Genomic DNA, 230,686 nt, shown 5'->3' on the forward strand with positions numbered 1-230,686 from the left:
TAATGCTTTTGCTGGGCAAGTATCGATAATTTCTGCAACCCTATTTGCTGCTTCAGCATCTGGAAGAATCCACGGCTTACGCTTCGGATTAAATACTTCTAAACTCCCTTTCACACACTTGCCTGCGTGTGCACATAGCTCGATATTGTAATACACGTCAATCGCTGTACCTGGATAGCTTCGGTAGCCGTTTTCTTTTAATTGTTGATCTGTCATCATCGTGTTCCCCCTATTGTAACGGTTTTAATTTGCTTTCTATTTCACTTCGCTTATGCTCAAGTGCAGCCGGTAAATGTAATGTTGCACCAAGTTCATCAACGTGAGCCACATGCGCGAATCCTGGTTCATCTGTTGCAATTTCAAATAATAGATTATTCCCATCACGGAAGTATACACTCTCAAAATAGTGCCTGTCCACAACATTCGTCGTCATGTAGCCTAACGCCTTTAGTTGATCATTGAGTGCCACTAAATTCTCTTTTGTACCAGCTCGCACCGCAATATGATGAATACTACCGCGCCCAGGCTTTTCACTTGGCCCATCCTGCGTCACGACAATAAATTCACTATAAGCCACCTGCTCACTTTGTAAACGGTAGACACCCTCTGCCTCAGCGATCACCGTATAAGAAAACACATCCTGTAACACTTGGATCGTCTTTTGTGGAAATTGTACCGTTAGCTCAATCGGACCTAAACCTAAAATACGGTGAGCTTCTTCGACCGGGCTGTTTGGCCAATACGTCCATTTTTCCGGTACCGTTTGCCCATTATGATTGATGAGCAGCATGCGTAACCCTTCCGAATCTTCAAACGCCAGTACATCATAGCCAGCGTACTTCGTAATCGGCTCATGCGTCACGTTTAATTCCTGAAGTCGTTGTTGCCAATACACTAAGCTGTCATAGCTTGGTACGAGTAAACCCATTCGCGTAATCGCATTTGTACCCCGAATTGTTCTGCCTGCCAATGGAATTTCAAAGAATGTCAACTCTGTCCCCGGAGCGCCCGTATAATCTCCGTAAAACAAGTGGTACATATCGGTAGAATCCTGATTGACGGTTTTATTTACCAATCGTAATCCAAGAATATCATGATAAAAATGGAAATTTGCTTTTAAATCTTTTGTAATCATTGAAATGTGATGATGTGTCATTTTCATAGTAACTCCTTCTATTGTAAATCAGTAAATTCTTCATATAATACGAGTTGATTTAACTTTTCAACGACGCTATTTAAGCCATTCGTTACGTGCTGTAAATCATCGATATTTCGAATTTGTTCACCCGATGTCTCGATCGAAGCATCAGACAGTTTCAGTAAAAGCTCATTCGATTGAAGGACTGTTTGGAATGTTTCATTAACATTTTTAACCGTTGTGACAGTCGCATCAATAATTTTTGAAATATCATAGGTTTCGTGTTCCATTGATTTTGAGCTCGTGACAATTTGTGAAAAGGTTTGCTCTGTCTCTTCAACAATCTGCTTGCCTTTCGCTACTTCTTCAACGCTCGCTACCATGCTTTCTTGAATGTGCTCGACTTTCGTATACATCGTGTGAATTAACGTTAAAATATGGCTCGTTGAATCTTTCGAGCTATGCGCGAGCTTTTGAACCTCATTTGCCACCACACTAAAGCCCTTTCCGTGATCACCTGCACGCGCTGCTTCAATCGAAGCGTTCAATGCCAGTAATTTCGTTTGATCAGAAATCCGTTCAATTTCGATTACCTGCTTTGAAATTTCCTTTGAATCGTCATAAAAATCATCTACTAAACTACGTAAATTTTGTAAGGATGATTCAACAACCTCTTGCTGCGTCGCGATTTTATTGATAGAAACCGAGCCATCAAGTGCATGTGTCGTTGCATCAGTTGCCTGTTTGGTAATATGATTGGTGATTGACTGAATATCAAGCATTTGTTGTTCAAGTTCCCCACCATTAGCAGCTGTTTGAATCACTAAATTCGTCGTTTTGTCAATTTGCCCTTTTGTAGCGGTTAACGTATCTTGAGTCTCATAGCTCGAAGATGTCACAAGCGTATTTTTTTTACCTAAATCTTCTGCACCACGTCTCACAGCTTGACTCACGCTTTGCACCTCTTGTAGCAATGCGTTTATTTTTTCATTGCTTTCCTGTTCAAGCTTAGCGTGAGCGCGGTCTGATTCTTGCATATGCTGAATAATCACGGCAGTAGCAACTGTAATCAAAATTAAAAAGAACGCATGAATTAAGACAAGACTGAAGCTATACCCACTCGTTCCACAAAGCAGTTCTGGGAATAAAAAATACCCACCTAAATGGTGAACCGTAAATATAGACGCCGCTACAAAAATTAACCGTTTGCTATGAAACATCGTGATTAACGACATCACCACAAAAATTGAAAAGTGATATTCTATTAAACCACTCCCAGATGCGATGATGGTTATACTTGAGAGGGTTAGCGTCAGCATAATCAGCCACGGTAAGCGTTGATCGGAAGGATACTTTTTATACATAGTCCAGCCCACGATCACGAGTAGGAAAAGCGTAACAAGTAAGCCGATGACAATAGTTTTAGTCTGATAGGTCATCACTTGCCCATTTTCCATAATAATGCGACCTTCTAAAAATCCAAAATACTGATGCATCACAAATACAATAAGCGCTACGTCACTTAGCACTGTCGAAAAAATCAATAATAATTTATTTTGTAACATTTTTTTCTCAATCATGGTAAACCTCAATTTCTTTCGTTATAATTTGAAACGTTCTATTAAGCTATTGACCTATTTTACCTAGGACATCTCACAAATTTCTCAAATGAGAGGGGGCTATCGCCATCCGCGCAAAAATTTTTATGATTTTTAGTACGTTACTGCCGCTTTTTTTGATTTTGACCTTCTCTTATGAGTATCAAAAACAATTTACGCCTGCCCCACTACAAGATGGTGTCGTGCATTTACCGAACGAAGAAGATGCACTTGTTCAATTAAATCATGGCTGGACCTACGATGTGGGCACGCGCATTCAACTCGTTGAGGCTACGCCATTTACGGTACATACAAACAAAGTCACTACCTTTTCGCTCAAGCTACAGGTACCAAAAGCACAACAGATTTACAGTGTAAAGTTAGCTGGGATTCATCAGCCCTTTGAACTTTGGGTCAATGGACAGCTCATCAAAGCAGGCTCGAGGCAGGCTCAGGAAAAACTCACGCATTTTTATGTAGATCGATCATCTGTTGATTTGAAGCTGGTGATCACACCGATAAATGACCGGATCGCCTTTTTACAAACGCCCATTTTCGGACAGACAGATACGATGCAAGGGTTTTTCATAAAAAATCTCATCATCATGCTCCTGACGCTCATTAGCTTAACAATCTTAGGCGTCTACTCGATCACTTTATATTTCTCAAAGGAGCATAAAATCCTGCATCTTCAAATTGGCATCTACTTCCTATTAGTTAGTGGCTCGCTACTTCTCTCAAACGAAGGGATTGTCGCAGTGTTCTTAAACTTCTCGGATAGCTTAGTCAAATTGAAAACGATTGCTGGCATACTTGCTGCTGTCCCGTTATATTTTATTGTTGCAGCGATAAATCAGGTTGTTTTATCGAAAGTAAAAATCTCTCGCTTTTTAAGCATCATTGTACTCGTACTGTTCCTGATTTTGATCGCACCGCTCGAGATATACCGTCCTTTGGAAATTATTATTTGGGGTTGTTTGATCGGCATCCTCTTTTTACATTTGCTCAAGTTGATCATTTATTTCGCCAAGAACAAACAGTTTAAGTTGAAGAATATTTTATTATTGAACACGCTATTTTATCTATTGCTCTATTTAATTTTGCGGATTTACTATAATGTATGGGGAACGGATTTCCAATCGAACTTGCTGCTCATCATTTTTGCTATTTCGATTTGTCTGTACTTAATGCTCTATCAAAATCAATTAGTCTCAGAGCTCGAACGCTCGAAAAAAGAGGCCATTCAATCGAAAATTTCCTTTTTCAATGCCCAAATTAAACCGCATTTTATTTATAATGCACTCAGTAATATTATGGCGCTCTGCTATACCGATAATTTAAAAGCTGCGCATCTTTTAGGAAAATTCAGCACCTATTTACGCTTGATTTTTGAAAATAACACGCAAAATGATTGGATTTCGTTGGAAAAGGAATTAACATTGATAGATGCCTATGTCGAAATCGAAAAGGCTCGTTTCCCCGATAAAATTCACTACACACTCGAGGTTGATCCAATGAGCAAGTCGTTAACGATCCCTGCCCTTTCCATTCAACCTTTCGTTGAAAATGCGATTCGCCATGGACTCTTTAACAAGGAGGGCACGGGGATTGTCTCTGTAAAGACTAAACAGCAGCCCCATGAATTAATCATAACGATTAAAGATGACGGCGTTGGGATGACTCCCGAAACGGTCGCCACGATTTTAGAAGGCACGCAAGAACAGCAAGGGATTGGCGTATTAAACGTCATTCAACGCTTACAGTATATTGACAACAGCCAATTTGACTTGCACTCTGCGTTACATGAAGGAACAACAATTGTACTGAAAATACCAATTCAATCGTAAGAACGGAGGGCCCTTATGTTAAAAGCAGTCGTCGTGGAAGATGAACAAAATTTACTCGATTTACTCGTATATTTTTTGAAAAATAACGCGCATTATGAGGTCATCGGCGCATTCCATAATCCAGAAATGGCCTTGCAGGAAATCCCTCAGCTTGCACCAGACGTTATTTTTTTAGATATCGAAATGCCGAAAATGAACGGGATAGAGCTGGCGACACGTTTAAAAAGTGACCGCTATCAGCTCGTTTTCACAACGGCCTACGAACAATATGCGTTAGAAGCGTTGAAGCTTGAGGCAAGTGAATATTTACTGAAACCAATCACACCCGAAAGTATAGAAAGCATTAGCCCTAAAATTTTGAAACGCAACACAATGCTTAAACAGTTCAACGCACCTGTGGAAAAAGCGTATAGCATCCAATGCTTTGGTAGCTTTAACGTTTCAGCAGCCGCGCAAGTGATTAAGTGGCCTACTCGAAAAGTAGAAGAATTATTTGCTTATTTGCTCGTGCATTCTGGATGTATCCTGAATAAATGGCGCATCGCCGAGGATATCTGGCCAAACAAAGGCATCAATAACATTTACAACTCGGTCTATTTATTAAATAAAACCTTAAAAGAATTTGACTTCCCGATAAGCGTGGTCAATCTAAATGAAGGCTATAAATTAGAAATCGGTGACTCGGTTCAAATTGATCTTCTGGCATTTAATCAGCATAATCTTGAAGATAGCGCATCAAAAGAAACGCTTGAGCTAGCAAACTACATTTCTTTACGCGGCCCACTTTTTTATGACAAGGACTATGCGTGGATTACCTTATACCGCGAGCAGTACACGATTAAGCACCAAAAATTACTTGATAATTTGTTAACTCACTATCAAACAACAGATCCGATTATTCACGAAGGTTTATTGAAAGACTATCAAACACTTTATGACGATTAATGCCCCTCTCTCTGAAAGCTGATTTTAAATATATGTTTTAAATAAGGGTCTGCTCGGTAAAATATACCGAAGCAGACCCTTTTATTGTTCATTTTTTAACGCAAATTTCCGGCCAAACACAATATAAAAATACGTTGAACCAATCAAGTAGAGCGCACCTGTAATGGAAAACGTATACACATAACCCCAATACGAACCGTATGTTGTGACAAACCAAGCTGCCGGAATCCCCATCACTGCCCACCCCAAATTAAATACCGTTTGGTTGATTGAATTGGCGAGTCCTTTATATTTGTCGTGCACAACATCCATCGCAATGGCACTCGTAATCGGATTGCCAGCATTCATCAGTGCTTGACGCATTAAAAAGCCAAGTGAGGCAAAAAATAAGGAGCCTGTAAATGCCGTTAAAAATAAAAATGGGATTGAGGCAAATTGGAAAATAACGAGTGCACGCACTTTACCGACACGTTTGACAAGCATCGGCCCAATCATCATTGCAACAGCCGTCATGGCAGAGCCAAGTGCCAATATAAAGCCGATATACGAATTACTCGCCTCAAATCGATTAGCAAAATATAAATTCAAATACGGAATGACAAGGCCAGAGCCGCTACCAATAAGTAAATTGGCAATCGCAAAAAGCGCCATCATTTTAAAATTAAAGCCTCTACTTGCATTTTTTTCATTGGCTTTCGGTTCAATCGATTGTTGCTTCACGACCTCTACCTTTTTAATAGGTTTCAGTTTAAATAGCGCTGGTAAACCCATCATAAATAAAGCAGCACCAACGAGTAGCGCTACACGAATACTATGTGCTTCATCCATAAAGAATAGCAGCTGCATTAAATCGGCAATGACACCACCGAGTAAACTTCCGACTACATTGGCGATTGTGACGAGTGCAAAATGCAAACTAAATAAATGCATGCGCTCTTTTGGATTTGAATTTTCCGCTAAAAACGGGACACCTGATACTTGTATTAACGCCCAGACGATCCCTGTTGCAAAAGCAAATAGCAACATCGGCTGTTCAGCAGTAACAAAACTTCTGCCAAAAAGCATCAAGCAGGTCAAACTAGCACCCGTAATCATAATCCACTTTCGTCCAAGCTTATCGCTTATAATCCCCGCTGGAATCAGCATAAAAGCCGTTGCTAATGCAGTAATAGAAATAACGCTCCCGTTCACAGTTTCCGGCAGACCCAGCTCACGTATATATAAGTTGTACATTATACTAAAAATCCCCATACCCATTTGTAAAAATAGGTTGGCGAATATAAACAATTTAATATTGCGATTGAACGACTTAAAATTTTTGACCCATTCTAGAAGCCACGTCTTCAATAGACACACTCACCTTCTATTTTTATTTCGACTTCCTAAATATACGTCTTTCGTATTAAAATCTCAATAGAAATGTCGATTATTAGTAAATAAAAGGTTCATCTCCGTAAGTTGGGGATGAAAAAGTGATAATACATATAAATGGGCACGTTTTAATGTAATCCGTTCTACTACGCTACTTTAAATCAACGGTAATCTGTTAGGAAAGGAACCAAATTAAAGGCAATTGCGCTTCAAAAGAGGTCATGCAATCTAGTCCGCGCGTTACCGCTTGTTCATCAATTCAATTTGACCAGCGATCACTTGTGCCGTTAAGTCATTTTCATGCTGGAGCCACCACATAATGACCCCAATAATCGATGCGGTTTTCACATCGCTTTCCACATAAAAATCGCGCTTTGGCTTCATCGGATTACGTCTACGAACCGTAATTAACTCCTTAAATAAATCAAATAAATGACGTTCAACCGCGTCTTGTTGCGTAAGAGCTATAATAATCGACCAACGTTCCTGCAAGTAATGCAGTAAATCCACGACCTGCTCTTGGCGCGAGCTATTTTTTTCGTGCATGAGTGCATTAATTTTCACGGTAAGCTGCTGTAAGATTTCCTGCGTCATCTGCACTTGTAAATCCTCAAGATCCTTGTAATGTAAATAAAACGTCGTACGATTCAGCTTTGCATGCTTGGTCACTTTTTGTACGGATAATTGATGTAGTTGATTGCCCTCTAATAACAATTCTAATAACGCCTCTTTTAATAGTTGCTGTGTGCGTAACACGCGTGGATCTCCGTATTGCATCATGTTCCCCCTAATTTTTATCGACAGTTTTTGAATATTTGTCTACTACAACACACTTTGTCTACGATTGTTCATGGTCAATCGATACATTCAATTGCTATGATACTTTTTAGACACAATGTCTATAATATAAACGCTAAGGAGTCTTTATGCAAAACGAACTATCACCTAAAACTAAAAAGTTGCTCGTACTGATTTTAATTGTTGGCTGCTTCTTTTCCACGTTAAATCAGACTTTATTAAATGTTGCGTTAAGTGAGCTCATGCAAATTTTTCAGGTCACACCAGTAACGATTCAATGGCTCGCAACGGGCTTTATGCTCGTAAACGGAGTGCTTGTACCAATTACCGCCTATTTAATGAAACGCTTTTCAACACGCCAAATATTCATGAGCTCGATGGTATTTTTATTCATCGGTTCTGTCCTTGCCGCCTGCGCACAAAACTTCGGCATGCTACTTGCTGGACGTATGATCCAAGCTGCGGGGGCTGGGATTATTTTACCGCTGATGATGACGGTAATTGTTTATTTATATCCAGCTGAACAACGAGGGGCGATTATGGGGAAAATGGGTTTTGCGATTATCTTCGCCCCTGCCATTGCCCCTACTGTCGGTGGCTTTATCCTTGAATACCTTTCTTGGCGCTACCTCTTCATCATGATGATTCCCATTTCAGCTGCGATAATTGTATTGGCACTAAAATACATGATCAATATTGAAGAGGGCTCAAAACTATCGCTCGATTTAACGAGTGTACTGTATTCAACAATCGGCTTCGGGGCGGTATTATACGGCTTTAGTAGTGCTGGGAGTCGTGGTTGGGGCGACTGGCTCGTGTTGACGTCAATCATTGTCGGAATCGTGAGCATTGCGCTCTTTAGTCGTCGCATGCTAGCATCCGCGCAGCCGTTACTTAATTTGCGGGTATTTAGCTACAAAATGTTTACAATGACCAGCATTATTAATATTACAATTACGATTTTAATGTACGCAGATCTGATTTTACTGCCGATTTATTTACAAGATGGGCGCGGTTTTAATGCCTTTGAAGCGGGATTAATTTTACTACCTGCTGCGATTATTAATGCTTTTTTATCACCTGTGACTGGTAAATTATTCGACCGCTTTGGTGCTAAGCCCCTGTTTTTAATCGGGACTGCACTCATTGCCCTTTCGATGCTGCTCGTTATTGATTTATCCACAACAATGTCCGTTCCATATTTAATCATTCGTACGATTGTTTTACGTGTCGGCTTAACCTTTATTACAATGCCGCTTAATACAGCTGCTTTAAATGCCCTGCCACGGGAGCTTGCATCACATGGCTCCGCCGTAAATAACACCGTTCGTCAACTTGCAGGCGCGATTGGCACAGCGGTTATTATTACAATCTATACAATGCAGTTGAGCCATGTCGACATCACGGCAAACGACGGTTTTGCCACTGCCGCTGGGAACACGTACATTTGGATGCTAGGACTTGCCATCCTTTCGATTATCATTGCCTTATTCGTGCCAAATAAAGTAGAAAAGTCAAATTCATCCGTTGAATAGTCTTCCCGATTTATATTAAACTATAATAAAATCACTATTTTTTATAGTTTCTATCTATAAATCAGAAAGGCGTTACTTATGGAATTAAGACAGTTAGAGTACTTTATTATTCTTTGTGAAGAAATGCAATTTACGAAAGCGGCAGATCGACTGCTGATTGCACAGCCGACACTTAGTCAGCAAATTAAAGTTTTAGAACAAGAACTGGGTACACCTTTGTTTCATCGCATCGGGAAAAAAATATCATTAACAGAAGCAGGACAAATTCTTTTACCACAAGCACGAAAAATGTTCCAAACACTTGATTCAACAAAAATTCAGTTGCAACAACTCGACAGCTTAGAAAAAGGCACACTTCGCATTGGTGCTCTTCCCGGCGAGCTAACGAATATTGTGTCGGATATCGCGCTACAATTTATGCACAAGTATCCGCATATCCAAGTGTTCATTACATCAGGGGAAGATATGTACGAGCTCATCCGGAATAATTCAATCGACTTTGGCTTCACATTTACTTTACACAATGACCAATATGAACAACAGTATGAAGAAACCCCTTTATATACAGAGCAATTTTGTTATGTTGAACGAAAACAAAGTAACGAAGTCAGCAAATCCATCCTGCTACAAGACATCATCAATGAACCGCTCGTTTTATTCCCAAACGCCCATTTATGCAGACGGATCCTGAACAAAGCAGCGAAGGTCGAGCAGTTATCGATTGTTCCAAAATTTGAAACGTCAAGTATTGAAGCGATTTTTCAATTTGTAGAGCAAGGACTTGGTGGAACAATCGTTGCCAAAACATTATTTGATTTACATGCACCGCATGCATTACAAGCACATACGATTTTGCACCCACTATTAGAGCGTGAAACATTGCTTATTTCTCAAAAAGAACGTCAACAAACCCCTGCCTATAGAGCGTTTATGGACTTATTACAACCTGCCTTATCGAAATATCATTTATCTTTACTGACGACGCCATAAAAAAGAGGAAGTAAGCCACTATGTGCTCACTTCCTCTATTTCTTATTTCATTGATTTTGTTTCATTTAACTTTACATGCCAAGAAAGTGCTTCGGCTAATAAATGTGGTGTGTGTGCACCATTCGTTGCTGCTACTGCACGGTTATAATAATCGCGTAATTGCTCCTTATACTCTGGATGTGCACAGTTTTCAATCATTAACTCAACACGTTCCTTTGGTGCTAATCCACGTAAATCGGCAATTCCTTGCTCTGTTACGATTACATCTACATCATGCTCTGTATGGTCGTGATGCGAAACCATTGGGACGATTGATGAAATGGCGCCGCCTTTCGCATAGGATTTCGTCACAAAAATCCCTAAACGCGCGTTACGGGCAAAATCACCTGATCCACCAATACCGTTCATCATTTTCGTACCTGTCACATGCGTTGAATTAACGTTTCCGTAAATATCCACCTCTAGTGCCGTATTAATCGAAATTAAGCCTAATCGACGAATAATTTCCGGATGGTTTGAAATTTCTTGTGGACGTAATACAAGCTGTTGCTGATACTTTTTCAAGTTGCCGTACACTTCTTTACCGTATGCTTCGCTTAACGTAATCGATGTCCCCGAAGCGACCTTCACTTTACCTGCATCAATTAATTCAAATACCGCATCTTGTAACACTTCTGAGTATACTTCTAAATTTTCAAACTCTGAGTGCAAAAAGCCATTTAAGACGGCGTTTGCAACGGAACCCACACCTGACTGTAGTGGAGCCAGTTCATTTGTTAAGCGACCTGCTTCGATTTCTTGGCGGAAGAATGTTAATAAATGAGCTGCAATTTGGGCCGTTTCTTCATCAGGTGGCACTATTAATGAAGGGGCATCTTTAATTTCTGATAATACAATACCTCGAATTTTCGAAACATCTACTTGGATACCTGGTGTACCGATACGCTCGCCTGCGTGTAGCATTGGAATAGCTTCGCGTTTTCCTTGTGGCCCTGGCACATAAATATCATGAATGCCTTCTAATTCGGCTGGTTGTGCTATATTCAATTCAATAATAATTTCTTTTGCATGTTGCGCTATGACGGGTGAATTCCCAACAGAGGTCGTCGGAATGATCATCCCATCTTCTGTAATCGCTACCGCTTCAATTATTGCTACATCGATTGGTCCAACGATGCCTGTGCGAATCAATTCCGCATTATGGGAAACGTGCGCATCAACATATAACACTTCCCCTTTGTTAATTAAATTGCGCATCACTGGGTCACCTTGATACGGCGCACGTTTCCGAATGATACCGGCTTCAGCCATATATTGATCCACTTCAGGACCGAGTGAAGCCCCTGTATACACATCAATTTTAAAGTTTTCAGTTTTCGCTTTTTCGACTAAAGCAAGTGGTACCACTTTTGCATCTCCTGCTCGTGTAAAGCCACTCATCCCTACTAACATCCCATCTTTAATCCACGTAGCCGCCTCTTGTGCTGTTACGACTTTATCTTGCAGTAATGCTGAACGAATACGTTGTTTCATCATTTTTCTCTATTCCTTCCATGGTGAATGTAAAATACAGTCACAGAATTTTTCTAAGGTTGGTCCGTTGTCTCAAGTTCCCTTAAGGACTACCTTCATTTTAAGAAAGACAAATACATTAGTAAATACAATAAAAACTATACTTATCATAGTTTGAAACTATAATAGATGTTGAACAGTAACATTCAAGCCATACTACTAGCGGAATCATTCCCTTCTAAATCTAGGTAAAAGTAGGAAGTCTGTTGAACCCATACACCATCTCTTGTCAAGCTTCGAAATATGTGAAATTTAAGATACTTTAAAACAAAAGTAATTCAAGCATGTGCGACCACTCTTTTGATTACACATGCTTTCCTCAAAATAGATGCATATACTATTTACTCAGTAATTTTGCTAATTCTAATTCATCATGCAACGGGATTCCATCATTACCTACTATCGGAATCGAAGGTTTTACCTCACGAGCTTTAGAAACAGCATCTTGTATTACTTTCATAATACGGTAACCTCTCTTCTGATAAAACTTTAAAGCGTTGAGGTTATCATTTGTTGTAATAAGTGTGATTTTATTTATGCCTATTTGTTTGGCGAATAATTCAACTTCATTCATTAATTTAGTACCAATTCCATGCCCCTCTTTTATACTATCTAAAGAAATGACTTCTATTGAATCTTCATGGACTACATATGTAAGCAAACCTAAAATCGTGTTATCTACTTTGAAAATAAATCCATCTAATTGGCCACAATCATAGATTCCTGTAGAAATAATCATTTGAGCACTACCCCAATGCTCTTTAAAAAATTGAACAACCTGTTCTCGATTCGCTTTATTAATTGCTATTATTTGCATATTTTCCACCTCTAATCTCTACTTCACTTATCTATTCTGTGACGTCTTTACCTGACAGTTCAATCACTCTGGCCTTACCATTTAATACATCCTCACCATCGCCGCTAACACGCTGAAGCTCATCTCTAATTTCAAAACGCTAGCAATTTAATTTGGCGGTTTTTCGTATCCACGTGCACTTTCCCCCCAATCGGTAATGTCAAAATAGGCTGTGTATGACCAAAATCGATATCGTACATAACAGGGATTTGTTGCAGTAAAGGATGCTTATCCAAAATAAAATAAAGCTGCTCTTTTGTAACCTTCGAAACATTTTGGAAACGTCCGATTAATAACCCTTTTATGTTGCCTTCTATCTGTAATAACGATGTTAAATCTCTCGCAAATAGCTGTGGGTCGATTAGCTCGTCATCTTCCACAAACAAAATGCTATTGTGTAAATCTGGCATGTATTCGGTCCCCTGCAATAAATTCAAGGTACATAAATTCCCACCGATTAAGTGCCCCGTTGCTTCGCCCTCTGAATAAACCTTCCATTCACCGGCTTCATAAATACGGTTTTCTTGATCGATATACCAAGCATCATCACTCCACTGTTCTGAGGCTTCAAGTAAAAATGGCGTGTCATTCATTAATGCTTGTTGGAAAAATTTTGTTTGATACGCCTGCAAGCCTTCCATATCAAAACTTGAAAAATGAGGGCCAGAATACGTGATGAAGCCACATTTTGTATAAATTGCCGTTGCTAAGGCTGTCACATCGCTAAAACCGCAAAGTATTTTCGGGTTATTTTGGATGAGTTCATAATCAAGATAAGGGAGCAGTTCATTGCTATTAAAGCCACCAATAACAGTTAATATACCTTTTACATTTGGATCTTTAAATGCATCATGTAAATCAGCAATTCGTTCTTCAATTGATGAAGAATTTTGCAGGTCACATACCTCTATATTTTTACCAAAAGTAACTTTAAAGCCTAGCTTTTCTAAGTTCGATTGCGCCTTTACAATTCCTTCTTCTGATAATATTTTTACACTTCGGCTTGGGGCGATTACACGAATTTCATCCCCTACTTGTAATTTATTTGGACTTTTCATTATTTTTTCTCCTTTACACCGACTATTTCAGTCGTTATTTTATCTATCATCGTTGCTACATCTTCTTGCGCAATAACAATATTCGCAAGAGCCTGTTATTAATCGGTCAATCGCTGGTTGAACATCTTCCTTGATTGATTTGCCGTTAAAACAAACTGTTCCACCTCTATCAAAAACAAATATTCATTTCCTTCACTCCTTGCATTTAAGTATAATTATGGAAGAATATATTTGAAAAGGACCGGTGTCCCGTGAAATGACAAAATTTATTGAATTATTCGAACAAATTTATCAATATAAATTCCCAAACAACATTCTAGACAATCTACAAATGCGTACCTATCATGAAAAACAACCTATTTTAATCGTTGGAGAAAAAATGGATGGTTTTTACTTTTTAATAAGTGGGTCCTATTATGTAACAAGCCCAGAAAGTAATGGCAAAGAGTTATTGCTACGACGTTGCACTGCGCCTTCTATATTAGGAGACATTGAAATATTTCAGCAATGTTTGATTCAATCGAACTGTCTTGCAATTGAGCAATGTGCATTTCTCTTTGTACCAATTCAACTATACGATCAAACATTGAAGTTTGAAGCTGACTTTACAGAATTGCTTTTAAAAGAACTTTCATTTAAATTAAAAACTTGTACAACACTTTCTCGAGTGAATGCTCTATCTTCAGTTAATGTAAAGCTAGCTGGTTATTTATGTACAATTCATTCTGCTAAGAGCCCGGATGAATATTTAATCGTTCAAAATATAAAAGACGTGGCAGATTTGATTGGCACAACGAATCGGCATGTAAATCGTATACTAAAAAAATGGGCTGACGAACATATTATTATAAGATTAGAAGATTCCATCAAAATAATAGATTTTAATAGATTAGAAAAAATTTCTGAAAATATACGATATAAATAATTACCCAGCAGAAGCACCCGGACTGAGTGGAGCGAGGGAGAAGGCTGGAGCCGTGCCCGCGAAACGCGTCCGCCGGAATGGAAATCAACGCCCTCGAAGAAAAAGAGCTTCTTGGAACGAAAAATCGTTCCAAGAAGCTCTCTTTTAAAAATGGAGGACTTTTTCAGTGCCCTCGTACAATACCGAACTCAGTTCACCCGAGCTTCATAGATGAAATAACAGTGTCTAACTTTTATGGGTCATTTCAAGTAAGTAGGGTTTGGTTTGATACTTAATTTAAAACTTTCACTTTTTCACTGATTACATTATCTTCCGTGAAATCAGATAAAACTTGGATGAAAAGCTCACTCTCTACAAAAGATGCACCTGTATAATGGATTTCCCCGGTACCATCATCATTTCCGTATGCAGAATTCCAGCCATAGCGGTTCCCCACTGCATCAAAGAGAATGATATTCGGTGAGTGATCCGATGAAAGCCCGCTATAGAAAATGGTTGTGGAAATGGGTGTTGTAAGAATGCGTTCAATGACCAATTGCTCCCCATTTTCTAAGTGAATCGTTTGTTGTACTTCATGGACCGTCGTTTCCTTTTGAACCGTAAGCTGAGATGCCTTGATGTCAAATACCCACGGCTCTTGTAGCACTTCCCCTTCAAGTGTTTTTGTTTGTGGTGTATGCAAGTGACCATACGTAATTTGTACATCAAAATCAGCTGCAGCTACTGGCTTTGCTAATCGAACCTCGTTATAGATTGTATACATCGAACTGTTTTGTGCAATCGATTGTGCGGATGTCCCGTTCATTTCAACCTTTTCACCATTTATAAGGATACTAGGCATGAATTGATGACGATAAGAAAAATCGGTCGCTTCATTTTTATTAAATGTAGCACTAATCATGATTTTGTCGTAGTTCACAATCACTTCGTTTACTGTTAAATCGCCCATTGCTGTCGTATGCGTTTCACCAATCACCGTTTTGTAAGGCGTCCAATCTACTTGCTCCGTGACTTGCCAATCTTCTAGCACTGCTGCAATGAACGGCATATTGGCAATTGTTTGGTGATTCATCGCTAATAAGCCGATTGCCAGAGCCGCAGCCGCAACGCCCATTCCTTTATAAGGCTTCACTAATTTCAATTTCTTTTTCACGAGTTTTTGGACACGCTTTTTTTCATAATTCGTAAGCGGTGATACGTCATATTCACTTAAATCCATCATGACTTCATTTAACTCTTTATAAATGCTCATCTTTATAGCCTCCTTTTAACAGTTGGTCCTTTAGCTTTTTTCGTGTACGTGAAAGCTTATTGTGAACCCACGAAGGCTTCACGTGTAGCTGTGTTGCGATTTCATTCGTTGATTGCCCTTTAAAATAGTAGCTTTCAAAAAGTTGGCGCTCTTCAAACGGCAAATTAGCGAGTGCCGTTTGCCAATCGATTTCATCACGCTCCTGCTGCGGTATGCTATCTTGTAGCTCAGCTGTCGGTACGGCACGCTCTATTTTTCGTAGGGCATCAATTGCCTTAAATTTCGCAATGGCTGCTACCCAATTTTTGAATGTATTTTTATCAGGATCAAAGTCGTCGATATGATACCAAATCGCAATCGTCATATCTGCCATTGTTTCCTCTAATTCTTGCGGTCTACCAGCGAGATATTTGAGCGCAATCGCTTTCATGAGTCCCCCGTATTGTTCAAGTAACAATTTAATGCCTTTTTCTTGCTTTGATTTGATTAATGAAATTATTTTCTCGTCCATATGACACCTCATTTCAAAACGTTTTTCGCGAAAAATCCGTTCACTTTATCATTCGTTTTGAATTTAAAAATCTATCAAAAAAATTTAAACTTAATTGTACTGCTTATTCGACTTTTAATGTAACAGCTTTATTGTGAATGGAAAAGCAAAGTCTCAGGGATGCTAATGCACTACTCTAGGAACTTCATAAATTTGAATTAAGCTTGTCATTTTTAAGACACATAAAAAGCAAGTAAACGCTGATATAAAACGTTTACTTGCTTTTTGAATTCTTTAAAAATATTTAGTATTTACATAGGCATATTTAATGTAGCTATTCACATGTTATAAAAATACAATAAAAGCCAAAATCATCGCTAACACAATACGATAGATCGCAAACGGCATCAGCTTAATGCGTGAAATCAACTTTAGGAAAAATTTAATCGAAATTAAAGCAAAGACAAAGGCCGTCACAAAGCCTACTACATAAAAACTGATATGATCCATCGAGATGGCTTCCCAATTTTTTACGAGCGATAAGCCCGAAGCACCCATCATAATCGGCACCGCCATAATAAACGTAAAATCGGCAGCCGTTTTGTGATCTAATCCTAGTAAGACACCACCTGAAATCGTTGAACCCGAACGAGAAAAGCCTGGCCACAACGAGATACATTGAATCAGTCCAATTTTAAAGGCTTTCGCATAACCAATCTCATCTAGTGAATTAATAGAAGGCTTCCTAGGACCAAATTTATCCGCAATAATCATGAACACGGCCCCTACTAATAACCCAATAATCACGGTTTCAATACTAAACAAATGATCGTCAATAAAGTCCTCAAACAATAAGCCAAAAATACCCGCCGGCAAAATACCGACTGCTACATGGAAAATATTAAACTTTGTTGGTGTTTTCCCCTCTAGTTTATATAAACCAACAAGGCTTAAAATCCGTTTCCAAAAGATGAACACAACCGCTAAAATCGAGCCCAGTTGAATGACGATTTTAAACGTATTCGCGGATGGGCCACCTAAAAACTCATCTGTTTTCAACCATAAATCATCAAAAATAATCATATGCCCTGTTGATGAAACAGGCGCAAACTCAGTTAACCCCTCGACAACGCCTAAAATAAAGGCTTTCAATAACTCTACAAATTCCATAAGATCTCCTTTACATTCAATAATTATTCACACCATAATGACGTAAACCGTATTAATTGGTTTCTCACCTACAAATCGTTATAGTTAATTGGGGTATATGCACCCTTTTTAAAGGGATGTGCGTCTCATAAAGGATACCTAGATACGTAATACCACGAAACAACACGTACAAACCAGCTACGGTTTCGCTACTTTCACAATATTTATGTATACTCGTATCTAAAACTATTTTAAGGATAATACTATGGACCAACTCTTTTTAGATTTCGTGCAAAATGAAAGACCCTTTTCATGGCTTTATCAATTTTTAATCATGGCTTTTGTTTCTATGATTCCGTTTGCGCCTATTCCGGTAGTAGCAGCTTTTATTGCCAATAGCCATGACTTCCTACCAGGACTTCTTATTAATATGCTTGGCACAATGACTGGATCTCTCTTTTTATTTTTGTTAAGTAAAACATGGCTAAGAAGGGTTGCATTAACCTATGTGTCACAACAACAAAATTTGACGAAATACATTAAGCTCATTCAAACAAATGGCTTTTTGGCTGTTTTACTTGGGCGTTTAATACCGATTGTGCCGTCCGCAGGAATTAATTTAATTGCTGGGATTTCAAATGTTGGCCTCGTTGCCTTTGTTTGCGCAACAATTCTAGGAAAGTTACCCACGATTTTAGCCTTTTCACTTGCAGGGCATCAAATTGCTGCAGGAAACTGGGAAATCGTGTTGATTATCGCACTTTATTTAGTCGCATTATTGTTACTCGGAGGCAAACTAAAACAAAAATGGCGTAGCTAAAAAAAATAGTATTGAACAAGATTAAACGAACGGAGAAATTATATGACGAATGACTGGGAAAAAGATATAAATTCTCTTTCAAAAATTAAAGTTATTTCAAATCCAAATAATCAGCCGGTCACGATTCACGGGTCCGCTGAAAATCTGAAGTGTATTGGGGTTGGGACGGATGCAGCAGTGTTTCAGTCACTTTCAGCCCCCACGTATGCCTATAAACTATATGCACCAGACCAGAGAAGGAAAGCACAAATAGAAGCACAGGTTTATGAAACATTAGCACCTTCCCCTTCCTTTGCTACATGCTTTGCCTCAACGGATGAATACCTCGTATTAAGCTACGAAGCAGGCATCACACTCTATGAATGTATTTTACAAGGCATTCATATTTCACAGCAGGTAATGAGCGAGGTCGAACAAGCAAGAGCCTATATTCAAAGTAAAGGCCTGAATCCGCGCGATATCCATTTGAAAAATATACTCCTTCAAAACGGCAAAGCAAAGATCATTGATGTTTCTGAATACATGGTACCAGGAAATGATTATCGTTGGGAGTATTTAAAAAAAGGATATGATCAATACTATCATTTAATTGATGGAAAGGCTGTCCCCCTAAGATTTGTAGCAGCCATTGAAAAATGGTATAACGAGCAAGGTAAAAAGGATTCCTACGAAGTGCTTTCAAAAGCATTTTTAAAACTCCTCTATAAAAAATAGCGGTAGTAACGTTAATTAAGCTAGTCGTGATCAGTTTATCAAAAGGTACTGAGAAAACTGCAAAACTTCAAGTTGACCTTGGCTAACTAATGCCATTTTGTATAGTTAATACTCAGAATAAAAGTCACGAAATACTTTTGTTATCAGTATTTCGTGACTTTCTTTTGTCTACCCAAAATTTTTATTTGGGAATAGTATTTGGTTAATTCCTTATAAAATATGAATGAAAATGTTTATTTAATACTGTGAAAAATAAATGAGTTAGTTTTTGATGTTGCTTGTTTAAACTCCCAATCGCCATAAACTTGAATCTGAGAAAAACCTGCATTTTTTAATGATTGATAGATTGTTTCCTGTGTTCTAAATTTTAATTGCATTTTTTCATGAATAATTACTTCTCCCGTACGTGCTTTTTTCACCATTTCAAAAAACGTGTATACATCGTCTACGAATCCCTCATATTGTGTCCAAATTTCTAGAGGTTCACCATTCACCAAATCTATTGCGTGATCTGGAGTCATGTCCTTCTCCCACTGTTCCCACACTTTTGCTAATGGATTACGTGTATCAAAAATAAAGTGTCCTCCAGGTTTTAATGCTCGATATACATCATTAACGACATTTATCCAACTATCCTCCGTAAGAAACACTTGTGCAACATTCGCAGTCATTACAATCGCTTCAAACGCATTTGATTGTAAATTTGTACTATCGCCAACAATCCACATTACCTCTCCGGGACAAGCTTTACTTCTCGCATATTCAATTGCTTCTTCATTTGGATCTATCGCTGTAATTTGATAGCCAGCTTGTGCAAAATGTGTTGTCAATCGCCCGGTCCCACAGCCTAAATCAGCTATAGTTTTTACATTACTCTTCTTCAGTAGCTCTAAAAAAAATTCATCATCTTTGCCCCAACCATTAACCTGGTCATAAACTAGAGGTATCATTTAATTACCTACTTCCTAATCATACTCATCAGTCCTCAACATGGATCATTCCTTAGTTTCCAGACCACGTTTTAAAACATTATATCTTAATTTTCTGAAATAATATGAAGTTTATTTCGCAAGCTAAATGGATTTGAATTTTCGCGTAAAGAAAAATCTTCCTAACCCCATACATAAAACCATAATAAAAATCGAGACGATATAAGCAATCCTCCATTCATTAGGACTTTCTATAATCATCATAATAATTAAGGCGATAATCCCGAGACCAATAATAAATAAAGGAATTCTTAGCTTCGGCTTATATTGTTCAACCGTCACCATGTCACTCGAAAGAAACAGATTACTGATTGTTAAATATGTTGCCGCTTCTACTAGGTGAAACAACGTAAACGAGTATATAAAAAATAGGAATAGTGATACTTGCAGTTCGATTTTAAGTAAAAGTAGCGCTAATGGAACACCCAAAATTAGATTCACTACTATTCCGGCCATTCCAATATGAAAAAACTGCTTACTCGTTAAAAATTGGGCTCTCTCTATGTTAACTGGTTGAGGTGTTGAGAAAAATAAATAAAAAGGCACGTTCACATTAAATGGATTTCCTTTGCAATCGTATTTACTATACATGAGTCCATGCCCTACTTCATGTAACCAAATTACCGTATATAGTGCCCCATATCCAACTAGAACATTTAAAATTAACATCGTTTTGTTTCCTCCAATCCTATTTATTTACAATTAATAGTGTATATTAGGAAAAGAGGAACAAAAAGTGCTTGAATTTCAATAAACTGTTCCCCTTTAGGAGGAACCTTTCTATGCATTATGAATTACGCTTATTTGATTTTTTCAATGAACATGTCCGAAAAGAAACATCCGTTGATGAACTTGCGCAAATTTGGCATTGCTCGACACGGTATGCGAAAACCATTGTAAAAAAAATGCAGCAGCTAAACATTATAAAATGGGAAGTGACAAAAGGGAGAGGGAAAAAACCTTTTATTACGTTACTGCAATCAAAGGAAGAATGTATTATTCGCCTATTTATTTCATATTGGGAGAAAAATCAATTTGAAGAGGCCTATTCTTTAATCGGTAAATATCAAATGTTCCAAAATCCGATCATTCAAAATTGGCTGCAACAGCAGTATGGCATTCAACAAAATGAACAGTTACAGCACATACTCCGCTTGCCTTTTTTTAATCAAAACTTAACAGTTAATCCATTACAAGCACTATCGAATTGGGATGCACATTTAATTAAGCAAATTCATGAGCCTCTATTTAAAGAAAATGAAGCGACTGGAGAAATTGAAGCCAATTTATTGTTTGATTATGAAACAACCGATTATAAGAAATGGCGACTTATTTTAAGAAAAGACGCTTATTTCCATCATCTAAAACCTGTTTGCGCTGAAGATATCCAATTTTCACTCGAACGCCTCGCACAATTGGCAAAACCTTATTTTGACTATGAGCAATTTGAAATTGTACATGCCTTAGAATTAACGCTCACTTTATCAAAACCATTTGCACTATTACCAGAATTATTATCATCGTTTCGAACCGTCATTTTACCTAAGGATACGCCTGATGGGACGATTGGCTGTGGACCATTTATGTTAGAAAAATCCTCCCCATATTTGGTTAAATTAACAACCTTTAATCGTTACTTTAATAAACGCCCTTATCTTGATGGCATAGAATTTATTTTTGACAATAATGATACTGAATTCGGTATTTCATATAGTCCCTATGCGCACGACATCCCGCAGAAAGAATTACTTATGCAACAATTTGGCACGGATTATGCTGTCTTAAATATGCAAAATGGTCCGCTTCAAAACGATAAAATGCGAGAAACCGTTTATGCGCTTATTCAGCCTGAGGATTTTATTAAAAATACGATGACTGAAACCATTTCGACAAACTGGTTACCTATTCACAAACAACACTTATCCGCTACCATTCATTGTATTGGAAATGATTTTCCTACTTTATCAATCGGATACCAATATCTTTCATCCGATGTAAATTATTTGGACAAGGCACTGATTCTTCAAAGTAAACTCAATCAATTTGGTATAAAAACTGAGTTAGAACGTATTGATCTCTACAAAGATAAATCAGTGGACTCTTCAATAGATATTTTCATTGGTGGCGCAACATTTGGAAAGCAAAGTATCCTTTCTATCCTGAATATATACTTCACCCAACCGAAAGCCATTTTATCCTTTTTAGATGAGTACCAGCGAAACCGATTGATACAAAGCCTTGAAAAAATTTATACAACTAAACTACAGTCATTGGATGAGGCTACTTTAAATGAGTTAGTAGAACAAACGCAAAAAATCTACTGCTTAAAAATGCTAACACACCGCCAACAACGTATGTATGTTCGAGAGGATTTTATATACAAAAATGTGAAATTTGATTCAAATGGTTTTATTCAATATAATAAAATCTATTTTAATGGAAAATAGGTTCACAAATGTGAAGTTAATCCCAAAATGAAACATATAAATCACCCCCAACTCACTTGAATTGGGGGTGCTTTTTCGAGTAAGTTTTCCATCAGGTGCCACCTCCTTGTGTATTAGACTGTGGAAAATTGGATTTCGTTCGAGTGGTATGGGAATTTTTTTATGGAACTGAATCTGATGAAGGTTAATGTAGCGGTCATCCGAAGATACTAAAAAACGCCTGGTGCTAAACCAAGCGCTACACTACATACTGTTCTCTCTACAAAAACGCTACATTTATAAATCGCCTTTACGCACGAGATATTTGCCTTTTCCGCGCGAAATAGTCGGAATCACTGCATCAAATTCTAACGGTTGCTCGAGATCTTCCTTGCGCAAAATCGGAAAATTATACTTCATAACCTCTCCACTTTCCGCATTAACCGCTTTTATAAAAGCACCGTCCGTCATTTGAATCCGGTAAATAAAGCGCATCTCGTCCTCATCCTTCTCTGTTTTCCCGTACACCTTGCCCCACTCCAGTTGCACTTTTAAGCCTTTTAGTGGCAGTAATTCTTTAATAGGCTTAATCGCTTTTGGCTCAAACTTTTCGATATCTTCAACCGTTATATTCGGTGCTGAAAGCATCAAAATGCTGCCCGTTTTTTTACAAATATTCATATGGAAAAATTCATTTTCAACGGAAAATCCATTCTTCTGCACGACAAATCGGAAAAAGGCGCGGTTTTCCTCGATGTACTCTTCATCTTTTATCTCTACATGTAAATAGGGTGTATACTCCGGATAGTACGTTTGAATAAACTGCGCGGCAATTTGTAAACATTCCTCTTCAAAAAGCTTCGCCTCACCTTCGATTTCAGCAAACCAAATGAAACTATCCAAGCGCTTCGTACGTTTGTTCACTTTTGCCTTTACCCGATTTTCAAATTTACTTTTCATGTAAGAGTCGTATGATTTATCTTTAGAATCTTGCCAGCCTTTAGGACGCCAATTGAGCTCTTCATACGCTTCATCCATGCTACCTTCTTCATATTGCTCCCAATTCTCATTGATGCCAACGATTTCTTCAATTGTATCTTTTTTCGGCAGTGCTTCTACTTTTGGAAACGGCACATAGCTTCGCTTTAACTCAACGTCGTAATCATATAACGGTTTGCCTGTCACTGCATCATAGGACTGCGTTAATAGCTCTGACTCATAGATCGCATATATACCTGGAACGGAAGCATATTTTTTATTAAAGCTTTCAGCACAAAGTGACCAGTCACCTTCGTACAATGTATTTAAAATACGCTCAGTAGGATAAAGCTCCTTTGGCATTTCTGGAGGATTTTCCATGTAGCCTGTATAGGTGAAATAAATGACCTCACCTGAATCGGTGACTTCAATTCGACAATAAAAACCGTCTAAAGGAAACCCGCTAACAACTTGCCCATACTTAAAACTTGTACTCAATTCCTTTTTCTTTTGTTCTACCAGTGTATAATACGAAAGTGCTTCCGGGTATTGTTCACGTAGCAGTCGCTCGGCGATTTCAAGCTTCATCTCTTCAGTAATCGGTGTACCTTCTTTTGTCGGGGTTTTCGCAAAATCATCAAGTCGCCCTTTGTCATCTAATCGAATAAAAACGCCTTCATCCTTGCTTTGCCCTTTCCACATGAACGAAGTGATTCCATCCTCATGATAGTCTTCAAGTTCTAGCTCATAGTGCGCAGGCACATTTGCATATTGCTGTGCTAAGTCAAATAACTGCTCTTTTAACATGCGTTTCACATCCTTTTGTTGTAATGGCTGTTGCATTGTTTCCTCTAGCTTTAGGCGTAGCGCTTTTCTGCCGCGATGCAGATGCATTTTAATCGTGTTGTTTGGCTTCCCTAGCATTTCCGCGATTTCAAACACTTTAAAATCATAAAAGTAATGCAAGACAATCGCCGTTTGATAGTCTTTTTTAAGGCTTGCAACCGCATTATGTAACGCGCTGTAATCGTCACTGTTTTCCTGGTCTAGTAACTGAAGCTGTTCCATGATTTCTAGCTCTAACAGCTTCGTACGTTCCTTTTTCTTTATTGCAAAAAAGCTTTCACGAATTAATATTTTGTAGAGCCATGTCGCAAAGTAGTTCGGTTCCTTCAGCTGAGCCAGTGCACCGAACGCTTTGATGAACGTTTCTTGCACAATATCTTCCGCGTCCTGCTTATTTTTTATAAATGTATAGGCTTTAGCGAGTAATCTAGGTTTATGCATCGTTGTTAAGTGCCCGATCGCAATCTCATCGCCAGCAAGTGCTTGTTGTATGTATTGATCCATTGCATTCCCTCCTACTAACTTAGAGTACGGTTTTAGTGTAAAGGTTTCATTTCACGAAATATTTTTAAAGCTCATCACTAAAACATAGATTGTTTATTTAAGTTTATAATATTTTCAGCCTTTATGAACTGAAACATTAACCAAAGATTTGGACACGCGCGGAAGTCGTTGTGCTGATGACGAAAAAAAGTACGCGATGTCAAAAAGACACGCGTACTTTTTCATTTATTTTGAAAGTGGTCGGCTATTCTTTACAAATAATGAACCAATCAAGCCAATAATCCCTGCTACTAATACGGCATAGAATGCATAATGAATACCATGAGCTAAAAATTCTAGCTGATTAGTTGCGCCGAATTCCGCAATATAATTTTTCTGACCTGCAGTAAATAGCGTAATGGCAATCGCTGTACCTGCAGCACCTGCAACTTGGTTTAGCGTATTCATAGCGGCTGAACCATCCGCATAGAAGTGTTGTGGTAATTCATTCATCGCATTCGTTTGCGCAGGCATAATTGTCATGGACACCCCTAAGAAAAGAATGCATAATGTCACAACCACTTGCCAAATTGGTGTTGTAGCAGAAAGCGTTACAATAAAGAGAATCGCGGCAACCGTAATGAGTGTAAATCCAATACGCGTGAAGATGCGTGCGCCGACTTTATCAAAGTTCGAGCCAACGATCGGTGACATCACAATATTTAAGAAGTTGGCCGGTAACATCAGTAACCCCGCAGCAATCGCTGTATAAGCTAGTACACTCTTTAAGTATATTGGAATTAAAATAGCTACTGATAAAATGATAAATAATGTTGCGAACATTAACAATGTACCAAGTGTGAACATTGGATATTTAAACACACGTAAGTCAATCATTGGCTGTTCCATGTTAAATTGTCGTACTGTAAAGAATACCAGTGCCAGTACACCCGCTACTAATGGTGCCCACACAAGCACATCTGATAATGGTGCTTCTGCAAGTGATGCTAACGCATACACAATGCCACCAAATGCAACTGTTGATAACACTAGCGATAAAATATCAATTTTCGGCTTAGTAATAGTTGAGACATTTTCCATTTTAGGCGCCCCGATTACTAATAAAATGATATTAAATGCGATCATAACAACGAAGATATAATGCCAGCTTGAAACACTAATAATTAAACCGCTTAGCGTTGGCCCTAGTGCGGGTCCGGCTGTAATAACTAAACCAACGATTCCCATCACTGCTCCACGCTTTTGCATTGGGAAAATCATAAGCACAACACTAAACATTAACGGTAAGAAAATCCCCGTCCCAATTGCTTGAATTAAACGACCGATTAATAAAACCGTAAAACTTGGGGCAATCGCTGCAAGTAACGCCCCTAATGTAGAAATAACTAATGCACCCACGACTAATTGACGCGTTGTAAACCAACGTACTAAATAGGCTGATAGTGGTACTAAAATTGCTAAAACTAATAAATACCCTGTAGTCAGCCATTGTCCTGTACTTGCACCAATAGAAAAGTCTTCCATAATGTTTGTCAGCGCCATATTTAATGCTGTTTCACCAAATAAACCGATGAAAGAACCAATCATTAAAATAGCAGCCATCCATTTTGGACTTTTTACTTGTAAATGAGACTCCATATATAACTCCCTATTCGTTCTATTTTGACATACTTACCTTAGAATACTATTTAAAATATTCGATCTAAAATCTAATTTTTTAGGTTTTACGAAGTTTCATAAGTCTAGGTGCTACTATACAAGAACCGCATGCTACTATCAATACTATCCAACTAAATCGCCAACCGAAAAGACACAGTTTAGACACTTTTATGTAAATATTACCCTTATTTTCCTGTTCTCTATTTTTGTAACTCTGCCAATTACAAAAATAAAACGCTTACTTTTAGATTTCAAACCCCATATATAATCATGTTTGTGCTCATAAACATATATGAGTGCTAGGTTTTAGCGTGCAATAAAAAGTTGCGTTACCGATTCCATAAATTTTTCAATAGTTTAGTTGACAAATCAGCTGAAATCAGCGCAATTTATTTTACAGAAAAATTAAACTTTTGGTGTCGTTATCCATAATACGGTAATTTACAGCTCCTTAACAAGGAAAAACTGCCCCAAAAGTATTTACTAATGAGACAGCCCTTTATTCTTATAAATGTTTTACCGTTTGAAAAATAGCCTTACTGTCTGCTATTTCACTAATAACCGCGACACCATTTGCACCAGCTTGACGGACTAAATGGCTATTTTTCGTTGTAATCCCACCTATCGCAACAATAGGAAACTTAAAGTGTTCTTTTCTTGCAGCTTTTAAAAATTGCAGGCTCGACTGGATTACGTCTACTTTTGATTTTGTTGTAAAAATCGGACCGATGCCTACATAATCTGCACCGTTTGAAATGGCTTCATTTAATTCTGTTAATGTATGAACAGATACCCCAATGATTTTTTCAGGACATTTTTTTCGAAACGCAACCATTCCTACATCATCTTGCCCAACATGAATTCCATCTGCATCGAGTGCTAACGCTAATTCCACATCATCATTGACAATGAAAGGTACCTTATATTGTCGACAAAGCTTTTGACAGTCCTTTGCAAACTGCAGATAGGCTGCACCTTCCAAGCACCCTTTGCCTTTTTCACGTAGTTGAAACATGGTCACACCTGCTTTTAAAGCTTCCTCTAAAATCACTAAAGGTGCTTTCTCATGGCAATTGATTGTGCCCATAATAAAATATTTATCCAGATTAAAAGACATGTACCGCTTGCTCCTTTTGTAATTGCTGATAGGCAAAATGATTTGTTGGACCAAAGCCTTGTCCGATATTTAACGGATGTTTGATGGCTGCATCGACAAACCGTTTCCCTTCAATAATGGCCTCTCGCAACTTCATGCCTTTTGCTAATCCAGCAGTTAACGCTGCAGAAAATGTACAGCCCGTCCCATGTGTATGCTGTGTTTCAAATCGATCTGTTTCTACATAAAAAGGTAATTCGTTTTGCTGATAAATCGCATCTGTTGCTAAATTTCCTTGAAGATGTCCACCTTTGATGACGACACATTTTACACCTTCTTCAAGTAAAATGTGGGCTGCTTTTTCAATATCTTGTTGCGTTTTAATTGGAATGCCTGTTAGTACCTCTGCCTCTGGAATATTTGGCGTACAAACGGTTGAAAATGGTAATAAATATTGCTTAAACGCAGAAACAGCTTCCTGTAATAATAAGCTTTGTCCGCCTTTTGCAATCATAACTGGATCAATGACTAATGGGATGTTTGTTTCTTTTAATTGAACCGCAACTGCTTGAATAATCGATGCGTCAAATAACATCCCTGTTTTTATGGCTTTCACATCGAAATCAGCTAAAATAGCTGCAAGTTGCGCTTCAACAAATGCTGCCTCTATTGGATAAACGCCATGGACACCTAACGTATTTTGAGCCGTTAACGCCGTAATGACAGAAGTTCCAAAAACCTTTAATTCCTGAAAGGTTTTTAAATCCGCTTGAATTCCTGCTCCGCCACCACTATCTGACCCTGCGATTGTACATGCGATCATCATTTTACCTCCGACAAACGTTCTAACTCATTTAAGAATTGCACTTGGTATGTTCCAATTGGTGCGAATGCCTGTTTAGCAGCATGCTTATAATCTAGTAGTAATGCTTCTAAATCACGTAAAGGCTCTTGGCTACTTGCCAATAAAGCTGCACTTATTGCACTAAGTAAACAGCCTGCCCCTGTAATTTGTGTGATTTTCTCATGTCCGCCATCTATACACTTAACATTGACACCATCTGTTAAAATATCGTGTTTACCTGTCACAATCACAAGACACGAAAAACGCAATGCTGCTTCTTTGGCAAGTTGTTCAATATTCGCATCACCTGCGCCACAATCTACACCATTTGCTTGCCAATTCGCTCCTACAATAGCAGCTAATTCACCTGCATTACATCGTAAAAGTGTGATCTGCTTATTTGACAACATCTGTCGTGCTGTTTCCAATCGAAATGCACTTGCACCAGCTCCTACTGGGTCGAACACAATCGGAATATTTTTCTCTTTTGCCGTTTCAATCGCTAGTTTCATCGATGCTACGGTACGTGCATTTATTGTACCAATATTAATAAGTAACGCATCGGAAATTTGAACAATGTCAGCAACTTCTTCAATCGCATCTGCCATAATAGGCGAAGCGCCGACACTTAAAAGTCCGTTCGCTGTAAAATTCATCACAACGGTATTCGTCATGCAATGAACGAGTGGACGACGCGTGCGTATAAGATTCAAGCTCATTGGTACACCTCCTGCCATAAAACATCTTTACTTTTTTCACAAAATTCCATTCTTACTTCCTCCTTTTGAGGCGTAAGCAAAAAAAGGCACCCCTACTCAAAAGTAGAGATGCCTAAAAAAGTGCATATGTGTGCACTCATTGCTCCCTACGCCCGTATTAACGGTCAGGTTCTAAGGGTCAGGTTTTAACCTTCTCAACACTAGGTGTCCCCCCGCAATTAAAAAATTTGCAAAAGAAAAGCCCTCCAAATAGATGGAGAGCATCACGTACGAATATTAGCTTGTACATTTTGCTCCCTACGTCCGTGTTAACGGTCAGGTTCTAAGGGTCAGGTTTTAACCTTCTCAACACTAACGTGTCCCCCTGCAAATTCATTTAATTAATTTCAGTCTAAGGCTTAACCGCTCATAATGCAACCTTATTTATAGTTAATTTTTGGATTTCATTCTGGCGATTCAACTAAATTCATCCAACTAATTTACCGCACGTAACACCAACAGTATAAAAATCGTAAACAATGCAATGAATGTCATATGGCGCCATTTAAACATTTCAAGCAAGCCGATAAACTCACGTGTAAAGGCATTTGGCACATAGTAAAAGGCGGTTTTCGAGCCAACCCCATTGGCCTTTAGTTTCGCTTTGCGCGCATAAAAACCGGCACGTAAAATATGATAATTGTTTGACACAAAGATGCCGCGCGCTTTTTCACCAAATCGCTCGATGATGATCTTTTTAGAAAACTGCATATTTTCTAAGGTTGTTGTCGACTGGTCTTCCATCACAACCGCTTCGTCTGGAATTTCCGGGTAGTGCTCATGAATGTATTTTTTCATCGCATACGCCTCCGCTACTTTTTCATCACTACCTTGACCTCCCGATGTAATAATGAGTGGACGGCCATGATATTTCTTGTATTGTTGAACAGCTTTGTTAATACGGCTCGCAAGTAAAGGTGGCACACGGTCGCCAATTAATCCCGAACCTAACACAATAATATAATCCGGCGTATAGTGAATCGGACGCCAATTATAAAGCACTGCGTATATCGCGGTTGCCGAATACATCATCGTAAAGTAAACAAATAGCCCAAAAATATAATAAAATGCGATTTCACTATACACATTTTCACTAATCGTGCGCATCGAAACAATATAATAAATGAGCACCATATTAATGGCGACTCCAATCAGGCCAAGAAATAAATTGGACTTTTTACGCCCTTCTTTTTCAAGCAACACCTTACTATTGAAGTATGTTAATACGGATAACGTCGCCATAACTAGCGGGATAAATGCAAATACAAACGCGTAGCTCGTTACATTTAATACTTGTTCACTAAAGTTCGTATTAAAAAATATTTTTTCTGTATAATAAAGCAGCTCTACCAATACAATCAGCGCCAGTAAAAAAATATTCGTATACCACCGTGGCTCGATGATAAAGAGCGCAATCACGATGAAAATTAAAAATGCCAAAATCCTTCCTCCTGTTCAACATCACTCTAAAATAATATTATACAATGTCTATTCCCGCTGGAACATCAAATTATCCAGTTCCTCTTTTTATTAAAAATTTATCATTCCCTTTTAAACTTTCCTTCCACCCCGAACCGTCTTATAATTGTCGACAGAATCAAAAAGGAGCTTCAAGGAATGATGGAACCATTAGAAGATAAATTTATTACATTTATTCGCACGCAGCAACAAGCACTCTATAGACTCGCGTATAGCTACACAAAAAACGAGCAAGATGCGCTGGATGTCTTGCAAGATAGTATTCAAAAAGGTTGGCTGGCGCTAGAAAGGCTGACAAAGCATGAGCAAATGAAAAGCTGGTTTTATACGATTTTAGTACGCACCGCGATTGATTTTCTTCGCAAGCACAAGCGTTTCGAGCTCATTGGAGACGATGCGCTCCTGCAACTATGTGAGCAGGATACATATGACAATTTTGATTTGCAGCAGGCACTTTATCATTTACCGCTCCAGCTACGTGAGGTTGTTGTGCTGCGCTATTTTGAGGATTTAAAACTCGAAGACGTCGCACATATTTTGGCTATTCCACTAAGCACAGCGAAATCGCGGCTCTATAAAGCATTAAAGCTCTTAAAAATCGAGCTCGAGATGGAGGAGAATTAGGCCGATGGATGACAAATTAAAAAAACTACACGCACACTATAAGGACGTACCCATTCCAAGTGAGCTAGAGGTGATGATTGAAAAAAATTTACAACGCCCACCTAAGAAAAAACGCAAGCTACCGATTTTTTTAACAGCTGTAGCGGCTGCAGCAATATTATTCACAGTGGGATTAAATACAAATCCGGCCATGGCGAAAAATTTAGCGGATTTACCGGTAATTGGCCCCGTCGTTCAGGTACTGACATTTACCAAGTATGAGATGGTAGACGAGGAATATACCGCAGACATTCAAGTGCCTCAAATTTCAGGCTCTTCTGCTGACATCGAGGCGTTGAACAAGAAATACGCTGAGGAAGGCAAGGCACTCTATGAGCAGTTTAAGGTAGATATCGAGGAAATGGAAGCGGGAAATATGTCCTTAAATAGCGGCTATGTAATCGAAACCGATACCGATGAGCTATTGTCATTTGGTCGTTATGTAGAAGTCATTGTCGTATCACGCTCAACGGTGATGCAGTATACGACGATTGATAAAAAGGCGGAAACGGTCATTACATTACCAAGTCTATTTAAAGATGATCGCTATCTCGACATTATTAGCCGTTATATTGAAGATGAACTGCGCAACCGTATGATTGAAACACAAGGCTCTGACATGTACTGGATTGGTGGTACAGCGTATCATGATGAATCATTTGGTGTCTTTGAAGGCATTACACCGGAGCAAAACTTCTATATTACCGAAGCTGGCAAACTGGTGATGTCCTTTGATGTATATGAGATAGCACCAGGTTTCATGGGGCTTGTAACCGTTGAAATTCCAACCGAGATGCTGCAAGATGTACTAATGAGCAACAAATATATTAAATGATGTTCCCAAATGAAAGTAAGCCAAAGCCCCCATTCAATTGAATGAGGGGCTTTGGCTATTTTTAAACAGTATGTCCTCAAAAGAGCTAGCGCAACCGTTGAAGTGTATTACCCAGCTGTCTTCTATCTATATTTCAATTTTCAATTTGTTTATCATTTACATAATTTAAGTATTCTTGAGCTTTAATGAATTCCTCTTGTGACTCTGCAGGTATTGCAGTGACGTCGGGAGCACTTGAGACTCCTAGTTGTGCCATAGTCGTTTCATAGGTAAATAAGGCTTGAATGTATTGTTCGTATTCTTCAGCAGTTAAAACCTCTTTGCTTGATGGTAGTCCGTTTAATTTGTCAAAGTATGGTTGAATATCATACATTGCTGCTTTAATTTCTTCAAATTTTTCTGCAGGGACTTGAGAATAATCTATGTTTCCATTTTTATCACCATAGTCCAATTTTGCACTTGTAAAGACACTTAATAAATTTTTAAATTGTTTAAACTCATCTTTTCCTAGGTCACCTTTTGCTTGATCGAGCTTTGCATTAAATAATAAGTAACTTTCCATTGTAATATTTATTGCATGTTTTTTTAAATTATCAAATGAGCCATATAAATCATCGGCAAGTAATGCTTGATAAGCAAATGCACCAGTTGGAAGCATTAAACACGCAGACAGAACAGCTATTGCCAACCGCTTTTTTGTAAAACGCTTCAGCTTTCCACCCATTTCAGACTTTGCTTTATTAATGCCCAATTTACTTCTTTCATGAATCTCTATAGGGATTTCAATTTTTGATAACTCTCGCTTAAGATGATTATCCATAGTTTCCTACCTCCTTTAAATTTTGACGAAGCTTATCTAAAGCACGGTATAGAACAGACTTTGCGGTTCCAAGTGGGATGTCTAATATCTCTGAAATTTCCTTTAGTGTACGATCATCGTAATATTTTAGTAAAATGACACTCTTCTCATCCTCTTTTAAAGTATCAATCAGCATTTGTAAAGATAAAGTAAGTGAAATATCTTCATCTTCTGAACCAGTAAGCACTTCAAAATTTGAATTTAGCGGAATGACCTTTTTGTTTTTATTGATTAAGTTCAATGCACAATTAATCGTAATTTTCATGAGCCAAGTCTTAAAATACTCTGGTTTTTTCAATGTACTAATTGTCTTAAATGACTGATAAGCTACTTCTTGAACAAGATCTAATGCATCGTCTTTATTTTTTACATAGACATAAGCCATTCGATAAATATCTGCTTCGTACTGCTGGAAAAGCATCAAGTAGGCTTTATCATTTCCTTTTTGTGCTTTCTTTACTAAACGTTCAAGTTTCATCTTAATTCCTCCTTTCGATTTGGTTTTACATCTATTAGACAAACGACAAGGTGATTTGGCTTAAATTTTTTCAAATAATTTTATGTAATGCACATTGGGAAGGTTAAATAAATGTAGACTTTGTAAAATAACACCTAATCAAATCGCTTTGATAAAGGTGAACGTAAACCAACCCATTATGAATGACTAAAAAGCTGCTCGCTAGCAATGAACGGATTTCCGATTTCATGCTGTGCAGCAGCCTTTTGATTTCTTATATTTCCTGCGCTTCTTTCTTTTCTTGCATATAGCCGTATACACTTTGAACAAATATCCAAAGCCAGTAGAGAAGCACCATACTCGATAAAATTAGAAGTGCAAGCGAATAAACATACGGCATATACGCGTTCTGCATTTGATTTAATGAATTGAAAATATTTAAAGTCATAACCAAAATAAACAAGACACTTAATACATTCGTATTCACGAGCCCTCTGCGCATACTTTTCAAGCGCTCTTTTTGCTCATACGTAATGCGCGGCTTCACTTCTCCTACTTCATACGGTTTCGACCAGATCGAAATATGCCACATCAGCGAACTGTATAAATGCTTCGCTGTCCAACCACTTTCACTGTAAAATAACAAGGCCGCAGAATTTTTCGGCTTTTCGTTTAAAATTTCGTAGCTAATACACGCGGATTCTCGCGGTTTGAAGTAAAATGACATTCCTTTCACATACTCCAGCTCATACCCTTGGGCAAACATGCGCTCTAGCCAACGCTTCGTTAAGAATTGTACATACATCCAACCGACTCTTCTTTTTCGAATCGCATGCAACGCCACTTTAGGGTCTATATTTAAATACGCCTTTTCTTTCGTGTGATACCATTTATTTAAATAAAGGCTCGCACACATAAATAGCACAAATAATACGAGAAAAGCACTAAGATAAAAACCCGTGCCAAAACGTAGCGCCATCAACACACCAGCTGCTGTATTTAAATAGAAAAATAACACGAGTAATAGCACTGTCGCCAACATATAATGTGTACGAATTCGCTGAAATACCTTTTCCCTAGAAGAAAAACGCGTTGGTGCCTCCCCTTCATACACCGTCCAATTGTGCGCTTGCAACAGTTGTTTCCAGCCGCCTTCAACATACAATCCCTTTGGACTTTTATAGTCAATTAAATAACGCTTCACTTGTGAATCCACTCGTTCAAATGTGAATAATCGAAGTAACGGCTGCAATTGTTTTAAACGATAGCCCGCTTGTAACATTTCCTCCAACCACTTTTCAGTTTCTTCGATTCGGTAACTCCAAAAAGGTCGAAACTTTTTCATCCTTTTTCCTCCCTACTTTGTGAAATCAATCGATGCATTTCCTCGATTCGTGCAATTTCCCTAGCTAAAATTTGCTGCCCGAGCGCGGTGATCTCATACAACGTTTTTCGATCTTCATCTGAATAATGCTGAATCAATCCATCCTTTTGCATTTTCGAAATCGTTCCGTAAATCGTGCCAGAGCCTAGCAGCAGTCGACCGCTTGTTACATCTTCAATAAACTTAATAATGCCGTAGCCATGACGCGGTTCGGTTAACGCATACAAAATGTAAAAGGCTGTTTCCGTCATAGGCTGGTATTTTTTTAATAACGATTCCATCTCATCACCTCTATGTCACACCTCGACATATGTCGTAGTTCGACTATATCACAGCGCGACATATAAAGTAAACATTTACCATGTAAAATAAAGCGTTTGTAAACGATTCCCTGAAAAACAAAAAAGCCTGGCGATTAAACCAAGCGTGTACTACATTATGCTGTTCTCACGACAATATCTCTCTTTTTCTAAATCCAATGCTTCAAACCTTCGGAAACAGCAGTTGAATCGTAAAACCGCGCTCATATTCTGATTCAACCTCGATATCAATTTGTAAATCCTCACATAATTTCTTCACTAAAAATAGCCCCATCCCCGTAGCTTGCTTTTGATTCGTTGTATTTCCGGTAAATCCTTTATCAAATATAAAAGGCAAGTCCGACTGTAGGACACCTAAACCGTTATCAGAAACTTTGATGTAATAGCGGTCTTTTTCACGATGAATACCCGTTTCCAGCCAAATCAAGCTCTCACTACCGACGTTTCGATATTTAATCGCATTCACTAGTAACTGGGACAAAATGAATTGAAGCGCTCTTTCATCTGATACGATCGGGATGTCCTCGATGTTCGCCTTTACCTCCATTTCCTGCTCATCCAATAGCGATTGCAGTTCTAGTAGTACATCTTCAAAGCACTCCACAATCGACACCTTCTTCAAGCTATAGTCCACATGCGTGGCTTGAAGCTTTGCATAAAATAAAATGCGTTCTACGTGATCATGAATCTTAATTTTTGCATGATTCAACCGTTGATAAACTAGTGGGGACATTTCGTCTTTACGATTTTGTAGCACGAAATGGACTAAAGAAAGCGGTGTTTTGATTTCATGTACCCAATTCTCAATAAACGACTCATAGTCAACGGACTGGGATTTTGCCTCTTGTAATTCATCATGCAACTGGCGTAATTGCTTAGCTAAATCCTGAACTGGTATGTTGTAGCTGTCCCCGATTTCTTGCTTAAACATGGCTTCTTGCTCCACCGAGGGCTCGTTTAAAAATCGATAAAACGCTGTTGTTTGCTTCTGTTGCTTTTTTCGTGTAAAAACTATCCCGAGTAAAATGCTAAAAACGGTAAAAATAAGCATCGTCATGACGAGCAGCCCAAATGTTTCAGGATAGGCAACCCATGCTAAAAATATAAAAAATCCACTATTTACACATAGCAACCCAATCCAGTGACGTGATTGTTTTAAAAGAGCGGGCCAATTTGATTGCTTCATCCTTACTCACTTCCTACTAATTGATAGCCAATGCCTCTGACCGTTTTAATATGATGTGACATGCCTACTTTATCTAATGTTTTGCGTAGTCTTGTCATATTGACCTGCAGTATATTTTCATCGACAAATTCACTGCTTCCCCAAAGTTCAGCAAAAAGCTGTTCCTTTTTCACAACCGCTGGGGCATGTTTTATTAACAGCTTCATAATGATGCCTTCATTTTCAGACAGGGACAGGGAATCGTTGCCAACATATAAGACATGTGTCTTCGCATCGTATTGAAAAGCACCCCACGTTAACAATATTGGCAGCTTGGCATATAATTGCTCGAGCTTTTGCACGCGTGCGATGAGTCGTTTCGGATGGCAAGGCTTTGTTAAAAAATCATCGGCCCCTAGCTCTAATGCGTGCAATTCGTCTTTTAGCTGATCGCGCGCAGTTAAAATTAAAATCGGGCCAATTCCCTTTTCCTTTAACGTACGACAAATTTGAAACCCCGATAAGTTCGGCAAATTTAAATCGAGCACAACGAGCATAGGATTTGCCGCAATAATATCTTCAACCGGGGTATCAAAAGAAGAGATACTCACGACCGAGTACCCCTCCTTTTGTAAAATGCTTTGTAATTCTTCACGTAAGAAAATGTCATCCTCTACAATCACGATATTTGTCATGACATCACCTCTAGTCGATTTCGTTTAACTTTCTTATTTCTTCATCACTTTTGCGTTGAATCATTCGGATATACACAACTTCGATGAGTATAAATAACAGCACAACTAATGCAATGACAGCGCTGTTTTTCAAGCTGTACACGGTTGTAGGCATCGCCGTTAATAACGACCAAATCCCAAAAATGCCACTAACGACTGCGACCGAAATGACTAAGCTGAAATAGAGCCAAATTTGCTTGCGCGCTGATGCACAAATCGCTTCGACATTCGCACCAAGCATCGCTAACGTTTGATAGCGACCGCGCGTGCTTCTTTGCTGCATTAAGAAGTTTAAGCCTAGTACGGTATTAGCGATAATTAAAAACATCACACCTAAATAAAACGTTGTATAGCTTCCCGCCACGGTGAAAAATAGCTGTCTGCCCATACTCGCGAGATAGCTCTCAAACTGCAAACCAGTTGGATCAAGGAGTTGGTCGACCTCAAACATCGCCTGCATTAGCCCTTTTTCTTCAATGAAATCGTCTTTTAATGTCATATTCCAAAGCCAAGTTTCCTCAGTGTCAAAATACTGCTCGAATAATGCATCCGGTACAATCAACGAGTACATTAATGTAATCGCTCTGTCTGCCACAATATTATCAGAGTATAACGTCGGTAAGAGCGTATATTCATTTTCTGCTATTTCAACTGACGGATTTTTTTTCAATGTGTCTTTTAATAAATCATAAGGCGCTCCTGTATCGTCACTTGTATACATGGCCACCTCATCGTCAGCTAATACAATTGTTTTCTTACCGGCTGCCTCAAGCATCGAATTATAGCTCGATAAAGCAATAAAATATGGCATGCTTTGCATCGAGAAATTGTTTAATAAAATTTCTTTTGGCTCTGAGTCAGCTTGGTTCGATATGGTTTCAATTAAATTTGTCCATGCAAAATGGTAATGAGGTTCCCCTTCTGATGAGTAGAATGAATGTAATGCCATTCCATAATAAGTCTCAATGTAAGGTGCTAGTTTGTCTGATTGTAATACAGGCGCAATTTCATTTTCCTCACCATTAAACGTATAATCTACCGTGCGATTTGCTACCGCGCTATTTGTTAACGCGGTCGACGTACCAAACGCGAAGCATACCAACGCCATTAAAATGAGCAGTGACGAAATTGCCAGTGAGCTCCATTGATGTAATACATTTTCTTGCAATTGTCTCGCTGTAAACATCGATAAACCCGTTGAAGTACTGCCTTTACGTTTTACGTATACACCAATTAAACTACCTAAGCCACGGAATAAAAAAAACGTCCCACCTACGCCGATCAGTAGAATCAACGCAAAGATTTTATAATCAAAATTTCGTAAATATAAAATCGCCATGCCGTACGCTACACATAAAAAAATTGTTCCAAATAATAAGGCAGCCCCGTATAGTAAGCTCGCCGCGCCCCATTTAGGTGCTAATGTTGTTTGCGATTTTTCCTTTTCTTCATGAAGTAAATCCATTGGCTCTTTACGACTCATTGTAAAGCTTAACAGGAGCATAGCAAGTAATTGAACAATGAAGAAACCACAAATTGTTAAGCCAATGCCCGTCCAAGAAATACGAAACGACTGTCCAATAATCCCCATGCCCACTAAACGTGACGTCGTTAAATTAATGATTGCTGTTAAAAATAACGAAATCGGCAACCCGATACAAAGCGCTACAATCCCATTCCAAATCGTTTCCCCCATAATCATGAAAAACAGCTTACTTTGCTTCATGCCCATCATTAAATACAAACCAAACTCATGACTTCGCTGCTGCAATTGATAACGATTCGCAAAATACACGAGGAAAAACACGAACACTAAAGAAACCCCATAAAGTACCGGAATCATGAGCAGTAATCGCTCAACCGCATTACTTTCAATCGTCTTTAAATACAGCATGACGTCTTGTTCACCTAATGACAAAATCACATAAAAAGCCACAATCGATACGATAAGTGAAGCGAAATACACACCGTTTTCCTTCCGCGTTTTGCGACTATTGCGCTTCACAAAATCAAAGAACATTGCTACTACCTCCAGCAAGCTGCGCCATCACCATCACGATGCGCTCATAAAACGACTGTTGTGATTCCCCAGGTACATTCTTACGTAATTCATGGAAAATAACCCCGTCTTGAATAAACAAGATTCTCGAGCAATAGCTCGCCGCATTGGCATCATGTGTCACCATTAAAATGGTCGATCCATGTTGTTGATTGTTTGTCGACAATTTATCCATTAAGATTTTCGCATTTTTTGTATCAAGCGCGCCTGTTGGTTCATCCGCTAACACGATACTTGGATTTGAAATGAGCGCTCTTGCAGCAGCAACGCGTTGTTTCTGACCGCCAGACAATTGTGACGGGAATTTATTTAACACATCCTCAAGCTCAAACTGCTTCGCTAATTGCACAAGTTCTTTTTCCTGCTCTTTTATGTTGACCCCATGAATCGATAATGGCAGTATTATATTTTCCTTAGCTGTTAAGTTATCAATGAGTTCAAATTGCTGAAATAAGTAACCGATTTTATTGCCTCGGTAAGCTGCTAACTGCACGCCTTTAAAGGATGAAATATTTTGTCCCTCGAGTAAAATTTGGCCAGATGTTGGCTTAATCATGGTCGCGATCGTATTGAGCAATGTCGTTTTACCAGAGCCACTTGCCCCCATAATCCCAAGAAATTCCCCCGGTAACACATCAAATGTGACACCTTTTAACGCAGCCGTTTCACTTTGACCTTTCCCAAAAACTTTACGGACTTCTTTCACTTGCAGTAATTTACTCACATTCACCTGTATAGCCCCCCGATTCATTCTCTATAGCATTACTTTACTACAAAGTAGCCGGAAATTACTCTTACAGTTGACGTAAGGTTTCGTACCGCGGTGCTCGTTAAGGCTGTCATATGGTATTAGATTACTACTGTACTTTACCCATCCTCACTAAATGCACCAACATACATATCAATATCGATGAAGGCATTGATGCTACTGGCAAATCGGCTAAACTCAGGCCAAATTACCAAGCCCGGCGTGCGCCCGTTTTCCATGGTAATCACGAGTGCAATTTGAACATTTAGATTCAAGCGTTCTTTTAAGCTATTAATGATGTCCACTTTGCCACTAAAATTTTCAAGCAGCGGATCAAGCACTTCTTCCACAACCAAGGTTTCAAGCGTTTCCGTCTCATATTTCCAAGCAGTATGATCGCGTTTAAGTGGTGTATGGGTATTCACTCGCTCCCCCACCTTCCACGTACGCGTTGGCTGTACACCTAAGCTTTCCGTTACAGCATCTAAAGGAAAATCATCATTTCCTGTGAATTTTATATAAGCATATAATGCTGTTTGCTCACTTGTCACTATGTTCTCACACTCCGTCTCTCACGCATCTTTGTCATAGCAGTCCTTCATCGCATCAAAAACGACCATTTGCTTAAAGTCTGCTCGTCCCATCAATAATCGCTCACATACCATATATAAAAAATATAGCCACTCCCAGTCACGCTCAGCTATTGCTTGCTTAGCTCCCGCTTCGATATACGGGACAACAACGGTTTTATCCAAGGTTTGAAAATACAGGACGGCTTCGTTTGCTCCAGGCCAATTGATATCCTGAAACAGCTCGACAATTCGTGGGAAGGCTGTTTCATTGTGAGGATAACCGATTACTTCAATGACTTTCATCGCATTTTGCCAGCAGCTTTTACCGTATGGTGGGAAGATGAGTGCCAGCTGGTCACGCGGCGTATTGGTAATGAGCCACTCTATTGCTACTTGCTGTATTTCCTCAGGTAAGTGCCAGTGCAATTCAAACGCATAATGCTTAACTAACTCTGTATCCATTTGAGTCTCCTTTATCTCGAACATTTAGTTTTACTATCTGACAGGAAAAACTTTGTATTATCACCAATAATATTAGTATATTCAGAAAATAATAGCTAGGAGTTACAAATGGTCCAAGTGAAAGTGATTTTGGGCCTTATTATAGCGAGGTAGATGACTTACGCACCTAAACTACTTAGCACTTTTTTATTTGATGTCAATGTTTTCAAAGCTACATTTTGGTAACTATGTAAAATGAAAAAATTCGCCGATCAAATTTATGACTGGCGAACTTTTTTCTTTGCAATCCCCTGTAAAAAAATCACTGATAATAGTAGAAATTAGTAACATTCATTTCATCGCTAATTATAAATTGGTAGCCGTTTGGTAAAGTTGATCAGCCGTGCTAGCTACAGTTCTCGTTTCATCTCCAATAATGCTAATTACGTTACTTAAATTAGATACATCTAAAGCTACTTGCTTAATTTGTTGTTCATTTTGATCAATGGCTATTAAAATTTGTTGGAATATTTTTTGTGTTTCTAGTGAAAATTTTGTACTAGATTCGACACGTGCTTCCACATCTTCGATCATTTGAACAGCCGTCGTTGTTAATGATGAGGAATTACGAATGAGATTCGTTATGTTTTCTACTGAGTGTTTCGATTGTTCAGCAAGCTTACGTACTTCTTGAGCTACAACCGCAAATCCTTTTCCGTGATCGCCAGCTCTTGCAGCCTCTATTGATGCATTTAAGGCAAGTAAATTGGTTTGATCTGCAATATTTTTAACGAATGCGATAATATCAATAATTTGTTCAGAAGAAACTTTTAGATTTCCTATTATCCTACCCATTTCTTTTGTACTATCAGTAATTTCTAGCATCTCTTGCTCTAATTTAGTAACATCACTTTTACCAACAACCGCATCTTTATGAATCTGATGTACGATTTCCACATTGGATGTGATCGTTTTACTAATTTCACGCGTATGACCATTTACTTGTTCGATCGATAGGTTTGTATCCTCTGTTAAATCAGCTAGATTCTGAATAATAGAATATATTTTATCTTTAAGTTCATTTTTCACGATTTCATATTGCGCGCTACGAAGTCGATCGTTTTCTTTTTCGTTTTCCTCTAATACAATTTGCATTTCAAGATTAATTAGTTTCGAAACAGTTAATGTTATATTTTCACGTAATTTAGGGTCCATAATATCGTGGCAAATGAGTGTAATAATCGTCTCTTGTAGCTTTTGAAATGTACCCATGTACCATTTGGAATCTAACCCAATTTTAAAGTGCATACGTGCAATTTTTCTTTTATGTTCAATTGTTTCGTCATTAAAAATGCCATCAAACATGGAAATTATATACGAACCTATTGTTTTCTTAAGACGGTCAATTTGGGTACGATCTTCTATAATTTTTCGTAATGAGGGAATTAACATTACATTTTGATAAAACACATCGGTAATCTCCTCGATACCTGCGATTATGAACTGTTGATAAGACTTAATTCGGCGTAGATCATTCTCTTGAATACCAATAAACTTCATTTGTTGTGCTAATTCCGGCATATTTGTAAAAGCGATAATCGGTTTAAAGCTATCTAATTGTTTCGGTTCTTCCGCTTCTACTAACGATGATCTTTGTTTCCACCATTTCATCATAATACTACCCCTCACCCTTTTTGTATAACCATTGTATAACATTTATTATTTAACATGTCAATTATATTACATTTTACGAATTAAATTAGACAAAGGTTATACAATATAGATTTCTTTTATTCTAATAAGATAAGATGGAAATAAAAGGTTCTAATAAAAGATCAAGAGGAAAATAATTATGGTATGTAAAAACTGTTTAACGATGGAATCAGCCCAAAGAGTACTGCCAAAATGCAATAACGGTCGACGGCTAATCGGATGAGTCAGTAAAAATTCTGCAGTACGATTTTTTTCTTCATCGGCTAATGCACTAATCCCTAATAATGCGGCAAAAAATCCGCCTCCGAGCCCTAAAATATCGCCCCCCTTATTGCCATAAAAGTCCTTGATGATTTATACACGAAGGCTATGAATCCAAAAAATAAGAATGATTACACTTTAAACTAAATATAATACTTTGAACTAATTCTTCTACAGAAATTGTTTTATCACTAACTTGTTTTAAGTCGCAAATACAAAAATGTGCATTAAATTCGTTGCTTAAAGTTATGCAACCACACGAAAATATTGCGGTAATTTTATAAGAAAGAGGCGAACCCATGCAATCTAGACAACGGTTATCTACTAATTTTTCAGTAGTGTTTGTTTTAGGAACTTTTATTTGCTTGATTTTTGCTGTGCCTTTATTTTTAGAAAGTGACTTGTTCACACTTCCAAATTCTTTTAAACAATTCAATACCATTTTTCTCAGTATTTTAATTGAAGCCATTCCATTTGTATTGATTGGCGTACTAATTGCAGGGTTTATTCAAATTTTTATCACGGAGGATCACTTACGCGCTTGGATACCAAAAAATAAAATTTCGGCTGTTTTAATGAGTTGTGTGGTTGGCGCATTATTTCCAGCTTGTGAATGTGGGATCGTGCCGATTGTCCGCAGATTAATTGGTAAGGGTGTACCTTTGTACGCAGGGATTGGCTTTTTATTAACAGGGCCGCTCATTAATCCGATTGTTATCATTTCGACGTATATGGCCTTTGGTAATGATTTAAAAATGGCGCTCTTACGTATGGGCGTTGGGTTCATTGCAGCAGTAATCATTGCACTGATTGTCAGCTTTTTATATAAATCAAACCAATTAAAAAGTAAGATAGAGTTGGATAGCTCGGTTACGAATCCAACAAAAAAACAACCAATCGTGCTAAGAATTCACGAAATGTTAAACCATGCAATAGATGAATTTTTTGATATGAGTAAGTATTTAATTATGGGTGCTTTTGTAGCCGCTTTACTTCAAACTTATGTGTCAGCACAATCACTTTTCTTATTTGGCGATGGACTCGTTCAGTCGACAATTGTCATGATGGCACTCGCGTATTTTTTATCGCTGTGTTCAGAAGCCGATGCTTTCATTGGTGCAAGTTTTAAAAATTTATTTCCTTCTACATCGATATTAGCTTTTCTTATTTACGGACCCATGATTGATTTGAAAAATACGATTATGTTATTGAGTGTATTTAAAGCGAAATTTGTCTTCGTGCTATTTCTTCTTATTACATCCATTGTATTTATTTGTGTTTATTTATCGAGCTTTATATAAGGAAGGATTGAATAGGTGAAGCTGAACGCGCAACATGTATTGAAGGTCGTACTTTTAGGTTTATTTACGTTGTTTTTTGTCAATTTACAGATCACAGGCGATATTTCGAAGTACATTAATCCAAAGTATAGCTTTATGAGTAAATTGACGGCGGCTATCTTTTTTATTTTATTTTTCATCCAGTTATTTCGAATTTTTGAGAACAAGTCGATTCATCATGTGTGTTCAACCAATTGTAACCATGACCATGGCAATAATCGCTTTAATTTATCAAAAGTCCTAGGTTTCACAATCATTGCCTTTCCAATCATGACTGGATTTACAATTCCACCTGCTACACTCGATTCTTCTATTGCCGCAAACAAAGGCTCTGTACTCACGCAGATGAGTGGTGGACAAAGGGAACCGGCCTCACTTGACCAATCATTAGAATCTTCAGAGCCACTAGTAGAAAAAGAGCATCTTGATATTTATTCAGACGAATATACACCGTTACTTAACACGAACTATCTTACTGAAGCAGAATTAGCAGAAAAAACGGCTATCCTCGAAGGTTCTGAACAAATTGTGATGAATGAGGATATATTTAGCTCTTACTATACAAAGATAAACGATAGCCCTCAATCTTACGCTGGCAAGACGATTAAGATGAGTGGATTTGTTTTTAAGGAAGGCGAATTTACTAGTAACCAGCTCGTACTTTCAAGATTTTTAATTAACCATTGTATAGCAGATGCGAGTATCATTGGATTTCTAACTGAATTTGAAGAGGCTGCTACGATTACACAAGATACGTGGCTTGAAATCGAAGGGATTCTAAGTGTGGGCAGTTATGATGGCTATGAATTACCTATCGTCAAAGTATCGAATTGGAAGGTAATCGATGAACCAAGTGACCCCTATATTTTCCCGATTATAACGTGGTGGGATTAGGTTTAGTAGCAGTTAAGAGTGATTAGGTAATGTACCTGATCACTTAGCGGGTATGTGTGATGACACAAATGAGCATTCGTGAAGGTAAGTTGGAAAATGATTCAACGGATTTAGAACGATTACTTGGTCGCAAACCAGCTTCAGTAAAAGAAGCATTACAACAATTATTAACAAAGGGTGAAGCCACATAGTGTTAAGCGGCTTCACCTTTTTATTTGTTTTAATACTACTGTTTTACGTCCAATTTTTCACGCAATACTTTTGCTGCAGCAACCATGTTTTTAAGTGCTGCGATTGTTTCTGGCTCCTGACGTGTTTTTAAGCCGCAATCTGGATTTACCCAAAATAATGGTGCAGGAATAACTGCTAAGCTATCGTTTAAAATATCCGTCATTTCAACAATCTCTGGTACACGTGGACTATGAATATCATACACACCTAAACCTACACCATACGGATATGAATCGTCTTGTAGTGAATGAATTAATTCCCCGTGACTACGAGATGTTTCCAGTGAGATCACATCGGCATTTAATGCGGTAATGGGTTCGATGAAATCATTGAACTCGCAATAGCACATATGCGTGTGAATTTGTGTTTCATTATCAACGTTTGAAGTTGATAATTTGAAAGCTTTGACCGCCCATTGTAAATAATCGGCCCAGTTTTCTTTACGTAGTGGTAAGCCTTCTCGTAAAGCTGGCTCATCAACCTGAATAATGCGAATTCCGGCATCTTCAAGCGCCGCTACTTCTTTACGTAGGGCAAGTGCAATTTGATTGGCTACATCCGCGCGTGAAATATCGTCACGGACAAATGACCAGTTTAAAATTGTCACGGGACCTGTTAGCATTCCTTTTACATATTTCGATGTTTTCGATTGTGCAAATACTGCTTCTTTTACAGTCATCGGAGCTGTCCAGTCCACATCACCAAAGATGATTGGTGGTTTTACACAACGAGAGCCGTATGACACAACCCAAGCATTTTTCGTAAATGCAAAGCCTTCAAGTTTTTCGCCGAAATATTCCACCATGTCTGTACGCTCGAATTCACCATGTACTAAAACATCTAACCCTAATTGCTCTTGAATGTGAATCCATCGTGTTGTTTCTTCATTTAATTTTTCTTCATATGCTTCATCTGATAGATTACCTTTACGCCAAGCCGCGCGCCACGCTTTTACTTCTCTTGACTGCGGGAAGCTACCTATTGTTGTCGTTGGGAACAATGGTAAATTTAATGCTCGCTGCTGCAAGGCTAAACGTTCTTCAAATGCTAATGGACGATGGAAATCCTGATTCGTTAATTGCTTGAGCTCATTTGCTACCTTTGCATTATTGCGACTGACATCGGTTTGTAGTGCCTCGATTGCCTTCATACTCGCTGAAACAGCTGATGGATTCGGCCATACACCCGTTTCAATATACTCGGTAATCTGTACAATTTCCGGAATTTTTTCATCACTAAACGCTAGCGCATTTTTTAATACGGGCTGTAAGGTAACCTCCACCTTCGTTGTAACTGGACAATGTTGTAAACTACAAGACGATTGAATCCAAATTTCATTATTTGGAATATAATACTGAATCGCTTGTACAAATTGTGCCTGTTCCATTAAATTCGTGCGCCAAATATCACGACCATTAATTAAGCCAATCGCTAATACTTTATCTTGTGGGAAGCCATAGTGACGAATCGCTTGAATATTTCCCTTTTTACCATGAACAAAATCTAAACCAAAACCGGCAACAGGTAGCTTTATCAGGCGTTCATAGTTGGATAACGCTTCAAAATACGTTGTCAGGATTATGTTCGCTGTCGTCGCCTCATCCAGTTGCTTATAAATTTCTTCTACTAGGCGTATGTCTTCTTCTGTTAATTCTAGTGTTAATGCAGGCTCTTCTATTTGCACAGAACTTGCACCAGCTTCTGCTAACTGCTGGATTAACGTACTATATAGAGGTACTAGCTGAATCATAAAGCTAGCTAATTGTTTTTCATCGTACCCTTTTGTTAATTTTGCAAATGTGTACGGTCCGATTAAGGTTGCTTTTAGCTCGATACCCGTCACTTCTTTTGCTTCGTTTAACCAATCAACGTAAATGTTATGATTTAATTGCAATTTCGCGTCGTTATATTCAGGTACGATATAGTGATAGTTTGTATTGAACCATTTTGTCATTTCTGATGCAACCGTATCATCATTACCACGCGCCATTGCGTAATATGTTGTTAAAGTTTTGGCTCCTTCAATATGTTGATAACGTTCCGGTATCATGTTAAATAAAAAGGCTAAATCTAACATACGATCGTAATAGGTAAAATCCCCGACTGTTATTTGTGTTAATCCTAGCGCTTCTTGCTTTTTAATCGATGCTTTACGTAAGTTGGCAAATTCTAGTTGTAATTCCCGTTCTGATAGCTCCTGCTTCCAAAAACGTTCCACAATCTTTTTCCATTCACGATTTTCCCCAATATACGGATAACCAACTACTGCTGCTTTTACACTCACTTTCATCAACCTCCAAATTGTCGTTTACATAACCAAATAAAAAACCACTATTTCACATGAGAAATAGCGGTGGAAGTTTTGATGCATCAACAAATAAGCAAACGATTAGGTTCACTGTATCTCGCACAAAACACCACTTATCTCCTCGTAAGCTTTTGGTGTGTACTAGGAAATAGGCAGGTCTCCTGACTTATCATCAACATTTGTTAACAGCCTTCCCAGTCACCCAGTGGCGTTTGTTAAAAAACTCCGAATTACAGTTGCGGGACAGTGATGGAATTGCACCATGCTTCCCTTTTCAGCTTGCTCTCACAAGCACCTATTCTTAACACGTTATGTAATTGACACTAACTATAGCATAACTTGTTCTATTGATAATCTATTTTTCTGAAAATTATTATATTTTAGGGAAATGAAGCAATATTCGTTTCCAAGCGAGATTTATTGTACAAGTTCATCCCAACTTTTAAACTTTTTCTTGATAATTTATTTTGGTTACGGCACTATAAATACAGAACATTTTTAGCAAAAGGTACGTCTAAAATTTAGTAACATAATTGGCAAGTCACTTGCATTACAACTAACATGGGAGGTTTTTTATGTACGATGTTTGTATTATAGGTGGCGGTCCTGCTGGTATGTATAGTGCGTTTTACTGTGCATCACGTGGATTAAACACCTTACTTTTAGAGGGCAATAAAAAATTAGGCGGACGGCTACATTATTATTTAGATATGCCGATTTATGACCTACCTGGACAGTACGGGATTACTGCCGAGGAATACTTACGAAATTTAGAACGACAATTACATATTAGCTCGGCACAAATTCTGTTAAATGAGCGTGTGCGGCATGTACATTTTGACCAGCACTTTACGGTTCAAACGACTTCGAATACTTATGAAGCAAAAACGATCATCAACGCAACGGGTACGGGCTATATTCAGCACAAAAAATTACAAAGTGAATCCATCACAGCAGCAGCGCTCCCGCACATTAGCTATTCTTTACCCGCTAATTTTGAAAGCACTGAAAAAATTGCCATTATCGGACACACTCCGATGGCAATCGATTGGGCCATCCAGTTAAAAAAGCGCGGTGTCGACGTGTTACTGATCGAATCCCAATCAATTCAGCTACAGCCCATTTTAATGGATGCGATACAGGCACTTCAAATTCCAATACGTTCCTTGCAGCACACTCAAATTGATTATCACTTAAGTACCTTTAGCATCAATGACGAACCGTTCTCGCATGTTTTCTGTCATATTGGCACGACAAAAGAGAGCTTCACGCTCCCTTGCCGCGTCGTACAAAAAGATAATAGTTACACGTCGTTAGCTGGCTATTTTATCGCTGGGGATGCCCGTTTTGAACAAGATAAGCTCAAGCTGATCCACGGTGCAACACACGATGCCATGCAGGCCAGTAACGCAGCTTATTTATATTTAAAACCGAATGACACGTACCAGCCAATAGTTTCAACACATCATCCGATTTTTAAAGATTGGAATAGACACTAGAAAAGTTACGGGTTCTCCGACCAAACTTTGAAAAGCGGCGTCCGGAAATTACTTTCCAGACACCGCTTTATCTTTATGCTTGTTGCACTTTATTCGTAAATCGTGGATGTGCCCATAATTCACGCCATTTCATGAATGATGCTATGACAATGATTAATCCTAGTGTTAACATAATTACCGATAACACACCGTTTAACACATTGTAGCCACCTGCCGCTGCATTCCAGTACACATTTTTAACCATCCAGTAACCTGCAACGTTTACCGTTACATAAAGATACACTAATGGAATAAAGCACGTTAACACGTAAATGCGCTTATCTGCAACTTTTAATACAAATGTTACGCCACATACTAAACCAATCGACGCCATTAACTGATTCGACACACCAAACAGTGCCCAAACCGACGCAATATCACCCGAATTCAGTAAGTACCCCCACATGACACAAGCGAGCGCACTTGCCCCGATTGTACCCGGTAACCAGTCTGTTTTCTTCAGTGGCTTATAAACATTTCCTAGGAAATCTTGAATTAAATAACGTGCTGTACGCGTTCCCGCATCAATTGCCGTTAAAATAAATACCGCTTCAAACATAATGACAAATTGATAGAAGTAGCTTGTTAAATGACTAAACCATTCCACTCCAGAGAAAATCGAAGCCATACCAACAGCAAGTGTTACCGCACCACCCGTACGCCCCTCTAAATCCATCCCGATTGCTTCTGAAAGTGCTGGTAAATCAACAACGGACATACCAAGCGTTGCAAATTTCTCAGGTGTTGAGTTAATAGCAAAATAGTCTCCCGGATGTAAAACTGTCGCTGCGATTAATGCCATAATAGCTACGACACACTCAACTAACATCGCGCCAAAACCAACGACGCGAATATCTTCCCAACGATCTAACATTTTCGGTGTTGTCCCTGAACCTACAAACGCATGGAACCCAGATATCGCACCACATGCAATGGTGATCGATACGAACGGCCACACGGGACCTGCAACGATTGGACCTCCACCACCTAAAAAGTCAGGAATAATAGCTGGGAATTGAATAACCGGATTAATTAGGAACACCCCGATAATTAACGCAATGAACACACCGATTTTCATAAAGCTTGATAAATAATCACGCGGCGCAAGTAAGAACCACACTGGTAAAGCAGCCGCAAAGAATGCATAAATTGGTAAAATAATAGATAATGTTTCTTTATCTAATGTAAGTAAATCTCCAAGCCACGTTCCTTGAATAGCTGGTCCGTAAAATACAGCCGCAACAAGGAGCGCGATTCCTAATATCGTAGAAAACTTTAAATTCCCCGTAAATTTGTTAATTAAGCCCATAAGCATCGCAATTGGAATCGTTGCTGCTACGGCAAATGTACCCCACGGATTATCTGCTAATGCACCTAAAATAACCATGGATAAACCGGCCATTGTAATGGTAATGATGAATAGCATCGCTAACCCTGTACAAAAACCTGCCACCGGTCCTAATTCTTCACGCATTACTTCAGAAAGTGATTTACCTCCCTTTGTCATCGAAGCAAATAATACAACCGCATCGTGTACTGCTCCCCCGATTACTGCACCAACTAGTAACCAAATATAACCTGGTAAGTAACCAAATTGTGCTGCTAAGATTGGACCAACAAGTGGACCAGCCGCTGCAATCGCCGCGAAGTGATGACCAAACGCTATCCATCTATTCGTTGGCACGAAATCCTTACCATCTTCATTTTCATGCGCTGGTGTTGGCATGTCTTCATTAATTTTTAATACCTTTTTTGTAAAGAAAATTCCATAAAAACGATAGGCAATCACTAAAATACAGATTGCTGCAATCACTAAAGTTATGGCGTTCATAATGCTTCCCCCAATATATGTATTTACTAAATGACCATTTTGAAAAATAAGATAATTCTAAATTTTTATGCATCAATTAGTTTTTCTCATCCTAGCATCTTTTTTGTTCTATAACAAATGTTTTTAGAATAGTAATCTGTTATACAAACAGATGCATTTATATAGAATAAACGCTATTTTTAAAAGAATATTCCAAATTAATTTTATACAATTATAGCGCTTTAATTGTTCTTAATATTCTAGAAAAACTCAAAATTTCGTCCATTTCACTTTGGATTAACCAATTTTTATTATTGCAATCTAATTTCATCTCTGTTAGCGTAGGAGGCACAAATCAATCATTGAATTGGTATAACTAACGCACTTAGTTATTTAAAAGGGAAGTCTGTGAAAGTCAGACACTGTCCCGCAACTGTAATTGGGAGTTTATTCGCACAAGCCACTGTCATGGGAAGGCGCGAATAAATGTTGATCATAAGTCAGGAGACCTGCCAAGTTCATTGCATCGATCAACCTACGTGGATCTAGGGAAGATGTTAATATTTGTCGCACAGATCACACTTCATTATGAATGTGTTTATTTAGCAACTAATATTAGCAGCTTACTCTTAAGTAAGTTGCTTTTTTGTTCGCACAGAATGATAACGCTTACACCCGTAGCACTCTAATTAAGAAAAGGTGAATTACTTCATGTTAAGCATTCAAAAAGTTTTAGTTGCCAACCGTGGCGAAATTGCAATTCGAGTATTTCGAGCACTAACAGAAATGAAAATCAAAACCGTAGCGATTTATTCCAATGAAGACAATGGATCCTACCACCGCTATAAAGCAGATGAAGCATATTTAGTTGGTGAAGGAAAAAAACCAATAGATGCATACTTAGATATTGAGGGCATTATCGATATTGCAAAAAAATGCGGAGCGGATGCGATTCATCCAGGATACGGATTTTTATCTGAAAATCTTCATTTCGCACAACGCTGTGAAGAAGAAGGTATTATCTTTATTGGGCCAACAACCGATCATTTATACATGTTTGGCGATAAAGTAAAAGCTCGTGAACAAGCGGTTTTAGCTGGAATTCCTGTTATTCCTGGAACAGATGGACCGATTGCTTCGCTTGAGGAAGCAATTGATTTTGCCAATACATACGGTTACCCAATCATGATTAAAGCGGCACTTGGTGGTGGCGGTCGTGGGATGCGTTTAGTTGAAACAGCGAGCCAACTTGGGGAAGGCTATACGCGCGCAAAATCAGAAGCAAAAGCAGCTTTTGGCTCTGATGAAGTGTATGTAGAAAAGGCAATCATAAAGCCAAAGCATATTGAAGTACAAATTATTGGGGATACTCATGGGAATATCGTTCACTTATATGAACGTGATTGTTCGATCCAGCGTCGCCATCAAAAGGTCGTTGAAATTGCACCGTCAATTTCCATTTCTAGTAAACTACGTCACAATATTTGTAATGCAGCTGTCAAGCTCATGCAAAACGTTAACTATGTAAACGCAGGTACCGTTGAATTTTTAGTAGCTGATGATGCATTTTATTTCATTGAAGTAAACCCTCGAATTCAAGTGGAGCATACGATTACGGAAATGATTACCGGTATTGATATTGTGCAAACACAAATTCATATCGCCGCTGGTAAAAGCCTAAAAGATGCGGAAGTTGGTGTACCCAGCCAACAAGATATCCCCCTTTTCGGCTATGCAATTCAATCTCGCGTCACAACGGAAGATCCACAAAATCAGTTTATGCCGGATACTGGAAAACTTCAGGTGTACCGTTCATCAGGTGGTTTCGGCGTTCGTTTAGATGCCGGAAATGGCTTCCAAGGTGCTGTTGTCACACCTTACTATGATTCATTACTTGTGAAAATCTCCACTTGGGGTACAACATTTAAGCAAGCCGCTGAAAAAATGGATCGTAACTTACGTGAGTTCCGCATTCGCGGAGTTAAAACAAATATTTCATTTTTAGAAAACGTCATGGTACACCCAAGCTTTTTAAAAGGTGATTTTAATACAAGCTTTATTGATACAACACCTGAACTACTTGATTTTAAATTACCAAAAAACCGTGCATCAAAACTGCTGGATTACATTGGTAATGTTACAGTCAACGGTTTCCCTGGTGTCGATACAAAAACAAAACCGATTTTAACGAAGCCTCGTATACCAGACATTTTCGTACCGACTGATTTACAAGGTACGAAGCAAATTCTTGATACACAAGGTGTCGATGGTTTAGTCAAATGGATTCAAGCACAAGACGATGTATTGTTAACAGATACAACAATGCGTGATGCGCATCAGTCGTTACTTGCGACGCGTATGCGAAGTACCGATATACTTGCGGTTGCAAAAGAAACAGCAGCTGGTATGCATTCACACTTCTCACTTGAAATGTGGGGTGGCGCAACATTTGACGTCGCTTACCGTTTTTTAAAAGAAGATCCTTGGACACGTTTAGAGCAGCTACGAAAAGAAATTCCAAATGTATTATTCCAAATGCTACTGCGCGGGGCTAATGCGGTTGGTTATAAAAACTATTCGGATAATGTCATTCGCGAGTTTATCGCACAGTCTGCCGAATCAGGTATTGATGTATTCCGCATTTTCGATTCATTAAACTGGATTCAGTCGATGGAAATTTCAATTGATGCCGTGCGTCAAGCGGGCAAAGTCGCCGAAGCAGCGATTTGCTATACGGGCGATATTTTAAATGATGGGCGGGCGAAATATTCTGCTCAATATTATAAGGATATGGCAAAACAACTTGAACAAGCCGGCGCACATATTTTAGCGATTAAAGATATGGCGGGTCTTTTAAAACCTGAAGCCGCCTACCGTTTAGTATCTGAATTAAAAGCAGTAACAGACCTACCGATTCATTTGCACTCACACGATACGAGTGGCAACGGTATTTACACCTATGCTCGTGCCATTGATGCAGGTGTTGATATTATCGACACGGCCCTTGGTTCAATGTCTGGCTTAACGTCACAACCATCTGCTAACTCATTAGTTTATGCATTGGATGGTGCAAAACGACAAGTACGTGCTGATATTGAGGCATTAGAAAAACTTTCTTATTACTATGAAGATGTACGCAAATATTACCGTGAATTCGAAAGTGGTATGGTGAGCCCGCATTCAGAGGTATATGTCCATGAAATGCCAGGCGGTCAATATAGTAACCTACAGCAGCAAGCTAAAAGTGTTGGCCTTGGCGATCGCTGGGAAGAAGTAAAGGTGATGTACGGTCGCGTCAATTTACTGTTTGGCGATATCGTGAAAGTAACCCCTTCTTCAAAAGTTGTTGGGGATATGGCACTATTTATGGTACAAAACAATTTAAATGAAGAAACCATATTAACACGCGGTCAAACTCTAGACTTCCCTAGTTCAGTAATTGAATTATTCCAAGGCTATTTAGGTCAGCCACATGGTGGATTCCCGAAGGAACTACAACGCGTCATCTTAAAAAATCGTGCGCCAATAACCGTACGACCTGGTGAATTATTACCAGAGGTCGATTTACAAGTCATTTTGCACATGCTTGAGGAAAAATATCCACAACGCACCTTTACGAAAAAGGATTGTATCGCCTATGCGCTGTATGACAAAGTATTTGAAGCATATGTTCAAACAAATGAACAATTCGGTGATATTACGGTGTTAGATACACCGACATTCATTTATGGACTAAAGCTTGGTGAAGAAATTGAGGTTGAAATTGAAAAAGGGAAAACGCTGATTATAAAACTCATTTCAATTGGCGAAGCCCAACATGATGGCACACGTATTTTGTACTTCGAGCTTAATGGTCAATCTCGTGAGTTAATCATTAAAGATTTCAGTTTAGATAGTAAGGAAGCAGCAATTTTAAAAGCAGATCCTACGAATACGAGCCAAATTGGTGCTACGATGCCTGGAACCGTATTAAAGGTAGTAATTAATAAAGGAAGTAAAGTAAAACGCGGTGACCATCTACTTATAACGGAAGCGATGAAAATGGAAACGACTGTTCAAGCTCCTAAAGATGGCATCATTAAAGAGATCTATGTACAAGCGGGCTCAGCCCTTTCCACTGGCGATTTATTAATCGAATTCGAATAGATGAAATTTACCCAAAGGACCACACACGATCTTGTGGTCCTTTCCCTCTTTTATAGATAAAATTTACAACTATTTAATACGAAACCTTCTTAAAATTCGAACATTTATTGACGAAATACTAATTATTGCTTATACTATAATTAGTTTTACTAATATAACTTCATATGAATCGTGTATGTTGTGGTGCTTATGAGAATAAGCTTAAAAGGGAAGTACGGTGTGAATCCGTCGCTGTCCCGCAACTGTATATTCGGAGTTTTTTACAAATACCACTGAGTAATCGGGAAGGTGTAAAAAATGTTGATGATAAGCCAGGAGACCTGCCAAAACTAGTACACACCAATGCTCACGTGGAAATGAGTGGTGAAATTATCGTACGTCAAACGAATTTGAATTCCTGATCTTCAGGCTTATTTAAGTTGACTTTTACCGACCATCTTCCATCTTTACGCGAAGGTGGTTTTTTAGTGCTTGTCGGATGTCGATTTGTCTTAACTCTCCCCTATAAAGTTAGAAAATCGACATCTTGGAATTACTAAGATTTCCCCAAAATCAGTAGAAGCTTTGTGCTAAAGCTCCTACTAGCATGATGGTTAGTCATTTATGAACGCCTCATCTTACATTGCCGAATAGAGATGTTTAGGCATTATAGATGATTAACCATTATTGCTTATATGCCGGTGCTTAAAAACGATAATCATCACTCATCCCTCATTATTGTAAGCGGTTTCAAAAAAACTTGAAGAATCACGTTAACTAAGGAGGAATATGGAATGATAGAAACCTACATCGACTTATTAAAAGAGCAAATTATGCAAAATACACTTGGGAATACAGCAAGTACATTAACAGAAATCACCGAACAATTAATGCTTCAACACACAGATCACCAGCAAGAAATTTCAAAAGCTTATGATTTTGTGAGCCGCGAACTTTCAGGTGAATCGATTTAATACATGAAGTATCATTTTTCAGAGGTATACAAAAAAGCTTGCATCGAGGTAACAATCCACCTCCTGCAAGCTTTCTCCTATAAATTCAACCTATACTGGGTTAATGCAGATTTTGCATCCAACTGGTCGACTAAGGAATGATTTGTCGCAGCCTTCGTGCTATCTGTTCCTGATAGTTGGCCTAACAAAGCATCCGTGCTATTTGCTGATTTGGACGCAATATAGTTTTCGATCAAGCTAATGTTTTGCTGCATTTGCTCGATGCGGAATTGTGCCGAAGCATTTGGCGTTTCACCCATTCGCTCTATAAACCCGTTAAACGAAGATTGTAGCTTAGCCTTTGCCGCATTCATGTTATTTAAAAGTTGCGATTGGAATGTGCTCGTTAACCCGTCCGCATAAGCAGCTGGTGCCGAGATATTCGGCGTGTTATAAAGGCTTGTTAAGTTCGCCGCCGATGTGCCAGTTGATTGTAAGCTTGATAACAATTGTGATGCAACATCTGAAGTCGAACCTGAAGAAGTTAAACCGTTTACTAACGAGTTTGCACCACCATTTGAATACATATCCAGTAGCGAAGATACACTTGCAGCGGGCGTGGCGCTATTTGTTCCTGTTCCTAAAGCATTCATTAAATAGTTTTCAAAGCTTGTTCCTGAGATATTCGGTGTTGTAGCAGCCGCCGTGCCATATGTAGAGCCGAGTAAACTATTAATTGAATTCAGTGATGATAAGTCCATTGACATCTTTATTCACCTCCCTTTCTTCTATTATACCGTGACCTAGTTAAATCCACAAAACCCCCTAAAAAGTTCACCAGTAATATCCATTTAACATTACAATAAACATACAGGTTATTCACAAAAATTTACCTGTTGCCTTATCCATGGAACGTGTTACATGGATAAATAATAAACGGTCGATTTGCAATGCTACAATCGTAGCTAGAAAGGAGCACTTATGAAAATTCATCTTCATATTGAAAGTGATATACAACAAATCGAAATACATATTCACGCACCTGATTATAACGAAACTGTCGAACAGCTGATGAAAAAGTTGAAGCAACAATCCGTTTCAAATCACATCGCGGGCTATAAGGACAATAACATTCATTTATTACAAGTTCACGAGGTCTTTTCAATTTATAGTGACAATGGCAAAGTCTATATCCAAACAGATGACGAAGAATTTGAGGCAAAAAACAAATTATATGAGCTGGAAGAACGCTTCGAACATCAATTTATTCGTATTAATAAAGCAACGCTCGTTAATCTCAAAAAAATTATTTCCATCCAATCCAAGGTGCTTGGTAATCCGCAAATTGTTTTAGCAAACGATGCAACCATTCCAGTTAGCCGCAACTATTTTAAATCACTAAAAGAAGCACTCGGTTTAGGAGGTACTATGAGATGAAAAACTTTTTTATTAGCTTTATGGTCAGCGTATTTATCTCTTATTTTACACTTGCTATGATTGCATTTAATAATCCTGAAGATGTGTGGTCAAGTAAGACCATTTTCGTACAATTTATATTAGCAAATGGACTTGGCTTTATGATTGGCTGTGCGAATTTTTTATTCAAAATCCAGCATTGGCCATATATTGCTGTGTTATCCGCGCACTATCTCATTGTTGTCACATCCTCATTTATCATTGGAAATTTCGGCAATTGGTTTTATATGAGTGAACCGATGACTGTCATCTCATTATTTTTACGTGTGACAATTGTGTATGTTGGCGTTTGGATTGCGCTTATCTTTGAACAAAAACGCGCAATAAGCAAAATGAATGCGCAGTTACAAAAAAATCGAGGGGAATAACTATGACGAATATTATTGAAGTAAAACAGTTAACCAAGCATTACGGACCGGTGAAAGCTGTGAAAGGCATTAGTTTTCAAGTGGCAAAAGGCGCCCTCTTCGCTTTTTTAGGAAGTAACGGTGCTGGGAAATCAACGACCATCGAAATACTCTGTACATTGCTAGATCCCTCAAGTGGCGACGTACAAATAAACGGTCATGAACTTGGAACGATTAAGGGCAATGCTTCGATTCGCGAATCGATTGGTATTGTATTTCAGCAAAGCATTTTAGATGCAAAGTTAACCGTAAAAGAGAACATTTTACATCGCGGGCGGTTTTATCAATTGTCAAAAAAGCAATTGCAAGAAAACTATGCGTTCGCACAACAATACTTACAGCTTGAAGATATTGAATCAAAACAATACGGACAATTATCAGGGGGACAACGCAGACGTGCAGATATTGCCCGGGCAATCATTCATAAGCCTCCCCTTCTGTTTTTAGATGAACCTACGACCGGCTTAGACCCCCATACACGAAAATTTGTGTGGGAAACAATAGAGCGCTTGCGTAAAGAAATTGGTATGACGATTTTCTTAACGACCCATTACATGGAAGAAGCTGCGAATGCCGACCAAATTGTAGTCATGAAGCAAGGTGAAATTGTTGCACAAGGTACACCAAATGCATTAAAGGAGCAGTTTGCAAGTGATCAGCTTGTCATTACTTTAAAAGAAGCGTTCACAATCGACAACATTCAGTCACACACAATTTATCCTGTGCTGGCAGATGGGGATGTTTATAAAATCAACCTCCCCTCTACACTCAATGCACTCCCGATACTCAATCAACTCGAGCCTTATCTTTCGTCTTTTGAAGTGGTGAAAGGCTCGCTTGATCAAGTGTTTATTCAAATTAACGAAGAAAAGTAGGTGAAAATCATGCTCGTCAGTCTAATTAGCCGTAATAACAAAGTGTTTCTCCGCAATAAAATGCTCGTATTTTTCTCGCTCTTTTCTGTCCTCATCTCGGTCGGTGTTTATGTGGTCTTCCTTCAAAAATTACAAACGGATGCGATTAGTCAAGTAGTCCCTGTAACGAAGGCCATTGAGATTTTAGTGAGTGAATGGATGGTTGCAGGGATATTAACAACCATTGCAATGACGTCAACACTTAGCGTATTCGCGATTTATATTCAAGATTTAGAAACAAAGCGCACGGCTGATTTTTTAGTAACCTCTGCTTCCAGATTTAATATTCAACTTAGCTATGTGTTTAGCTCGCTGATGATTGGCTTTATGATGACGTTTGTTGCATTTATTTGCTGTGAGGTTTTTATCGTAGTGATTGGCGGTTCATTATTATCATTTTCTGCGTTTGTTAAAGTGTTAGCCCTGATATTAGTAGGCGTACTTCTCAGTTCAACGATCAACTTATTCATCGTACTTTTTATCAACTCTGAAACGGCCTTTTCAACGGTCAATACCGTGATTGGGACAATGATTGGTTTTTTATGTGGTATTTATGTACCTATTGGTGTCTTGCCTAGTACAGTACAAAGCGTTATTCACTTTTTCCCAGTAAGTCATATTGCTGTATTACTGCGTCAGGTGTTAATGGAGCCTTCTTTAGCTTCAGTTTTTGAAGGTGCTACAGCTTTTGAGGAATCCTATAAACTAAATTATGGTGTCGTGTATAAAATTGGCGATTCAATCATTTCTCCAGCTACAAGTGTGCTGTTCATTGTAGGTACGATTGTCGTTGTTTTGGGACTTTCAGCTATTGCTTATAAACGAAAATATAAATGAATAAAAGCGCGGCATCGCACCGCACTTTTCCCTTTTCTAGAAAAATGTATTATAGCCCACACCCATTATGTAAAGGGTTAATAAAATAATTCCACAAATATTGCCTAATTTATATAATTTCATTTGCATATTAGAAAACTCTGGTTGCTCCTTATAACGCCACTTTTCCATAAATAGCATCGCTTCTTCTGGCTCGTATAAGCCCCAAATGAAAAATCCGTATACCGGGATCGATATCACAATCGTGATAAATAACATAGGAACCCCCCTTTTTAAAGTTCTATTATAATCTCTTTAGGCAAGTAAATGGTAAATAGTTTCAAATTACGGGATGTATTGGTAGAATAAAAAGAATTTTTAGTTACTTCTGAAGCGATTGGTGTAGAACGCGGTGAAAAAGTGCTAGCAATTTTACAAGTCGGCTATCCTGACATGACACCACATGCACGTGAACGTACACCGATTGATGAGAAGTTAACGAATATTAGTGAATAATTAGCGAATGCAAATAGTGGATAACCTCAATTTTCATTTTGAGGTTATCCATTTTACTTGTTTAAAAATAATGTCATACCAGGGGCTTCTCTATCACGTACCGTAAAACCTAACTTTTCGTAAAATGGTTGCTTACCTTGTGCACAAAATAATTGTACCCACCTTATCCCTTTTTGCTCACAATATTTTACTAACGCTTGTATTAGATTTTTCCCTACACCTTTTCCTTGATAGTCAGGATGAATCATCACGTCACAAATAAATGTTTGATACACACCGTCAGAAATGATTCGACCAAATCCAATTAATTGTTGTTCATTATATACAGAAATTTGATACCAGCTGTTGCATATTCCTTCGTATAATTGTTCCTGTGAAAATAGTCTCTTCGCATTCCAACCGGTTGTTTTATGTAATGCTAAATACTGCTTTTTTTCAGGTGTTTCTTCACAAAAAATTAACTTTTCATATACAATACTATGTCTCATCGTAAACATCCCCTTTTATGAATAATAATACATATAATATAATTAAAATACAATTACAATCAAAAAAAGAACAATATGGATTTCTCCATTTTGCTCTAAAATTTAATGTTTCGCATGAATAATTGCCTGATGTAATAAATTCATCACATGCTCATCATCGCTCGTATAATACATCGTTGTTCCCTCGCGTCTGAACTTGACGAGGCGTAAATTTTTTAAAAAGCGTAATTGATGTGAAACCGTGGATTGACCTAAATTCAAGATTTCGGCAATATCATTGACCGCATATTCCTCGCAGCACAGTAAATTCAAAATACGAATACGCGTCGGGTCACTGAGTGCTTTAAACGTTTGCGATACGACAAATAATGTTTCATCATCCAGCTCGTGATTTACTTGTTCGATTGATTCGTTCATGTAGTTCCTCCTTTAATGATGGTGGTGATGATGATGCCCATCTGTTTCTGCTTTTACGTTACAAAATACGCTATCTTTATGTGCATGTGTACGACCTTCCACTTGAATTGTCGCGTGTTGAATGTTCGCATGTAATAAATCATGTTCAATGTTAGCTAAAATGGCGCTGCTTTCTTTCACAGTCAACTCGTCATCTAGTACGATATGGCATGTTAACGCATGTAGGCCACTAGTCACCGCCCAAATGTGTACATCATGCACACCGCGCACTTGTTCATGCTCTTTTAGGATGGTTAATACTTGTTCACTATCGACACTAGTTGGCGTTCCTTCCATTAATACATGTAATGAATTTTTCGTAACAAAATAGCCTCCACGTAATACGAGTGCAGCGACAATGACACTCGCTAATGGATCTGCCCAGCCAAAGCCGAAAAACATAATGAGTAAGGCTGCGATAATTGCGCCAACTGAACCAAGCATATCGCTAATGACATGTAAAAAGGCTCCGCGCATATTCAAGTTTTCTTCTGTGTCCGCACCCTTCATCATGATCCATGCAACTAAAATGTTCACAAGTAACCCAATCACACTAATAATAAGCATGCCTGTCGTTGCAACTTCAGGAGGATTTTGAAAACGCTCAATTGCTTCGTAAAAAATGAATAACGCAATCGCAATCAGTGTAATCCCATTAAATAGCGCAGCTAAAATCTCAATCCGTTTATAACCATACGTTTTTGACATGGTCACGGCCTTTTCTGACACAATAAACGCTACCAGTGCAATCGCAAGTGACACCGCGTCACTTAACATATGCCCTGCGTCTGATAATAACGCTAAGCTATTTGTTAAAAAGCCCCCAATTCCTTCCACAATCATGAAGCTAAAAATAATCCAAAATGAAATCAGTAACACCTTTTTGTTGGCACCATGTGAATGGTGATGGTGATGTTCAGCCATCTAATCAACCCCTTAATATATGAGCATATGTTCATATATAGATAATAAAACTTATTGAATTATTTGTCAATTAAACATTACTTTTAATTTTACTTCATATAATATAGCCAACTTTGAAACACGAAAGGTAATGACTATTGAAAAAATTAATTTTCCCTTTATTACTCCTTGCCTTCGCCTATGGATGTAATAATAATGATGATGCTGTTGTTGATGTTGTCGCAAGCCCTTCAAATGAGCTAAATACTGAACAGTCAACAGAAGCCGAGCCCTTAACAATTATAAAAACATATGATGAAGCCATTGGTCAGCTCGAAGCCTACTATCTAAATGAACAACTCACACAAACGATAGGTGAAGAAGACATTAATCTTACTGTAACTTCTGTTGAATACGGAAAAGTGTTCATTAATGAAGAAAACCGTGGCATATATGAGGATATTGGCGATGAATTTGGAAAAAATGTGTATATAAAAATAGGTGTTAAAATTGACGGAAACTTTGATAACTTCAAAGACAAGACGTTTTTCGCCTATCAATCAGAACTTGAAATAATGGACATCATAACACAAGCCGATTCAACCTTTAGCGATCAAGTGAAATTCGAAGGCGAAGCAGTTTCAACACCGATAACAGGCTATTTATATTTCATTACAGATGCCGAATTCCCAATAAAAAAAGTAAATTTGATTACCCCTGCCCCTTTTAATAATGGCGATAAACGCTCAATTTCAAATCCATACGAAATTGAATTGAATCTCAAAACGAAATAATAGGATGGCGAATGCATGGAATAACATGGCATTCGCCATTTTTTATTTTCAGATAATTTATAAAACAAAACATTATTTTGTAGTATACTAGCAATCCAGATACAAAATTTTACACAAGGAGGTTTATCCATGGAACATTGGGATCTATATGATCAACACCGCAACAAAACTGGTAACATGATTACACGAGGCAGTGAAATGGCACCTAACGAGTTTCACCTCGTTGTACACGTTTGTATTTTTAATAAGCAAGGTGAAATGCTAATCCAGCAGCGCCAACCTTTTAAATACGGCTGGTCCAACTATTGGGACGTAACATGTGGCGGTAGTGCAATTAGTGGCGATACGAGCCAGCAAGCCGCTTCACGAGAGTTATTTGAAGAACTCGGCATTACATATGATTTTGAAAATATCCGCCCTCAACTGACGATTAATTTTGAACGTGGATTTGACGATTGGTATTTAGTAGATTATGAAGTAAATCTAGATGAACTTGTGCTTCAGCCCGAGGAAGTACAAGGAGCGAAGTGGGTATCAAGAGAGGAAATCCTACAAATGATTCGGGAAGATACATTCATTCCGTATTATGAGCATTTAATTCACATGCTGTTTGATATGCGCCAAAACTACGGTACCATTACAAGAAGCTCGTTCAAGTAATTTTGAACGAGTTTTTTGTTTTGATAATAAGTGGATACCACTGCCCAAATTAACTAGCGGCTTATTCATATGGCCTTCACCTTCTTATAATGTTTTGGTAATATCATCGTGTAATTTAGGCCATGTAATCGTATTGTTTTTCCAATCCTCATAAATAGCCGCAAACAACACCGAATCTGAAATGGTCCCATCATCGTTTTCCCAAGCATTTCGTAAATAGCCTTCTTTCACAAAATTGCCCTTTACGAAGCATTTTTGCATCGCGATATTATCTGCTCTTGTATAAGCTTCAATTCGAATTTTTGAAAGTTCACCAAATAAATAATCCTGAAGCCAGTGCAATACCTTTACACCTATTCCTTTGCCACGCACCTCTTCTATGAGTCGAATATCAAAGAGCGGAATCGTATCCTCAATATCATCTATGACAAGTACCCCAACCTTTTGCTGTTGGTGAATAATCCAAAAGGTCTCTCTACCATCGCTATAATAGCCCTTTTTAATGGCATTTCGAATCGATTGATGATCAAGTTTAGCATTGGAATGATATGGCCAATCATTCGAACATAATAGCTCTACGAATTCGTCGGCTTCATTATTAAATTTTAGAATATTCATTACTTTCACCTCATTACAAATTGTAGCATCATAAGATTTAAATGCTAAAAGCTATCAGCTAATCTCTACATTTTTATCGAGTAATCCTAACTGCTTAAATTCCTTGATTAATGTATCTGTATACACTTCCAATGCTTCTTTTGTTGGAATTTGATCCAATAATTGAGCTCTATTATAATGCTTCCCGCCTTTTATCACGGCATCGATGTCCATTGTATGTTCAATGTTCACCAGAGGATCTGCATTTAATATCACAATATCCGCAATATAATTTTCTTTAAGCATTCCTAACTGATCGATTTTCAGCAGTTTACTTGCATTCATTGTTGCTTGTTGTAATGCTTCTAACGGCGTAAATCCAGCTTCAACAAATAATTGTAACTCTCGGTGCAGCGCAAAGCCTGGATACGTAAAAATCCCTGCTGGTGTATCAGTACCTGGTACAACAATCCCTCCCATTTTGAAATACGTATAGGCAATTTTTTGAATCATTTTCGTTTGAATCCCAAATGATGTTTGCCCTTGCTTTGCTTGTGCTGCTGATTGCCAATTTGCTAAAAAATATGAACCCTTTTCCATATGAGTAATGACTTCATTATTTGGCTTCCAATAGTTTTCAGCTCGTCGCATTTGATCATATAACACCATTGTCGGACAAAGCTTGATATTATGTTCTAATAATTGGTGACAGATGGCTTCTATTTTTGCTGAATCAGGCTCATCCCAGGCGATCGAATCCCAAACCTTTTGATCAGCAGACATTGTCCACTCTGGATAGATTGCCTGAATGATTCCTGAAGCATGCTCTAGCCAGTCAACTCCCATTTCAGCCACATCTAACGCATTTAGTTTTTTAGAATAAATAATATCTGTACTGACTTCTTTACCATATTTCCTTGCTTCATCTACAACAGCTTTCATCATTTCTGACTCAAGCCATCCATACGTTTTTATAAAATCCGCGCCTAACTCTACTTGGCGTGCTACTTCTTTTTGCGCAAGTAAGGGATTATCTACATTAATATTATAAGGGCTGTCATCGCCCCACAATCCTGGAGGGCCATCAATCATACGATCTGCCGATATGACTCTAGGCTCAGGTGCATCTGCTTTAGCTTCCATAAAAGGCTTTAATTCAATCACACTTCCCGCTGTATTGCGAACTGTCGTCACACCTGCAGCGGTAAAATAATTGGCGAAATGCTTTTTAATATGAACATGCATATCAATCAGCCCTGGAATCAACCACTTATTTTCACAATCAATCTCTAATTCATGCTCGACTTGTAAATGTGGACCGATTTTTTGAATATGCTGATTTTCTATAAAAAGATCCTGCTTCTTAAACTCACCTGTTTCTATATTTAAAACAAAACCATTTTTCAATAACATGTTCATCACTCCAATTATTTTAGTATGATTAAAATTTTAATCTAATTTAAATATTTTGTAAATACTAAAAATTTGCTAAAATAAATATAGAGGTGAGGAAATGAACGCTTTAGGCGAAAAAATAAAAGCACGACGTAAACAGTTGGGCCTTACATTAAAACAATTAGCTGGTAATGATTTTTCGTATAGTTTATTAAGTCAAATTGAAAATAATAAAGCGAATCCATCGATGGACACGCTTCAAAAATTGGCACAAAAACTAGATATGCCGATAAGTGAGCTCTTAAATAATCAAAGTTATATCGATTACAAATCACTTTTAAAAAAGTGCGAAAAGCTGTTTGTGATGGATTATGAATGGGATTTAGATCGATATGAGCAAATCAAAACTCAAATCGAGGAGGTATTAGAGGATTTAACGTTTCAACAATACGAAGAAGTAAGGCTCGTTGAAATTTATTGTAATTGTAAATATCAGTTAGACAATGAACTTCCCCATGATTTATTTACACAAGTCACACATTTTTACGAGGAAATCGGAAACTATAATAAGTTCTTACAAGCAAAGCTATTTTTGATTGGCACTTTATTTAATCAACAAAAATACGAGCAATGTCAGGAACATTTAGAACAATTAGCTGTATTTTTTGAAGAGAATCGTCACTTAATCGATACGTCTGTGTTACTCGATTACTTCCATATGCAGGCATTAATTTTTAGTGCAACTGGTGACTATGACCACGCTGTCCAATCACTAGAATACGGCATATCACTTGCAAAACAACATAGCCTATACAAAAAGCATGTCCGGTATTTACAATTAAGTTGTTTTGTTTATTCACAACTGCATGATGAAAAAAAAGTGTTTGAAACATTAACGAAATTCAAATATTATACCGAGTTTTCCGAAAACCTTTATGAGATTGGCTTTTATGACTATGCGAACTTTTTTGTACAAAATCGCTTCAGTAAGCATTCGATTACAGAATCACTAGTTTTATATATCGACGATGCGAAAAAATTATCGAATTATACGATTTCGCCGATATTTACACAGGAGCTTGCTTATAGTTATTGGAAAACGAATGATTATGTAAAGGTTATTGAGACTTTAGAACATTACAGTATCCCTAACCATATTACGCATCCACTAGATGTTGCAGGCTGTTTAGAAATATTGGCAATCCGTGCTTACTGCTACAACGAGATTGGCAAGCGTGAACAAGCAATTGAAGAAATTATCGATACTTATCAAAGAATAAAGCATTTTCCAAATTCTACGTTTAAGCATTCGATTGAGCATATTTATAAAAAGCTATTATTGCTTTAAATAGAGGTAGCGGATTGATTTTCATAGTCCGCTACTTCTAAGTTGTTTTCCCCATTGAAAACCCTTCAAATAATCTGCCACCGTATGGTTGTAATACATTGTCTACGAATTCAATAATTTGAGTTTTATCTTTTGTTTCATAATAGCGATTCAATGCTTCAAAAAATTGAAAGGCGAGCTGTTCATCATGCGCTTTTAATAAACGAAACACCCATTTAGAAGTCCCAAGCCACTTGCCATTTGTTCTTAAAATAAACTCACTCACTAATTCTGCCAATAGGTTTACAATAAAAAGTTCTTCCTGAATCGTTGAACAACCTATAAAATCATCTAAAACATCAGTAATAAAATAACGTTTACTATCAATTGTTTGATCCGTCCATCGCTGTGGACCGTTATCCAACACTTCCTGTGCGTCCTTTTTTAAGTCATCTACTATTCCATCATCTTTTATGACTATTCCTTCTGCCAGCATTTTTTGAATAGATGGTCTTGCTCTTTCGTAATCCATAGTAAAATACTTTTTATACGACGTTACATTATGTAGAAACACCTCAATAGGCCAACCGAAATCGACGAAAGATTCTCGATAAGAGTCTTTAAGTTCTCTATCAAACACAACAATATCTAGATCAGATGTTGCCGTAGCTTCACCACGAACGACACTTCCTGCTAATACTGCAGCTTGGCAATTAGGAAAATACTTTTCAACAAATTGGCGAGCTGCATGAAGTGGCTCTATCATCACATTATTTTGCATCACTATTCCTCCTACTTTTGTTTATTTTTCGGTAAAATCATAAAATATTTAAATGTATTATTTCTTACAAAACGAATAATATAATAACATACTTTGAATTCTCTTTTTCCACACAAGAGTGTTGTACTATCGCCACTTCAGAACACACCATACTCCCTCTCCAATCCATTCAATTCGCTAATTTTATAAGGATTTACATAAGAATACGCTTTTACTTATCAAACATTTATAAAATCAAGTATGATAATGACAAAGTTAAAAAATCCAATTCAATGAAAAATGAGGTATCTTTATGAAAAAATTGATGAATAAGGCTGAAAATTTAGTCCATGAAATGTGCCGTGGCTTTGTCTTTGCACAGCCAGAATTACAATTTAATGAAAAGTATAAAATCATTCAAAAAAAGAACATCAACCATAATAAAGTAAGTTTAATCAGTGGTGGCGGTAGTGGTCATGAACCAGCACATGCAGGCTTTGTTGGACAAGGGATGTTAGATGCTGCTGTATGCGGTGATGTATTTGCCTCACCTTCGCAAATTCAAGTCTACCAAGCAATTAAGGAGGTTGCTACAGACAAAGGTGTTTTAATGATTATTAAAAACTATAGTGGCGATATGATGAATTTCAAAAATGGCGCGGCTTTAGCGGCCGAGGATGGCATTTTAGTCGATTACGTAAAAGTGGCGGATGATATCGCTGTGGAAGATAGCCTTTATACAGTTGGTCGTCGCGGTGTTGCTGGTACTATATTCGTTCACAAAATTGCAGGTGCAGCGGCTGAACTTGGCTTTGATTTAGCTACCGTAAAAGAAATTGCACAAAAAGCAGCTGATCAAGTGCGTAGTATTGGCTTTGCCTTTACATCTTGTACCGTACCAGCAAAAGGCACACCTACATTTACACTAGCTGAAGATGAAATGGAGTACGGTGTCGGTATTCACGGTGAGCCAGGGATTCGTCGTGAAAAAATACAAGCAGCGGATGAATTGGCTACGCGCATGGTCAATGATTTATTAAAAGATTTAGGTGACGTTAAGGAAGTTACCGTATTAGTGAATGGCTTTGGTGCAACACCACTTCAAGAGCTATACGTATTGAATAACAAGGTCATTCGCGAGCTTGTAGGTCATGGTGTAAACGTTCACCGTACATTTGTTGGCAACTACATGACAAGCATTGATATGGCGGGTGCTTCCCTTTCGATGTTAGCACTAGATACACAATTAAAAGATTTATTAAACGCAAAAAGTGCTGCCCCAGCTTTTAAAGTCGATGGCCCTGCTGACCCAATCGAAATCATGCAACAAGAAACAACAGGTTCAACTGAAGCAACCTATACAGTTGAAACTCCCGTTGAATTTGCAAAAATCCAAAATGAACAATTCACACTCGGAAACATGCACTACTACATCGATAAAATGAGTGCTGTTATTATTGAAAACGAAGTACCTTTCTGCGAATTAGACGCACATGCTGGTGATGGCGATTTTGGTATGAGTGTGGCAAAGGGCTTTAAACAATTAAAACGTGAATGGGCAGAACTAACTAAGGCCGCATCTATGAGTGATTTTTTAAATAGTAGCTCGATGATTATTATGGAACATTGCGGGGGTGCATCTGGTCCAATTTGGGGCTCTGCCTTCCGCGCTGCAGCAAAAGCAATCGAAGGAAAAACGGTCTTATCTCTTTCTGACTTTGAACACATGCTACAAGCAGCTGTAAAAGGGATTCAAACGACAGGCGAGCGTTCATTTGGACGTGGCGCAGTTGTCGGTGACAAAACATTAATCGATGCACTTGTGCCTTGTGTTGACGCATGGACGAAAGCTGTCGCGAGCAACAAAACATTTGCACAAAGCTTTACAGATGGTGCACAGGCAGCTGTTGAAGGCGCTGAGGCGACAAAAGACATCGTTGCACGAATGGGTCGTGCTGGTACAGTTGGTGACCGTAGTTTAGGTCATCCCGATGCGGGTGCTTATGGTTTAGGTGTCATCTTTACACAATTAGCAAAAGACGCACAGTAAAAAAGCATTTGTTAGGACAGCTAACCTATTTTAATTTCATAGCAACTCTCTGTTTGCATACTAAAATACAATTTTTCTCTGTGGAGAAAAATTGTATTTTTTTGTTATGTCGACTCTCTAGTAAAACCTTAATTATTTTCAATCTTTCAACATTTACTAATTAATTGAGTCGCCTACTTTGCTTTGTTACAATGGATTCTCGAGAAAGCTAACGTTTTAAAGAATTTTTAAATCAATACCATTTCACTTTAGGCATGATTGAATGGAGGAAATATATGCAAACGATCAAACTCTTTTTTCAAACGATGCCTTTCAAACAGCGTGTCGCACTTATTTTGTTATTGTGTTTACTTATTGGATCCTTCTTATTTGTTCACTCCAACCACTCATTTTATGAACAAGATATTGCGCAAATTATTGAATCCAAGACGAAAAGCACCACTAACACAGAAGATATGTTTCAAAATAAAGATGTAATCGTTTCACAGCTTTTAATCGCTGAGTTAAAAAACGGAGATCACAAGGGAGAACGGATTGAATTACAAAATGACTATTCCTATTCTCAGGGTTTTGATCAAAATTATGAAATCGGAACCGAAGTATTCGTCAGACTTTCCAAAGATCCACAAGGCCCCTTAATGGGGATTATTGATGGAGTGAAACGGGATAAATATTTAGTTATGATTGGCTGGATTTTCGTATTGGTCCTCTTAGCTGTTGGGAAAAGACAAGGATTCTTTTCGATCATTAGCCTGGCTATTAATATCGGTATACTGTCGCTCGCTTTAGATTTGTATACGACCAGTCAAAATCAAAGCTTACTTTGGATTTGTGTTATTTGCATCGTGCTCTTCACGGTAACTTCCTTGTTATTAGTGAATGGTATCAACGAGAAAACATTTGCTGCGATTATCGCGACGCTTATCGGAACATTTTTGTCACTCGCGATTACGTTTATCGCCCTTAAAATTACTGGGGAAAATGGACTGCGCTACGAAGAATTACAATTTCTAACGCGTCCTTATAAAACGGTCTTTATGGCAGGGCTGTTTATTGGTTCATTAGGTGCCGTGATGGATGTGGCGATCACGATGTCTTCTTCGCTTTTTGGCTTATATGAAGAAAACCCACACATTTCAATAAAAGCTCTTACGAAATCCGGCATGGAAATCGGGAAAGATATTATGGGGACCATGACCAATATCTTATTTTTTGCCTATGTTAGTGGGTCCATCCCGATGCTCCTACTTTATTTTAAAAACGCATCGGCATTTGGCTACACACTCTCACTCAATTTATCATTAGAACTCGTTCGTGCTTTAGCTGGAGGCATTGGGATTGTCATCACCATCCCGATTGGACTTTATACCGCCCTATTTTTCATTCAGAGAAAGAAGGTTAAACAATGAATGCCATTGTGCTGTTAGCCATCATTCTATTTTTATTGATGTTTCTTGTAGGTGGGAAAAAAGGGATTCGTTCATTTGTTGCATTATTTTTGAATTTTATCGTGGTGATTGTGGCGCTGTTTTTTATGAACGTGCCAACATTAAATCCGGTTCTCATCACACTTGTAGCTTGTATTTTCATTAGCTACATTAACTTATTTTTTATAAACCAAATAAATGCAAAAACGAAAACCGCCTTTGTGTCAACAATCATCACGACCTTGCTGCTCGTGTTACTCATCACGTATATAACGAACAATGCTATGATACAAGGTTTCGGTGAAGAAGAAACAGAAGAATTAGGTGCATTTTCACTGTATATTGGGATTGATTTTGTTAAGGTAGCCATCTCCGTTATCATTATGAGTACGATTGGCGCGATTACTGATGCAGCAATGGCGATTTCTTCACCGATGCGCGAGCTTCATTATCATCAACCGCACATCGAGCGAAAAGCATTGTTTCGTTTTGGCTTAACTATCGGACGGGATATCATCGGAACAAGTGTCAATACATTGTTCTTTGCGTTTATCGGAAGTTATTTGGCCCTCATCATTTGGTTTAAAGATCTTGCCTATTCATTTGGGGATATCGTAAATTCAAAAATTTTTAGTGGGGAAATGATTACGATTTGCTGTGCAGCAATCGGTGTTATCTTAGTCATTCCTGTTACTGCCTGGGTGACTTCGTATTTCTTAACCAAAAAATCTAGTGTACCTCGTCAACATGATTCTAATTAAACCATTTTACTTGGGAAAGAAAAAATACAATTTTTCTCCGTAGAGAAAAATTGTATTTTTGTTAGTATTATACTTTAAATCGGTTAATTTCTTCATTTACAGCTAAAGCACCTTCGCTAAGTGACTTCGCTACAGAGTTAATTTCATGCATTGTCGCTGTTTGTTCCTCAACTGCAGCTAGAATGACACTTGATTCCTCCGCTACGGTTGTTGCAGATTGCGCCATTTCTGAAACAGATGCAGCTACTTCTTCCGTACTTGCAGAAATTTCTTCTGATGATGCAGATACCTCTTGAATTTGAGTTGTCATATCAGTAATCGATCCTACGATATTCATAAATGATGTTTGCGCATTTTGCACGTACGTAACACCCTGATCAATATTTTGTACCGTTACATTAACGCTCTCTTCGACTTCTTTCGTATCTTTTTGAATCAGAGCTGTTAACCCCGTAATTTTCGTCGCAGAGTTTTTCGATTCCTCAGCAAGCTTACGTACTTCGTCGGCTACGACCGCAAAACCCTTACCATGTTCACCTGCACGCGCTGCTTCAATCGCCGCATTTAAAGCAAGTAAATTTGTTTGATCTGTAATATCTGTAATGACTTTTGTAATGCTTTCGATTTCAGCTGATTGTAAACTTAACTGCTTAATTTTCTCTTTTGTTTCATAAGATGACTGTTGAATAACCGTCATTTGCTGTTCAGCTGTTTCAAGTGTTTGACCACCTTCACGAGCAATGGCTTGCATGTCGACCGCTTGTGAATGTAATGATTGCGCTGCTTCAGCAATTCTTCCTACACCCTGTGCACTTTCATCAGTTGCAATGGCACAATCATTCCCCATAATCGCCGCTTGACTTCCACCTGTAGCGATCGCTTCCATACGTTCAGCAATATCTTTTGTCGCGATTGTTACTTCATCAGTACTTGCGGCTAATTGCTCTGTAGCCGCAGTCGTATTTGAGACATTCATCGACACACTACTAATTAGTTCACGTAAATTCGCTTTCATCGTATTAAACGTCTTAGCCAGTTCATTAATTTCATCTTTTGTATTGACGATAATATCCTGCTCTCGCAGGTCACCCGTTGCAATAACTTTTGCAGCGTCTGTTAAACGATTTAGTGGCTTCGTAATATTCACTGTAATTCTATAAGCTAAGGCAATGGCTATAAGTGAAGCTATAATTGAAATGATGATTAACATTGTTATGCTAACATTTGCATCGTCTGTTGTTTGTATACTTGTAGTATTCATTTCTGTCGATTGAAAATTAACAATATTATTAATCGACTGTTGAATTGCTTGATTTGCAGGCACGGCAGAATTAAAAAGTACGCCTGTAGCCTTTTCAACCTGGTTACTATCTACATATTGAATGATTTCATCCACATAGCCGTTATAAAGAACTTGTTGCTCTTTGATGTTTTGAATTTCTTTTTGCATTTGCTCGTCAACAAAAAGTGGCTCAATTTCATTCATTATTTGTGAAACGGTTTCTTTGTATGTAGCAATATTTTCTAAATCTGCGTTGTCTTGACGAAGCACATACGAACGAATCGATAACCCTTGTAACGATGTGGCATTTTGAATTTTAGAAGCTTCAATTACTTTATAAGCACGATCATCTAGTAGATAAGTATAATCCTCATCTATTTTCGACATTTGGAATATAGAAAAAATTGCAATGCCGATAAGCAATAGCGTAATACTACTAAAGCTTAAAAATAGTTTTTTTCTAATTGACATAGTCTCATAAAACCTCCAGTATTTATTAGGATTAATGGTATATCCGTATACTATTTCGGCATAAATACTCAAATTTTAATAGATTTACTAGTTTTTTTGACACTTTCCCACTCTAAATCAGCTTGTTATTTATAAATCAATAGAATCATCTCAATAAATAATGAATTTAAACGTTTCCCATTTCCAAAAAAATAGTAGTACAAACCGTATGCTTGGTTTGCACTACTACTGTCATAAGTATGTTGCAATGAAAAACAAATCTTTCAATCAAAAGTCGTTAACTCTTCTGCAACGCCCTTTAAAAAATCTTGTTCATATTGAATAGAGAAATGTTCATCAACCATTGTATAGTTCATACCATCGATTACAGTTACATTTTTTATGGCGTAACGATTCATTTCCTGTGCAGACAATTCTTCAATCGGGAAATTCGCTTCTACTTGAGCCAACAATTGATGTAATTGCATTGCAGACAATTCACTTTCCGCTTTTTTCAGTACAACATCTAGTAGCTTTATTAGATTTGATTCATCTAATTTGTCTAATTCTGAAGTAGACATTAGTAATGCGACCACTTCCTCTCCGTTAAAACGATGCGTGCCTTTTTCCAGTTCAAATCCTACTTGCGTGATTGCGCGTATGTGCATATCTTCTTGCAAATTGTATTCGATTCCATTTATGGATTCAATCAGCGCTGAAATTGTTTCTAGATCAATTACCGCATAATGATCAATGGGTATGTTGATTAGTTTTGAAACCGATGCTTTGACATTTTCAGCACCTCCAAAACGATAGGCAAACAGTAATTTATCGTACAATGCCGAACCATCCTCATTTTCTGAAACGGGTGCATAGGCGTCTTTTGGAATTGAAATTAGATTGACCTTCTTTTGATTTTTATTATAACTAACTAGCAGATTCAGATAGATTCGGTCTTCCATCTCTTTTGACTTAACTGTAATTAACGCGGTCTTAAATTCATCCTCATCAAGTACTGAATCACTAGCAACAGGGACGTTCGGCTGATCAAGGGCATTAGTATGATTCGTTTCTTCAGTAATATTTCCCGTAAGAATCGGTGGTAGAAATAAAAACAGACACACGCCAATCATCAATACAGCAACGGTAACAGGTACATACTTTTTAAATGCGTTATGTGATTTTTTTTGCGCTGGGTACTTGTATTCAAGTTTTCGAATTTGCTCAAATACTTCATTACGGTCTTCTTTTGTAAATGTTAGCTGTTGAGTAGACGAATGATGTAACGTTTCACGTAATCTCTTATCTTCCATGAAATTCAGCCTCCTTTAGGATGGATTCTAAACGTTGTTTTGCCCTTCTTAATCGTGTTTTCACTGTATTAACAGAGATATCTAGCACTTGGGCGATTTCCTCTGACGTTAATGATTCATAGTAATACAAATACACCACTTCCCTGTACACTTTTGGTAGCGAATAAATCGTATCCTTGATTTCTGCCTGATCATACTTTTCTAACACGGCTTTTTCTGTTGATGGTAAAATCGATTTTGTCGTTTCATGGATAAAGCCTTTTACCTGCACCATTTTGTAATGCCAGCTTTTTAAATAATCCTTGCATTCATTAATCGTAATACGATAGAGCCATGTTTTTATTTGTGCATCCTGGCGAAAAGTTTCGAGCTTTTTATAGCATTTTATAAACGTATTTTGTACTAGATCTTTTGCCACTTCTGCATCTTTCACATAAGAAAACGCTACTCTTACTAATTCATTGCCGTAGTCGATCATTAGCTGTTCTAACATCTCGTCTTTTTCTTCACGATTCATGCTGAAGCCCTCCCCCTTCTCTCTATTTCAAATTCTGCTATTAGACGAGCACCAATTCAAAATAGGTTCAATTTCTAAAAGATATGTAAATATTTAGTTCATTTCTGCAAAATGGATTCAAACCACAAAAAGTTTATTATTCAAAAAAAAGGATATTTTATTAACTATAGAGAAATAATTAATCATCAATAAAAAGGGGGTTATTTATTTTGTCTAAATTCTTTTCAGATTTGCCAACGAAAGAAACTACAATCTTTAATCATCGTGGAAATAAAATTATAACAGCGGATAAAGAAATTGAGATTTTAGCTAGGTTTGATGAACCATTAATCGTTGTGCTCGGTTCGGTGCTCGATCATGATGAGTGTGATGCATTAATCGAATTGTCAAAAAATCATCTTAAACGTTCAAAAATTGGCTCTTCACGAGAATTAAGTGACATTCGAACAAGTAGCGGTGCATTTTTAAATGTTCCTGATAACGAAGTCATTAAACGAATTGAAAAGAGACTGGCTTCTATTATTGATATCCCTACCGAGCATGGGGAGGGCTTACATATTTTAAATTACCAACCTGGACAAGAATACAAAGAGCATTACGATTATTTCGCATCAACGAGTAAAGCGGCGAGCAACAACCGAATTGCCACTTTTGTCTTATACTTAAATGATGTGGAAGAAGGCGGTCAAACATCTTTCCCAAAATTAAATCTATCCGTCTCCCCCAAAAAAGGGATGGCCGTATACTTTGAATACTTTTACAATGATAGCGCACTAAATGAATTAACATTGCACGGCGGCGCTCCTGTGATTCAAGGAGAAAAATGGATTGCTACCCAATGGATTCGCCGTCAAAAAATCAGTAATCTTGATTAACCTATAGTAACAGTAACCAATTTTAAAACCTGCTCAAAATGTTTGAGATACGTGATTTGCAGACAGTAATTTAAATCACAATGAATTTGGTCCCGAAGATTTTATTGTTTGTCTGTTAAAAAAAGTATAACTCGAGCTGGATAAAAAATGTTTCTTTATACAGTCAATGTTCCCAAACACCGGTTTGGGAATGTTACACTTAACAAAAATATCCATTTTTTAAAATAAGGTAGATTGGGTATGCGAAATCATGCAGATTGTATTTGTTATTTTAATTTGAGTTATACCGAGTATCTTACTTACAAGTATATATTTAAAAATGCAAAAAGAAGTACAACAGCAATTTAAAAGTGAATTTAAACAGCCTTTAGTATTTATTTGTGTGGCATTAATAGTTATAGGTTTTTTAGTATTTATTTTCTTAGGCATGACCGTGTCTAACTTTTAGGGGGCACTTCAAGCTTGGGAACCTTTCAAACAGCGACAAACACTGTTAAATCAGTGTTTGTCGCTGTTTTTATAGAAAATGACACTCTGTAACGCTGCGAAAAATAATTATAGATATACATGTATTTGCTAACTTGAGACTTTATAATATAAAAAAATTTTTTTCATAGTGTCACAAATGCCCATTGATTTCAGTTATATATGTTAGAAAGGAGGGAAACATTTTGACTGTACTGAATAAATCCAAGAAAATTGCCGATTTAGATATAAAAACTATCGTGGAACAAGTTCAAACAGGTAATATCCAGGCCTATACAGAAATAATTCAATGCTTTCAAAAACCCATCTATACTTATTGTTACTATTTGTTAGGCAGCAAAGAAGATGCTGAGGATGCTTCACAAGATATTTTTATAAAGGGATTAGAGAATATTCATAATTTTTCTTATAATACTTCTTTTAAAGGATGGCTTTATAAAATTGCCCATCATCACTGTATTGACTTAATAAAAAAGAAAAATAAAGGATACAAATTTTGGACAGTTTTTAAGAAGGAACATACAAATCAGACTCACATACAAGAATCTAGCTATGACAACATCATTCATGAGTTATTGGAAAAATTAAATATGGACGAAAAAAGGATTCTACTTCTCCGATCCATAGAGGAATATAGTTTTGATGAGATTGCTTCTATTATGGGACTTAAGACAACTACTGTACGAAAAAAATATGAACGACTACGTAAAAAATTGATGAAGGAAAATACGTTAGGAGGGGATATTTATGGACACTCGTTCAAAACTGGAGGATAAGGAGTTAGCTCAGATAGAAAGATTTATTCGGGAAACACCGATAGAAGTTGATTTAGTTAATCGTACTATGAAAAATTATGAAAGTAAACGTAACACAAAGCAACCAAAAAGTTTTAGAACTCATATGAAAATACGTCAAAAGCTGATGATAATGACAACCTCTATAGCAATGATTTTTAGTTTGATTATTATTACGGGTTTAATTTCGCCAGCGATGGCAGCGACGATTAAAGAAGTGCCTATATTATCATCTATTTTTAAACTTGCAAGGGATCTAGGTCTACAAGCAGCGGATGAAAAAGGGCTCTCATCAAAATTGAATACAAGCGTTACGCATGAAGGCTTTACATTAAATGTAACAGAAGTAGTGTATGACGGTACACGTGTTGCAATTGGGATTGAACGCCATCATAAAGAAGGTGGAAATTCAAAAGAAAGTCTATCAGATCAAATGAGTAATATTGAATTTTTACTAAATGGTGAACCACTGAATCACACCAATTTTAGTGGTGTTTTTATACAACCAAGTAAGGATAATAATTCCACAATTTTTGAATTTTCAGATTTGAAAAATCAAGGTGGAGGTCCTTTCCCAAAGCAGTTTAATTTGACATTATCCACTACTATAACAGGGATTTCTGAATCTTTTAAAATCGATATTCCAGTAAGTGATATTGGTAACTATGTAAACCTACAACCTAATGTAAGTAGAAAATACAATAATATTCAGTTTACTATTGAACAAATTATGCTAACTCCTATTACAACTAGTATAACGACAAGAACGGCCTTGCTTGATAAATCAACTTCTGTAGATTCCCGGCAAAGAATGAGTATCGAAGTTTTTGATGAACAAGGGCATAAACTAAAACTAAATACTGGCAATGGCCGCCGTGAAACAAATAAAGGAAATAGCGATTTCATTATGGATTTACGGTTAAATCCATTTGAAACCTTACCTAAAGCCATTACAATCAAACCGTATATCCATCTATATAATGACTACTCAAAAGGAACATTTCAAGAGGATGAAAAAGGTGACCCGATAATTCAATACATTCCAGAACTAGAAATAACAATACCAATTAACTCAAAATAATAGTGCTCCGTTAGATTTATAAGCAGATTACTTCACTCAAGACGGATAAGATTTAGAAGGTCAATTCAGTAGAACTAAAATTTATAAAATATACGAAAACAAACCTAATAAACGTTCCCAAATCAAAGTTTGGTTCCGTCACAAAAAGCTCTAAAACGTTGTTAAATCAACATTTAGAGCTTTTTTAGTGTCATATTGTTTATACACTTTTTTATGCACTTTCTTCAAATGTCTCCATTTTCAGTATCATCTTTAGTTTGCATAAGTTGAACTTTTGGCTTGTAGTCCGTCCTATGAGCATCTTTGATACCCTTAATGTTAAGCTTGTAGGATTCATCATTTTTTATTTTTTTAAATACTATTTTATTAGCGACAACGATAAAAGTCATTTAAAGAATTTTCTATTATAAAGGGTGGCTTAATTTTTAATCAAAGGAAGTTAACTCTTGTCATTTACTTGTAAAATGAGATTGCATTTTGTAATGACAAAATTTAAAACCCGCTCAAAATATTTAACATTGTGATTTACGCTTAATAGTCTTTATAAAAGATTCTTCGATAATTTACTCGGCCGTGTTGATCGAATTCAACATGCTTATACGGTGTATCTTCCCTTACGTAAAAATAGTGCTTTCGGTGAGAAATAAATTTCAACGTATATTCGTCAACCAACAGTTGCTCAATTTGCTTAAAGCAAGCTAAGCCCTCTTTCTGACTCGTCGCTTGCTGTAACAAGTACTCGGCTATTTGACGGGATTCTGGAAGTAAAAAATTAAAGAATATTTGAGGCTCACTTGAATACATCATAAAATACGCTAGTAGCAAATTATCACTTAGCGCATTGCCTCCCACAAAAATGTCAATTTTCTGTTCAATTTTTTCATGTGCATGCTTTAAGTCAATACATACTGTTCTACTCTCAATGCCTTGTTCTAAAAGTAGCTGCTGGATAGGTTCCACTCTATATAAATGATTTACACCTTGACGTATTTCCTGATAGCCGATGACGAGTGGTCTTGAAAAATATGGCTTTTTCGTTTTTTCTACAGGTAATTTATTTGATTGTCCCACGAGCCAGCTCCCTGCAAGCGTTTCTCGCTCATGATCAACAATACACCGCATTGGTTCTATTAGATGCCAAATATAAGCGCGCTTGTCCCTGTCTGTTAGCTCTCCATAAGTACTATTTAAGGCAAAAAAATCAGCGCCTTGTTCTTGTGAAATAATCTCTCGATACGGGACATCCGTCTGAAATATAAAGTTACTCACTACGTCGGCTTCAAAGTCTTGATAAATAAGTTCAACGGCATCAATCCATGGGCGCTGCTTAAAATATCGTGTAAATGTTTGCAATCGCATTCGTTCATTTGTATGTGTAACGAGTTGGAAAGGCCCACAACCAATCGTTGGCTCCTGCCCTTTATAAAAAACAGAAAATCGAATGCTTGCTAAAAAATTGGGTAATATCGTAAGTGGTTTATGTAATGTAATCGAAAAGGTGTACCGCCCTAAAATTTGCATCGATTCAATCGTAAATACATTTTTATAATAAGATTTCACATAGCGTATCGACTCCACTGCATCACTAGCCGTTAACTCCTCTAAATTGTGAAATAATACGCCTTTTCGAAGAACAAAATGCCATGTTCTATAATCTTCCGAGTTATAGTCAAAAAGAAGATTTGATTCAATCTCGCTGCGTTCATTGATGATAAATAACGACTCATGTATTTGCTCTAAAATATGCATGTCGTGGCGCGAAATCGCTTTTAATGGATCTAAAAACAATTCTACAAAATACATTGGCTGAACAAAAACATGCTCCTCATTCAATGCATGCAAGCCAAATTGCGCATTCATCCATGCTTGAATACTGGGATTTTGCTGCAATTCAACATCCTTTACAAGCTGAAATACTTCTTCATATTTTTTCTGAAGCCAAAGCTGTTGTAATACTTGAATGACCGCATCTGTCTTTGATTGACAAAGCGTCAAAAACGGTTTTTTTCCACGCCCTTGGGATGTTTCCCAAAGCACCTTTTGCTGTTGTTGTAACTGCTTTATGACAATTTTGGCATAGCGCTCTGAACAATGCCATATCGAAGCTAATTGTTCAATTGATGTTTCTGTTCTTTTGAGCTCTTCGAAGTACTGATGTAAAACTAAATTATAGTGCACAGGTTGCCTCCTAAAAGGTGAACTTTATTTTCAAAATCATCACTTTTTGTTCTCCTTTTTGTATTTTACACTATTTTACAAGGAGGAGCTGCTATGAATTTATATCATCATCAAACATTCCAAAAGATATTCGCAATTAATGTGTTATCCAATGTCTCATCTGTTATTTTTACATTTATTGTTCCCATCATTTTATATGAGTACACAAAATCTGCATTTGCGATGAGCATGATGCGTATGATGGAATTTTTACCAAATGTGCTATTAGGTATGCTCATTGGTGTATTTGTCGACCGAATGAATCGTCGCCTTGTGCTGCAATATGCAAATGCGACGCGTATCGTTATTGCGGCATTATTTGTGTTTGTACTAACTAGCCAAGAACTCTCCCTTTGGACACTTTATGTGCTCGGTTTTTTACTTTCTAGCCTAGGCTATATGATTGGTAGTGCGACAAATGCGATTTTGCCACAGCTATTTGACAAGGAATATATGACCGATATTCAATCAAAATTTGCAATGATTTATACGCTTATTTCAATTATTGGGCCTGGCATACTCGGTGCAATGCTGTTGTGGGTCGCAAACGATGTGTTTTTATGGCTGTTTTTAGCATGCCATATTCTAACAACGATCATCGTACAATTTGTCGAAAAAGTACCCACACCTATACGTCAACAATCAACGATTATTCAGGATTTAAAAGAAGGAATCGTTGAACTTATTGGTAACCGATCGCTCTTCATTCAAACCTGGACTATTTTTTTCGGTAACTTTGCTTCATCACTTATTATTGGAGTATTGACGTTTTATGCACTAGACCAGCTCCATTTAACGAAAAAAGAGCTAGGTCTGATGTTAACCATTGCTGCTTGTGGCGGGATTTTAGGCGCTAAGATTATTCATCCGTTACGCAAAAAATTGCGACGCGGTCAAATATATACATATAGCACATTTGCGGAAGTGTTTATTTTAGCTTTGATGTTTTTTGCCAATCAGTGGATTATGTTAGGAATCTTGCTTGGCTTACGGACAGCTATTTCCACAATGACGAATATTGTTTATTTAGCACTACGTCAGGAAACAACTCCGAATCATTTACTCGGACGTGTTGCAGGTACTTCTTCTATGATTATGAAGCTCGCGCTACCTGTTGGCTTGTTTATTGGCGGGATTTGGGCAGATACGTTACCAATTCCACCGATATTTTTAATTAGTGCACTGATCATTTTATTTAATGTTTTCTTATTGATGAAAGTAAAGTTTACTACGGTTGAATAATTAATTTTATGTCTTTTCCTTTGTAGATTTCAATTGTTTCTTGTCCACACAAAAAGCAAGCTAGAGTCGCTTGCTTTTTGTGTGGCTATTTTAAATTACATGTATGTAGATGGCTTCACCTGATTGACCTCAATACCAGCATTTTCAAGCTTACAAATGCCTTCTTCAACAATTAAATTTTTGAAAGCTGTCAGTACTGGTTCAAAATCGGTATGCTTATCTAACATAAAGAGCATCTCAAACTCAATCGGCAGCCACGTTTCAATATCAGCCTCGTTATGTTGTATTTGCGCTTCTAATTTATCTAAAGCATTTGCAACTTTCGCTTCATACGTTGCTTTATGCTCAAATTCAAACCAGAGATCATAAAATAATTGACCTGTTCTCCCACCCATCAAGTCTCGAATTTTTTCAATTGCTCTGATTTCATTTTCCATTTTCAACTGCTTCGCTTCAGCGTTATTCATCGTAGCAAAAGCAGGAATATCTGTAGCATACGCCTCGACAAGGTCATGAATAATAATCATTTTTAGCATTTTTTCGCTATCAACCTTTTTCGGTAATGACGATTCAAGGGCCATTGCCATTAATGCAACACGCCACGTATGCTCGGCCACACTTTCTCTGCGTCCATCAGAAAGCCAGCTATGTCTTAATTCTCGTTTTAATGCTTCTCCAAGTTTTATTAGCTGTAATGCGTTCTTTAACTTTTCCACTTTGTCACCTTTTTCTATTCTTTTTAATAATCAAATTATAACAGACAATAAAGATGTTCAGAGAAAAACGCTGGTAATTTAAACAGCTGCTTCGCGGTGATATACTTACTTATACAAACGTAAAGGCCTGCTCAAATGTTAATTTGAACAGACCTTTAAATGTTATTCATTCACAGTTTCAACTGCTTGGTCTTCATCTAACTTCTCCGTTGATGCTCTCATAATCGGCATGGTTACTTTACTAGTTGTTACACCTTCTGTGGCATATTTTTTCTTTAATTCGAAATAAGCATCCAGTAGATCTCGTGCTGTTTCATTTCCTTGTGGGAAATACGTATCAAAATCAGTTGTTGCCCATGGATAGATGATGGCGTAGGCGATTTCAGGATCCTCAAATGGTGCATAACCAACGTGGACAAAATTAATTGTATCCGTTCCATACTTTTCTTCTTGTGGTCCGTAGTAAACTACTTGCGCTGTACCGGTTTTACCAGCTGCTGTATAGTCAGCCGTTGCGAATTGTCTGCGTGCTGACCCACCACCACCAAAATAAACCCGGCGTAAGCCTTCTTGAACATGTGCGATTTCCTCTTCACTATTTTCAATACGGTTTAAAATTGTTGGTGTCACTTCATCTACTACCTGGCCTAAATGCTCACCGTCTTTTGAAGGCTTGCGAATTTCTTTTAACAAACGAGGTTGAATCCGGTAGCCACCATTGGCAATTGTTGAAATATATTGTGCTAGTTGGAGTGGAGTATACGTATCAAACTGCCCAATCGCTAAGTTAAGCATTTTCACATCTGTATCTGGATCGGCTTGATACCCTAATGTTTCACCTGGTAAGTCAACACCGGTTGGCACGCCTAAACCAAACTGCGCATATTCATTACGCATCGTTTGTAGAGTCCCTTTAGCTAAACTAAAACGCATCCCTGGGGCATATGTGCGGCCACCAACACCCATGGCAATTTTAAACATGTAAACGTTAGATGATTTCTCTAATGCCGTTAAATCGTCTAACATGACACTTCCAAATTTATTAAATAACGTATTCAGTGTAATGTTACCGATTTTCATTGGGGCATCGAGCATCACCGTTCCCGGCTCAATGACGCCTTCGTTATAGCCCATCAAAACCGTTGCTGCCTTGACAGTTGATCCTGCTTCATACGCGGTTGTAAAGGTGCCATATGAATAATCGATTACATATTGTTCATTGGTTTCTTCATTCTTTTCAATTTTCTTACCGACAACGGATAGAAGCTCCCCTGTTTTTGGGTTCATTGCGACTAAAAATGCACGGTCTAATAGGTCGGATTGTCCAAATGATTTTAGTTCAAGTAATTTTCTTTCTAAAATGGCATCTGCCTTTTGTTGAAACTCAATATCAATTGTAGCAACTAAGTCTTTACCGGGCTCCCCATCAAAAGTGGTCATCATTTCGACAACCTGGCCTTTTTTATTCGTTAAGTTTTTGACGACCGATTTCTCGCCTTGTAAAATTTCCTCATACTGTGCTTCGAAATAACTTTCGCCAACCCGGTCATTACGTGAATAATCCCGCGCTAAATAGAAGTTTAAATCCGATTTCGGAACACCCTTACTTGGTACCGTTGTGCGACCTAAAATCGCGAGCGGCGTCAAACGCACGCGCTTCCAATCGGTCGTCGTATTAACGCCAGGTAGATCAGGCAGCATTTCCGATACACGGGCAAATTCTTCGGTAGTTACATTTTCACCTTTAATAATTTGAGGAGATAAATTGTAGCCAATCATCATCTCTCGGTAAATAGCGAGCACTTCTAACTCCTTATCCGTTAGAGCGGCTAGTTCTGCCTCGGTAATTCGCTCACGAACGCGACGATCATGCTCTGCATTGACGGCTTTCGTCTCGATATCCTCGTCTGCATCACGGAAGGCTTTCATTTCTTCTTTAGTCACCTTTTCTTTCGCTTCTTCAGGATGGATTAAAATCCAATAATCCAGCTTATCGCGGTACGTTATTTTATTTAATGGCTGATCCATTAACTTAGATAGTTTCTGCGCAATTTCTAACATTTCAGCAGTTTTCGTCGTTTGCATCTTCGTATAAGTAATCGCATTTTCCGGCTGATTATCTACTAAAATACGACCATAGCGATCAAAAATACGACCACGCGGTACACTCGTATTCACACGTACTTCTTCTGTACGCTCAAGCTCTCTTACATATTCTTCGCCCTTTACGATTTGCAAATAGCCTAGACGAAAAATTAATAATGAAAACATAAAAAATACCGCAAAGAAAAGAAGATTCATACGGAATGTAATTACCGCGAGATGTTTTGTATTTTGCTTGACTTGTAATTTTCGCATATTCAGTCTCCTTTTCTAACCATTGAAAGCAAATTCCCAGTGTTAAAAAGCAGTAGTTCTGTATAGTAACGTTAATTGAGTTTGTGCAGGCACTTACGATTTATTTTATATTCATTGAAACTGTAGGGTGATTACTATATGCTTTATTCATTGCGATAATCCACAAAAAGAAATTTTACCCAATTTCAATAACTAATATAACATTATTTTACATTAAATTTTATTAAAAGTAACAGATTCGACTTAAGGAAAAATCTGTAAAATTGACTTTCTTGAAAAAGTGAGCCCTAATTCCATTAAGTATCACTAATAATTTATACCATTTATTTACCAACTGTTGCGGGAGGCAAAGTTAATGAGTTTTGAATTAACATTAAATAATCTTTTAAAATGGGATGCACACCTCTCATCCATTTTAAAAACAGTAGAAACACTTGATTTACATGATTGCTGGATTGCCGCTGGTATTATTAGAAATAAAGTTTGGGATTCATTACATAACATCAAAACTGAAACAAATGACATTGATGTCATTTATTTTGATGAAGCGGATACTTCAATTCAAGCCGAAAAAATACTAGAAGCTAAGTTAAATAAGTTAATGCCTAATCAGCCATGGTCAGTTAAAAATCAAGCACGTATGCATTTGAAAAATAACTTACCACCATATCTTTGTTCATTTGACGGGGTTGCTAATTTCCCTGAAACACCCACGGCCATCGCTGCACGAATTAAACAAAATAAAATAGAATTAATGGCCCCGTATGGAATACAGGATTTATTTACTTACCAAGTAAGACCTACTCCTAACTACACGAAGGGTTCACCATTGCATCCTATTTATTTACAAAGAGTCCAAGAAAAAAATTGGGAACAGACTTGGAACAGGTTAAGAATCATCGTTTAAAATCTCCCTTGAAAAAGTGGTCTATACAGGAGTATTCCCCATCTAAATAGCCTAATGTCATAATTTTAATTACCTATTTTAAAGGAGTTCATATGAAAAAAGTAAACGTCTTACATATCGATGCATTTAGTTCCATTCCTAATATGGGAAATCCAGCGGGTGTCGTTTTAAATGGAGAAGATTATTGTGATGAGGAAATGCAATACATTGCCAAACAAATAGGGTTTAACGAAACAGCATTTTTAGTACCCTCAAAGCTTGCCGATTATCGAATTCGCTATTTTACACCAGGACATGAAATGAACTTATGCGGGCATGCAACAATGGGCACGGTATATGCCATGCAGCAACAAGGCTTGTTACAGAAAGCATCATTTACAATTGAAACTAATGCGGGTGTATTACCGATTGAATGTTTTTCGGTTAACAATCAACTATCCTTAAAAATGCAGCATGCCAAGCCACAATTCAAAAAATTTACAGGCTCTGTTGAGAAATTAGCAGCGTCCATTGGTATTTCAGTTGAAGAAATTGATCACACATTACCAATTGTTTATGGCAGTACTGGCACTTGGACACTTATTATTCCTATAAAAAAACTACAAAGCTTTTCAAAAATGATACCGACTACAGGTGATTTCCCTGAAATTTTAGTTGATTTACCAACTTCTTCAGTTCATCCTATATGCTTTGAGGTGAGAGATGCTGATAATGATATGCATGCGCGACATTTTTCTTCTCCCTATTCAGGAACAATTGAGGATGCAGTAACTGGAACCGGCTCTGGTGTCATGGGGGCTTATTACAAAACATTTGTTGAGCCTTCACTTCACTTGCCAGTCACATTAAAAGTGGAACAAGGCCATGAAATGAATAAGGACGGGCTCGTATATGTACATCTAGAGGAAATTGCGCAGGAAATAAGCATTTCTATTTCGGGCACAGCGGTTTTTGTTAGAGCTATTGAGTTGACGCTTTAGTACATTGACAAGAGCCTGCTCAGCTCTAAATCCGGAGCAGGCTATTTCTTCGAATATTAGTAAAATATCTGAGTGTTTTCGATCCAACAATCCCTATTAATTGAACTTGAATTTTTATGATTAAGTTCAACTTGTACATTAAAAGTTTCATCTTTTTTGAAGACTAGGACTTGACTGTTTTCTAAGTGGATGGTAATCTGATTCTCCTCTAAAAGGCTATTTTCAAAAACAGTTTTTAACATTTCAAAATCAGATACTGAAAAAGGGCCATTTACTTGAATCCGCTTAATACCCGTAATATTATTTTTGCTAGAATTAGGAACCATATACTTTTGTAAATTTAATTTTACTTTTTCATTCTTCATTTGTTGAAATCCGATTTGCATTGGGACATTTTGAAAAAAATTCAAATAACTATTATACCAAGGCAGCGTTTTAGAAATAAAGTTAAAAAGAAATTTTATTTCTATACTTTCAGGAGGTGAAATTGCTACTCCTTTCGCTTCCAGTTTTTTCACCAGATGATTCAAATTCGTGACATCTAACATTAAACAGATTAGGCCTCGTTCGCCATTATTGAAAGCATTAACCCATTCTCTTTTCCAACCTCCTCCATCCCTTTTTTTTATAGAAATCATCTCAAAATACTCTTTACCAATCCATATATTTGTAGCTTTAAAACCTCGTGTACCTTTTCCTTTTTTAGGATCATACAGTAATCCCATTTCTCTAATATTTTGTGTACGTGTGCCCTCGCTTTGATAATCCTCACTAACATTCAATACTAAATGATCAAATTTCATTATATATCCCCCTTATTCACTCAATATTAAATACTTAACGTTGAGTATATTACTAAAATTAAATTCCCTCTAGTTTATAGAGAGAATATTTTCATTTTGATAAAGCTAATACATCTTTTATAAACAAAATTTGACGTTGAACGATATCAATCATATTTTCAGATACTAAGGAAACAAGCGGCAACAATTCTCCAGAAAGATACTCTCTTTTTACTGACAATCCTTGTGTAATTAAATCAAGCTCTTTCTCTAACTTTACTAATTGCTCATTTAACGCTTTTTCAGCTCGATCTTGTGGAAGATTTTCAATAAATGATAAACCTGCATAAAGGGAAAGTGGATATGGTACTCCTGAGGATTGAATGGCATTAAAAGTTAAGATTTTCAATTGTTCTTTCCCTAAATCTGTAATGTTATAAATTACTTTTTGCCGATGACCAACACTTTCGACTTTTTGTATTTCAATAAATTCCTCTTTCTCTAATTTTTTTAACGCATGATATATTGAACCAACCTGTACACCGGACCATCTCTCAGCTTCATTTTCTTGCAGCATCAATTGAATATCATAACCCGACATAGGTTGTACATTTAGTGCACCTAAAACAAGGAGTTGAGTCAAAATAATAAACCTCCGATTAAAATACTTTACATTGAGTATCTTAATTTCATTATCCAAATTTGTCAATAAATAACTTTAATTAAAATTACTCAAAACAGATCGGGTAACATTTTCTACAAAGCCTTTATCCGATCTAACAGATAAAGGCTTCAAAGTTCAAAGACTACATCAAATACTATTTAGATTATCATTTTACTTTCTTCCCAATAAAGAGTAAGTGTGAAGACATGCCTAACATATAAGGATCGGATGCTTTACTAATAATTAAATTTAGGACCTCTCCCTCTACTCCCTTAGCTCGCCAATAATCCCAATGATCATTATCCATAGTTGTTGCTATATTCGAACCTATTAATTGGATCGTTTGAAAACCATGCGACTCCATAAATGGTTCAATATCTTTAATTTCAAAATAGTATGCTCCTGTAAAGCGATTGGCATCTGAATGATTAAAGCAGCCTGTCTCAGAAAAGTGCTGAATGGCCTCTATGTTATCATTAGGTCTCCAAACATCAGGACGTATTAATGAATTAAAAATGTGTTTTGTTCTAGGCATAAAGGCAACAAATACAATGCCATCTTTTTTAGTCACTCGATTTAATTCATTTATCGCCATATGTCGATCATCTTCATTTTGTAAATGATACATTGGCCCAAGCATTAAAGTTGCATCAAATTGCTCATCGGGAAGTGGTACAAGATTGCATGCATCTGCGACTAAAAAATCTTTAAACTGCTGCTCTAGATTTAATTCAATTGCTTTTTCCTTTGCCATTGCAACTAAATTCGGCGTCAAATCTGACAATGTTACATGAAACCCTTCTTTAGCCAGTGCCATTGAATATTTCCCTGGACCGGCACCATTATCTAAAATGTGTCCGCTACTTGGTAAATATTTTTTAATATAATGCCAATTTACTTTATACTCGATAGGTTCTCTATCTAAACGACCCCACTCGTCAAATTGCTGATAGTAATCTATAAGTTCTTTCATTTTATTCCCCCATAATTACAAACTTTTTTATAATAGATTAATGTTGCTACTAGTTTAATTTACAAATTCATGATTATCGGTAGTTTTTTCTGTTCAATCTCCTCTTTTACCTGCTGAATAAATGCAGCGATAGACATTTTGAATAAGCCTTCTTGCTTGTACGCTCGAACAGAAACTGTTTCCGTTTGCTGTTCTTCATCCCCTAAAACAAGGATATAGGGTACCTTTTGCATCCCAGCATCTCGAATTTTCCGACCGAGTTTTTCATTTCGTTGATCTACTGCTACACGAATACCTTCCTCACGTAAAGCCCCTGCCACTATGTCCACATACTCTTTGTGCACCGTTGAAACACCAATGAGTTGCACTTGTTTTGGTGCGAGCCACAACGGGAAAGCACCACCAAAATGCTCAATTAAAATACCTAAGAAGCGATCAATCGAACCAAATACAGCTCGGTGAATGACAACAGGACGCAACTTTTCGTTGTCTTCGTTAATATATGTTAAATCAAATTTCTCTGGCAGTTGAAAATCCAATTGCACCGTTGCACATTGATGGCTACGTTTAATCGCATCTTTAATGTGAATATCAATTTTAGGTCCATAAAATGCCCCGTCACCCTCATTGATTTTGTACGGGAAGCCTAACCGTTTTAACACGTTTTCTAGTGCCTGCTCTGCCTTGTCCCACAGTGCAAGCTCACCCATATAATCATCTGGACGTGTAGATAATTCAATGTCATATTCAAAACCAAATACTTTGTAGACATGGTCAATGATTTGCAAAGCTAATGCAATTTCATCTTCAATTTGCTCCGGTGTTACGAAAATATGGGCGTCATCTTGGCAAAATGTACGCACGCGTAGTAAACCATTTAACGCTCCACTAAATTCATGACGATGTACTTGTCCAAACTCTGCCATACGAATCGGTAGGTCTCGATACGAATGCAGGTCGTTTTTGTAAATGAGCATATGGCCCGGACAGTTCATTGGCTTTAGTGCAAACTTTTGCTCATCTACTTGTGTGAAATACATGTTTTCTTTATAGTGATGCCAATGACCCGATTGTTCCCACAGGCGTTGATTCATCATGAGTGGTGTACGTACTTCTTTGTAATCATACGTTGTTTGCAAATTACGTAAAAAGCTTTCGAGTTCATTGCGAATAATTTGGCCATTTGCTAAATAAAACGGCATCCCTGGTGCCTCTTCAGAAAACATGAAAAGCTCCAATTCTTTCCCGAGTTTCCGGTGATTACGTTTTTCTGCTTCTTCTAGGAAGACGAAATAATCTTGCATAGCTTCCTTTGTGGCAAAGGCTACACCATAAATGCGTTGCAACATCTGATTATTGCTATCTCCACGCCAATACGCACCTGAAATATTTATCAGTCTAAAATGCTGCAGCTTATTAGTCGTCGGTACATGTGGTCCTCTACATAAATCGACAAACTCTCCTTGCTCGTAAACTGTGACCAATTCATTTTCAGGAATTGCTTCAAGTAACTCTAGCTTTAAATAATCGTGTGCGAAAATGTGTCCTGCTTCTTCTCGTGTTACTGCCTTACGAACAACTACATGATTTTCACTCACGATTTTTTTCATTTCGCGTTCAATTAACTGTAAGTCCTCTGGTACAAGTGTATGACTCATTTCGATATCATAATAAAAGCCATTTTCAATGACAGGTCCAACCCCGAATTTCGCATCAGGGTATAAACGTTTGACTGCCTGTGCCAGTAAATGGGCTGTTGAATGACGAAGTACCTCTAATCCTTCCTTTGACGATGCATCATACAGCGAAATTTCAGCGTCCACTAGAATTGGTCGTGTCAAATCGGTTGTCGTCGTATTTACACTTCCCGCTATTGATTTTTTTGCTAAGCTCGGGCTAATTGACTGGGCAATTTCGGTTAGCGTAACACCTTTGGCAAAAGATTTTTGTTCGCCATTTGGAAATTGAATTGTTACTTCTTGATTTGACATACTACCTCTCCTTTTCTTTTTTTGATAAATAAAAAAAGCATATACTCATCCGCAAAGGGACGAATATATGCTTTGAATACCCGTGGTTCCACCCAAATTCCTACTGCATGTAATGCCAGTAGCTCATTGATACAGATAACGCCTGTACACGTCACTAGTTTCCTAGCACAGCTCCAAGGGAGTAAATCGAATTGTCCAATCAGGAAACTTTCAGCCGGTGATTTCCCTTTCTGTTGACCTTCACGAAAACGATTCATATCCTCTTCATTGCTTTTTAAATTGAAATTATTACTTAATCTATCTCATAATGAAAATATTGTCAATTTGTTTTTGAATATACTGAAAATAAAATTAGAAAAGGGCACGGAAATATCCCGTACCCTTCATCAACTATTCACAAAAATTATCGTTGTGTTCGTGTTGTTTCCCACATATCTTTTAGCCACGCATCGAAATCTGCGCCTTTTTCGCCTTCATATGTGTTGAAAATATCGCTACGCATTTTTTCTAACTTCACCTTGAAATCCTCATATGCGTGGTCTTTTGGTAAACTTTTCTTAATACGAACGAAAATTTTACGCTGATCTTTAAATAATCCGCCGATAATTGGTTCGAACGGCTCAGCTTTAACGCCTCTTTTATTTAAAATATGCGTTGCTGCTTCACGAACTTTTGTTACTAAATCCGCTTTTGCTACATATTTTAAAATTTTAGTTGCTTCGTCTTCTTTAATTTTCCCTAATTCATTTACCGCGTTTAAACGTGCTTCCCAGTCGGCTTTACGATTTACCGCTTTTTTCAGCTCATCAAAATTTTCAGGCAGTTGGCTCACTGCTTCTTGGTTGTTATTACTCACTATGTTATCCCCTTAATCATCGCTTCGTTAAGCAAATGATGAATTTCAATACTCGAACCTTTATTATAACACGAAAACAGCTGTTTAATCAGCTATTATTAATTATTCTATTAAATACACTTGTGCACGGCCGTTTTGCTTCGCTGTATATAAGGCTTGGTCAGCTCGTTCGAACCACTCACTAAATGAAGATTTTCCATCCCAAGTAGCAACTCCTATGCTCAGTGTACATGCTACATGCACTTGATCATCTGCTACTGACAAAGGGCTAATGCACCTGTGGAATTGATCGAACTGCTCGCGTAATGAGTCCTTGCTATTTATCCAAACAACAAATTCATCGCCACCAAAACGCATTATTTTCGCGTCATAATGTGCAAAAGTCTCCTCTAGCTTCTTGGCTAACGTTTGAATGGCAACGTCACCAAAGGCATGACCGTATGTATCATTCACTTCTTTAAAACGGTCCATATCTAAAACAACACAATATTTATAGTTCGCCTGCAGCTTCATAAAAGCCGCTTGGTTTTCATCAAAGTAGCGGCGATTATAACATTGGGTCAAGGAGTCCAAGTAGGCAATCCGTTTCGATTCGTGTACTTGCAATTTTGCATTCGCTTCCGCAACTTTTTGATTTAGCTCTTTTTGGTGCAATGCTTTGTAGAGCGCGGTTAATTTCTTCGCATAATCAAGGCTATCGATTTCATAATCAAATTTCGTTGATAGCGCCAACACGTCTTCCAATAACTTAATTAAAAGCGTGTGATCAAATAGTTGTTCTGCCTGTTCAATCATTATTTTAAGACGAGCAAACGCACTCATATCATGGTTCACATGAAGTGCGTACACTTCTTTATAATATAAATAAAACATTTCTTCGCGATGGAATCCTTCTAATGATACATGTTCAAGCCAATTAAGCGGTTGTTGCATTTCGTCATATTTATTCAAACCAGCTAAAATCGCGAGGCCATTTATTTTAAATGCGAAATAGGCTAATCGCATCCCTTGTATATCAGGTTCATGAAATAACGATTCGAACTGTTTAAAATGACGATACCCCAACTCGAATTCGTTTAAAGTATCATAAATATGTAGTTTATTACCTATAGCCATTAAATAATACGGGTGGTTATTTAATTTTTGAGCGAGCTGTGCCATCTTATCTAGCATTTCGATTGCCTCTTGATAGAGCTCTAACTGCAATTTCACCGTAGCCATTAAATTATAATAACTTAAATAATCGACATCGCTACCGTATCGCTCGCAGTAAAATAAATAATCATCACTATATTCTACCACTTGATGCATTTGTCCCATCAATACGAGTACACCACAAATATCTTTGTAGGACGTTAATAAATGCGGATATTCTTGCATGATTTTGCATTCTTCAATTAAATTTGTATACTGCAATAGCGCTTCCTGGAATTGTCCTTTCGATGCCAGTATCTTCGCTTCTGTTAATAATTGTTCACAAGTCAATTTTGTCTCCAATGCTATCACCCCTATTTATTACAGTTAATTATAAAGCAATAACTTAAATGGGAATAGAAGGGAAAGGTAACTACATTATTTCAATTATTTTACATTTATGCAATGAAACAGTTAAAAATTACTATCATTTGATTGTATACGCTTGATTTATACTACTAGATCAATTTATTCATGTATTCTTTTAAAGCGGTAACGGGGCTCAGTACTTCGTTTCCTGACAGCTTACTATAAATCGACGCGATTCGAGACATTGATAGTTGTGCGACCACTACCGCATTTTCATAAGCATCCAATTCTAAAAGTGTCATCAGCACTTTTTGATCGTGCCTTAATGTATCCCCAGCTAAATACCAGTCAAATACATCAGGAATATGAAGTACCTCTACCTCAACTTCTTCCGAGACAAATTGACGGAAGCGTTGCATTGTTCCTCGAATTGTCTCTTTATTTGTAAAGAGCATTTTGATGGGATTGTGAATGCCCTTCAACTGTTCATATAAAACTTCATCAATTTTTAAAATGGGAATGTGCGTAGTTACGTTGATTTCATCTAATAAAGCAACATAATTTGTGCATGTCACAAATAATAATGCTGGCTCCTGTAACATCAGCTTATTTAGCTTTTCTACTACGTACGCTTTTTGCAATTCAAGTGGCTGCTTTGCTCGAATCATCGACAGTAAATGCGTATCCACTTCATGCTTAATATCAAAAGGCATTTCTTTCATTTCTCGGTCAATAATTTCGATGTTCGCTTCTGTGGCATGCAAACAAATCATTCGGGGACGCATGAACTAACACTCCTTCACTACAGTTACTCTTATCGTAGCACTAAATGAGCACTTTTGCTTTACTAGGGCACTCATAATTTTAAATTGAAATGAATTTGTCCGTTCCTATCTCTGCTCAAACTCCTCTTGCCACATACAGAACGTATGCTCTATAATTAATTTGGATAAAATTTCTATTAAGGAGCCGTTTATGAGACCTACACTAACTATAAATTTACACGTTAATGACTTTTCGAATTACTACTGGCTAAAAGAAGAACTGCAACAATTTTGCCGTGAACATGGCCTCAGTACATCTGGCTCCAAAGACGCTATTACAAATAGAATTAAAATCTTTTTACAAACAGGTGAAATTGTAAAACCACAGCGTATCCGCACTAGTAAAAATATAATTCCTGATCAAGAATTAAGCTTAGAAACGATTATTGTACCAGGCCATAAATGTAGTCAAAACGTACGTTATTTTTTCAAAAAGCAAATCCCTAACTTCCATTTCTCAACCTTTATTCAAAATTTCTTAAAAGAAAATATCGGGAAAACGTATCTAGACGTAATTAATGCATGGCATGAAGAACAACTACGTTTTAAAAATCCGTTGTACAAAAAAGAAATTGCACCTCAATTTGAATATAACCAATTTACGCGTGATTTCTTTGCAGATCCTGCGAATCAAGGGAAAACCAAAAAGGACGCAATCCATGCTTGGAACACTAAAAAATCGCAGCCTGGAGACAACAAGTATAAATCTTAGTGGACATGTGCTCTAGGTTTCAACGAACTAGGTTAAGTTTATCGGATAAATCCAGCCTTCCTAAAAAGATCCATTAGAAAAAGCGCCCAAATAACTCGAGCGCTTTCGTAAATTATTTAGGAAATACCTTTTCAAATCGGTCACAAACCGTGAGCATGTCTTCGGTAAATTCCATTTGATATTCCGGCAATATACGACCGAAAAATGCGATGTGAGCATCTTTCCATTCGTCGTATGTCCCTTCCCCTTCCGCTAATGCAAAATCAACGGGTACTTCGTTAAATGGATAAATTTCGATTGAATACGTTTTTATGATGGCAACTGGCTCATCTTTACTATTTAATACAATTTGATAATCGCCGACTTTTGGAAGTGGTTCTCCTTCCAGTTCATAAAGCGGAAAACTCGAACAAGTGGCGGTTTTCGTTCCTTCAACAACTAAACTTGCTAACCAATCTGCTTTTTCGCCAAATTGAAATGCTTCTGTATAACGTAGATCTTGTAAACCTTCTAGCTCGCAAAATTGCTGCCAATAGGTTTCGATTTTATTCATCACGTAACTCCCTTTGTTTTGTTTTAGCCCATTCGAATGGACCGTTATGAAGGGTTAATTGCTGATTTTCTAGCCACGCTGTCTTCGTAAACAGCTTTTGTAAAAAGTAACGGTCATGGCTAATCGCAAGTATCGTCCCATCGAATTTTTCAAGTGCTTCTTCGAGTGCCTCTCGCGCTTCAATATCTAAATGATTTGTCGGTTCATCTAACACGAGGACATTACATCGTTGCACCATCAATTGTGCTAAACGTAGTCTCATCTTTTCCCCGCCGCTCAGCTGTTCAACTTTTTTAAACACATCATGGCCGTAAAACAAAAATTGTGCTAACAAGTGCCTCGCGTCGTATTCTGTCAACGATACCTCATGACGAAATGCATCAATTAAACGCTCTTTTCCATTAAATTGATTAAACTGCTGCGCGAGATAACCAATTTTCAAATTACTTCCTTGCTGCACTTCACCATCTAATGGTTGTAATTCTCCGAGTAAAATCTTTAGTAACGTAGATTTCCCTGTCCCATTATTTCCTACAATCGCTAAACGGTCTTTATACAGCACAGGCAAATTTACGTCCATAAATAAGAAATCATGTTCAAAGCCGTGTGAAACATTACGTAATGAAAATACTTCTTTACCAGAGCGCTCTTCTGATGTTAATTGTAAGTTCATTTGACGCTCTGTTTTTGGCTTCTTCACTAACTCGATACGTGCGAGCATTTTTTCCATTGCCTTTGCTTTTCTATATAAATCAGGATTCGGTGGGGATGCTTCATTTGCCCATTGACGTAAACGACGGATGGCTTCTTTTATTTTTTGAATCTTCTTTTGCTGTTCCTGATATTGTGCAAACTGTTGCGCGATTTTTGCCTCTTTATTTTGAATATATTGATCGTAGTTTCCTTTGCTAACCCAAATCTCTCCATCTTCAATTTCAACTACCTTTTGGACAATTCGATTTAAAAATGTACGGTCATGAGAAATAACAATGACTGTCCCTTTAAAATAATGTAAATAATCTTCTAACCACTCTATCGCTGCTAAATCAAGATGGTTTGTCGGTTCATCAAGTAATAAAATGTCCGGTTGCTTTAGTAAAATTTGCGCAAGCATGACTTTCGTTTTTTCACCACCACTTAGCGCGTCAAATGATTGCTCTAGTAGCGATGTTAGTTTCAACCCGTTAGCAATCGAAGCGATTTTTGCCTCAATTTCATAACCACCAGCCACTTGATATTGCTCGAGTACCTCACCGTACAATGCTAATACTTTATCAGATAGATCTATGGCCATTTTTTGTTCCAATGCAGATAGTCGTTCTTTCATTTCGTGTAATTTTGTAAATGCTTGTGAAAGTACGTCAAATACTTTGATTTCTTTAAAGTTTGGGATTTGATGTAGGTAACCGATTGTTTGTCCCTTTGCTTTAACAATACGACCTTCATCTAGGGATTCAATACCCGCTAAAACTTTAAATAAGGTAGTTTTTCCACAACCATTTCGTCCAACGATTGCAACGCGTTCCCCAGTATTTACTTCGAATGACAGATTAGTAAAGATGGTGTTGCCACCTAATGTTTTTGTAATATTTTCTGCTTTTAATTGCATCTTTCTACGCTCTCCTTGGCGTAGCTAAAAAACACAAAAAAGACTGCTCATTAACGAAGCAGTCTTTCCTAAAATCGTGAAAAGAATGAGGTTAATTAGCTACGCATTATTTTTAATTTTTCTAAAAAAGGGCAGACTTATCCCGTTAGTAGCCAAATCAAAAGTAATGACACGTGCAAAATACATAGCTGTATCTACATTTACACCTGTCTCCATAGCTAAATTTTTCATTCTCCTCACCTCCGTCCATTTTAATTATTTCAATATTACCATATTTCAGTAAAAATAAATACTAAAAATGTAATTTTGTATGAGTCTATAGTTTCCTTAATATAAAAAACAGGCTGCCCTCATTTGTTGGCATCACCTGTTTAATAAAGTACACTCTTTTAAAGCTTCTATCCGTTAAACTATTGCTTTTAAATCGAGAAAAAATTCATAAATAAAATAACAACCAAAGCCAAATAATAACAACCCGGCAATAATAGAAGTCCATTTTATCATCTTTCGATTCATTACTTTTCTTGTCAATGAGACAATCGTTAAAAGACCAATATCATGTAGTAAAATACCTGATAAAATTCCTAACGCAACTATTAAAAATTGATGGCTATTCTCGCCTACATAGGAATCGGCTAAAACCGCGCCAAATACCGATATCCAAAACACTAAGTTCCCTGGTGAAACAGCGACTAATAAGCCATTTCGGTACGTAGAAAACAAGGATTTATTCACTTTTTCTCCCGCTAAGGTGATATCTTTTTCTGCATTTTTAATAGAATCAAAGGCAAGTATAAATAAAAAGATTGCCCCAACAATCCACAGCGGCAGTTGGATGTATGGTAGCGCTAAAAATTTTGCTACCCCTAAATATAACGCGAAAATTAACGCCAAATCAATCGTCATCCCGCCTAGCCCTACAGCCCAGCCATGCATAAAACCATTTTTCAATCCTTGTTTCGTCATCTCAACTGTAATAGCCCCTACAGGCATTGCAATAGCTAATCCCACCATTACATAGGCAAAATACAAACTCATGTAACCACTTCTTCCAAGCATGATTCCTTCTTACGTCCGTTTCATAAATATTATTATATTTGAATATTTATGAATTTTCAAGTTACTGCAAATTACAATAAATTAGTTCTTTTATGTGCATCTAATAGAAAAAGCACCCGAATAACTCGAGTGCTTTGACCATGTGGATTCGGAAACCTCTTTTCAAACCGTTAGCAATTTCCTGTATATTCTTTATCATTTAATTTTTCCACTTAAAATCTTGCTGAAGAGTGGAAGCGCAAGTACAGCAATGGTTAGGAATACAAACAAAAAGAAGAAATAATAGTTACCTAATTGTAGCCATTGTTCGTAAATAGGCAGTTGTCGAAAAGTCTGCACAGCAGCAAGGTGAAATAAATAAATGGCCATTGTACGTTGCCCAATTACGGTCCAACTATATTTCTTTGTCGGTACAGCTGCTAAAAAAGCAATCATCGCGACTCCACAAATCATATAAATAGTCAGTCGGTTTAACATCCCGTTACCAAAAATAAACGGTTCTAATTCAATATATGGCAACCTTCCAAATAACCATTCTCGCCAAGAGGTATCATTCATCACATACATACTGATAAATATGAGGACAAGTACGATAACGCCAATTAGCTTTCCTCTTTTCCCCGCCTTTTTTAATGGATCAACGGACAAATGATAGCCTGCTATAAAAAAGACAAAGAAATAAACTGTACGTGACAACGAAAATAGTTCATTAATAAATGGCAGTTCACCCGCGATTAATGAAATAACTAAAGCCACCACAATCATCCATTTTGATCGTGTGAAAAAAGGCAACAGTACACGCCAACAAAATAAACTGACTAAAAACCACAATCCCCAACGTAAGTTCTCAAAAAAATTGAACGTAACGCTAAGTTCTAAAACATATATATAATACGCCGTATAAAGAAATTGGAAAATAAAATACGGAAGTACGACCGATTTTATAAGCTTCCACCAATCTCTTTTCGTACGTAACACCTTTGCATAATAGCCCGTTACAAAGATAAATGCCGGCATATGGAACGTATAAATGAACATGTATAAGCTATCCATCCAGCGTGTTTCTCCAAGCATGCCTGATAGTGTGTGTCCCAACACAACACCGACAATTAACAGCGCTTTCGCATTATCAAAATACGCATCGCGCCCTCCAGCAGTTAACTGCTTGTCCATATTAAAAACTTCCTTCTTTAAAAAAATTACATGTGCTATCATAACAATTCATCGACCAATACGAAACCTTTTTGCTTAAAGTGTTTCATTTCCGAATCCCCAAACTAAATCGATTATTCAGAACTAACTAACAAATTGACTTATAGTAATTTTTCGTATAATCTAATGCTTATTTCAAAAAATTAAATAGTTTCTTATCATGAGAGATGGAGGGACAGGCCCTTTGAAGTCTCGGCAGCGGAATTTTTCTATGCCAAATCCTGCAAGAGTGCGTTCTTGAAAGATAAGATGAGTATATGAATGACTACATGCCTCTTCTTATTTAGTTAAGAAGAGGCTTTTTGTATGTATTAATTATGATTTGAACGTGAAGGAGACAGTCATGCAAAAAGGAAATCCGTGGGCACTTGTCCCATTTGTTGTGTTTTTAATTTTATTTATCGGTTCAGGTATTGTGCTTGATGATTTTTATGCCTTTCCGGTAATTGTCGCGATTACAATCGCAAGTGTTGTCGCCATTGTCATGAATCGCAAAGAACCATTTGCTAAAAAAATTGATATTTTTACAAAAGGTGCTGGCAACCCGAATGTGATGTTAATGGTACTGATTTTCCTACTAGCGGGGGCGTTTTCAGAAACCGCGAAAGGCATGGGGGCGATTGATGCAACCGTGAACTTTGCGTTATCAGTTATACCGCAAAATTTACTTGTTGTCGGGCTGTTTGTCATCGCCTGCTTTATTTCACTGGCGATGGGGACTTCAGTTGGTACGATTGTCGCCCTTGCACCAATTGGCTTAGGCATTGCGGAGCAAACGGATATTTCAATACCACTATTAATGGCAACAGTCATTGGTGGTGCTATGTTTGGGGATAACTTATCGTTTATTTCAGATACAACGATCGCATCGGTTCGTTCTCAAGGAGCAGAAATGAAGGACAAATTTAAAGTGAACTTTTTCATCGTGCTACCTGCTGCAATTGTTACTTGTATCATTTTAGCGGTGTTAACAGTAGATGCCTCTGCTCACATCGAATATGCTAGCTTTGAATGGTATAAGGTGATTCCGTATATTTTTGTTATTGTCTTTGCGTTAATTGGTTTGAATGTCTTTGCTGTATTAGCGAGTGGCATCGGTTTAGCTGGGATGATCGGCTTCATCGATGGTAGCTATTCAATTATGGAATTTGTGCAAGCGATTGGCACAGGAATGAGCAACATGTTTGAAATGGCGTTTTTAGCGATTTTAATCGGTGGGATGGTTGAAGTTATTCGTCATAATGGTGGGATTGATTTCATCGTCCATCTAGCAACTCGCAAAATCAAATCAAAAAAAGATGCGGAATTTGCGATGGCTGGACTTGTGGGTTTAACAGACCTCTCAACAGCAAATAATACAATCGCCATTATGATTGCAGGCCCTTTAGCTAAAAATATTGCCGAGAAGTATGAGATCGAACCGCGCAAATCAGCAAGTATCGTTGATATTTTCTCATGTGTTGTACAAGGGATTATCCCATACGGTGCACAGTTCTTAGTCGCAGCAAGTGTTGCAGGCATCTCCCCTATTTTAATGATGCAGCATTCGTATTACTCGATTTTAGTTGGGGTATGTGGTGTGATTGCAATTTTAATCGGTTATCCTAAGGCAAAAACGCAGAAATAATAATAGATTCCGTAAACGAGTGAAAGCTTGTTTGCGGATTTTTTTATTTCCTAAAATTTTTTTGAACTTTTCTGAACGCTCATTTGTATAGTTAGTAAATAGACAAAATTGGGGGTTTTTACATGTTGCAATTACACGAAGTAAATAAGGCCTATGCGTCACATTCAGTACTCCAAAATGTATCCATTACATTCGAGTTGGGGCAATGTTATTTGTTGCTGGGTGAAAACGGTGCTGGTAAATCGACATTATTTAAATGCATTGTTGGAGACGAGTCCATCAATTCTGGCATGATTACATGTAACGGCGAACAAAACGTTGCCGACTTAACCGCTTTGCAATACCAGTTTTTTGATAGCTATAGCTTTTTAAAAGTTAAAGAAGTCATCTCATTATTTACAAAGCTTCTTAACAGCCCTGCTTCTGTTGAAGAACTGTATGACATCTTAGATATAGCAAACTTTGAAAAAACGCTTATTAAAAATTGTTCTGGTGGTCAAAGAAAAGCACTTTCTCTCTATTTAGCGTTTTTATTGAATAAGCCCGTTGTTTTATTAGATGAACCATTTGCAGATTTAGATTTAAAAAAGAAAAAGCAGCTGATTGGCTATTTACAAAATGAAGTAGAAAACGGCAAATGCTTACTCATCATAAGCCATGAAATTGCTGGATTTGAGCCCTTATTTGATGTCGTTTGTATCATGAAGGATGGCCGGTTTATCGAAGTTGGTTCTTCGGAAGAACTGCAAAAGAAATATGTGAACCCTATTTTTCCTGGGTTAGAAGGGGTTTATTTTGAAATTACAGGTCAAGTTTTAGGGGGCAAAATTCGATGATGCAAATTACAAAAAGCTTTATTTTAGAATCCATTCGCAACACAGGTGTCTTTGTCGGTAATATTGTAACACCATTTATTTTCATTTTATGCTCGTGGGGCTGTACGCTCGCGATAAAGGATAGCCCTGAAACACTTGACTTCATGATTAAAGGTCAATTTTTGCCCATTTCGATTATGTTGCTCGTGTTTGCATTTGCCTTTTCACTGACGACTGTCTATTTAGCGGATTTACGCGCGAATAACACGTTACACTGGTTAAAACGCACGAGTATATTACCGACAACCTATTTTATCGGGATTGGAATTGGTGTATTTTTATTAATGAACGGCGCGCTTATTGCTGTACTAATTGGTTATGCGTTATTAATTTCAATATCATGGAAGGCACTTGTGACGATCATCATCATTTGTAATTTTGTGTTCCTTGCAATATATCCACTATGCTTTATCGTTGCCGGTGTAACAAAAAACGGCAAAACCGCGCAAAGTATGCTAACACCTGTGATGATCCTATTCATGTTTTCAATTACGATGCCGTCTCTATTTATAACGCTTAGCGACAAACAACCACAAGACTACTACGTCTTTTTAGCATGGAACCCAATGCTGTATTTAACAGATACATTGCAAGTTCAGCTTCAGCTCCATAGCGAAACATGGTTACCAATTTACCAATACGCCATCATTTTAAGTGTTGTTTGTGCATGCTTGACTGTGATTGCAAAAAAACTATATAGATAGGACGGATTCGTATGGGTTTAGGATTTATTATTTCGTTAGTTGCTATCGGGATTTGGACGATCATCATTTTATCGATTATGATTCCATTCAATAAAAAATACGTGGTGCGCAACAAAGTGACGAATAAAATCGATTATGAAAAAACAAAAATCTATTTACGCTGGAATGTCTTTGATACGTTAACACTCGTTCTAGCTATTTATACAATCCTTTGTGTGCAGGCATTGAATATGCTACTATCATTTGAACAGACAATAGAAAATCCCTTCGTCCAATTTTTTGTTAACCAATCTCAAGCATGGGTTATTGTCATTGTTGCCTATTTAATTACAAGAATTTCTTCCACATTAAAATGCATAAAAGCTCAGTTTGGTGATTTCAATGAACGAGACGAATGAACAATTGATGGAGCAGCTTCAACATGGTCATGTCGATGCATTATCGATCATTTATGAGCGTCTTCACGAACCGCTGTATTGTTTTTTATTTCGTTACACAAAAGACGAGCAGCTAAGTGTTGATATCGTGCACGATGCATTTGAAATGCTGCAAAAGAAAAACCAAGATTACCAACGAAAAAAAGGAACGGTTAAATCTTATCTTTTTCAAATTGGCTATCGCCTGCTTATGAACAAATTAAATCGTCGCAAACGTTGGCAAACGCTCTTACCGTTTCTAGTACCTACAGAAAAAAAGCAGCTGCAAACGGAAGAAACGCTCGTCATTCAAGCAGCGATTTCGAATTTACCTGATAAACAACGGGCCGTCATTTTGCTCGCCTATTACGACGATTTACCAATGGACGACATTGCACAAATTTTAAGCATCCCTGTAGGTACCGTAAAATCTCGACTACATCATGCGATGAAAACACTCAAGCTTGAATTAAAGGAGGCTTTTGGTCATGAAAGAGGATATTAAAGACGAGGAGCTGGCAAAATGGCTCGATGATTATGAAGTGAAGGTGCCGACAAAAAAACTCGCAATCAAACAAACACCCTTCCAACGCTTCATTCGTTTTTTAGGCTCACCTGCGCCGGATCCATTAGAAAAGCTATCTGACAGTGCTGGGGGCTTTCATTTTTTAAAGCTCTTCCCATTGGCAGCAGGCGTATTTTTTGCCATCCTACAAAGCTTTTTACTATTTTGACAGCATTTTTATAATCCAATTACTTCGTCATCACTAGTGTATGTTCACAAGTGATGACTTTTTTATTCCTAAAATGTCATTTATAAATCGCACGCCAAACGCTCAATATGATTGAAAATAATAAATACAATCCTACATTAGCGTTATGTATTTCATTAGCAAAGGCGTTACATACCGATTTGAATACATTATTTTGGGAGGTTGAGAACGATGAAAAACCAAATCTTTAACCATTTCATTGGAGCAATTGATGCACGAGATGAATACCAACAACAGGAAATCTACAAGGAGCTTGCCTTTAGCGGGATTATTCTTTATTACCTTTTGATGTTGCTTATGGGAACGAGCCTCATCATAGATCTTTTGCAGCAAACCTTTTCACTCATCACACCAATTTTACTTATTGTTACAATTGGCTATTCCGGTTTTCTAATGAAGCGCCTTAACAAAAAGGAATTGATGGCAACAGATTGTGCAACGCCTGAAGAATATGAAATGAACGTGCATAGATTGAAACGCTCATCTACGCTTGCAGGCATTAGCTGGGGATTAATGATGTTATTATGGATGGAATATTTAATGCCGCTCATCTCACGCGAGGAAATAAGCTTTTCATGGGCTGGCGTAATTAGCTGGGGTATCGGTGGTGTTCTTTTTGGCGTAGCGATGTATTTTATTGCGAAATCTAAACTAGAAAAGCATTATGAGTAATACGAGAAAGCTTAAATGAAACTACTAATTCCTAAATAGAAAACCCCGAACAGGCCCATTTTTAACTAGCCACTCGTCGGGGTTTCATTTTACCGTCTTCCTTACACATTCTCTACTTAAGACAATTGGTAATCATATGAAAACTTATGTTGGATGACATCTTTTGATAACTGCTTTAATACAGAGCTAAAATCCTTTTCTTTTTGTTGTTGCAAATACGCCTCGATTGCTTGTAGTTGCTCGGCATCCGTTTTGACTGTCGCTACTTTTACACTCGGCATTTCTTCCACTTGTTTCGGCAGTTCAATGATCGGTTGCTCTAGTTCAGCACTTGGTTGTTGTTGGAACAGTTCTAACTGTTGCTTCAATTGCTCAATTTCGAGCGCTTGCTGCTCGGCCAGTTTTTCACCGTATTGTTTTTGCATTTGCAATAAATCTACATTTGCCAATGCCTCTTCATTTTGTGCCTTCAAATGCTGTACCTTTTCTAGTAATAACTGCTTTTCTTCTTGCTCAAATTGTAGCTCCCCTTTTAACTGTGCGAGTGATTCGTCAAACTGTAATTGTTGCTCCGTACTTTGTTCTAAAATGTGCAGGTATTGCTGTTCAAACATTTGTTTTTGCTCTGTCATCTGTTCGAGTGCTTCAAGCTGCTCATCGCTTTCTGCTAACAGCTGCTCGTACTGTGACGTTGCTTGCTCTACTTGTTCTACTGTATTCTCGTGCTCTGTTTGTAGGATAGCCACTCGCTGTTCTAGTTGCGCATTGGCCTCTTGCTGCTGTTGCTGTACGTGTTGCGCGTCGTTTAAGTTGGTCTTTAATGCTTCTACACTAGACTGAAGCTCCTGTAGTTGTTCCTCGTATGCTTGTTTTTCATCATGGAAACGTACTGTTTGTTGCGCAAACTGCTCCATTTGCTGTTCGTTCTCGGCTAATTGTTGTTGGAGCTGTGTCGAAAATTGTTGCTGCTCTGTTAACAGTGCTGAGATTTGCTCAACTGATTGCTGCTCTTTTGCAAGCTGTGCTTCTAGCGCTGTACAGTGCGTTTGCGATTGTTCGACTGTCGTTTCATGCAGGCTGATTTCCTGCTTTAGTTGAATGATCCGTTGCTCTGCTTCTGCTTGCTGCTCTTTCACCTGCTGTTGCTCTAGTTGAAGCTTTTCATTTGTTGCGTTTAGAGAACGTAAGGCATTGCGCAGATCGGTCAATTTTTGCTCGTTTCCCTGGTGAAGCTGTTGATGATGAAGCAGTTCCGTTTTTTTTCGCTTCAGCTCCGTTTGAAGTGTTTCTAGCTGGGCTGTCACCTGAGGATTTTGCTGAAGCTGTTCGTTTTCCGCTTTGACTTTTAATAAATTTCGATTTAAAAGATCCAGTGCCATTTGTAGCTGTGAAGAAAGCTTTGTTTGCTTTTCAAGCAGTAGTTTTTGTTGATCAAAATCTGCCTTTAGCTTTGCATAATCCATTATTTGTCCGTTCATCAAGACACCTCCTTATGAAAATACATATAAGTTATGGAGCGCTCGACTGGCAGCCACATATTTTAACCTCGTATCGTATGGATCCTTTACTTCAAAGCGTGTACCACGGAAAATGATTACGGTATCAAATTCAAGCCCTTTCGCTAATACCGGTGTCGTAATAATCACTTGCGCGTTTGCCTGCTCGATGCCGATTTGTAAATGAATCGCCTCATTTTCTAGCTTCTCATGCAGATTCTTTGCTTCACGATTGGTCTTGGCAATAATGGCGATTTTACTATCTTTTGATTGCTCAGCAATGCATTGCCTCACTAAATCTGCAATGCCTGGGTAAATCAGCATCCCTGGTTTCACAACCGTTTGTACTTTGTCGCCATTTCTAAATGTTAAAACAGGTAAATTGTATTTCCCTTCGCTAAACGGGCGAATAATATCATTACAGTAGGTCACGATTTGATTTGTTGAGCGATAGGTTGCCTTTAATTCATAATAGCTAAACGGTCCAATCGCTTGTTCAAAATCCGACCAACTACGAAGCTGACTGCTTGGTGTTAAATTTTGTCCTAAGTCACCCATTAGCATAATCTGCTCCGTTAATGCGTTAAATACGTCCATTTCAAACGCGGTATAATCTTGCGCTTCGTCGACAATTAAATATTGGAATGGTTTTTCGTCGCTCGCTGTCAGCCACTGATGAATTACGAAAAGTGGTGCTAAATCATGCTTTTCAATCTGTGTGTACGCTGCAAGTAAATCCTGATAATTCACTTGCAACTGTGCGTTATAGCCAAATTCATCGTGAATAATTTGCATATAAATATCATCTACACAAAGATTATAATAGCGCTCAATTTGCGCAAACGCCTCTTCAAAATGTAGCGCTACCGCTGGGCGAGTCGCTTGATTTACGTTATAGTCAGAAAATGAAAGTTGTTGCCCTTCATAAGTAAGCGCGATGGCCTTCGCGTATTGTTGCGCCATTTGTTGCTTCACACATGTTTCCATGAATGATGTTAATTCTTTGCGATACGTTGTTTTTTCCATGAGCCATAGTTGATCAATATCTTGTATATATATCGTTTGCACATCCAGTAAATAGGCTTGGATCTCCTCAAATGAAACAAAAGATTTGGCGTTAAATAAGGAGCTGATTTGCGCCCATTTAAATTGCTTTTCAAACAGCTCATTATATAGAAGTGCCTTTTCCGTAAGCTTTTTCGCTGTTTCTTCACGTACGACAAATAAGGGTGTAAGCGCTTCGATATCATGTTTACGCTTTTGTTCAATTGCTTGTTGCAGCTGCTTTTTTGCCTCTTTTAAATTAAACTTTAAGGATTCTACTTTTTCAGATGCCGCTTTTTTTAGGCGCATTTCACGTTTTTCTTCATCCGTAATCAGCATTGCTTTTTTATAACTATTACTCTCTGAAATAGGACGATAATCCTCCTGTTTTAAAAATTTCATCTGCTGCTCAATGGTCAGTACCTTGGCACAGTACTGCTCAATTACATCATTTGTGAGGAGTAAGTGCTTCTGTTGTTGCAAATCGGTTAAAAAATGCGCGACTTCGTCCATAATGATTTTTTCTGTTGCATCAAAAATGGTCGCGGCTTCCTTCGCCTTGTCACGAATCGCTTGCTGTACGTAGTGCTTAAGTGCTTCCTTACTCTTCCCAAAATGGGGCTGCTGATGTACAAAATGAGCGATTTCTATAGCACTCACACTATACTTCCCTACCTGAATGGTATGCAAAAATGGGGCCAAATTACTTGTAATATATTTTGCGTATTGTTCAATATAGCGCTTGAATTCAAAGGAGCCTTTTAATTGACGCATTTCCGTATAATGCTCAAATGCTTGTAACGCTTGCGCCTTGCCTTCGTTTGCACTTAAATCATTGACTTCTGAAAAAATCATGCGATCGATTTCTTCAATTGGGCGACGTAGTAACATGACTTGCTCTAAATAAAGCTTCAATGTCGTTTGTACAATATCTTTTTCGCCAAGCTCAGGCAATACATTTTCAACATGCTTTAAAAACAGGGGGTTAGGACCAAAAACCGCTAATTTTTTCGCCTGTAAATGCGGATGCTCATACAATAAATAGCTTAAACGATGCAGCGCGATAACGGATTTCCCACTTCCTGCTGAACCCTGTACAACAATGGCATTTTCGAGCGGTAGGCTAACAAGTTCGTATTGCTCCGCCTGTAACGTTTCCACTAACGACTTCATTTCTGCGCCGCGCTTTTCTGCTAAGTTCTTCACGAGCAGTTCATCAATCGCTAGTTTTTCGGTTTGGAGCGGATGCAGTTCTTTTAATTGCCCGCCCTCAATATCAATATTGCGGTAGCGCTCAAGCTCTACATCATAGCCATCAATCCGATACCGCTTCCCGAAGTTTTTCTCGTAATAGAGCTTGGCAATTGGGTTACGCCAGGAAATCGTTGCCGATGCAATGTCCTCATTTCCAATGTAAATCGTTTCCCCTAAACGCGCGTGATCTTTCACAAAATCGATACGAGCAAAATAGGGATTATCCACTAATGCCGCCGCTTCCTTAATACGGCTATCGCCCATATGTAAAGCTAAATCATCTTCCTCGTAATAGCGGCGGATTCTTTTGCCACCGCCCGCATTTTCAAGGGCTATCGTTAAATTTGTTTTTATTCCTTCTACGGTTTTGTTTACACGGTCAAGCTCATACTTATAGGTAGCGGGTAAATAATTGGCTTTACATTTTTTATCCAGCTCTTTTCGAATTTGTTCCTCTAAGCCATCTACCGCTTCTTCTAACAATTCATCTTGGTACTCATTATGTTCTTCTATCATTAACTGCATTTGCTGTTTATGTTCCACGCGATCACTTCCTATATTTTCACTTTACTTTTCTCTTCCCTTACTAAAACAACGGTTGCAGGCTTTGCACACGGATGATTTTTCAGAGTAGGATGCACAGTATAAAGCAAACGACACATTTCACTCCATTTTGCATAAGGAACACCCGATTGTTGAATAATGTTGTCCATAAAATCACTAAACTGTAAGGGTCCCCATTGCTGTTCGAAAACACGCAGATGACCTGTTTGAATGGCCCCTTGCAGCTTTGGCTTATATTCTGCTAATAAGACAGACCCAATAAATTCGGTTGCCCCTGCTTCACCAAAGCCGATTTCATCATTCTTGTAATACTGATGAATGAGCGCAGACAGCTCGTTCGTTGAAAATTGTTGCATAAAATCAGGTAAATCAGTTGCAGGTGCGGGTAAAGAGATGCGCTTACCTTCAAGCTTTATTTGCTGAACAGGTTGCCTAATAGCTTGTTCGTAGCTTTTATTGGCCTTGTGCTTTACATAGAAAATGTAACCGACAATTGCTGAAAGTATTAAAAATAAAATAGCCCCCATTGCAGAACTCGTAAAAATTGTTAACACCGTTTGAAAAGCCCATGTACTAATTGAAAAAATTGTATTTAAAATAAAGCGAATAATCAGTAGGGCAATAATCGTCAGCCCTACCCACTTTAGTATATGATTCATGGTGACACCTCTAGATTGCACGTTGTACGCTGCATCGCATCACAGCGTTTACAGATTCGATGTGCTTTTGATTGTTGCTGGCAATCGCCACAGTTAGCACAGACGGTAAAAAAACTTGTCCCTAAATGGGCATTTTCACATAAGTTGTTTAACCCCATTGTTGCATTGATGTTTTCCTTTTCAAACAGCCAATTCACATCTGATTTTGTTTGCGCTGCTAGTTGTTGCTCTTCCGTTAAGTAAACATCGTCCTTCATACTTTTCTTTTGCATTTTATACAAAGGTGCACCGCATTTACATGTACGTGTGCCCCACTCACAGCGACAGAGTGGATTCCCACAAACATATTCGCCTTCATTTGTTTCGTGCCCATCTGCGCCGCACATAAAGCAAAAGGATTGGACGCCTATTTTATAAAGCTGTAAACGAATGAAGCGCTTAAACAGTTGCTTATTAAAATCCGCTGTACTATAAGGAAATACCCCATATTTCATCGCACCAAATGCCTGAAACTTCTCAGCAGATATAAAATTCGTACCCAGCGTCATGACTAAATGTAGCTTTTCATAAGGCATTGACTTGAAGTAATCATCCTTTGTTTTTGCTGGGTAAACGACCATAACAGTTGGCATTTGTACGTTTGTTATGAGCTCTTTTCGCTTATTTTTATTTTCGATGAAAACGGATTGTTCCGTATAGGTATAGAGCGCTTCAATTTGCGCCTCTGTTACATATTTATGCAATTGAAAAAGGGTCGGTAAAAAGCGGCTCACTTCGACTTTCTTTGTCTGTTCATGCTGTACAGTAAAAGTGATTTTTTGTCCACTTCTTTCGATCGTGAGCTTCACGCCAAACTGGGCATGATGCAGAGAAAACGTGACCGCCTCTTTTGAAAAAATATAAGCATTTAGTTCTTCGCCAAGCTTTAATGTCAATGGCCCATCGTGTACAAAACCTTCTTGCTGGAGCTGATGGAGCATTGTAAATAATACTTCGTCTGCATAGTACGTCTGGTAATCAATGCTATCATTTAGTTTAAAGGTTTTATCCATCATGGCGCGCATATAGTGATTGTAAAAACGATACAGCGTGCCGTAATCTTTGTTGTAAAGAAGCACTTGGTTTGGCACAACATAGCCCTGAATAAACTTTAAACCGCGAAACGTTTTAATTGTTTTACGAACTAAATTATATAGGCCTGTCAGCTGACTGAGTGCTTGCGAGAAGAGTTCTTCATATTCAAGTAATTGCATGCTTTCTAGTTCTGCATCGAAACGCAAAATATCTAACTCAATTTTTAACTCATTACTAGCAAGTTTGGTTTGAATCGTTAATACATTATCTTTCAGCTCTTTTATGACTTTGCGCATCTCACGCTCCAACTGATCAGCAAACGTATAAATAAAGCGATTTTCATAAATATCAATCGATTCCTCATGTACTTCCTTTAATAACTGCTGCGGAACGGGACGCGCCATGGTCGACTTCGCCCACGTTGTTGTATCCTTCATAAAATGCTGAATCGTACGTGGTGTAATCACATCAAGCTCCGCTGCATTGACCAGCATTTCTTCAGTCGTTAGCTTCACTTTCGGCTTACGTAAAATTTGCTGTAAGTGTAAGGTAATTTCTTTACGAAACACATAAAACCAAATAGCATCCGGGTCATCTATTTTTAAGCGGTCTTGTAGTTGCTTGAATGAGACCTGCCAATCCTCATCACTATAAAACTCCGCCAGTTCAATTTCGGATTCATCGTAGACGTCCACATAGTCTTGTACCTTTTGCTGCCACAATAAATATTGGTCACGCAGCTGCTCCAAATAACCGGCACTTGGTAATAGTGCTGGGTCCACAGTGATGTGAAATAACGCTTCATGCGCTTCTTCTTCAATCGTATAGTGAACGGTTACCGTCAGTAAAGGCTTCGTTGGCATTAATGTAAAGTCAAAATGTGCCACAGGCTGTAAAAATGTATGGAGCAGGTCATCATTGACATAAACCTTTTCCGGCTTCACTTGCGGCAAAAATTGTAGCTGAAATAACGTACGATAAATGTGCGGCAATTCGGTCCCTTCATACGGGGCAAATTCATTATCGAGCCAGCTATCTTTCATTCGTAAAATGACATTACTTGGCATTACGCTTCACCTTCTCTATCGCGCGGATAGTGGATGATGTGGCGCCTACTTTTTGTGCTTCTGCTAAGCGAATAATAGCATCCATCGCGAGTTCAAATTCCTCGTCATAACTTGGCATAATTTTCGGGACAATTTTTGAAACGATTTGTAAATCAATCGCCTCTTTCACATTCCAATTATTCGCCGCATAGGTTTGCATAAACGTACGCATATGACGACGCGGACGATTCCCAATTTCTAAATACAGTTGTTCGCTTAAAATTTGAAGCACTTCCTGAAGTGGGCGGCTTTGTTGGGTAACATCTACTTTTTGAATCGTAGCCATCGCCGCTTTAAAGTCGCTAAAGCTGACACTTGGCATCGCTTCAATGCGCTCCATATCCCCCACTTTATTGCTAAGTGCTGCTTGGAAATCAAGCACTTGGGCGCGGTCATAAATTTTGTCACTTAATGTATACGTTGACTCATCTTCGTTGATTGTCCCAATGAAAAATACGTTTGGCGGAATACGCAGTTTATTGCCATCAATAATATAATCTGCTAAATCTCCTGACGTACGTCCAATCGTGTCGAATAGTTCAACGACTTGCTTGGATTGCTCTAACTCTAGCTTCGAGTTAAAGTCAGAGAAATAATATTCCACACGCGCTAAGTTCATTTCATCAAGCACAATGAAGTAGAATTTATCGCGGTTCTCAGGTAACTGTGCTTTAAATAGCTCCTCTGTAAATTGAGTGGCCATGAAGCGATCGTTGAAATGATTATAAAATCCAATTAAATCTGTTTTGCTTTTCCAGTTTGGCTGAACCGCAATCGTTTCGCAAATACCGCCTAATGCGTGCGCTACAATTTTCGGTAAACTTGTTTTCCCTGTTCCTGATAAACCTTTTAAAATAATAAAACGTGTACTACGCATTGCAGCTAAGAAGCCATGAATCATAGCCGATGAAAATTCATAATTCCCTTGTGTTGCCGCATGTAAAATACGCTCTACTGCCTGGCCATCACCTGGATACTTCGTTAAATTCGAAGCTGTTTTGGCGCTCTTTTCAATTAGTACTTGGAAGCTTTCAAACATTCGACTTTCGTCTGCAATTGCATCTTTTTCTTTCTTTTGTAAACGTTGAAGTTCTGCTTCTAAGCTACGTAAACGAATTTCATAAAATGCGCTCTTATGCTCCGCCGTCGTGACGCGCTCTGCTTGTTCGCGGTAAAGCTCCGCTTGCTCACGCGTTCGAGCAAGCTCACTTTGCAGCGTTTTGTTTTGCCCCTCTACTGCATACATGCGCGTACTCATTGCTTCGTAATCCTCTTTTAATTGCTCGATGCGTGCCCATTCGACTTCGGATTGGCGGTAAATGCGTACCATTTCATCGCGGCGCTCGAGCTCTGTTTTCAGTAGGGTATTTTCAGATTCTAGCTGTGCTGTATGATCGATCCGATTTTGAAGCTGTGATTTTTCTTCCTGCAAACGTCTCGTTAGCGCAACAATACTTTCATAAGAAGCTTTGACACGCGTTAGCTCGGCTTGAGTTGTTATCGCATCAGCTAATGAAAAATCCTGCTTAAGCTTTTGAAATTGTACGCGCTCTTGCTCAATTTCCTCTTGCACCGCTAATAGTTCCTCACGCTCTTCGTCTAACGCCTGTAGCTTTTGTTTAAAGCCTTGCTGTTCCTTTAACAGTTTTTGCTCTGCCACCGCTCGTTGCTTTTCGAGCTCGCGCTTTTGCTTCGTATGCTCGGCGTTGCTATCTTTTAGCTTCACTTTTTCAATCACTAACGTTTCCTTTACATCCGCCAATTGATTCGTTAGTTTTTCAATCTTAACTTCTAGTTCAATTTTCGAATTACGCAGTGTTTCTAATTGCTGTTCTTTCACTTCATACTTTCCAAAGAGCAGCGCAAATTCATCTTCTAAAAATTGAATTTTTTCTGCTTGTGCTCCTTCTAGCTGCTTAACTTCCAATTATTTTCCCTCCAAAAATTGAATGATTGCATAGGCTTGCTGCTTTGTTTTTTGTAATAGCTCATAATAAGCGCTAGGCGACATTTGGAATAGTGTTTCATCATGATGGCTACCTGTTTTATTGCGAAGCTCTACAAGCTGCTCATACATCGGCAACACATGCGCCTGTTCTATCAAGCGTTTTTGCCATTGTCTCTGCTCTAGTTCATCTGCTAATAGCAACAAGGCCATAAAATCACGGTTGCCGTACACATGCAGCGATTGTCCTTGCTCGAGCTTTATCATTTGCTGCGCAATTTTTTTCATATTACGTAAAATAGCTGCCGGTAACGTATGTCCCATACTATAAACGATTGTTTCGATGACTTTATCTAATGTTTTTTGCTCATACGCTTGCTTCCAGTGACGCGGTGCTTGTAATGTACGCTTTGTCTCTATTAGCTCCTGCATGACGGCTTCAATGGCTAAGTTGTAATTATTAATATACGCTGCTCGCAGTGCGGGGTTGTGACGTTCACCTTGTTCAGCTTCAATGAGCACTTTTTCACCAAGCTGTAAGTATTCAAGGACCGCTTGTGAGACGGTTGTGCCTTGTAAGCCAGCCTCCACTCGGTCCAAAATCGAAACTTGGCCAATAGACCCCATCATTTCTTGCTCTAAACTTGCCTGATTGGTTTCAATAAGCCACTCAATCGCCAGCTTGCCTTGGTCTTGGTTTTCAATAATGGAATAAAGTAGTGCCGATTTTTCATTTGTAAATGGAGAGATCGCAATTGCTGGCGTGTATGTACCTTGTTCATCGTAAAAGAGCTGCTCCAATTTTAAACGAATCGGTAAATACGCTCTTTTCGTAAAGGCAAAGCTTTTCTTTTCAGCACGGATTTCCTTGGTGATGGCGTTTTCTACAGGTACTTCTTCAATGACCGCGCCGTCTTCAAAAAACTTCTTTTTAATTTCATTATAGTTATAGACAGCCCGCTTCATTTGCTCATCACATTTAACATCTTCGTAGTAGGCTTTCGTGCACTCTGTATTGCCGTCAATCTGTAAATCCAGTGTTTGCTCATAAGAAAAGAGCAATTCGTCCTCATGTACATATTCAAAAAATTGGCCACGTACTTCATCGAAAAACATGACGCCTTCTTTATATTCATAACTTGTGCTGTCAACTTCCTTATCCTTCGCTTCAAAGTAATCATGTTGCTTCACGATTAAATTTTTCAATAATAAATCATCCATTTCTGCTGCCAGAATACTTTTCCAAGCAGGTGGCAATTGCAGTTTTGTCATCAGCTCGTCAATACGATATTGCTTTATTTTACACAGCTTCAGTATGGTTTCACTAATAATCGACAACTGCTGCTGTTCCACGCTCCAGTACTTTACTGGAACAACCGTTACCGGATAATATACGTATAAACTATCAGTCGTTTTGGCCTGTCTATTTTTTTTACTAGAGAAGCTCAATTCTACGATGTTCGTCAACATAACCACACTCCTCTATATATTCATATACGTCATTAAACATTTTCGATTTGCGTAACGTTTTCACATCGCCCACAACAATTAATAACGATCTCGCACGCGAAATGGCCACATTTAATCGATTAGGGGAACGTAAAAAACCTAAAGCACGACTTTCTTGTTTAAAGTCGTTACTGCGCACCGTTGATAAAATAACAATGTCACTTTCCTTCCCTTGAAACGCATCCACTGTGCCAACAGCGACTTGCTTTTCTAAGCCGTGATTTTGCAATTGCTTTTTCAAGTAGTTTAGCTGCTCCGCATAAAACGTAATGATACTAATGTTGCCAATATTTTTTGCGTCTTTCACAAGCTGTTTTACAAGCTTAATAACGGCCTTTGCCTCTGCTTCATTCACATAACGACGGGATTCACCACCTGCTTCAAACGGTACATTTACCCAAGCTAAATGGTAACCATCATAAACGCCGCTCGTATTTGCTAGAGCATCTTCAGGTAAGCCGTGCTGTAACCCTTCTGGATAAAATAAACGGCTCACTAATCGTCCAATCTGTGGATGCATACGGAATTGCTTTCTTAGCATCACTTTCTTCGATGCCGGTAACTCTTTATACAGGCGTTCAAACAAACTTTGACTATAAATGACATCAAATTGTTCCGCATCCATTTCTAGTTGCTGCTCAAAGTCTGGCTCTAAAATATGAGGCAACTGCTTATGATCCCCTACTAAAATCACTTTCTTACCAAGCGTCATCGGAATTAATAAATCAAGCGGATTCGCGCGTGCCGCCTCATCAACAATGACCGCATCAAAAATGGCGTCGTACATGCCGTGGCGTTTTGCTACGGTTTGCTGACAAGTTGCGCCCTTTACTTGCGCATAACGCCCGATTACTTCTGCAAGCTGCAGCGGATTTGCTGAAATCTCCATTGCATATTGCTTTAAAATTTCTTGCTCTTCGCTAAGAGTAATTTGCTTTGACTGTTGCTTTAACGCTTGTAATTCAACAATACTTCGACGTAGCGCTTCTTGCACAATATGGTCATCCGTTACCAGTACGGTTGTTTGGATTTGTTCTGTACATAGCTTGCATAGCGCTGTAATCGTTTGCTCAAGTTGCTCGGCTAACGCTTCATTATTTTTTAGAAGTACCATTTTACGGCGTACATTTTTTAGTTGCTCTAAAAGCGGCTCCATTGTCATTTTCATTTGCTCACTAAACGCCACTTTGGCCTCTCTATAAAAAGCATGCCATGCTTCTACATCCGCCGATGTTTTGACTGCGCCGTTTTTAGGTAACGTTTCGTACATGGCACTATAGGGCGAAGCTTGCGGCTCGTTTACCGTAAGAGGGAGTGCCATCGTTAAATCTAGTAAAATCAAAAAGACATCGGTTGGAATGTCTGCATCTGCCTTTAAGCGCTCTACATATTGCGTAATTTGCTGCACTGTCTGTTCATGTAATGGCTGAGATTCAAACTGTTGTAGGTCCAGCAACAGCTGCTCGATATACGTTTGTTCTTGATCTTCATAACTTGTGACATTTAAAATCGGTGTGGCCATTTTTTTCGTAATGTCTTGATACGTCGCAAGCAATTGTTGCTGATACGTTTCCCCGCCATAACGGTGTGATAACATGCCGTGCTCTGTTAAGCCTTGCATGGCGTTATCTACGGCTAAATGTTGGTACGATGTAATTAAAATTTCAGACTGCTTTAGCTCAATTAAACACTTCATAATCGTTTGAATAACAGATGTTTTACCCGTGCCAGGTGGTCCTTGAATGAGTACTAAATCATTGGTATTAAGTGCGGCTTTGATCGCATTCTCTTGCGGGATATCCGGCATTTTGCCATTTACTAGCGTACTCACACTATGTAGTGGAAATGAATATTTCATCGATTCAATATTTAAAACACTTGCAGGGTTACTTAAATAATCCGCTAAATTTGGTAATACGGCCGTACGCGCTAATGTTTTCTCAAGCGCTTTTTTTCGGCGACGTTGCGCAACTTCCTCTAGTTGATTACTTACTTTAAGTACACCTGACGGATCAAAGGGCTTTTCCTCATACAAATCATCAAATGAAAAATCAATTTCTGCGTTGCGCCCATTAAGCAGTCGCAGTAGCCCAATTCGATAAGGACTATTTCGTACTTCTGTTTGAACCGTCACTTGCCCGACATGCTGTTGCCATTGCTCAAGCGCTTGCCCAGTGGCTAGTTCAAAAATGACTTTACCGTATGAAATTTTATAGGATACATAGCGTAATGGCTGACAACTCGCCACAATGTCATTCATTTTTTGCTGTTCAAAAGCCATATACGCATTCCACTCATTTAAATAGCTTTTCTCACTTTCAAAATAGAGTGGAAACGGCTTTTCAACTGTAACGTTTGCCTCTTGATAGGCTTGTGTTGAATCAAAAAACTGGACATTCGTTAAAAAAAACTTAGCCTGCAATAGCAGCCCCATTTTTTCAGCTTCTTTATAAGCAATCTTTTCTTCTTTAAGCGCGTATAGCTGGTCTTCCTCCCAATTTAAAATCAGCGTATTTGCCCGGCCATTTTCTTTGGCACTAAATAAGTAAAAATGCTGGGTCTTCGGGTGTTGCGCAACATAGGCGTACATCCCTGCATCTGCAAATGGATTGTCCCCTTGTAAATAGTGTTCCTTTTGAATGGGCTTGTCTATTTTTGATAAATTAATGGCAATCGATGCGCGGTCGATTATTTTTTGCGTCGGACGTGCAATCGTAACGGCAATATTTTGCCCATTTACATCTTCTACCCACGCATAATAGTCTACATCTAATTGCAGTAAATGGTTTACGACATTTATTTCTTGACGATTTAATACGTTACCAATAGCCTTTAGACCTTGCATAGCAACAAACATGTCTTTTCTATGCTCAAATGTTACGCGTTCCCCTATATTTAAGTCAGACGCGATGACTTCTGCATACAATGTAACAGTTTGCAAATCTCCATTGCCTTTTACTCGATACATACGATCCCTACTTTATTGATTATTTAAGAGCTCTAAATATTGTTGTACTACCTTTTCATTATTTTTGCGGAAGTACTCTAATCTATGTTCTGTGTCTGCTAGCTTTTTCTCTAGTGCAACGATTTCCTCGTTACGCCCCTCGGTTGCTGTTGGTTGTGCTGTTTGTTGCCTACGCTGGGTCATTAGCTCATTGATATGCGCCTTGAGCTTGGCTGTATCCGTATCGTATTTCTCTTTTAAACGCTCAAATGCTTGTTGTACGTCGCCATTTGCACCCGACCCGGAAAGTTCTCCCTCCAGTATCGCAACCTTTTGCTGAAGCGCCTGTATAGTTGCATCCTTCGCCTCAAGCTGCTCTTTTTCTAGCTGTTCAAATTGTTCCTGTAGCGTGTTGTTTTTTATTTGAAGCGCCGTCATTTGTACTTGCAAGGTTTCTCTCTGCTGTTCAAGCTGTACTACCATTTCTTGTAACGCTTCTGCTGATTGTAAATCAACTGTTTCCGACGTTGCTTTCTGACCAAACATTTTCATATTTTGCTTTGTTGCATGAAGTAGCTTGTCGCCCACTGACGATAAAATGTTCGTCACATCTGCCCGACTATGTTGCGCGCTTTCCATCTGCTCCGTTAACTGCTTATTAAGTGCGATTTGTTGGTGTAATTCATGCGCTGCTTGTTTCTTTGCCTCCGTTAGCGCTTCATTTTGCGCTTGTAACTCTTTCATTTCCGTCTGCTGTTGCAGCACCGTGCTTTGTTGTTGCGCTGCATTTTGCTCAAGCGACTGCGTAACTGCTAGCGCTTGCATTAAACGGTGCTGGCTATCGGCAAGCGCTTCTTGTAACGCTTGCTCCTGTTGTTGCAATAGATCTTGGTCTTTTAGGAGTTGCTCAAATTTACTTCGCAACGTTACATTTATCTCTGCCAGTTGGTTTAGGTCATTTTTCTGCGCTACGCTCATTTGTTCAAGTGACCGTAGTGTTTCATTTGCTAAAATAGATGCCAACTGCGATTGCTCTAGTTCTTGCTGTAACGTTTCATGCTGTTGTACAAGGTGGTCCATTTGCACTTTATAGCCTTGCTCTATTTCCTTGACTTGCGCAGCAATTTTTTCCTCTATTCGACGATGCGCAGTTAAAAAATAATCTGGATATTTTTTTGGGAAATGATTGTGTAAAAGTTCCGCGACAGTAAATTGAAATTCTGCACAGGACTGCGCGATTTCTATGTAGGCCGTTTTCATATTTTGTATATTTTCAATGGTCGCGATTTTTGTCACATCCACCTCAAACTGAGTTGTTAAAACAGGTTGGAGTGTTTGCTTCCATTGTAATTGCTGTTCCATTAGTTCAGCTGAAAATTGCGGATTTTTCATTTCATCGATGAGTTGCTCATATAAAGCTGTATAAAAGGAAGCAACAAATGATTCAAATATTTCAATGACATACGGTTGCATCATTTGCTGTTCTTGTAATTGATTGTTCATTTCATCCCTCGCTCGTAGATATATTAGACTATCTATTCTTTATTATTATACACCAATATTCTCTTAAAATTGCCAATGCACACTACATTCTAGAAAATCTGTTTGTTATTGTTTGCGCTATTTGAAATATAAACTATTTTAAATTTATAGAAAATAAAAAAACGGTATATGAAAAATCACCCTTTAAAGTGACGCTTTCACATACCGTTTGATTTAACCTACATACAAATGATCTTTTCGACCATGCAGGAAATAATATAAAATTAAAAATACGAAAATAAAAATCCCTAAACCGAAATACATGTTACCATAACCAATAATCGGCTCTAAATACCCTAAGAAGTACGGCCCAAAGCCTAAACCAATATCAAGCCCGATAAAGTAAGTTGATGTGGCAAGCCCCATTTTTTCCGGTGTGGTTACTTTAATTGCAAGCGCTTGGAAAGTTGAGGCTACATTCCCGTAACCAATCCCAATAATCGCTCCTGCAAGTAGTAATGTAAACGATGAATGTGCTGTACTTAATAATAGTAAACCTACTGCAAATAGCACTATCCCTGGATACATAATCATGTTTGCACCTTTTAAATCCATTAAACGCCCTGTAAATGGACGTGTTACGAGTACTGCCACCGCATAGACAAAGAAGAACAAACTTGATGCTGCCACAACGTCACGTTCCTCAGCAAAGAAGTTAATAAACGATAAAATCCCTGCATAGCCAAACGCAAATAGCATAATTAAAATCCCAATTGGTAACGCCTTTAAATCAATAAAGTCCCCAATATGAAAGCCTTTATTCGCTGACACACTTGTAGTTCTTGTCGGCATCGCAATTTTTGTTGTAAAGGCAGCGACGAAAGCAAATAGCCCTAACCCACAACAAATCATGAAAATCACAAAATACGAAATATGTTGTGCTAGCATTAAACCTAAAAATGGGCCAATCGCCGTCGCTAAGGTCGTGCTCATACTATAATAGCCAATGCCCTCCCCTTTACGTGTTGCCGGTAAAATTTGTGCAATAATGGTACCTGTCGCTGTTGAGGCAATCCCGACCGCAATCCCATTCACTAAGCGAATAACTAATAGCGCCCCAATACCTGCTGGGATTACATATAAGAGCAGCGTACAAGCAAATAACGCGAGCCCAATCAGTAAGATTTTTTTCGAACCTACACTTTGAATTACTCTACCTGTTAGTAAGCGCCCAATGAGTGCCCCAACAATGTAAATCCCTGAAATCAATCCAGCCTGCGCAGTCGAAGCATGTAATTCTTTTACTGCATACGGTGCAATTGTGACGATTAACAAATAGAAAATCATAATAATAATAAAATTGACAATCGCAATCGTCACAAAATTTCTCGTCCATAATGGTTCTTTTTTCGAACTCATCTTTCCACCTACTCTTTTTCTAATAAACGTGCACGAACCGTTTCAAGTACGCGCTGTGCCGTGGCGAGCTCCTCGTCAGAAAACCCATCCACCAGTGCTAGCTCAAATTGTGTAATCTGCACTTGTAATGCCTCATACACGGCTCGGCCTGTCGTTGTAATGACAATATCCTTTTTGCGTCGATCCATTGGCGAAACATGTAATTCGATAAATTCGAGTTTCACTAACGATTTGAGTGCCCGTGTCACATTTGCTTGATCCATATTTAAAAATTGACCTACTTCTGTTAATGACCACGACGGTTCATTGATAAACAAATAAAAGAGTGCCCATTCCGGTCTACGTAGCTCATGCTGTTCTAAATACGTATTCAATTGCCGTGCAAACGGATGAAAGGTTAATACTAAATCAAAAAACAAATGCTTTTGTACACGCATACGCCCACCTCACAAATTTAGTTGTCATTGACAAGTATTTTAGATTATAAACCTGTTTACCGAAAAAAACAATTTCATTTAGCCAAATCAAATGAATTATTTTCACATGTATTCCGTAATGAGCTATCTATGATTAAACGCTTAATACACAAAAAAATACCTAAACCTTCATTCGAAGTACCTTAGGTATTTTGATTGTTTTCTACTATTTAAATTGATGCTGTAGCGCGAACAGATAGCCCAAAATCTAACTCAGCACTTGCTTGTTTCAAGTTATAATAGCCTCTTAACTTTTCAACAATTTCTGCCGGGGGTTTTTCATTATAATAGCCTACACGTGTCATCGTCATACCGCTTACTCGTTGTAAATCGACAAGCGATTCACACATTTTAATACCTGTGCCAAAGGAATCGATAATCGGTACATTGCCGATATGGTGAATATGATGTGTAGCTAGGAAAATATTCATCGGCCCCTCGCCTGGAATGATGACATCCGCGCCCTGCGCAATTGCTTTTTCAGCGGCTTCCGTAAATTTATCGATAATTGGCTGAGGGTTTTTATAGCCTTCCATAATATCGTAAAAGCCGATATCAGCCTGTACAATCGGTCCAAGCTTTTGCGCTAAACCGTATTGCTGTGCATTGAAACGCAGCTGATCTGCTAATGGCGCCAGGAAATTGACAATGCCGATTTTAGCACCTAGCATGGACGCCATATGCATCGACGCGTGTCCATAACCAATAACGGGAATATCCACTAGAGCACGGGCCTCAATTAAGCCGACGTCCGGAATCGTACCAATGAATACCGCATCATAGCCAGCTTTTTCTGCGATCAATGCATTCCGAATAAACTGCTCCTTATGCAAGCTTTGCAAATAATTATACGTAATATAGTGCCCCGGATAATTTTCTGGGTACGTATCATTCGTCATGCCATGTAGTACGACATCTACATCTGGACGTGCAATTTTTAAAATATGCTGAATGACAGCATCCCTGTATTCCGGAATGCCTTCAATCGATGTTAAGCTTTGGTGCCAAATTTTCATTTCAGTACCTCCTGCTTGTTAGCTTGTAATGCCGTTCTTGCCGCTATACGACCAAAAATGGCCGCTTTTCCTAGTGAGCTGCCGGTCATATAACCTGCCCCATGGAAACCTCCCACCATTTCACCAGCTGCATATAAGCCTCTAATCGGCTCGCCAAAAGGATTGATGACATGCGTATGTTCATCCACTTGGACCCCCGCGTACGTAGCCAACATTGCAGTCGCTGTTTCCATTACATAAAATGGAGCTGTTTCAATCGCTGTTGGTGTGCCGAATTTATGTGTGAGAGACGTACGGCCAAATGCTGTGTCTTGCCTTTGTTTCACATCAGTATTATACGTAGAAATCGTTAGTTGCAACATATCTACAGGTAGACCTACTTTTTTTGCTAATTGTTCAATTGTTTCAAAACTTTCAATTAAACCTTCACTGAAAAGTAAATCAAAGTCATATAGTGCATCATTTGCGACACCTTTATCCATCACGGTTTGATCCCAAACTTGATACGTTTGGCAATTCGTTTGTTGTAGCGCTGCATCACCAAGCAACTTATAGGAAATCGATTCATTCACGAAACGCTTTCCTTGTTCATTGACGATAATGCCGCCTTTATAAAACGTATGTGCTTGCCTTTTTTTATCATTGGTAGACGTTGGATGGAAACCGTATGTGCCTTTCAAGTGCGTAAAGTCTTCCAGCCATGCACCCGCCGATGCAGCAAGCTTAATACCGTCACCACTATTACCGGCACCACCAAGGCGAACGGTATTGGCTAATTGCGGGGCAAACTGTGCCAGCAGCTCTTCACTTTGAGAGAAGCCGCCTGCTGTTAACAGGACGCCATAATCTGTATAAAGCTCGAATTGCTCACCGTTTTCTTCATACACAACCCCAACTACTTGCTCATTTTTTTTTACTAAACGTACAACGGGCGCATTAGTTTTAATGATTACACCATTTGCTTCAGCATTTGAGCGTAACTGGCCAATTGCCTGACTAGGGATTATTGTATGGCCACGCGGATTGGAATGTCCGCTTACGGCTTGGCATGTTTGAAATTGTACACCTTGATTTACAAGCCAGTTGTATGTAGCGAGCTGATGTTTACCGTACGCTTCAATGAGTGTACGTTTATTTTTATAATGACCAACAGCCATAAAGTCTTCCATTAAGCTTTCTATTGAATCTTCTATTCCGAGCTTTTTTTGAAAGTCTGTTTCGGCAAAGGCCATAAAACAACCGCTTAATAAAGAGCTACCGCCAATTTCAGCTTGTTTTTCCAATACAATCACCTTTGCACCAGCAGTAGAAGCCTCTACCGCTGCGCAAAGCCCTGCCATACCCGCACCAACAATTATAAGATGGTCACGGTTCATCCGTATTACGCCTCCTTAACTGTTTCAGCTAATATTTCAAGTGCCGCTTCGCAAACTTGCATATCATGTGTGTAGTGACCACCACTTACACCGATGCCTCCGATGCACTCACCATTTAATTGAATTGGGTAGCCTCCTCCAAAAATAACAAGACGATTTGTATGAACAATCCCTGCCAATAGTGGCGGATCGTCTTTTAAACGGTCATACCATTCATGTGTGGCACGATTATAGGCTGCTGCCGAGAACGCTTTGTTTTGAGCGATTTCTAATGCTAATACCGGTGCACCGTCCATAGCCGAGAACGCTTTTAAATTCCCCGCTTTGTCTACGATGGAAATCGCAAACTTCATGCCCAGCTCTTTCCCTTTTTCCTCTGCCTTATCCAGCATTTTTTTTGCTAAGTCCAAAGTTACTGTGTTTTGTTGGAATGAATACGTTAATTCTGTCATTTTAATTTCCCCATTTCATTATTATTTTGCTAAACCTACTGGTGCTCCAAAACCGAATGCTTCTACTGAAGTAGCCGTTATTGCGCGGCTCTTCGGTAATACTAAATCGACAATAACATTGGCAATATCGATAGCATCTAACCAGCCGTCTTTATTTAAATTTGCTCCAAGTTCATTTGTCATTTGTGTATCAACCGGTCCCGGACATACAGCATTAACTCGTATACCGTATGGCTTTAACTCTTCTCCTAATGCTTTGGAGAATCCAATTACCGCATGTTTGGAAGATATGTAGGCGCTACGGTTTGGACCACCTTTAGTCCCCCATATTGAAGAAATATTGATGATTGCCCCTGTACGTCTTTCAATCATCGATGGAACGGTTTCATAGCAGAAGTAATAAGGTCCATGAACGTTAATATCATGTATTTTAATCCATTCTTCCGGTGCTGTTTCTGTAAACGGCTTTAATGCCATCGCCCCTGCATTATTGATCAATATATCTACAGGTCCAAGCTCTGCTGTGACAACCGCTACAGCTTCCTTGACTTGTGCATAATCCGAAACATCACATTTAATACCGATTGAGGCTACATGATATGTTTCTTGAATCAGTCGCTGTACTTCCGCACATTCCTGTTCGTTACGTGCACAAACAGCCACTTTCGCACCTTTTGAAGCTAATAATAAGGCCGATTCTCTGCCGATGCCTCGACCTCCGCCTGTGACAAGCGCTACTTTACCTTGTAATTCCATAAGAGCCCCCTATTGATAAGACTTTTCCGTTTCTGCGATGTAACGCACAGCATCATAGCCTGCACGGCGACCGAATACTAAGCAGCGCAGAACCGATGTACCACCCGGATATTTGCCGTAATATACGCCCGAAGTTTCACCAACAGCATATAGTCCTGGAATCGCTACTTGATCACCTGTTACGACCCGGCCATTTAAATCTGTAGCTAAACCGCCATTTGTAAATACATTGCAGCAAATAATCGGATACGCTATGAAAGGCCCTTTGTTAATCGGAATGGACCAGTTCGATTTATTGAGTGCTAAGCCTGTTGTTGCAAGTCCATCAACACGGCTATAAATAAATTCACCTGTCGGACAGGCTGCATTAAATTCATTTACCGTATGTTTTAAGTTTTCTACGTTTACACCTATTTGGGAAGCAATATCCTCTATCGTTTCTCCTACGATAGCCGGGATGTCTGTTTGCAGCGCCTCTTCGTAATTCGGAATATCATACATTTTTTGATCGGTAATCATGTAGGCTATATGGTCTTCACATTCGTAAAAAATTTTACGTGCTACTTCCTCATACTGCTCATCGATTGTTGTAACCCCTTCATCTGTAAAGCGTTTACCTTGCTTATTCACTAGAATCGCATATGGGAACAACATTACGCCCGCTTCTTCACGTTTACTTCGCGGATCTACTGTTTCTGCGTGGAAAGCATCAAATTGCCCTTTACCGGCAGCACCGATATTCATTGCCATACGGATTGCCTCACCTTTGTTAAACAAGCCGCCTTCAGATACCGGCGGAATTTTATATGCATCACGGCCAATATATTGCGCCATCATTTCCTTATTTCCTTGGAAGCCACCTGCACCTAAAATAACCGCTTTTGTTTTCAGCAAGATCGATGCCCCATCAACCGTGCGCACTTTAATGCCGTTTACTGCCCCTTCATCACCCAGCGTTAAGTCCCATGCCGTTGTTTCGTAGATGATTTCCACACCTAAAGCACGCGCACGTAAAGTTAGCGCATCAATAATGGCACGCCCTCCGCCAACTGGTAATAATCGCGGCTTTGATGCTGTTAAAAACATCGTTGGCAGAAAGTCGAAATCAACGCCTTTAGACTCTACCCAACGTAATGTCTCTCCCGCTTCGTCACGTAATGTTTCCGCATATGCACGGTCCATAAATGAGTCGGAAAATGAGACCATATCCTCGACGATGCCGTCAGCTGGCTTGTCGATACTTTCCATACGCATATAGGCAGCTGTCCAGCGTGTATTTCCCCCGCGTTGTTCAAAAGGGGCACGCTCCAGAATCGCGATAGTTAAATTTTCGTTTTGTTCCTTTGCCCGTTCAGCTGCGGCTAATGCAGAAGCCGTTCCCGCTGCACCGCAACCTACAATGACTAGATCATAATCCACTGCACTCATTCATACACCATCTTTCTAAATATTAAGAATATTGTTTTTCCAGTTTTTGAATATCTTTTAACTTAAACAACTCCTGGCGCTCTTCCCATGTACAGATTGCCCCATGAATATTTCCCTGGCTTTCATCACGCTTTAAAATTTGCAATGCATCTGACGCACCTTTGATGGCACCGCGTAACGCCGAGTTTGCACACAGCATAATTTGGAAGCCTAAATCCCGCGCTTCCTGACGTGATACAAGCGGTGTTTTTCCGCCTTCTACAAGGTTAATGATATGCGGAATATTCGGTACTTCTCTTGTAATGCGTTCCATCTGCTCAAACGTAGTCGGCGCTTCTACAAAAATTGCATGGGCACCTGCTTCCTTATAAGCATTTGCACGTTCAATCGCCTTATCAAAGCCAAGGACTGCTAACGCGTCTGTACGTGCGATTATTGCCAATTGATCATCAACACGCGCATCTAAAGCCGCTTTAATTTTGCCGACCATTTCATCCTGTGAAATCACTTCTTTACCGCTGAAATGCCCACATTTTTTCGGCATCACCTGGTCTTCAATTTGCAATGCAGATGCACCGGATTTTTCCAATATTTTCACTGTTCTCTGCATGTTGATTGCATTACCAAAGCCTGTGTCTGCATCTACAACGATTGGAATGGATGTCACTTCACTCATCCACGATACAACTTGGGCGATTTCAGATAAGGTCGTCAGCCCGACATCCGCCCATCCGAGCTGAGCATTTGAAATCCCGGCACCTGTTGCATAAATTGCTTTAAATCCTGTCTCTTCAATAATCCGGGCCGTCATTGCATCGAATGCACCCGGTAATATAAATGTGTCTTTACCTGCTAATAATTGTTGAAACATCTCTGTTTTTTTCAAGTTCAACCAGCCTCTCAACTAATTTCCTGATATTTTTGCGTAGCACGTTGATGGAAATATATCGAACAATCTTCAATATTTAAGTCATGATGGAAAGTAATGTACCTCTCATTTTTCACATAAATCTTTTGTGAAATTGCGCGTTTGCCAACTAAAATTGTGACATAATATTCTCCGCGTTCAGGAAGGGTATAGTAAACGTGTAAACCATGTTTCATAGAGTACTGTATGCTATACGGCTTTCCTAATAAGGCTGTTACCTCCTCGACATACCCCTGTTTCAACTTTTTACGAATGCATGTCGAGCTCACCTTTTCACCTGATATGGCAAAACGTTTTACAACATCGACTTTAATCTTGCCTTCGCTATCAGATTCGATTGTGTCGATTGTGCCGGCTCCTTTAGTACCGTACGTATAATCAAAGCCCGCTACAGCATACTGTACTTGAAGCCCGACTAAATATTGCTGTACAAATTGCCTTGGCTGTAGAGCAGCAAACGATTTCGTAAAATCCACAATATAAAATAAATCGACCCCTAGTGACCGAAAGCTCTCACCCTTTTTTTCCATCGGCATTAAATAGTCTACTTCTTCATTAGAAAAGACCGTTTTCGGATGGGGGAAAAAGCTCATTACAGCAAGTTTTAAGCCTTTTTTCTGTGCCTTTTTTCTAGCTGCTAAAATAACTTGCTGATGCCCTTTATGAACACCATCAAAAAATCCTAATGCCATCACTGCGGGTTCACTATTTTGTTGTACAATCGATAAATTTTTTTCATTTAAGATAATTGTTTTCATGCTGCTTCACAACCTTTCTAACGGAGTAAGTTTTTTAGGGAATTTAGGTTTGAATGTTTTTACTTCGCTTCAATTGTAATATTGTTCAATTCTTTATCCTGCACACTGTCGCCCCAATAAGTATTACTCAGGGCACGTTCTTCCAATGTCCACTCCACCGGTTCCCAATCCGGTTCGAAAATCAAGTAACCGCCTGAGAACAGTTCCACACGGCAGCCGCTTCCAGGATCCATTACATATAAGTAAATAGCTTGAGATACACCATGTTTGCCTGGTCCGATAAATGGCAGATTGTTTTCTTTTAAAATATCAGCGGCGCGTAAAATATCCTGTGTATCATCTAACCAGTACGAGATGTGATGAAGACGCGCAGGTGTTGGAAGCGTTTCCTTTTTTATCATTGCGACATCATGCACAAGAGGTGTCACACTCATCCAGCCTGCTAAAATACCATCATCGCCACGTAAGTATTCGCGCATATTGAAGCCTAGTACTTCTGTTAAAAAATCATAAGAAGCGGCTACATCCGTCGTTGTATGGATATTTACATGGTCAAATCTGCGAGGTGAAATGCCCTTTTTCCAAGATTTATATACTTGATTTTTCAGTACAGAAGCTACGTCTGCTGCAGCTTTCGGCTTTTCTACGTCATAATAAAGCTCGAATGTATGCCCACTTGGTATTTGGAAGCGAATTGAATCTCCAATACCTGGAGTCGTACCTTTTGGATAATCCTTAACATCTACATTGTGCTGTTCTAAAAGCTCCTTAAAGCCTTGAACACTCTCAGCTGTTTTTGTACGCCAGCCAATGTGCTTTACATGAGCGCTTTCTCCCGCTTCGATGCTCAATGTATGATGCTGAAAATCACTGTAAGCACGTAAATAGTGAACACCATCAATTTCCGTTGTTTCTTCTAAACCAATAATATCTTTAAAGAAAACTAATGATTTTTCCAAATCTGTTGACACTAAAGCAACATGGCCTAATTTAGCGATTTCTGGTGTCACTTGTAATTCCCCCTCTAAATTGTAAACTGAATAACATAGCTAAGGTTGTTATACAGTTTAATGTTACAAAATCCACTTTTTGATATCTAGGAAACTTTTATTCAGAAAAATCAAACTTTTAGTAAAAAATTATTGGAATTTCAAAAACTACTTTTACTATTTGCCAACGTAAATTCAAATGGCATTACACCTTTTGTTTTAATCGGGAATTGCAATAAATAACCTGCTAAAGGCTCTTCTTTAATACGTGCTTCCGGCAATGCTTCATAAGCTGTTGTAACAAATAAGATGTCTAAATTTTTCCCGCCAATTGTACAGGAAGTGACTTGGGAAACCGGAATGATGAATTCTTCTTTAATTTGCTGCTGCTGCGGATTAATACAGACAACGCGCGTTTGTTCCTTACTTGTTTTTGCCATTAGACCGCCTTTAAACAAGGTCACATATAAATTACCTTCACTGTCGATCGACATACCGTCTGGGTAACCTTCATCCATTTTGAAAGTGTAAACAATCTTTTCAAAAAGCAGCTCCCCACTATCTGTTAATTCGTACTGAAATATCGCATACTTTGAAGAATCTATATGATAAAATTTATTGGTTTGACGATCCCACTCTAGCCCATTGGATATCGCTACTTTCGATAAATGTGTTTGAATCTCACCTTCTGCATTGACGGCTATCAGTTTCGCATTTTCAAATGGATAGTTCGAGTATGCCGTTTGCGGAGTTTCTTTAAATTTTTTAAAAAAACCATCTGACGATCCAACCCATAAACGTCCATCCGGTCCACATTTCGAATCATTTAAAAAATGTAGCTCAGACAGATCTGGTGGCAACACAAACGGTTTTTTCAGACCTAATTTAAAATTAATTAAATATAAGCCATCTTTATAAATGCCAATAAATTGACCATCCTTTGTCGGAATGATGGATTTAATCCAACCCATCGCATCATATACGTCTTCATTTTGTGTTTCTGGATTGAATGTAATAATTTTTTTATTTGCAATATCCAGCCAAATCACACCGTATGCTTGATGCCAGATTGGTCCATCTGCAAATTTCGCGCGGTAATTCCCACAAATATCCACCCATTCACCTTCTCTGTCTATAAGTATTTGAAATTTTGAAGTCCTGCCGATACGTTCAGTATTTCTCATGTTTTATGTGTGAAAAAATTTCAGATGAATAAAAAGCTACCCCACTTTTTATTAAGGTAGCATTCAAAATTATCGGCTTGTTTCGATTATTTCTGTATTTTGTAACTGCTTCTCCTACATAGCTTTTATTTTTTTTAAACTTTGTGCCACTTCATAAATTAAGTCCTCTTGCCCACCGACTGTTTTACGGCGACCTAGCTCAACTAAAATATCGCGCTCATCTACACCGAATTGCTTGGATGCTTTTTCAGTGTGAAGTAAAAAGCTTGAATACACCCCTGCATAACCCATAATTAAACTTGAACCTGAAATTTCCTGTGGGCGCGGTAAAATTGGTGCGACGATTTCGTTGGCTACATCGATAATATTGTACAAATCCACACCTGTCTGAATGCCCATCCGTTGTAATACTGCAACCAGCACTTCAGTCTGCGTATTTCCGCTGCCTGCCCCTAATGCACGCAGCGAACCGTCAATATAAGTAGCGCCCGCTTCGATTGCCGCTAATGAATTCGCCATCGCCAATGACATATTATTATGGGCATGGAAGCCGATTTCACAGCCTATATTTTCTTTTAATGCTTGAATTCGTTCTGTTACTTGATTAGGTAAAAGAAACCCTGCCGAATCTGTAACATAGACGATTTCTGCACCGTAGCTTTCAAACAATTTGGCCTGTTCGACAATGATGCTTGTTGGTGCCATATGTGCCATCATTAGAAATCCAGCTGTTTTTAGACCTAATTCGCGACTATAGGAAATATGCTGTGCTGCAATATCTGCCTCTGTGACATGTGTCGCGATCCGTGCCATTTTCGCCCCTGCATTCACTGCATTTTTTAAATCATCCTTAATCCCAATACCAGGAATAAGTAATACAGCTACTTTTGAATCGGTACATTCATTGGCGGCAACTTCAATCAACTTCAGTTCGTCCACTGCAGATAAACCATACTGCAAGCTGGATCCGCCTAAGCCATCACCATGTGCGACTTCAAAATATTCAACACCCGCTTCGTTTAATCCCCTGGCAATTTCACGTACTTGTTGCTCGGAATATTGATGTTTCATTGAGTGACTGCCATCTCGTAACGATACATCTAAAATATGAATGTCTCTCATCGCACAACCGCTCCTTGCGCTATTAGATTTTTGGCTAATTCATTTGCCACACGTGCGGCTGCTGCAGTCATAATATCCAGGTTTCCAGAATAAGGCGGGAAGAAATCGCCAATCCCTTCCACTTCAAGAAGAACCGATACTTTATTGTCTTCAAAAATTGGTTCGCCGCATAAACGGTAACCTGGGACATATGTTTTTACTTCCTCAATCATCTCTTTTATAGAAGCGCGAATTTCGTCTTCTTTACCTGTTTCAGCTACGAGCGCATGGACTGTATCCCTCATCATTATTGGTGGCTCGGCTGGGTTTAAAATAATGATGGCTTTACCTTTTTTTGCACCGCCCACTACTTCAATTGCGTTTGAAGTAGTACGTGTAAACTCATCAATATTCGCACGTGTACCTGGGCCCGCGCTTTTACTTGCGACCGTTGCCACAATTTCTGCGTAATCGACCGGTACTACACGGGAAATAGCCGCGACAATCGGAATCGTTGCCTGACCGCCACAAGTGACCATGTTTACATTGTCTTTATCAAAATGTTCACTTAAATTTACAGGCGGCACAGTGAACGGGCCTATTGCTGCTGGTGTTAAATCGATCATTTTTTTACCGGCTGCTTTTACTACCTCGTAGTTTTCCCTGTGGGCATAAGCACTCGTCGCATCAAAAACGATATCCACTTGGTCTAACCGTAATTTAAAGCCTTCAATTCCATTTTCAACTGTGATATAGCCGCGATCACGTGCGCGAGCCAAACCTTCCGATTGCGGATCAATACCGACCATAACCGCCATTTCCAGCGCATCACAACGCTCAATTTTATACATTAAATCGGTACCGATATTACCTGAACCGATGATGCCCACTTTTAATTTCTTCAATTTGATCACCTCAATCTGTAAATGTAACTTTTAATTGACCGTACTTCCCGAAATCAATTTCAAACTGATCATTTGCATCGAAAAATACGGCTGCTGTAATGGCACCAGCTAAAACGAATTGACCTGCTTTCAGTGAAATATCATATTCACTCAGCATATTAGCCAGCCAAGCAATGGCTGTCGCCGGGTTACCCATTACCGCACTGCTCACACCTTGATCAAATACTTCACCATTTTTCTTCGCTACAACTGAAATATTTGCAAGCTCCTCTAAAGATGGTAAATCCGTTGGTGTCCCGACGATGGCCCCCGCAGACGAACCGTTATCCGCAACCGTATCCTCAAATTTGAACTTCCAATTTGTTATGCGGCTATCGATTATTTCAATGGCCGGGGCAATCGCTTTTGTTGCGCGTAATACATCTTCTTCTGTCACTTTCGGCCCTTTTAAATCTTCCTTTAATAAAAAAGCAATTTCGAATTCTACTTTTGGCTGAATAAATTGTGATTTCGAAATTGTACTGTTATTTTCATATACCATTGTGTTTAAAATATGCCCAAAATCAGGCGTGTCCACATTAAACATTTTTTGCATCACTTCGCTTGTCAGCCCAACCTTCATGCCTACCAATTCAGCTTCTTTTAACTTTTCGTTAATTTGTAATAGCTGAATATGATAAGCGTCGTCAACTGAAATATCAGTTGACGACGTGAATGGTTCAATTGGCTGTTTCGAACGTTCAGCTGTTAATAAGGCTTGCGCTGCTTGTTGAATATCCAATTTGAATCCCCCTGTTATACAGTAATTGTTTCTAATGAACGGTATTTGCCCGCGTAAAATAATAGCGGTTCTTTTGAGTCTTCCAACTTAATGTCACGAACTTTGCCGATAAATAATGTGTGATCTCCTTCGACATACTCCGATACAACATCACAACTAATTTGCGCGATGGCACCTTGTAGTACTGGTACTCCTGCTAAGCGTTCAAAAGTGACCTCTACCTCATCTTTCTTTTGACCAGCAAATATCATCGAATAATCCTGTTGATCTTCAGCTAAAATATTGACACCGAAAATGCCACTCTCTTTAATTTTTGATAGGCATCGTGCTTTTTCACCGATTGAAATTACTACTAACTTCGGTTCTAAAGAAACAGACATGAAAGCATTAGCTGTCATCCCGTGCTCCTGTTTGTCGTGCTCTGTAGTAATGACTGTTACACCTGTCGCAAATTTGCCCAGTGCATTTCGAAATAAACGATCATCCATTATATGAAGCCTCCTCTATGTGCATAGTCTAAGTTCGCTTCGCAAGGCATTACCTCATCCGGCGAAATTTTTTTACGCTTTGATTGTCGGGTTATTTTCAGGGTTATTGTCCATTTGGTCTCCCCAATAAGTGAAACCTAAACTCATTTCATCTAAAGTCCAGCGAATTGGCTCCCAATCCGGCTCAAAAATTAAATAACCATTCGTGAAAATTTCCAGACGTACGCCACTACCAGGGTCAATTGCATAAATGTACATTGCCTGTGAAATACCATGTTTACCTGGACCTTTGAAGTGAATGCCGTTTTCTTTTAAAATATCCGCTGCACGTAATAGATCTTGGGCATTATCCAGCCAATAAGAAATATGGTGTACTTCGTGTGTAGAAGCAGCATGCGGATCAAAGCTGAACGCAATGTCATGTACAAGCGGTGTAACGCTCAGCCAAGCACCTAAATAACTTCCGTCCGGCGCTTCCACATATTCGCGTAAATTAAAGCCTAAGTGTTCTTGCATGAAACTAGATAACTCATTGGCTGGTACAGAGCTTAATAGATTTACATGGTCAATACGACGTGGTGAGACGCCTCTATTCCATGATTTGTGCGTCTGATTTTTTAATACAGAGCGTGTTTCTGGGGAAGCCAATGTTTTTTCCATATCAAAATAGATTTCAAATGTGTGTTTACTAGGCAACTGGAAGCGGAATGCTTTTCCTTGCCCTTTTTCAGTGCCTTCCTCTACCCAATGGATTTCGATACCTACTTTTTGTAAATTTTCAGCAAAAGCATCCACATCTTCCGGACGTTTTGTACGCCATGCAATATGATCTAATCGAGATTCTTCACCTGCACGAATTGTTAATGTATGATGCTCGAAATCACCCCATGCACGCAAATAGTGTACACCGTCTACCGCTTCTGTTTCTTCAAGACCAATTACTTCTTTAAAAAACCATAGCGATTTTTCTAAATCTGTACTTATTAATCCAAAGTGACCAAGTTTTGAAATTTCAGGATTTGTCATGTTCCATTTCCCCTTTTATAATGTTTGTTTATGCGAAATATGTGTTTGGCTCAAGATCCACCATTAAACGTCCATGTGTTTCAAGTAAGCTGGACGGTGTAATGAATCCATGTAAATGCATCGTAATGAAGTCGCGGTAAAATGCTTGGAATACGTTGTTATTGTAAGCAAATACAGAACCTGAACCCGCAAGCATTAGATCGTATGCTTCCTTACATAATTGGTTGGCATAGCCGTATTGGGCCTTAATGCGAATACTTACTTTTTGCGTGAATTCTTTTCCGCTCGTCGAATAATCGTCCAAAATTTTAATGGCATTTTCAAATAAGGATCTTGCGCACTCCAGTTTCATATCAATTTCAGCTATTTGTAAATGTGTCAGCGCCGCATCCGACATTTTGTTGTAGAATGTATTACCGATTCCGGCCTTATTCACACGCTCCATGTGGACTTCAAACCCGCCAATAGCCGTACCTAATACTGGAGCTGCAATTGACAATGTCAGGGATGGTACAAAAGGTGTCCGGTATAACGGCTTATCTTTTAATTCATCAATCATATAATGGCGTTGCTGTGCTAAACGGTCCAATGAGATACGGTGGTCTGGCACGAATACATCCTTAATGACAATACTGTTACTGCCGGATCCTCTTAATCCGACTACATCCCAGTCATCCAAAACCGTGACATCTTCGCGAGGTACGATTAAGATTGCCATTTCTACTCCGCCATTGCCATCATCGACCGGTGCACCACAGTACAACCAGTCTGCATAAGGAGCACCTGATACGAAAGGCCACTGTGCATCTTTAATGAAGTAACCGCCTTCAACCTTCTCGATATCAATACGAATCGGTTTAAAGTTCCCTGCTAAAATAACGTCATTATCACGGTTTGGGCCGAAAATTTCAGCTAATGCTTTTTCACCGTATACATAAGAGATCATGTAATCACGAATATTACTTAAAGCTGTGAACCACCCAGCAGAAGGATTTCCGCGACTGATTTCAGTCACGACGTCAAAATAATTCTGCATACTTGTTTCATGGCCGCCGAAAATTTTTGGACGTAATATTTTCAATAAACCTTTTTCACGCATCTCTTCTATGATTTCAATCGGAATGTTGCTATTTTTATCGATTTCCAGTGTTGCTTCACGTAATTTCGGTACGAGCTGGCGAGCGTTTTCAACTAGCATTTCGCTTACAGACAATGTGCTTACTACAGTTTCTCCCATGGTATAGCCCCCTCTTATGATTAAGAATGTACTTCTTTTTTATCCTTTGTGAAAAAATGCTTCGTGGCATGTAAAAATTCTTCGCGTTGTTCAATCATTGCCCAATGACCGCATTTTTTGAATATGCGCAGCTCTGCATTCGGTAGGTGATCCAAAGCATAAAGACTGCTTTGTATTGGCACAAAACGATCGTAGTGGCCATGGATCAATAAAAATTCATTTTGCATACGCTCTAGTGCTGTTGGTGGAATTTGAAATTCGATCATTGTTGAACGTGTAAAGTTTTCACGGTAAGAACGTTGGATTTCTGGACGTTGAAACGCCTCAAAGCGTGCTTCCACCACTTGATCTACAAAGCCTTGCATACGGTCCAGGTCATAGACGAACCAGCTCAGCAAGTTTCGTAAGTTTTCTTTTGTCGGGTCTAAATGGAAGTTCGCAAGTTTCGCTAACTCTGGTGTTGGCTGACCTAATGATACACCTGCACCCATTAACACGATTTTATTGAAGCGCTCTGGAGCAGTCATATTCAAATACGTAGCTACTACTCCGCCTAAAGAGTTCCCGATAAGATTCGCTTTTTTAATGTTTAGCGCATCCATTAAATCCAGTACTTGCTTCACGCGGACCGACATCCATTGCACACCGTTTTCCGGGTATTCTTCAGGGTGGTCTGTGTTACCGAAGCCAAATAAATCAAGGGCGATTACATGGAAATCTTCTGCATAATCATCCATGACAAATTGCCAGTTAGCTTTACCATTTGCTCCCGGACCAGAACCGTGGATTAAAATGACCGCATCCTTATGCTCTACTCCACCTTCTAAAATAAATGTTTCATAATCGCCTGTTTTTACTTTGCGTTCAATGATTGCCATCTAAATCTCCTCCTTTAAATCGTAATTTGTTGTCGGCTGTATTTTGCTGCCTGTTCCCCTGCAATACGGCCTAACACCGCGCCGGAAGTTAGACCGGCACCACCTGGATAATTGTCGTAATAAAGTCCGCCGACAATTTCTCCCGCTGCATATAAGCCATCTATATTGGTGAAATCATTATGGATGACTTCCGCCTTTTTCGAGATTTTCAATCCACCATACGTAAATGTAATACCGCACCCTATGGCATACGCCTCAAAAGGACCTTCTTCAATCGGGTTCGCCCAGTTGGATTTTGGAACGTCCAAACCATTTGTTGCTTTACCGTCCAATATATTCGGATTGAATGCTGCATCCCGGTTGATTGCTGCATTAAACGCGTGCACTTCCTGTAAAAACCCGTTTATATTGATGCCGTCCATCTTTTCCGCCAGTTGTTCAAGCGTAGGCGCGGACACTTTCGACACGTGACGGCCTTCATATTCCTCTCGCAGGAATGGTTTTGTTTTTGCATCGAATATTTGCCATGCACATTGGCCAGGCTGCTTCAATATTTCTCGTCCCAATTTTGCGTACGTATAATTCCGGAAATCAAAGCCTTCATCTATAAAGCGTTTGCCGTCATTATTTACAATGATGCCAAAAGGATAGCTTAACTTTTGGAAGCCTTCCTTATAATCCGGTAAATAACGATCGCCTCCGACTGCATGTGCACCTGACCAGTTACCTGTCGTACGTGCACCAAGCTGCATGGCCATTCGCAAGCCGTCCCCTACGTTATATTTACAGCCGCGGGTATGGACTGTATCCCAGCCTGCTCCTAAATATTTAGTCCTCATTTCCACATTTGCGTGAAAACCGCCACTTGCCAACACGACCGCCTGACAGTCAATCTGGCGTTCTTTACCAGCATGACGTACTATGATGCCCTTTATTTTGCGTTCCTCTGTCACTAAATCAACAGCCGCTGTTTTGTAATGGATTGTTACGCCTAACCTTTTGGCTTCATTATGTAATGCATCAACTAAGCCTTTTCCGCCACCTACTGATTCAATGACCATATTGCCCCAAAATTTGAATATTCCATCTATTTTATATGCTTGACGGCCATAGATAGGAATAAATTTAATGTTGTGGTCCAGCAACCACTGCATCGTTTCGAAACTTTTATCGGTCATGACAGATGTCAATTCGTAATCTGTGCGATAGTTTGACATACTGCATACGTCGTCAAAAAATTGCTCACTTGGGTAACTTCCGAAATCCGTCACCGCAAATTCTTCATCCGTCATATCCGGAAGTAACTGCCGAACCTCTTCTCCATTTTTGAAAGCAAAACGAATGGAACCATGTGTATAAGTCGTATTGCCTCCTTTTTCTTCTTCGGAGGAGATTTCCAGTACAGTTACCTTTGCGCCATTTTCGGCTGCTGAAATTGCCGCACATAATGCGGCATTTCCAGCACCTACTACAACGACATCTGCTTGTTCGTTCAACATGTCCCAATCACTCCCCCTTTCATTTGTAAGCGCTTTATCTTCATTCAGCGGAAAACACGTGCCGAATGAAGATAAGCCCCGGCGGTTGTCACAGCAATTACGCCAAGGCGAAATTGATCGTTATAGTGAACTAAAATTTATTGCTGAAGAATTGCTGAATCAAATAATTGAATGAATCTTTCTTCTCAATTTGTGTCCAGTGGCCACATTGAGGGAACACATGCAGTTGGGCATTGTGTAGATGTTCAGCAAGATAATAGCTTGAGTCAATCGAGCACACTTTATCGTTTTGACCATGGACCAATAAAATAGGATGTTTAATTCGATTTAATGCCACGACCGGAATCGGCACAGCAACTGTTGAAAAAATAGAGTTGTTCGAGCGTTTTACTTCTTCACGCATGGCATTTGCATAACGTGCATCTGTTAACCCGTCAATAATCGGTTGCATCGCCCCTTGGTCGTAAACGAACCAGCCCATAATTTGTTGAAGACGTTTTTTAGAAGGATTGTCGTAAAACGATTTTGCACGAGCCAGCTCCAGGCTTAGCTTTGTATTAGGTGTTCCGCCCGGACCCATCAATACAACACGATCGAAGCGTTCAGGATATTCCAGCAGCAATTCTTGTGCAATCGAACAACCCAATGAATTCCCTACTACATGTGCTTTTTCGATTTCATAGTGATCCAGCAGCTCAATTACTTGCTCAATCCAGCAATCCATCCACATTTGACGATTTTTCAGTGGCACATCCGGGTGATCACTATCCGCAAAGCCATACAGGTCAGGTGCTAAACAGTGAAAATCATTTCCACAGTCATTTAATGCATAACTCCAATTGGCTATTGACGTTACGCCAGGACCTGAACCATGTAAAAATAAAATCGTCTCGTTTGTTCTTGAACCTGCTTCATTGACAAACGATGTATATTTTCCAGTTTTCACATGACCTGATTTAATTGTCACTTCATTTGCTACTGTCATTTTCCATCCTCCTATACTTCTAATGCTGGAACTGCTTTCGTCTTTTTGACACCTGTCGCATCAATCGTTGGCACAATTAGCGGATTTCCCGTAATGCTGTCTCCCCAATATGTGTTCCCAAATGCACGTTCTTCCGGACGCCATACAACTGTTTCCCAGTCCGGTTCGAAAATTAAATAACCGCCTGTAAATAATTCCACTCTGCAACCGCTTCCAGGATCCATCACATATAAGTAAATTGCTTGTGACACACTATGTTTGCCCGGTCCGATAAACTGCAGGCCATGCTCCTTACAAATATCTGCAGCACGCAGTAAATCACCTGAATTGTCCTGCCAATAGGAAATGTGATGGAATCGCGCTGTTGTTTCCAGTTTTTCATGTGACACTAAAGCGACATCATGTACTAATGGCGTAACACTCATCCAACCGGCTAAAATATTGCCTTCTTCTGTTTCGATACACTCATTGATACGGAATCCAAGTTCTTCCGTAAAGAATTTATATGTGATGCTTGAATCCGCATCCGTGTGAAGATTGACATGATCCAGACGTCTGGGAGAAGCGCCCTTATTGTATGATTTATACGTTTGATTTTTCAGTACAGAGCGACGGCTTTCTTCCACTACCGGTCTTTCAATTTCATAGTAGAGCTCTAAACGATGTCCGGATGGGGCAGTAAAACGAATCGCTTCACCTATACCCGGTGTTGTCCATGCCTCGACATGTTCAATTTCTAAGCCTTTGCTACCTAATTGATCTGCAAATAATGCTACATCCTCTGCACGCTTTGTACGGAATCCGATATGGGTTACTCGCCCTGTTTCACCCGGCGCAATAGATAGCGTGTGGTGCTGGAAATCTCCCCATGCCCGCAAGTAATACGTGTCACCGATTTGTTCTGTCAGCTCAAGGCCAATGACATCTTGGAAGAAATGTAAAGATGCTTCCATGTTCGAAGACTGTAAAGCTACATAGCCTAACTTTGCAATTGCTGGTCTCATTTATTTAACCCCCTTACTTAAAATTAACTGTACTTTACTTAACAACCTCAAACTACGGAAAAACTTTTTTGTTTTTGCTAAAATTTTAGTTAATTTTTGTTTAATAACGTATTTGATTTGGATCTAAACCAGATAATTGTCTGCCATAGTTTTCTCGCGTAATAATTGGAGACAATGAGCGGTGGGAGTTTAATGTTAAGAAATCACGGATTAAACGCTGCATTGGACTTGCATCATAAACAAAACCAGAGCCGCTTGCCTTTAAAATTACTTGCACGGCTTCACTTAACAATTCATTTGCATAACCAATATCGGCCAAAGCCTTTAATCGTAAATCTTTCGGCATGATTTCACCTTTTGCCGCCCACTCATCAATTGATTTTGCCAAATTCATAAAGTAAAGTTCAGCCGTCTCTACTTTTAATTCAGCTGTTGCCAATAAATAATGCGTACTCCCTGCATCTTTGATCATTTTTACGCCCATATGCTGAGCCGTACGGTATGGCAGTGATTGTTTGAAATTATCGAGCATTTCTTTTACAACACCTAGACCCGGTAAGCCTAAAGATAATATTAAGCATGGAAATAACGCAGAATTATATAATGGAATATCACGTAAATGCGGCGACTGGAAATCTCCGTCCAGGATTTTTACAAATGACGTTACACGGTGTTCCGGCACGAAGACATTTTTCATTTTTACTGCATTACTGCCTGTACCTCGAAGACCTAATGTGTGCCAGTCATCTTCAATTTCCATTACGTCAAATGGTACAGTCATTAACAGCTGCTCTAGAATGTTGTCGTTCTCATCTTTTGTGTACATCCCGAAATAACCCCAAGTCGCATGCAGTGAACCTGAACAGAACATCCAGTGCCCTTCCTCTACAAGGTAACCGCCTTCTACTTTACGGACCGTACAAGATCTCGGTTCGTATACACCCGCAAATAATACATTTTGAGGGTTATTGGAGAAAATCTCCAAGTGGGCCTTTTCGTTGAATGATTCCGCCACCATAATATCGCGAATTGCACAAAGTGATGTAATCCATCCAGTAGAAGCACATGCTTTCGATAGTTCAATAATGACTTGGCTGTACGTTTGAACATTGGCTTGTAAACCACCGTAACGTTCCGGACGTAAAATATACATTAAGCCAGAATCCTTCAATTCCTGCATCGTTGTTTCTGGAATTCTTCTAATCTCCTCTGTTTCCTTTACACGCTTACGTACATTCACTGCAATATTCTGCATTTTATTCATTATTTCAATTTGTCTTTCTGTAAGTGCTAATGTCATCATTTCAACTCCTTTTATTTGTTGACTATAATATTACGTTTTTAAATATCTAATAATATGGTGAATATCTATGGAATTTTGAAACAAATATAAACAAAATTTAACGAATTATGATCCTATTGCAAACGCTGTCCCTTATAAAAAAAGATTGTAAATAATAATGCACTTCTTTATATGCCGCCTATATGGAAGGTCCAATTCTATTGAAAATATAAAGCCCTACACGTAGAAAATGCTTTAAGCAAAATTTAGCGATTTACCGTTTTTCCACAAATTTTTAGAGAAAAAACTTCTCATTTTCATGTAAAGTGTGGTATCTTTCAATTAAATGTATATAAAATTCAGAATATTCAGGGGGTTGAAGATGCCAGGCTCATCTTATGTGGATAAAGAGTTGTATACTACTACTAATACTTTTGGAATCTTACGGAAAGAATTGATTGAAAGCTTAGGCATAGAATACGCAAAATTCTTTTTACAGCGTTATGGATGGAATATCGGAGTTACTCACGCCAAAGAAGTCGATTATTTACCGCTCACGTTAACCGAAAAATTGAATAGTGCGGTGGGGTATCACCTAGCTTCCGGCCAAATTACGGATCTCCTATCAGAAAGAGTCCTGCAGTTAAATCCCGATGATACGGTGAAATATATGTACGCCAAAGGCATTTGGGTGAACTCTTATGAAGTTGGCGAACATATCAAACATTTCGGTGAAAGCGATTCTTGTATTTGCCATACACTGGCCGGATATTCAAGTGGATTTACCTCTTATTTAACAAAAAAAGAAGTGTATATAGTAGAAATGACTTGTCGTGCTAAAGGGGATGAACATTGCGCCTTTGAAATGCGCATGCTGGAGCATTGGGATTCTGAGACTCAATCTGACCTAAAGAAAATTAGTCAGTCAAGGATGATTGATGATTTGAATAAAACATATAAGGAATTATACGAGGAGAAAAAACATACAGAAAGAGTTTCATCTTTCCATAACAATTTAACACTAAGCATATCGCAAGGGATGAACATCGATCAAATTTTAGAAACCATATATTCAACCCTAAACGTCGCGGCCATTGTGCAGGATTTAAGCTTTAACACTCACCATTCGATTGGCATGACACAGGAACAGCTTGAATTTATTGCAGAAGACTTTATTCGACAAATGCCACAAACGAAATCCGGAAAAATATTAATACAGCCTATAGACCCTATGCATCCCAGTCAAGTTGATTGCCCCACCCATACCCGACTTATTAGCCCTATTACCGTACAGAAGCAGATTATTGGATATATCTCATTCATTTATTTTTCGAAGGACACTAATTTTAAAGAAGAAATGCACTATGTACAACGTTCGGCTGTTTCCATTTCACTCTGTTATTTAAATGAAAAATCAAGCCTGGAAGCGACTGAAAATATTAAAGCATTCTTTTTTGAACAGTTGCTGCAACAGCAATACACATCAAAGAAAAGTATGATCAGCCGCAGTTACCTTCTCCAAATTGATTTAAATGATGACTTTTATATAGGAAGTCTTGGCGTCACAAAAAAAGGAATACCCGTCAATGAAACTTCCACTATTCAAAAAATCATTCAGTCTGTCATTATTTATTTGGAAATGCATCAAACGTCCATCTTTATTACCGAATTCCAAGATGAAATTGTTTTCTTGTTCCCTAAAAAAGATGATACGTACGATATTTTTCAGAATATATTAAAGCACTTGCAGCGGAAATTTAAAAGTTTGGATTTCCGTATCGGATTAAGCCGGGTAATCAATGATATTGATGATATTGTAGAAGCACATCGCCAGGCGATTACTTCATTAAATATTAATAAGCGTGATACAATTGTATACTTCGAGAATACAAATATACTCGGCTCGCTTATTAATCATCAAAACAGCGATGTGATTGTGAAAATAGCACTTCGTGAGCTAGAACCGATTTTATCGTTAAAACCAAATAAAAGAGATGAATTTTTAAAAACTTTATACACATTTTTAAATCATAACGGAAATCTTAACCTTACAATGGTGGATTTGAATTTATCCATGAGCGGTCTTGTTTACCGCATTCAAAAAATTGAAGAATTGCTTGAGCGAAACCTACGCAGTTCTAAGAATCTCTTTGAATTAATACTTTTAATTGAGTCTTTAATTGTTTTAGGAAAAATTGAAATAGAATAACTGAATTCCAAGTACAAAATTACGGAAAATCCGTAGTTTTGTACTTTTTTTTTCAGTTTTCTTTTTTTGTATAAATTCAAAAATCCAAAAGGAATATTCCTCATGTTTTTTAACAATTTTTGCTTAATTTTAAATTACTTTTCCATAAATAATTATCGTGTATATGAAAGGGCTTACATGATAATATCTGAATATTCAAACGATTAAGGGGGAGTTTAAGCTCAACATGTAGTATCACTAAGTTTCATACGAAAATAAATACTAGGGGGTATTTTATGTTTCCAACATCCAGAAGTGGTTTTTTAAAGTTTTTAATTGTACTGATTGCCTTCCAAGATGTAGCTGCTGGTGTAGCGGGATCGATTATGGCGGACCTGATTGTCGCCTTTCCAGAATTTAGCCCTACTACTGTTATGTTAATTGCGACAATGCCTGGTTTGCTCCAAATTTTCCCTTCCCTTTTCTATGGGAAGCTAGCGAATAAATTCTCAAAACGCGGATTATTAATGACCGGGTTAATCTTATTCTTAATTGGTGGTATCATGCCATTCTTCCTAAGCAATCTATTCGCAATTATTGTTTTCCGCGGTATTTTAGGTCTTGGTGTTGGTATTACTTTGCCTTTATCCATTGATATTATCACTGGTTTCTTTGAAGGCCGTGAACGCGATTTCTTAATCGGATTCGGTACTTCAACAATCGCATGTGTCGGGGCGATTTTCTTCCAAGTAGTTGGTGGTATGTTAGCAGATGCATATGGCTGGAACTATGGATTCTTAGTGTACTTATTCCCGATTTGGATTTTAGCTATCACATTCCTGTTTTTACCAGAGCCGAAGAAACAGGAAGTACCCAATGCTTCAATCAAAGATGTTTTATTTAAAGCACCAAAAACAGTATATGGATTCACAGTTGGACAAATTATTTTCTCCGCTTTCGTATTTGGCTATGTAACAAATATCTCAATCATTATTCAAACTGAAGGTTTAGGGAATGCGACGGAAGCCGGTTTGGCCATTTCACTATTTACAACAGGTACATTATTGACAGGTTTCTTCTTTGGTAAACTGCGTTCCATCTTGCCGAACCTTATCGTACCACTAGGTGTACTTTTAACAGCTACTGGTATTTTATGGTGTTCAACAGTAGGTAGTTTAACAATGATTTTTGTAGCCAGTGTACTTGGCGGTATGGGCTTAGGAATCGTGCTTCCTGGCGTATTAGCACGAGTATCAGAGTTATCAAATATAGCAAAAGGTATTTCTTTTGTAGGGATCGCTGCTGCCGGTCAAGGTTTAGGTGGCATTGTGAGCCCTTATATGTTTGCAGCCATTTTGAGCGTTTTTGGCTTAGAAGGCGGACGTTCTACATTATTTATGGCTTCTATTGGTCTATTTATTTTGGCCATTGTTTGGGGGATTATAGCCGCTAGAAAATCACCTCTAACAATTAATGATAGTGAAGGTCAAACTGAAGTTGCCTAAATTATAACAAACAATAAAAAGGCTGTTCACTTTGGGGTTCCCCCTTAGTTGAACAGCCTTTCAATTTCTTTTCTTACATACTTCCATTAATTTTTATTGATTTTCCTCTCGTAAATTCATTAATAAACAACTAACTATTTACAACCGTTTCAAATAAAATAACAGTAGACTTTACTATTTAGGAGGATATAAATGGGAATTAAGTTAGTACGTTTTCAGCAAGGTGATTCGATTCAATGGGGTGTGTTAGATGATGCACTTTATTTGGTAAATGGATTTTATCTTACATTACGCGATATTTTAACATCGGGGATGGAGGCCATTGCGAACGCAAAACAAACAGGTCATATTATTGATCAAGCCACTATTTCGATTCTTTCGCCTGTAACAAATGATGCAAACATTTATTGCCAGGGTACAAACTACAGCGCACACCGTGTTGAAGCCGGATTTTCAAAGCAAAAGCCACCATACAATCTATTATTCACAAAAGCATCCAGTACGTTAACTTCTGCAACTGCAGATATTGTATGCCCAGCACATGTTCGGTTATTGGACTATGAAATTGAACTAGGCATTATTATGAAGCAAGATGTAACAGAAGCGAGCGAAGTCACAAACGGTAATTTAAAAGATTATATAGCAGGTTTGGTTATTACTAATGACATTTCTGCACGTGATGTACAAATCGTAGAACAGCAATGGTTTAAGGGGAAAAGCTACCGTGGCTTCTGCCCAACTGGCCCATACATCTATTTATTAGAAGAGGGAGAAATCGAATACTTAGAAAAATTAGAACTCCGCTTATCCGTAAATGGCGAAACACGTCAACATGTACAAACTAATCAGTTATTATTCAAGCCTACTGAAACATTGACTGAAATGTCCAGTATTTATGATTTAAAAATTGGTGATCTTATATTAACAGGAACCCCTGCTGGTGTGAGTCTTCGCCTAAATGCTCAAATTTTAGGCATCATTTACAATAACTCTATCCCTTATGAAGAAAAAGTAGAAGCCTTCTACAATTCACAAAAAGATAATGGCTATTTACAGCCTGGTGATGTCATGCGTTTAGAAATTAAGAGCGAAGATGGCGTTATTGATTTAGGTGTACAAGAAAATAAAATTGTCCAAGCGGTCAGTGTAAAATAAAGAAACACCGGAATCCCCTTTTATAATCCTTTATTAAAAAACTACCATCCTAGGTAAAAATGCAATAAAATAAAGAAAAGGAGGGGAATAACATGGAGTATCGACGTGAGGTGGCTTTAGTGTATTCTTTAGAGGAAGCATTACAAAAGTTAAATAGCATGAGGGAACACGGCTTTTCCGAATTCGAAATCCATGTTTTTGCGAAAGACATTAAACCTTTGCACTCATTAAAAATGTATACCGACCTACATGTTCACCAAGCTGGATGTCTTACAGATCAATTATGGTGCTTCTTTTCACGCGATAACTTGTATGAGGTATGCCTACGTAATTTTGATTTTTCGAAAGAAGAACGCGCGCATTATGGTCATGGAATCGAGCGTGGGGCTTACTTTTTACTGGCCGAGCATGAATTTCCAGTAGAAAAACAATTAACGAAAGCACATGCTGCATGGAAGACAACTAATATTGTGAATTAAAGGTGATACAAGTGAAGTATCGCCTTTTTTATATTTAAAACACCTGCTGTAAATTACCAGCAGGTGCTAAATTTCTTATAGCGGAATATTTCCGTGTTTCTTGTATGGACGGTCTTCGTGTTTTGTAGAAAGCATATCAAGTGCTTGAATTAACTTAATACGAGTTTCACGAGGATCGATTACATCGTCAACCATACCGCGAGATGCCGCTACGTATGGATTCGCGAATTTTTCTTTGTATTCTTCGATTTTTGCTGCACGTGTCGCTTCTGGATCAGCTGATTTTGCGATTTCACCCGCATGGATGATGTTTGCCGCACCAGCAGCACCCATTACCGCGATTTCAGCGTTTGGCCAAGCAAATACTAAATCCGCGCCAATTGCTTTAGAGTTTAATGCTACGTACGCACCACCGTATGCTTTACGAAGAATTACTGTAATTTTTGGTACAGTTGCTTCTGAGTAAGCATAAAGGATTTTCGCGCCGTGACGGATAATCCCGCCGTGCTCTTGTTTAACACCTGGGAAGAAGCCTGATACATCTTCAAATGTGATAACAGGCACGTTGTAAGCGTCACAAGTACGAACGAAACGCGCTAATTTATCAGATGAATCGATATCTAAACCACCTGCTAAGAACTTCGGTTGGTTACATACTAAACCTACTGACTCACCCGCAATACGAGCGAAACCAACAACGATATTCTTCGCGAATTCTTTTTGAACTTCCATGAACGAACCTTCATCCACAACTTGCTCAACCACTTTACGCACATCGTATGATTTCGTTTGGTCAATTGGCACAACGTCTACTAGCTCTGAACGGAACTCATCGCCAGGCGTGTAAGCTTGCTTTGGAGCCTTTTCTTTGTTGTTTTGTGGTAAGTAAGACAGTAATTGCTGAATCTGTGCAATGGCTGCTTCCTCGTTTTCAGCGCGGAAGTGAGCATTACCAGCAATCGCGTTGTGTACTTTTGAACCACCTAAGCCTTCAGCAGTAATCTTTTCACCTGTAACTGTTTCGATTACCTTTGGACCTGTGATAAACATTTGAGATGTTTTATCTACCATTAAAATGAAGTCCGTGATTGCTGGAGAGTAAACCGCACCACCAGCACAAGGCCCCATGATTACTGAAATTTGTGGAATAACACCAGAATAAATTGAGTTACGGTAGAAAATGTGACCGTAACCATCAAGTGATAGTACGCCCTCTTGAATACGCGCACCGCCTGAATCGTTAATGCCGATAAATGGTGTCCCGTTCTTCGCTGCTAAATCCATTACAGCTGCGATTTTTTTTGCGTGCATTTCACCAAGTGCTCCACCAAATACAGTGAAATCTTGTGCGAATAAGTAGATGTTACGGCCGTTGATTTTACCGAAACCAGTAACAACTCCATCACCAGGTCCTTCTAACTTGTCCATACCGAAGTCAACAGTGCGATGTGTAATGAATGGGTTGATCTCTACGAATGAGCCATCATCTAACAGCATTTCGATACGCTCACGAGCAGTCATTTTCCCTTTCTCGTGCTGTTTCTCAATACGTGCGTCACCGCCACCAAGTTTAATTGCCTCTTTACGGTCATAAAGCTCATTAATTTTGTCAAACATATCTAATGTAATTGTCATGATTAGTTGTCCCCTTTTCCGCTTTTATCACATAATTCATAAAGTACACCAAATGAGTCTTTCGGATGTAAGAATGCTACTTCTGCACCGCCAGCACCAGGGCCAGGCTCATCAGATAGTAAACGTACACCTTTTTCGCGAAGTTCAGCCATGCGCTCACGAATCCCCGTTACGCCAAATGCTACATGGTGAATCCCTTCTCCGCGTTTTTCTAAAAAGCCATGAATTGCACTTTTTTCGCTCATTGGTTCTAATAATTCGATTTTCACATTACCCGCATCGATGAAGGCAACTTTTACTTGCTGAGATTCAACTTCTTCTACTTTTAATAATTTTAAGCCTAACGTTTCTGTGTAGTATGTAATACTTTTTTCGATATCACGCACTGCAATACCAATATGATCTACTTTTTCCACGATGATAGCTCCCCTATAAAAAAATTATTTATTTAATGAATGAAAACCAAATGTACTTGAGAATTCCTTGAGATTTGTTAAACTAATACTAGTTCAACACGAAGGAGCGAAATCGATGAGTAACAAAAAATTCCAAAAAATCGTTGTTTATTCAATGGTTGTAATTATGCTAGTCTCAACAATTGCAATGGGTGTCGCAGCAATTATGTAAATGGATGTTTCGACATCCATTTTTTTTATGTTAAGCCTTTAAATGATTGCTTAATGACTAAATACTCATCCATTTCCTCAATAAACTGATACATCGCTGCCATCGCAAGAAATGTTTCATGATCTTTTGGTAATGGCATTTTTGCAAACTCCTCTTTCACCTTATCCAACTTCTCTAAAAAATGACTTGCGGTATTGCCCCCGTGAACATGTTCACTTAAATCTTCTAAAAACGTCGCAATGAGTGGTGCTTGCTCTGGTATAATCGGCAAAGTCGTAATTTTCGGCAGTACACGCTCAATAATTTCTAGCTGACGCTCGCGCATATCAAAATAGACATAATAAATATTGTCTTTACGCGACAAGTGATTTTGTACATCTTGATAAGCTAGTGTCTTTGCCGAGTTGAGTACTTTCGTTGCCTCAATCAGTTCCTTACCATCCCAAAGTGTATCGCCATTACGTAAATAGCCTGCAATTTCAGCTAATATCTTGGCAAATAGTTGTTCTGTTTTTCCTTGATACGCTAAAATATCTTTTTTTATATCTGGCATATACATATTGACAATGAGCCCCATACCAAAGCCAATCGCCATTAATAGTAACTCATTAATAAACAAATCCAGCGTGAAATTCGCTGTGAAAAATATGTGCATCATAATGACCGCACTCGAAACAAAGCCCTCTGCCACCCCAAGCGAAACAATCGTCGGGATAAAGAGTATGAACACGAGACCTAAAACGAATGCATGATAACCGAATATTTCGAAAAATATAAATGCATAGGTCATCCCTACGAGCGAAGAAACAATACGCGTATACACCGCATGTACCGATTTTCGCTTCGTTGGCTGAATACAGAGAATCGTTAAAATCCCTGCTGCTGTATAGAAGTTTAACTCTAAATACTGCGCGATGGCTATCGCAACAGAAGCCCCCAATGCTGTCTTTAGTGTACGATAGCCGATTGAAAACTTTTTCATATTGGGAAAACTCTCCTCAATTTAGCAATGTACCAGGCGCTTTCACGCCGGGTACTCGTAACTAATCACTTATACTTCTTCGCAGAATTCTTCGAAATGTCCTTGTAGGTTTGTAACAACACTCATCGGATCATGTCCTTCAATTTCGTAACGACCTACTTCTGCTACTGCTTGACCATCTTTTAATAACACAAATGATGGAGATGAAGGAATGTGATCTTCACCGAATAGGTAACGTGCTGCTGCAGCTGCTTCTTTGTCTTGACCTGCAAACACGGTTACTAAGTGGTCTGGACGTTTGTCATAGTGTACCGCGTGTGTTGCTGCTGGACGAGCGATGCCGCCTGCACAACCACATACTGAGTTCACCATTACAAGTGTCGTGCCTTTACGTTCAAAAGCAGCTTCTACCTCTTCAGGTGTACGTAATTGCTCGTAGCCTGCTGCTTCCATTTCTGCACGTGCAGTTGTTGTAATTTGTTGCATAAATAAATCATAATCCATGTTCATTAGCTTTTTAGCCCCTTTCGATATTCCTTCTTATCATAGCAAGGTTATGAACGATGTGCAAAGACTGTTGATGACAATTCATGCATGTCTTATTTATCAAATAACGCGTTGACACCTTGTGTTACTGTCAAACGTCCGTGTAATATTTCATCTTCTAATGAACGCACCTGTGTTTTGCGTTCAGGGCTACCATAAAATGAATCAATTAAATGATCGGTAATCATCGAATGGAACCAGTCACGTGTTTGCTCATGACGGCGAATATTCCAGTAATTCGTTTTTTTCACCGTGTTCTCAAATTCCATTAACATGTCCCAAACTTTGTCTAAGCCGGTCTTTTCCATCGATGAAACAGCAAGTGCCGTACTCATCCAGCCTGGTGTTGATGGTTGAAGGAAATGAAGGATCTGCTTGTATTCTTGCATTGTACGTTTAGCAGGGCGCACATTGTCACCATCTGCCTTATGCACAATAATGCCGTCCGCAAGCTCCATAATACCCTTTTTCATCCCTTGCAATTCGTCTCCTGCACCTGTTAACACAAGTAATAAGAAGAAATCGACCATACCGCGCACATACGTTTCACTTTGCCCTACACCAACTGTTTCGATTAATAACACATCGTAGCCAGCCGCTTCGCATAGTAACATCGTTTCACGCGATTTTTTGTGTACGCCACCTAAAGTACCTGCGCTAGGAGATGGACGAACGAAGGAATTTTGTTGACGAACCAGCTCTTCCATTCGCGTTTTATCACCTAAAATACTCCCACCAGATAGCGATGAGCTTGGATCAATCGCAAGCACGGCTACACGCTTGTCCATTTTGCAAAGCATCGTACCGAACGCCTCTATAAATGAACTCTTTCCTGCTCCCGGTACACCGGTAATGCCGATACGAATAGCATTCCCTGTATAGGGCAACAACTCCTGAAGTAAAGCTTGTCCGTCTACCTTGTGTAGCGCATTAGAGCTTTCAATGAGCGTGATGGCCCTAGCAAGTGCTGTTCGGTCACCCGAACGCACTTCTAAAGCTAATTTTGAAATATCAAGAGGTTCCTGCTTTTTTTTACGGAATTTCTTTGGCTGTACATAATTCATTCCATCATGCCCGCCTGTTACACCATCCATGACAAATAAAGCGCTTGGTTCCTGATTTTTTTCGTTCATGCTAGTCTTCCTCGTAGCCTAAAGCTTTATATACTTCTTCAAGCATTTTCACAGCTGCCACTGGAATAACTGTACCTGGTCCAAAGATTGCCTTCGCACCTGCTTCGTATAAGAAGTCATAGTCTTGTGCTGGGATAACCCCACCACAAATTACGATGATGTCTTCACGACCTAATTTTTTCAGCTCAGCAATTAGCTCCGGCACTAATGTTTTATGACCTGCTGCAAGTGAAGATACACCGACACAGTGTACGTCATTTTCATTTGCCATTTGCGCTGTTTCTTCCGGCGTCATGAATAATGGTGAGATATCTACGTCAAAGCCTAAGTCTGCATAACCCGTTGCCACTACTTTTGCACCGCGGTCATGACCATCTTGACCCATTTTCGCGATTAAAATACGTGGACGACGACCTTCTTGCTCTAAAAACGCCTCAATCATTTGCTTCACTTCTTCAATCGCTTCTTTATCTGAATAGTTTGCAGAGTATACACCAGAAATTGAGCGAATCACTGCTTTATGACGACCTGATACCGCCTCGATTGCATCTGAAATTTCTCCTAAAGATGCACGCGCACGCGCTGCGTCAACTGCAATTGCTAGTAAGTTTTCTGAGCCGTCTTCAGCTGCTTTTGTTAAGCGCGCTAAATGCTTTTGAACTTCTTCTTCGTTGCGCTCTGCTTTCATTTTTTCTAAACGAGCAATTTGAGAAACGCGTACGATCGCATTGTCGATATCTAAAATGTCGATTGGGTCTTCTTCCGCTAAGCGGTATTTGTTTACCCCAACAATTGTTTCTGTTTTTGAGTCGATTTTTGCTTGGCGTTTTGCCGCTGCCTCTTCAACTTTCATTTTTGGTAGACCTGTTTCGATTGCTTTTGCCATACCGCCAAGCTCTTCGATTTCTTCAATTAATGCCCATGCTTTTTCAGTTAACTCATCTGTTAATTTTTCTACATAGTATGAGCCACCCCATGGATCGATTACTTTCGTCATACCCGTTTCTTCTTGTAAGAATAACTGCGTATTACGTGCAATACGTGCTGAGAAGTCAGTTGGTAGAGCGATCGCTTCGTCTAATGCGTTTGTATGAAGTGATTGTGTATGACCCATTGCCGCAGCGTTTGCTTCGATTAATGTACGCGTTACGTTGTTGAATGGATCTTGCTCTGTTAAGCTCCAGCCTGATGTTTGCGAGTGTGTACGTAAAGCTAATGTTTTTGTGTTTTTCGGATTGAACGTGCTCATCATTTGCGCCCAAATACGGCGTGCTGCACGCATTTTTGCCACTTCCATGTAGTAGTTCATGCCGATTGCCCAGAAGAATGATAAACGCGGTGCGAATGCATCGATATCGATTCCTGCTTTTAAGCCTGTACGAACGTACTCTAAGCCATCTGCTAATGTGTAAGCTAACTCAATATCATTTGTTGCCCCAGCTTCTTGGATGTGGTAGCCAGAGATTGAAATCGAGTTGAATTTTGGCATAAATTTCGCTGTGTATTCGAAAATATCTGCAATAATTTTCATCGACATGGCTGGTGGATAAATGTATGTGTTACGCACCATGTACTCTTTTAAAATGTCGTTTTGGATTGTACCAGCTAATTTGTCTGGTGATACCCCTTGCTCTTCTGCTGCAACGATGTAGAACGCTAAGATTGGTAATACCGCACCGTTCATCGTCATCGAAACTGACATTTGATCTAACGGAATGCCGTCAAATAGAATTTTTGCATCTTCTACTGAATCGATTGCTACACCCGCTTTACCAACATCACCTGTTACACGAGGGTGATCCGAGTCATAACCACGGTGCGTCGCTAAGTCGAATGCAACCGATAACCCTTTTTGACCCATCGCAAGGTTGCGACGGTAGAATGCGTTTGATTCTTCTGCAGTTGAGAAACCTGCATATTGACGTACTGTCCAAGGGCGCGCAACATACATCGTTGGGTATGGGCCACGTGTATTTGGTGCAATACCTGCTACGTCATTAATATGTTTTGCATCTTGAATGTCCTCTGCATTGTATACAGAGTTCACTTCGATGCCTTCATTTGTCATAAATGTGCCTGTAGAAGAAAGTTGTGATTGTGCTAATACGTCTTCAATAACAACTGACCCGAAATTTGCTTTACTCATGATTGTGCCCCTTTCACAGTCGTTACGACATCGTTTAATTTTTCAACGATGTTTTGACCTGCAAAAATAAAGCCGTTTAAGCCATTTGCAGTCCAAGCTTCTGCTTCTTCTTTATATTTACCAGCTGCGTCTATTACTAGACCTTGTTTTTTACCTTCAAGTAACGCTGGGATTAATTGTTTTGTGTCATCATCAGTTGCTGCCACAACTACGTAATCATAGTCTGCAGTCGCAATCCAAGCTTTTGCCTCTTCAATTGTTTGGAAGCCTTCTGTTTGGTCTGCTACAATCCCCGCTGTTGCGAAGAAACCTTGTACGAAATCTGCACGCGGCTTGTAGTTTTTAAGTTGACCAAATGTTAGGATCACTGCTTTTAGCTCTGCTTGTGCGAAGCTAGTACGTAAGTTTTCAAATGACGCCGCAATACGTTTCACATCTGCAAATTGTGCATTTTCAGTTGTCGGAATCTCGTCTACTGGATTTGCATAAATATTTGTTCCGATTAATGAATGCTTGCGTGTTTCTACTTCTTTGATACGTGCTTTGTATACGTCTTCGATTTTTGCATCGATGCCGTAAGCGTCTAAGCCACCAGCTTGTTCGATTTCAAGGAACATCGCCCATGCCGCTTTTACGTAATCTGCCGTTAATGACTCGATGAAGTAAGAACCCCCTGCTGGATCAAGTACTTTTGTAACAAGAGATTCTTCTTTTGTCACAAGTGATACGTTTCGTGCAATACGTACAGATTGCTCTGTAATTTGTGTTAAGCAGTCATGTGGGTGAACGGTAATTACGTCCGCACCGCCGATTGCTGCTGAGAATGCTTCGTTGCCTGCGCGTAGTAAGTTTACATACACATCGTACTTCGAGAAGCTACGTACAGATGTTTCTACTACAACTGGGACAGCGCTTGCTTCATTGCCGAATGCTGAAGCAAACGCTTTCCATAACACTTTAAAGGCACGAATTTTTGCAACTTCTGCAAAGAATTGTGTATCCGCCGCGAATTGAACGAAGAATTTTTGTTCAAATGCTTTAAAGTTTTCTGCTGTTTGCGCTTGTTTAGATGCTAACGCTAACGCGATTGCTAATTCTTGTACCGCATTTGCGCCGTTGTTGTGGTAAGAAATTGTATTAGCACAAACTGTGCGTACGTTCGGGAAGCTAGTTAGTTCAAATGCTTCAGGCGCAACAATGTAACCGTTTACGATTTCTCGTTTAGCTTCGTCGATTTTATCGAATACAGCTAACACTGCGTCGTCAGTTGATGGAACGACGATTTTAAATGAATTTTCTGATAAATATGTAGCTAATTGGGCAATTGCTGCTTCAGTCCATTCAAAAGCTTGTGGGCTAGAGATTGTAATCACTTCGTTACCGCGTGTTAAGCTTTCATCTAAGTTTGCAAAGAAGCTCTCTTCGGTATCACCAATAATTTGCTGTGCAACCGCAAATGTTGCCGATTGTGATAACGTACGAATTGTTGAAACTTGCTTTTCTAATTGCTCACCTAACTTTTCGATTAAGCTTTCTTTCGTGTAAAGCGGTTCAAGCGTAATGTTTTCAATTGTTTTTGTAAACAGTGATTCGAACGGTTTTCCTTTAAGAGCTTTTACCGCTTCTTCTTGCCACTGATCATAGCTAGCTGATTGAAATTCAATGTGTTTCATATTAGTTGACATGTGGACGCTTACTAGCTTCCCCCCTTGTTATATTTCTGTACTATATTCTACACGAGAATGTTCTGACAATAAAGCAAAAAAATTTCCGAAAGCTTGATTTAATAAGCTTTCGGAACGTTTTTAGTAGACTGACATCTTGTCTTTATCGACATTTTCGAGAATTTCCTTTACGCGAGATAAGAATTTACCACAAATCATCCCATCTAAAATTCTATGATCTAATGATAAACATAAATTCACAATCGACCTCGGAGCTATCATATTACCCTGTACTATTACAGGTCTTTTTACAATACTTTCCACCTGTAAAATTGCAGCTTGTGGATAATTGATAATACCCATTGATTGAATTGAACCAAATGAACCTGTGTTGTTTACCGTAAATGTACCGCCTTGCATATGCTCTAATTTCAAATTGCCATTACGTACAAGATGCGCATATTCATGAATTTCCTTTGCAATGCCTTTAATCGATTTTTCATCAACATTTTTTATAACCGGAACGAACAAGGCATCGTCTGTCGCAACTGCAATCGATAAATTAATCGCTTTCTTTTGAATAATTTTATCATCTGCCCACACAGAATTAATCATTGGGAATTCTTTTAATGCTTGTGCCACAGCCTTTAAGAAGAAGGCAAAGTACGTTAAATTAAAGCCTTCTTTTTTCTTAAATTCATTTTTAATCGAATCACGGTATTCCACAAGCTCTGTCACATCCACTTCCATCATCATCCATGCATGTGGGATTTCGTGTGTGCTACGAAGCATATTTTTTGCAATCGCTTTACGTACTTGTGTGACTGGAATTTCGATGTCACCACTTGCCGTGGCCATTGGTTCTTGTTGTTTTGGTGTTTCAGTACTTGCACTTGGAGCTTGCTGAACTGGCTGAGAAACTTCTTGTGCGGTTGTCGGTTTGCCTGCAGCGACATACGCTTCAACGTCTTTACGTGTAATACGGCCATCTGCACCTGTACCTGTCACTTGCGTTAAGTCAACGTTATTATCTGACGCCAGTACCATAACTGCAGGTGAATAACGGCCACCTGTACGCGCTGGTTTTTCTGGCTTTGCGGCTGTTGTTGACACAGGCGGCTCCTTACGCTGAACACCTGCATTTAAAATGGCTGAGCTGACATTCGAGCTTTTTGGCGAGGGTGCAGGTGGTAATTCATCACCCTCTACTTCAATCACACAAACAACCGCGCCAACTGGTAATGTTTCGCCTTCTGTTGCAATTAATTCTTTAATGACCCCTGTAAACGATGACGGAATTTCTGCATTTACTTTATCTGTTGTCACTTCCGCTAATGGGTCATATTTATTTACAGTATCGCCAACTTGTACAAGCCAACGCTCAATTTTTCCTTCTGTTACACTTTCGCCAAGCTGTGGCATTACGATATTTTGACTTGTCATGTCAGATCCCCCTTATTAGATAGCTTTTTAAAACGCAGCTAGCTCTCGAATTGCGCGTTCTACTTTATCGGGATTTATCATAAAGAACTTTTCCATTGTTGGTGCGTATGGCATCGCCGGTACATCTGGCCCAGCTAAACGCTGAATCGGTGCATCTAAGTCAAATAAACAATGCTCTGCAATAATTGCAGCAACCTCACTCATGATGCTACCTTCTTTATTATCTTCAGTAATTAGTAAAACTTTCCCTGTCTTTTTTGCTGCTTCAATAATGGCTCCTTGATCTAGCGGATACACTGTACGCAAATCTAAAATATGCGTTTCGATACCATCCTTCGCTAAACGATCTGCTGCTTGTAAGGCAAAATGAACCGCTAGACCATATGTAATAACGGTCACATCGCCACCTTCACGCTTCACATCCGCTTTGCCAATCGGTACTGTGTAGTCTTCGGTTGGCACCTCACCTTTAATTAAACGATACGCACGTTTATGCTCGAAAAATAACACAGGGTCTGGATCGCGAATGGCAGCTTTTAACAAGCCTTTTGCATCATACGGTGTTGACGGAATAACGATTTTAAGACCTGGCGTTCCCGCAAAAAGTGCTTCTACAGATTGCGAGTGATACAGCGCCCCGTGAATCCCTCCACCAAACGGAGCACGGACAACTAACGGACAGCTCCAATCATTATTCGTACGGTAACGAATTTTCGCCGCTTCAGAAACAATTTGATTGACAGCAGGCATAATAAAATCAGCAAACTGCATTTCAGCGATTGGACGCATGCCATACATCGCCGCACCAATTGCTACACCAGCAATGGCACTTTCCGCAAGTGGCGTATCTAAAACGCGCTGTTCACCAAATTGATCGTAGAGGCCGGTAGTTGCTTTAAACACACCACCCTTTAAGCCAACATCCTCACCAAGTACGAAGACGCGGTCATCACGTTCCATTTCTTCTTTCATCGCAAGATTAATTGCATCAATATAAGAAATTACCGGCATTACGCATCTTCTCCTTCCGAATATACATAGCGCAGTGCATGCTCTGGCGCTGCGTACGGTGCTTGTTCTGCATAATCCGTCGCTTCATTCACCATTTCCATGATTTTTGCATTCACTTGTTCTAGCAAACTGTCATCTGCGACACCGCGCTCTTTTAAATAGCTTTCGAATAATAGAATTGGATCTTTCGCTTTTCCTTCCGCAATATCCTCTGCTGTACGGTATTGTCGATCATCGTCATCAGAAGAATGCGCTGTTAAACGAAACGTAACAGTTTCAATTAATGATGGTCCGCCGCCACTACGCGCACGGTCCGCTGCTTCTTTTACGACTTTATACACTTCTAATGGATTTTTACCGTCTACTGTGACACCCGGCATCCCATAACCAATTGCACGGTCTGACACCTTTGCACAGCCTAACTGACGATCAACCGGTACAGAAATCGCATATTGGTTATTTTCCACCATAATTATGACTGGTAGCTTGTGTACCCCAGCAAAGTTTGCACCTTCATGAAAATCTCCCTGATTAGACGAACCTTCACCAAGCGTTACAAACGTGATGAAATCCTTGTTTTGCATTTTTCCAGCAAGTGCAACACCGACTGCATGTGGCACTTGCGTTGTAACAGGCGAAGAACCTGTGATAATTCGGTTTTTCTTCTGACCAAAGTGTCCTGGCATTTGGCGGCCACCTGAGTTCGGGTCTTCTGCCTTCGCAAATGCAGATAACATTAAATCCTTTGTTGTCATGCCAAAATGGAGCACAACCCCCATATCACGGTAATACGGTGCAATATAATCCTTTGTATGATCCAGTGCAAATGCCGCGCCTACTTGTGCGGCCTCTTGTCCTTGACACGAAATAACAAACGGAATTTTGCCCGCCCGGTTTAGTAACCACATACGCTCATCGATACGACGCGCTAGTAGCATCGTTTCATACATCTTCATAACATCTTCATCGGTTAATCCTAGTTGCTCATGTGTTAATTGATTTTCTGTCATGAAACAAACCCCCAATCGCCTTAAAGAATAGTAATATCAATTATGCCCCGGCATAATTGCGTCCGGATTCGGCTTTGCGCTCGCGCAAAGAACTCCCTTACGAATCCGTGACATCCGCCGGAGGCATTGGACCAACATGAAGTTGGTCACTTAGGTGTTGCCGCACGATGCGGCGTTCTTAGCCTAAGTCCCTCCATTCAGCCGGTGTGCAAACACCTGCTGAAAGAAGTTAAAAATGGATGGCCTTGCCATCAATCGCTAATGCCACTTCCCCCATAATCTCACTTAAACTCGGATGCAAATGCACCATTTGGCCAACTTCCCACGGTGAGGCATTTAAAAAGATGCCGAGTGCTGCTTCAGAAATTAAATCCGTCGCATGCGGTCCAATTAAATGGACACCGACAACGTCATTCGACAATTCGTCAGCAATCACTTTAACAAAGCCCTCTGGTTCTCCGTATACAATCGCTTTCCCTATTGCTTTAAATGGGAAGGTTGCTGTTTTCACCTGATAGCCATGGCTTCGTGCCTCTGCTTCTGTTAAGCCCACGCTCGCTACTTCTGGATGACTATAGACACCGCGTGCAATATTGGCATAATGCATCGGTATCGAAAGCTCACCTGCAATGTGTTCCACCGCTTGAATGCCTTCATGCGACGCAACATGTGCAAGCTGCATGCCACCAATGACATCACCAATCGCATAAATATGACTTTCTTTCGTTTGGTAGCATTCGTTTACTAAAACCGCACCTTTTTCGAGCTCAATTTCTGTATTTTCAATGCCTATATTTTCCGTATTCGCTACACGGCCTACAGATAACAGGAGTGCTTGTGCTTCAACCGTTGAATCTTTCAGCGGAATCGTGACTTGTTCTGACACTTCGATCGCTGCAGGGTCTAGCTCGATGTTAAAATGCACCTTCACACCGCGCTTTGTTAATTGTTTATACATTTCCTCAGAAATCGCCACGTCCTCTGTAGGTAATAAAAGATCACCCAATTCTAAAATAGTTACCTCGACATCAAAATCAGTTAGCATGGATGCCCATTCGACACCGATTACCCCACCGCCAATAATTACTACGGATTTGGGAAGCTCTTCGATTGTTAAAAATTCATCCGATGTAAACACTTTCTCACCGTCTACTTTTAACCCTGGCAGATGGCGCGGTCTTGAACCTGTTGCAAGGATGACATTTTTCGGAATGAGCATTTCATTTTCCGAACCATCCTGCATCTCGACAGATATCGTTCCAGGCATCGGTGAAAATATTGAAGGTCCTAAAATGCGACCAAATCCTTCATACACATCAATTTTGCCCTTTTTCATTAAATGCTGAACACCTTTATAAAGCTGATCGACAACAAGTGCTTTTCGCTCTTGCACACGACTAAAGTCAAATGTTATCCCTTCTACCTCAATGCCAAAATCCAATGCCTTTTTCGTTTGGGCGTATACTTCTGCACTACGCAGCAAGGCTTTTGTCGGAATACAGCCTGCATGTAGACACGTACCACCGAGCTTATTCTTTTCAACAATTGCTGTTTTTAAGCCCAGCTGTGATGCGCGAATTGCGGCCACATAGCCACCTGTTCCCCCACCTAAAATCACTACATCATATTCCTTTGCCATGTGCGACACCCCTTTTTTGAATTAAGCCCTTTTAGCGACCGTTTAAAATACTTTTTTCGTTTTGAATGAATGTACTACGTGATTTTGCTACACGTGCGATACGCTCTTCTGCTAAATGATTGGCAGCTAAGTATGTCGGAATATCTTGTTCTTTTGAAATAGCGAAAATCTTTTCTAAGCTTGTGTAAATTGTTCCAACACGCTTCATCGCACGGTCACGGTTGTAGCCATATAATTCGTCTGCCACGTTAATAACGCCACCCGCATTAATTACATAATCTGGTGCATATACGATACCCATTTCATGTAAAACTTTACCATGTTTCGATTCCGCTAATTGGTTATTAGCAGATCCTGCGATTACTTTCGCTTTTAGTTTTGGAATCGTCGTATCATTGATAATTGCACCTAATGCACACGGTGCGAAAATGTCGACATCTTGTTCATAAATTTCGTCTGGTAATACAGCCTCTGCACCAAAATCATTCACAACACGGTCAATTGCGGCTTGGTTAATGTCTGTCACAATTAGGCGTGCCCCTTCTTTATGTAAGTACTCACATAACGTATAGGCTACATTTCCAAGTCCTTGTACCGCGATTGTACGCCCACCTAAGTTATCATCGCCAAACGCTTCTTTAGCGGCTGCTTTCATCCCTAGAAATACACCATATGCTGTTACAGGTGATGGATTGCCTGAGCTACCGAATGCTGGCGAAATCCCTGTTACATAGTTCGTCTCTTCATGAATTAAATCCATATCCGCTACTGTTGTTCCTACATCTTCTGCTGTAATGTAGCGCCCATTTAAACCTTGAATAAAGCGCCCTAACGCACGGAACATTTCTTCGTTTTTATCGTTGAATGGGTCCCCGATAATTACCGTTTTCCCGCCACCTAAGTTTAAGCCGGCTGCTGCATTTTTATAAGTCATGCCTCGAGCTAGTCGAAGTGCATCTTCAATTGCGTCTTCCTCAGAAGCATACGTCCACATACGTGATCCGCCTAGTGCTGGCCCTAATGTTGTATCATGTATCGCGATAACTGCTTTTAATCCTGACGCCTCATCTTGGCAAAAAACTAATTGCTCGTAATCATATTTTTGCATATACTTGAAAATTTCCATAACACCCTACTCCTCCAATCCGAGAAAGCGCTTACTTTCTCGACTATTAAATTTTATTCTGCTTTGCGTTTACAAAAAACTAGTTTGTGAATATTTTTTGTCTATAAATTTACAATACTTTCAAAGTCATAATGTTGCAACTATTTCTCGCCAATTTGATTTAAGTTCGAAAATTCAGAAAAATAAATCACCCATTCTATTGCTAGCTGTGGCTAATTTAACGAATACACACCGTATTTATTATTCTAATAAAATGAAGTGTCGCAGATTCGTCATATTGTCGTATTCAATTACCATCTTTTTTTGTATACAATTGACAGTAATTATTGATATTGTAAAATTAACGGTAATGGTAGTGGAGGGATTTTAAATGGCACGAATGGCCGCTTTTATCATACTTGTAATTCCTGGAATTATGATGGCTGCAGGTATTAAATTTATGCGTGATACACTTTTTGGAATTTTGATTGCACCTTTCCCGTGGATTTGGTTGCAATTTGTTGTTGGGGTAATTTTCTTTGCTGTAGCCTTTTTATTTTTTGCAGGGTTCCTTCTCCATCGCGATCGCAAGCGTGGCAAAGTTGCAGAACGTTGGCAAAAGTAGTTAATTACATAGCCTTTCGTTCGACACATATAAAAAGACGTCTATGAAATTTCCATAGACGTCTTTTTTAATTGATTTGTTGTGCTTTTGACACTTTATCAGGATAATCTGTAATCCACCCCAAAACAGTTGGATGCGGGTTTTTAATAAAGCCTTCGCTTCCTGTCACACCATAAAAGCGTATTCCTACTTGCGCCTCATCACAGTACTTCAAATATTGACGCTTATAATATTTCTTATGGGCGTGAATCACATCAAAATAATGATACTCATTAATAGCTGCCCAGTTAAATTTTTTCGTCACAATATAAGCCGTTTCGAATTCCGGGCGTTCTTCCTTTACAATCATCAGTAATCGATCAAAAAATGATGAAAAATGACTGTTATTTGGAACGCGGATTGTCTTTAAAAATTGGCGAAACGACTGCTCATTAAATAACAAAGACTCTTTTAACTCAATATTCAGCGGTATTTGTTCTTCAATCGCCCAATCTAATACTTCTTGAAGCGTTACAATCTGGTGGCGGTAGAAAATGCGCTGTAAACGCGAACCTAATTTAAAACTTTTAAGCTCTTCAAGCGAGCAATCCGCTACATTACGTCTTTTTCCTACCAGCCTGGTTAAATCCAAATCATGAAAGACAACAAGTACACCATCTTTCGAAAACTGGACGTCTAATTCAATACCGTCTACCCCTATAGCTTTCGCTTTTTTAAACGCAAGCATTGTATTTTCAACACAAGACTTAGAAACGCCACGATGTGCAAAGATTGGAATCGTTTTCATTAAACGTTTAACTCTCCAAACTCTAGCAAGAACCGACCATTTGTCGTACGCGATAGAATTGTCGACTTTTTACCTATTTGCAGATATGTACCTGGATAAGCTTCAATTGTAACATTGATTTCCTCTTTACCTACACTACGTAAATCACTCATCAATTGTTTAATTTCACGGTCCAAACTTGCTGCAGATTCTTTATTTGATGCGAGCTTCTGCTTCGTTTGTTCGAATGCAGCAATTTGAGGCTTCGTTAAATTATGGACAATTGGTAAAATACGATTTACTTGTGCTTCTAACTGCAAAATATCTTCTTGCATTGATTTTAAGAGCGCAGCCTTTGACTGAATTAATTCGAGACCATCCGCTTTATTTACGCTATTAATAATCAATTCGGTACGGCGCTCAAGGCGGTTCCCTGTAATGGCAGATACAATTGCACTTTTGGCAATCGCAGTACCTCCTATAATTTTACCTTTTCGTTTATCTACTAAAATAGAGTGCGCACGAATATTGGAGCCTAATGAATAAAACCCAATATTTACGTCGCCACCTGCAACTAAATTAGCTTCATTCACGTGCTTTACGAAAATACTTCCGCCTGCTTCCACTCGCGTTTCACCTAAACCGAAAATACCGCCTCTAATGAAGACATCGCCATCGATTGATTTAATTAATTTTGCACCAGAAACACCTTCTGGGCCTTCAATCGATATATCTCCTTTTGCAATAACTGAAAAGCCAGCTTGTACTGTCCCACGAATTGAAATCGAACCATTAAAGTCAATGTTACCGGTTTCAACCCCAACATCACCGTTAACCGGTAAATGATGATTTACACCAACCATCCCTTTGTAATCTTCTAGTACACCACTTATTTTTGAACGAATTACGGTTTTTCCATCTTCTTCAATTTCATAAGCAGACTTGCGATCATATTTCAGTGGAATATCACGGCCACGTTGAGCAACTACTACTTCACCATGAACATTTGTACCTGGTGTTCCTGCCTGAGCGTGAATTTTCTCACCAAGCCATGCACCCTCATCAATTTCATAGATAAAATTCATATCATAATAGTCTGCTTTTCCATCTTCGCGAATAACTGGCTTACGTTCCGGAACTTCTAAGTAGGATATTTTTGCATCATCGCCTTTAACAGGTGGTGTTCCTTGCGCGATTAAAATCGCCTTGCCACTGACAACTGTTTCAAGCTTAATGTCCTGAATTCCATGAACAATTTTATGCTGTTTTAGCAATGCCAATACATTTTGTTGGAATTTTTGCGAATTTGAGCGAATATCGTCTAATGTTTCATAAACAAACAATGAGGCAGACATTTTATCGCGTGAAACTTCTACGGTAACTGGAGGTAACCAGATTCCAATTTCAACTGGTTTTGGTGTAATTTCATTCAAAACTTGTTTCAGTACTGCAAAATTCGTAAGTTTAATGCGAGGATTAAGGCGCACAATCGTATCAAAATCTTTTAACATAAAGCCGATTTGAACGGTCTTTACATATACCTTACCATCTTTTTCTGATACTTCGAAAAATTGATTCTCAAAAATAACCACGCAAATCCCCTCCCATACAATATCTCTAGTATATACAAATTTTAGAATTTTGTTTAGTTAAATATTGCAGGAATATATTGATTTTTGTCTAAATTTTAAAAATACTTCAAAAGTAGCATTAATTTATGGAAAATCAATCTCAATTTACACATTTAATAAATCATGGTATTTTACTAAATTATAATAAATCTCCGATATATCCATATAAATAACTCTCATCTTTCGTCTCTAATGCAGTTAAAGTCTTTTTTATTAATAATGTCCAATTCAATTGACTCATTTAAAATTTGGTTTTCTAATGGGTTAAAAATAGATGACATTTTGACATTTCCATGACGTTTTCTGCAAAAAAAAAGAGTGCCTAGTATTTACTAGGCACGAAAGAGAATAATATGGCTCTAATCATATCATTCTAAGAAAGGAGGTAAAAACTAAAAATAAGAAATGTCTTACTAAAGTCATAATACCCTTAAGATAGAAAGTTAAACGTTTTTCCCAAAAATTTGTCGTTAACTCGCGACCATCTCAATGCGAATCTTGTCAGCGATCATTGCAATGAATTCTGAATTCGTTGGTTTTGATTTCATATGGTGAACGGTGTAACCGAACAACTCTGAAATGTTTTCATAGCTACCGCGGTTCCACGCCACTTCAATGGCATGTCTAATGGCACGTTCTACACGAGATGCCGTTGTGTTAAATTTTTTTGCGATTTCTGGATAAAGAATTTTTGTTACAGAACTTAATAATTCAATATCATGATAAACCATTTGAATGGCTTCACGTAAATACGCATATCCTTTTATATGTGCAGGGACACCAATTTCTTTGATAATCGAAGTAATCGTCGAATCGAGCTGGCGCTGATCAATTTTTGCCCCAGTATTTGTTGTCATTGTTTGTGGGCGCTTGTCCAAATCAAATTTTTTGTTCGCACAATGCAATATCTTTTGCACAAGCTGATCAAATTCAAATGGCTTTAACATGAAGTACGATGCACCGAAATTAACAGCTTGCTTCATGACATCTTCTTGTCCAAAGGCCGTTAGCATAATTACCTGTGTCTGCTGATGACGTTCATTATTGTACATTGCCTCAAGTACAGCAAGACCATCTAAATGTGGCATAATGATATCTAATAACAAGACATCAACCGTATGCTCTTCTAACATTTTAATGCACATTTTTCCGTTAGATGCCGTAGCAACCACTTCAATTTGCGGATGATTTGTAAAATACATTTCCATCATTTTCACCAATTCACGATTATCATCAACAATCGCAATTTTCACCTTTGTCAAACAAAATCCCCCTTTAAATTTGTTATACTCACACATGCTTCACTCTTTTGACATAATAGAACGACTGACTATTCATTTCATATTAAGTGCCTAAACATTTGTCCGCGTGTTTTTTACGTTTTATTTATGTTTTGACATTTAAAGAAGTTTCGACATAATTATTATAATTCCTTTAAGATTTCCAAAAATGAGTACCAAGTATTATCTTTTCTATTAAATTCGACATGGAATTATATACCTCTACATTTGTCGAATTTTCATTATGTACTATTTTATTCATAAAAACAGAAAAAGACTATACTTTTCTACAAAGTATAGTCAAATAGTTCTTAATTAGGGCTTTTTTTCAGCATTTCGATAATAAGAATCCCAGCACCTTTTGTCGGTTGTTCGACAAACATATGGGTGATGGCTCCGACAAATTGATTATTTTGGATAATCGGACTCCCACTCATTCCCTGAACGATCCCACCGGTTTCCTGGATTAGTCGTTTATCTGACACATGAAACGTAAACGTCGTATCTGAAATCTCATCAATTTCGATATCAAACGTTTCAATCTTCTCCCCATCGATTGCTGTTAATATTTGCGCTTTGCCCTTCTTTAATTGCCCTTTATGCATAATTTCTAGCGGCTGATGCAAACTGTCTAGTAAAGTCTGCTCCCAATCGCCAAAAATCCCATAAAGTTCATTGCTGCTAACATTTCCCAATGGCATTGTTTCTTTATCAACAATGGATACCTTGTAGCCTGGCTGACCTGGTGTACTTTTTTTCACTTGCGAAATTGATGCTTCAAAAATAGCACCGCTCTGGAATGCAGGTGGTCGCTTTAATACAGAATCAATTATTTGGTGCCCTAACGCACCGTATTCGAGTGTTTCCGGATCGATATAGGTCAAAGTCCCGACACCATCTGTTGCATCTTTTACAAATGGTTTTAAACGCTGTAATTGACGACTGCTCACGCTAATTTCACGCTCGGAGTTTTTATTTTCAATCGTCACTTTAGCTTGGTCTTCATTAAATAATTGATTCAAATTTGTTACAGGTTTCCCGTTTATTTTGATAATTCGTTCTCCCTGCTTCAACCAGTCACCTGATTCCAGTAACAGATCGTGCGATACATACACATAAGGCATTTCGAGTTGAACACCAATAGAATGCCCCATTGGAATAAGCTGTTTCGCGCTTACTTGTAACGGAATACAAACCAAAAAAAGTAGCACAACAACGCACCATTTCGCCCTCATAACTCACCTCCTCATACCGTTACTATGTGGAGCTTTCGAAGAGTTATGAACGGAAAAATTTTGTTCGAATAGTAATAAAAAAATGAAAAGCGAGGCAGTTCGCCAATCAAACTCCTCGCCTTGGTTATTTCATTCCATCTTTACGTTCATTTGCCATTTGTAATAATTCTGAAGCATGCTGCAATGTTAAATCAGTAATTTCTGCCCCACTCATCATACGGCTTATTTCTTCAATACGTTCATCTCGCTCCATTTCAGTAATCGTTGTAAATGTCCGGTCATGCTCTACTTGCTTTTTAATGTAGTATTGATGATCAGCCATTGCCGCTACTTGTGGTAAATGCGAAATACATAACACTTGTGAATTAATCGAAATGGCTGCAATTTTTTCAGCAATCGCCTGAGCGACGCGGCCACTCACACCTGTATCAACTTCATCAAAAATAATTGACGTAATGCCATTTGCTGAAGAGAAAATGGTTTTAAGAGCAAGCATCATACGAGAAAGCTCACCACCCGAGGCAACTTTTGGCAGCGACTTAGGTGGTTCTCCTACATTTGTTGAAATATAGAAGGCCACGTAATCTTTACCGTGTGCATCAAAATGTCTAAGCTCTTCAAAATTCACAATAAATTGCGCTTTTTCCATATGTAACATGCGCAATTCATTCATAATCGCTTCACTTAACTGTAAAGCGTTTTGTTTACGAATTTTTGTTAACTCTACCGCTAGTTTATTGAGGTCAGTTTCCATTCGTGCTAATAATTGCTCATTTTGTTGCATCGCCTCATCGCGATTTAGCAACTGGCTTAGCTCTTCTTCGATTTTTTCATAGTAGGCTAAAATTTCTTCAACGGTCGTGCCGTATTTACGTTTCATATTTTGGTATAATGCGAGACGCTGCTCTACTTCATTGAGACGCTCCGCATCATATTCTAAATCATCAAGCGCATTTTTCACTTGGTACGCCGCATCTTGAAGTGCATAAAAGCTTGATGTGACCGATTCTGATGACTCTTTAAACATTGTGTCTAATCGGACAATATCTTCAAGGGCATTCATGGCATTCCCTATGTAATCTAAGCCATTGCCCTCGCCTGAAATCGCTTCGTATGCCATATTGGCACGTTCGAAAATTTTATGGAAATTCATTAAGCGAATACGTTCTTCAGATAATGCTTCTTCTTCATCAACACTCAGTGCTGCCTGTTCAAGCTCTTGAATTTGAAATTGGTACAAATCAATTCGCTGCGCCGCACGCTGCTCATCAATACTTATTTCAGCGAATTCTCGTTTTAATTGACGGTAGGTTTCATAAGCTTCGTCATATTCCGCCTTTAAATCCTTTAAATCGTGCTGCGCAAAGTGATCGAGTAAGTGAATATGAAACTTTTCATCCATTAATTCTTGGTTCTCATGTTGCCCGTGAATATCAATCAAACTACCACCGATTTCGCGCAATACAGAAAGTGGTACAAGTTTACCGTTTACACGACAAATACTTTTTCCAGAATCATTTAAGTCCCGGCGTAAAATAATGGTGCCTTCTTCTGCTTCAATTCCATGCTGTTCTAATTTTAAATAGATTGGGTGATGATCACTCGTCACTTCAAAAAGGCCACCAAGCTCTGCCTTTTTTTCACCATGACGAATAAACTCTGTCGAGCCACGCCCACCGGCTAAAATATTTACAGCATCAATAATAATCGATTTACCCGCACCAGTTTCCCCTGTTAGCACGGTTAAGCCTTCTGAAAAACTTACGGTTAAATCATCAATAATTGCAAAGTTTCGAATGCTAAGTTCTTTTAACAAACGTTTCCACCTCGGTTTATAGCATATCTAATAAGCGATTTTTAATTTCTTCACGATCATTTTCTGTACGACACAAGATTAAAATCGTATCGTCTCCACAAATTGTCCCTAGTACCTCTGTCCAATCTAAATGGTCTAATAATGAACCGATTGCATTGGCATTACCAGGTAACGTTTTCATCACTAAAAAGTGTGATGCACCGTCCATTGACACAAATGCGTCTGCAAGTAAACGGTGTAATTTTTGAATCGGGTTAAAGCGTTGATCGGCTGGTAGACTGTATTTATAGCGGCCGTCTTGAAGAGGTACCTTCACTAAATGTAACTCTTTAATATCACGTGATACTGTTGCTTGCGTAACGTTGTAGCCCGCATTTTTAAGCTGTTCGACTAATTCGTCTTGCGTTTCGATTTCATTATTTGTGATAATATCGCGAATGCGAATATGGCGTTGTCCTTTGTTCACAAAAGTCACCTCGTTAAATTTTTTTGAGAATCTATGTATATTTACACTACCATTTGCATAAAAAAAATTCAAGAAAAACCCGTACATATGTTCAAAAATACCATCATGACAACTATGATGAAATTCACTTCCCCACTCATTTTACAAAAATTTCATCTCTACATTAATGTAAATGATTGCATTTATGAATAAATTATTTGGCAAATAATTTCCTTAAAAATAAAAAACGCAAAACAAAGAGTGCTCTTCATTTTGCGTCTTTCATTATTTTAATTGAGTATGCGCTTCTTTTACAAGGCGATCGAAATCTGTAAATGCCGCTACTTCTTCTCCTGCATGTGGGTTGTAGAGATGGAATAAAAACTCAATATTCCCCTCGCCACCTGTAATTGGTGAGAATGATGCGTCTTTTACTACGAAGCCTACTTGCGTTGCCATTTTTGCCGTTTCTTCTAACACTGCTAAATGGACTTTCGGCTCGCGTACGATGCCTTTTTTCCCTACGTTTTCACGACCCGCTTCAAATTGAGGCTTCACAAGTGCCATGACATCTCCACCAGGCATTAATACCGTTTTAAGTACAGGTAAAATTAATGACAGCGAAATAAATGACACATCGATTGTCGCGAAATCTGGTAAACCTTCGACTAGGTCTTCCGGTTTTGTATAACGGAAATTGGTTTTCTCCATTACCGTTACACGCTCGTCTGAACGAATTTTCCAAGCTAATTGATTAGAACCAACATCTAATGCGTAGCAATGACGTGCGCCGTTTTGTAAGGCACAGTCTGTAAAGCCGCCCGTAGATGAACCGATATCTAGCATAAGCTTGCCATCAACAGACATGTCGAAAATTTGTAGTGCTTTTTCTAGCTTTAAGCCACCACGAGAAACATATTTTATATCTGAACCTTTTACTTGTAGTGGTGCATCAACAGCAATTTTTTCGCCCGGTTTATCGATGCGAATTTCGTTTGAAAATACTAAGCCTGCCATAATCGAGCGCTTCGCTTTTTCACGCGTTTCGCATAAGCCGCGCTCTACAAGTAATACGTCCACACGTTCTTTTGGTTGTTTTGTTGTCATAACTTATTTAAACCCTACCTGACTGTTTATTCGGTACAAGCTGTGTGATGCGTTTTACCGCTTCGTCAGCTGTTACATGTATTTCTGCAAGTAATAGGTCTACTTCACCGTGCTCGATAAACTCATCTGGAATGCCGATACGGTCTAATTGAATGTTGCGGTAACCATTGTCAAACGCAAACTCTAATACTCCGCTACCAAAACCACCTTGAAGCATTGATTCTTCAATCGTTAAAATTGGTAGCTCTGCTTTCATGATATCATGCAGCATTGCTTCGTCCATCGGTTTAATGAAACGCGCATTTACTACGCGTACAGAAACCCCTTGCTCCGCTAGCTTCTCAGCTGCTTCAAGCGCCATACCAATCGTTGTACCGAACGTTAAAATAACCGCGTCTGACCCCTCACGTAACACTTCCCATGAGCCAATTGGTAAAGCTTTCATTTCTGCATCCATCTCTACGCCTAACCCGTTTCCTCGTGGGTAACGCATTGCGATAGGACCGTCATCATATGCAAGTGCTGTTTTCACCATATGTTGGCCTTCGTTTTCATCTTTTGGCATCATTAATACCAAGTTCGGAATGTGACGAAGGAATGAAATATCAAATACCCCTTGATGCGTTTCACCATCCGCGCCAACAAGTCCTGCACGGTCAATCCCGATGAAAACATTTAGCTTTGGACGTGCGATATCATGTAAGACTTGGTCATACGCACGTTGTAGAAATGTTGAATAGATCGCTAAAAATGGCTTCATGTTTTGTGTTGCAAGACCTGCTGCCATTGTTGTCGCGTGCTGTTCGGCAATCCCTACATCAAAGAAACGGTTCGGGAAATCTTTTTTAATCCCTTCAAGCTTCGAACCAACAGGCATCGCCGGTGTGATTGTTGCGATACGCTCGTCTTCTACCATGCATTTGCGTACTGATTCAGCAACTAAACTACTCCAAGCTGGACCTTTTGCCGCTGATTTCACAAAGGCACCTGTTTCCATTTTGTAAGGACCTGTCCCATGCCACGTACCGACTGTGTCGTCTTCTGCAGGCTTGTATCCCTTACCTTTTTTCGTTAAGACATGCACAAGTACAGGACCATTTACTTTTTTTGCATATTCTAATGTTTTTTCTAGTGATTCAAAGTCATGCCCATCGATAGGACCTAAATATTTGAAACCCATTTCCTCAAAAAATACACCTGAAACAACTAAATATTTTAAGCTATCTTTTACACGTTCAGCGGTTGCAGCTAACTTGTCGCCAACCATTGGAATTTTAAGCATTAATGATTCTAAGTCTTCTTTTGCACGTGAATATTCCTTCGCTGTACGTAAACGACCTAAAACGTCATGTAATGCGCCAACATTTGGTGCAATCGACATTTCATTATCGTTTAAAATGACAATCATATTTGTTTTTTCATGACCAATATGATTGATTGCTTCAAGCGCCATACCACCTGTTAACGCACCATCACCAATAACTGGCACAACAAAATTTTTGTCGCCTTTAATATCGCGAGCTGCTGCCATACCCATCGCAGCGGATAAAGACGTTGAACTATGTCCTGTTTCCCACATATCATGTTCACTTTCAACAAGTTTTGGGAAACCACAAAGCCCTTTAAATTGACGTAACGTATCAAATTGATCCGCACGACCTGTTAAAATTTTATGGACATACGCTTGATGTCCAACATCCCATAAAAATTTATCCTTTGGACTGTTAAAAGCTTTATGCAAGGCAATCGTTAGCTCGACAACACCTAGGTTTGGACCAATATGACCACCTGTTTTCGAGCATTTCTCGATTAGAAAGGCACGGATATCCCCAGCTAGTGCCTCAAGTTGCTTTTTATTCAAGTCTTTTAAAAAGGATGGACTAGAAATTTTAGTTAAATCCATCTCTACACGCACCTTTTCATCAGTTTATTCACTGCTGTGATTTTTCTCTTAGTGTTTTCACGTTATCTCTTGATTTCAAACACTTTCAACAAAAGTAACATACCTTTCGCACTTTTGTTTATTATAACAATGTTCTTACACAAGACAAAAGTTTAACACACTTTTAGTTACTACGTCTCACAATATATTGGGCAAATTGTTGTAATAATGTTGTTTCGATACTCACTTTTTGTAATGCTTCGATTGCGAAATTGTAATGCTCATTTAATTTTTGCTTCGCTCCATCTAATGTAAGTAGTGCAGGGTATGTACTTTTTTCTGCTGCGACATCTTTACCTGCTGTTTTCCCTAACTCTTCAGATGTACCCTCAATATCTAAAATATCATCTTGAATTTGGAATGCGAGCCCAATGTGATGTGCATACGCGACTAATGCTTTACGGTCTTCTTCGCTTGCCCCAGCAAGTACAGCACCAGACTCGATGCTAAAGCGTAACAGTGCACCTGTTTTGTTGACATGCACCGTTTCAAGCTCTTGTATATTCAGTAGACGTTGTTCGCCGTCCATATCTAAAATTTGGCCACCTACCATGCCCTCAGCTCCTGCTCCGACACTTAATAGATTGATTAGCTCTAGTTTTTGCTCGGCTGTTACGTTCTCAAGTCGCGCTACAACTCCAAACGCTAATGTGTTTAACGCATCTCCTGCTAGTGTTGCAAGTGCCTCACCATATACGACATGGTTTGTCGGCTTACCACGACGAAGTTCATCGTCGTCCATGCATGGAAGATCATCATGAATTAATGAATACGTATGGATCATTTCCACAGCTGAACCCACAACTAAACTTGCTGCAAGTGGCTTCTTATACATTTCACAAACAGCGACTACAAAGAGTGGACGAATGCGTTTGCCCCCTGCTTTTAAAGAATACAGCATCGATTCCTTTAAATGTGCAGGTGCTTCAATTTTTTCGACTAAATCATACAGTGTCGTTTCGATTTCAGGTAATTGTACTTCAATAAATTGCTTTAATGTCGTTTCCATGCCCTATTCTCCATTTCCTTGTTGGAACGGTTGCTTTTCCCCATCTTCTCCAACGATTGAAATTAACTGTTGTTCTGCATTTTGTAGTGTGTCATGGCAAAGCTTTGACAGCTCCATCCCTTTTTTATAAAGATCGATGGCTTGTTCTAATGGCACATCGCCTTGCTCTAGCTTACGCACGACTTCTTCTAGTTCCGTCATGGCTGTTGCAAATGTTGGTTTTGTCATTTTGCTTTCCCTTCCTTCTGTACATGTGTCTTGATAATTTTCGCTTCAGCAAAACCATCTTGGAATGTCATATTGACAACATCCCCTTTTTCCAACTCATGTACTGATTTTACTACGTTTTCATCTTTATATGCTACGCTAAACCCTTTACTCATTAAGTTTAGTGGGTTTAACGCCTCTAGCATGCGCAATTGATTTTGAAACGCTAATTGGTTTTGCGCGAATGTTTGTTTCATTGTGCGATGCAATTGATTATTTGTGTGCATTAGTTGCTGTTTCGCTGCATGTAATTGATGCTTCGGCGAATACTGTTTCAGTTTGCTATCGATTTTCTGTAATGCCGTTTGCTGATTTAACATAAAAAGCTTCGTTGCATTTTGCAAACTTGTGTCAACTTGTGCGAGCCTTTCTATAAAAGGACGATATAATCGCTCAGGTGTTGCAAGTGGATACGAATTTTGTAATTTTGTTAAACGCGTTCGCTCAAAATTCAAGCGGGACGTCATCACTTGGTGCATAAATGTTTGCCTTTGCAGGAGTTGACCAATCAGCTCCTGCTGGTTTGGTACCGCTAATTCTGCAGCTGCAGTAGGTGTTGGTGCGCGTAAATCCGCAACGAAATCGGCAATTGTTGTATCGGTTTCATGCCCGACCGCGCTAATAATCGGAATACGGCTTTCAAAAATCGCCCGTGCGACAATTTCTTCATTAAATGCCCATAAATCCTCAATCGAACCACCACCACGCCCAACGATTAATACATCACAAAGCGCCTGATGATTGGCTAAATAAATATTTTCTGTAATATTCGCCGCCGCACCTGCTCCTTGCACAAGCGTTGGATAGATTAAAATCTCCGCTTGTGGGTAACGACGGTTAATTGTCGTACATATATCACGAATTGCCGCACCTGTTGTCGCGGTTAATACACCAATCGTTTTTGGGTACTGCGGGATTGGTTGTTTTAGATTCGGATTAAATAAACCTTCTTTTTGTAAGCGCTCTTTTAATTGGTTAAAGGCAACAAACAACCCACCAATTCCGTCTGGCTCCATCGTTTGTGCGTACAATTGATAAGCGCCACTCGCTTCATACACATTGACATCCCCACGAATAAACACTTTCATGCCTTCCTCGGGTTTGAACGTTAATTTGGTTGCTTGATTACGAAACATAGTTGCGTTAATGCGCGAGCTATCGTCCTTTAACGTAAAATAAATATGGCCAGAGCTATGAATTTTTACGTTGGATAGTTCCCCGGTTACATAAACATCACGTAAATGCGGATCGGCGTCAAATTTTCGTTTTATATATTTCGTTAAGGCTTTAACTGATAAATAGTTAGAAGACATGTGCGCATCACTCCTTACGTGTCGTAAATTAATGTTTTTATAAGCTAAAAATCACGATTTTGATCTACATCAAAATCGTGATTTTTGAAGTTAGATTATTTCGCTTTACGTTCTAACTCTTTTTCAGCTGCTTGTACGGTGTTTTCTAATAACATGGTAATTGTCATTGGCCCAACGCCACCTGGCACTGGTGTAATATGTGAAGCAAGTTCACTCACTTCACCAAAGTTTACATCGCCAACAAGCTTGTTGTTTTCGTCACGGTTAATCCCGACATCAATGACAACGGCACCTGCTTTCACGTGCTCTTTTGTAATGAAGTTTGGACGACCTACAGCAGCGATTAAAATATCCGCTTGCTTTGTGAATGATGGTAAATCTGGTGTTTTTGAGTGTGTATATGTAACGGTTGCATCTTTTTGCAGTAACAGTTGTCCCATTGGTTTACCCACAATGTGGCTACGTCCAACGATAACAGCGTGCTTTCCTGCAACGTCGATTCCTGAGTGTTCTAATAATTTCATGACCCCATAAGGTGTACATGGCAAGTATGTATCTTGTCCTAGCATCATTTTCCCTACACTTACTGGTGAGAAACCGTCCACGTCTTTTTCCGGAGAAATTGCTTGGATCACTTCATCTTCATTAATGTGTTTTGGTAATGGGAGCTGTACAAGGATACCGTGAATATCACTGCGCGTGTTTAATTCACGAATTTGATGTAGTAAATCTTGTTCTGAAATATCTTCTGGTAATTTTATTAACTCTGAGAACATGCCGATTTGCTCACAAGACTTTTGCTTGTTTGCTACGTATGTTTTTGAAGCTGGGTTTTCACCCACTAAAATAACTGCTAAGCCTGGTGTTACACCATTTGCTTTTAAAGATGCTACACGAGTTGCGACTGCCCCTCGAATTTCTTGACCGATTTCTTTACCATTAATAATTACACTTGACATGTTGTTACTCCTTCCAGTGATCACGACAATGTGGAAGGCTGTCATCCATTGAAAATCAGATACGTATGCAGTTTGCGATGGTGACAACCGTTCCAACTAAATCTTTATATATTGTAAATCTTTATAGACTGTAATACATTGATTTTTATTGCTCAGTAAATTTCGAAAGTACACCATTGACGAATTTGCTTGATTTTTCATCACCATACGTTTTGCAAAGCTCGATTGCCTCGTTCATTACAACTCGGTTTGGTGTGTCTTCTTCATGCAGTAATTCGTACACTGCTAAACGTAAAACCGTTCTCTCAATTTTAGGTAGACGGCTAAGCGTCCAGTTTTCTAAATTTTGTTCTAGCGCTGCGTCAATTTCCACTAGGTTTTCAGTTGTCCCACGAACTAATTTGTTTAAATAAGCATCTGACTCTTGTTCTTCCTCTAGAACGTGGCCAATCGCTTCTTCAAACGAAAGTTCTGTGCTGTCTAACTGAAACAAAGCTTGGAACGCTTTTTGGCGCGCTTCAGATCGTTTCATCACTATTAAAGCTCTCCTTCGTAAGTAGCATTAGTTCCTATCATAGCATATTTTCGTTGTCGTAGCACAGTTTGCACGAAAAATTTTAGCCACTAAATAAGAATTGGTTTTTCTGCTATAAAAAGCAGTCATTTGCGATAAAAATGCGTCATGTTTGAAATTGTCGCACATCTCAAATGATTGGTATTTAAATTTCCCCACATAAAAACGACCTCTCAAACAAGAGATCGTTTTCATGTAACCTATTTTGTCTCGATGAATTAATTATTTTGAAGCGGGATCACAATCGTACCTGTTTCGCGCTTCCCATCAGTTGTTTCAGGAAATTCGAATAGGTACGTAATTTCAGTTGCTTTTTCTTTTAAGACAACAAATTGAAATTGGCGTACATTGTGTAGGAAATATTTAATGTCTTGCATCGCCATTAGTTCTCCTGCTGCCTCGTAATGAGCTAACGCTTGTTCGAAATACGTGTTAATTAACTGCATATCTTGCTCGTTCGCAATGCGAATAAAATCTTTACTCATAATGTCCAAAACTCCTCAACTAGATTGCGTTTATTATAGCATAAAAGTGATTAGACATTAACGTGCTTTGCATTTATTTAAACACCTGAGCTGCTTTAACTGCTTTTTTCCAGCCTTCGAATAATTGCTCACGCTTTTCTTCGTCCATTTTCGGTTCGAACTTTCGATCCAACTGCCAATGCTTTTGGACTTCCTCAAGATTCTCCCAAAAACCAACTGCTAACCCCGCTAAATAAGCTGCCCCAAGTGCCGTTGTTTCGTTAACGGCTGGGCGTTCCACTGGCACATGTAAAATGTCTGATTGGAACTGCATTAAAAAATCATTCATGACCGCGCCACCATCCACGCGTAATGTTTTTAGGTCGATATTCGAATCAGACTCCATTGCCGTCAGCACGTCACGCGTTTGATACGCGAGTGATTCGAGTGTTGCACGGATGAAATGCTCTTTTGATGTACCGCGTGTTAAACCAAATACTGCACCGCGCACTTCACTATCCCAATACGGTGTACCCAGACCGACAAAGGCTGGCACAACATAGACCCCATCTGCATCATCGACACGGCTTGCATACGCTTCACTTTCTGATGATTTTCTAAACATTCGCAAACCATCACGTAGCCACTGAATCGCAGAACCCGCGACAAAAATACTTCCTTCAAGTGCATACGTGACTTTCCCGTCGTAGCCCCAAGCAATCGTTGTGAGGAGCCCATGTTCAGATTTAACGGCCTCTTCACCTGTATTCATCAGCATAAAGCAGCCCGTACCGTACGTATTTTTCACCATGCCCTGTTCATAGCAAGCCTGACCGAAAAGGGCAGCTTGCTGATCGCCAGCAATGCCTGCAATCGGAACTTGATGGCCAAAGAAATGCTTGCCCGCAATTTCACCGTAAATTTCCGATGATGGACGCACTTCTGGTAGCATAGAAGCTGGGACTGTTAATAGTTCCAGTAATTCCTCATCCCACTTTAATTCATGGATATTATACATAAGTGTTCGTGACGCATTTGAATAATCGGTTACATGAACGGCACCTTCTGTTAGTTGCCAAATAATCCATGTATCAATTGTTCCAAATAATAAGTCCCCGTTTTCCGCTTTTTCACGTGCGCCTTCGACATTATCTAAAATCCACTTTACCTTTGTCCCAGAAAAGTAAGCGTCAATAAGGAGCCCTGTTTTGTCACGGAATAAATCATTATGTCCCGCTTCTTTTAATTCATTACATATGTCCATCGTTTGACGAGACTGCCAAACGATTGCGTTGTAAACCGGTTCACCAGTGTTTTTATCCCACACAACGGTTGTTTCACGCTGATTCGTAATGCCAATTCCTTCGATTTGCGTTGCTTTTAAATTATTTTCTGACAGTACTTTTGCAATAACTGATAAAATCGAGCTCCAAATTTCCTTAGGATTGTGCTCTACCCATCCAGATTTCGGGAAGTATTGTTTGAATTCTTGCTGTGCCACATACGCGACATCACCTTTTTTGTTAAATAATATCGCGCGTGAACTCGTTGTTCCTTGATCTAATGCCATAATAAATTTTTCCATTAAGCTATCCCCTTTTTTGATTGTGTTATTTGTCCTCCTATTAATATCGCAGCAACTACAACTGCACAAATCCAAAACGCCAGACTATTTTCCTGTAAGAAAAACTGTTTATACACTAAAGCACCAAAAACCGCTCCGATAATTGGACCAACAATCGGTACCCATGCATACGACCAATCTGAATCACGTTTTCGTGGTATCGGCAATATAAAGTGTGCAATACGTGGGCCTAAATCGCGTGCAGGGTTAATAGCATAACCCGTTGGACCACCTAAACTCATCCCGATAGCAATAATAAGTAGACCGACAAGTATTGGATTAATCCCGTCAGCCAACACGTTTCCGCCTAGTGCTAAAATACCAAGTAACAACACAAATGTCCCTATCATCTCTGTTATAAGATTAGATAATGGGTGGCGAATTGCAGGTGCTGTTGAAAATACAGCTAGCTTCAAATCTGCATTATCAGTTTTCGCCCAGTGTGGTAAATACGCAAAGTATACAATGATTGCACCTAAAATCGCTCCTAGTAATTGTGCCAGTATATACATCGGCACCTGAGCCCATTCAAAATTACCGATCGTTGCCATTGCAATAGTCAGAGCTGGATTTAAATGTGCTCCGCTCACACCTCCCACTGCATAAGCTGCCATTGCAACCCCTAAGCCCCACGCAATAGTAATAACAACCCAACCACCATTTTCAGCTTTAGAAGATTTTAACAAAGACCCAGCGACAACTCCACCACCAAAAATAATCAAAATCATCGTTCCAATTAATTCAGCTAAAAAGGCAGACATCCAAAACCTCCTCTTTCCTTTATGTTGTGACTTGCCGTATTTCCATCTCTAATTGTTCTGTGTACTTCAACTTTTGTTCCGTTGTCCAGTTAAGATATTGCTCCATTTCATCGATAACTAACTTTTTATGCTGCTTAACAAAATCGATGTTAAAATATAATGCCCCGGTTCTACGTACAAAGAAGTCAAGTGGCGTACTTGCAGCTTCCTCGTTCATTGCGTAATATAACTGCCCGTACACAATTGGGGGCAAGCTACCATTTGCCTTAGAAACATAATCGAATATTTCATCTACATTCGTACCATAAAATCTCGCAACAAATTTGCTTTCCTCTGCTGTTAAGCCGTATTGTTGTCCAAGCTTGGTACGCTTCTCTACAAAATCCCCGAAAAATTTTGAGCCACTAATATCTCCACCTGAAATCGGTAGGCGCTTTGTAATCGATGAACCAAACTGTGTACCAAATTCTTTGTTCAATTGTTCAACGACTATATCTATGATTTTTTCCGCCATTTTTCGGTAACCTGTTAATTTCCCGCCAGCAATTGTAATTAATCCATCATCCGTTCGCCAAATCTCATCCTTACGTGAAATCTCAGAAGGTTCCTTTCCCTGCTCATGAATAAGTGGGCGTACCCCCGCCCAACCAGATTCGATATGTGCCTCTGTCAAATGTAGACTCGGGAACATAAAGCGAATTGCATCCAGTAAGTACGTTCGGTCCTTAGCTGTGATTGTTATATCCTTCGGGTCCCCTTCATAAAAAGTATCTGTAGTGCCGACGTACGTTTTTCCATCACGCGGAATCGCAAAGATCATACGCCCGTCCTCTGTATCAAAATAAATCGCTTGCTTTAATGGAAAATCCGCAGCATCAAATACGAGGTGTACACCTTTAGATAAAATTAAATGCTTATCTCCTAATGCCCCGTTCAATTTGCGAACATCATCTACCCAGGGACCTGTAGCATTGACGACCTTTTTTGCCATCACCACGTAAACTTCACCCGTTAGTTGATCTTCCACCGTTACTTCCATAAATGCTAATTTTCCTACCTTTATGCCTACTACCTTCAAATAATTTTGAGCTATGGCCCCACGTGCAACCGCTGCTTTAATGACCTCAATTGTTAAGCGTGCATCATCCGTACGGTATTCTACATAAATGCCACCACCAAGTAACCCATCCTGCTTTACAAGTGGCTCACGTTCCGACGTCTCTTCAGCCGATAACATAAAGCGTCGTTCATCGCGCTTAACACCTGCTAAAATGTCATAAATCTTTAACCCCACTGACGTTGAAATCGATCCAAATGTGCCACCTTTATGGAACGGTAAAAGCATCCATACAGGTGTGGTCACATGCGGTCCATTTTCGTACACAATGGCACGCTCACGTCCAAGCTCTGCCACTTCCTTAATTTCAAACTGCTTCAAATAGCGTAATCCACCATGCACTAATTTTGTTGACCTGCTACTCGTCCCCGCTGCAAAGTCCTGCATCTCTGCAAGCCCCACATTCAATCCGCGTGTCACCGCATCAAGTGCAATTCCTGCACCTGTAATACCCCCACCAATTACAAATAAATCAAGCGTCTCTTCTTTTAATGCACTATTTCTTTCTTTGCGCGATGCTGCTGAAAAAATCACCATCTTTTTTCCTCCTAACCAAGTAAGACTATTATTTCTATACCCCTAACATATGTATAGAAACTAAACGTTTATATCAAAAAAAATCCTATTTCGTATGAAAACGAAATAGGATTTCTCAAATAAATGATTTTATTCAGCTGTTGCTGTTTCGAATTGAATGCCTGTTACGTGAATATTTACTTCACTTGTTTCAATTGCTGTCATATTTAAAAGCGCTTGGCGAATTGTTGTTTGAACTTCTTTTGCCACTTTTGGAATCGCATAGCCGTATTTCACTGTGCAAAATACATCAATTACGATATTGCCTTCTTCAGACATCGCTGATTTAATGCCTTTAGAATGTACCTTTTTACCAAAACGTTCCACAACACCTGTTGTGAAGTTCCCGCGCGTTGCTGCAACACCCTCAACCTCAGTTGCCGCGATACCAGCGATGACTTCGATTACTTCTGGTGCTACTTCAATTTTACCTAACTCTTCTTTACCAACGGGTGTTGGCTGCACGAATGCTACTGGTTGTTTTTCTGCCATGTTCAAAACATCCTCTCTTATGTAAACTAATCATTCAAGGCTTACAGTTACCTAAGCCAAGTATACTACAATTCAACACTGCTTGTCGTTGGGAACAACACTTTTTTGAAAAAACATGTACCCAATCAATCATTCCATACAAATTGTCCCTGCCCTGGATCGACTTGCACAATTCCATTCTCATCACATATATGTTTCGCAACAAATAGAATATCTTGGCGTACTTGAAGCATGACTTCGGTATCGTTGGTCTTAACAAAATAACGAATGAGCACTCGACAAGCACTCGGACGTATTTCATCAACCGCTACATGAATAATCTCTTTTAATGTTTTTGGATGCAGGGCGATTTGTTCGCGTAACGTCTCCACAAACTGAACAATTTTCTCTTCGCTATTGGCCGTTGATAAAAACAAATTAAGCTCGACTTTCCGCTGTGTACGCTTGGATAAGTTATAAATAGGGCGATTAACTAAGTACGAGTTCGGCACATAAACGAGCCCCTTATCTGACGTTTGAATAAGCGTGCTGCGTAAGTTAATATCTTCAATTGTCCCATCGATCTTTTCATCTCCGGTCATGACCCAATCCCCAATTTGAAACGGCTTATCAAGCGCGACACTCATACCACTAAATATATGCGCGAGTGTGTCACGTATACCAAATGCCAGCGCTACTCCGGTTAAACCAATCGCTGTAAAAAAGCCATTTAAATTAAAATTCCACAGGGAAGCAATCGTAAATAGCGCAATCACCATCACCATCACTTTACTCATCCGTAGGAAAAATGGGGTTAATACATCCTGATCTTTCCCGGTTTCAAAACGCCCTGGGTTTTCTAGATAAAAGCTGAGCACGTCATGCAATGCTTTAAATGCAAAGTAGACATAAACGGAATCAACGATAACACTCGTTCGTTTAAGTTCAAATAATCGCACTTCTAGTAATAATGTACACGCGATAATAAGCACCGAAAATAGGAGTGCATTGCGTAGTGATGGATATATACTTTTTACGATATCACTCATCACCGGGTGTTGACGTTTCTCTAGCATTGATGCCAGTTTAAATACTATTTTTTTAATTATAAATTGAATAACCGCAATTCCTACAATGACAATTGCCAAAGCAGCAAATCCATCCGTCCATGTTGGCGGCTGAACGGTTGGAATGAGCCACTTAATCGAATCCCACAAGCTGTTCACCTTCTCTTTAAATATAACGAAAAAAATCATATCATGGTTCGATTCATTTTGACTACCAATTGCGCACCGCTATTCGTATGCTGTCAATATTTTTGACAGTTGTTCAAACTTTTCAGGATACGTTTCAGTCGATAATAAATCCGTTTTATCGCCCTCACTTTGGAAATTAAAGCGTCCATCGTCATAAATCGCAACAAAATTAGTCGCTTCACCATTTTCTAACATTTGCCAAATTAGGAGGATTTCCGCAACCCCTTTATCCTTATACGGGGGAAAGGAAATGAAAGTTTCACGTTTTGACACGAAAAAACCACCCAAGGAAACTTCCCCTGAGCGGTATCGATTAATGTGGCATATAAACCAGTTGTAGAACAAATAAAACTGCGAAAATATATACTAATGGGTGCACATCACGCGCACGGCCTTTAAAAATCATCACCAATGGATAACTGATAAAACCAAGTGCAATCCCCGTTGAAATACTTGATGTTAATGGCATGGATAAAATAACTAAGAACGCCGGGAAGGCATCTTCAATATCATCCCATTTCATGTTCTTTACAACACCGATCATTAAACTACCTACGATAATTAACGCTGGTGCTGTAATCGCTGCAACGCCTGATAATGAACCAACTAATGGTCCAAAGAATGAAGCAATGATAAATAATAGCGCAACTGTTAATGATGTTAAACCTGTACGACCACCTACTGCAACACCAGAACCTGATTCTAAATAGGCTGTTGATGGGCTCGTACCAAACATTGCACCAAATGTAGTCGCAAGTGAATCCGAAATTAACGCCTTACGCGCACGTGGTAATTTTCCGTCCTTCATTAGTCCTGCTTGTTTGGCAACACCAATCATCGTACCAGTTGTATCGAATAAGGTTACTAAAATGAACGAGAATACCACACCGTATAGGCCGTATTCAATAACTTCACGAATAGCATCTATTGGATTGAAAACTAATACGCCTTCTGGTAAATGGGGTAAGGCAACGACTTTATCAATCGTTAATTGACCTGTAAGCATGGCAATAATCGCTGTGACAATCATCCCAATAAAAATGGCCCCATTTATTTTTCGTGTCATTAGCCCAACTGTTACAAATAAGCCGATAAATGTAAGCAATGTCGCTGGTTCTGTAATATTCCCAAATGCCACTAAGTTCGAATCATTGGCAACAACGATTCCTGACATACGCAAGCCAATAAAGGCAATGAATAAACCAATACCTGCTGTAATGGCTAATTTTAAGTTTTCTGGAATCGCCGTAATTAATTTTTCACGGAACGGCGTTAAACTAATCAGTATAAATAATAAACCTGCTACAAACACCGCTGAGAAGGCTGTTAAGTAAGTAATTTCTCCATTTGAAGCTAATACGACTGTATACGTGAAGTACGCATTTAACCCCATTCCTGGTGCTACGGCGATTGGATAGTTTGCACAGAGTGCCATCCAGCCGGTACCGATTACTGCGGCAATAATTGTGGCCATAAATACTTGATCAATTGGCACACCCGCATCTGCTAATATAATTGGATTGACGATGATGACATATGCCATTGTTAAAAACGTAGTTAAACCCGCAAATAACTCACGCTTTACCGTTGTGCCGTTTTCTTTTAATTGAAACATGTACATTCCTTCTTTCAAAACACGAACATTATTTAATAACTTAATTATAATATTCGTTTTTATAGCGAAATGCAATGATTTTATTAGGAATCATAAAAAGTTATAATTTTTATTTTAATCAGATTTTTCTATATATATTCACTATCTCACTATATAATAGCGATTCCCCCTTTGCATTAATACGTAAATATCCTTCTCTTCTAGGAATTCGCGTTAAACTTTACTTATTTGACTGTTTCTATAAACCTTCTTTTTGCACGAAAACACAAAACAGCCACGCTAGTAGCAATACAAAATGTATACCACTAGGAGGCTGTTTTGAAATTGGATAACGCTTTTGAATAACTATTTTAACTAATCTACTATCTAAATAACAGATTTCATTAAAAAGTATTTTGTATTAAGCAAGCTCTTTCGTAATAATATAAATGCCATCCGCCATACTTTCAGGTATCATTTCTAGATTTTCATTATCCTTATATGTATGAACAATATACTCACCATCAACCGTAATATACTTCGTTAAACCATGATATTTTTCCAATACGCGCATCGACTTCGGATTCGTTGCCTCTGCTAAAATCATTTTAATATCATTTTTTCTAGCCTGTGCGTGCAACAGATTGCCTAATTGTTGGACAACCTCTTGGCGATTATTAGGCGCACCTATACCAAGTAAAAATAAATGCAATACTTCCCCATCTTCTAAATCCTTACCAAAACGCGCTTTGTAATCAATTAAAAAACGCTCATCAATATCTTCCAGTACTTCCACAACCGTATTCATATTCGAAAATGAGCCTTCAAATTCCGGGAACTCTCCGATGACAAATGCATTGGAATCGCCTACCAAAGCCCCTACTACATTACGATTTTCATCTAACGCAATTGCACAATAGCCTTGCATCACATTTTCTTCAATGTATCCCTTCGTAAACGCATAAAAATCATCATAAGGAAGCTGTAGCGCATAACCAATAATCGGTTCTTGAATCCACATATCCCCAACTTGAACACCTAAAAATGTGTCCACTAAGCATGCCGTTGCCTTTTCAATTAAATCTGTGTCTTGCTGGCGAATAATCTCATATGTATACACTAATGTTTCTGTTTGCATAAAATACCCTCAACTTGTCATTTGAATTTTCTTGTTGCACTTTTTACTTGCCGAAAAAAATGATAGCCAAAAAACATTTTATCTTGGTAACTCGACGATCTTAGTTCATTCAACCTTAGACTCGTAGCTTTGCGTCCTTACCTTTCAATAAGTTTGCCTTTATCATTTACAGAATAACTAAAAATTCACATATAATAGGACCTATAGGCCAACAAGAATATAAGAAAGAGCGTTTTAATTAAGAGGAAATAGAATCGTACCTAGTAACCCTTACTTACTATCAATAGTCATAAACTACCTCTTTAACAATGAATGAATACACAATAAACCCCTAACAGCTTGTGGCTGCTAGGGGTTATGAAATACGTATAGTAATTACGCCTTTACATTCACACCTAAAATATCATTCTCTTCTAGGAATTTCGTGTTGAATTTCGCTGATTGGAATACATCGTTGTTCATCAGTGCTTGGTGGAAAGGAATTGTTGTGTTAATTCCCGGACCTGCTACTTCGAACTCAGATAATGCGCGGTTCATTTTTGCGATAGCTTCTTCACGTGTATCTGCGTGTACGATTAATTTTGCGACCATTGAATCGTAGTATGGTGGGATTGTATAACCTGCATATACTGCAGAGTCAACACGTACACCGTAACCACCAGGAACAACGTAAGTGTCTACAGTACCAGCTGAAGGCATAAAGTTCTTGTATGCGTTTTCAGCGTTAATACGGCACTCGATTGCCCAACCGTTGATTTTAATATCTTCTTGTTTGAATGGTAATTCAGCACCAGAAGCGATTTTTAATTGTTGTTGTACAAGGTCAACACCCGTAATCATTTCTGTTACAGGGTGCTCTACTTGGATACGTGTGTTCATTTCCATGAAGTAGAATTTATCTTCTTGGTAATCATAGATGAACTCGATCGTACCAGCACCTTCGTAATTACAAGCTTTCGCTGCTTTCACTGCTGCTTCACCCATCTCAGCACGACGCTCTTCAGATAATGCTGGAGATGGTGCTTCTTCTACAAGCTTTTGCATACGGCGTTGTACCGTACAGTCACGCTCACCTAAGTGCACAACATTGCCATGACCATCTGCTAATACTTGGATTTCACAGTGACGGAAGTACTCGATAAATTTCTCTAAGTAAACACCAGGGTTACCGAATGCCGCTGCTGCTTCTTTTTGTGTAATATCGATACCTTTTACAAGCTCTTCTTCTGAACGTGCCACGCGGATCCCTTTACCGCCACCACCAGCTGTTGCTTTAATGATGACTGGGTAACCGATTTTCGCTGCCCATTCTTTACCTGTTTCGATATCTGGCACAATACCAGTACCTGGAACTAAAGGTACGTTTGCCGCTTCCATTGTGTCACGAGCAACGTCTTTAATCCCCATAATTTTAATCGCGTCCGATGAAGGACCGATGAATTTAATACCTGCGTTTTCACAAGCTTCAGCAAATGCTGCGTTTTCCGCTAAGAAACCGTAACCAGGGTGAATGCCATCCACACCTGTTTTTTGCGCTACGCCTAAAACGGCTGGGAAGCTTAAATAAGAGTCTTTTGATAATTTTGGACCGATGCAATACGCTTCGTCAGCTAATTTCACATGCAACGCATCTGCGTCAGCTTCAGAATATACTGCTACCGTTTGAATACCTAGCTCTTTACAAGCACGAATAATACGTACTGCAATTTCGCCTCGGTTTGCGATTAATACTTTTTTCATTGGTATGTGCGCTCCTTATTATTCAGCTTTTACTAAGAATAAAGGTTGACCATATTCTACTAATTGGCCATCTTTTACTAAAATTTCTACGATTTCGCCTTTAATTTCAGCTTCGATTTCATTGAATAATTTCATTGCTTCTACGATACAAACGATTGACTCGTCGCCTACTTTATCGCCTACTGCTACGAAAGCTGGTGATTCAGGGTTTGGAGACTGATAGAATGTACCAACCATTGGAGATGTGATTTTATGTAGTTCTGTTGTATCTCCTACTGTTGCTGTTGGAGCTGGTGCCACTTCTGCTTTTGGTGCTGCTGGTGCTGCTACTGGAGCTTGAACTGGAGCTGGTGCTGCTTCAACTGCTTTTTTAGGAGCTACAACTTCCGTAACGCCATTTTTCTTTTTAAGTTTAACTTTTGCGCCATCTGCTTCGTACACGAACTCGTCAATTGAAGACGCGTCTACTAATTTGATAATTTCACGGATTTCTTGAACTTTGAACATTCTTAACTCTCCCTTTTAAAAAGTAATAATGAATACAAAAACTATTTTATAATTTTTCCGACTATTTTGAAATACTTATTTTTATTTTATAGAAAAATTCGTATAAAACACAACATTTCTATGTTAAAACAATGAATTTTCAACGAAACTGCTATATAACACATACAAATTATTGTATAATTATAGAAAATTTTTAATTAAAAGGCTCGGTGTTAACGGTTACATTTACATTATCATCCATTTCAGTGCGTACAATGTAGACAATATCATTTGCTTGCTGTTTGGATACGATTTCATCTGACATGACCGTGACCGCGATTTTTTGTTCGTCAATTCGGACAAGTGCATCCGGATAGCCGAGTGATCGAATGAGCATCTCCAACATTGCTTCTGATGATTCTAATTTAATCAATTCCTCCATTTCATTAAATGCAGTATTTTTTTCCTCAGGTGTTAACTGGGCAGAAGCGATTTTTTGCGTTAATTGCTCGCGTAGCTGACTTCGTTTATTACCTTGCTCTAAACGTACTTGCTGAAACATTTCACTTTCTGACGTTACGGTTTGTGACCCATCCTGACTTACTCCTAGTATTTCCGCTTCATCCAGCGTATTATTCGTAAAAATAGCAAGTAAATTCGGTGTATTTTTATCTTCAACTATAAAATAGACAGAAATTACTGCCACTAAACTCGCTAAAGTTAAGAACCAGACTGTTCGTTTTTTTACTTTCATTTCGCTTCCTCCTTAGGTTGCATCGCCACGACTTGAATACGATGCATTGGTATTTGCAGTACGTTTCCTACCGTCTTCTTTAATAACAGCTGCACCTTCACATCATTTGCTCCCTGTGCCACAACCATGACACCCGTAATTGATTGTTGTTGTGTAACAGCTAAAAATTGTTGCTGTTTTTGCTGTTCATAATGAAAATAGACGAATACTTGTCCAACTCCTTCCATTTCACTTAGTATTTTTGCGAGCTGCTGTTCTGACGTGTCTGTCCGATCTGTCTGCTGCGAAAAATTCATGCTGAAGAAAATCACAATCCCAATAAGAAACATGACACCTATAAATAAAGGACGACTTGCTTTTGGTTTATCCACATTTGTAAGCAACTACGCCCCCTTACTTCAGCTAATTCATCATAATGTATGAAGCGCTTCACTGTTTTATGCTAAAAGTGAAGCAATCGATGTTGTCAAAAGAAGATATAACGCTAACTTGACATATGCTTGCCATTCCTTTTCTTCAACAAAAATTAATAAGCTACTCCCAAGCAAAACAAATAAAAACAATTCAACCATGCGCTATGAGCTCCCTCCAATGGACATCTGAGTAAAAAAGATACACAGCAAGACAATAAATACAATCGCAAATCCTAATAAGCCACTAATGGCACAAGCTACGAATAACGTTTTTCCTACATCATCAAAAAGCGAACTGATTCTCGCATTGGTAAAGGGTTCAATGACGGCTCCAATGAATTTAAAGGTAAGTGCATGTACTAATAAAATTGCCGCTGGTGCAAATGCTGCGCTAAATACGACTGCTAAAAAAGAGACGCCAATAAAAGTAGAAACAAGCGATTGTGATTTTTGAAAAAATGAGAGCCCTTCTACAATTAGATTGCCAATCAGCGGGATATTTTGTTCAATCAGCTTTTTTATAGGGGATTTAACTGCATCGTTAATTTGGATAAGTGCAGCACCGGAAAAGGTTAGAATAGAAGTCAGGGCGACAACAGACGCAATGATAAAGCTAAGAATCGAGCTGCGTATTAACTCCGAAGCTTTGGCAAATGAAATGGCCGGGAAAATTTTTGTCGCCACATCAAGGAGTAGCGCCAGAATTAATGAAGGAATAAGTAGCTTCGTTGCCACAAATAATAAAAATTGGATAATCAATATCACAATTGGATTCCACGCAAGCAATGTAAAGACGGACTGCATCGTCAGTAGCATGAGTGACAAAATCGGAATGACGGCGACGAAAAAGTGTTGTAAGAGCGAAATGAGTTCATACAGTACAACAAACGCCTCAATAACAGGCTGTGCAAAACTCACAATAAATAGCAGAACAAACAACTGTTCAATTAATGCAGCTTCATTTGGTACGATCGCTACAAACAATAAATAGAGCCCGATATAAACCATGCTCATTAGGAGTAAGTGCGAAATCGATTGAAGTGGTGTTGCAAAAAGTTGCAAAAACGTCTCCATCACGACAGCCTTTCCAATAATCGAAGTATTGTTTGAAAAGGTAGAACGAGTTGATTCACCCAATACACTACAATGGTTAAGCGCACCGAGAGTGTAACAAGCACGGCATATGCTTCATATTCCAATTGTTCGAGTAATGCGCAAAAGACTTCTTTACATAAAAATAACAGCGCCGTATACAAAAGCCCTTTACTATAGGGAACGTTTTGAAATAATGTCGCTAGCTGTTGCCAGAGCGGAAATAATTGCGTGCGCACGATAAATTGCAGCAAAATAAAAAAGAAAATGATAACAATTATCGGATGAAGCTTGTCAAATAATTGCTGTATAAATAGCAGCAGCACGAGCAATAAAACAGAGGCAAATAGCGTGACCATTAGTTAATTGCCATTAACCATTGGAAAAATAGCGCGATTTCTTGAAAAAATAGCTTTAAGAAACGTAGCAGCTCAAGCGTCATGTACAAATAGGCAACGAAAAATAAAAAATAGGAAAATTCCTTTTTACCAAGCTGTTCAAAAAATAGATGCAACAGGGCGATGACGATGCCGACTCCTGCAACGCGCAGCACATCTTGTAATTCCATTTTTGCGCGCCTCCTTTACGACAAACTATATGCAAAAGTCTGCTTTTTAAGCACAAAAAAACTGTATGAAAAGGTTTCGTCTTTTCATACAGCTTCTAGAAATGGATTAAAGCATACTATCGATAATATCCTGTACAGATGCTTCTCTTGCTAAATAACCGTTCTCACCCATCCATAATGATAAATATTCTGGCTTGTTTTGAATCGCACTTTCTTTGCGTATATGTAACGTTAAATAATGTTGAATTGGATAAGGCGCAACTTTTGCATCCTTTAATTCTTCGGTAAATTTATTTTTGATGCCTCGCGCAAATTTACCTGTAAATGCTTTTGAAAGCGTTGTTGATTCCTGCTCTGATGTTAAGATAGCATTTTTATGCACTTGACTCGCCTTGCATTCATATGTTGTCATTAACGCTGTGCCAATTTGGACAAAATCTGCACCTAACGTAAACATATGATCTGCGTGCTCTTTGTTCATAATGCCACCAGCTGCAATAATTGGAATTATTAATTGCTCTTTTGCTGTTTTCACAAGCTCAGCTGTTGAAACTAACACAAGCTCTTGTGTAAATGAGCCACGATGTCCCCCGGCTTCGCTTCCCTGTACAACAACTGCATCAAAACCTGCCGCTTGTACGGCAAGTGCTTCATCAATCGTTGTTGCCGTGCCGATTAAAAATACACCTTCATTTTTTAAACGATTCATTACTTCCTCAGATGGGATACCAAATGTAAAGGAAACAATTTTTACACCTTCGTCTAAAATCGCTTGGATTTGGCCTTCAAATACTTCTGTTGAAACAACCCGTTGCGTATCAGGAATACCTAAATCCTCATAAATCGGCTGTAATGCTGCACGCGCATCCTGTAGCACACCTATGTCAATTCGAGGCTCTTCTTGTATAAATAAATTCACGCTAAAAGGCTTATCGGTAAGCGCTTTTACCGCTTGAATAAATTTTTGAGTTTCAGCACCATTTAAATACCCTGCACCAACAGAACCTAACGCACCTGCTTCACAGCATGCTGCGACAAATGATGGTGTCGTAATCCCGGCCATTGGGGCTTGAATAATTTTATGCTGTAACGTATAACCTGTCGTCATCTGATTTCCACCTTTACTATATGTAAATATTATTATGCGTTCATTATAGCAATGTCTGGAGAATTTACAAATATAATACAACTACTGTTTTGATCGTGGATCTAATAAATCACGCACAGCATTACTTAGCATGTATAACCCTAATACCATAAACGTAATCGCAATCCCTGGCGCATATACATACCATGGTGCACTCGTCAAATAAGACTGTGAATCTTTTAGCATTCGCCCCCAACTAGGATCCGGTGGCTGAACACCAAGTCCTAAATAGCTAAGGGCAGCTTCCGCTAACATCGCAGTAGCAAATGTAATCGTCGCCGCTACAATAATTTGAGAGGAAATATTCGGCAAAATATGACGAAACATAATGCGTGGAGCTTTTGCGCCAATTAACTTTGCCGCTAATACATATTCCGCTTCACGATGTTGCACGAAGCCACTCCGTACGATACGAGCGATGCTTGGTATCGCAATGACACCGAGTGCGATAGACGTATTCACAATACCAGGACCAAAGATAGCTACGAGCATTAATGCTAAAATGATGCCGGGAAACGCCATAAGCGCATCTAAAATACGACTTAATACTTCGTCAGTCCAACCACCAAAATAACCGGCAATACCACCAATTAACACTCCAAATGTTACCCCGATAGAAACTGTTATCACACCTACTAAAAAGGCTGTTTGTGTCCCTTTCATAATCCGACTAAAAATATCACGACCGAATTCATCTGTACCAAACCAATATGTGCCGTTCGGTGCTAGTAACTTTTGTGCAATATTCATTGCCGTCACATCATGAGGCGTGTAAAAAAAGCTTATAATCATAATTAGTAATAACCCACCAACAATAACCGAGCCGATGAGCAAATTGAAATTTTTCAATAGTTTAGTAACCAACCTTGCTCACCACCTTTAGCGAATTCGAATTCGTGGATCGATAACAGAATATAAAATATCAATGATAAAATTAATCGTTACAACTGCAATCGTAATATACATGACGATCCCTTGTACGAGTGGAAAATCACGGTTATTAATCGCCGTCACTAATAGCTGCCCTACACCTGGAATTGAAAATACCTGCTCAACAATAATCGTTCCTGCCATTACCTCTGCTGTAATTAATCCGAAAACGGTTAAAATCGGTATCATTGCATTTTTTAATACATGCTTGTACATAACGGTGCGTTCTACAATACCTTTACTGCGAATTGTCCGAACATAGTCAAGGCGGATTTGTTCTAAAATCGACGTACGGACGTAGCGGAAATTAATCGCTATTTGTGGAATCGCAATGGTAATCGCAGGCAATAACAACGTGCTTAAAGCCCCTGTAATACTTATGGACCAAGGTATGTAGCCACTAATTTTGAAAAAATCAACATTCATAGCGACATAAATAATAAGCATCATCCCTAGCCAAAATGAAGGAATAGCCATCCCAATTTGCGTTGCAGTTGATAGCGTTAAATCACTTAATTTATTTTGGCGACGTGCAGCAAACATCCCAAGTGGAAGTGACACGACACATACGATGAAAAGCGTAATTGTTGCTAATGAAAGTGTAACTGGTAGTCGATCGAGCATTAAATCCATTACTGGCATTGAAAACCGAATCGAATTTCCTAAATCCCCTGTAAAAAGTCCTGTCATCCAATCAAAATATTGCACATATAGCGGGCGGTCCAAGCCTAGCTCAGACCGCAAGTTTTCAATTTGTGCAGGATCCGCCTCTGTGCCAAGCATTGTTAACACGGGGTCTCCAGGTAAAATTTGAAACACGCCAAATGTAATAAACGATACAAAAATAACAGTAACAATTAAGAGGACGAAGCGGCGTAGTAAATAGTACATTACGCTTCAACCCTTTCTTAATTTGACATTTTCACTTCAGACATATCATGGAACCAGAATGGATACGATTTTAAACCTGATACCGCTTTATCTGTGCCCCAAATTACTTGGTAGTCTGCAATATAAACAGCCGCTGCTTCCTCTGTTAAAATGCTTTGTGCCTGCTTGAAGTACTCTACTTGCTTATCTGGATCCGTTTCAAGTAATACTTCACTCATCGCTTTATCAAAGTTTGCATTGTTGAATCGGAAGAAGTTTTCACCATCGTTCGTTGAAATGTAATCATTTAAAATTTCATAAGCAGATGGGCGACCTGTTAAATCGATAGCCGTCATTTCATAGTCACGACCGAAATACACACGCTCTAACCAAATACCCCATTCGACTACTTCAATTTCAACATTAATACCGATTGCCTTTAAATTTTCAACGACAATTTGTGCAATGTTTCCATATATTGCGTTGTGAGATGATACCGTAATTTTTGTTGAGAAGCCATCCGCATAACCTGCTTCTGCTAGGAGCGATTTCGCCTTTTCAACATCAAATTGCCAAACGTCTACAAGCTTCTCATCATGGTATTTACCCATAGCTGGACTCATATTTGAGCCAAGTTTCACCGCTTGCCCGTTAAATACAGAGCTTATAATATCGTCTTTATTAATCGCCATTGCAATCGCTTGACGTACTTTCACATTATTAAACGGTTCTTTCTCTTCATTAAATGTAACAACTAACGATGAGTTATTTTGCTGTTTCGTCGTATTAAATTCATCCGTTACTTCATCCATACGCGCCCAAGGTACACCTGTTAAATCAACTTCATTTGCAAGTAACGCCATAATCGCCGCTTGATCATCTGATTGGAAGTTAAACGTTACTTTATTTAAATACGGTAAACCGTCACGCCAGTAGTCTTCATTTTTCTTCAGCACTAAATTCATACCTGGAGCATATTTCTCATATGCGAAGGGCCCTGTACCGATTGGGTTTTCATTATGTTTGCCATCATTTGTAGCAGGTACAATACCTGATGTTAATGCTGTTAGTGCATATAAGAAGTTTGAATTCGGCTCTTTTAATGTAAATTTAAATGTCTTATCGTCCACAACTTCTGTTGAAACGACATTATCAAAATTATTTTTCATTTTCTCTCCACCGTTTGTACCCATTAAACGATCAAACGTATATTTCACATCATCCACCGTTAAATCTGAACCATCATGGAATTTCACACCTTGTCGAATCGTAAATGTGTACTCTAACCCATCATCCGATACTTCATACTTTTCTGCTAACGCTTCTCGCAACGAGCCGTCAGTATTTGGAGCCATTAATCCTTCAAACATATTTAAAATCATTTGGAATGAAATCGACGCAGTTGCTTTATGTGGATCTAAAAAATCTGGATCATCATTTACACGCACGATAATTTCTTGCGCATCATCCCCTGAAGAGCTACTGTTTGTATTATCAGAACACGCTGCTAATACAGCAGCAACTAACACCATTAAAAACAATAGAGCATATTTTTTCATTGAAATGCCTCCTATTTTCGGATACTTTCATAACTCTCAACATTTGCTAAACGCTTAGAACCTTTCACTGCACAAACGATTGCTTGCTCCATTGCTTCAATAGCAAACTGCCCTAAATAATCAAGTGGATATTGCTTTTCTCCTGTTCCTAGTACAAAAATCGTATCCCCATCAAACATTGTATGCACTGGGTAAATAGTATGAGCAAGTGCATTATGCGTCAGCTGTGCAAGCTTTTTCGCTTCTGCTTTTGTCAACTTTGCATTGATGGCAACAGCACCAATTGTCGTATTAGCACCTGGCGTTGTTTGGACGTTTGCATTTTGCTTTAGTAAAGTGCAGCTATCCAGCCATTCCCCCGACGCATGATTGCGACTCCCTGCGATTGTTTCATTTGTTATAGGATCCTTTACATCTCCAACAGCATTGACCGCAACAATTGCACCCACAACTAAGTCATTCTCGCCTTGAATAGAGCTCGAGCCTAATCCCCCTTTCATAAAGTGTGCGATACCAGCCAATTTCCCAACAGTCGCGCCATAGCCAACGCCTACATTGCCATTGTCAAAAGGACCAGTCATGGCACCTTGTGCAGCTTCATAACCCATTTCTTTTGTCGCGAATGCGGTCGAGCTACCAATCAGTAAGTCAAAAATAACTGCTCCTGGTACGATGGGTATAGTTGCCACCTCAACAAATAAGCCAATTTGCTGTTCCGCCAAATATTTCATCACACCTGAAGCTGCTTCCAATCCGAAGGCACTACCACCTGCTAATGTAATCGCATGTACTTTTTCTACTCCGTTAATGGGATCAAGCGCATCAGTTTCACGCGTACCTGGTGCAGAACCACGCACATCCACACCGCAAACAGCTCCATCCTTCGCTACAATGACTGTACAACCTGTCACACCCTGTTCATCAACGGCATGCCCGACTGTAATCCCTGCTACATCGGTTATGTTGTTATACATCCGTTACTCCCTCCTCGTATAAAAAACAAGCGACTTGCTGCGCATCTGAACCTTGAAGAACCGGCTTCTGTTGCTGGCATTGCGGCATTACATGAGGACATCGCGTATGAAATACACAACCGATTGGCGGATTCATCAGATTAGGTAAATCTCCTTTTAAAGGAATTGTCTCTCGCTTTTTTGTGAAATCTATTACTGGAATGGCTTGAAGCAACGCCTTCGTGTAAGGATGCTTTGGTGTAGCAAATATGTTTTCCTTTTCACCGATTTCAACGATATTTCCTAAATACATGACTGCTACTCGGTCGCTAATATGCTTCACGACACTTAAATCATGCGAAATAAATAAATACGTTAAATCAAATTCTTCCTGCAAATCCATCATTAAGTTCAGTACTTGTGATTGAACCGATACATCGAGTGCCGAAACAGGCTCATCACCAATAATAAACGCTGGATTAATCGCAAGTGCTCTTGCAATCCCAATGCGTTGCCGCTGTCCACCTGAAAATTCATGCGGAAACTTATCGGCTGCATCTGCACGCATACCTACTTTTTCAAGAATTGTTAAGACGTGCTTTTGCCGCTCCTCTTTTGACATTGATAATTGAAGCTTCATTGGCTCTTGTAATATATCACCGACTCGCATGCGTGGATTAAGGGATGAAAACGGATCTTGGAACACCATCTGCATCGCGTTTCGGTATTTTTGTAACTTGCTTCCTTTTAGCTTCGTAATAGGCGTATTGCGATAATAAATTTCTCCGCTCGTCGGCTCTGTTAACTTCAAAATTGTACGCCCAAGCGTTGATTTACCGGAGCCTGATTCTCCTACTACACCGAGTGTCTCCCCTTTATAAATAACGAGTGAAATATTATCGACTGCTTTGACAACCTTTTTCTCCTCCTTCAAACTTTTTCGTTTTACAGGAAAATGTGTTTTCAAATTTTTCACTTCAATTAATATTTCACGCGTCATAAGCAGTCACTTCCTTTTCTTTATATAAATGACAACGCACCATCTGACCATCTCCAAAAATTTTTTCAGAAGGTATCATGCGCTCACAAATATCCATCGCATACTGACAGCGAGGGGCAAAGCGACAGCCAGCTGGGAAGTTTAAAGGAGACGGTACGGTGCCTGGAATTGTAGGCAATCGTCGCTCGTTCGTTGCAATTGATGGCATCGTTTGAAGCAGTGCCGTCGTATAAGGATGTTTCGGTTCAGTAAATATTCGTTCTACCGGGCCAGACTCAACAATTTGACCCGCATACATGATCATCACCCGATCTGCTGTTTCTGCTACAACGCCCATATCATGCGTAATAAACAAAATGGATGAACCGTGTTCTTCTTTCATTTTCAGCATTAATCGTAAAATTTGCGCTTGAACCGTTACATCGAGTGCAGTCGTAGGTTCATCCGCTAATAATAGTTTCGGATTGTTAGCCATTGCCATCGCAATCATAACGCGCTGCCTCATCCCCCCTGATAATTGGTGCGGATATTCATGAATTACTTTTTCGGCATTCGCTATGCCCACTTCCTTTAACATCAATAATGCGATGGCAAAAGCCTGCTTTTTATCCACTTGTTGATGTCGGCGAATTCCTTCAACTAGCTGACTACTAATTTTAAAGACTGGATCAAGAGACGTCATCGGTTCTTGAAATATCATCGACATTTCATTGCCACGTACACTGCTCATATCATCTAGCTTCATTTGTAATAAATCTTTGCCATTCAACAAAATTTCCCCAGATGTAATGCGACCAGGCGGCATTTGTAAAAGGCGCATAATGGCAAGCGATGTCACACTTTTACCACTGCCTGATTCGCCTACAAGTGCCAACGTCTCCCCTTCAAATACTTGAAAGCTAACCGCTTCGACAACATTCGCTTGCTTACCGTTTGCCAAATCAAACGATATCGATAAATTAGCGACTTGTAATACAGCTTTTTTGTGCTCGGTCATCGGCGATTACCTCCCATGAACGTTGTAACGAATCGCGATATTTTTCATTTGCGTATAGTTACGTATTGCAACTAATCCCTTTTCTCGTCCGATTCCGCTCTTTTTATAGCCTCCAAACGGCATTTGAATACCGCCCGCTGCACCGTAATTATTAATGAACACTTGCCCAGCCTTTATACGACTTGCCATGAAATGCGCGACGTCAATATCGCGTGTCCAAACACCAGCTACTAACCCGTAATCTGTACTATTGGCAAGCTGTAGTGCTTCCTCTACCGTTTCAAATGTAAAAACAGTTAATACAGGACCAAAAATTTCTTCGACCGCAAGTGGATGCGTTACATCAAGTCCATCTACAATTGTGGGCTCCACATAATAGCCATCCTCATAGTTTTCTACACGTAAAGCTTTGCCGCCAATTAACACTTCACCATCGCGCTGCGCTAGCTCTAACAAGGCCGTAATTTTTTTGAATTGGTTCGCATTTAAGAGCGGACCCATATCTAAATTTTGCTCCCCTGCCCCAATGCGGATTTGCTGAAAGCGTTCAACAAGCTTCGCACAAAATGTTTCTTTGTATGATTTTTCAATTAATAAGCGTGCACCTGCTGAACATGTTTGGCCTGCGTTTTGAATAATCGCACGCATAACCCCCTCAAGTGCAAGCTCCTCATTCACATCTGCAAATACAATGTTCGGTGACTTGCCACCAAGTTCTAACGTTACAGGTACAATGTTTTTAGCTGCTGCTTGCATAACAGCAATGCCTGTAGGTACGGAGCCCGTAAACGTTATTTGATGAATGCTTGAGTGACTCGATAAATAAGCCCCTACATCTTTACCAAACCCTGTCACATGCTGAATAATGCCTTTCGGTAGTCGCGCATTTAACCATTTCACTAGCTCATGCGTCGTTAATGGCGTATCTTCAGCGCTCTTAACAATTACTGCATTGCCTGTCGCAATCGCCGCGGCTACACTGCGTGAAGTAATTTGGATTGGATAATTCCACGGCACAATATGTACTGTCACGCCAATGGGTTCCAATACGACCGCATTGAAAATCCCGTCTTCAATCGGAATTGTGTCACCCATTACTTTATCTGCCGCACCACCATAAAATTCAAAGTAACGTGCTGCCGCTTCAATATCGCCACGTGCTTGTTGTAATGGTTTCCCCACATCTAAGCTTTCCAACTGCGCAAAATGTTCCGCGTTTTGGCGAATAAATTGAGCAAGCTCCACTAATATTTGGCCACGCTCGAATGGCTTTACACTACGCCATTCCTCACTTTCAAAAGCCTCATTTGCTATACGGACCGCGTCATCAATTTGTTCATTCGTTGCATTCGCAATTGTTACGAGTGGCTTCCCAGTGGAGGGGTTATAAACCGTTATTTTCTCTTCTCCCTCGACCCATTTACCATTTATACACATCGGAATATGTTCCATCGTTTGTCACCCTTTCTATAAGCCGCGTCCACCATCGACATGAAGTGTCGTTCCCGTAATAATGTTTGATTGCTCTTGCAATAAAAAGCGCACTGCATTAGCAATATCTTGCGGTTCAATTAATCGACCGAGCGGAACCGAGGAAGCAAAAATTTGTGCCTTCGCTTGCTCTACATCAGTACCTACTGCCGCAAATTGCCCAAGCATAGACGTGTTTGCCGGCCCTGGATGAATTGTGTTGACGCGCACATTATAAGGAGCTAATTCAATTGCCATCGCTCTAGAAAAGCTTTCAGCCGCACCTTTAGACGCGATATATGCTTGAAGCCCTGGTCGAGGGCGTACAGCTGAAATCGAAGCAATATTAATAATGACACCATCGTTTGCTTCTTTCATTTTCGGAACAACTGCTTTTGCTAATAAAAATAAGCTCTTTACATTGACGTTCATTAATTTATCCCAATAATCAGCTGATACCTCTTCAATCGGTGTTGCGGCTTGTGCTAAGCCATGTACATTAATAAGTCCGTACACATTCGAAAGTGATTCGACAATTGTTGTTATCTTTTCCTCATCGGTTACATCACATTGTTTATAATGAAAATTTGGCTGCTCGAGTGGCTGCTCTGTTGCTAAATCAAGTCCGACTACTTCATAATTTTCCATTAATAGCTGTTGAACAATTACTTGACCCATGCCACCAGCAGCACCTGTTACTATTACAGTTTTCATATTAGACACCTCTCATTTCATAGCAGCCTTTTAAAGCCATGCAAATTGCTTCGCCCATTTGTTGCGTCGTTGCTGTACCGCCAATATCTGCAGTTTTCACTTCGCTTTGCGCTAACACTTGCTCAATCGCTTGCACAACAAGTTGCTCCAAATCAGGACGCCCAACATGCCCAAGCAGCAATGCAAGTGACCAAATTTGAGCAATTGGATTAGCGATGCCACGCCCAGCAATATCAGGAGCTGAACCATGTACAGGCTCGAACATTGAGGGATACGTGCGTGTCGGATTAATGTTACCAGACGGAGAAAGTCCTAACCCTCCGATAATGGCCGATCCTAAGTCTGATAAAATATCACCAAATAAATTGGAAGCGACAACGACCTCAAATTCCTCTGGGCGTTCTACAAAGTAAGCAACGAGCGCATCGATATAATAACTTTTTAGTTGCAGTTGCGGATAGCGGCTCATCGTTTCTTGAACAATAGCATCCCAAAATTTCATTGTATGAGTGACCGCGTTCGATTTTGTTGCACTTGTTACCGTCGACTTTTTATATTTCAGCGCATAATCACATGCAGCACTCACAATATTAGCGATGCCTTCTTTCGTCATCACCGTATTTTGTATCGCTAGTTCACGCTCTGTTCCACCGTATAACCGGCCACCGCTATTGGAATATTCACCTTCCGTATTTTCACGGAAAATAACGAAATCAATTGGTTCCTTTGTTGCAAGCGGTGAAGCAATACCTGGCAGCGATTTTACTGGTCGGAAGTTGACATATTGCTGAAACTGTTTACGAATAGGCATAATAAGCTCCCAAACGGTTACATCGTCTGGTACGCGTGCATCACCAATTGCACCAAATAAGATTGCATCATATTGTGCAAGCGTTTCCAGACCATCTTTCGGCATCATACGCCCTGTTTGTAAATAATAGACGGAATCCCAATGAAACGTCATTGTCTCCACTTCAAGGGTTTTATCAAGCGTCTGCAATGTATCCAATACTGTTAGCGCCTGTTCCATTACTTCTGGACCAATGCCATCTCCTGGGATTACAGCAATTTTCATTGGTCGTCACCTGCCAAAAATAATAATGCCGCTTTTCGATAAATTGCAGTTGTTTCCGCCAACTCTTCAATATCTACATATTCATTTATTTGATGTGGTATGTCACGATCCCCTGCGCCAATCGTTACAATCGGTATTCCGTGCACATGTAAAAATGTGCCATCTGTCGCCCCTGGTACACCATTATAAATTGGCTCCTTTTGTAGCACTTGTTTTACAGCATGATGCACTACTTCAACGATTGGATTTGTTCGTTCTGTAGATGTAGCTGGTCGATTATCGAGCACCGTTAGTTCCACTTTAAAGTCAGGGTCGGATTCTTTCATACGGGCAATAATCGCTTCAATTTTAGCTAGTAGCTCATCATGGTTTTGTGCCGGAACAGTTCGAATATCTAGCGTCGTCATACATTGATCCGGTATAACATTAATTTGAGCATCACCTATTACAGGCGCCTGTAAAATTGTCGGAGTAATCGAAGGCCATTTCAGAAACGGGTCCTCTCCTAAACGCTCTTGCTCTTCCTTTTCTAGCTTCTCCATTTCTGTAATAAAGCGTGCCATACGCCAGTTCGGGTTAATACCGCTCCATGAAATCGCGCCGTGTGCCATTTTGCCATAAATATCGACGCGCAAGCGGATGGCGCCACGCTGTGCAATGCACACTTGGTTTTCTTCAGGCTCACAAATAATCGCCCCATCTACTCCATCTGCCCAGCCTTGTGCGATAAAATGCTTAATACCAAGCATAAGCCCTTCCTCATCACATGGAATGCATAAAATAATTTTACCTGTAAATTCTTCTTGATCGAGCAATATCGATTGTACAGCTGTAATCATGCATGCTAAGTTGCCTTTTGTATCATTTGTCCCACGACCATACATGCGTCCCGTAATGATTTCAGCGCCAAACGGGTCATAAGTCCATGCATCGCGGTTTCCTTCCGTAACAACATCCGTATGCCCTTCAAACAAAAGTGTTTTACCAGGCTTTTTTGAATCGATAATGCCAATGACATTTGGTCTACCTGGCGCTACCTCTTCCATATGCACTTCAATGCCTAAATTTAAATTCCGTAAATACTCGGCAACGTAATTTGCTACTTCCTGTTCATTTCCTTTGCCATCATTTCGAAAAACGCTTTCAATTTGTACCAGCTTTTGTGTCAATGCAATGACTGTCTTTCGATCTCGTACATATGTTGCAGATTGTTTCGTATCAACCATATGAACACCCCTATTTCTGAATTTTCTGAAATAAATTAAAGGATTTATTGTAACACTGTTATATTCACCTTAATATTTGACATTACTTTAAATATTCCTTCTTTTATTTGGTTAATCACCATAAAGTGGGGGATGACAAGATAAAGAATAAACGCCGCCTCGCGCTTGATTGCGCGCTCTTCACTTTATGACGAGTGTAAAACGAATGATTGGTGGGCCTCGCAAACGGCAATCAATCAAGTGAAATTTTATTAGAAAAAGCAACCCGACGTTACGGTGATAAACCTTTTAAAATCGGGTAGGAGAGTTTGTGGGCACAAAAAAACATGCTGAAGCAATTGCCTTCAGCATGTTTTTTTGTTTTTATATTATTGAGCACGTGAAACGTAAGAACCTTCAGTTGTGTTGATGATTAATTTGTCGCCTTCATTTACGAAGAAAGGTACGTTAACATATAAGCCCGTTTCCATTTTCGCAGGTTTCGTACCGCCTGAAGCCGTATCACCTTTAATACCTGGTTCTGTTTCAGCAACTTCAAGAACTACTGTGTTTGGTAATTCGATACCGATTAACTCACCTAGGTAAGATTGGATGTGAAGCTCCATGTTTTCTAATAAGTATAATAACTCATCTTTAATTTGTACTTCATTTAATGTCGTTTGGTCATAAGACTCCATGTCCATGAATACGTGCTCGTCACCTTGTGCATATAAATATTGCATTTTGCGGTTATCGATCATCGCTTTTTCTACTTTTTCACCAGCGCGGAATGTTTTTTCTGTTACGTTACCATTACGTAAGTTACGTAATTTAGAACGTACGAATGCTGCACCTTTACCTGGTTTTACGTGTTGGAATTCTAATACGCGGAATAAGTTACCTTCTACGATAATTGTTAAACCTGTACGGAAATCATTTACTGAGATCATGTGTTATTTCCTCCAAAATTATAAAATAATTAATTTTTTATCCGAATGATTTAGGATTTCATTACCTGTTTCTGTGATTAAAATATCGTCCTCAATTCGAACGCCGCCCACGCCAGGAATGTAAGCACCTGGCTCAATTGTTACCGTCATATTTGGCTCTAACACCACTTCTGAACGGAAATTCAGTCCAGGACCTTCATGCACTTCTAAACCAATACCATGACCTAAAGAGTGACCAAATGCTTCGCCTAAGCCCTTTGACTTTAAATAATCGCGAGACACCGCATCGGCTTCCGCCCCCGTCATGCCAGGACCTACTTTTTCTAGCGCTAAAAGTTGTGATTCTAGCACAGCGTTGTACATTTCCACTAACTTTTCTGAAGGTTTTCCTACAGCTACTGTACGTGTAATATCCGAAATGTAACCATTATAGTAAGCACCAAAATCAAGTGTTACAAAATCACCTGTTTCAATGATCTTTTTCGTAGCTACTCCATGAGGTAACGCTGAGCGTAAACCACTGGCAACGATAATATCAAAAGATGAGCTTGTAGCACCTTGTTTACGCATGAAAAATTCTAATTCATTCGATACATCAAGCTCGGTAATACCTGGCTTAATGAAATTTAAAATATGTGTAAATGCATTGTCTGCAATTTCACATGCAACCTTAATAATATTAATCTCTTCTTGACTCTTAATCAAGCGAATTTTTTCAATTAGACCTGAAAGTGGAACAAAATCAGCTTTTACAGCCGATTTATACACTTCATACGTACCGTAATGCATCGCATCTTTTTCGAAAGCTAGTGTTTTCACACCCATTGACGCCACTTGTTTTGCTACTTCTTCAAAGATTGTGCCTTTATGTTGTTCAATACGGAAATCCTTTACTTGTTCTGCTGCTTGCTCTGTATAACGGAAGTCTGTAATAAATACCGCGTCGTTTTGTGAAACGATGGCAACGCCCGCAGTTCCTGTAAAGCCTGTCATATAACGGCGATTGTATTCGTTTGTAATTAAGATTGCATCGACATGGTTGTCAATTAATGCTTGACGTAATTTCGCTAATTTCATAATAAGTATTCCCCTTTTTATTGTTGTAAAAACTTGCGCAATGCAAGTTCATAACCAAATGTACCAAGTCCACAAATTTGACCGATACATTCTGCTGCTAGCTTTGATTCATGGCGGAAAGCTTCGCGTGCATGAATATTTGAAATATGTACTTCGATTACTGGCACATCAACAGAAGCGATTGCGTCACGTAGCGCAATGCTCGTATGTGTGAACGCGCCAGGGTTAAACACAACGCCGTTCACTTGTGTGTCAGCCGCCTCATGAATCCAGTCGATTAACTGTCCTTCATGATTCGATTGACGAAAATCTACTGTAGCATTAAATTCAGCTACCAATTTTTCGCATTTATATTGAACATCGTCTAGCGTTTCAGAACCGTAAATCGCTGGTTCGCGCTTACCTAAACGATTTAAATTCGGACCATTTAAAACGAGTAATTTCATTTTGGAGCGCTCCTTTTTTTCATAACTGACCTTTATTTTAACACAGAGTTTTCAGACTTCAATACTTTCGGCGCTCGAAATAGTCATTTGCGCATCGAATAGGCCGTTTCCGATAAAAAGCGCATTGAAATCAGTAATAATACAATAAATGGCACGGACAACTTTTTTATCGACTGCCATTCAATAGGAAGATTTCGCACTTGCCATTCGATTAAGAGTGCAACAGCAATTCCAAAAATGAGCGACACCACAAACGGCGCTTGAAAAAAGGCAAACTGAAATAGATACATCAGTAAATAGGCCACAGCAAATAATATGAAAAACAGCACCATCCAGCAAGCAAGCGTTGTCCAATCTAGCTGATCATACTTTTGTAAAAAGTGTACTGGATTCCATTTGATGAAGTGAAAGGCATGAAGCCCCTTTAAGCCAAGTGTTACAAATAGCGCAGCTACTAAAGCAGTAATTAATCTTTGCATAATTCGTCCCCTTTCATCCAACTAGTATGGGCAACGAAAAAAATTCCTATGCCGATGCGTAGTGCTTTTCTCTAAAATTTAGTACAATATGAAAATGAAACTTGTATGACAGACTACTTAGGCAATTCATACAAAATAGATAAAGAGAGTGGTGTACATGAAGTGAGTAATAACGCGCCAGTATATGGTGGACAGGCGCTTTTAGAAGGTGTTATGTTCACAGGGCAAGATCACATGGTAACCGCAATTCGTCGAAATGATGATACGATTGATTATTTCCATGTAAAAAAAGAGAAGAAGCCTATCTATCAAAAGCTGAAGAAAATTCCGTTTGTACGTGGGGTCGTAGCATTAATTGAGTCTGCCGGCTTTGGTTCACGCCACCTCCAGTTCGCTTCGGACCGCTATGACGTAAATCCGGGTGAGGAAGAAGAAAACAGCGGCGAAGAACCATCAAAATTAATGATGATTTTAGGCGTTGCGGCAATTGGTGTGTTAACGTTTTTATTTAGCAAATTCGTGTTCACGTTAGTACCGATGTTTTTAGCAGAATTTCTAAAGCCATGGTTCCCTGGTAAAACAGTACAAATTTTAATTGAAACAGGCTTTAAATTAATTTTATTACTAAGTTATTTACAAATTATTGCGATGACACCACTCATTAAGCGCGTATTCCAATACCACGGTGCCGAGCATAAAGTCATTAACTGTCATGAAGCAGGCTTAGATTTAACCGTTGAAAATGTCCAAAAGCAATCGCGCTTACATTACCGCTGTGGCTCAAGCTTTATTTTATTCACAGTCATTGTCGGCATGTTTACGTATTTCTTCGTGCCGGTCGATCCGCTTTGGGTACGTTTAGTCAGCCGTATTTTATTAATTCCCGTTGTAATTGGGATTTCATTTGAAGTATTACAAGCAACGAACGCCGTGCGTGATATCCCAGGTCTCCGCTTCTTAGGCTACCCTGGTTTATGGTTACAGCTTCTTACAACAAAAGAGCCAAAAGATGAAATGGTTGAAGTGGCCATCGCATCATTTAACAAGCTACACGAAGTTGAAAAAAATCCTGAAATCGCGAAAACATTAGCACACGATTAAGGTTTTAGGGAATGTACTGAACTGTACATTCCCTTTTTTGTGCACCAAATTATTTAGGCACTCGAACTATTTTCATTGAGTTCTCGAACATGATTTGGCATAATAGAATTAAAATTCAGTTTATTCAGACGTAAGGAGTTTTTTCATGAAAACCGTTTTACAATTTCTACGGCGCTACAAATGGCCTGCACTCATTGCATTTTTGTTAATGTTGTTAGAGCTTGCAAGTGATTTAATCCAGCCACTTTTTATGGCCAATATTATTAATAAAGGCTTACTAGAAGAAAATTTACATAATGTTGCTTTTTGGGGAGGCAGTTTGTTTGTCTTAGCGCTGTTTTCATTTTTAAGCGGTGTTTTTAATTCCTTTTTCTCTTCACATGTTGCACATAGCTTTGGCTTTGATTTACGTAAAGCACTGTATAGTAAAATTCAATCACTCACGATGGCTACTTATTTAACTTACCCTACTTCTGGGCTCGTTACCCGTCTCACAAGTGACGTGACACAAACGATGAACATCGTCTTTATGATGCTGCGAATTGCGATGAAAGCACCACTGATGGCGATTGGTTCAATTATTATGGCATTTATCATCAATGCCAAATTAGCACTTATTTTATGTATCAGCTTTCCGTTTTTAGTTGTGTTTTTAATCTGGATGATCTCGATTGGGATTAAGCTATTTGCACAAGTACAGAATCGCTTAGATGGCGTGAATCGCCAGTTGCAAGAAGGCTTACAAGCTGTACGTTTAATTAAAGCGTATATGCGTGGCAACTTTGAAGCCGGTCGTTTCCAAACCGTTGCACAGGGCTTAAAGTTCGATACGATCAAAGCGACACGGGTGATGGAAATTGCGCTTCCGATTTTACAATTTGTGATGAATGTCAGCTTACTTGTTGTCATTTGGGTTGGGGCCGATGCGATTCGTGCAAATGATATTTTAGCCGGTGATTTAGCGGCCATTATTAACTATGCATTCCGAATGACGTCTGCATTCTCGATTTTCTCATTTATTATTATTGCTTACGCTCGCGCGAAAGCTTCTGCCGAACGTATCGAGGAAGTGTTACTTATTTCAGAAGGTACCGAAGAAATTCAAGAAACGAAGACACCTTTACTACAAGGCTTTGCAATTCGTTTTGAAGATGTGTCGTTCCACTATCCAAATGCAGCAGAAAACACACTAAACAATCTGTCATTTGACATTGCAAGTGGCGAAAAGATTGCGATTATGGGGGCAACAGGCTCAGGTAAGTCGACCATTTTACAACTAGTAGAGCGATTTTACGCGCCAACTTCCGGAACGATTTATATTAACGAAAAAAATAGTAAAGATATTCCACTTCAACAGTTGCGTCAATCCATTGCCTATGTCCCGCAGCAATCACTGCTATTTTCAGGGTCGATCTTAGACAATCTGCGCTGGGGGCGTCAGGATGCAACGTTAGATGAAATCGTGGACGCTACAAAAAAAGCGCAAATCCATCATTCCATTGAGTCATTTGAGCAGCAATATGAAACCGTGATCGGTCAGCGCGGTATTAACTTATCGGGCGGACAAAAGCAACGGTTAGCCATTGCACGTGCCCTATTAAAGCCATCATCTTTACTTATTTTAGATGACAGTACATCCGCACTTGATGTGAATACGGAGAAAAAACTTTGGCAAACGCTCGACGAAGAACCGATGACCACGCTTGTCGTGACGCAAAAAATCCATACCGCGCAAACAGCAGATCGTATTTTACTTATCGATGAAGGTAAAATAAGCGGCTTTGGTACCCATGAGGAGCTTTTACAAGCTAACGACTTATACGCAAAAATTGTTGCTTCTCAGCAGGAGGTGCTTGCATAATGAAAATTTTCAACTATGAACGTGTCATTACAAAAGAACAAATAAAACAGGCGAGTGGAAAAAAGAAAAAAGGAGCACGTGCTGAAAACTGGACGTATACGATTAAACGGATATTAGATTTCGTCGCAGAACAAAGGTCCTTACTGATCTTAGTTTTACTCTTAGTCGTTGCAAGCTCGGTGTTAGCATTAATTGGTCCATTTATTATTGGGCGATTAATTGACCGGTTTATTGATGGTGGCTCACTAAGCACACTCGATAATTGGCTGTACGGCCTTGCTGCGATTTACTTTTTATACGGCTTAGCGAGTTACTTCCAAAATTATTGGATGGTTGGCATTGCTCAGCAAACCGTGTACCGAATTCGTACGCAGCTCTATGAACATTTCTTTAAGCTACCGCTACGTTTCTTTGATAAACGAAAGCACGGGGAACTCATGAGCCGTGCAACAAATGATATAGAAACGATTAGCTCCACGCTAAATAGTGCTTTCATTCAAGTTGTATCAAGTATTTTAACGTTAACTGGTACGGTTGCGGTTATGCTTTGGCTGAGTCCGCTGTTAACACTTGTCACGATGCTAATCATTCCCCTTATGTTTTACGGGATGCGCTGGATTACAAAGCGTACAAGCCTGTTATTTAAACAGCAACAGGCGGCGATTGGCGAAATGAACGGCCTGATTGAGGAATCGATTACAGGTCAGCATGTCGTAAAGGCCTTTTCGCAGGAACAGGAAATGCTACGTCAGTTCGATGAAAAAAATAACCGCATTCGTACAGTTGGCTTTTGGAGTTTAACTTACTCTGGCTTCATTCCAAAAGTGATGAATACCTTAAACAGTTTAAGCTTTGCGATTGTCGCTTGTGTGGGGGGGATTTTCGCGTATTACGGTCAGATTTCCATCGGGACCATTATTATTTTCACGGAATATGCGCGTCAATTCACACGTCCGCTAAACGACTTAGCGAACCAATTTAATACGGTATTGTCAGCACTTGCTGGGGCTGAACGTGTATTTTTAATTTTAGATGAAGAAACTGACAAAGTAGACGGTAACAAAGTGATGTTATCAGGAGACGTTCGTTTTGACAATGTTTCGTTCCAATATGAAAAAGACGCTGTAAACCTTACTCTTTCAAAGGTTTCATTCAATGTGGAAGCCGGCCAATCCGTTGCCCTTATTGGACAAACGGGTGCTGGGAAAACAACAATTATGCAATTGTTAACCGGGCTATATGAAAAAACAGAAGGCCGTATTTTATTTGATGGAGTACCGATTGAGGAAATTTCAAAGGCTCATTTACGCGAACAAATGGCATTTGTCTTGCAAGATCCGTTTCTATTTGAAATGACCATTAGAGATAATATTCGTTATGGGAAGCTTGATGCGACAGATGAGGAAATAGTCGATGCTGCCAAAAAGGCAAATGCCCATAGCTTTATTGAAAAGCTACCAGATGGCTATGATACGGTCCTTTCAGGGGATGGCAGTCAAATTTCTCAAGGGCAAAAGCAGCTATTGTCTATTGCCCGTGCGTTTGTTGCCAACCCCAAAATTTTATTACTAGATGAAGCAACGAGTAGTATTGATACGGTTACCGAGCTGCATATCCAAGCCGCGCTTGAAAAACTGATGCAAAATCGTACAAGCTTCATCATTGCGCACCGATTAAACACGGTTGCGAAAGTGGATTATGTCATCGTCTTAAATCAAGGACAAATCGTAGAACAAGGTCCGCGCAAGCAGTTAATTGAACAACAAGGCGTATTTGGTCAAATGTTAAATGTATAAAAAAAGCGAATGCGCTAGATTATCTTAGCGCATTCGTTCTTTTTTTCATTAATTAAAGTAACTGTACGACTATGCATAGCTTTCGTTATATTTTTTGTTAAATAACCGTGTAAAAAATCAGCAATCAACACTTTCATAATCTGATAGATTTCGGCGTCTTCAGTTAGGTCGACATCAGTTAAACACATTAATTCCCACTAACCAATGAATGAATTACTTTCCAGCCCATATCAGTGCGCGACACTTTATATTGCCTTAAAATATGTTCTGATACAGGATCAGTAAACCGTAATTTGGACGCGTCTTTTGTTAGTTGCGCTAAGCCCATTTGGTAAATATCTTTCAGCAGATGATGTTTACTCGTGTTTTCCACTTGCTGTTGCCATTGTTTAAATGTTGGCACATCGGCTGTTTTGTCAAGTAAGGCATACATCACTTCATAGTCATCCACGTAGTTCGCATATAAATAGAGTCTGACAACTGTATTTACGGATACATCTTTTACGAGCGCATCCATAGTTGTGCGGTTACGCTGTAATTGCTTAAAGAGCATTAATTCGTCAGCCGTTAATGTATGTGTAAGCTGCTTTAAATCATAGCCACGCACCGCGCCGACAATTTGCTCTTTTTTGATAATTCCCTGATAACCGTCACTTGCCCAATTGTCTGGAATGACGAGTAGTTCATCACGCGTTGGTTTGTCAAACTCTTTGGCTAACCCTTTATAAATGCCCGTATCCCCATCGTACGTTGGCCACGTATAAAAACGATTTTCGATTTCCTGGACATTACCTCTATTAACAAGTGTATCTTCTATTAAATGGATATCGTTGTTGTTCGTGCCTAAAATACGGGTAATTTGTAGCTCCCCGTTCTGCTCATAAGCAATGACATCCCCCACCTGATAGCTTCCCTGCGCATAATAATACGGGTCGATTATAACCGGGAACTGCGTATATTCTTCATTGCCACGATGCATCGTATTTTTTTCGTAGTGAATCGTTTGTAAGCTGCTGTTCACGGGGTCAATGATGGGTACAACAGAATCAATACGTGTTTGAAATTCCCCTGCTAGGCGCTGCTTTTTGCCATTGATCACTTCATACACAGGTTTAAAATAGGAATTCTCGAAACTATACCACAGTCTTTGCCCCGCTTTTGTTTGCACAATCGTCGCTTCTTCATCACCTACTGAAATAGCCTCTACTTGTTCATTTCGAATGACGCCTACAACTAACTGTCCTCGACCAATCGAAAATTTTGTAAGCGTTGGCAAGTATTTTTCGATTAAAACGATATGATCCTGATGTTCCCATGTTTTTTGTTGCTCATTATACTGCCCAAATGCTAAATGGTACTGTGTTTCTCCGTCTATACTATCTTTTACAATGATAAAGCTATCATTTTGTAAGAGGACATGTCGTTTTTCATGCAACACTTCCGCCTGTTGTTTATGATTGTAGTTCAGAAAGCTCTGTGCATACGTTTCACTCGGTTGTACTTGCTCCTTTTCAGATGTTACAAATGGCTCGGACTCTTGATCGCTTAGTAATAAAAACGAACCTGCCGCTAGTACCCCAACAACCGCCACTGCTGGCGCCCACTTGTTATTTTTGGGCTCTTTTGTCCGCACCTTTTCTATAACCGCTCTTTTTTGTTGATCACTCAGCCCTCTTTTTGAAAGCAATTTATCACGCTCTTTTTGAAAGTCATTCATGTAGCCATCCCCTCCAATCTTCAGTTGATAGATGTACCCTTAATTTTTCACGCGCGCGTCTTAGTCTCGTTTTTACGGTATTATCCGACAAGCTAAGTAGCGTTGCGATTTCTACTGTTGATAAATCCTCATAATAATAGAGCACAATGATTTCACGGTATTTCAGCGGTAATGCAAGCACATGCTGCATCAGTTCACTTTGCTCAATCGCACTATGTAATTCATAGCTTTGCGCACTTTTTTGCGCTAATAGCTTGAGCCATATATTTTTACGTGACGTAAAGCTACGTAAATAGTCGTAACATTTATTAATGGTCATTTTCGTTAAGTAGGTTTTCACATGCGCACGCCTGTCGAATTGTTCAAATGTTTTAAAAAACTGTATAAATACGTCCTGCACAATATCTTCGGCGGTGCTTTCATTTTTCACGTACATAAAGCTAAGCTGAAGTAAATAAGGGCTATAGTGATCCATGTAGTGATGCATTTCTTCGTTTGATAACACGCGTATCCCCCCTTTTCACTCCTTAGACGAAAGCTAACTTATTTTTCGGTTCAATATTATGTATTTCTTTGAATTATTTTATAATTTCCACTACCATTAAAGTAAGCGAAAGGCAGGTTATGTCATGACGACTATTTTAATTGTAGAAGATGAACAACAAATCGCACGTGTACTCGAGCTCGAACTATCGTTTGAAGGCTATGAAACGGTTGTTACACATACCGGAACAGATGGCTTACTTGCATTTCATGAACAACCGATCGATTTAATTTTACTCGATGTTATGCTTCCTGAAATGAATGGCTTAGAGGTCTTAAAGCGTATCCGTAAGCACAATGAAATGATTCCTGTCATTTTACTTACAGCAAAAGGTGAAATTCAAGACAAAGTAACCGGCCTCGATTATGGTGCCAATGATTATATTACCAAGCCGTTTGAATTTGATGAACTGCTTGCAAGAATCCGTGTGGCACTGCGCTTTTCAACTAAAGCACCACAAACAACTGAACAGCAAATGACGTTTGAAGATTTGCAATTAAACGAACAAACCCGTGAAGTTTGGCGAGGCGGAAACTTAGTCGAACTCACACCACGTGAATTTGATTTACTCGTTCATTTGATGAAGCATCCAAAACTTGTGCAATCGCGCGAACAGCTATTAAATGCAGTGTGGGGCTATGATTATTTCGGCGATACGAATGTAGTTGATGTCTATATTCGCTATTTACGTCAAAAGCTCGATCAACCCTTTAAGCTACCGTCACTCATTCACACTGTTCGCGGGGTTGGCTATGTTCTAAAGGAAGCGCTACATGAAACTTAAAACAAAAATTAATGTTGTTTCCATTGTACTAACAATGCTGATTTTAATCAGTAGTTTTACGGGCATCTATTTTTTATACGAGCATGTCGCCATTACAACAGAAGCTGAGCAACTGCAGGCCCGTGCGATGGAATTGACAACCGCGATTAGCTCGCTTGAACAAACCGACGGAATCGATGCGGTTTTTCGCGCATATATTCCGACAGACGGCGCCATTATCGTACGTGATGCTGATGACAAAACGCTAATTCGTCTCCAAACAACGGCCGAGCAAATCGAATTTGACCTAAAAGAAAACGAGCTTTTCACAGAAAAAAGATTGAACGGGATTCCGTACATTGCACTCGCTACGCCACTCATTTGGCCGGACGAACAAGTTGTGGAAGCGAAATTTATTCAGCCGTTGCCAACAATTACGGAAAACTTACAGCGCTTAATGATTATTTTGGTCGTCATGACGGTGCTCGCACTCATTCCGATTTATTTGGCCAGTCAATTACTCGTACGCTTAATTGTGAAACCGGTAACAAAATTAACAACAACGATGGAGAAAAATATTCAACAATCTAGTTTTGAACAGCTACCCATTCAAAAAAGCTCCAATGATGAAATTATCCAGATGACCGCAACGTACAATTCATTGATGGCGCAGCTCGAAGATTTGCACGACAAGCAGCAGCAATTTATCGGCAATGCTTCTCATGAGCTAAAAACACCGTTAACGGTCATTGAAAGCTATGCAAAGCTACTCAATCGACGTGGGACAGCGAATCAAGAAGTAACGGATGAAGCCCTATCAGCCATCATCAACGAAAGTGCCAATATGAAAGGCTTAATCGAGCAAATGCTCGCCCTTGCGAAATCAGCTGAAACGGTAAAAATGAACTTCCGTGAAATCGAGCTTTCTGCATTTTTACAAGCCATCGCGGTTAATTTCAAAACCGCTTATCACCGCGAAATTACAGTAGAGGCACCAGTTGTTCCATTGGTCATAGATGAAGCGATGCTGAAACAGCTACTCTTTATTTTTATTGATAATGCGCGCAAATATAGCGAGGATGTTATTGAATTAGATGCTTCCGTAAATCAACATGTACACATTCAAATTCGCGACTATGGCATCGGAATTCCAAATGAAGATTTACCTCATATTTTCAACCGATTTTATCGGGTTAATAAAGACCGCAACCGTAAAACTGGTGGCGTAGGAATTGGTTTATCCATTGCAACTGAAATCGCAAACCGCCTTCATGCAACCATCCAAGTCGAAAGCGAAGTCGGTCAAGGAACAACGATTCATATTACGCTGCCACTTCATGGAGGTGACATGCATGAAGCATAAACTGGGCATAATCGTTGCGATTGTTGTCCTAACGATGGTTGTCTTTTTCGCTGTCAAGCAACTCACAATACCGAACGTATTATCGAAAAACGAAATCGTTACACAAATCGAGAAAAGCTATCAAGGCGAAATTCTTTCAATTGTTGAAAAACAAAAGAACTATATTGCGTCCTTTACGAAAGAGGGCTCGGTTTTTGAAGTGACGATTGACAGTGAAAATGGTCAGTTCTCTCATTTAACGCTCGTGCAAAAAAAGAATGAAGAACAACCAATCGAACAAACCATAGAAACAGAGCCTGAAGAAAATCCACCTATTTTAACCAAGCAACAAGCCATCGACATTGCGTTAAAAGAAGTGCCAGGTGAACTGGATTCTGTAGAATTTGAAAAAACGATGGACGGTGGAAATTATTTTGTTGAAATTGAACAAGGTGACAACGAAATCATCGTGCAAATTCATGCGATTACTGGCAAAATGTTATCGATTCAATACGAGGATTAATTTTCTCATCAAATTCTAATGTTTCTCTCAGACGCTTCTCATATTCGTTTTCTATACTAAGTATACAAACAACTTAAAGGAGCGAATGAACATGAACAAAAAATTGATTATTATCCCAACGTTATTAGTAGCAATCGGTGGTGGTGCTCTACTAGCACAAACCGACTATTTTGAAGCCGCGCTAGCCAATCCAACTGTAACTGCTGGCCAAGCAAAAGAGCTTGCATTAAAAGAAATAAACGGGGATATCATTAGTCTTGAATTTGATGGGGATGACCTACAGCCACACTATGAAATTGATGTGGTGAAAGACAATGAAAAAGTAGAGCTAAAGGTAGATGCTGCGAGTGGTGCTGTTAAAGTAACTGAACGTGAAATGATTCAAAAAAGCGTGACACAAGCATCTTCAGCGGTTTTACCCGTAACTAAAACTACAACGATTTCACAAGAGCAAGCGATGGACATTGCCTTAACAAAAGCAGCAGGTACCGTTACCGAAGTCGAGCTCGATGATGACAATAACGAACTTATCTACGAAATCGAAATCCGTAACGGGAAAATGGAGTATGATTTTAAAATCGATGCAGTTTCAGGAGCGATTGTAGAATATAAAGAGGACTTAGAAGATTAGAAAAACATATTTCGCGTCAAATGGCGCGAAATGATTTCTTTTCTGATGTGGATTTCCTTGAAAAAAATTATACTTTCCTATCCACCTAAAAAGAAGGCATGAATCACGTTTCGATTCACGCCTTCTTTTATTTGGAGTGAATAGCCATTTTAGACACGTTAAATATTTAAACGCATACCTTATAGGTTTCCGTTGAAGACTATATACCATATTCAAACGTCACTCGATTTCGTCCATTTGTTTTCGAAATATACAAACGTTCATCCGCCAACTCTACTAAAGCAACCTCATTTTGATACACTTTATCCATCGTTAACTCCGCACCGCCAATACTAATCGTCACTATGCCTTCTGCACGCCCTAAATGTTCAAAGTTTGCACCTTTCACTAATAACCGAAGCGATTCCGCTATTTGCCACGCACGCTCTTTTGAATAGTTCGGTAAAAGAAACACAAACTCTTCCCCACCATAGCGAGCAAATTTCACATCTTGTGGTAAGTTTCTCTGAATAAGTTCAGTAATACTTTTTAATAATTGATCGCCCTGCACATGACCGTAACGATCGTTGTATTTTTTAAACTCATCAACATCCATCATCAGTAGACTTAACATATGTCCTTCACTAACAGCCTGTTTGTAATCTTGTGTCAGCCAGTCGTTAAATGTTAAGCGATTGTATATTCCTGTTAGCCCATCCCTAGTCGCTAATTGGGCTAGGCGATTATTGGCTTCTGATAACTCTTTTGTACGTTGCTGTACCTTGACGTCTAGTGTTTTGTTCATCTCCAATAAGTCGTTATTTAACTTTCTTACTTCAACTAATTGATTTGCGTATCGATTGCCGATGAAAAATAAAATAATGACCACGTTCGCTGCAATTGTAAAGAGCGACATTGGCGGAAAATTGATAATGCCCATCCCACTAAGTAAATCAAAAATTAACCCTGTGAAAACAAATAACACACCTAAAAAGAGCGGTTTGGCCATTTGTATTTTTCGTTTTAACGCAACGATAATAATGACTACACTATAAATGACAAATGCCATCATTAAATAAGAGGTATGGAAAAAGAGCGTCTGGAAGATAACCGGCTCTGTCAAAAGTGAAATGAACGCCAATACACCTAAAATTGCCACACTGCCGTATATAATGATTTTTGAAGCTAGCTCTTTAAATAATAGGTAAATAAACCATACATAGAGTAAAAATACGACATTCGTCGAGATATACTCCAATTTCGTCGCCCAAACATACGAAATATCAAATGGCAATTCATGAAAAACAAACGGAACTGAAAATATAGCGCGAACTGCTACACCTATACTAAATAAGCCAAATGTCAAAAGCATTTTTTCGCCTTTACCTAAAATGCCAATAACAAGCGCTAATAAACCAACAATAAGCACAATACTTGATACAAAGGACACAATCAGCCGTTCCAAATGATAATGATCACTCATTTCATGCCACTCACCTAGCTTGATACCACCTGAAAAGCCCCCACGAATATGGTTAAAGCTCGATAATTGAATCGTAAGTTCTACTTGTTGTTGATCAAATGTTACGGGGAGTAGTGCTGGCTTTAAATCGGTCTCATGAGCTTGTTCATTCGTCCCGACTTGACCTATTTCTGTTAACAATTGTCCATTTGCATATATTTTTAATGCCCCGTATACATAAGGGAGCTCGAGTGCTAGCACGTCCCCTACATAGTGCTGCGGGATTGTAATTTGTTTAATGAAAGTACCATACGTTGAAATTTCACCTGTAATCGCTTCAAATTCAATTGGTAAATCAACTAATTTACTTCCTTTTTGGTCATCTGGGTGAATTAGTAACTGTTGCTCATAAAACAACCAATCTTCATTTAGAGATTCAATAATATGACCATTACTAGAGGCGTATGCTTGCAGTGGTCCTATCTGCGAAAATATACATAAAAAAACAATTAATAAATTCTGCATAAATCGCATACAAAGTCTCCTCTCGAAAAAAACAGGTAATTCGTCCATATCTTTTAGTTGAAAACTTTAGTATATCATAACTCCTTATTATGAAGTTACTGCATTTTATTATAATTATAATATTCTATTTATTGAGTAGTCTTTTTGATATGATAGACGGAGAATATTATAGAGGTGACATCATGAATATAAAAAATGCGAATCGTTTATTCGTAATTATCGGTATTATTATTTTAGTCATTATCGGGCGCTTTGTATTAATGAATAATGAAGTTGTCGAAATGCCTACTGTGCAAGTTGTGACACAAACAGCTGTAATCCCTTCTTATGAAGGAAGCTATTGCTGGCATTCTAACGGAGAAAGTACTTGTGTCGATAAAGCCGCTCCTCATGAAATAATTGAGATGGGCAACGAGCCTTTTGTCAAAGTCGCTCCAGGGGAAACCATTGAATTTCAATATAGCCAAAGCCCAACAAGCGTATCGATTCAGCAATGGGTTCAAAATTTTGACTATGAACAGATTGCTACAACGGTTCGCTTTACCGCGCCAAGCGAAAAAGGTACATACATCATTTCTAGCCTAGCTCGCTTTTCAAACGGTGATCGAACAGATACGATTGCCATCGAAGTCATCGGGAATAAATGAAGCATTAAAATAAGCGAAGGCGCATCGATCTTTAGATGCTTCCTTCGCTTTTTCAGATTACGCTTTCACAGTGAATGCGCGTAACTCTATTTGTAGTTGTTCCATTTCATCTGCTGCGTTTGCAATCGACTTCATCATTTCATGTTCTTCATAGATCGATGCGGCAATTTCCTCTGTTGCTGCTGCATTTTCTTCAGAAATAGCCGATAGATTTTCCATTTGATTCATTGCCGTTTCCACAAGATCATTTGTTTGATGGATCAGTGTCATATCCTCTTGCAGCTTTTGTTGAATATTTTTAAAGGATAAATCGATACTTTCAAAAGCACCGCTAATCGCATTTAACGATGTAACACCTGAAGTTACAGCCGATTTTCCTTCATGCGCCTGACGCTGCGCAGCTGTTGAACGCTGTAGTAATTGCTCGGTTACAGCCGTTATATCGGTTGCAATCATTGCACTTTGCTCTGCTAGCTTTTTCACTTCATCTGCTACGACAGCAAAGCCTTTACCATGCTCTCCTGCTCGTGCGGCTTCAATCGAAGCATTCAGCGAAAGTAGATTCGTTTGGTCAGCAATTGCCTTAATACCCACTAACAAATCGTTCACTTTCGTTAAGCTTTCATGCATATTATCAATCGTTACGGTCGTTGTTTGAATCGTATCTTTTAGTGTGTGCAGATCCGTTGTTGCTTTATGTACATGATTCTTGCTTGCCTGCATCACTTGTACCACTTCATCTGCTGAAGCAACCGTTGCCTCACTGGAATGTTTCGTGGTATTCATATTATTTTTCGACTGGAGCATTTGATTGGTAATCTCATGAATCATTTCGGCTTCATTATGAATCGCTGATGCAATTTGTTGAGATGATTCGAGTACCGTCTCACTTACTTTATTCATCGTATTGATGTTGTAATTCACATGGGTAACATTTTCCGCAAGCTGCGTTGAGCCCTGTTCAATTTTCGCTAACGTTTCTGCTAAATTCGCTAACAGTTCACTTGCTTGTTGCTCTTTTAATTGAGCATCTGTAATTAACTCACTACCCCATTTTACTAAACGATACAGCATATACAGACAACCCGTCACAATAGCATACACCGTTAAGAAAACTGGGAAATTGGCGTTCTCCCCTAGAAATTGTGTTGGTGCTGTCACATATAGCGTCAGATAACAAACACTCACAATACCTCCATACACGATAATTAGCTTTCTGCTAAAATACATCGCTGCCATCACTAGCGAAATAAATAAGATGTAATGCTTATTAACAGCATAACCATCTAAGTAAAATAAGGCCACTACAACTAATGTTGGAAGTATAGCAAAAATAAATCCTTTTAAATAATCTTGAATTTTCAGAAAATAATTGATAGTTGATAATACAATGACACTGCAGCCAGCAATTATATAGATTAACGCACCCGCTAAGCCATTTTTAAATAGTAATGGGGTAACGATTAATAACACCAAAATAATCGTTATCAATAAATTCAGTTGGTGTACCCAAATTCTTCTTTCATCGCGCTCTTTCAAGTAAATCCCTCCTATGTTTATTATAATTATTTTATAGTAATAATATTACAATCATTGAAAAAATATAGGACTATTTTATATAAATTTTATGTCCAAATAGGTAAATTGGATTTTAACGCTTTAAAAATAGAATAAAATGACATCAATTTGTAAAAAAAAGAGTTTCACAAAAATGTGAAACTCTTTAGCTAGTTTATTTTTTCCGAATAACCGCACGTACCGGTGCACCGTCAGCTCCTTCAATTTTTAAAGGCAAGCAAATGAGGTCATAGAGGCCTGGCTCAATCTGACTCAGATCTAATCCTTCTATTATTTGAACATAGTGCTCATACAGTGCATGGTGTGCGGCTAACTCCTTACTTGTTAACATGTCTACCGATGGATTGTCTACACCGAGCAGCACAACGCCGCAGTGTTTTAAAAACGAGGCAACGTCCGCAGCAATGACCGGAATAACTTCTGGGAACTGCTCACTTATCGCATCAACTGTTTTTAGTAACACACGGGCGACACCATGAAAATCAAACGACTGCAAAAAGCTTGCCGTAATCACCTCTACCCCGCGACAATCAATGACCACACAATCGCCAATAAACGTATTGACATCTAGTTGCTCGATTGTCGGTGCACTATTGTTAAAGTGAAACGGTGCATCAGCGTGGGTGCCGGTGTGCAGTGACGTTTCGATTTTGCCGATGTTCACTGAACCCGTTTGCTGTTTTGTGTAAGCTAGCCCAAATGAAAACGCGGTGTCTCCTGGCCAATTTGGCATCCCAGTTTTCATTGTTTGTGTAATATCAATCCACATGCATGTTCACTCCTTAGTATTGAAAAACTAAATAACCAAGTACGACCACGATGACTGTCGGTACAACAAATGTCATAAGGAAGCGATATGTTTTATAGAAACCTTCACCCATTTTACTTCCTTCAAGCAACTCTTTTTTCACGATGTTTTTATCCATAATATACATAATGAAAATCGCAATGAGTAAATTGCCGATTGGTAAAATGACATTCGACACCACAAAGTCCGTAAAGTCAAAAATGCTGCGACCAAAAATGGATACATCCCCCAATGTGCTATACGTTAAAGTTGATGGAATTGACGCAATAAACACGAAAACCCCAATGATTACCGTAATTTTGGCACGCGAAATCTTCCACTTCTCGACAACCGCAGCCACGATAATTTCATACATACTAAATGCAGATGTTAACGTTGCAAATAAAAATAAAATTAAGAACAGTGCTAAAAATAGCTCACCAAAGGGCATTTGAGAAAATGCAGCCGGTAGCACCATAAATAGTAACGGTGGACCACTTGCGACTTCTAGATCAAATGCAAACACGACAGGGAAGATTGCTAGCCCTGCTAAAAACGATACAAAAATACTTAAGCCAACTACTGATCCTGCTGCATTCGGCAAGCTGACATCCTTTTTCAAGTACGAGCTATATGTAACAAGACATGAAAACCCGACCGCCAATGCAAAGAAAGATTGCCCTAGCGCATATAAAATCGATTCTCCTGTAATGTTCGTGAAGTCAGGGTATAAGAAGAATTTAATGCCTTCCATTGCCCCATCTAACGTCACCGCACGTACGACTAAAATAAAGAACATCACAAATAGTAGCGGCATCATAAATTTGTTCGCTTTTTCAATACCATTTTGAACACCAAGTGCAATCACGACTACGTTCGCAATCGTAAATAACGCAAGACCTAGTAACGCAATCCACGGTGTGCCTGTTACCTGGCCAAAAAATGCACCGGGATCTGTATTTGGATCAATGACATTGCCAACAACTGACACGCCACTATAGACAAAAATCCAGCCCCCTACGACGCTGTAAAACGATAGTAGTAAAAAACAGCCGATAATACCTAATTTTCCAATCCAAGCCCACACTTTCGTATTTGGTGCCAGCACCTTATACGCCGTTACAGCTTCCTTTTGTGCTGCACGTCCGATGACATACTCCGATAACAGCATCGGTAAACCAATTAATAACGTTAGTACAACGAAAATTAAGAAGAATGCGCCGCCTCCGCTTTGACCCGCGACGTATGGCATTTTCCAAATTGCCCCGAGCCCAATCGCTGCACCGGCTGACGCTAATACAAATCCTAATTTACTTGACCATTGTCCTTTACTCTTCTCCATCTAACTCACTCCACTCAACTTGTCTAGTCTAAACTATAATGTCGTTCTTAAATCCCAGAGCTCTGGGAAGAAACGATGATCAAGCACTTGACGTAAATAGTTCACACCAGAGGAGCCACCAGTGCCTACTTTAAAGCCTATAATGCGCTCAACCGTTTTCATATGACGGAAACGCCATTGCTGCAAACTATCTTCAATATCGACAAGCTTTTCAGCTAACTGATATAAATCCCAGTACGTATCGATATTTTCATAGACGGTTTTCCAGGCAGCTGCAACAGAGTCGTCACCATTATATACTACCGAAAAATCACGATTTAGCAATGCAGGATTTACCTTTAACCCCGCTTTCGCTAGTGCTGCAATTGCCACATCATAAATACTTGGGGCCATATATGCGTTTTTTAGCTCGTTTAAAATGGCTTCGTCTTTTTCATAAATTTTTAAAATATGCTTACTTTTATAGCCGAGCGCAAACTCAATTTGGCGGTATTGATAGCTTTGAAAGCCAGATGCCTTACCGAGTGCATCGCGGAACTGTAAATACTCAGCCGGTGTCATGGTCGCGAGGACATCCCACGCTTGGATGATTTGCTGTTGAATTTTTGAAACCCTGGCCAGCATTTTAAACGCCGGCTGCATATTTTCTTGCTGAATTGCTTGAATCGCCGCTTGTAATTCATGAATAATAAGCTTCATCCATAATTCGCTTACTTGATGAATGATTAAAAATAACATTTCATCATGATGATCAGATAGTCGGTTTTGACTCGACAAAATCGCCTCTAAGCCTAAATATTCCCCGTACGTCATGTCGTTTTTAAAATCGGTATGAATCCCTTTTTCCGCACGGACCTTTTGTTCTAAATCAGAAATTGATTTTTTGTCCATCAAGTCTCCCCCTTAGGCAATCACATCTCGTTTATTTTCATACGTTTCATACATTTTTTCCGTCATAATTGTTTTTAAAATTTGTACGGCTTGCCAAACTTCTGTAAACGAATTGTACAAGGCAACAGGTGCTAAACGAATGCCATTTGGTGCGCGAAAATCAGGGACAACCCCTGCAGTTTTCAATGCTTTACAAACTCGCGCTGCTTCCTCGTGCACTAAAAACAAATGCCCCCCGCGTGTTGCATCTTGTGGGTTACCAAACGTAAACGTATTCGGTATTTCCTGGGTAATACAATCCATCATAAACTGTGTGAGCTGAAGTGATTTCGCACGAATGGCTTCAATACCGACTTCATTGAACAACTCAAGTGAGCCCGCAATCGGGGCCAGGCTCAATACATGGGGTGTTCCGATTTGATACGCACCGGCATCACGCGCTTGTGTAAGTGTAATATCTAAATCAAATTGCTTTGTTTTATCTGAACCAAACCAGCCTGCTAAGCCCGGTGCAGTACCGAAATGCTTTTCATGCACGAAAAGTCCCGCAACTGATCCAGGCCCTCCGTTTAAATGCTTGTAGTTGCACCAAAACGCAAAGTCCGCGCCAATGTCGTGTAACTGATGCGGTATCGAGCCGATCGAGTGACAAAGATCAAAGCCCACTAAAATATTCTTTTCATGCGCGGCTTTTGTAATGGCCTGTAAATCAAGCACTTGCCCGCTACGATAAAGAACCGCTGGCAACACCGCGACCGCCACATCCTCTGTCATGGCTGAGATGATGTCCTCTGTTGTCAGTGTTTGCCCGTCCTGTGAAGCTACTAATTTCATATGTTCTTTTGATAGATTATGTAGCGCTAACTGACTTTGAATTGCATATAAATCCGACGGGAAATTTAATTCATCGGCTAAAATTTTATTTTTTGTGTCTGTTGGTTTAAAAAACGTTGCGAGTAGCTGGTGGAGGTTTGTTGTTGTAGAACCCGTTAATACGACTTCTTGTTTTTTTGCGCCTACTAGTGGTGCACATAGTTCCCCTAAATTTTCCGAGAAGTAATACCACGGTTGTTCCCCAGCCGTCCAGCCATCAATGCCATGTTCTTTCCATGAATGGAGTAAGGCTAACACAGTCGTTTCTGCGCGCTTTGACAGGAGCCCGAGTGAATTCCCATCTAAATAAATTTGGCCCGGCTGCTTGTAAAACTCTGCGGCGTACTGCTTTAGTGCATCTTTTTTATCAAGTTGTTGTGCGGTTTCCATTGTCATCATCGACTCACCCTTTTTTCGTTGGTCATTTAATCGTACGAGGAAATCCATCCATTGTCAAAGTATTCTGAACTATAAAACTAAAAAAACAGCTCTGTAACTGAGCTGCTAATCTTATACCTGGGTAAATAAAAATACATACGATGGTATTAGTAGTGCGACATTGATAAATCGTAATTTACGCCAGCCATTATTGTCATGCTTTTGCTCAATCGCAATACTAATCGCTGCAAAAATGAAGCCGATGACATAGAGCCAGCCGATATGAATAGTTGCTGTACCACTTATACCGCCCATAAACATAAAGAAGATGACAAACATATAGCAAACCAACGCAATGCTTTGCTTATAATCCGAATGCATCGGCAGCTTTCGTTTTGGGTCGCTTGGAACGCGCATCTGTTTATCAATATACCAATTGCCACCAAATAATAAAAAAACGATTCCCCCAAATAGCACGTACTGCCAACCGCTTGGCTTTGTGTGCATTAAATAAAGAACGATATTATCTTCGGCTAATCGATAATACGCCTCTGTATCCAAGTCCTTTAAATAGATCGTACCCCCTTCTATATATTCAGTTAACACACGTTGTTCCCCGTTACTATAGTTCAGGCGATACGTTTTATATGCATCTTGCGGCACATAAGGCGCTGTTAACGGTTCTAATGCCTCGATAGCAGCTTGCATCATGTCCATCTCTTCCTCGTCTGTTGACCGTTTCACCCCGATATAGTAAATCGATTTGGGATCGCTCTCACCATCTTTGAATAGCACCTCATATAAATAAGGATCAGATGAAAGGTTCGTTTCGCGATCACTGACAGGCATCGTTGCCACTAAAAACAGTACAAGCAGCACCATTGAAAATGCCACAGCCGGTACTTGCCAGTAAAACGGCTTTTTGTTTAGCCGCTGATTGATTTGTTCAAAGTCTTTTTGCTTCTCGGCCTCGTCTACACGTATCGGCTTTAATTTTTGTAGCTTGTCTTCAATCATCACGCTCACCTCCTAATAATGCACGCAACGCCTTCAGTCCGCGCGCTGTATCATTTTTCACCTTAGCCTCGGTCGTGTTTAAAATTTGTGCGGTTTCCTTCACAGAATATTGCTCAATGTAGCGCAAAATGACGGCTTCTCGGTAGTTCGTTTTAATTTGCTGTAATGCCGTGTACAACACTTCGTTTTCCGCGTTTTGTAGCACCACTTCTTCAGGAAGCAACGTATGTGCAATCGGTTCTTTTTTTAGTGTGAAAAAGCCGATTAACTTTTTCCTACGATAATGATCGTATACAAGATTGCGAGCAATTTTTAATAAATAGAGACGCTCATTTGTGTCATAATTTTTTTGATAATAGCGGTAAAAGGTTTCCTGTAGTAAATCATGCGCTAGATGGCGGTCGTTCGTTAAATAAAGTATGTATGTATAAATCGCATCATAATGCGTATCAAACACGTTTTTTCGCAAAGTATCCCTCCTTCTTAGTTGTATAGACGAGTGAAGCATCATTTGGAATCAGTTGATTTTAAATTTTCTGCGAATTTAATCAAAAAGAAAACCTGAACACGTAACATGTTCAGGCAATTCATTACACACCCATTTTGCGGCGCGTGTTACTCGTTTTCTTTGTTTGTTGACTCTTCATTTGTTTCGTTGACGTATCACCTTTAAGGTTGTTGTTACCGCCACCCGCTTTATTTTTCTTTGCTTCTAATTGTTGCTTAACTAATTCTTGTAAGCTTAATTTTTTCTTTTCTGTTTGCTCAGACATGAGACAAACCTCCTTTAACTAGCATGTTCTCTAAGTATAAGCTACTCTGGCTTGTTTTGTAAAAGAAATTACGATAACCAGCGTATTTTTACATCTTGGTCAAGTAATCCAAGCTTGTCAAAATGCTCCGCGATGACTTGCATAAACATTTCTTCATGTACTTCTAGCTGAATGACGCGTAGCACACGGTTCACTACCGGAGCAGCCTGTTGATCGATTTCAAACATTGTATTAAACGCGCGCACACGTAAAGCCTGGTCTGTGCTTAACGCGGCTTCTTCAAGTTCCTCAAGTGGCACCATTTCACTAAAGTGAGCATAGGGGTCTTCGTGTATCAGAGTAAATACGATCAATCACCTGCTCAGTCGTCTTTCCAAGCCACTTAGTATCGCTATAAAACCCATCCGCGCGTTGTTCAATATTTTGCACATCGACTGCCACAAATTCATGATTTTCAACAATAAAGTAGTTAAGTGTCGGTGTTAAATCTTGAAGATATTCCCTAACATCCGTATATCGCTCGCGCTCAGCATACGCTTTTGGACGAAATACAAATCGAACTTCTACCTCTTGAAATACAATCGTCCACTGTTCATAGGGATGCCCTGATAACACACGCAGTGCATAACCTGATCCTATCTCAACTAGCTCATCATATACGTAATCCCGCGCTAATTCGCCTGTTTCCACCGCACCTTTAAACGTCAGTTGAATCATTGCCTTAGATGTAAAGCCCCCACTCATATCTAAAAATAGCGTCACTTCATCGTCGGCACGCACGACCTGAACAATTTCCCCGTCATGTAACGAATCATTAAACACCTCGCCTGCATGTTGTTCAAACTTCGCTGAAAGCAGTACGCGCTTTTTATAAATCGACTCGCGTTTTGTTTGGTGTGCGGCGATGACCCCTTCACACCACTTTAAATACTCGCCCCACTGATTTCCACTATGTAAGTTACCTAAATCAATCGCCTCGTGAAAGCGCGCTGGAATCCACTGCTTTTCACGAGCTAGCTCCTGGATTATTTCCTTCATGAAATCTGGTTCCACATCGCCCTCCGGAAAATACGCCATATGTGCAACATCTGATTGGTGCTGTGTTTCAAGTGATAAATAAAACATGAAAGACCTCCTCGCTATGTTTCACTCATTATACACCAAAAGCCTCCTACAAATTGTAAGAGACTTCCTGTGCTTTATCATTGAAATAATAGCCGATTCCACTTTTTGTTTTAATCCATTTTGGGGAGCTCGGTTGCTCTTCTATTTTTTCTCGCAGTCTACGAATATGTACATCGACCGTACGCTTATCGCCCTTTGTAAAATCGAGCATTTCAATAATATCTTCACGCGATTTAATATCCCCCGGCTGCTCGAGTAAATGCAGCAGTAATTTAAATTCACGCTTCGTTAACGGAATCTCCACGTCTTCTTTGTAAATTTTAAACATGACCAAATCCACTTTAAATGGACCCATGACAAGCTCTGACACACGTGTTTTGTGTAGCTGCTCTTTTTCATAGCGCTTTAAATGAATGCGGAGACGCGTCAACAGTTCGCGAAAGCCAAACGGTTTCCGAATGTATTCGGTAGCACCCATTTCAAGTGCGAGCACAACATCAAGTTCATCTGTTTTTGTACTCATCATCACAATTGGGATATCAAATTGGTAACGAATCTGACGACAAAGCTCCTCGCTTTCAATATCCGGCAACGTACCGTCTAGCAAAATGGCATCTGGTTGAAATTGCATGAGCGCTTCGATTACGTGACGTCCCGTTTTTTCAACGCGTACGTCATAACCGTCCTTTATTAAATGCAGCTGTAATAAGTTCACTAAATTCTCATCATCTTCAACGACTAATAGTTTTTTCGTCATTAAGGATTCCTCGCTTCTCTAGTTTAAATCGAATAACTGTCCTTTAATAAAGTAAGCTGTAGATTCAGCCATATTTGTAATATGATCGGCCGCACGCTCAACAAAGCGGTTGATGAATAATAACTGTACAGCCTGCTCTGTGTCATGTGGATGTTCTGCGATATAGCTTGTCAGCACCGCATAATTTTGGTGATTTTTTTCATCCACCTTATCATCTAACTCACCGACTGCTTTTGCTAACGCAATATCCTCTTCAATAAACGCCTGCATCGCTTTCTTCAGCATATCCATTGAAATATCTTTCATTTCAACAATACTTGTTTTCGGAATAATGGATTCCGTTTTATTGATTTTTACGGTTGCCTTTGCGGTATTAACAGCAAAGTCGGCAATACGTTCAATATCAGAAGACATTTTAATCATACTGACAATACGGCGCAAGTCGCGTGCAACCGGCTGTTCCTTTGCCATTAGCCAAATCGCCATTTGGTTAATTTCGTTTTCAAGCTCGTCTATATACGTATCCTCTTCAATAATATCTAACGCTAACGACATATCTTGCTTTTGAAGTGCGGTGAACGACTTTTCCATCGCAACAACCGTCAAATCAACCATCTCTACCATCTTGTTTTGCAGTTCAAGCATGTTTTTCTCAAAGTTTTCGCGAATCATCAGTAGTTCCCCCTCTTATCCGAAACGGCCTGTTACATAGTCTTCTGTACGCTGGTCTTTAGGTGTTGAGAAAATAATATTTGTGTCATCAAACTCAACCACTTCCCCGTTTAAGAAGAATGCTGTTTTATCACTAATACGCGCAGCCTGTTGCATGTTATGCGTTACGATGACGATTGTGTAATCCTTTTTCATTTGTGTAATTAATTCTTCTACTTTTAACGTTGAAATTGGGTCAAGTGCACTTGTTGGCTCATCCATTAAAATCACATCCGGCTTCATCGCAATGGCACGTGCGATACAAATACGCTGTTGCTGACCACCAGAAAGGCCTAATGCTGATGATTTTAATCGATCCTTTACTTCATCCCAAATTGCCGCACCACGTAGTGATTCTTCCACAATGCCATCAAGTGTCTTTTTGTTTTTTATCCCCTGCATACGCGGACCATAGGCAACATTATCATAAATGCTCATTGGGAACAGGTTTGATTTTTGGAATACCATGCCGACTTTTGTACGTAGCTTAATGACATCATTTGATTCGTAAATATTTTCCTTGTCAATGTGGATATTGCCAATCACACGCACCCCATCAATCAGATCGTTCATGCGGTTTAACGTACGTAAAAACGTTGATTTACCACAGCCTGAAGGGCCGATTAACGCTGTCACTTCCTTTTCTTTAATGTCTATATTCACATTAAATAATGCTTGTTTTTCACCGTAAAATAAATTCAAATCATTTACTTGAATTTTCGTTTCCTGTGCCTCCGCAAAAGCCGTTGTTGATGTATTAAAAATCGCTGCTTCTGATACAATCATAGTCATTAGTATTTGCTCCTTAATAATCTGCCTTGTTTAATTTTTTGGAAATATACGTCGCTGACAAGTTCAGCACTAAAATAATCACAATTAACACAATCCCGACTGCTGCTGCTAATCCAATATCCCCGGCCTCTTGCGTCACTAAATACGAATGTACAGTAAGTGTACGTGCAGATGAGAAAATACTCGATGGCATCGCTGCTACCGTACCTGCTGTTAAGAAAATCGCTGCGGATTCCCCGACAATACGGCCAATCGATAAAATAATCCCCGATAAAATCCCCGGCATCGCGCTCGGTAAAATCACCTTTAATAACGTTTGTAATTTCGTTGTGCCTAGTGCAAGTGACCCTTCACGGTAAGTCGCTGGCACGGTTTTTAATGCTTCTTCCGTTGTACGGATAATTACTGGTAATACGATAATTGTTAACGTTAAGCTTGCTGCGATGATAGACATCCCAAGCTTTAAAATGGCTACGAAGAATACCGCACCGAATAATCCGTAGATAATTGATGGAATTCCTGTTAAGCTTTCCGTTGCGTAACGGATAATACTCACTAAACGCCCTTGCCTCGCGTATTCATGCAAATAAACAGCTGCTAAAATCCCGATTGGTGTTGCGATAAGCAGTGAAATTAAAATCATTAAAATCGTTGTGACGATCATCGGGAAAATTCCGCCGCCACCTGATGGCGAATAATCTCCGAAAATAAAATCAAAGCTAATATATGAAAATCCTTTGTAA

At 39.0% G+C, this 230,686-nt stretch carries 215 protein-coding genes, 1 pseudogene and 7 riboswitches (2 of these 223 running past the window's edge); of the genes and pseudogenes, 55 read left to right on the plus strand and 161 right to left on the minus strand.

What is annotated here, in order from left to right; all coding sequences use genetic code 11:
- The 3 genes in view from NSQ62_RS12380 to NSQ62_RS12390 are tightly spaced (at most 11 nt apart) and all read right to left on the minus strand, a layout consistent with a single transcriptional unit that may run on beyond the window.
- A protein-coding gene (locus NSQ62_RS12380) for a (4Fe-4S)-binding protein (RefSeq protein ID WP_341320440.1) crosses the window boundary here: on the minus strand, nucleotides 1-219 show its 5' portion. The gene continues 27 nt to the left of window position 1, outside the view; 219 of the gene's 246 nt are visible here — the first part of the coding sequence; it begins with the start codon at nucleotides 217-219; the stop codon falls past the left edge of the window.
- Nucleotides 220-229: 10 nt separating this feature from the next.
- A complete protein-coding gene (locus NSQ62_RS12385) occupies nucleotides 230-1,162 on the minus strand; it encodes a VOC family protein (RefSeq protein ID WP_341320441.1) in 933 nt (310 codons plus the stop codon).
- Nucleotides 1,163-1,173: 11 nt separating this feature from the next.
- Entirely contained in the window at nucleotides 1,174-2,718 is a 1,545-nt protein-coding gene (locus NSQ62_RS12390; RefSeq protein ID WP_341320442.1) for a methyl-accepting chemotaxis protein, read from the minus strand.
- A 125-nt stretch (nucleotides 2,719-2,843) separates the two neighbouring features.
- Between NSQ62_RS12390 and NSQ62_RS12395 the strand changes: the two genes are divergently transcribed.
- Both NSQ62_RS12395 and NSQ62_RS12400 read left to right on the plus strand, forming a co-directional pair.
- On the plus strand, nucleotides 2,844-4,583 hold the full coding sequence (locus tag NSQ62_RS12395) for a histidine kinase (RefSeq protein ID WP_341320443.1): 1,740 nt from the start codon (nucleotides 2,844-2,846) through the stop codon (nucleotides 4,581-4,583).
- A gap of 15 nt (nucleotides 4,584-4,598) precedes the next feature.
- Entirely contained in the window at nucleotides 4,599-5,528 is a 930-nt protein-coding gene (locus NSQ62_RS12400) for a response regulator (protein ID WP_341320444.1), read from the plus strand.
- Nucleotides 5,529-5,609: 81 nt separating this feature from the next.
- Here the strand turns inward: NSQ62_RS12400 and NSQ62_RS12405 are convergent, their stop codons facing one another.
- Complete coding sequence (locus NSQ62_RS12405) at nucleotides 5,610-6,875, minus strand: MFS transporter (protein WP_341320445.1); 1,266 nt, start codon at nucleotides 6,873-6,875, stop codon at nucleotides 5,610-5,612.
- A gap of 264 nt (nucleotides 6,876-7,139) precedes the next feature.
- On the minus strand, nucleotides 7,140-7,679 hold the full coding sequence (locus tag NSQ62_RS12410) for a TetR/AcrR family transcriptional regulator (protein WP_341320446.1): 540 nt from the start codon (nucleotides 7,677-7,679) through the stop codon (nucleotides 7,140-7,142).
- Between the two features lie 146 nt (nucleotides 7,680-7,825).
- On the opposite strand from NSQ62_RS12410, the gene NSQ62_RS12415 reads away from it, so the two are divergent.
- Nucleotides 7,826-9,232 (plus strand): MDR family MFS transporter, encoded by a 1,407-nt coding sequence (locus NSQ62_RS12415; protein ID WP_341320447.1) that lies wholly within the window; start codon nucleotides 7,826-7,828, stop codon nucleotides 9,230-9,232.
- 78 nt (nucleotides 9,233-9,310) lie between these two features.
- Nucleotides 9,311-10,222: a LysR family transcriptional regulator gene (locus tag NSQ62_RS12420; RefSeq protein ID WP_341320448.1), complete on the plus strand. Its 912-nt coding sequence runs from the start codon at nucleotides 9,311-9,313 to the stop codon at nucleotides 10,220-10,222.
- A 42-nt stretch (nucleotides 10,223-10,264) separates the two neighbouring features.
- On the opposite strand, the gene NSQ62_RS12425 is transcribed toward NSQ62_RS12420, so the two are convergent.
- The 3 genes from NSQ62_RS12425 to NSQ62_RS12435 form a co-directional block, all read right to left on the minus strand.
- Entirely contained in the window at nucleotides 10,265-11,755 is a 1,491-nt protein-coding gene (locus tag NSQ62_RS12425) for an acetyl-CoA hydrolase/transferase family protein (protein WP_341323933.1), read from the minus strand.
- Nucleotides 11,756-12,131: 376 nt separating this feature from the next.
- On the minus strand, nucleotides 12,132-12,611 hold the full coding sequence (locus NSQ62_RS12430) for a GNAT family N-acetyltransferase (RefSeq protein ID WP_341320449.1): 480 nt from the start codon (nucleotides 12,609-12,611) through the stop codon (nucleotides 12,132-12,134).
- A 131-nt stretch (nucleotides 12,612-12,742) separates the two neighbouring features.
- Nucleotides 12,743-13,708, minus strand: coding sequence for a S66 peptidase family protein (locus NSQ62_RS12435; RefSeq protein ID WP_341320450.1), 966 nt, complete (start codon nucleotides 13,706-13,708; stop codon nucleotides 12,743-12,745).
- A 256-nt stretch (nucleotides 13,709-13,964) separates the two neighbouring features.
- On the opposite strand from NSQ62_RS12435, the gene NSQ62_RS12440 reads away from it, so the two are divergent.
- A complete protein-coding gene (locus NSQ62_RS12440; RefSeq protein ID WP_341320451.1) occupies nucleotides 13,965-14,633 on the plus strand; it encodes a Crp/Fnr family transcriptional regulator in 669 nt (222 codons plus the stop codon).
- A gap of 271 nt (nucleotides 14,634-14,904) precedes the next feature.
- Here the strand turns inward: NSQ62_RS12440 and NSQ62_RS12445 are convergent, their stop codons facing one another.
- The 3 genes from NSQ62_RS12445 to NSQ62_RS12455 all read right to left on the minus strand — a co-directional run bounded on the left by NSQ62_RS12445 (nucleotide 14,905) and on the right by NSQ62_RS12455 (nucleotide 17,545).
- Entirely contained in the window at nucleotides 14,905-15,885 is a 981-nt protein-coding gene (locus NSQ62_RS12445; protein WP_341320452.1) for a hypothetical protein, read from the minus strand.
- Nucleotides 15,872-16,396, minus strand: a complete 525-nt coding sequence (locus NSQ62_RS12450; RefSeq protein WP_341320453.1) for a sigma-70 family RNA polymerase sigma factor — start codon at nucleotides 16,394-16,396, stop codon at nucleotides 15,872-15,874. Before NSQ62_RS12450 ends, NSQ62_RS12445 begins: the two co-directional genes overlap by 14 nt.
- A 324-nt stretch (nucleotides 16,397-16,720) precedes the next feature.
- The gene (locus tag NSQ62_RS12455) at nucleotides 16,721-17,545 is read right to left on the minus strand and encodes an undecaprenyl-diphosphate phosphatase (protein WP_341320454.1); all 825 of its coding nucleotides are present in this window, start codon (nucleotides 17,543-17,545) and stop codon (nucleotides 16,721-16,723) included.
- Between the two features lie 244 nt (nucleotides 17,546-17,789).
- Between NSQ62_RS12455 and NSQ62_RS12460 the strand changes: the two genes are divergently transcribed.
- Both NSQ62_RS12460 and NSQ62_RS12465 read left to right on the plus strand, forming a co-directional pair.
- On the plus strand, nucleotides 17,790-18,344 hold the full coding sequence (locus NSQ62_RS12460) for a VTT domain-containing protein (RefSeq protein WP_341320455.1): 555 nt from the start codon (nucleotides 17,790-17,792) through the stop codon (nucleotides 18,342-18,344).
- Between the two features lie 42 nt (nucleotides 18,345-18,386).
- Nucleotides 18,387-19,058, plus strand: coding sequence for a serine/threonine protein kinase (locus NSQ62_RS12465; protein WP_341320456.1), 672 nt, complete (start codon nucleotides 18,387-18,389; stop codon nucleotides 19,056-19,058).
- Nucleotides 19,059-19,291: 233 nt separating this feature from the next.
- Here NSQ62_RS12465 and NSQ62_RS12470 read toward each other — a convergent pair whose 3' ends face one another.
- On the minus strand, nucleotides 19,292-20,008 hold the full coding sequence (locus NSQ62_RS12470; protein ID WP_341320457.1) for a class I SAM-dependent methyltransferase: 717 nt from the start codon (nucleotides 20,006-20,008) through the stop codon (nucleotides 19,292-19,294).
- 123 nt (nucleotides 20,009-20,131) lie between these two features.
- Nucleotides 20,132-20,716, minus strand: a complete 585-nt coding sequence (locus tag NSQ62_RS12475; RefSeq protein WP_341320458.1) for a hypothetical protein — start codon at nucleotides 20,714-20,716, stop codon at nucleotides 20,132-20,134.
- 113 nt (nucleotides 20,717-20,829) lie between these two features.
- On the opposite strand from NSQ62_RS12475, the gene NSQ62_RS12480 reads away from it, so the two are divergent.
- Nucleotides 20,830-22,494, plus strand: coding sequence for an ABC transporter substrate-binding protein (locus NSQ62_RS12480; RefSeq protein ID WP_341320459.1), 1,665 nt, complete (start codon nucleotides 20,830-20,832; stop codon nucleotides 22,492-22,494).
- A gap of 276 nt (nucleotides 22,495-22,770) precedes the next feature.
- Here the strand turns inward: NSQ62_RS12480 and NSQ62_RS12485 are convergent, their stop codons facing one another.
- The 6 genes from NSQ62_RS12485 to NSQ62_RS12510 all read right to left on the minus strand — a co-directional run bounded on the left by NSQ62_RS12485 (nucleotide 22,771) and on the right by NSQ62_RS12510 (nucleotide 30,598).
- Nucleotides 22,771-24,801 carry a sigma-70 family RNA polymerase sigma factor gene (locus NSQ62_RS12485; protein WP_341320460.1) on the minus strand — a complete coding sequence of 677 codons (2,031 nt, stop codon included), beginning with the start codon at nucleotides 24,799-24,801 and terminating at the stop codon, nucleotides 22,771-22,773.
- 225 nt (nucleotides 24,802-25,026) lie between these two features.
- Nucleotides 25,027-26,439 carry a DHA2 family efflux MFS transporter permease subunit gene (locus tag NSQ62_RS12490; protein ID WP_341320461.1) on the minus strand — a complete coding sequence of 471 codons (1,413 nt, stop codon included), beginning with the start codon at nucleotides 26,437-26,439 and terminating at the stop codon, nucleotides 25,027-25,029.
- A 526-nt stretch (nucleotides 26,440-26,965) separates the two neighbouring features.
- Nucleotides 26,966-27,577: a thiamine phosphate synthase gene (thiE, locus tag NSQ62_RS12495; RefSeq protein ID WP_341320462.1), complete on the minus strand. Its 612-nt coding sequence runs from the start codon at nucleotides 27,575-27,577 to the stop codon at nucleotides 26,966-26,968.
- Nucleotides 27,567-28,382, minus strand: coding sequence for a bifunctional hydroxymethylpyrimidine kinase/phosphomethylpyrimidine kinase (thiD, locus tag NSQ62_RS12500; protein WP_341320463.1), 816 nt, complete (start codon nucleotides 28,380-28,382; stop codon nucleotides 27,567-27,569). Before thiD ends, thiE begins: the two co-directional genes overlap by 11 nt.
- Nucleotides 28,379-29,119 (minus strand): hydroxyethylthiazole kinase, encoded by a 741-nt coding sequence (thiM, locus tag NSQ62_RS12505; protein WP_341320464.1) that lies wholly within the window; start codon nucleotides 29,117-29,119, stop codon nucleotides 28,379-28,381. Before thiM ends, thiD begins: the two co-directional genes overlap by 4 nt.
- Nucleotides 29,120-29,245: 126 nt before the next feature.
- Nucleotides 29,246-29,343, minus strand: a riboswitch (TPP riboswitch).
- A 53-nt stretch (nucleotides 29,344-29,396) separates the two neighbouring features.
- Nucleotides 29,397-29,495, minus strand: a riboswitch (TPP riboswitch).
- Nucleotides 29,496-29,593: 98 nt separating this feature from the next.
- Entirely contained in the window at nucleotides 29,594-30,598 is a 1,005-nt protein-coding gene (locus NSQ62_RS12510) for a YdcF family protein (RefSeq protein ID WP_341320465.1), read from the minus strand.
- 177 nt (nucleotides 30,599-30,775) lie between these two features.
- Between NSQ62_RS12510 and NSQ62_RS12515 the strand changes: the two genes are divergently transcribed.
- Together NSQ62_RS12515 and NSQ62_RS12520 are read left to right on the plus strand one after the other, a co-directional pair.
- The gene (locus tag NSQ62_RS12515) at nucleotides 30,776-31,261 is read left to right on the plus strand and encodes a sigma-70 family RNA polymerase sigma factor (protein WP_341320466.1); all 486 of its coding nucleotides are present in this window, start codon (nucleotides 30,776-30,778) and stop codon (nucleotides 31,259-31,261) included.
- A 4-nt stretch (nucleotides 31,262-31,265) separates the two neighbouring features.
- Nucleotides 31,266-32,135 carry a DUF3298 domain-containing protein gene (locus NSQ62_RS12520; RefSeq protein ID WP_341320467.1) on the plus strand — a complete coding sequence of 290 codons (870 nt, stop codon included), beginning with the start codon at nucleotides 31,266-31,268 and terminating at the stop codon, nucleotides 32,133-32,135.
- A gap of 133 nt (nucleotides 32,136-32,268) precedes the next feature.
- On the opposite strand, the gene NSQ62_RS12525 is transcribed toward NSQ62_RS12520, so the two are convergent.
- The 11 genes from NSQ62_RS12525 to NSQ62_RS12575 form a co-directional block, all read right to left on the minus strand.
- Complete coding sequence (locus NSQ62_RS12525; RefSeq protein WP_341320468.1) at nucleotides 32,269-32,955, minus strand: DUF3600 domain-containing protein; 687 nt, start codon at nucleotides 32,953-32,955, stop codon at nucleotides 32,269-32,271.
- Complete coding sequence (locus NSQ62_RS12530; RefSeq protein ID WP_341320469.1) at nucleotides 32,948-33,472, minus strand: sigma-70 family RNA polymerase sigma factor; 525 nt, start codon at nucleotides 33,470-33,472, stop codon at nucleotides 32,948-32,950. Before NSQ62_RS12530 ends, NSQ62_RS12525 begins: the two co-directional genes overlap by 8 nt.
- Nucleotides 33,473-33,725: 253 nt before the next feature.
- A complete protein-coding gene (locus NSQ62_RS12535) occupies nucleotides 33,726-34,796 on the minus strand; it encodes a DUF2812 domain-containing protein (RefSeq protein WP_341320470.1) in 1,071 nt (356 codons plus the stop codon).
- Nucleotides 34,793-35,116 (minus strand): PadR family transcriptional regulator, encoded by a 324-nt coding sequence (locus tag NSQ62_RS12540; RefSeq protein ID WP_341320471.1) that lies wholly within the window; start codon nucleotides 35,114-35,116, stop codon nucleotides 34,793-34,795. Before NSQ62_RS12540 ends, NSQ62_RS12535 begins: the two co-directional genes overlap by 4 nt.
- Before the next feature lie 202 nt (nucleotides 35,117-35,318).
- A complete protein-coding gene (locus tag NSQ62_RS12545; protein ID WP_341320472.1) occupies nucleotides 35,319-36,341 on the minus strand; it encodes a HAMP domain-containing sensor histidine kinase in 1,023 nt (340 codons plus the stop codon).
- Nucleotides 36,342-36,343: 2 nt separating this feature from the next.
- Entirely contained in the window at nucleotides 36,344-37,015 is a 672-nt protein-coding gene (locus NSQ62_RS12550; protein ID WP_341320473.1) for a response regulator transcription factor, read from the minus strand.
- Nucleotides 37,016-37,025: 10 nt separating this feature from the next.
- Entirely contained in the window at nucleotides 37,026-39,074 is a 2,049-nt protein-coding gene (locus tag NSQ62_RS12555) for an ABC transporter permease (protein ID WP_341320474.1), read from the minus strand.
- Nucleotides 39,064-39,837 carry an ABC transporter ATP-binding protein gene (locus tag NSQ62_RS12560; protein ID WP_341323934.1) on the minus strand — a complete coding sequence of 258 codons (774 nt, stop codon included), beginning with the start codon at nucleotides 39,835-39,837 and terminating at the stop codon, nucleotides 39,064-39,066. Before NSQ62_RS12560 ends, NSQ62_RS12555 begins: the two co-directional genes overlap by 11 nt.
- A gap of 143 nt (nucleotides 39,838-39,980) precedes the next feature.
- A complete protein-coding gene (locus NSQ62_RS12565; RefSeq protein ID WP_341320475.1) occupies nucleotides 39,981-40,412 on the minus strand; it encodes a DUF4279 domain-containing protein in 432 nt (143 codons plus the stop codon).
- A 21-nt stretch (nucleotides 40,413-40,433) separates the two neighbouring features.
- Entirely contained in the window at nucleotides 40,434-40,895 is a 462-nt protein-coding gene (locus NSQ62_RS12570; protein ID WP_341320476.1) for a hypothetical protein, read from the minus strand.
- A 345-nt stretch (nucleotides 40,896-41,240) separates the two neighbouring features.
- Nucleotides 41,241-42,548 carry a globin-coupled sensor protein gene (locus tag NSQ62_RS12575; protein ID WP_341320477.1) on the minus strand — a complete coding sequence of 436 codons (1,308 nt, stop codon included), beginning with the start codon at nucleotides 42,546-42,548 and terminating at the stop codon, nucleotides 41,241-41,243.
- Between the two features lie 599 nt (nucleotides 42,549-43,147).
- On the opposite strand from NSQ62_RS12575, the gene NSQ62_RS12580 reads away from it, so the two are divergent.
- From NSQ62_RS12580 to NSQ62_RS12590, 3 genes are read left to right on the plus strand one after another with little or no spacing between them, the layout of a single operon-like run.
- Nucleotides 43,148-44,149, plus strand: a complete 1,002-nt coding sequence (locus NSQ62_RS12580) for a permease (RefSeq protein WP_341320478.1) — start codon at nucleotides 43,148-43,150, stop codon at nucleotides 44,147-44,149.
- 15 nt (nucleotides 44,150-44,164) lie between these two features.
- Complete coding sequence (locus NSQ62_RS12585) at nucleotides 44,165-45,082, plus strand: TIGR03943 family protein (RefSeq protein WP_341320479.1); 918 nt, start codon at nucleotides 44,165-44,167, stop codon at nucleotides 45,080-45,082.
- A 59-nt stretch (nucleotides 45,083-45,141) separates the two neighbouring features.
- Nucleotides 45,142-45,273 carry a hypothetical protein gene (locus NSQ62_RS12590; protein WP_341320480.1) on the plus strand — a complete coding sequence of 44 codons (132 nt, stop codon included), beginning with the start codon at nucleotides 45,142-45,144 and terminating at the stop codon, nucleotides 45,271-45,273.
- 35 nt (nucleotides 45,274-45,308) lie between these two features.
- Here the strand turns inward: NSQ62_RS12590 and metE are convergent, their stop codons facing one another.
- Entirely contained in the window at nucleotides 45,309-47,603 is a 2,295-nt protein-coding gene (metE, locus tag NSQ62_RS12595) for a 5-methyltetrahydropteroyltriglutamate--homocysteine S-methyltransferase (protein WP_341320481.1), read from the minus strand.
- Nucleotides 47,604-47,754: 151 nt separating this feature from the next.
- A riboswitch (cobalamin riboswitch) is annotated at nucleotides 47,755-47,935 on the minus strand.
- Nucleotides 47,936-48,196: 261 nt separating this feature from the next.
- On the opposite strand from metE, the gene NSQ62_RS12600 reads away from it, so the two are divergent.
- Nucleotides 48,197-49,120, plus strand: a complete 924-nt coding sequence (locus tag NSQ62_RS12600) for an NAD(P)/FAD-dependent oxidoreductase (RefSeq protein ID WP_341320482.1) — start codon at nucleotides 48,197-48,199, stop codon at nucleotides 49,118-49,120.
- A 73-nt stretch (nucleotides 49,121-49,193) separates the two neighbouring features.
- Here NSQ62_RS12600 and NSQ62_RS12605 read toward each other — a convergent pair whose 3' ends face one another.
- The gene (locus tag NSQ62_RS12605; RefSeq protein WP_341320483.1) at nucleotides 49,194-50,990 is read right to left on the minus strand and encodes a carbon starvation protein A; all 1,797 of its coding nucleotides are present in this window, start codon (nucleotides 50,988-50,990) and stop codon (nucleotides 49,194-49,196) included.
- 330 nt (nucleotides 50,991-51,320) lie between these two features.
- A riboswitch (cobalamin riboswitch) is annotated at nucleotides 51,321-51,501 on the plus strand.
- Nucleotides 51,502-51,680: 179 nt separating this feature from the next.
- Between NSQ62_RS12605 and pyc the strand changes: the two genes are divergently transcribed.
- Entirely contained in the window at nucleotides 51,681-55,115 is a 3,435-nt protein-coding gene (gene pyc, locus NSQ62_RS12610; RefSeq protein WP_341320484.1) for a pyruvate carboxylase, read from the plus strand.
- Nucleotides 55,116-55,279: 164 nt separating this feature from the next.
- A riboswitch (cobalamin riboswitch) is annotated at nucleotides 55,280-55,458 on the plus strand.
- Between the two features lie 430 nt (nucleotides 55,459-55,888).
- Nucleotides 55,889-56,068, plus strand: a complete 180-nt coding sequence (locus NSQ62_RS12615; protein WP_341320485.1) for a hypothetical protein — start codon at nucleotides 55,889-55,891, stop codon at nucleotides 56,066-56,068.
- A 77-nt stretch (nucleotides 56,069-56,145) separates the two neighbouring features.
- Here NSQ62_RS12615 and NSQ62_RS12620 read toward each other — a convergent pair whose 3' ends face one another.
- A complete protein-coding gene (locus tag NSQ62_RS12620) occupies nucleotides 56,146-56,814 on the minus strand; it encodes a hypothetical protein (RefSeq protein WP_341320486.1) in 669 nt (222 codons plus the stop codon).
- Between the two features lie 214 nt (nucleotides 56,815-57,028).
- Between NSQ62_RS12620 and NSQ62_RS12625 the strand changes: the two genes are divergently transcribed.
- From NSQ62_RS12625 to NSQ62_RS12640, 4 genes are read left to right on the plus strand one after another with little or no spacing between them, the layout of a single operon-like run.
- Nucleotides 57,029-57,484, plus strand: coding sequence for a LytTR family DNA-binding domain-containing protein (locus NSQ62_RS12625; protein ID WP_341320487.1), 456 nt, complete (start codon nucleotides 57,029-57,031; stop codon nucleotides 57,482-57,484).
- Nucleotides 57,481-57,891 carry a DUF3021 domain-containing protein gene (locus tag NSQ62_RS12630; protein WP_341320488.1) on the plus strand — a complete coding sequence of 137 codons (411 nt, stop codon included), beginning with the start codon at nucleotides 57,481-57,483 and terminating at the stop codon, nucleotides 57,889-57,891. The genes NSQ62_RS12625 and NSQ62_RS12630 overlap by 4 nt, the downstream gene beginning before the upstream one ends.
- A gap of 2 nt (nucleotides 57,892-57,893) precedes the next feature.
- Entirely contained in the window at nucleotides 57,894-58,805 is a 912-nt protein-coding gene (locus NSQ62_RS12635) for an ATP-binding cassette domain-containing protein (RefSeq protein ID WP_341320489.1), read from the plus strand.
- Between the two features lie 9 nt (nucleotides 58,806-58,814).
- On the plus strand, nucleotides 58,815-59,681 hold the full coding sequence (locus NSQ62_RS12640) for an ABC transporter permease (protein ID WP_341320490.1): 867 nt from the start codon (nucleotides 58,815-58,817) through the stop codon (nucleotides 59,679-59,681).
- 36 nt (nucleotides 59,682-59,717) lie between these two features.
- On the opposite strand, the gene NSQ62_RS12645 is transcribed toward NSQ62_RS12640, so the two are convergent.
- From NSQ62_RS12645 to NSQ62_RS12660, 4 genes are all read right to left on the minus strand, one after another.
- Complete coding sequence (locus NSQ62_RS12645) at nucleotides 59,718-59,939, minus strand: hypothetical protein (protein ID WP_341320491.1); 222 nt, start codon at nucleotides 59,937-59,939, stop codon at nucleotides 59,718-59,720.
- 290 nt (nucleotides 59,940-60,229) lie between these two features.
- On the minus strand, nucleotides 60,230-60,664 hold the full coding sequence (locus NSQ62_RS12650) for a GNAT family N-acetyltransferase (RefSeq protein WP_341320492.1): 435 nt from the start codon (nucleotides 60,662-60,664) through the stop codon (nucleotides 60,230-60,232).
- A gap of 102 nt (nucleotides 60,665-60,766) precedes the next feature.
- Nucleotides 60,767-61,081 (minus strand): metalloregulator ArsR/SmtB family transcription factor, encoded by a 315-nt coding sequence (locus tag NSQ62_RS12655; RefSeq protein ID WP_341320493.1) that lies wholly within the window; start codon nucleotides 61,079-61,081, stop codon nucleotides 60,767-60,769.
- Nucleotides 61,082-61,093: 12 nt separating this feature from the next.
- Nucleotides 61,094-62,044 carry a cation diffusion facilitator family transporter gene (locus NSQ62_RS12660; RefSeq protein WP_341320494.1) on the minus strand — a complete coding sequence of 317 codons (951 nt, stop codon included), beginning with the start codon at nucleotides 62,042-62,044 and terminating at the stop codon, nucleotides 61,094-61,096.
- 137 nt (nucleotides 62,045-62,181) lie between these two features.
- Between NSQ62_RS12660 and NSQ62_RS12665 the strand changes: the two genes are divergently transcribed.
- The gene (locus tag NSQ62_RS12665) at nucleotides 62,182-62,817 is read left to right on the plus strand and encodes a hypothetical protein (RefSeq protein ID WP_341320495.1); all 636 of its coding nucleotides are present in this window, start codon (nucleotides 62,182-62,184) and stop codon (nucleotides 62,815-62,817) included.
- 129 nt (nucleotides 62,818-62,946) lie between these two features.
- Nucleotides 62,947-63,477, plus strand: coding sequence for an NUDIX domain-containing protein (locus NSQ62_RS12670; protein ID WP_341320496.1), 531 nt, complete (start codon nucleotides 62,947-62,949; stop codon nucleotides 63,475-63,477).
- Nucleotides 63,478-63,561: 84 nt separating this feature from the next.
- On the opposite strand, the gene NSQ62_RS12675 is transcribed toward NSQ62_RS12670, so the two are convergent.
- A complete protein-coding gene (locus NSQ62_RS12675) occupies nucleotides 63,562-64,095 on the minus strand; it encodes a GNAT family protein (RefSeq protein WP_341320497.1) in 534 nt (177 codons plus the stop codon).
- A 54-nt stretch (nucleotides 64,096-64,149) separates the two neighbouring features.
- Nucleotides 64,150-65,487 carry an amidohydrolase family protein gene (locus tag NSQ62_RS12680; protein WP_341320498.1) on the minus strand — a complete coding sequence of 446 codons (1,338 nt, stop codon included), beginning with the start codon at nucleotides 65,485-65,487 and terminating at the stop codon, nucleotides 64,150-64,152.
- Nucleotides 65,488-65,587: 100 nt separating this feature from the next.
- On the opposite strand from NSQ62_RS12680, the gene NSQ62_RS12685 reads away from it, so the two are divergent.
- Nucleotides 65,588-66,817 (plus strand): helix-turn-helix transcriptional regulator, encoded by a 1,230-nt coding sequence (locus tag NSQ62_RS12685; protein ID WP_341320499.1) that lies wholly within the window; start codon nucleotides 65,588-65,590, stop codon nucleotides 66,815-66,817.
- 37 nt (nucleotides 66,818-66,854) lie between these two features.
- Here NSQ62_RS12685 and NSQ62_RS12690 read toward each other — a convergent pair whose 3' ends face one another.
- Nucleotides 66,855-67,577, minus strand: coding sequence for a nucleotidyltransferase domain-containing protein (locus NSQ62_RS12690; RefSeq protein ID WP_341320500.1), 723 nt, complete (start codon nucleotides 67,575-67,577; stop codon nucleotides 66,855-66,857).
- Nucleotides 67,578-67,869: 292 nt separating this feature from the next.
- Here NSQ62_RS12690 and dhaK point away from each other — a divergent pair, with 292 nt between their 5' ends.
- The 3 genes from dhaK (at nucleotide 67,870) to NSQ62_RS12705 (ending at nucleotide 71,794) form a co-directional block, all read left to right on the plus strand.
- Nucleotides 67,870-69,606, plus strand: coding sequence for a dihydroxyacetone kinase subunit DhaK (gene dhaK, locus NSQ62_RS12695; RefSeq protein ID WP_341320501.1), 1,737 nt, complete (start codon nucleotides 67,870-67,872; stop codon nucleotides 69,604-69,606).
- 275 nt (nucleotides 69,607-69,881) lie between these two features.
- A complete protein-coding gene (locus NSQ62_RS12700) occupies nucleotides 69,882-71,015 on the plus strand; it encodes a YibE/F family protein (protein WP_341320502.1) in 1,134 nt (377 codons plus the stop codon).
- Nucleotides 71,012-71,794, plus strand: a complete 783-nt coding sequence (locus tag NSQ62_RS12705; protein WP_341320503.1) for a YibE/F family protein — start codon at nucleotides 71,012-71,014, stop codon at nucleotides 71,792-71,794. Before NSQ62_RS12700 ends, NSQ62_RS12705 begins: the two co-directional genes overlap by 4 nt.
- A 67-nt stretch (nucleotides 71,795-71,861) precedes the next feature.
- On the opposite strand, the gene NSQ62_RS12710 is transcribed toward NSQ62_RS12705, so the two are convergent.
- The 3 genes from NSQ62_RS12710 to NSQ62_RS12720 form a co-directional block, all read right to left on the minus strand.
- On the minus strand, nucleotides 71,862-73,547 hold the full coding sequence (locus NSQ62_RS12710) for a methyl-accepting chemotaxis protein (RefSeq protein ID WP_341320504.1): 1,686 nt from the start codon (nucleotides 73,545-73,547) through the stop codon (nucleotides 71,862-71,864).
- A 263-nt stretch (nucleotides 73,548-73,810) separates the two neighbouring features.
- On the minus strand, nucleotides 73,811-74,839 hold the full coding sequence (locus NSQ62_RS12715) for an LCP family protein (protein ID WP_341320505.1): 1,029 nt from the start codon (nucleotides 74,837-74,839) through the stop codon (nucleotides 73,811-73,813).
- Entirely contained in the window at nucleotides 74,829-75,356 is a 528-nt protein-coding gene (locus NSQ62_RS12720; RefSeq protein ID WP_341320506.1) for a sigma-70 family RNA polymerase sigma factor, read from the minus strand. The genes NSQ62_RS12715 and NSQ62_RS12720 overlap by 11 nt, the downstream gene beginning before the upstream one ends.
- Before the next feature lie 209 nt (nucleotides 75,357-75,565).
- Here NSQ62_RS12720 and NSQ62_RS12725 point away from each other — a divergent pair, with 209 nt between their 5' ends.
- The 3 genes from NSQ62_RS12725 (at nucleotide 75,566) to NSQ62_RS12735 (ending at nucleotide 78,592) form a co-directional block, all read left to right on the plus strand.
- On the plus strand, nucleotides 75,566-76,231 hold the full coding sequence (locus NSQ62_RS12725) for a 2OG-Fe(II) oxygenase (protein WP_341320507.1): 666 nt from the start codon (nucleotides 75,566-75,568) through the stop codon (nucleotides 76,229-76,231).
- A 671-nt stretch (nucleotides 76,232-76,902) separates the two neighbouring features.
- Complete coding sequence (locus tag NSQ62_RS12730; RefSeq protein WP_341320508.1) at nucleotides 76,903-77,493, plus strand: sigma-70 family RNA polymerase sigma factor; 591 nt, start codon at nucleotides 76,903-76,905, stop codon at nucleotides 77,491-77,493.
- Nucleotides 77,465-78,592, plus strand: a complete 1,128-nt coding sequence (locus NSQ62_RS12735) for a DUF4179 domain-containing protein (RefSeq protein ID WP_341320509.1) — start codon at nucleotides 77,465-77,467, stop codon at nucleotides 78,590-78,592. The genes NSQ62_RS12730 and NSQ62_RS12735 overlap by 29 nt, the downstream gene beginning before the upstream one ends.
- Before the next feature lie 531 nt (nucleotides 78,593-79,123).
- Here the strand turns inward: NSQ62_RS12735 and NSQ62_RS12740 are convergent.
- Nucleotides 79,124-80,770 (minus strand): ABC transporter substrate-binding protein, encoded by a 1,647-nt coding sequence (locus NSQ62_RS12740; RefSeq protein WP_341320510.1) that lies wholly within the window; start codon nucleotides 80,768-80,770, stop codon nucleotides 79,124-79,126.
- A gap of 93 nt (nucleotides 80,771-80,863) precedes the next feature.
- Between NSQ62_RS12740 and NSQ62_RS12745 the strand changes: the two genes are divergently transcribed.
- Nucleotides 80,864-82,051 carry an MFS transporter gene (locus NSQ62_RS12745; RefSeq protein WP_341320511.1) on the plus strand — a complete coding sequence of 396 codons (1,188 nt, stop codon included), beginning with the start codon at nucleotides 80,864-80,866 and terminating at the stop codon, nucleotides 82,049-82,051.
- Between the two features lie 95 nt (nucleotides 82,052-82,146).
- Here the strand turns inward: NSQ62_RS12745 and NSQ62_RS12750 are convergent, their stop codons facing one another.
- Both NSQ62_RS12750 and NSQ62_RS12755 read right to left on the minus strand, forming a co-directional pair.
- Nucleotides 82,147-82,767 (minus strand): HD domain-containing protein, encoded by a 621-nt coding sequence (locus NSQ62_RS12750; RefSeq protein WP_341320512.1) that lies wholly within the window; start codon nucleotides 82,765-82,767, stop codon nucleotides 82,147-82,149.
- A gap of 162 nt (nucleotides 82,768-82,929) precedes the next feature.
- Complete coding sequence (locus tag NSQ62_RS12755; protein WP_341320513.1) at nucleotides 82,930-85,125, minus strand: penicillin-binding protein 2; 2,196 nt, start codon at nucleotides 85,123-85,125, stop codon at nucleotides 82,930-82,932.
- Nucleotides 85,126-85,480: 355 nt separating this feature from the next.
- Here NSQ62_RS12755 and NSQ62_RS12760 point away from each other — a divergent pair, with 355 nt between their 5' ends.
- Together NSQ62_RS12760 and NSQ62_RS12765 are read left to right on the plus strand one after the other, a co-directional pair.
- Nucleotides 85,481-86,032 carry a nucleotidyltransferase family protein gene (locus NSQ62_RS12760; RefSeq protein WP_341320514.1) on the plus strand — a complete coding sequence of 184 codons (552 nt, stop codon included), beginning with the start codon at nucleotides 85,481-85,483 and terminating at the stop codon, nucleotides 86,030-86,032.
- Nucleotides 86,033-86,124: 92 nt separating this feature from the next.
- The gene (locus NSQ62_RS12765) at nucleotides 86,125-87,012 is read left to right on the plus strand and encodes a PhzF family phenazine biosynthesis isomerase (protein WP_341320515.1); all 888 of its coding nucleotides are present in this window, start codon (nucleotides 86,125-86,127) and stop codon (nucleotides 87,010-87,012) included.
- 56 nt (nucleotides 87,013-87,068) lie between these two features.
- On the opposite strand, the gene NSQ62_RS12770 is transcribed toward NSQ62_RS12765, so the two are convergent.
- The 7 genes from NSQ62_RS12770 to NSQ62_RS12800 form a co-directional block, all read right to left on the minus strand.
- Nucleotides 87,069-87,815: a transporter gene (locus NSQ62_RS12770; protein ID WP_341320516.1), complete on the minus strand. Its 747-nt coding sequence runs from the start codon at nucleotides 87,813-87,815 to the stop codon at nucleotides 87,069-87,071.
- Nucleotides 87,816-87,906: 91 nt separating this feature from the next.
- Nucleotides 87,907-88,437, minus strand: a complete 531-nt coding sequence (locus tag NSQ62_RS12775) for a PadR family transcriptional regulator (protein ID WP_341320517.1) — start codon at nucleotides 88,435-88,437, stop codon at nucleotides 87,907-87,909.
- Nucleotides 88,438-88,624: 187 nt separating this feature from the next.
- Nucleotides 88,625-89,431 carry a class I SAM-dependent methyltransferase gene (locus NSQ62_RS12780; RefSeq protein ID WP_341320518.1) on the minus strand — a complete coding sequence of 269 codons (807 nt, stop codon included), beginning with the start codon at nucleotides 89,429-89,431 and terminating at the stop codon, nucleotides 88,625-88,627.
- A 59-nt stretch (nucleotides 89,432-89,490) separates the two neighbouring features.
- Nucleotides 89,491-91,422, minus strand: coding sequence for a threonine--tRNA ligase (gene thrS, locus NSQ62_RS12785; protein WP_341320519.1), 1,932 nt, complete (start codon nucleotides 91,420-91,422; stop codon nucleotides 89,491-89,493).
- A 403-nt stretch (nucleotides 91,423-91,825) separates the two neighbouring features.
- The gene (locus NSQ62_RS12790; RefSeq protein WP_341320520.1) at nucleotides 91,826-92,278 is read right to left on the minus strand and encodes a HEAT repeat domain-containing protein; all 453 of its coding nucleotides are present in this window, start codon (nucleotides 92,276-92,278) and stop codon (nucleotides 91,826-91,828) included.
- A 102-nt stretch (nucleotides 92,279-92,380) separates the two neighbouring features.
- Nucleotides 92,381-93,775: a GGDEF domain-containing protein gene (locus NSQ62_RS12795; RefSeq protein ID WP_341320521.1), complete on the minus strand. Its 1,395-nt coding sequence runs from the start codon at nucleotides 93,773-93,775 to the stop codon at nucleotides 92,381-92,383.
- A 155-nt stretch (nucleotides 93,776-93,930) separates the two neighbouring features.
- On the minus strand, nucleotides 93,931-94,566 hold the full coding sequence (locus tag NSQ62_RS12800) for a hypothetical protein (RefSeq protein ID WP_341320522.1): 636 nt from the start codon (nucleotides 94,564-94,566) through the stop codon (nucleotides 93,931-93,933).
- 190 nt (nucleotides 94,567-94,756) lie between these two features.
- Between NSQ62_RS12800 and NSQ62_RS12805 the strand changes: the two genes are divergently transcribed.
- A complete protein-coding gene (locus tag NSQ62_RS12805; protein ID WP_341320523.1) occupies nucleotides 94,757-95,317 on the plus strand; it encodes a DUF6434 domain-containing protein in 561 nt (186 codons plus the stop codon).
- 112 nt (nucleotides 95,318-95,429) lie between these two features.
- On the opposite strand, the gene NSQ62_RS12810 is transcribed toward NSQ62_RS12805, so the two are convergent.
- The 5 genes from NSQ62_RS12810 to NSQ62_RS12830 all read right to left on the minus strand — a co-directional run bounded on the left by NSQ62_RS12810 (nucleotide 95,430) and on the right by NSQ62_RS12830 (nucleotide 99,711).
- Complete coding sequence (locus NSQ62_RS12810) at nucleotides 95,430-95,870, minus strand: ASCH domain-containing protein (protein ID WP_341320524.1); 441 nt, start codon at nucleotides 95,868-95,870, stop codon at nucleotides 95,430-95,432.
- A complete protein-coding gene (gene abc-f, locus NSQ62_RS12815) occupies nucleotides 95,863-97,479 on the minus strand; it encodes an ABC-F type ribosomal protection protein (protein ID WP_341320525.1) in 1,617 nt (538 codons plus the stop codon). The genes NSQ62_RS12810 and abc-f overlap by 8 nt, the downstream gene beginning before the upstream one ends.
- A gap of 99 nt (nucleotides 97,480-97,578) precedes the next feature.
- Nucleotides 97,579-97,710 carry an RAxF-45 family protein gene (locus NSQ62_RS12820; RefSeq protein WP_341320526.1) on the minus strand — a complete coding sequence of 44 codons (132 nt, stop codon included), beginning with the start codon at nucleotides 97,708-97,710 and terminating at the stop codon, nucleotides 97,579-97,581.
- A 174-nt stretch (nucleotides 97,711-97,884) separates the two neighbouring features.
- Nucleotides 97,885-98,517, minus strand: coding sequence for a LysE family transporter (locus NSQ62_RS12825; RefSeq protein ID WP_341320527.1), 633 nt, complete (start codon nucleotides 98,515-98,517; stop codon nucleotides 97,885-97,887).
- Between the two features lie 216 nt (nucleotides 98,518-98,733).
- The gene (locus NSQ62_RS12830) at nucleotides 98,734-99,711 is read right to left on the minus strand and encodes an acyltransferase family protein (protein ID WP_341320528.1); all 978 of its coding nucleotides are present in this window, start codon (nucleotides 99,709-99,711) and stop codon (nucleotides 98,734-98,736) included.
- A 191-nt stretch (nucleotides 99,712-99,902) separates the two neighbouring features.
- Nucleotides 99,903-100,001: riboswitch (SAM riboswitch) on the plus strand.
- 77 nt (nucleotides 100,002-100,078) lie between these two features.
- Between NSQ62_RS12830 and NSQ62_RS12835 the strand changes: the two genes are divergently transcribed.
- From NSQ62_RS12835 to NSQ62_RS12870, 8 genes and pseudogenes are all read left to right on the plus strand, one after another.
- A complete protein-coding gene (locus NSQ62_RS12835) occupies nucleotides 100,079-101,377 on the plus strand; it encodes a Na+/H+ antiporter NhaC family protein (protein ID WP_341320529.1) in 1,299 nt (432 codons plus the stop codon).
- A gap of 122 nt (nucleotides 101,378-101,499) precedes the next feature.
- On the plus strand, nucleotides 101,500-102,213 hold the full coding sequence (locus NSQ62_RS12840) for an ABC transporter ATP-binding protein (protein ID WP_341320530.1): 714 nt from the start codon (nucleotides 101,500-101,502) through the stop codon (nucleotides 102,211-102,213).
- Complete coding sequence (locus NSQ62_RS12845) at nucleotides 102,210-102,956, plus strand: ABC transporter permease (RefSeq protein WP_341320531.1); 747 nt, start codon at nucleotides 102,210-102,212, stop codon at nucleotides 102,954-102,956. Before NSQ62_RS12840 ends, NSQ62_RS12845 begins: the two co-directional genes overlap by 4 nt.
- A gap of 11 nt (nucleotides 102,957-102,967) precedes the next feature.
- A complete protein-coding gene (locus tag NSQ62_RS12850; protein WP_341320532.1) occupies nucleotides 102,968-103,354 on the plus strand; it encodes a group-specific protein in 387 nt (128 codons plus the stop codon).
- Complete coding sequence (locus NSQ62_RS12855) at nucleotides 103,338-103,877, plus strand: RNA polymerase sigma factor (protein WP_341320533.1); 540 nt, start codon at nucleotides 103,338-103,340, stop codon at nucleotides 103,875-103,877. Before NSQ62_RS12850 ends, NSQ62_RS12855 begins: the two co-directional genes overlap by 17 nt.
- The gene (locus NSQ62_RS12860) at nucleotides 103,861-104,106 is read left to right on the plus strand and encodes a hypothetical protein (RefSeq protein WP_341320534.1); all 246 of its coding nucleotides are present in this window, start codon (nucleotides 103,861-103,863) and stop codon (nucleotides 104,104-104,106) included. The genes NSQ62_RS12855 and NSQ62_RS12860 overlap by 17 nt, the downstream gene beginning before the upstream one ends.
- 53 nt (nucleotides 104,107-104,159) lie before the next feature.
- Nucleotides 104,160-104,336, plus strand: a pseudogene (locus tag NSQ62_RS12865) (helix-turn-helix domain-containing protein).
- A complete protein-coding gene (locus NSQ62_RS12870; RefSeq protein WP_341320535.1) occupies nucleotides 104,317-104,817 on the plus strand; it encodes a DUF3278 domain-containing protein in 501 nt (166 codons plus the stop codon). The pseudogene NSQ62_RS12865 and the gene NSQ62_RS12870 overlap by 20 nt, the downstream one beginning before the upstream one ends.
- A gap of 116 nt (nucleotides 104,818-104,933) precedes the next feature.
- Here the strand turns inward: NSQ62_RS12870 and NSQ62_RS12875 are convergent, their stop codons facing one another.
- From NSQ62_RS12875 to NSQ62_RS13020, 30 genes are all read right to left on the minus strand, one after another.
- A complete protein-coding gene (locus NSQ62_RS12875) occupies nucleotides 104,934-106,295 on the minus strand; it encodes a hypothetical protein (protein ID WP_341320536.1) in 1,362 nt (453 codons plus the stop codon).
- 12 nt (nucleotides 106,296-106,307) lie between these two features.
- Nucleotides 106,308-109,154 carry a 3'-5' exonuclease gene (locus tag NSQ62_RS12880; RefSeq protein WP_341320537.1) on the minus strand — a complete coding sequence of 949 codons (2,847 nt, stop codon included), beginning with the start codon at nucleotides 109,152-109,154 and terminating at the stop codon, nucleotides 106,308-106,310.
- A gap of 11 nt (nucleotides 109,155-109,165) precedes the next feature.
- Nucleotides 109,166-109,834: a hypothetical protein gene (locus NSQ62_RS12885; protein WP_341320538.1), complete on the minus strand. Its 669-nt coding sequence runs from the start codon at nucleotides 109,832-109,834 to the stop codon at nucleotides 109,166-109,168.
- On the minus strand, nucleotides 109,831-111,975 hold the full coding sequence (locus NSQ62_RS12890; protein ID WP_341320539.1) for a DUF2357 domain-containing protein: 2,145 nt from the start codon (nucleotides 111,973-111,975) through the stop codon (nucleotides 109,831-109,833). The genes NSQ62_RS12885 and NSQ62_RS12890 overlap by 4 nt, the downstream gene beginning before the upstream one ends.
- On the minus strand, nucleotides 111,965-113,941 hold the full coding sequence (locus NSQ62_RS12895; RefSeq protein ID WP_341320540.1) for a hypothetical protein: 1,977 nt from the start codon (nucleotides 113,939-113,941) through the stop codon (nucleotides 111,965-111,967). The genes NSQ62_RS12890 and NSQ62_RS12895 overlap by 11 nt, the downstream gene beginning before the upstream one ends.
- A complete protein-coding gene (locus NSQ62_RS12900) occupies nucleotides 113,942-115,429 on the minus strand; it encodes a hypothetical protein (protein ID WP_341320541.1) in 1,488 nt (495 codons plus the stop codon). It lies immediately after the preceding gene.
- On the minus strand, nucleotides 115,395-118,436 hold the full coding sequence (locus tag NSQ62_RS12905; RefSeq protein ID WP_341320542.1) for an AAA domain-containing protein: 3,042 nt from the start codon (nucleotides 118,434-118,436) through the stop codon (nucleotides 115,395-115,397). Before NSQ62_RS12905 ends, NSQ62_RS12900 begins: the two co-directional genes overlap by 35 nt.
- A 12-nt stretch (nucleotides 118,437-118,448) precedes the next feature.
- Nucleotides 118,449-119,918: a hypothetical protein gene (locus NSQ62_RS12910; protein WP_341320543.1), complete on the minus strand. Its 1,470-nt coding sequence runs from the start codon at nucleotides 119,916-119,918 to the stop codon at nucleotides 118,449-118,451.
- 213 nt (nucleotides 119,919-120,131) lie between these two features.
- Nucleotides 120,132-121,316: an MFS transporter gene (locus NSQ62_RS12915; RefSeq protein ID WP_341320544.1), complete on the minus strand. Its 1,185-nt coding sequence runs from the start codon at nucleotides 121,314-121,316 to the stop codon at nucleotides 120,132-120,134.
- 8 nt (nucleotides 121,317-121,324) lie between these two features.
- Nucleotides 121,325-121,753, minus strand: a complete 429-nt coding sequence (locus NSQ62_RS12920; RefSeq protein WP_341320545.1) for a MarR family transcriptional regulator — start codon at nucleotides 121,751-121,753, stop codon at nucleotides 121,325-121,327.
- Nucleotides 121,754-121,962: 209 nt separating this feature from the next.
- Nucleotides 121,963-122,808, minus strand: a complete 846-nt coding sequence (locus tag NSQ62_RS12925; RefSeq protein WP_341320546.1) for an aspartate/glutamate racemase family protein — start codon at nucleotides 122,806-122,808, stop codon at nucleotides 121,963-121,965.
- Entirely contained in the window at nucleotides 122,805-124,184 is a 1,380-nt protein-coding gene (locus NSQ62_RS12930; RefSeq protein ID WP_341320547.1) for a flavocytochrome c, read from the minus strand. The genes NSQ62_RS12925 and NSQ62_RS12930 overlap by 4 nt, the downstream gene beginning before the upstream one ends.
- Before the next feature lie 5 nt (nucleotides 124,185-124,189).
- Complete coding sequence (locus tag NSQ62_RS12935; protein ID WP_341320548.1) at nucleotides 124,190-124,636, minus strand: heme-binding protein; 447 nt, start codon at nucleotides 124,634-124,636, stop codon at nucleotides 124,190-124,192.
- Nucleotides 124,637-124,657: 21 nt separating this feature from the next.
- On the minus strand, nucleotides 124,658-125,392 hold the full coding sequence (locus NSQ62_RS12940) for an SDR family oxidoreductase (protein WP_341320549.1): 735 nt from the start codon (nucleotides 125,390-125,392) through the stop codon (nucleotides 124,658-124,660).
- Nucleotides 125,393-125,401: 9 nt separating this feature from the next.
- On the minus strand, nucleotides 125,402-126,820 hold the full coding sequence (locus NSQ62_RS12945) for an FAD-binding protein (protein ID WP_341320550.1): 1,419 nt from the start codon (nucleotides 126,818-126,820) through the stop codon (nucleotides 125,402-125,404).
- A 22-nt stretch (nucleotides 126,821-126,842) separates the two neighbouring features.
- The gene (locus tag NSQ62_RS12950; protein WP_341320551.1) at nucleotides 126,843-127,706 is read right to left on the minus strand and encodes an oxaloacetate decarboxylase; all 864 of its coding nucleotides are present in this window, start codon (nucleotides 127,704-127,706) and stop codon (nucleotides 126,843-126,845) included.
- Nucleotides 127,707-127,720: 14 nt separating this feature from the next.
- The gene (locus NSQ62_RS12955; RefSeq protein ID WP_341320552.1) at nucleotides 127,721-128,506 is read right to left on the minus strand and encodes an FAD synthetase family protein; all 786 of its coding nucleotides are present in this window, start codon (nucleotides 128,504-128,506) and stop codon (nucleotides 127,721-127,723) included.
- Nucleotides 128,507-128,565: 59 nt separating this feature from the next.
- Nucleotides 128,566-129,516 (minus strand): VOC family protein, encoded by a 951-nt coding sequence (locus NSQ62_RS12960; RefSeq protein WP_341320553.1) that lies wholly within the window; start codon nucleotides 129,514-129,516, stop codon nucleotides 128,566-128,568.
- A gap of 140 nt (nucleotides 129,517-129,656) precedes the next feature.
- Entirely contained in the window at nucleotides 129,657-130,610 is a 954-nt protein-coding gene (locus tag NSQ62_RS12965) for an SMP-30/gluconolactonase/LRE family protein (protein WP_341320554.1), read from the minus strand.
- Between the two features lie 183 nt (nucleotides 130,611-130,793).
- Complete coding sequence (dmpG, locus tag NSQ62_RS12970) at nucleotides 130,794-131,801, minus strand: 4-hydroxy-2-oxovalerate aldolase (RefSeq protein WP_341320555.1); 1,008 nt, start codon at nucleotides 131,799-131,801, stop codon at nucleotides 130,794-130,796.
- On the minus strand, nucleotides 131,798-132,685 hold the full coding sequence (locus NSQ62_RS12975) for an acetaldehyde dehydrogenase (acetylating) (protein ID WP_341320556.1): 888 nt from the start codon (nucleotides 132,683-132,685) through the stop codon (nucleotides 131,798-131,800). The genes dmpG and NSQ62_RS12975 overlap by 4 nt, the downstream gene beginning before the upstream one ends.
- A 10-nt stretch (nucleotides 132,686-132,695) precedes the next feature.
- On the minus strand, nucleotides 132,696-133,466 hold the full coding sequence (locus tag NSQ62_RS12980; RefSeq protein ID WP_341320557.1) for a 2-keto-4-pentenoate hydratase: 771 nt from the start codon (nucleotides 133,464-133,466) through the stop codon (nucleotides 132,696-132,698).
- A 14-nt stretch (nucleotides 133,467-133,480) separates the two neighbouring features.
- Entirely contained in the window at nucleotides 133,481-133,954 is a 474-nt protein-coding gene (locus NSQ62_RS12985) for a flavin reductase family protein (RefSeq protein WP_341320558.1), read from the minus strand.
- 72 nt (nucleotides 133,955-134,026) lie between these two features.
- Nucleotides 134,027-134,980 carry a VOC family protein gene (locus tag NSQ62_RS12990; RefSeq protein ID WP_341320559.1) on the minus strand — a complete coding sequence of 318 codons (954 nt, stop codon included), beginning with the start codon at nucleotides 134,978-134,980 and terminating at the stop codon, nucleotides 134,027-134,029.
- Nucleotides 134,981-135,008: 28 nt separating this feature from the next.
- A complete protein-coding gene (locus tag NSQ62_RS12995; protein WP_341320560.1) occupies nucleotides 135,009-136,217 on the minus strand; it encodes an acyl-CoA dehydrogenase family protein in 1,209 nt (402 codons plus the stop codon).
- 20 nt (nucleotides 136,218-136,237) lie between these two features.
- Nucleotides 136,238-137,095 (minus strand): alpha/beta hydrolase, encoded by an 858-nt coding sequence (locus NSQ62_RS13000; protein WP_341320561.1) that lies wholly within the window; start codon nucleotides 137,093-137,095, stop codon nucleotides 136,238-136,240.
- A 14-nt stretch (nucleotides 137,096-137,109) separates the two neighbouring features.
- Nucleotides 137,110-138,594, minus strand: coding sequence for an FAD-dependent tricarballylate dehydrogenase TcuA (tcuA, locus tag NSQ62_RS13005; RefSeq protein WP_341320562.1), 1,485 nt, complete (start codon nucleotides 138,592-138,594; stop codon nucleotides 137,110-137,112).
- Nucleotides 138,595-138,724: 130 nt separating this feature from the next.
- Nucleotides 138,725-139,579 carry an alpha/beta hydrolase gene (locus NSQ62_RS13010; protein ID WP_341320563.1) on the minus strand — a complete coding sequence of 285 codons (855 nt, stop codon included), beginning with the start codon at nucleotides 139,577-139,579 and terminating at the stop codon, nucleotides 138,725-138,727.
- 11 nt (nucleotides 139,580-139,590) lie between these two features.
- Nucleotides 139,591-140,583, minus strand: coding sequence for a VOC family protein (locus NSQ62_RS13015; RefSeq protein WP_341320564.1), 993 nt, complete (start codon nucleotides 140,581-140,583; stop codon nucleotides 139,591-139,593).
- Between the two features lie 100 nt (nucleotides 140,584-140,683).
- On the minus strand, nucleotides 140,684-141,886 hold the full coding sequence (locus NSQ62_RS13020; protein WP_341320565.1) for an acyl-CoA dehydrogenase family protein: 1,203 nt from the start codon (nucleotides 141,884-141,886) through the stop codon (nucleotides 140,684-140,686).
- Nucleotides 141,887-142,247: 361 nt separating this feature from the next.
- On the opposite strand from NSQ62_RS13020, the gene NSQ62_RS13025 reads away from it, so the two are divergent.
- The 4 genes from NSQ62_RS13025 to NSQ62_RS13040 all read left to right on the plus strand — a co-directional run bounded on the left by NSQ62_RS13025 (nucleotide 142,248) and on the right by NSQ62_RS13040 (nucleotide 147,192).
- The gene (locus NSQ62_RS13025) at nucleotides 142,248-144,074 is read left to right on the plus strand and encodes a V4R domain-containing protein (protein ID WP_341320566.1); all 1,827 of its coding nucleotides are present in this window, start codon (nucleotides 142,248-142,250) and stop codon (nucleotides 144,072-144,074) included.
- 275 nt (nucleotides 144,075-144,349) lie between these two features.
- On the plus strand, nucleotides 144,350-145,558 hold the full coding sequence (locus NSQ62_RS13030; protein WP_341320567.1) for an MFS transporter: 1,209 nt from the start codon (nucleotides 144,350-144,352) through the stop codon (nucleotides 145,556-145,558).
- A 192-nt stretch (nucleotides 145,559-145,750) separates the two neighbouring features.
- The gene (locus NSQ62_RS13035; RefSeq protein WP_341320568.1) at nucleotides 145,751-146,713 is read left to right on the plus strand and encodes a fumarylacetoacetate hydrolase family protein; all 963 of its coding nucleotides are present in this window, start codon (nucleotides 145,751-145,753) and stop codon (nucleotides 146,711-146,713) included.
- A 92-nt stretch (nucleotides 146,714-146,805) separates the two neighbouring features.
- Nucleotides 146,806-147,192 (plus strand): general stress protein, encoded by a 387-nt coding sequence (locus NSQ62_RS13040; RefSeq protein ID WP_341320569.1) that lies wholly within the window; start codon nucleotides 146,806-146,808, stop codon nucleotides 147,190-147,192.
- A 75-nt stretch (nucleotides 147,193-147,267) separates the two neighbouring features.
- Here NSQ62_RS13040 and NSQ62_RS13045 read toward each other — a convergent pair whose 3' ends face one another.
- The gene (locus tag NSQ62_RS13045) at nucleotides 147,268-148,827 is read right to left on the minus strand and encodes an acyl-CoA carboxylase subunit beta (protein WP_341320570.1); all 1,560 of its coding nucleotides are present in this window, start codon (nucleotides 148,825-148,827) and stop codon (nucleotides 147,268-147,270) included.
- Nucleotides 148,828-148,829: 2 nt separating this feature from the next.
- Nucleotides 148,830-149,243 carry a methylmalonyl-CoA epimerase gene (gene mce / locus NSQ62_RS13050; RefSeq protein WP_341320571.1) on the minus strand — a complete coding sequence of 138 codons (414 nt, stop codon included), beginning with the start codon at nucleotides 149,241-149,243 and terminating at the stop codon, nucleotides 148,830-148,832.
- 115 nt (nucleotides 149,244-149,358) lie between these two features.
- On the opposite strand from mce, the gene prli42 reads away from it, so the two are divergent.
- Nucleotides 149,359-149,454 (plus strand): stressosome-associated protein Prli42, encoded by a 96-nt coding sequence (gene prli42 / locus NSQ62_RS13055; RefSeq protein ID WP_341320572.1) that lies wholly within the window; start codon nucleotides 149,359-149,361, stop codon nucleotides 149,452-149,454.
- Nucleotides 149,455-149,479: 25 nt separating this feature from the next.
- Here prli42 and NSQ62_RS13060 read toward each other — a convergent pair whose 3' ends face one another.
- From NSQ62_RS13060 to NSQ62_RS13105, 10 genes are all read right to left on the minus strand, one after another.
- A complete protein-coding gene (locus tag NSQ62_RS13060; protein ID WP_341320573.1) occupies nucleotides 149,480-150,436 on the minus strand; it encodes an aromatic acid exporter family protein in 957 nt (318 codons plus the stop codon).
- Nucleotides 150,437-150,505: 69 nt separating this feature from the next.
- Nucleotides 150,506-150,946: a BrxA/BrxB family bacilliredoxin gene (locus tag NSQ62_RS13065; RefSeq protein ID WP_341320574.1), complete on the minus strand. Its 441-nt coding sequence runs from the start codon at nucleotides 150,944-150,946 to the stop codon at nucleotides 150,506-150,508.
- An 89-nt stretch (nucleotides 150,947-151,035) separates the two neighbouring features.
- Entirely contained in the window at nucleotides 151,036-152,115 is a 1,080-nt protein-coding gene (gene meaB, locus NSQ62_RS13070) for a methylmalonyl Co-A mutase-associated GTPase MeaB (RefSeq protein ID WP_341320575.1), read from the minus strand.
- Nucleotide 152,116: 1 nt separating this feature from the next.
- Nucleotides 152,117-154,261, minus strand: coding sequence for a methylmalonyl-CoA mutase (gene scpA / locus NSQ62_RS13075; protein ID WP_341320576.1), 2,145 nt, complete (start codon nucleotides 154,259-154,261; stop codon nucleotides 152,117-152,119).
- A complete protein-coding gene (locus tag NSQ62_RS13080) occupies nucleotides 154,258-155,946 on the minus strand; it encodes a methylmalonyl-CoA mutase family protein (protein WP_341320577.1) in 1,689 nt (562 codons plus the stop codon). The genes scpA and NSQ62_RS13080 overlap by 4 nt, the downstream gene beginning before the upstream one ends.
- 120 nt (nucleotides 155,947-156,066) lie before the next feature.
- The gene (locus NSQ62_RS13085) at nucleotides 156,067-157,368 is read right to left on the minus strand and encodes a dihydrolipoamide acetyltransferase family protein (protein WP_341320578.1); all 1,302 of its coding nucleotides are present in this window, start codon (nucleotides 157,366-157,368) and stop codon (nucleotides 156,067-156,069) included.
- Between the two features lie 27 nt (nucleotides 157,369-157,395).
- The gene (locus NSQ62_RS13090) at nucleotides 157,396-158,379 is read right to left on the minus strand and encodes an alpha-ketoacid dehydrogenase subunit beta (RefSeq protein WP_341320579.1); all 984 of its coding nucleotides are present in this window, start codon (nucleotides 158,377-158,379) and stop codon (nucleotides 157,396-157,398) included.
- On the minus strand, nucleotides 158,379-159,389 hold the full coding sequence (locus tag NSQ62_RS13095) for a thiamine pyrophosphate-dependent dehydrogenase E1 component subunit alpha (protein WP_341320580.1): 1,011 nt from the start codon (nucleotides 159,387-159,389) through the stop codon (nucleotides 158,379-158,381). The genes NSQ62_RS13090 and NSQ62_RS13095 overlap by 1 nt, the downstream gene beginning before the upstream one ends.
- Nucleotides 159,390-159,618: 229 nt before the next feature.
- The gene (gene lpdA, locus NSQ62_RS13100) at nucleotides 159,619-161,028 is read right to left on the minus strand and encodes a dihydrolipoyl dehydrogenase (RefSeq protein WP_341320581.1); all 1,410 of its coding nucleotides are present in this window, start codon (nucleotides 161,026-161,028) and stop codon (nucleotides 159,619-159,621) included.
- A 31-nt stretch (nucleotides 161,029-161,059) separates the two neighbouring features.
- Nucleotides 161,060-162,154 carry a Glu/Leu/Phe/Val dehydrogenase gene (locus NSQ62_RS13105; RefSeq protein WP_341320582.1) on the minus strand — a complete coding sequence of 365 codons (1,095 nt, stop codon included), beginning with the start codon at nucleotides 162,152-162,154 and terminating at the stop codon, nucleotides 161,060-161,062.
- Between the two features lie 370 nt (nucleotides 162,155-162,524).
- Here NSQ62_RS13105 and NSQ62_RS13110 point away from each other — a divergent pair, with 370 nt between their 5' ends.
- On the plus strand, nucleotides 162,525-162,758 hold the full coding sequence (locus NSQ62_RS13110) for a DUF2627 domain-containing protein (protein WP_341320583.1): 234 nt from the start codon (nucleotides 162,525-162,527) through the stop codon (nucleotides 162,756-162,758).
- A 67-nt stretch (nucleotides 162,759-162,825) separates the two neighbouring features.
- Here the strand turns inward: NSQ62_RS13110 and NSQ62_RS13115 are convergent, their stop codons facing one another.
- The 44 genes from NSQ62_RS13115 to NSQ62_RS13330 form a co-directional block, all read right to left on the minus strand.
- On the minus strand, nucleotides 162,826-163,545 hold the full coding sequence (locus tag NSQ62_RS13115) for a glycerophosphodiester phosphodiesterase family protein (RefSeq protein WP_341320584.1): 720 nt from the start codon (nucleotides 163,543-163,545) through the stop codon (nucleotides 162,826-162,828).
- Nucleotides 163,545-165,116, minus strand: a complete 1,572-nt coding sequence (locus NSQ62_RS13120) for a FapA family protein (protein WP_341320585.1) — start codon at nucleotides 165,114-165,116, stop codon at nucleotides 163,545-163,547. Before NSQ62_RS13120 ends, NSQ62_RS13115 begins: the two co-directional genes overlap by 1 nt.
- A 509-nt stretch (nucleotides 165,117-165,625) precedes the next feature.
- Nucleotides 165,626-166,453: a sporulation transcription factor Spo0A gene (gene spo0A, locus NSQ62_RS13125; RefSeq protein ID WP_341320586.1), complete on the minus strand. Its 828-nt coding sequence runs from the start codon at nucleotides 166,451-166,453 to the stop codon at nucleotides 165,626-165,628.
- A gap of 293 nt (nucleotides 166,454-166,746) precedes the next feature.
- Nucleotides 166,747-167,670, minus strand: a complete 924-nt coding sequence (locus tag NSQ62_RS13130) for a SpoIVB peptidase S55 domain-containing protein (RefSeq protein WP_341320587.1) — start codon at nucleotides 167,668-167,670, stop codon at nucleotides 166,747-166,749.
- A 124-nt stretch (nucleotides 167,671-167,794) separates the two neighbouring features.
- Nucleotides 167,795-169,486: a DNA repair protein RecN gene (gene recN, locus NSQ62_RS13135; protein ID WP_341320588.1), complete on the minus strand. Its 1,692-nt coding sequence runs from the start codon at nucleotides 169,484-169,486 to the stop codon at nucleotides 167,795-167,797.
- A 16-nt stretch (nucleotides 169,487-169,502) separates the two neighbouring features.
- The gene (gene argR / locus NSQ62_RS13140) at nucleotides 169,503-169,952 is read right to left on the minus strand and encodes a transcriptional regulator ArgR (RefSeq protein ID WP_341320589.1); all 450 of its coding nucleotides are present in this window, start codon (nucleotides 169,950-169,952) and stop codon (nucleotides 169,503-169,505) included.
- Between the two features lie 264 nt (nucleotides 169,953-170,216).
- Nucleotides 170,217-171,038: a TlyA family RNA methyltransferase gene (locus tag NSQ62_RS13145; RefSeq protein ID WP_341320590.1), complete on the minus strand. Its 822-nt coding sequence runs from the start codon at nucleotides 171,036-171,038 to the stop codon at nucleotides 170,217-170,219.
- 7 nt (nucleotides 171,039-171,045) lie between these two features.
- Nucleotides 171,046-172,941, minus strand: a complete 1,896-nt coding sequence (gene dxs, locus NSQ62_RS13150) for a 1-deoxy-D-xylulose-5-phosphate synthase (RefSeq protein WP_341320591.1) — start codon at nucleotides 172,939-172,941, stop codon at nucleotides 171,046-171,048.
- Nucleotides 172,942-173,104: 163 nt separating this feature from the next.
- Nucleotides 173,105-173,989, minus strand: coding sequence for a polyprenyl synthetase family protein (locus NSQ62_RS13155; RefSeq protein WP_341320592.1), 885 nt, complete (start codon nucleotides 173,987-173,989; stop codon nucleotides 173,105-173,107).
- Between the two features lie 3 nt (nucleotides 173,990-173,992).
- Complete coding sequence (xseB, locus tag NSQ62_RS13160) at nucleotides 173,993-174,217, minus strand: exodeoxyribonuclease VII small subunit (protein WP_341320593.1); 225 nt, start codon at nucleotides 174,215-174,217, stop codon at nucleotides 173,993-173,995.
- Nucleotides 174,214-175,569: an exodeoxyribonuclease VII large subunit gene (xseA, locus tag NSQ62_RS13165; RefSeq protein ID WP_341320594.1), complete on the minus strand. Its 1,356-nt coding sequence runs from the start codon at nucleotides 175,567-175,569 to the stop codon at nucleotides 174,214-174,216. Before xseA ends, xseB begins: the two co-directional genes overlap by 4 nt.
- A 95-nt stretch (nucleotides 175,570-175,664) precedes the next feature.
- Nucleotides 175,665-176,528 carry a bifunctional methylenetetrahydrofolate dehydrogenase/methenyltetrahydrofolate cyclohydrolase FolD gene (gene folD / locus NSQ62_RS13170; protein ID WP_341320595.1) on the minus strand — a complete coding sequence of 288 codons (864 nt, stop codon included), beginning with the start codon at nucleotides 176,526-176,528 and terminating at the stop codon, nucleotides 175,665-175,667.
- Nucleotides 176,529-176,673: 145 nt separating this feature from the next.
- Entirely contained in the window at nucleotides 176,674-177,060 is a 387-nt protein-coding gene (gene nusB, locus NSQ62_RS13175; RefSeq protein ID WP_341323935.1) for a transcription antitermination factor NusB, read from the minus strand.
- Between the two features lie 260 nt (nucleotides 177,061-177,320).
- Nucleotides 177,321-177,587 (minus strand): aminopeptidase, encoded by a 267-nt coding sequence (locus NSQ62_RS13180; RefSeq protein ID WP_341320596.1) that lies wholly within the window; start codon nucleotides 177,585-177,587, stop codon nucleotides 177,321-177,323.
- A gap of 73 nt (nucleotides 177,588-177,660) precedes the next feature.
- Nucleotides 177,661-179,151 (minus strand): glycerol kinase GlpK, encoded by a 1,491-nt coding sequence (gene glpK, locus NSQ62_RS13185; protein WP_341320597.1) that lies wholly within the window; start codon nucleotides 179,149-179,151, stop codon nucleotides 177,661-177,663.
- Complete coding sequence (locus NSQ62_RS13190) at nucleotides 179,151-179,951, minus strand: MIP/aquaporin family protein (protein WP_341320598.1); 801 nt, start codon at nucleotides 179,949-179,951, stop codon at nucleotides 179,151-179,153. The genes glpK and NSQ62_RS13190 overlap by 1 nt, the downstream gene beginning before the upstream one ends.
- A 19-nt stretch (nucleotides 179,952-179,970) precedes the next feature.
- Nucleotides 179,971-181,605 (minus strand): FAD-dependent oxidoreductase, encoded by a 1,635-nt coding sequence (locus NSQ62_RS13195; protein ID WP_341320599.1) that lies wholly within the window; start codon nucleotides 181,603-181,605, stop codon nucleotides 179,971-179,973.
- A gap of 129 nt (nucleotides 181,606-181,734) precedes the next feature.
- Nucleotides 181,735-182,136, minus strand: a complete 402-nt coding sequence (locus NSQ62_RS13200; protein ID WP_341320600.1) for an Asp23/Gls24 family envelope stress response protein — start codon at nucleotides 182,134-182,136, stop codon at nucleotides 181,735-181,737.
- A gap of 125 nt (nucleotides 182,137-182,261) precedes the next feature.
- Entirely contained in the window at nucleotides 182,262-183,341 is a 1,080-nt protein-coding gene (locus tag NSQ62_RS13205) for a mechanosensitive ion channel family protein (protein ID WP_341323936.1), read from the minus strand.
- Nucleotides 183,342-183,410: 69 nt separating this feature from the next.
- Nucleotides 183,411-183,644, minus strand: a complete 234-nt coding sequence (locus tag NSQ62_RS13210; RefSeq protein ID WP_341320601.1) for a hypothetical protein — start codon at nucleotides 183,642-183,644, stop codon at nucleotides 183,411-183,413.
- Nucleotides 183,645-183,684: 40 nt separating this feature from the next.
- A complete protein-coding gene (locus NSQ62_RS13215) occupies nucleotides 183,685-184,986 on the minus strand; it encodes an NCS2 family permease (protein ID WP_341320602.1) in 1,302 nt (433 codons plus the stop codon).
- A 400-nt stretch (nucleotides 184,987-185,386) separates the two neighbouring features.
- The gene (locus NSQ62_RS13220) at nucleotides 185,387-186,103 is read right to left on the minus strand and encodes a hypothetical protein (protein WP_341320603.1); all 717 of its coding nucleotides are present in this window, start codon (nucleotides 186,101-186,103) and stop codon (nucleotides 185,387-185,389) included.
- 82 nt (nucleotides 186,104-186,185) lie between these two features.
- Nucleotides 186,186-186,271: riboswitch (cyclic di-GMP riboswitch) on the minus strand.
- A gap of 207 nt (nucleotides 186,272-186,478) precedes the next feature.
- Nucleotides 186,479-187,843: an acetyl-CoA carboxylase biotin carboxylase subunit gene (accC, locus tag NSQ62_RS13225; RefSeq protein WP_341320604.1), complete on the minus strand. Its 1,365-nt coding sequence runs from the start codon at nucleotides 187,841-187,843 to the stop codon at nucleotides 186,479-186,481.
- 18 nt (nucleotides 187,844-187,861) lie between these two features.
- Entirely contained in the window at nucleotides 187,862-188,350 is a 489-nt protein-coding gene (gene accB, locus NSQ62_RS13230; protein WP_341320605.1) for an acetyl-CoA carboxylase biotin carboxyl carrier protein, read from the minus strand.
- Between the two features lie 193 nt (nucleotides 188,351-188,543).
- Nucleotides 188,544-189,083: a SpoIIIAH-like family protein gene (locus tag NSQ62_RS13235; protein WP_341320606.1), complete on the minus strand. Its 540-nt coding sequence runs from the start codon at nucleotides 189,081-189,083 to the stop codon at nucleotides 188,544-188,546.
- A complete protein-coding gene (locus tag NSQ62_RS13240; protein ID WP_341320607.1) occupies nucleotides 189,080-189,466 on the minus strand; it encodes a hypothetical protein in 387 nt (128 codons plus the stop codon). The genes NSQ62_RS13235 and NSQ62_RS13240 overlap by 4 nt, the downstream gene beginning before the upstream one ends.
- Before the next feature lie 54 nt (nucleotides 189,467-189,520).
- A complete protein-coding gene (locus tag NSQ62_RS13245) occupies nucleotides 189,521-189,655 on the minus strand; it encodes a hypothetical protein (protein WP_341320608.1) in 135 nt (44 codons plus the stop codon).
- A 3-nt stretch (nucleotides 189,656-189,658) separates the two neighbouring features.
- Nucleotides 189,659-190,570, minus strand: coding sequence for a stage III sporulation protein AE (locus NSQ62_RS13250; RefSeq protein ID WP_341320609.1), 912 nt, complete (start codon nucleotides 190,568-190,570; stop codon nucleotides 189,659-189,661).
- Nucleotides 190,571-190,946: 376 nt separating this feature from the next.
- A complete protein-coding gene (locus NSQ62_RS13255; RefSeq protein ID WP_341320610.1) occupies nucleotides 190,947-191,156 on the minus strand; it encodes a stage III sporulation protein AC in 210 nt (69 codons plus the stop codon).
- Nucleotides 191,157-191,262: 106 nt separating this feature from the next.
- A complete protein-coding gene (locus tag NSQ62_RS13260) occupies nucleotides 191,263-192,264 on the minus strand; it encodes a nitronate monooxygenase (RefSeq protein WP_341320611.1) in 1,002 nt (333 codons plus the stop codon).
- 81 nt (nucleotides 192,265-192,345) lie between these two features.
- Nucleotides 192,346-193,167, minus strand: coding sequence for an ABC transporter permease (locus tag NSQ62_RS13265; protein WP_341320612.1), 822 nt, complete (start codon nucleotides 193,165-193,167; stop codon nucleotides 192,346-192,348).
- A gap of 15 nt (nucleotides 193,168-193,182) precedes the next feature.
- Entirely contained in the window at nucleotides 193,183-194,124 is a 942-nt protein-coding gene (locus NSQ62_RS13270) for an ABC transporter permease (RefSeq protein ID WP_341320613.1), read from the minus strand.
- Nucleotides 194,125-194,141: 17 nt separating this feature from the next.
- On the minus strand, nucleotides 194,142-195,662 hold the full coding sequence (locus tag NSQ62_RS13275) for an ABC transporter substrate-binding protein (RefSeq protein ID WP_341320614.1): 1,521 nt from the start codon (nucleotides 195,660-195,662) through the stop codon (nucleotides 194,142-194,144).
- Nucleotides 195,663-195,673: 11 nt separating this feature from the next.
- The gene (locus NSQ62_RS13280; RefSeq protein WP_341320615.1) at nucleotides 195,674-196,636 is read right to left on the minus strand and encodes a P1 family peptidase; all 963 of its coding nucleotides are present in this window, start codon (nucleotides 196,634-196,636) and stop codon (nucleotides 195,674-195,676) included.
- A complete protein-coding gene (locus NSQ62_RS13285) occupies nucleotides 196,629-197,615 on the minus strand; it encodes a dipeptide ABC transporter ATP-binding protein (protein WP_341320616.1) in 987 nt (328 codons plus the stop codon). The genes NSQ62_RS13280 and NSQ62_RS13285 overlap by 8 nt, the downstream gene beginning before the upstream one ends.
- Nucleotides 197,605-198,612, minus strand: a complete 1,008-nt coding sequence (locus NSQ62_RS13290) for an ABC transporter ATP-binding protein (RefSeq protein WP_341320617.1) — start codon at nucleotides 198,610-198,612, stop codon at nucleotides 197,605-197,607. The genes NSQ62_RS13285 and NSQ62_RS13290 overlap by 11 nt, the downstream gene beginning before the upstream one ends.
- A gap of 6 nt (nucleotides 198,613-198,618) precedes the next feature.
- Nucleotides 198,619-200,064, minus strand: a complete 1,446-nt coding sequence (locus tag NSQ62_RS13295) for an aldehyde dehydrogenase family protein (RefSeq protein ID WP_341320618.1) — start codon at nucleotides 200,062-200,064, stop codon at nucleotides 198,619-198,621.
- A 15-nt stretch (nucleotides 200,065-200,079) separates the two neighbouring features.
- Nucleotides 200,080-200,796, minus strand: a complete 717-nt coding sequence (locus tag NSQ62_RS13300) for an SDR family oxidoreductase (RefSeq protein WP_341320619.1) — start codon at nucleotides 200,794-200,796, stop codon at nucleotides 200,080-200,082.
- Nucleotide 200,797: 1 nt separating this feature from the next.
- On the minus strand, nucleotides 200,798-201,871 hold the full coding sequence (locus NSQ62_RS13305; RefSeq protein ID WP_341320620.1) for an isocitrate/isopropylmalate family dehydrogenase: 1,074 nt from the start codon (nucleotides 201,869-201,871) through the stop codon (nucleotides 200,798-200,800).
- Entirely contained in the window at nucleotides 201,868-203,097 is a 1,230-nt protein-coding gene (locus NSQ62_RS13310) for a M20 family metallopeptidase (RefSeq protein WP_341320621.1), read from the minus strand. Before NSQ62_RS13310 ends, NSQ62_RS13305 begins: the two co-directional genes overlap by 4 nt.
- A gap of 368 nt (nucleotides 203,098-203,465) precedes the next feature.
- Entirely contained in the window at nucleotides 203,466-204,026 is a 561-nt protein-coding gene (gene efp / locus NSQ62_RS13315) for an elongation factor P (RefSeq protein WP_341320622.1), read from the minus strand.
- Nucleotides 204,027-204,044: 18 nt separating this feature from the next.
- Nucleotides 204,045-205,106 carry a Xaa-Pro peptidase family protein gene (locus NSQ62_RS13320; RefSeq protein ID WP_341323937.1) on the minus strand — a complete coding sequence of 354 codons (1,062 nt, stop codon included), beginning with the start codon at nucleotides 205,104-205,106 and terminating at the stop codon, nucleotides 204,045-204,047.
- A gap of 14 nt (nucleotides 205,107-205,120) precedes the next feature.
- A complete protein-coding gene (aroQ, locus tag NSQ62_RS13325; RefSeq protein ID WP_341320623.1) occupies nucleotides 205,121-205,549 on the minus strand; it encodes a type II 3-dehydroquinate dehydratase in 429 nt (142 codons plus the stop codon).
- Between the two features lie 83 nt (nucleotides 205,550-205,632).
- The gene (locus NSQ62_RS13330) at nucleotides 205,633-206,028 is read right to left on the minus strand and encodes a DNA helicase (protein WP_341320624.1); all 396 of its coding nucleotides are present in this window, start codon (nucleotides 206,026-206,028) and stop codon (nucleotides 205,633-205,635) included.
- 213 nt (nucleotides 206,029-206,241) lie between these two features.
- Here NSQ62_RS13330 and NSQ62_RS13335 point away from each other — a divergent pair, with 213 nt between their 5' ends.
- The 3 genes from NSQ62_RS13335 (at nucleotide 206,242) to NSQ62_RS13345 (ending at nucleotide 210,786) form a co-directional block, all read left to right on the plus strand.
- Nucleotides 206,242-207,129 (plus strand): DUF1385 domain-containing protein, encoded by an 888-nt coding sequence (locus NSQ62_RS13335; protein ID WP_341323938.1) that lies wholly within the window; start codon nucleotides 206,242-206,244, stop codon nucleotides 207,127-207,129.
- Between the two features lie 145 nt (nucleotides 207,130-207,274).
- Nucleotides 207,275-208,990, plus strand: a complete 1,716-nt coding sequence (locus NSQ62_RS13340; protein WP_341320625.1) for an ABC transporter ATP-binding protein — start codon at nucleotides 207,275-207,277, stop codon at nucleotides 208,988-208,990.
- Nucleotides 208,990-210,786 carry an ABC transporter ATP-binding protein gene (locus NSQ62_RS13345; RefSeq protein ID WP_341320626.1) on the plus strand — a complete coding sequence of 599 codons (1,797 nt, stop codon included), beginning with the start codon at nucleotides 208,990-208,992 and terminating at the stop codon, nucleotides 210,784-210,786. The genes NSQ62_RS13340 and NSQ62_RS13345 overlap by 1 nt, the downstream gene beginning before the upstream one ends.
- A 187-nt stretch (nucleotides 210,787-210,973) precedes the next feature.
- Here NSQ62_RS13345 and NSQ62_RS13350 read toward each other — a convergent pair whose 3' ends face one another.
- Nucleotides 210,974-212,503, minus strand: coding sequence for a hypothetical protein (locus NSQ62_RS13350; protein ID WP_341320627.1), 1,530 nt, complete (start codon nucleotides 212,501-212,503; stop codon nucleotides 210,974-210,976).
- A complete protein-coding gene (locus NSQ62_RS13355) occupies nucleotides 212,496-213,008 on the minus strand; it encodes a sigma-70 family RNA polymerase sigma factor (protein WP_341320628.1) in 513 nt (170 codons plus the stop codon). The genes NSQ62_RS13350 and NSQ62_RS13355 overlap by 8 nt, the downstream gene beginning before the upstream one ends.
- 124 nt (nucleotides 213,009-213,132) lie before the next feature.
- Between NSQ62_RS13355 and NSQ62_RS13360 the strand changes: the two genes are divergently transcribed.
- The 4 genes from NSQ62_RS13360 to NSQ62_RS13375 all read left to right on the plus strand — a co-directional run bounded on the left by NSQ62_RS13360 (nucleotide 213,133) and on the right by NSQ62_RS13375 (nucleotide 216,306).
- Nucleotides 213,133-213,831, plus strand: a complete 699-nt coding sequence (locus NSQ62_RS13360) for a response regulator transcription factor (RefSeq protein ID WP_341320629.1) — start codon at nucleotides 213,133-213,135, stop codon at nucleotides 213,829-213,831.
- On the plus strand, nucleotides 213,821-215,173 hold the full coding sequence (locus NSQ62_RS13365; RefSeq protein WP_341320630.1) for a HAMP domain-containing sensor histidine kinase: 1,353 nt from the start codon (nucleotides 213,821-213,823) through the stop codon (nucleotides 215,171-215,173). Before NSQ62_RS13360 ends, NSQ62_RS13365 begins: the two co-directional genes overlap by 11 nt.
- Entirely contained in the window at nucleotides 215,163-215,675 is a 513-nt protein-coding gene (locus NSQ62_RS13370; RefSeq protein ID WP_341320631.1) for a PepSY domain-containing protein, read from the plus strand. Before NSQ62_RS13365 ends, NSQ62_RS13370 begins: the two co-directional genes overlap by 11 nt.
- A gap of 91 nt (nucleotides 215,676-215,766) precedes the next feature.
- The gene (locus tag NSQ62_RS13375; RefSeq protein ID WP_341320632.1) at nucleotides 215,767-216,306 is read left to right on the plus strand and encodes a PepSY domain-containing protein; all 540 of its coding nucleotides are present in this window, start codon (nucleotides 215,767-215,769) and stop codon (nucleotides 216,304-216,306) included.
- 199 nt (nucleotides 216,307-216,505) lie between these two features.
- Here the strand turns inward: NSQ62_RS13375 and NSQ62_RS13380 are convergent, their stop codons facing one another.
- The gene (locus tag NSQ62_RS13380; RefSeq protein WP_341320633.1) at nucleotides 216,506-218,281 is read right to left on the minus strand and encodes a diguanylate cyclase; all 1,776 of its coding nucleotides are present in this window, start codon (nucleotides 218,279-218,281) and stop codon (nucleotides 216,506-216,508) included.
- A 173-nt stretch (nucleotides 218,282-218,454) separates the two neighbouring features.
- On the opposite strand from NSQ62_RS13380, the gene NSQ62_RS13385 reads away from it, so the two are divergent.
- A complete protein-coding gene (locus tag NSQ62_RS13385) occupies nucleotides 218,455-218,919 on the plus strand; it encodes a cAMP-binding protein (RefSeq protein WP_341320634.1) in 465 nt (154 codons plus the stop codon).
- Between the two features lie 57 nt (nucleotides 218,920-218,976).
- Here NSQ62_RS13385 and NSQ62_RS13390 read toward each other — a convergent pair whose 3' ends face one another.
- The 14 genes from NSQ62_RS13390 to pstA all read right to left on the minus strand — a co-directional run.
- Nucleotides 218,977-220,458: a methyl-accepting chemotaxis protein gene (locus NSQ62_RS13390; protein ID WP_341320635.1), complete on the minus strand. Its 1,482-nt coding sequence runs from the start codon at nucleotides 220,456-220,458 to the stop codon at nucleotides 218,977-218,979.
- Nucleotides 220,459-220,651: 193 nt separating this feature from the next.
- Nucleotides 220,652-221,266 (minus strand): arylformamidase, encoded by a 615-nt coding sequence (gene kynB / locus NSQ62_RS13395; protein ID WP_341320636.1) that lies wholly within the window; start codon nucleotides 221,264-221,266, stop codon nucleotides 220,652-220,654.
- Between the two features lie 13 nt (nucleotides 221,267-221,279).
- A complete protein-coding gene (locus NSQ62_RS13400; protein WP_341320637.1) occupies nucleotides 221,280-222,626 on the minus strand; it encodes a sodium-dependent transporter in 1,347 nt (448 codons plus the stop codon).
- Nucleotides 222,627-222,659: 33 nt separating this feature from the next.
- On the minus strand, nucleotides 222,660-223,517 hold the full coding sequence (gene kynA, locus NSQ62_RS13405; protein ID WP_341320638.1) for a tryptophan 2,3-dioxygenase: 858 nt from the start codon (nucleotides 223,515-223,517) through the stop codon (nucleotides 222,660-222,662).
- Nucleotides 223,518-223,529: 12 nt separating this feature from the next.
- On the minus strand, nucleotides 223,530-224,789 hold the full coding sequence (kynU, locus tag NSQ62_RS13410) for a kynureninase (protein WP_341320639.1): 1,260 nt from the start codon (nucleotides 224,787-224,789) through the stop codon (nucleotides 223,530-223,532).
- A gap of 111 nt (nucleotides 224,790-224,900) precedes the next feature.
- Entirely contained in the window at nucleotides 224,901-225,785 is an 885-nt protein-coding gene (locus NSQ62_RS13415) for a hypothetical protein (protein WP_341320640.1), read from the minus strand.
- Nucleotides 225,778-226,254, minus strand: coding sequence for an RNA polymerase sigma factor (locus tag NSQ62_RS13420; RefSeq protein ID WP_341320641.1), 477 nt, complete (start codon nucleotides 226,252-226,254; stop codon nucleotides 225,778-225,780). The genes NSQ62_RS13415 and NSQ62_RS13420 overlap by 8 nt, the downstream gene beginning before the upstream one ends.
- A gap of 121 nt (nucleotides 226,255-226,375) precedes the next feature.
- Nucleotides 226,376-226,558 carry a hypothetical protein gene (locus NSQ62_RS13425; RefSeq protein WP_341320642.1) on the minus strand — a complete coding sequence of 61 codons (183 nt, stop codon included), beginning with the start codon at nucleotides 226,556-226,558 and terminating at the stop codon, nucleotides 226,376-226,378.
- Between the two features lie 68 nt (nucleotides 226,559-226,626).
- Nucleotides 226,627-226,860: a hypothetical protein gene (locus NSQ62_RS13430; RefSeq protein WP_341320643.1), complete on the minus strand. Its 234-nt coding sequence runs from the start codon at nucleotides 226,858-226,860 to the stop codon at nucleotides 226,627-226,629.
- Between the two features lie 4 nt (nucleotides 226,861-226,864).
- A complete protein-coding gene (locus NSQ62_RS13435; RefSeq protein ID WP_341320644.1) occupies nucleotides 226,865-227,683 on the minus strand; it encodes a DUF4085 family protein in 819 nt (272 codons plus the stop codon).
- Between the two features lie 46 nt (nucleotides 227,684-227,729).
- The gene (locus NSQ62_RS13440; RefSeq protein WP_341320645.1) at nucleotides 227,730-228,440 is read right to left on the minus strand and encodes a response regulator transcription factor; all 711 of its coding nucleotides are present in this window, start codon (nucleotides 228,438-228,440) and stop codon (nucleotides 227,730-227,732) included.
- Nucleotides 228,441-228,458: 18 nt separating this feature from the next.
- Entirely contained in the window at nucleotides 228,459-229,112 is a 654-nt protein-coding gene (gene phoU / locus NSQ62_RS13445; RefSeq protein WP_341320646.1) for a phosphate signaling complex protein PhoU, read from the minus strand.
- A 15-nt stretch (nucleotides 229,113-229,127) separates the two neighbouring features.
- The gene (gene pstB / locus NSQ62_RS13450) at nucleotides 229,128-229,943 is read right to left on the minus strand and encodes a phosphate ABC transporter ATP-binding protein PstB (protein ID WP_341320647.1); all 816 of its coding nucleotides are present in this window, start codon (nucleotides 229,941-229,943) and stop codon (nucleotides 229,128-229,130) included.
- A gap of 13 nt (nucleotides 229,944-229,956) precedes the next feature.
- Nucleotides 229,957-230,686: the 3' portion of a phosphate ABC transporter permease PstA gene (pstA, locus tag NSQ62_RS13455; RefSeq protein WP_341320648.1), read on the minus strand. The gene runs 95 nt beyond the window's last position; the window shows 730 of its 825 coding nt (coding positions 96-825); its start codon lies off the right edge, out of view — the gene reads right to left on this strand; its stop codon occupies nucleotides 229,957-229,959.

This window comes from Solibacillus sp. FSL H8-0523, from assembly GCF_038051985.1.
Taxonomy (GTDB): Bacteria; Bacillota; Bacilli; order Bacillales_A; family Planococcaceae; genus Solibacillus.

Coding starts and splice junctions, on each gene's coding strand:
- NSQ62_RS12385 (WP_341320441.1), bottom strand. CDS start 1,162: ATGAAAATGACACATCATCACATTTCAATGATTACAAAAGATTTAAAA.
- NSQ62_RS12390 (WP_341320442.1), bottom strand. CDS start 2,718: ATGATTGAGAAAAAAATGTTACAAAATAAATTATTATTGATTTTTTCG.
- NSQ62_RS12395 (WP_341320443.1), top strand. CDS start 2,844: ATGATTTTTAGTACGTTACTGCCGCTTTTTTTGATTTTGACCTTCTCT.
- NSQ62_RS12400 (WP_341320444.1), top strand. CDS start 4,599: ATGTTAAAAGCAGTCGTCGTGGAAGATGAACAAAATTTACTCGATTTA.
- NSQ62_RS12410 (WP_341320446.1), bottom strand. CDS start 7,679: ATGATGCAATACGGAGATCCACGCGTGTTACGCACACAGCAACTATTA.
- NSQ62_RS12415 (WP_341320447.1), top strand. CDS start 7,826: ATGCAAAACGAACTATCACCTAAAACTAAAAAGTTGCTCGTACTGATT.
- NSQ62_RS12420 (WP_341320448.1), top strand. CDS start 9,311: ATGGAATTAAGACAGTTAGAGTACTTTATTATTCTTTGTGAAGAAATG.
- NSQ62_RS12425 (WP_341323933.1), bottom strand. CDS start 11,755: ATGAAACAACGTATTCGTTCAGCATTACTGCAAGATAAAGTCGTAACA.
- NSQ62_RS12430 (WP_341320449.1), bottom strand. CDS start 12,611: ATGCAAATAATAGCAATTAATAAAGCGAATCGAGAACAGGTTGTTCAA.
- NSQ62_RS12435 (WP_341320450.1), bottom strand. CDS start 13,708: ATGAAAAGTCCAAATAAATTACAAGTAGGGGATGAAATTCGTGTAATC.
- NSQ62_RS12440 (WP_341320451.1), top strand. CDS start 13,965: ATGACAAAATTTATTGAATTATTCGAACAAATTTATCAATATAAATTC.
- NSQ62_RS12445 (WP_341320452.1), bottom strand. CDS start 15,885: ATGAGCATTTATAAAGAGTTAAATGAAGTCATGATGGATTTAAGTGAA.
- NSQ62_RS12450 (WP_341320453.1), bottom strand. CDS start 16,396: ATGGACGAGAAAATAATTTCATTAATCAAATCAAAGCAAGAAAAAGGC.
- NSQ62_RS12455 (WP_341320454.1), bottom strand. CDS start 17,545: ATGGAATTTGTAGAGTTATTGAAAGCCTTTATTTTAGGCGTTGTCGAG.
- NSQ62_RS12460 (WP_341320455.1), top strand. CDS start 17,790: ATGGACCAACTCTTTTTAGATTTCGTGCAAAATGAAAGACCCTTTTCA.
- NSQ62_RS12465 (WP_341320456.1), top strand. CDS start 18,387: ATGACGAATGACTGGGAAAAAGATATAAATTCTCTTTCAAAAATTAAA.
- NSQ62_RS12470 (WP_341320457.1), bottom strand. CDS start 20,008: ATGATACCTCTAGTTTATGACCAGGTTAATGGTTGGGGCAAAGATGAT.
- NSQ62_RS12475 (WP_341320458.1), bottom strand. CDS start 20,716: ATGTTAATTTTAAATGTTCTAGTTGGATATGGGGCACTATATACGGTA.
- NSQ62_RS12480 (WP_341320459.1), top strand. CDS start 20,830: ATGCATTATGAATTACGCTTATTTGATTTTTTCAATGAACATGTCCGA.
- NSQ62_RS12485 (WP_341320460.1), bottom strand. CDS start 24,801: ATGGATCAATACATACAACAAGCACTTGCTGGCGATGAGATTGCGATC.
- NSQ62_RS12490 (WP_341320461.1), bottom strand. CDS start 26,439: ATGGAGTCTCATTTACAAGTAAAAAGTCCAAAATGGATGGCTGCTATT.
- thiE (WP_341320462.1), bottom strand. CDS start 27,577: ATGTCTTTTAATCTGGATAAATATTTTATTATGGGCACAATCAATTGC.
- thiD (WP_341320463.1), bottom strand. CDS start 28,382: ATGATGATCGCATGTACAATCGCAGGGTCAGATAGTGGTGGCGGAGCA.
- thiM (WP_341320464.1), bottom strand. CDS start 29,119: ATGAGCTTGAATCTTATACGCACGCGTCGTCCACTCGTTCATTGCATG.
- NSQ62_RS12515 (WP_341320466.1), top strand. CDS start 30,776: ATGATGGAACCATTAGAAGATAAATTTATTACATTTATTCGCACGCAG.
- NSQ62_RS12520 (WP_341320467.1), top strand. CDS start 31,266: ATGGATGACAAATTAAAAAAACTACACGCACACTATAAGGACGTACCC.
- NSQ62_RS12525 (WP_341320468.1), bottom strand. CDS start 32,955: ATGGATAATCATCTTAAGCGAGAGTTATCAAAAATTGAAATCCCTATA.
- NSQ62_RS12530 (WP_341320469.1), bottom strand. CDS start 33,472: ATGAAACTTGAACGTTTAGTAAAGAAAGCACAAAAAGGAAATGATAAA.
- NSQ62_RS12535 (WP_341320470.1), bottom strand. CDS start 34,796: ATGAAAAAGTTTCGACCTTTTTGGAGTTACCGAATCGAAGAAACTGAA.
- NSQ62_RS12540 (WP_341320471.1), bottom strand. CDS start 35,116: ATGGAATCGTTATTAAAAAAATACCAGCCTATGACGGAAACAGCCTTT.
- NSQ62_RS12545 (WP_341320472.1), bottom strand. CDS start 36,341: ATGAAGCAATCAAATTGGCCCGCTCTTTTAAAACAATCACGTCACTGG.
- NSQ62_RS12550 (WP_341320473.1), bottom strand. CDS start 37,015: ATGACAAATATCGTGATTGTAGAGGATGACATTTTCTTACGTGAAGAA.
- NSQ62_RS12555 (WP_341320474.1), bottom strand. CDS start 39,074: ATGTTCTTTGATTTTGTGAAGCGCAATAGTCGCAAAACGCGGAAGGAA.
- NSQ62_RS12570 (WP_341320476.1), bottom strand. CDS start 40,895: ATGGATACAGAGTTAGTTAAGCATTATGCGTTTGAATTGCACTGGCAC.
- NSQ62_RS12575 (WP_341320477.1), bottom strand. CDS start 42,548: ATGATGAAATGGTGGAAACAAAGATCATCGTTAGTAGAAGCGGAAGAA.
- NSQ62_RS12580 (WP_341320478.1), top strand. CDS start 43,148: ATGCAATCTAGACAACGGTTATCTACTAATTTTTCAGTAGTGTTTGTT.
- NSQ62_RS12590 (WP_341320480.1), top strand. CDS start 45,142: ATGACACAAATGAGCATTCGTGAAGGTAAGTTGGAAAATGATTCAACG.
- metE (WP_341320481.1), bottom strand. CDS start 47,603: ATGAAAGTGAGTGTAAAAGCAGCAGTAGTTGGTTATCCGTATATTGGG.
- NSQ62_RS12600 (WP_341320482.1), top strand. CDS start 48,197: ATGTACGATGTTTGTATTATAGGTGGCGGTCCTGCTGGTATGTATAGT.
- NSQ62_RS12605 (WP_341320483.1), bottom strand. CDS start 50,990: ATGAACGCCATAACTTTAGTGATTGCAGCAATCTGTATTTTAGTGATT.
- pyc (WP_341320484.1), top strand. CDS start 51,681: ATGTTAAGCATTCAAAAAGTTTTAGTTGCCAACCGTGGCGAAATTGCA.
- NSQ62_RS12615 (WP_341320485.1), top strand. CDS start 55,889: ATGATAGAAACCTACATCGACTTATTAAAAGAGCAAATTATGCAAAAT.
- NSQ62_RS12620 (WP_341320486.1), bottom strand. CDS start 56,814: ATGTCAATGGACTTATCATCACTGAATTCAATTAATAGTTTACTCGGC.
- NSQ62_RS12625 (WP_341320487.1), top strand. CDS start 57,029: ATGAAAATTCATCTTCATATTGAAAGTGATATACAACAAATCGAAATA.
- NSQ62_RS12630 (WP_341320488.1), top strand. CDS start 57,481: ATGAAAAACTTTTTTATTAGCTTTATGGTCAGCGTATTTATCTCTTAT.
- NSQ62_RS12635 (WP_341320489.1), top strand. CDS start 57,894: ATGACGAATATTATTGAAGTAAAACAGTTAACCAAGCATTACGGACCG.
- NSQ62_RS12640 (WP_341320490.1), top strand. CDS start 58,815: ATGCTCGTCAGTCTAATTAGCCGTAATAACAAAGTGTTTCTCCGCAAT.
- NSQ62_RS12645 (WP_341320491.1), bottom strand. CDS start 59,939: ATGTTATTTATCACGATTGTGATATCGATCCCGGTATACGGATTTTTC.
- NSQ62_RS12650 (WP_341320492.1), bottom strand. CDS start 60,664: ATGAGACATAGTATTGTATATGAAAAGTTAATTTTTTGTGAAGAAACA.
- NSQ62_RS12655 (WP_341320493.1), bottom strand. CDS start 61,081: ATGAACGAATCAATCGAACAAGTAAATCACGAGCTGGATGATGAAACA.
- NSQ62_RS12660 (WP_341320494.1), bottom strand. CDS start 62,044: ATGGCTGAACATCACCATCACCATTCACATGGTGCCAACAAAAAGGTG.
- NSQ62_RS12670 (WP_341320496.1), top strand. CDS start 62,947: ATGGAACATTGGGATCTATATGATCAACACCGCAACAAAACTGGTAAC.
- NSQ62_RS12675 (WP_341320497.1), bottom strand. CDS start 64,095: ATGAATATTCTAAAATTTAATAATGAAGCCGACGAATTCGTAGAGCTA.
- NSQ62_RS12680 (WP_341320498.1), bottom strand. CDS start 65,487: ATGTTATTGAAAAATGGTTTTGTTTTAAATATAGAAACAGGTGAGTTT.
- NSQ62_RS12685 (WP_341320499.1), top strand. CDS start 65,588: ATGAACGCTTTAGGCGAAAAAATAAAAGCACGACGTAAACAGTTGGGC.
- NSQ62_RS12690 (WP_341320500.1), bottom strand. CDS start 67,577: ATGCAAAATAATGTGATGATAGAGCCACTTCATGCAGCTCGCCAATTT.
- dhaK (WP_341320501.1), top strand. CDS start 67,870: ATGAAAAAATTGATGAATAAGGCTGAAAATTTAGTCCATGAAATGTGC.
- NSQ62_RS12700 (WP_341320502.1), top strand. CDS start 69,882: ATGCAAACGATCAAACTCTTTTTTCAAACGATGCCTTTCAAACAGCGT.
- NSQ62_RS12705 (WP_341320503.1), top strand. CDS start 71,012: ATGAATGCCATTGTGCTGTTAGCCATCATTCTATTTTTATTGATGTTT.
- NSQ62_RS12710 (WP_341320504.1), bottom strand. CDS start 73,547: ATGTCAATTAGAAAAAAACTATTTTTAAGCTTTAGTAGTATTACGCTA.
- NSQ62_RS12715 (WP_341320505.1), bottom strand. CDS start 74,839: ATGGAAGATAAGAGATTACGTGAAACGTTACATCATTCGTCTACTCAA.
- NSQ62_RS12720 (WP_341320506.1), bottom strand. CDS start 75,356: ATGAATCGTGAAGAAAAAGACGAGATGTTAGAACAGCTAATGATCGAC.
- NSQ62_RS12735 (WP_341320509.1), top strand. CDS start 77,465: ATGGACACTCGTTCAAAACTGGAGGATAAGGAGTTAGCTCAGATAGAA.
- NSQ62_RS12745 (WP_341320511.1), top strand. CDS start 80,864: ATGAATTTATATCATCATCAAACATTCCAAAAGATATTCGCAATTAAT.
- NSQ62_RS12755 (WP_341320513.1), bottom strand. CDS start 85,125: ATGCGAAAATTACAAGTCAAGCAAAATACAAAACATCTCGCGGTAATT.
- NSQ62_RS12760 (WP_341320514.1), top strand. CDS start 85,481: ATGAGTTTTGAATTAACATTAAATAATCTTTTAAAATGGGATGCACAC.
- NSQ62_RS12765 (WP_341320515.1), top strand. CDS start 86,125: ATGAAAAAAGTAAACGTCTTACATATCGATGCATTTAGTTCCATTCCT.
- NSQ62_RS12770 (WP_341320516.1), bottom strand. CDS start 87,815: ATGAAATTTGATCATTTAGTATTGAATGTTAGTGAGGATTATCAAAGC.
- NSQ62_RS12780 (WP_341320518.1), bottom strand. CDS start 89,431: ATGAAAGAACTTATAGATTACTATCAGCAATTTGACGAGTGGGGTCGT.
- thrS (WP_341320519.1), bottom strand. CDS start 91,422: ATGTCAAATCAAGAAGTAACAATTCAATTTCCAAATGGCGAACAAAAA.
- NSQ62_RS12800 (WP_341320522.1), bottom strand. CDS start 94,566: ATGCGTCCCCGAATGATTTGTTTGCATGCCACAGAAGCGAACATCGAA.
- NSQ62_RS12805 (WP_341320523.1), top strand. CDS start 94,757: ATGAGACCTACACTAACTATAAATTTACACGTTAATGACTTTTCGAAT.
- NSQ62_RS12810 (WP_341320524.1), bottom strand. CDS start 95,870: ATGAATAAAATCGAAACCTATTGGCAGCAATTTTGCGAGCTAGAAGGT.
- abc-f (WP_341320525.1), bottom strand. CDS start 97,479: ATGCAATTAAAAGCAGAAAATATTACAAAAACATTAGGTGGCAACACC.
- NSQ62_RS12820 (WP_341320526.1), bottom strand. CDS start 97,710: ATGAAAAATTTAGCTATGGAGACAGGTGTAAATGTAGATACAGCTATG.
- NSQ62_RS12825 (WP_341320527.1), bottom strand. CDS start 98,517: ATGAGTTTGTATTTTGCCTATGTAATGGTGGGATTAGCTATTGCAATG.
- NSQ62_RS12830 (WP_341320528.1), bottom strand. CDS start 99,711: ATGGACAAGCAGTTAACTGCTGGAGGGCGCGATGCGTATTTTGATAAT.
- NSQ62_RS12840 (WP_341320530.1), top strand. CDS start 101,500: ATGTTGCAATTACACGAAGTAAATAAGGCCTATGCGTCACATTCAGTA.
- NSQ62_RS12845 (WP_341320531.1), top strand. CDS start 102,210: ATGATGCAAATTACAAAAAGCTTTATTTTAGAATCCATTCGCAACACA.
- NSQ62_RS12850 (WP_341320532.1), top strand. CDS start 102,968: ATGGGTTTAGGATTTATTATTTCGTTAGTTGCTATCGGGATTTGGACG.
- NSQ62_RS12855 (WP_341320533.1), top strand. CDS start 103,338: ATGAACGAGACGAATGAACAATTGATGGAGCAGCTTCAACATGGTCAT.
- NSQ62_RS12860 (WP_341320534.1), top strand. CDS start 103,861: ATGAAAGAGGATATTAAAGACGAGGAGCTGGCAAAATGGCTCGATGAT.
- NSQ62_RS12870 (WP_341320535.1), top strand. CDS start 104,317: ATGAAAAACCAAATCTTTAACCATTTCATTGGAGCAATTGATGCACGA.
- NSQ62_RS12875 (WP_341320536.1), bottom strand. CDS start 106,295: ATGAACGGACAAATAATGGATTATGCAAAGCTAAAGGCAGATTTTGAT.
- NSQ62_RS12885 (WP_341320538.1), bottom strand. CDS start 109,834: ATGAATCATATACTAAAGTGGGTAGGGCTGACGATTATTGCCCTACTG.
- NSQ62_RS12890 (WP_341320539.1), bottom strand. CDS start 111,975: ATGCCAAGTAATGTCATTTTACGAATGAAAGATAGCTGGCTCGATAAT.
- NSQ62_RS12900 (WP_341320541.1), bottom strand. CDS start 115,429: ATGTTGACGAACATCGTAGAATTGAGCTTCTCTAGTAAAAAAAATAGA.
- NSQ62_RS12905 (WP_341320542.1), bottom strand. CDS start 118,436: ATGTATCGAGTAAAAGGCAATGGAGATTTGCAAACTGTTACATTGTAT.
- NSQ62_RS12910 (WP_341320543.1), bottom strand. CDS start 119,918: ATGAACAATCAATTACAAGAACAGCAAATGATGCAACCGTATGTCATT.
- NSQ62_RS12915 (WP_341320544.1), bottom strand. CDS start 121,316: ATGAGTTCGAAAAAAGAACCATTATGGACGAGAAATTTTGTGACGATT.
- NSQ62_RS12920 (WP_341320545.1), bottom strand. CDS start 121,753: ATGCGTGTACAAAAGCATTTGTTTTTTGATTTAGTATTAACCTTTCAT.
- NSQ62_RS12925 (WP_341320546.1), bottom strand. CDS start 122,808: ATGAAAATTTGGCACCAAAGCTTAACATCGATTGAAGGCATTCCGGAA.
- NSQ62_RS12930 (WP_341320547.1), bottom strand. CDS start 124,184: ATGAACCGTGACCATCTTATAATTGTTGGTGCGGGTATGGCAGGGCTT.
- NSQ62_RS12935 (WP_341320548.1), bottom strand. CDS start 124,636: ATGACAGAATTAACGTATTCATTCCAACAAAACACAGTAACTTTGGAC.
- NSQ62_RS12940 (WP_341320549.1), bottom strand. CDS start 125,392: ATGGAATTACAAGGTAAAGTAGCGCTTGTCACAGGCGGAGGTCGAGGC.
- NSQ62_RS12945 (WP_341320550.1), bottom strand. CDS start 126,820: ATGAGTGCAGTGGATTATGATCTAGTCATTGTAGGTTGCGGTGCAGCG.
- NSQ62_RS12955 (WP_341320552.1), bottom strand. CDS start 128,506: ATGAAAACAATTATCTTAAATGAAAAAAATTTATCGATTGTACAACAA.
- dmpG (WP_341320555.1), bottom strand. CDS start 131,801: ATGAGAGACATTCATATTTTAGATGTATCGTTACGAGATGGCAGTCAC.
- NSQ62_RS12985 (WP_341320558.1), bottom strand. CDS start 133,954: ATGGATGATCGTTTATTTCGAAATGCACTGGGCAAATTTGCGACAGGT.
- NSQ62_RS12990 (WP_341320559.1), bottom strand. CDS start 134,980: ATGACAAATCCTGAAATTTCAAAACTTGGTCACTTTGGATTAATAAGT.
- NSQ62_RS12995 (WP_341320560.1), bottom strand. CDS start 136,217: ATGGGAGAAACTGTAGTAAGCACATTGTCTGTAAGCGAAATGCTAGTT.
- NSQ62_RS13000 (WP_341320561.1), bottom strand. CDS start 137,095: ATGGCAATCATTGAACGCAAAGTAAAAACAGGCGATTATGAAACATTT.
- tcuA (WP_341320562.1), bottom strand. CDS start 138,594: ATGTTGAACGAACAAGCAGATGTCGTTGTAGTAGGTGCTGGAAATGCC.
- NSQ62_RS13010 (WP_341320563.1), bottom strand. CDS start 139,579: ATGACAGTAGCAAATGAAGTGACAATTAAATCAGGTCATGTGAAAACT.
- NSQ62_RS13015 (WP_341320564.1), bottom strand. CDS start 140,583: ATGAGACCAGCAATTGCAAAGTTAGGCTATGTAGCTTTACAGTCTTCG.
- NSQ62_RS13020 (WP_341320565.1), bottom strand. CDS start 141,886: ATGATGACATTAGCACTTACAGAAAGACAAATTGAAATAATGAATAAA.
- NSQ62_RS13025 (WP_341320566.1), top strand. CDS start 142,248: ATGCCAGGCTCATCTTATGTGGATAAAGAGTTGTATACTACTACTAAT.
- NSQ62_RS13030 (WP_341320567.1), top strand. CDS start 144,350: ATGTTTCCAACATCCAGAAGTGGTTTTTTAAAGTTTTTAATTGTACTG.
- NSQ62_RS13035 (WP_341320568.1), top strand. CDS start 145,751: ATGGGAATTAAGTTAGTACGTTTTCAGCAAGGTGATTCGATTCAATGG.
- NSQ62_RS13040 (WP_341320569.1), top strand. CDS start 146,806: ATGGAGTATCGACGTGAGGTGGCTTTAGTGTATTCTTTAGAGGAAGCA.
- NSQ62_RS13045 (WP_341320570.1), bottom strand. CDS start 148,827: ATGACAATTACATTAGATATGTTTGACAAAATTAATGAGCTTTATGAC.
- prli42 (WP_341320572.1), top strand. CDS start 149,359: ATGAGTAACAAAAAATTCCAAAAAATCGTTGTTTATTCAATGGTTGTA.
- NSQ62_RS13060 (WP_341320573.1), bottom strand. CDS start 150,436: ATGAAAAAGTTTTCAATCGGCTATCGTACACTAAAGACAGCATTGGGG.
- NSQ62_RS13065 (WP_341320574.1), bottom strand. CDS start 150,946: ATGAACATGGATTATGATTTATTTATGCAACAAATTACAACAACTGCA.
- meaB (WP_341320575.1), bottom strand. CDS start 152,115: ATGAACGAAAAAAATCAGGAACCAAGCGCTTTATTTGTCATGGATGGT.
- scpA (WP_341320576.1), bottom strand. CDS start 154,261: ATGAGTAAAGCAAATTTCGGGTCAGTTGTTATTGAAGACGTATTAGCA.
- NSQ62_RS13080 (WP_341320577.1), bottom strand. CDS start 155,946: ATGTCAACTAATATGAAACACATTGAATTTCAATCAGCTAGCTATGAT.
- NSQ62_RS13085 (WP_341320578.1), bottom strand. CDS start 157,368: ATGACAAGTCAAAATATCGTAATGCCACAGCTTGGCGAAAGTGTAACA.
- NSQ62_RS13090 (WP_341320579.1), bottom strand. CDS start 158,379: ATGCCGGTAATTTCTTATATTGATGCAATTAATCTTGCGATGAAAGAA.
- NSQ62_RS13095 (WP_341320580.1), bottom strand. CDS start 159,389: ATGACAGAAAATCAATTAACACATGAGCAACTAGGATTAACCGATGAA.
- lpdA (WP_341320581.1), bottom strand. CDS start 161,028: ATGGCAAAGGAATATGATGTAGTGATTTTAGGTGGGGGAACAGGTGGC.
- NSQ62_RS13105 (WP_341320582.1), bottom strand. CDS start 162,154: ATGGAAATTTTCAAGTATATGCAAAAATATGATTACGAGCAATTAGTT.
- NSQ62_RS13110 (WP_341320583.1), top strand. CDS start 162,525: ATGGCACGAATGGCCGCTTTTATCATACTTGTAATTCCTGGAATTATG.
- NSQ62_RS13115 (WP_341320584.1), bottom strand. CDS start 163,545: ATGAAAACGATTCCAATCTTTGCACATCGTGGCGTTTCTAAGTCTTGT.
- spo0A (WP_341320586.1), bottom strand. CDS start 166,453: ATGTGTGAGTATAACAAATTTAAAGGGGGATTTTGTTTGACAAAGGTG.
- NSQ62_RS13130 (WP_341320587.1), bottom strand. CDS start 167,670: ATGAGGGCGAAATGGTGCGTTGTTGTGCTACTTTTTTTGGTTTGTATT.
- NSQ62_RS13145 (WP_341320590.1), bottom strand. CDS start 171,038: ATGACAACAAAACAACCAAAAGAACGTGTGGACGTATTACTTGTAGAG.
- dxs (WP_341320591.1), bottom strand. CDS start 172,941: ATGGATTTAACTAAAATTTCTAGTCCATCCTTTTTAAAAGACTTGAAT.
- NSQ62_RS13155 (WP_341320592.1), bottom strand. CDS start 173,989: ATGGAAACGACATTAAAGCAATTTATTGAAGTACAATTACCTGAAATC.
- xseB (WP_341320593.1), bottom strand. CDS start 174,217: ATGACAAAACCAACATTTGCAACAGCCATGACGGAACTAGAAGAAGTC.
- xseA (WP_341320594.1), bottom strand. CDS start 175,569: ATGTCTTCTAACTATTTATCAGTTAAAGCCTTAACGAAATATATAAAA.
- folD (WP_341320595.1), bottom strand. CDS start 176,528: ATGTCAAGTGTAATTATTAATGGTAAAGAAATCGGTCAAGAAATTCGA.
- nusB (WP_341323935.1), bottom strand. CDS start 177,060: ATGAAACGATCTGAAGCGCGCCAAAAAGCGTTCCAAGCTTTGTTTCAG.
- NSQ62_RS13180 (WP_341320596.1), bottom strand. CDS start 177,587: ATGAGTAAAGATTTTATTCGCATTGCGAACGAGCAAGATATGCAGTTA.
- glpK (WP_341320597.1), bottom strand. CDS start 179,151: ATGGAAAAATTTATTATGGCATTAGATCAAGGAACAACGAGTTCACGC.
- NSQ62_RS13190 (WP_341320598.1), bottom strand. CDS start 179,951: ATGTCTGCCTTTTTAGCTGAATTAATTGGAACGATGATTTTGATTATT.
- NSQ62_RS13195 (WP_341320599.1), bottom strand. CDS start 181,605: ATGGTGATTTTTTCAGCAGCATCGCGCAAAGAAAGAAATAGTGCATTA.
- NSQ62_RS13200 (WP_341320600.1), bottom strand. CDS start 182,136: ATGGCAGAAAAACAACCAGTAGCATTCGTGCAGCCAACACCCGTTGGT.
- NSQ62_RS13215 (WP_341320602.1), bottom strand. CDS start 184,986: ATGTTTCAATTAAAAGAAAACGGCACAACGGTAAAGCGTGAGTTATTT.
- NSQ62_RS13220 (WP_341320603.1), bottom strand. CDS start 186,103: ATGCAAACAGAAACATTAGTGTATACATATGAGATTATTCGCCAGCAA.
- accC (WP_341320604.1), bottom strand. CDS start 187,843: ATGAAAAAAGTATTAATCGCAAACCGAGGCGAAATTGCAGTACGTATT.
- accB (WP_341320605.1), bottom strand. CDS start 188,350: ATGTTCAAAGTTCAAGAAATCCGTGAAATTATCAAATTAGTAGACGCG.
- NSQ62_RS13235 (WP_341320606.1), bottom strand. CDS start 189,083: ATGAAAGTAAAAAAACGAACAGTCTGGTTCTTAACTTTAGCGAGTTTA.
- NSQ62_RS13245 (WP_341320608.1), bottom strand. CDS start 189,655: ATGGTTGAATTGTTTTTATTTGTTTTGCTTGGGAGTAGCTTATTAATT.
- NSQ62_RS13250 (WP_341320609.1), bottom strand. CDS start 190,570: ATGGAGACGTTTTTGCAACTTTTTGCAACACCACTTCAATCGATTTCG.
- NSQ62_RS13255 (WP_341320610.1), bottom strand. CDS start 191,156: ATGGAATTACAAGATGTGCTGCGCGTTGCAGGAGTCGGCATCGTCATC.
- NSQ62_RS13260 (WP_341320611.1), bottom strand. CDS start 192,264: ATGACGACAGGTTATACGTTACAGCATAAAATTATTCAAGCCCCAATG.
- NSQ62_RS13270 (WP_341320613.1), bottom strand. CDS start 194,124: ATGTACTATTTACTACGCCGCTTCGTCCTCTTAATTGTTACTGTTATT.
- NSQ62_RS13275 (WP_341320614.1), bottom strand. CDS start 195,662: ATGAAAAAATATGCTCTATTGTTTTTAATGGTGTTAGTTGCTGCTGTA.
- NSQ62_RS13280 (WP_341320615.1), bottom strand. CDS start 196,636: ATGTATAACAACATAACCGATGTAGCAGGGATTACAGTCGGGCATGCC.
- NSQ62_RS13285 (WP_341320616.1), bottom strand. CDS start 197,615: ATGACGCGTGAAATATTAATTGAAGTGAAAAATTTGAAAACACATTTT.
- NSQ62_RS13290 (WP_341320617.1), bottom strand. CDS start 198,612: ATGACCGAGCACAAAAAAGCTGTATTACAAGTCGCTAATTTATCGATA.
- NSQ62_RS13295 (WP_341320618.1), bottom strand. CDS start 200,064: ATGGAACATATTCCGATGTGTATAAATGGTAAATGGGTCGAGGGAGAA.
- NSQ62_RS13300 (WP_341320619.1), bottom strand. CDS start 200,796: ATGAAAACTGTAATAGTAACAGGTGCTGCTGGTGGCATGGGTCAAGTA.
- NSQ62_RS13305 (WP_341320620.1), bottom strand. CDS start 201,871: ATGAAAATTGCTGTAATCCCAGGAGATGGCATTGGTCCAGAAGTAATG.
- NSQ62_RS13310 (WP_341320621.1), bottom strand. CDS start 203,097: ATGGTTGATACGAAACAATCTGCAACATATGTACGAGATCGAAAGACA.
- efp (WP_341320622.1), bottom strand. CDS start 204,026: ATGATCTCAGTAAATGATTTCCGTACAGGTTTAACAATTATCGTAGAA.
- aroQ (WP_341320623.1), bottom strand. CDS start 205,549: ATGAAATTACTCGTTTTAAATGGTCCGAATTTAAATCGTTTAGGTAAG.
- NSQ62_RS13330 (WP_341320624.1), bottom strand. CDS start 206,028: ATGCAAAGATTAATTACTGCTTTAGTAGCTGCGCTATTTGTAACACTT.
- NSQ62_RS13335 (WP_341323938.1), top strand. CDS start 206,242: ATGTTCACAGGGCAAGATCACATGGTAACCGCAATTCGTCGAAATGAT.
- NSQ62_RS13340 (WP_341320625.1), top strand. CDS start 207,275: ATGAAAACCGTTTTACAATTTCTACGGCGCTACAAATGGCCTGCACTC.
- NSQ62_RS13345 (WP_341320626.1), top strand. CDS start 208,990: ATGAAAATTTTCAACTATGAACGTGTCATTACAAAAGAACAAATAAAA.
- NSQ62_RS13350 (WP_341320627.1), bottom strand. CDS start 212,503: ATGAATGACTTTCAAAAAGAGCGTGATAAATTGCTTTCAAAAAGAGGG.
- NSQ62_RS13360 (WP_341320629.1), top strand. CDS start 213,133: ATGACGACTATTTTAATTGTAGAAGATGAACAACAAATCGCACGTGTA.
- NSQ62_RS13365 (WP_341320630.1), top strand. CDS start 213,821: ATGAAACTTAAAACAAAAATTAATGTTGTTTCCATTGTACTAACAATG.
- NSQ62_RS13370 (WP_341320631.1), top strand. CDS start 215,163: ATGAAGCATAAACTGGGCATAATCGTTGCGATTGTTGTCCTAACGATG.
- NSQ62_RS13375 (WP_341320632.1), top strand. CDS start 215,767: ATGAACAAAAAATTGATTATTATCCCAACGTTATTAGTAGCAATCGGT.
- NSQ62_RS13380 (WP_341320633.1), bottom strand. CDS start 218,281: ATGCGATTTATGCAGAATTTATTAATTGTTTTTTTATGTATATTTTCG.
- NSQ62_RS13385 (WP_341320634.1), top strand. CDS start 218,455: ATGAATATAAAAAATGCGAATCGTTTATTCGTAATTATCGGTATTATT.
- kynB (WP_341320636.1), bottom strand. CDS start 221,266: ATGTGGATTGATATTACACAAACAATGAAAACTGGGATGCCAAATTGG.
- NSQ62_RS13400 (WP_341320637.1), bottom strand. CDS start 222,626: ATGGAGAAGAGTAAAGGACAATGGTCAAGTAAATTAGGATTTGTATTA.
- kynA (WP_341320638.1), bottom strand. CDS start 223,517: ATGGACAAAAAATCAATTTCTGATTTAGAACAAAAGGTCCGTGCGGAA.
- kynU (WP_341320639.1), bottom strand. CDS start 224,789: ATGATGACAATGGAAACCGCACAACAACTTGATAAAAAAGATGCACTA.
- NSQ62_RS13415 (WP_341320640.1), bottom strand. CDS start 225,785: ATGATTGAAGACAAGCTACAAAAATTAAAGCCGATACGTGTAGACGAG.
- NSQ62_RS13425 (WP_341320642.1), bottom strand. CDS start 226,558: ATGTCTGAGCAAACAGAAAAGAAAAAATTAAGCTTACAAGAATTAGTT.
- NSQ62_RS13430 (WP_341320643.1), bottom strand. CDS start 226,860: ATGGTGCCACTTGAGGAACTTGAAGAAGCCGCGTTAAGCACAGACCAG.
- NSQ62_RS13435 (WP_341320644.1), bottom strand. CDS start 227,683: ATGTTTTATTTATCACTTGAAACACAGCACCAATCAGATGTTGCACAT.
- NSQ62_RS13440 (WP_341320645.1), bottom strand. CDS start 228,440: ATGACGAAAAAACTATTAGTCGTTGAAGATGATGAGAATTTAGTGAAC.
- phoU (WP_341320646.1), bottom strand. CDS start 229,112: ATGATTCGCGAAAACTTTGAGAAAAACATGCTTGAACTGCAAAACAAG.
- pstB (WP_341320647.1), bottom strand. CDS start 229,943: ATGACTATGATTGTATCAGAAGCAGCGATTTTTAATACATCAACAACG.